This window comes from Amycolatopsis sp. NBC_00348 (assembly GCF_036114655.1).
Lineage (GTDB): Bacteria > Actinomycetota > Actinomycetes > Mycobacteriales > Pseudonocardiaceae > Amycolatopsis.
Genome location: NZ_CP107994.1, coordinates 10,526,364 through 10,715,389, shown reverse-complemented (window position 1 = coordinate 10,715,389; position 189,026 = coordinate 10,526,364). Strand labels below are relative to the sequence as shown.

Below are 189,026 nucleotides of genomic sequence, written 5' to 3'. Positions count from 1 at the left end.
CCCCGAAACGGCCTCGCACAGGGGGGTCCCCTTTTTGCACACCAGGCCGCTGACCTGCGGCGATCTACTCCCGCGGCCGCCCGTGGGCGAAGACGACCGTGACGGCGACGAGCGCGGCCGTGAGCACCGCGGTGACGTGGATCGGCACCGGCGTGAACGACGCCGCGACGACGAGCACCGCGGTCACCGGGAAGCCGACCGCGATCGGCCGGCACTCGTTGGCCGGGCCGATGTGCAGCAGCCAGACGCTCAGCAGGAATATCGCGACCGGCACCGTCGTCGCCATCGCCGCGGCGATCGGGCCGACGTCGTGCAGCGTGTGGGTGTCGTAGCCGACCGCCACCTCGAGCCCGGCCCCGACCGCCGCCGCGGACGCGAAGATCAGGTAGTGGCCGTAACCCCAGCTCATCGTCGTGAACAGGGTCGGCCGGCGAACCAGCCGCGCGTGCCCCGGCTGGTCGAAGTACAGCCACCACATGGCGAACACCAGCACCAGGCCGGCCGCGGCGAGCGAGATGAGCCCGCCGACGTGCTCCGCCTCGGCGGCCCCCTCCTTGATCGCGGTGGTCGCGCCGAGGATCACCTCGCCGAGCACGATCAGCGTGAACAGGCCGTACCGCTCGGCGATGTGGTGCGGGTGCCACGTCGTGCCGAACCGGCGCTCCGCCCACAGCGGGACGGCGAGCTCGAGCACGACGAGCACGAAGAAGGCGATGACGGCCGGCGTTCCCGACAGCCACAGCCGGGCGATCCACAGCACCTGGACGGCGGTGATCCCGACGGCGTAGCGCAGGGCGGCGGGCCGGCAGGGCGGGTCCGACCGCGCGGCGCGCAGCCACTGCGTCACCATCGACAGCCGCATCAGCACGTAGCCGGCGACCATCAGCCGGAAGTCGCCCTCGAAGGCGGTCTCCACCCCGGCCGCGACGGTCAGGCCGCCGGCGATCTGCACCAGCGTCGCCAGGCGGTACGGGACGTCGTCGGTGTCGAAGGCCGACGCGAACCAGCTGAAGTTCAGCCAGCCCCACCAGATCGCGAAGAAGACCAGGGCGAAGGAGAACACGCCGTGGCCGATGTGGCCCTCGGCGAAGGCGTGGTGCAACTGCGCGGCCGCCTGGCCGACGGCGACCACGAAACACAGGTCGAACAGCAGTTCCAGCGGCGTCGCGACGCGGTGGCGCTCACTTCGGTCGCGCGCCAGCATCGGCCGGTGCCACAGGCGGATCCGGCTTCCGGGCCGCGGCGGCTGCTCGGTCATGGACCCTCCCGGGCTCGTGCCTGTCGGATCCGGTCATCCCAACATGATCACGAGCAGCGGGAAAGCGCGACACGGGCGAAAAGGACGGGCGGGCCCGGTTCCCCCTCACCCGGGCCCGCCCGCCGCCGTCACGCGCGCTGCGGCCGGCCGATGGGCAGCCCTTCCGCGAGTGCCGGACGGTCCCCCGCGGACGCCGACACTCACTGGACGGAAGGTGACCGAGTGTGTCCACTCCCTCGAACTCCGGACGCTTCGGTCGCTCAGACCGGTCACCCCATCCCCGGGTGGCCGATCGATTGCCACTGTCGGTAGCCGAAGCCGCGCAGTGAAGGCTCCATAAGATCTACCCGGTCGCTCTGCGTAGCACCAGTGCCTTTCCGTGCTCGTCACTCGTTTGGAGCATCGCGAATCTGCGGAAAGTAGTGTCCTAGCCCCGGTGGACGTCCGCGGCGGACGTCTCGGCCCCGCCGGCCGCCCGATCGTCCCCGGAAAGCTGCGCACGGTGTCTCCGCGCCCGCAGTTCGGCCACGGCGAGGCCCAGCGCGCCGCACGTCAGGACGGCCGCGCAGCAGAGGGCGACGGTGAGCGCCACCTGATAGTCCCCCGCCGCGACGACGACCGCGCCGAAGACCGACGCCAGCACGGCCGTGCCGATCGCCGTGCCGATCCGCTGCCCGGTCTGCAGCGCGCCGCCGGCGACGCCGGCCAGCCGGACCGGGACGCACTCCAGCGTCAATGTCGTGTTCGGCGAGATCACCATGCCGCCGCCGACCCCGGCCAGCACCAGCGGCAACGCGAACGCCCAGCCCGCGGCGGCGGGCGGCACCAGTTGGGCCAGCAGCGCGACGATCAGCAGGCCGAGGGCGACCAGCGCCAGCCCGGTGACGGTGAGCCGGCGGCCGAAGCGCGGCACCAGCCGGCCGGCGACGGCCGCGGCCACCGCCGAGCCGAGCGCGAACGGCGTCACCGACAGCCCGGACTGCAGGGGTGTGTAGCCGAGGCCCTGCTGGAAGAACATCGCGAAGACCAGCCAGATCCCGGCGAACCCGCAGAAGTAGAGCGCGCCCACCGCGGCGCCGCTGGCGTACCCCGGGGTGCCGGTGAACAGCCGGGTGTCCAGCAGCGGCGACCGGCCGCGCCGGACCAGCGAGTGCTCCCAGCGCACGAAGCCGGCGCCGAAGACGAGCGCGATGACGAACATCCACCACAGCCGCGCCGGACCGCCGTCGTCGGACTCCACCACCGGGAGCAGGACGCCGAGGACCGCGACGGCGAGCAGCAGGATCCCGACGAAGTCGATCTCCGACCGCAGCTTGAGCCCGCTCTTCTCGCTGCGGGGCAGCAGCCGCAGGGCCAGGGCGAACGCGAGCACGCCGATCGGGACGTTGACGTAGAACACCCAGCGCCAGCCGTCCGGATCGCCGAAGACGGCGAGGATCACGCCGCCGAGGATCGGGCCGACCGCCGTCGAAATGCCGACGACCGCGCCGAACATGCCGAACGCGCGGCCGCGCTCGGGCCCGCGGAAGAGGTCCTGGATCAGGCCGGTGTTCTGCGGCGTGAGCATGCCCGCCGCCATGCCCTGGGCGAGCCGCGCGAGCACCAGCGTCGTCTCGTTCGGGGCCGCGCCGGCCAGCGCGCTGGTGGCGACGAACGCCGCGAGCGCGCCGAGGAACATCTTCCGGCGGCCGAACGCGTCGCCGAGGCGGCCGCCGGTGACCAGGACCAGGCCGAACGCCAGCGCGTACCCCGAGACGACCCAGCGGATCCCGCCGCTGCTCGCGCCCAGGTCGCGCTGGATCGACGGCAGCGCGACGTTGACGATGCTGACGTCGAGCAGGCCCATGAACCCGGCCGTCAGCGAGACGGCCAGCGCCTTCCAGCGCTTCGGGTCGGGTTCGTAGTCGTCCATCGAGGGGCTGACCTCACCGGTGCTCACGGGGCGGGGATACCCACTCAGCAAACACGAAGGGCCGGATCCGCGCGCGGTGTGCGCGGATCCGGCCCGTTCGAAGCCGTGCTCAGGTCGACGCGGTGATCCCGCGGATGCCCTTCAGCTCGCCGATCAGCATCGAACTGACCTTCACCGGGTAGTCGTGGAGCGCGAACACCGTCTGGTTCCGCCCGACCAGCTTGAGGTGGACCATCGTCTCGCCCTTGTGCGCGAGCAGCGTGGAGCGCAGCTCGCTCACCACCGACTGGTCGATCTTCTCCGCCGCGGCCAGCAGGACCAGCGGCGGCTCGTCGTCACCGTTGCCGGTGCCGACCTCGGACAGGTCCAGCGTCGCCAGGCCGCCGCCGAAGATCGACATCTTGTCTTCGCGCCAGTTGATCCGGCCCTTCACCAGCACCGCGTTGTCCTCGATCAGCTCGGAGGAGAACAAGGCGTACGACTTGGGGAAGAACAGCACCTCGAGCGAGGCGTCCATGTCCTCGACCGTGCAGATCGCCCAGGGCTCGCCCTTCTTGTTGACCCGCCGTTCGAGCGACGTGATCAACCCGGAGATGACGAGCTCGCCCTCCCGGGGCGGGTCGGCCAGGATTCCGGCGATCGGCTTCGGGGCGTGCTTGCGCAGGATCCGCTCGGCGCCGTCGAGCGGGTGGGCCGAGACGTACAGGCCGAGCATCTCGCGCTCGTAGGCGAGCAGCTGCTTGCGCGGGTACTCCTCGTCGCCGAACTTCAGGTGCGCGAGCGGCGACGAGGACGGCGCGGCCTCCTCGCCGTCTTCCCCGCCGAAGCCGAACAGGTCGAACTGGCCCATCGCCTCCTGGCGCTTGAGCGGGACGACGGCTTCGACCGCGTCTTCGTGGACCTGGATCATCGACAGCCGCGTGTGGCCGAGCGAATCGAACCCGCCCGCCTTGATCAGCGACTCGATGACCCGCTTGTTGCAGACCACGAGCTCGGACTTGTCGAGGAAGTCGGTGAAGGTGGAGTACTTCCCCTTCTCCGCGCGGGTCTTGATGATCGACTCGACGACGTTCGCGCCGACGTTGCGGACCGCGCCGAGGCCGAAGCGGATGTCCTCGCCGACGGCCGCGAACCGCAGGGCCGACTCGTTGACGTCCGGCGGCAGCACCTTGATGCCGAGGCGGCGGCACTCGGACAGGTAGACCGCCGACTTGTCCTTGTTGTCGCCGACCGACGTCAGCAGGGCGGCCATGTACTCGGCCCGGAAGTTCGCCTTGAGGTAGGCGGTCCAGTACGAGATCAGGCCGTACGCGGCCGCGTGGCTCTTGTTGAACGCGTAGCCGGCGAACGGGAGGATCGTGTCCCAGAGCGCCTTGACGGCCTCGGCGGAGAACCCGCCGTCGAGCAGCGGGCTGGCCTTCATGCCGGCCTCGAAGCCGTCGTACTCGAGGTCGAGGACTTCCTTCTTCTTCTTGCCCATCGCGCGGCGGAGCACGTCCGCGCGCCCCATCGTGTACCCGGCCACCTTCTGGCCGATGTGCATGATCTGCTCTTGGTACACGATCAGGCCGTAGGTGTCGGCCAGGATCTCCCGCAGCGGCTCGTCGAGCTCCGGGTGGATCGGCTTGACCTTCTGCCGGTTGTTCTTGCGGTCGGCGTAGTCGTTGTGCGCGTTCATGCCCATCGGGCCGGGGCGGTAGAGCGCGCCGACCGCGACGATGTCGTCGAACACCGTGGGCTCCATGCGGCGCAGCAGGTCGCGCATGGGCCCGCCGTCCAGCTGGAACACGCCGAGCGTGTCGCCGCGGGCGAGCAGCTTGTAGGTTTCCTTGTCCTCGACGCCCAGGGTGTCGAGGTCGATGTCGATCCCGCGGTTGGTCTTGATGTTGTCGATCGCGTCACCGATGACCGTCAGGTTCCGCAGGCCCAGGAAGTCCATCTTCAGCAGGCCGATGGCCTCGCACGACGGGTAGTCCCAGCCGGTGATGATCGAGCCGTCGTCACGCTGCCAGAGCGGGATCGCGTCGGTCAGCGGGTCGCACGACATGATGACCGCGCAGGCGTGCACGCCCGCGTTGCGGATCAGGCCTTCGAGACCGCGGGCGGTGTCGAAGATCGTCTTGCACTCTTCGTCCGTCTCGACCAGGGCGCGGACCTCGGCGGCCTCGCCGAAGCGCTCGTGCTTGTTGTCGACGATGCCCGAGAGCGGGATGTCCTTCGCCATGATCGGCGGCGGCAGCGCCTTGGAGATCTTGTCCGCGATCGCGTAACCGGGCTGGCCGAAGTGGACCCGCGCCGAGTCCTTGATCGCCGCCTTGGTCTTAATGGTGCCGAAGGTGATGACCTGGGCGACCTTGTCGACGCCGTACTTGTCGGTCGCGTACCGGATCATCTCGCCGCGCCGGCGGTCGTCGAAGTCGATGTCGATGTCGGGCATCGAGACGCGCTCGGGGTTCAGGAACCGCTCGAACAGCAGCTTCTGCGGGATCGGGTCCAGGTTGGTGATACCGAGCACGTACGCGACCAGCGAACCGGCGGCCGAACCACGGCCGGGGCCGACGCGGATGCCGACGCGGCGGGCGTAGCTGATGAGGTCGGCGACGATCAGGAAGTAGGCCGGGAAGCCCTTCCCGATGATGACGTCGAGCTCCTTCTCGATCCGCTCGTCGTAACCCTCGGGCGGACCGGCCGGGAACCGCCAGGCCAGGCCCTTCGCGACCTCTTCGCGCAGCCAGCCGCCCTGGTCGTAGCCCTCGGGCACCTCGAAGAACGGCAGCCGGTCCTTGTGCGAGTAGACGTCTTCGTAGGACTCGACGCGCTCGGCGATCAGCAGCGTGTTGTCCGACGCGCCGGGGACTTCCTTGTCCCAGTACTCGCGCATCTCGGCGGCGGCCTTGAGGTAGTAGCCGTCACCGTCGAACTTGAACCGGGTCGGGTCGTTGAGGGTCTTGCCGGCCTGGACGCACAGCAGCGCCGAGTGCGTGTCGGCCTGGTCCTTGGTGACGTAGTGCGAGTCGTTCGTCGCGATCGGCTTGAGGTCGAGCAGCCGGCCGACCTCGAGCAGGCCCTCGCGGACCGACCGCTCGATCGGCAGGCCGTGGTCCATCAGCTCGAGGAAGAAGTTGCCGGCGCCGAAGATGTCCTTGTAGTCGGACGCGGCCTGGATCGCCGCTTCCTTCTGGCCCAGCCGCAGCCGGGTCTGCACCTCGCCCGACGGGCAGCCGGTGGTCGCGATGATCCCCGAGTGGTTCTCCGAGATCAGCTCGCGGTCCATCCGGGGCTTGCGGTAGTAGCCCTGCATGCTGGCCAGCGAGGACAGCTTGAACAGGTTCCGCAGGCCGGTGGCGTTCTGCGCGAGCATCGTCATGTGGGTGTACGCGCCGGCGCCCGAGACGTCGCCGCCCTCGCCCAGCTCGTCGGACCCGCGCTGGTTCTGCTGCCCCCAGAAGACCGGCTTCTTGTGGAAGCGGCTCTCCGGCGCGACGTAGGCCTCGATGCCGATGATCGGCTTGATGCCGTGCTTCTTGGACTGTTGGTAGAACTCGTCGCCGCCGTACATGTTGCCGTGGTCGGTCATGCCGACCGCCGGCATGCCGAGGCGCGCCGCCTCCGCGAAGAGGGGAGCGATCTTCGCCGCACCGTCGAGCATCGAGTACTCGGTGTGGACGTGCAGGTGGACGAAGGAATCGTTCGACACCAGCGAAAACCTCCCCTAGGTGAATGGGACCGGCGCGCCCGGATCCCTCACCCTAACCCGTGGCACCGACAGTCCTCGCACGCGCTCTTCGCGCTCGATTCTGCTCCTCGCCGGAACGGTTCCGGCGGTGCGACGCGCCACCGCTTCGAGCGGTGATGATCACTGCGCCGGACCGTGATCGGGTGGTCGCCGGGCGGGGTCAGCCGGCGGGGGTGACGAGGCTCCGCGTGGCCTTCGGCGTCACGGCCGGGGCGGCCACGTTCGGGTGAAATGCCGGGAGCGCGGCCTGCGGCGGGGCGTCCGCGGACGCCGTGCCCCACGTCGGGTTCGGCGTCGTGGACAGGTCGTAGGTGATCGTGCCGCCGTTCGCGACGAACGACTCCGAAACCCACGGCTTGGCCGACGGCGAGCCGTTCACGCGCACGCCCTGGACGTAGTAGGTGTCCGCCGAGGCGCGCGGGGCCTCCACCGTGATCGTCGCGCCGTTGCCGCGGTGGACGACCGCGCGCGGGAACAACGGCGACGCGAGCACGAGGTCGGCGCGGCTCGGGACCTGCGGGAACATGCCGAGCGTGGCGAAGACGTACCACGCGGACATGGTGCCGAGGTCGTCGTTGCCCGGCAGGCCGCCGGTGCCCGGGCCGTAGACCGTGTTCACGATCTGGCGGACCGTCTGCTGCGTCTGCCACGGCCGGCCGAGGTAGTCGTAGAGCCAGGGCGCGTTGATGTCCGGCTCGTTGCCCGGGTTGTAGTGGACGTCGTCGACGCCCGACAGCGCCCAGTTGCCCGCCGCGTCGTGGAAGAAGCCGTCGAGGCGCTTCACCGTCGCGGGCGCGCCACCCAGGCCGCCGACCATGCCGGCGACGTCGTGCGAAGCCATCCACGTGTACTGCGCGCTGCTGCCCTCGACGAAGCCCGTGTCCGTCGACGGCTGGAACGGCGTCACCCACGAGCCGTCGGCCTTGCGCGCCTGGACGTACGGGCCGTCGGCGCTCGCCCGCGGGTTGACCAGGTTGCGCCAGTAGCCGGAGCGCGCGAGGAATGTAGAAGGGTCACTGCCGATGCGGGACGCCCAGTCCGACAGCGCGAAGTCGGCGACGGAGTCTTCGAGCGTCTCGGCGGCCGAGCCCCAGCAGTGGCAGGCGTCGTCCGGCGCGTAGTGCAGCTTCAGGTAGTCGGCCAGGCCCGGCCGCTGGCCGACGCACTGGATCGGGCAGCCGGCGTCGCGGGTGTCGTTCGCGGTCGGCACGGTGGCTGCGCGGGTCAGCGAGCCGAAGGCGCCCTGGACGTCGAAGCCGCGGGCGCCGAAGGCGTACATCCCGGCCAGCGCGGGCGCCGACGGGTCACCGGACATCACGTGCGTACCGCCGTTGTCGTGCAGCCAGCGGTCCCACTCACCGCCGTTCTGCCCGGCGAAGTTGTAGAGCGACTGCGCGTAGTCACCCGCCCGGGCCGGGTCGAGGAACGCCAGCAGCTGGACCTGCCCGCGGTAGACGTCCCAGCCGGAGAACGTGCCGTACTGCGCGTGCTGGCCCTTCGCGAGCCGGTGGACCTTCCGGTCGCTGCCGAGGTACTCGCCGGTGACGTCGCTGGCCAGGCTCGGCTGCTGCAGCGCGTGGTACAGCGCGGTGTAGAACGTCGTGAGCTGTGCGTGCGTGCCGCCGCCGAGCTCGATCTTCGTCAGCTGGTCCTGCCAGGCCTTCCGGGCCGACGCGCGGACGCCGTCGAACGTCCGGCCGGCGGGGATCTCGGCGTCGGCGTTGCGCTGGGCGTTGGCGGCGCTGACGTAGGAGATGCCGATCCGCGCGGTGACCGGCCCCTTGCTCGCGTCGAAGCCGACGTAGCCGCCCGAGCCCTTGCCGACGCGTGCGGCGTCCGTGAAGCCCTCGCCGCCGGTCGCGCTGCTCGTGCCCGGCCGCAGGGTGCCGTCGACCCAGGTGCCCTGGCCGGTGATCGGCTGGTCGAAGGTGACGCTGAAGTGCAGCGTGTAGTAGGAGCGCTGGTTCTCCTCGCCGCCGGTGGTGCGGCCGCAGAAGCCGCCCGAGTCGACCGAGCCGGTCACCCGCCGGTGCGCCGCGTCGATGCTGATCGAGGCGTTCGAGCTGCCCGGCAGCGAGTTCGACGTCCGGAAGAGCAGGTTCGCGGGCTTGTCCGCGGGGAAGGTGAACCGGCCGAGCCCGGCCCGGTCGGTGGTGGTGAGGTCCACGCCGACGCCGTTGGCCAGGCCGACGCCGTAGTGGCCCGGCTCGGCGGTCTCGTCGGCGTGCGAGAAGTCGCTGGCGAAAACCTGGTCGGCGCGGTCGGCCGACGGCGACGACAGGACGGCGCCGGGGAACGGCATGATCGGCACGTCGCCGGACGCGCCCGGCGTACAGCCGGTGCCGTTGAGGTGGGTGAGGCTGAAGCCACGCACCCGCGTGACGTCGTACTGGTAACCGCCGGCGGCGCCGGTCCCGTTCTGCAGGCCCTTCGTCGTGGTCGGGCTCCAGGCGATCATCCCGAACGGCGTCGTCGCGCCCGGGTAGGTGTTGCCCGCGTTGGTGCTGCCGATCAGCGGGTCGACGTAGGACGCCGGGTCGGCGACCAGCTCGACACCGGCCGCGGCGGGCGTCGCGAACGGCGTCGCCGCGAGGGCCACCGCTCCGAGCAGGGTCAGGATCTTCCGCGCGGCCATGGCCCGCCCTTCGCCGGTGACGTGCGACAACGTTGTCAGACTGACGCTGCGCAACGCTACGGTCACCCGTTTGCACCCGTCAACGACCCGGTGAACTTCTGTCCGGTTGTCAGGGTGGCCGGTGAAGTGAGCCACAAGCGCGTGGTCCCGCGTTGACACCGCCGCGGCCGGGACCGAGCATCCGATCCATGAACCTGTCCGACAGCCGGACAGCCGGTCCCCGGCGGGTGAGCGCCATGGAGGCCGTGCTGGCCCACCTGCGCCGCCAGATCGAACGCGGCGAGTACGCCGTCGGCGACAAGCTGCCGTCCGAGGCCGCGCTGGGCAAGGAGTTCGAGGTCAGCCGCTCGGTGGTCCGGGAGGCGCTGCGCGGGCTGCAGGCGCTCGGGCTCACCGAGTCGAAGTCCGGCAAGGGCACCTTCGTCACCGCGACCGGGCCCGCCGAGCACCCGGTGTTCGGGCCGTACTCGGCCCGCGACCTGATCGAGGTGCGCCGGCACGTCGAGATCCCGGTCGCCGGGTACGCGGCGCTGCGGCGTTCCGCCGACGACCTCGACCTGCTCGGCCACCTCGTCGAGCGGATGGACGCCGAGACCGACAACACCGCGTGGGTCGCGCTGGATTCGCTCTTCCACATCACCATCGCCCAGGCGTCGGGCAACCCCGTGTTCGGGAAGGTGATCGAGGAGATCCGGGACGCGCTGGCCCGCCAGTCCGCCTTCCTCAACCAGCTCGGCGACCGCCGGCACCGCTCGAACGTCGAGCACCGGGCGATCGTCACGGCGATCGCCGACGGCTCGGAAACCGCCGCGGTCGAGGCCATGACGGCCCACCTGCGGCACGTCGAAGCCACCTTGACCAGCATCGTGAACGGGGACGAGTAGCACCTTGACCGAACAGACTCTCACCCCGGAGACCACCGCCGACGCGGGCGACGCCGGTTACCGCAAGGCCCTGAAACCGCGGCACGTCACCATGATCGCGATCGGCGGGGCCATCGGCACCGGCCTGTTCCTCGGCGCGGGCGGGCGGCTCGCCCAGGCCGGACCGGCGCTGGCGATCGTCTACGCCGTCTGCGGGCTCTTCGCGTTCTTCGTCGTCCGCGCGCTCGGCGAGCTCATCCTGTACCGGCCTTCGAGCGGCGCGTTCGTCTCCTACGCGCGGGAGTTCATGGGCGAGAAGGGCGCGTACGTCGCCGGCTGGATGCACTTCCTGAACTGGTCGACCACCGGCATCGCCGACATCACGGCCATCGCGCTCTACGCGCACTTCTGGTCGTTCTTCACGCCGATCCCGCAGTGGGTGCTCGCGCTGATCGCGCTCGCCGTCGTGCTGACGCTGAACCTGGTCTCGGTGAAGCTGTTCGGCGAGATGGAGTTCTGGTTCGCCATCGTCAAGGTCGCCGCACTGGTGCTGTTCATGGTGATCGGGATCGTGCTGCTGGCGACGCGGACGCCGATCGACGGCGTCGCGGGCGGGCCGCGGCTGATCACCGGGCACGGCGGGATCTTCCCGGCCGGGCTGCTGCCGATGGTCATGATCGTGCAGGGCGTGGTGTTCGCCTACGCGTCCATCGAGCTGGTCGGCGTCGCCGCGGGCGAGACCGAGCACCCGGAGAAGATCATGCCGAAGGCGATCAACTCCATCATGTGGCGCATCGCCGTGTTCTACGTCGGCTCGGTCGTGCTGCTGGCGATGCTGCTGCCGTGGAGCTCCTACACGAAGGAGCAGAGCCCGTTCGTCACCGTGCTGTCGCACCTGGGTGTGCCGGCCGCGGACAGCGTGATGAACCTCGTCGTGCTCACCGCGGCACTGTCCAGTCTGAACTCGGGGCTGTACTCGACCGGCCGGATCCTGCGGTCGATGGCCGCGGCCGGGTCCGCGCCGAAGTTCACCGGCGTGCTGAACCGCAACCAGGTGCCCTACGGCGGGATCCTGCTGACGGCGTCGGTCTGCGTGCTCGGTGTCGGGCTGAACTACCTGGTGCCGAAGGAGGCCTTCGACATCGTGCTGAACTTCGCCGCGATCGGCATCCTCGCGACCTGGGCCATCATCGTGCTCTGCCACCTCCTGTTCGTCCGCAAGACCGAGCGGGACGGCCTGGAGCGGCCGTCGTTCCGGCTGCCGTTCTCGCCCTACACCGAGATCGTGACGCTGGTGTTCCTCGCCGCCGTCGTGGTGCTGATGGGCTTCGACGAGACCGGCCGGATCACGCTCATGGCGCTGCCGGTGATCGCTCTCGCGCTGGTCGCCGGCTGGTTCGCCGTGCGGAAGCGGATCGACATGAAGGCGTTCGACAAGGCGGGCCTGTGAACCACGAACTCCTGGTCGAGCTGGTGCGCGACGGCATGGTCGAGGGCGGGCACCACGGCTCGGTGATCGTGCTCGCCCCGGACGGCACCACCCTGTTCGACGCCGGCGCGCCGGACGCCCCGATGTACCCGCGGTCGACCGCGAAACCGGTGCAGGCCACGGCGATGGCGCGGCTCGGGCTGCGCCTGCCGCCCGCCGGGTTCGCCATCGCGGCGGCCAGCCACTCCGGCGAGCGGATGCACCTCGACGCCGCGGCCGCGGTGCTCGGTGGGCGCTCCCCCGGCGAGCTGGGCAACCCGGCTGACTTCCCGTACGACCCGGTCGAACGCGACGCCTGGGTCGCGGCCGGGCGGGCCCCGAGCAAGCTCGCGCACAACTGCTCCGGCAAGCACGCGGCGATGCTCGCGACCTGCGAGCTCACCGGCTGGGCGGCCGACGGTTACCTCGACCCGGCCCACCCGCTGCAGCGCGCGATCGCCGCCACCTTCGAGGACCTGACCGGCCGCGCGATCGACCGGGTCGCGGTCGACGGCTGCGGCGCGCCGCTGTTCGCGACCACGCTGCGCGGGCTCGCCACGGCCCTCTCGAAGATCGCCACGGCCGCGCCGGGAACGCCGGAGCACCTGGTCGCCGACGGGATCCGCCGGCACCCCGAACTGGTCGGCGGCAGCCGCCGCGACGTCACCGCCGTGCTGCGCGCGGTGCCCGGGCTCATCGCGAAGGACGGCTTCGAAGCCGTCCAGGTCGCGGCCCTGCCCGACGGCACGGCGATCGCGATCAAGATCGCCGACGGCGGCGACCGGGCCCGGCGGCCCGTGCTGGCCGCGGCGCTGGCCCTGTGCGGTGTGCGCGTGCCGCCCGGGCCGGAAAACCTGCGCGTCACCGGAAAACTGGCCGAAGCACTCGCCGTGGGAAGTCCCTGAGCCACGTCGCTCCGGTTGCCAGGCGCGCGACCTCGGGTACCGTCGGATCCGGAAGGTGTTACTCCGCTTCGGAAGGCGTGTGCCCGTGCTGGACCGACTTGTCGACAGAGCTCTCGGACTCCCCCGCGCCGAAGGACCGAAACCGGTCATCACGCGCGACCTGCCGGTGCCGATGCCCGACGGCGTCACGCTGCTCGCGGACCGGTACGCCCCGGCGGGTGACACGCCCGCGCCGGTGGTGCTGATCCGCACGCCGTACGGGCGCGCCGGCCTCCTGTCGAAGCTGTTCGGGAACACGTTCTCGCGGCACGGGCTGCAGACGGTCATCCAGAGCACCCGCGGCTCGTTCGGCTCCGGCGGCGAGTTCCGGCCGTTCCACCTCGAGCGGGAGGACGGCGTCGCCACCGCCGAATGGCTGCGCGCGCAGCCGTGGTGCGACGGCAACCTCGCGATGGCGGGCGCCAGCTACCTCGGGCACACGCAGTGGGCGCTCGGGCCCTACCTCGACCCGCCACTGGCCGCCATGTGCCTCGGCATCACGGCGTCGGAGTTCGTCTCGACGTTCTACCCGGGCGGCGTGCTCGCGGCGGACAACATGGTGTCGTGGTCGGCGATGATCGGCCGTCAGGAAGAGCGCTTCGGCGCGTTCCCGAACCCGCTGCAGGCGCGCAAGACGCGCCGCGCGATGGCGCACCTGCCGCTCAGCGGCGCCGACGTCGCCGCGATCGGCAAGCCGGTGCGGTTCCTGCAGGACATCACCGAGCACTTCGTGCCGGACGACACCTACTGGGCCATGTCCGACCACAGCGCCGACGTCGAGAAGCTCGACGTCCCGGTGTCGATGGTCACCGGCTGGTACGACCTGTTCATCCGCGGGCAGCTGCAGGACTTCCGGCGGCTCGCCGAGGCCGGCAAGGCGCCGCGGATCACGATCGGCCCGTGGTCCCACGGCGAGCCCGCGAGCATGCGTCCGATGATCCAGGACCAGCTCGGGTTCCTGCGCGCCCACCTGCTGGGCGACCGCACGTTCCTGCAGCGCGCGCCGGTCCGGATCTTCCTGCAGGGCGCGGACACCTGGCTGGACTTCGAGGCGTGGCCGCCGCCGTCGACCGCGACGGCGTCACACCTGCGCCCGATCGGCGGCCTCGGCGAGGTGGGCGGCGGCGAAGCGCGGCCGACGACGTTCACCTACGACCCGGCGGACCCGACCCCGGCGGTCGGCGGGCCACTGCTGACCGGCGTGACGAAGCAGCGTGACAACCAGGAGGTCGAGGCCCGGCCGGACGTGCTGGTCTTCACCGGCGAGCCGCTGGCGTCGGACCTGGACGTCATCGGCGAGGTGGCCGCGACCGTGCACGTGCGCACCGAGCTCGGGCACGCCGACGTCTACGTCCGGCTCTGCGACGTCGACGCGGGCGGCGTCTCCCGCAACGTCACCGACGGGATCCTCCGGCTGCGCCCGGGCTTCCCGGAGGCGGACGCGGACGGCGTGGTGACGGCGGAGGTCACGCTCGACCCGACGGCCTACCGCTTCCGCCGCGGCCACCGCCTGCGCGTCCAGGTGGCGGGCGGCGCGTTCCCGCGGTTCGCCCGCAACCACGGCACGGACGAACCGGTCACCGCGGCGGTGGACGGCAAGCCGAACCGCTTCGAGATCTTCCACGACGCGGCCCGGCCGTCCCGGATCACGCTGCCGATCTTCACTCCCTAAAAGACGTACGGGACCACGCGGTGGTGCGTGGTCACCCGGCCGTCGTCGTGCAATGCGTGCAACAGCAGCGACGGCGGCCGGTCGTACTCGAGCGGGCCGCCCTCGTCCCAGCCGCGGTCGCCGCCCGGCTCGACCGGTAGCAGCGAGCCCGAGACGACGCCGGGGGCGATCCGCAGCGGCACGCCGGCGAACGTCGTCGACGCGCCGGTGTGGACGTGGCCGGCCAGCAGCGCCGCCACGCGCGGGTGGCGGGCCAGTACCGCCGCCAGCCGCTCCTCCCCCGTCTGGCGGATGCCGTCCACCAGCGGGAGGCCGACCTCGACCGGCGGGTGGTGGAAGGCGACGAACGCCGGGCCGTCGCCGCCGGACAGCACGCCGTCGAGCCAGGCGAGGGTCTCGTCGGCGAGGTAACCCGCGCCGCGGCCGGGGATCGTCGAGTCGCACATGGCGAACAGCACGCCGTCGACCTCCCGCGCGAGATCGATCGGACCGTCGGACGGCGGCTGATCGAGCAACCCGGTCCGGAAAGCCGCGCGGACGTCGTGGTTGCCGGGACACACCAGCACCGGCGCCGGGTGCTTCAGCAGCGCAGCCGCGCGTGCGTACTCCGCGGCCGCGCCGTGGTCGGCGATGTCGCCGGTGACGACGACGGCGCCGACCGCCAGCCCGTCCAGGTACGCCATCACGGCGGCGACGCGTTCCTCCGCGCGCGGCCCGTCGTCGAGGTGCAGGTCGCTCAGGTGCGCGATGATCATCTTTGGTCCTTCCCCAGGTAGGCCAAGGCTTTCACCCAGTTGCGGACGAGCACCGCGGACGCCGTCGGCAGGTCGCCGTCCCGCAGTGCCGCGGCGATCCGGCGGTGCTCGCCGATGCTCTCCCCGGCGCGGGCGGCCCCGCCGAAGTAGCACGATTCGTACCGCTTGAGCAGGGGCTTGGTCTGCTCGATCAACCGCAGCAGGTGCGGGTTCGGGCAGCGGGACAGCAGCAGCGCGTGCCACTGTTCGTCCACTTCGGACAGATCATCGCCGCGCTCCAGCGCCGCGGCCATCCCGTCGGCGACGACGTCGAGCGCGTCGGGCAGCCCGGCGAGCTCCAGTGGCGACGTCCAGCGCAGGGCGAGGGCCTCCAGTTCGGCGACCAGCGGGTAGAGCCGGCGGGCCTCGTCCGGGTCGAACGGAGGCACGAGGAAGCCGCGCCCCGGCTCGGAAACGAGCAGGCCGCGGCCGGCGAGCCCGATCAGCGCCTCCCGCAGCGGCGTCCGGCTGACGCCCAGCTCGCGGGCCAGGTGCACCTCGTTGACGCGGGCGCCGGCGGCGAGCCGCCCGTCGAGCACGCGGGTGGTGATCTCCTCGATGAGATCGCTGCGCAAAGGGGTGCGGGCCATCCGGGCAGTATTGCATGCAATCGGGTCGTACTGTATTCAGTTGGCATGACCTTTGACGGCTTCGATGTCGACCGCGCCCGCCGTGAGACCCCCGGCTGCGCGGAAGTGGTCCACTTCAACAACGCCGGATCCGCCCTGCCCCCGGCCGTCGTGACGGACACGGTGGTCGACTACCTGCGCCACGAAGCGCTGATGGGCGGGTACGAAGCGGCCGCCGAAGCCAAGGACCGGCTGGCGGCGGTGTACACGTCGGCGGCGAGGCTGGTCGGCGGCGAACCCGACGACATCGCCATCACCGACAACGCGACGCGGTCCTGGCAGGCCGTCTTCTACGCGCTGCCGTTCGCCGCGGGCGACCGGATCCTCACCTCCACCGCCGAGTACGCCAGCAACGCGATCGCGTACCTGCAGATCGCCCGGCGCACCGGCGCGGTCGTCGAGGTGGTCGGCGACGACGAGTCCGGCCAGCTCGACGTCGAGGACCTGAAGCGCCGGATCGACGGCAGCGTCAAGCTGATCGCCGTCAGCCACGTGCCCACCCAGGGCGGGCTGGTCAACCCGGCCGAGGAGATCGGCGAGGTCGCCGAAGCCGCCGGGATCCCGTTCCTGCTCGACGCGTGCCAGTCCGTGGGCCAGCTCGACCTCGACGTCTCGCGCCTGAAGTGCGACGCGTTGTCGGTGACCGGCCGCAAGTACCTGCGCGGGCCGCGTGGCACCGGTTTCCTGTACGTCCACCCGCGGCTGCGGGAGCGGCTGGAGCCGGCGATGCTCGACCTGCACTCGGCGGTCTGGACGGCGCCCACGGAGTACGTCGTCGACCCGACCGCCAAGCGCTTCGAGGTGTGGGAACGCGACTTCGCCGCGGTCTTCGGCCTCGGCGCGGCGATCGACTACGCGCTCGAGTGGGGCCTGCCGGCCATCGAAGCCCGCGTCGCGGCCCTGGCCGGGACGCTGCGCGGCCGGCTGGCCGACGTCGGCGCCCAAGTGCGCGACGTAGGCGTGAAGAAGTGCGGGATCGTCACCTTCAGCGTCGAGGGCACGCCCGCCGCGGACATCAAGGCACGGCTGGCGGAGGCGGGGATCAACACGTCGGTGTCGTCGCGCACGTCGGCGCAGTTCGACTTCACCGCGCGCGAGCTGCCGGACCTCGTCCGGGCGTCGGTGCACTACTACAACACCGAGGACGAGATCGAGCTGCTCGTGAAGGCGGTCGAGAAGCTCTAGAAGGCGTCGACGCCGGTCAGTTCGGCCGACACCGTCCACAGTCGCTCGGCGAGCGCCGGGTCGATCGCGTAGTCACGCACGCCGACGCGGGTGCCGTCGGCCGGGGTGGGCTCGGCGACGTCGCAGTCTTCGAGGTAGACCCCGCCGAGGCCGTCGAGCTGCGGGGACGTCGCCGCCCAGACCTGGGTGGCGGCGCCCTGCTCGGGCGTCTTGGCCCCGGCTCCGGTGACCTGCCCGGTCTCGTCGACCATGCCCGCGTCGACCAGCTCCTGACGGCTCAGGTGGCGCACCAGGTCGGTCAGGATCCGGCCCGGGTGCAGGGCGAACGCGCGGACGCCGTGGCCCTGCGCGAGCTTGTCGAGCTGGACCGCGAACAGGACGTTCGCCGTCTTCGCCTGGCCGTAGGCGAGCCACTTGTCGTAACCCTGCTCGAAGTTCAGGTCGTCGAAGCGGACCGGGCCGAAGTGGTGGCCGCGCGAGGACACCGAGACGACGCGCGCGCCTGGGTTGAACGCGGGCCAGAGCCGGTTCACCAGGGCGAAGTGGCCGAGGTGGTTGGTCGCGAACTGCGCCTCCCAGCCCGGGCCGACGCGCGTCTCCGGCGCCGCCATGATCCCGGCGCTGCCGATGAAGACGTCGATGCCGCGCCCGGACGCGACGAACCGCTCGGCGAACGCGCGGACGCTGTCGAGGTCACCGAGGTCCAGCTCGTCGATCTCGACGTTCTTCAAGCCCCGCACCGCTTCCTCCGCCGTCGCGCGGCGGCGGGCCGGGACGACGACGTGCGCGCCCGCCCGCGTCAGCGCGCGCGTCGTCTCGAGGCCGATGCCGGAGTAGCCACCGGTGACGATCGCGAGCTTGCCGGTCAGGTCGATGCCGGCCAGGACGTCGGCCGCCGTGCTGGTGGCGTCGAAGCCCGAGCCGATCTTGTGCTGTGCAGTGGTCATACCCCGACGTTAAGAGCTGGAGTGCACTCCAGCGCAAGTCAGCCCTTGAGCAGCTGCCGCGCGATCACGAGCTTCTGGATCTCGCTGGTGCCCTCGTAGATCCGGAACAGGCGCGCGTCGCGGTAGATCCGCTCGACCGTGACGCCCCGGACGTACCCCGTCCCGCCGTGCACCTGCACCGCGCGGTCGGCGACCCGGCCGAGCATCTCGGTGCAGAACAGCTTCGCCGACGACGGCCCGAGCTTGCGGTCCTCGCCCGAGTCGTACCGCGCGGCGGCTTCGTGCACCATCGCGCGGCCGGCCGCCAGCTCGGCGTGCGACTCCGCCAGCAGCGCCTGCACCAGCTGGAACTCCCCGATCGGGTGACCGCCTTGGCGAGCCGTGCGCGCGTACTCGACGGCTTCGGCCAGCGCGCGTTCCGCCATCCCGACGCACAGCGCCGCGATGTGCAGCCGGCCGCGGGCGAGCGAGGCCATCGCGATGCCGAAGCCCTTGCCCGCTTCGCCGACCAGCGCGTCCGCCGACACCTCGACGTCGTCGAAGACGACCTCCGACGTCCACGCGCCGGCCTGGCCCATCTTGGCGTCGTGCGGGCCGACGGTGACGCCGGGCGCGCCCGCGGGCACCAGCAGCGCCGAGATGCCGCGGCTGCCCGCGCTGTCCGGTTCGGTGCGCGCGAACACGACGAAGACCTCGGCGAGCGGCGCGTTGGTGATGAACCGCTTGGTGCCCGAGAGCCGGTAGCGGTCGCCGTCGCGGACCGCGCGGCTGGTGAGCCCGCTGGGGTCGGAGCCGGCTTCGGCCTCGGTGAGCGCGAACGACGCGATCGCCTGGCCGGCGGCGAGCCGGGGCAGCCAGCGGGTGCGCTGATCCGGCGTCCCGTAGTGCACGATCGCCTGGCCCGCAATGCCGTTGTTGGTGCCGAACAGGGACCGGAACGCGGGCGTCGTCCAGCCGAGCTCGATGGCCAGCCGGACGTCCTCGGCCATACCCAGCCCGAGGCCGCCGTACTCCTCGGGCAGCGCCCAGCCGAACAAGCCCAGTTCGGCCGCTTTCTCCCGGATCTCGGCGGGGATTTCGTCGGTTTCGTCGATTTCCACCTCGCGCGGGACGACCTCCTTGCGCACGAACTCCCGCACCGCGCCGAGCACCTGCCCGAAAACGTCCACGTCCATGCGTCGCACCGTACCCGGTAGCGTGCGGTGCGTGAGCACCTTCTACGACGTCGCCGCACAGCACCCGGACCGGCTCGCGGTGCTCGCCCCGGACGGGCGGTCCGCGACCTTCGGCGAGCTGGCCGCGCGGGCGAACCGGCTGACGCACGCCCTGCACCGGCTCGGCCTCGGCGCGGGCGACGGCGTCGTCGCGATCGTCCACAACGGACTCCCGTACTTCGAGCTGCTGTTCGCCACGCTGCAGGCGGGGATGTACTTCACGCCGGTCAACTACCGCTCCTCCGCCGAGGAAATCGCCTACGTGGTGGGCAACAGCGGCGCACGCGTCGTCGTCGCGGACGCGGACATCGCGCGCGACTGCCCGCCTTTGGCTGCGGTGGAACACTTTTCGGTCGGTGCGGCGGACGGCTGGGCGGACTACGCGTCCTGGGGCGAGGACGAGCCGTCGACCGCGCCGGAACCGCGGACGGCCGGGCAGACGATGCTCTACACGTCGGGCACCACGGGCCGGCCGAAGGGCGTCCGCCGCGCGCTCAGCGGGAAACCGCCGTCCCTGCACGAAATCCACCGCGACCTGCTCGCGATGATGGACGTCCACGAGGGCCCGGGTGTGCACTTGGTCGCCTGTCCGCTCTACCACGCCGCGCCCGGTTCGTTCAGCGTCAACGCGATGCACCTCGGGCATTCCGCCGTGCTGATGGACAAGTTCGACGCCGAGGAGACGCTGCGGCTGATCGAGCGCCACCGGGTGACGAGCACCCACCTCGTGCCGACCATGTTCCACCGGCTGCTGCGGCTGCCCGAAGACGTCCGCGCGCGGTACGACCTGGCGAGCCTGGTGAGCGTGATCCACGGTGCGGCGCCGTGCCCGCCCGAGGTCAAGGAGCGGATGATCGCGTGGCTCGGCCCGGTCGTCCACGAGTACTACGGCGCGTCGGAGGGCCTGATCTGCGGCGTCACGGCGGCGGAGTGGCTGGCGGCGCCGGGCACGGTCGGCCGGCCGCTGACCGGCGTGCGGCTGAAGATCGTCGACGACGACGGCGCCGAGGTGCCGGCCGGCGAGCCCGGCACGATCTACTTCAGCTCGGCGCACACCGCGCTCGACTACCTCGGCGACCCGGCGAAGACGGCGGCCGCCCGATCGGGCGAATTCCTGACGGTGGGCGACTTCGGCCACCGCGACACCGAAGGCCGCGTGTTCCTGCTCGACCGCCGCACCGACCTGATCCTGTCGGGCGGGGTCAACATCTACCCGGCCGAGATCGAGGCGCGGCTGCTCTCGCACCCGGACGTCGCCGACGCGGCGGTGATCGGCGAGCCGGACGACGAGTGGGGCCAGCGGGTGATCGCCGTCGTCCAGCCGATCCCCGGCGTGCCGGGTGACGACGCCCTGGCCGCGCGGCTGGCCGAGCACTGCCGCGCCGCCCTGGCCGGGTTCAAGACCCCCAAACGGTTCGACTTCACCGAGCAGCTGCCGCGCACGGAGTCGGGCAAGATGCTGCGGCGCACCCTCCGGAAGGACTGACCGCCCGATGCGCAAGCCGATCGCCGTCACCACCGCCGCACTCGCGGCCTTGCTGATGCTGCCCGCCACCGCGTCCGCGACGCCCGGCAGCGGGGTCACCGGCACGATCCTCTCGCAGAAGACGATCGGCCACACCGACTACACGCTGCGGGAGATCACCATCCAGCCCGGCGGCTACACCGGCTGGCACTTCCACGACGGCACGCTCTACGCGTACGTGAAGGCGGGAACGCTGACGCACAACCTGGCCGACTGCTCCCTCGACGGCCGCTACCGCACCGGTCAGGCGTTCACCGAGCGGCCCGACCAGGTGCACATCGGCCGCAACCTCGGGACGACGCCGATGGTCCTCGAAGTCCTGTACGTGCTCCCGGCGGGCAGCCCGCTCTCGGAGGACGCGCCGAACCCGGGCTGCGGCTTCTAGCTCGTGAACCAGCCCGCCGCGTCGAGGCGGTAGGCCGCCGGGCCGACGACGGCGCGCAGGTCGGTCTCCAGCGCCGCCATCCGCTCGGTGCCCACCGTGCGCGCCCAGTCGGCGCGCAGCTCGTCGAAGATCTCCGCCGACTTCGTGAGGGCGTCGACGCCGTGGTCGGTGAGCCGCACAATCTTGCGGCGCGCGTCGGCCGGGTCGTCGGCGCGCTCGGCGTACCCCAGCGCCTCGAGCCGCTCGACGGTCTTGCCCGCCGCTTGCTTGGAGACGCCGAGGCGCCGGCCGATCTCGGACGCCGTCGCGCCCTGGACGCCGATGGCCTGCATCGCGAAGCCGTACGACGGCCGGACGCCCGCGTGCCCGCGGCGCGCGAGCTCGGCGTGCAGGCGGTCGATGAGCGTGCGGAAGCCGCCGAAGAGCAGGAACGGCAGCTCGTAGCCGGGTACGTCGGTCATAGCCCCTTGCCAAGTTCGACAACCAGGTTTACGGTTTCGACAACCACGTTGTCGATCCTACGTCTGGAGACGTCTTGTTCCCCGATCACACCCCGGAGTCTGCTCCCCCGGCCGCCCGCCCCGCGATGGCGGCCACGGCGAAGAAGTTCGGCGGCCACGTCCCGGCCGCCGTCGCCCGCCTGGCGACGTCACCCGAGCTGCTGAACGGCTTCCTCAAGCTGAACGCGATCTTCGAGTCCACCACCCTGCCGGCGCTGGACCGCGAGGTCCTGATCATGACGGTCGCCGCCCGCAACGGCTGCCACCTCTGCGTCGCGATGCACACGGCGTCCCTGCACGGCCTCGCCGCCGCACCGGAACTGGTCACGGCGCTGCGGGCGGAGTCGGCGTTGCCCTCGCCGCGCCTGGAGGCGTTGCGCGGGTTCGTGCACGCGGTCATGGACACGACGGGCGAGGTCCCACCCGAGGCACTGGACGCGTTCACCGGCGCGGGTTACACGCCGCGGAACGCGCTGGAAGTGGTGCTGGGCATCGGAACCTACACCCTGTCGACGTTCGCGAACCGCCTGACGGGAGCACCGCTGGACGACGTCTTCGCCGCCCACGCCTGGCACGCTACCGCGGCCTGACGGTCGTGCCGTTCGCGTCGCCTTCGACGAGGTCCCGGTAGGCCTCGGCGACGACGGCCACCGGCGTCCCGCGGTGGCCGTCTTCGCCCATGGCTTCCAGGGTTTCGCTGATCCAGCCCGGACTGACGGCGTTGACGCGCAGCCCGCGCGTCAGCTCGGCGGCCGCGGAGCGGACGAAGCCCTCGAGCCCGGCGTTGACGAGCGCGCCGAGGCCACTGCCGGGGATCGACTCGGTGAACGTTCCGCCGGTGAGGGTGATCGAGCCGCCGTCCGGCAGCCGCCCGGCGGCGAGCCGCACGAGCGCGACCTGGCCGAGCAGCTTGCCGCGCAGGTCGTCGAGCACCTGGCCGTTGGTCAGGTCGCCGAGCGGCCGCAGCGGGACGTTGGCAGCACAGCACACCACGGCGTCGGGCCCGGTCTCGAACAGCGCGTCGAGAGAGGAGGGGTCGGTCAGGTCGGCGCGAACCGGCGACGTCCGTGAGACGGGCACGATCTCGTGGCGCGGCCCGAGAGCGGCGACGACGGCCCGGCCGACGAGCCCGGTAGCACCCAGCACGACGATCTTCACCCCGTCGACGTTAGCGGGCCCGGCAACCGGATTCCCGGCTCAGAAGGGCCGCCTGGTGCCTTGGGAAGGCGTCGAAAACCACCTGGGTCATGACTTGCGGGTCCAGGTCGGTGCTCATGATCGGTCGTCGAAGCACCCGGCCAGGCGGCATCCGCGACTCCGTCACCGGCGACCAGTCCCATCCCCTTCGGTTTGTGACCCAGCTCTCACCGAGTCGTGTCCGGTCCCCCGTCGCGGCTTCGACCCCTTGGTGTTCACACCACCGAGAAGGAGTCGAAATGGACAAGCCGGCCGGCCGGCGCGAGTGGCTGGGGTTGCTCGTGCTCGTGCTTCCCACCCTGCTCGTCGCGATGGACATGACCTCACTGTTCCTCGCCCTGCCGAAACTGAGCGCCGACCTGGGCGCGAGCGGTACCGAGCAGCTCTGGATCACCGACAGCTACGGCTTCCTCGTCGCCGGGTTCGTGATCACCATGGGCACCCTCGGCGACCGGATCGGCCGGCGGCGGCTGCTGCTCGTCGGCGGGGCGGCTTTCGCGGCCGTCTCCGTCGTCGCCGCGTTCGCCACCACTCCCGGGCTGCTCATCGCCGCCCGCGGGGCGCTGGGGATCGCCGGGGCGACGCTCATGCCCTCGACGCTCGCCCTGATCACGAACATGTTCCGCGACGAGCGGCAGCGCGGGCAGGCCATCTCGATCTGGGCCACCTGCCAGTTCGCCGGCGGCTCGCTCGGCCCGGTCCTCGCCGGGTTCCTGCTCCAGCACTTCGCGTGGGGCTCGATCTTCCTGATCGCCGTGCCCGCCATGGCCGTGCTGCTGATCGCCGGGCCGATCCTGCTGCCCGAGTTCCGCACGCCCGCGCCGGGACGGCTCGACTTCGGCGGCGTCGCGCTCTCGCTCGCCGCGGTCCTGCTGGTCGTGTTCGGCCTCAAGCAGCTGACCACCGGCGCCGGCCTGCTCGTGCCGCTGGGCGCGATCGTCGCCGGGACCGTGCTGGGTGCCGTGTTCGTCCGCCGCCAGCTGAGGCGCCCGGTGCCGCTGCTGGACCTGCGGCTGTTCCGGAACCGGCCGTTCACCGCCGTGCTGGTCGCGCTGGTGTTCGCGGGCGTCGCGATGGCGGGCGTCGGCCTGCTGGTCACCCAGTACCTGCAGGGTGTGCTCGGCTACTCGCCGCTCGCGTCGGCCCTGCTGTTCGCGCCGATGGGCATCGGTGTCGCGGCGGGCACGACGGTGGCGCCCGCGCTGGCCCGGCGGCTGGCCCCGGTGACGGCGATCGCCGGCGGCCTGGTGGTCTCGGCCGCCGGCGGCCTGATGCTGGCCTGCACCGACGGGCTCCCGCTGGTCGTCGCGGGGATCGCGGTGCTGACGCTGGGCACCGGCCCGCTCTTCGCGCTGGGCATCGGCCTGGTCGTCGGCTCGGTGCCGCCGGAGCGCGCCGGGTCGGCCGCGTCGATGGCCGACACCGGCAACTACCTGGGCGGCTCGCTGGGGCTGGCCTTCATCGGCCTGGTCGCCACGGCGGTCTACCACCACACGTTCCCGGCCGGCACCACCCTCGCCGCCGACGTCGCCCGCGCGGACGTCGCGAACCAGGCGAAGACGGCGTTCACGACCGGCCTGAACGTCACGGGCGTGATCGCGGCGGTGCTCTTCGCGGGTCTGGCCCTGCTGGTGACGCGGATGCGGGCCTCAGCCGAGCGCGCCGAGGAACTGCAGGACGCCCAGCAGGCCCGCTAGGGCGCCGAAGAACTGGTAGATCCCGAAGCTGCCGCCCACCCGGCGGACGGACGCCTCGGCGCGCGGGTCGAGCAGCACGGCGACGGTCTTCCCGACCCGCGGCGACACGAAGGTGTACCGCCCGGCCCACGCCGAGCGCGTCCGTCCGTAGACGGTGTACCGGATCTTGGGCTCGCTCGGCGCGCGGTTCAGCCACCGCCGCTCGTCGACGACGTCACCTTCGATCTCGCGGGCTCGCCGTCCGAAGCGCAGGCGGCCCGCCGCGATCCCCGCGGACAACGCCCCGAACAGGGTGAACACCCAGGCCACGAGCAGGTAGGACGCGGTGACGTCGCCGGCCAGGCCCAGCTGCCCGGCGGCCAGGCCGAACGCCACCAGCAGCACCCCGCGCACGACGAACGCGGCGGGCAGCGCGGTCCGGGGCGTGGGCAGCAACCGCACCCGGCCGCTTCCGGCCGGTCCGCACCGCACGACGTCGTCCACCAGCACGGGCACGGTGGTGCGCAGCAGTTCGCGTTCCCCACCGCTCAGCTCGTCGACGACGGTGCCGGCCACGAGGGAAACCCGCAGGACCGACGGCAGCGGACGCACCGCCGTCACGCGGTACCGGCGCAGCCCACGCGCGAACCACCACCGGAACGACGACCAGGCCACGCCCGCGATCGCCTCGATCGAGCCGGCCACCAGGAAGACCTGCACCGCCGCACCGTGCACGCGTTCAGCCAGGTCCCTTCGAGGATTCAGGTGGGCGCAGCAGGGTTCGAACCTGCGACCGCTCGGGTGTAAATCATGTGGTTCTTGCGCCTGACCTGCGGATTGAGTGTTCATCAGAGTCTAACCGCGCCACGTCCGACCAGGTCAGTTCAGGGTCGTTCACAGACATTGATGTCGCCAACTGATGTCACCGAGGACGCATCCTGAGCTGGCTGACCAGCACTTCACCCGCCCATCCACTAAGCATCGAGCCGTCGAGCAGCGATCGCGGCCAGGCAGTCGGGGCAAAGAATGCCGCCGAGGCCAGCCGGTGCGTCGCCGCACTTCGCGCAGGTTGGTGTGGCGGAGGTCTGGTCGGTCATGCCTCGATCACACCATCCCGTCGATCGGCGTGCTCAAGGACCTCGCGTAGGTCGGCCTGCTCGACATGTCGTCGGCGCCCACAGTCTCGGGAGTTGTCGGCCCACAGCACTGACAGTCCCCGCGAGATGACTCCTCAACCCGCCTGGTTGCGCAGGATTCTCTTGGCCGCTCGAACGTAGAGCTGCACTACAGCGACCGCCGACGCAGGTAGCGCAGCTCTCAAACCGTCAAAGCTAACACTCACGCGGCCTGAGATGCGGAGGAACGAACCCGTTCTCACGGTCGATACAGTCCGCCGCAGGTGGTGGCCATTGAGTCACACCGATAGCCGTGTTCATGCCTCCGCCGGGAACAACGCCATTCAGAGTGGCGCCGGTGAGATCGGCACCTTCCAAGTCGACGGCCGAAAGATCCGCAACCGTAAGATCTGCGCCACTCAAGTCGTCTCCCCGCAGGCTAAAAGCACCCGCAAATTTCACGCCAACCATCTTCGCGTGCGTGAACTTCAGCTGAGTAAATTTTGACCACGGCGCCTTGGCGTAAGCAAGATTAGCCTCAGAGAAGTCCGTACGCTCGACCGACGACGTACTCAGATAAACGTCCTCCAAGTCGGCACCGCGAAAGCTTGAGTCTCGTATTGATGCGGCGCGCATGTCGGAATTCGAAAAGTTCGCATTGTTATAATTCGCTCCCTTAATTCGAATTCCCTGAAGACAGGAGCGCTGCAAGTCCAAGGATTCCACATCCTGTCGCACGTCGCGCCGCCCAAGGACAGTTATCACGGCTTGAATATCGGTCGCCAGAGCCTTCCGCTCTTCTCCCGTGCCCATTCTTGGCGGGCACGAACTCGCCGGGGCATGTTCCCTCACGAACGCCGAGAGGACTTCCATTACAGTTGCATAGTTATCTGTTGAATCACGTGCAATTACTTCGAGGGCATATATTCCACCAAGTCTTACGTCTAGCTTTTCCGAACCAATTTGCTCGACCGACTTACTGAAACGATCCGCAAGTTGCCCTTCCTGTGTCACCTGCAAGGATCGCAAGGTAACCACGACGGCAAAAATTGCCGCGAAGGCCGTCACCACCGACGTGACTGCCGACCAACCCTTCCATTCGAAGACAAGGTGCCAGCGCCCCTTACGTGCACCAGGAATGACTTCCGCAGGGACGCCGTTTTCTTCGACGGAGTCGTGCTCCATTTTGAACATTGCCCCCTTGTGGGTACCTTGCGAAGAGTCTCCCGCATTGGGTCGGCGTCAGTGATCCGACCGTTACAACATGGCACTCCGCTTGCGCCAGAGTCTTGCACGTTCAGCACGGACGGTAGGCCGTGATCCGGTGGCCTTCGCCAAGCTGCTGCGTGAGGGTCAGGTGCCCGATCTGCGGTCCGGGTGAGGCGTTCGGTGTGTCGTCGGTAAGCCTGGAGAAGTCGAGGTGACAGGCGTCGACCAGGAGCGTCCCGCCGGGCCCGGGCTGGCTGGCCTGGCCGGGGAGCCACAAGTTGTTGACGTAGTCCGCCGGGTCGGTGACCTGGCCGGCCAAGGCCCGGATCGCGGCCTGGCAGTCCGGGACGTGGTGAGCGTCAGCGAGCTGGCGCTGCGCCTCCGGCGTGAACATCCAGCACACGTTAGTGACCGCATAGGGCCGGTCCGGCCACGCGATGCGCTCAACCAGGAAGGCCACCATGCTGGCCGGCGTGCGAGGCAGGATCCGCGCCACCGCCTCCTCATGCCCCTGATCCAGCACGCGCTGCGCGTCCTCGGCCTGCTGCGCGGCGTCCACGACGAGCCCAATGACGCTGGCGACCAGCAACGCCCCGCCGGCGGCGAGCGCGCTGATCGTCTCGCGACGCCGCACCCGGAACCGCAGCCGCACCGCGGCGACCACGCCCGCGCCGGTCACCGCCAGGCCCACCAGCAGCGCCCACCACCACGGGTCGACGTAGGCCAGCAGCCACACGTCGGTCACCAGCAGCGCCACCGTGGCCGTAGACGCCACGCCAAGACGCTGCCGGACCCCGAGCAGCGCCAGCACCGCCAGCGCCACGACAGCGCCCGTCCACGGCCACATCTGCCACCCGGACAGCCACCACGCCACCAGCGCGAGCACAGCCGCACCGACCAGCGCGGGCACCCGCACCGCCCGCTCGATCGCGGCCCGGCGCTCTGCTCGGGCCGTCTGCCGTGCCGCCGTTCGCTGGCCGGAGGCGGCCAACCTGTCGAAGATCGTTCCTCCACCCATCAGCCCAGAGTGCCGCGTGAACAGCAGTTATGCCACTACGCTCGAACACGTGAGCGATATTCCAGGGTCATTGAGGGGGGCCGCGAACATCCCCGAGCAGGAGGATCTGCCGGTCCGTTCAGCTCGCCGTCATGCTCGGTGCCTCAACGGCCACGACCTCGAACAGGCCGGAGTGAACGGTGGCTACCACCATGACCTGCGCACCTCGACCTGGACGTGCAACCTCTGCCGGGAGCTGCACCTACCCCGTGCGCGATGGCTGGTGATCGAGCACGGGCAGCCCACGCCGGCCGAGCACGCTGCCGAGCGGGCCCGTGTCTGGCCGGTCCTGCTGGTGGCTCGCCGGCCGGAGGCTCGCGCCGGGATCGGGCGACTGGAGCTCCGGGTCCGAGATGCCGCGATCGCCGACGTCGACCTGCAGCTGTGCGGTGTCGACCACCGCGGCGTTGTCCGTCGGATACGAGTGGACGTCGCGTACCTCCGGCGCGGGTTCGGCACGGTGATGCTGGACGCCGCCATGGCACGCGGCCCCGGCTATCACTGGTCCACGGTCGAGCTCGATCCCAGCCCGCAGGCGCGAGCGTTCTGGGCCACCCAGGCCCCCATCGAGCAGTTGCACCTCGGAGAACCGCACTACTGCAGCCACATGCGCGAAGCCAACGGCGACTGGTTTTAGGGCCGTTACGGCCGACTAGTGTTGCAACCGACCCTGAACACCAAGGAGGGCGACGAGTGAGTCAAGCGAAGAGTTTGACGGAGGAGTCAGCACCCGAGGTCGCCATTGTGGCCTGCCAGAAGGTTGGCATAGATAGTACGAATGCCAACCTGATCAGGCTTGGATCCAATGCCGTATTTCGACTTGACGGCCGCATCATATTGCGGATTTCGCGCGAGCAGAGCGGATTTGGCGACGCCAATCGCCAGGTCGGAGTTGCGCGATGGTTGGCCGACGTCGACTACCCGGCCAATCGCGCTCTTGACGTTTCTCAGCCTGTTGATGCATCGGGGTATCCCGCAACCTTCTGGGAGTCCGTCTCAGAAGAGGAGCAGTATGCGAGCATTGGACAAGTGGCTGAACTGATTCGCTCTCTTCACGACTTGCCAACGCCCGAGGGTCTATCGCTTCCGACAAAGGATCCCTTCGGGGAACTGGAGTCCCACATGGGCGCACTGGAAAACCTTGAATTCCACGATGCCAATTTCCTGCGAAATCGCATTGACGAACTAAAAGACACCTATGCAGACTTAGAATTTGAATTACCAGCAGGCGTGATTCACGGCGACGCTAACGTGGGTAACGTGATTCTGGCACGCGATGGCAGCCCATGCCTGATCGACCTGGACAGCTTTGGGATAGGTCACCGAGAGTGGGACCTGGTGCAAACAGCCCTGTTCTACGAGCGCTTCGGCTGGCACACGACCGAGGAATATAGGACATTTGTCGACATCTACGGCTTTGACATCATGAAATGGCAAGGTTACGAGACGTTAGCCAGCTATCGAGAGATTTCGATGACTCTATGGCTTGCTGCGAAAGAATCAACGAAGGCTGCCACTGAAGTAGAAAAGCGGGTTGAGGCGATCAGGACAGGCGGAGATCGGCGTAATTGGGCACCATTTTAGCGTCCTGAGATGTCCAGAGCTTTGCCGTTGACACGCGCTCGACAAAATCTCTGGATTCGACACTTTTGCCAACCTTGGTGAGGCGCGTACGGAACTCCTCGACGTACGCGCCACATCGAGCAGATTTCAGGCTCTCTCCGATGTTAATGGCCCTGAGTGCAACGTCGCACGCTTGGGCGACGTCGCCGCCGTCGAGATGAGAATCGGCTAGAACCATCGTTGCGAAGAAGTCGCTTCGGACGTAACCACTAGACGTCGGACCAAGGGACTGCGAGGCGTAGGCGACGCCGTCGTTCGCGCGACCGAGGTCGCGGTTGCAATGGCCGAGTTCTGCGGCCAGCTCCGCCTCATTGAAGTACGAAAACCAATCTGCGGGATCATTGTCAGGATCGCGACGCTCGAATTCGCGCACCGCGGCTGCCATCGCCCTGTCGCACCCGGCGACGTCTCCCATTCGCGAAAGGGCGCGAGCTTCCATTGCGGCAAAATGAGCAGTGGCACTGGGCGAGCCCGCGAGAGTTGTGCCCATCTGCGCAGATCTGGCCAGGTTGGCGGCTTCTTTATATCGCCCCAAAAAAGTTGCCTGATGACTCATGGCATCCAAAATGCTGGCACCAAGAAGTCGATCGCCGGCGCTCTCCGAGATTCGCAAAGACTGAATGAAGTAGCGCTGAGCCAAGCCGTGCAATCCGGCGTCGTACGACATCCACGCACCTAACAAAGTGGCCTGCGTTGCCGCCTTGAATAACTCTCGCTTGGTCTGCTCATTCGTCGTGCCGCCCGCGAGAACGCCGACGAGGTCTGTGCGCAGAAACTCGATCAGGGCTCGCCGTGCATGACCACCGCCGTGCTCGCCGTCGAGCGCGTCGAACATGGCGGTCGTTCGGCGGATTCCTCGAATGTCAGCCTCGCCAACCTTCCGCTTGCCTGTGTCACTCAGCACGTCGTCGCGTGTCGTCACCAGCCATGAGAGGGCGGCTTCGTTCCAGGCGGCCGAGTTGGCCGGCGCGTCAATGACAGCCGCCATACTGTCTACGTCTGCCTGCCACAGGTGCGCGACTGCTTTGACGCTATCCGCCAAGGTATCGGGGTAGTCCAGACCAAGGTCGGCTTGCACCTTCTGCGCCTTGCCGAAACCGACTTCGCCTACCCCGACCTGTCGACCAAGTCGCTGCGAGAGCGCGGAGACTATGGCGTCTCTCGTTTTGGCGTCGCGCGGAACCATCCCGTCAAGCCAGCGCCGCACGTATGTGTGCGTGAACGTCCTCCCAGCCTGCTGCCCGACGGCGCGTGCGAACACCTTGAGGCCAACTGAGCCGTCGTCACGCAGGTAGCCGGCCTGGAGCAGCAGCCTCCGCAGCTGATCGTTACTCACTGCCCCACCTCCCCCGGTTCGACTGTGCCCCAGTGTACGAGTGTGCCCCCTAGTGTGCCCTGTTCGTGCAGCTCAGCGGCCTGTTTCATGAAGTCAACAACATCAACGGCCGACACAGGCCCAGAACGCAGGAGGATCAAGTGGCTAAGAACATGCTCCCGAACATGAAGGCTGGCGGCGGCCTCCTGAAGAAGATCGTCGGTGCAGTGATCGCGCTGGCCATCCTCGCTCTGGTGATCAACCATCCGCACGATGCGGCGGGGATAGTCAACTCCGCCACGGATCAGAGCGGCGGCGTGATTGACAGCGTCGTCGAGTTCTTCCGAGACCTCGGCCACGGCTAAGCCTGGCCGGCCTGCAACTGGTCAACGGACTGCCGCAGGGAAGCAACTTCCGCCTGCAGGCCTCGAACCTGTTCCGACAGCTGCTCCAAGCTCAAGGGCTCACGACCGGGCGTTGCGGCAACAACGCGACCGACTCCGGCGCGGGCGACAATCCAGCCTTCTTCCTGCAGATACCCAAGGGCCCGCTGAGCCGTGGCAACAGCGACGTCGAATCGTGAGGCGACCTCACGCTGATTCGGCAGTTGACTACCTGGGCTCAGCTGCCCGGACTTGATGTCCTCGCGAATCTGCGCAGCGATCCGCTCGAATGCAGCTTGACCTGCACGTTCTGGCTGACTCTCCATCCCGCAACCCTACCGAACTGAACCTCTCCGAACTAGTTCACCTGATTGGCCGATTCCATCACTGAACTAGTCCGAACTAGTCTGGACTCGTTCGCAACGAAAGGATCAACCCGATGAGCAACGCACGACCGAACACCACCCGCCGCCAGCTCGAAGGCGCCGCAGACGACCTGGAATTCGACGCGCTGGCGATCGACCTGGTCGAGCTGGACGAGACCGAAGCCCTGGGGGTCGAGGACGAGCTGGCCGGGGTCGCGGACCTGCTGGCCGAGCTGGACGTCCCGGCGCACGAGCTGCCGGAGTTCGTCTACGACACCTACGAGCAGGCCGAGTTCGCCCCCGCCGCGCTGGCGCCGGTCATCGAGCTTCGCGGCCCGGCCGCCGACGTCGCGACGCTGGGGGAGGTGGCCTGAGATGACGAACTCGACCGTTCGGGGGCTCGCGCTGTTCGCGGCGCTGCAGGCCACCTTCGCCGACATTCACCCGGTGTGTGACCAGTGGCTGCAGTCCAACGAGGACGCGGCCGGTAAGGGCAAGCCGGGCCGGGAAGGCGCAAAGCACTGCGCCCGCCACGTGGCCAGCTACACCGCCGGTCAGGTCGCCGCCGCCACCGCCGTGACGCGAGTGCTGGGGTTCCGGACGCCGCTGCGGGCGGTGCTGGCGGGCGCGGCGATCAACGCGGTGACGCACTACGTCATCGACCGCCGCGAGCCGCTCAAGGCCATGGCCCGACTGGCCGGGAAACAGGGCTACATCGAGCACGCGACGGTGCAGCGCCGCGACGGCGTCATCGACGTCGCCGGGCCGGGGACCGCGCTGACCGAGCTGGACCAGGCCGCGCACCGCGCCATCGGCGTGGCCGCGTCGCTGGTCACCACCTGGATCGCCCTGCGCTGCGGGAGGACGTCATGACCGACCGCCTGTTCGTCCCGGCCCCGCTGTCCGGGCTGCTGGCCACGATGCCGCCCGCGACCGCGACCCCGTGGGACCGGTGGGAGTGGCTGGACCAGACCCACTGCAGCCTGAAACAGCTGTTCAACGGCCCGCACGGGCTGCAGGCGATGCGGATGGACCGGGCCATCCTGGCCGCCCGCAACGCCACCCACGACGAGATCGAAAACAGCACCACCACCTCGGCCGCCTGACCCGGCCCGCGCGAATTCCGCGCCACTTCTTCGCAATTCCCGCATTCGCACCAGGGGACCGCCATGCCCGGTCCCGCCTCGGCCTGCACGAAAGGACCGATCATGACCCGCACCCCGAACGCCGCGATCGCCGACCGGTTCCGCACCCTGGCGGACACCCTGACCCGCAACGCCACCCTGCTCTCCACCGCCGGGCTGCCGGAGACCGTGGTGGCCACCCGCGCCACCGTCTACCGCGACGTCGCGGCCCAGCTGCAGCTGCTGGCGCAGGCCGAGCTGGACCAGGCCGCAGGCAACCCGCTGGTCGTGGCGCTGCCGGAGCGGGAAGCCGCGGTGGCGGTGGCACGCCGGTTCGAGCAGCTGGCCGGCCTGCTCGCCGCCAACGCCCGCACCCTCACCACCCGCACCACGGACGCCGTGATGCGGGCCCGCGCCGGGATCTACCGCGACGTCGCGTCCCAGGTCCGGCTGCTGGCCGCCGCTCAGGTCGAGCTGGCCACGGTGCGGGTGCCGGCGCCGACCCGGGCGCCGCTGTCCAACGTGGCGCCGCTGAGCCCGATCGTGGCCCGCGCCGCGGTCCGGGCACCCCGGGTGCGGGCGGTGTTCCTGGAGGCCTTGGTGGCCGCGATCGCCAAGCGCCGCCATCAGGGCTGGTCGGTGGCGCGGCTGACGCTGTGGCTGCGCACCACGCTGCGGGACCCGCAGACCGACGCCGCCCACCCGTGCGCGGACCGCTCGTTCGTCGCCTACGTCACCGCCCTGGTGACCGGTCCGCAGCCGGTCACTCTCGCCGCCTGACCCCACCCCGGTCCGCAACCCCCTATCTGCCAGCACTTCCCTTCGTCGAGAAAGGACCCGTCATGGCTCAGAACGACTCCGGCGCCTGGCACCGCGAGCTGCAGCGCCAGCAGGAAGCCATCGAGAAGGCGCGCCGCGAGGCCAACCAGCCCAACCGGTGACCGCACCCCCGTCTGCCCACCTCGACTGTCCGGAAAGGACGACACGTCATGTCGCTGATCGGCTCACTCGCCGCGAAGATCGCCGCCCGCTTCGATGACCGGGCCCCGGTGTTCTACGCCGCGGACATGGTCACCTTCGCCCTGCGCGGCGGGGTGTGGCACGTGCTGGTGATCCAGCGCGGCGGGAACCCGCACAAGGGCAAACTCGCCCTCCCCGGCGGGCACGTCGACCCCGGCGAGACCGCGCGGGAGGCGGCGGTGCGGGAGCTGGCCGAGGAAACCGGCGTCACCGTGCCCGCCGGTACCGCGGTGCACCAGGTCGGGGTGTTCGACGCTCCCGGCCGCGCCGCCCGGGGCCGGTACGTGACGGTCGCCTACGCGGCCCTCCTGCCGGACGAGGCACCGACCCCGGTCGCCGCCGACGACGCGGCGGCGGCGGACTGGATGCCACTGCGGGTCGCGGTGCGCGTGGCCCGCGCGGGCGGGTTCGCGTTCGACCACGACCGCATCCTCTCCGCCGCGATCGTCCTGTTCGACCTGCGCCGCACCCTCGGAACCGAGCTGGGCTTGTGGGAGGAGTCGTGACACAGATCCGGTTTCCGTTCTCTGTGTGGCTTTACGGCCGGGCGACGCTCGAAGGCTGCTGGGAGTACCGCACCGCCGACCCGTGGGCGGTCACCCTGCACCTGGACGGGCAGCGGTGGATCTTCGCCCGCGATCTGCTCCGTGTCGGGCTGACCGAACCCGCCGGGGACGGTGACGTGCAGGTCATGCCCGACACCGGCGGCAGCGCGGGCCTGCTGAACGTGCTGCTGAGTTCGCCGTCGGGCGCGGTTCGACTGCCGGTGGCCCGCGACACCGTGGCCTCGCTGCTGGAGGCCTCCTACGCCCTGATCCCGGACGGCCGGGAGGCCGAGGGCATCGACTGGGACCACGAGTGGACCCGTCTGGCCGACGACGACGCGACCGGCGCCGCCGCCTGAAACCCGCCCCCTGTAAGGGAAGTGCTTGCCGATGTCCCTCACGACCACGACCGCGACCACGAGCCCGGCCACCGTCGCCGTCACGGATGACGAGCCCTACGACTGGACGTCCTTCAACGCCACGCTGTCGGTGACCACGACAACGGTCCGGATGGCCAACCAGATCGCCAGCGGCGCCTACCACCAGGCCGGGCAGAGCACCCGGCGGCTGGTGCGGCTGCTGCCCGAGGCGCAGTGCCCCGATGATCGGATGCGGCTGCTGTATGTGCTGGCGGCCGAGGAAAACCACCTCGCGGCGCTGTTCCCCGCGGTGCACCCGACCCAGCCGCAGCGCTGGCAGGACGGGGTGTCCGCGCACCAGCTGGCCGGCGAGGTCGCCGGGATGATCGCCACCGCCGAAGAGGCCATCGCCTCCCGCCAGCCCTACCGGCCGGGCGGGTTCGAGCTGGAAACCGGCTACGTCGCCGACCTGATGAACCACTACCCGCACTACCCGGCCCCGGCCGAGCGCGCCGCCGTGGTCGACGCGCTGGGCCGGCACCTGGCCGCGCACGGCTACCCGGCCCGCGCGGTCGAGCTGGCCGACGACATCGCGGCCGGGCTGCGCGTCGCCGCGGTGTTCGGTAACCGCGCTCCCGCCTTCCCGGCCCCGTGAGCCCGGTGGAGTCCTTGCCCCGGACGGATCTGCGGCAGGACTTCGCCGGACAGCGCGAGGTGAGCATGGCCAGGGCCGCCACGAGCGGCCGCAGGCACTTCACCCTCACGGCCGGGACGATCGATGCCGACGCCGTCGAGTTCTTCGGCAACGGGTTCTGCTGGTTCCTGGCCGGGGCCGTGCATTCGATGACCGGCTGGGATCTCGTCGACATCAGGCGCCGCAGTCCCGGTGACGGCGCCTTCGTGCCCTGCCACGTCGCCGTCATGACGCCGGCGGGCAAGATCCTCGACATCTTCGGCCACCGCAGCGTCGAGCAGGTGCGCGGGCTGTATCTGGCCCGCGACGACGTCGCCGACATCCGGATGCGCACCGTACGCGGCTCGGACTTCGCCGCCGACATCCTGCAGGCCGGCGAGGACACCCGCGGCGATACCCGTTGGTGGGAAAAGGAATTCGACAACCACGCCCGCCAGTCGGTGCTGCTGCACTTCGCCCGGCTGATCCTCGCCCGCAGCGGCTACCGCGACCGCATCCGCCCTGAAGCTCAACCGCCGCAACCCGCACCGTCCACGCCGACCACAGGAGGAACACCCATGGCAACCAACGCCGAGCTCGCCGGTCAGCTCGAAGAGATGAGCCACGGCGAGCACATCCAGGGCGCCGCCAGCGGCCTGACTCACGCGGACACCGAGCTGGGCTTGCTCGCGCAGCAGGCGGCGACGGCGCTTTCCGAAGGTGAGTCCGCGCAGGCCGTCGGGGGCGCGATCCAGAACGCCCGCAGCGGCATCGCCGACCTGACCAGGTTGCTCGTGACCGTGCAAAAAGCCCTTGAGGACGCCGCCGCCAAGATGCGGCAGGTCTAGCGAGCCGACGGCCACGCCGCCCGCCAATCCACCCGCCGTCACACGCCACTGTCGGGAAAGGACACCCGCGCGATGAGCCACGACCGCCGCTACCCGATTCCTGCCCCTGCCGAGGACGCCCGGTTCACCTTCGGTCTGGTCCTCGACCTCGCCGACGTCCTGCACCGCCACGGCTACCCGAAGATCACGTCGGGGGACGACTTCGTGGAGCTGCAGCAAGCCGTGTGGCGGTTTCTCTACACCACCGACACCGCCACGGCCGTCCCGGAGACGGCCGCCGACCGGCCGGGCGTCGACCCGGCCAGTGAGGAGTGCTGAGCATGACCGACGACAACCGGACCCCGGCCGAGACCATGGACGACTGGGCCGACCGCGCCGCCGAGATGGCCACGGAATTCCCGCACGCGGCCGGCCACTACCGCACCGTCAGCCGCTACTGGCGCGAGGGCGCCGCGCAGGCCCGCGAGGTGCAGCCGTGACACCCACATCGGACAACCCGAACCCGATCCCGGACACCGCGGCGGAAACGGTGCTGCTGCTGCGCCGCCTGGTCGAGCGCAACGGCACCTGGGCGCTGTGCAAGGTCTTCGCCGCCCTCGCGTTGTGGCTCGGGTTGCACCTGACCCGAGCTGCGCTGGTGCTGGTGGTGCGGATCCTGACCTGGGCCATGGCCCGCGCCGACCGCTACGCCACCACCGCGGTGCTGACCCCGCCGACGGGGCGGGTGAACCACTACTTCGACGCCCACAACGCCCACGACTACGACGCGCACCACTTCGAACCCACCACCAGCCCGATGGCCGGCCACGGCCCGCCGGGACCCCGCACGCACTGGGAGCACGCACATGCCTGACATCAACCACCCCGCCGCCCGCGTCGCCATCCGCCACGCCCGCAACGAGCATCTGCGCAGCGCGCTGTCCGACGTGATCGCCGGACTCGTCTGGATCGGCCTGCTGCTGCTGGCCAACCGGATCGGGTTCGGGACCTGGACCCCGCAGTGGTGGCTGGCCGCGCTGGCCGGCGTGCTGCTGCCCTCGGTCGGTGCGGGCGCGCTCGACCTGATGGCGATCACCACGGGCCGGACGACGTTCACCGTCGAGCTGCCTGACGGCTCGATCACCGAGACCAGGGAGGTGCCGCGGGGATGAGCCGAGACGAACGCTGCCGGACCCGTCAGGAAACGGCCGTGGCGTGGGCGGGAAGCCACGCGGTCGAGCTGGCCGGGGTCGGCGTGCCGCTGGTCGCCGGGGCGGTGTGGTGGCCGTGGTTCGACCTGATCTCCGGCCTGGCGGCTGCGCTGTGGGCGGCCAACGAAATCCGGCTGCACCGCACCACCCGCACCGCCCGGCAGGCCGTGGTGACCACGCCGCCGCCCGCGCGCCAGCTGAGCACCGCCACCGCCCCCGAGACGGGCGTGCCGCAGGACACCAACCGGAAGGAGGCCAAGGCATGAGCACCACCACCAGCGACCACGACGACGACGGCGGGGAGTTCTCCCGCGGGCTGGCCGCCCTGGAACACCACCTCGCCACCACCGCCCCGACCCCGGCCCACGTGCCGGCGGGGGAGAACGACGAACTCGAGGACGGCCCGGAGCCGGACGAGGGGGAGGGCATGACCCGACGGGTGCGGCGCCGGGTGGCCGAGCACGCCGAGGCGCACCGCCTGATGGTCTTGGAGACCGACACCGCGCCGTTCGAGGTCACCACCGACAAGGTCCGCTCGCGACGCAAGGCGGTCGAGCAGGCCGCCGCGCTGTGGCGCCTCGACCGCGACCCGCGGGTGCTGGCCTACCGCGACGCCCGGGTGCGGCGGCTGGTGCTGGGGGTGGCGCTGGTGTCGTTGACGCTGGCGCTGGGCTGGTCGACGGCCGGGGTGCAGGCGTTCGCGGCCGAGGGCGCCCCGGCGGGCAGCCCGCGGTGGTGGTTCGCGTGGCTGGCCGAGCCGTTCTGCTCGCTGGCGCTGCTGATGGTGGTGGCCGGCCGGGCGTATCTGACCACCCGCGGCCAGCCGCTGCACGACAAGGCGGTCGACCGCACGGAGTGGGTGTTCCTCGGCCTGACGCTGGGGATGAACGCCTGGCCGCACCTGCCCGGCGTCGCTGCCGACTTCACGGTGTCGAGCCTGGTGCTGCACCTGCTCGGCCCGGTCGTCGCCGTCGCGGTCGTGCGGTGCCTGCCGCGGCTGCTGTCCGCGTTCGCCGGGCTCGCCCTGCCCGGCGCCACTGCGGCGGCGGCCCCGGCCGCGGCGAGGGGGGAGGACCGGGCCGGGGCCGCCGGCCGGGATCGTAGCCAGCCCGCGGTGGCGTCCGCATCGCCTGAACCGGTCACCGCCACGACCACCTCGGCCGTGGCCGACGTGGCATCGGCGAGCACCACCGCGACGGCCGCGGGTACCCGGCCGGCCCCGGCCCGCCGGACGCCTCCGGTCCGCCGGTCGGCGCGCACGACGATCCCGGAGCCCAAGCGACGCAGCGCCGAGCAGCTGCGCGAGGAGTTCACTGCGGCGGTCCAGAACCGGCCCGCCGGGTTCGACCCGACCAATGCCGAGTCCATCCGCCGCACCCTCAAGTGCGGCAAGGGCCCGGCCACGAAGTTGCGCGACCAGTACATCGGCGACCGCCAGAGCGGCGGGCGCGACTAGACCCACCCGCATCCCGGGCAGGGTCGGACCCACCTTGCCCCGGAGACCCGGGTATGTCGGTGGGTTCGGTCCTGCCCGCGTGCTGCGCCAGTCCACGCACGAAAGGGCATCACCACGATGAACCCCACCGACCACGACGACCACACGACCACCGCCCCCGGCACCCGCCCCGAGTCCAGCGAGTCCGCCCGTGTCGAGTCCGCCGGGTCGGCGGGGGAACTGGCCACCGTCCACCCGCTGCGTTCCCGCCCCGACCAGCACCAGTCCACCGGACCGGACGCGGTCGAGTCCGGCCCCCACGTCGTCGAAGGCGTGATCGTCTCCGACGAGGAATGGCGCCTCTACACCGACCAGAAAGCGCAGCGGGACTGGCGCCTGGCCGAGTACCGCAAACAGATGATGTGGGTCGGCACGACCGCGAAAACCGCGGTCACCCACGACCGGACCGTGTCCACCCTCAAGTTCGTCGGCCGCAACGTGCTGGTCTACCCGACGCTCGGGGCCGCGGCGGCGTGCAAGCGGTGGCGCGACACGCACGGGTCCAGCCGCTACGAGCGGATGATGCGCGCGGCGGAGATCGCCGGGGACCACGAGAAGCTGGCCGAGTGGGAGGCCCGCGACGTGGCCGAGAAGCAACGTCGCCACGACCGGTCGATGGACTGGATCCGCTCCCCGTGGCAGCTGGCCAAGGCCGTCGCCCTGACCACCGTGTCGGTGGCGGTGCTGCTGCTGGTCCTGGGGATGATCCTGTGGATCGGGGGCAAGGGCGGGGTGCTGGACCCGCTGATCGGGGTGATCGACGCGATCGCGTTCTGCGTGTGGTTCCTGGTCACCTACGGCGTGTTCCTCGCCGTCGCCGGGACCGCGGGCGTGCTGACCTGGCTGTGGAACCTCGGCCGGACCTCGCAGGCGGTCCCGCAGCTGTTCCGCCCGGCCTCGGCGCGGCTGGTCGACGACGTCATCATCACCCCGTCGATTGTCGTCACCGCCTTGCGTGACCTGCGGATTTCCGAGCTGCGCCGCAAGATCGAGCTGATGGAGGACGGCGGCGCCGCGATGCTCGGTCCGATCCGGCTGGCCGGCTGCGGGGTGGAGTTCGACGTCCATCTCCCGTCCGGTGTGGACACCGAGGAGGTCAAGCGCAAGCGCCGGAAGCTGGCGGAGAACATGGGCCGCCACGAGCACGAGGTGTTCCTGTCCACCCCGCCGTCCCCGCGCACGATCCGGGTCTGGGCCGCGGACTCCGGTGAGCTGGACAAGCCGATCGGGCCGTCGCCGCTGGTCACGGACCCGACCACCGCCGCCGACCTCTACAACGGCCGGGCCCCGTGGGGCGTAGACCTGCGCGGGGACGCGGTGCTGATGTTCCTGCTGCAGTGCCACCTGCTGATGACCGGCCTGTCCAAGCAGGGCAAGACGGCGTCGCTGCGCGCTTTGGCGTTGTGGCTGGTCCTGGACCCGTCAGTGCAGCTGCACATCGCCGACCTCAAGGGCATCGGCGACTGGCGAATGTTCAAGCCGGTCGCCGAAACCCTGATCGAAGGCCCCACCGATTCCCACTGCATTCGGGCCACTGAGCTGCTGGAATGGGGTGTCGAGGAGATGGAGAAGCGGCTGCTGGCCTTCGACGGCGACAAGTACCGCAACGGCGTCCCCCGCGAGCTGGCCAAGCGCGGCGGCCCGTTCGAACCGATCGTGATCCTGGTCGACGAGGCGCAGAACGCTTTCATGAACCCGGCCAAGGACGACACGAAGAAGCCCTACGGCGGGCAGACCAACGAGTCCCGGTACTTCATGGCCGCCCGCAAGATCCAGAATCAGGGCCGGGCGGTGAATGTGGTGCTGTGGCAGGGAACCCAGGACCCGACCGACCAGAACCTGCCGAAGCTGGTCCGCGAAGGCGCCCACATCCGGGCCGCACTGGCGCTGGGTACCGAGTCGCAGTCGCGGATGGCGGTCGGGGACAAGGCGGTCGACGGGGGCGCGGCGCCGCACGAACTGCGCTCTGGCCTGGACAAAGGCACGTTGGTGGTGTCCGGGGAAGGGGTTCCGCTCCCGGCCGGCCAGTCGTCGATGACCGTGCGCACGCACTTCATCGACGGTGACGACGCCGCCAAGGTGATTGAACGCGCCGTCGCCATCCGCGGCGGCGCAACGGCCGGAAAACCGCAGGTCGAAGCCGCTCCTGAGGTTCGGGATGTGCTCGACGACGTGGCCGAGGTTCTGGCCGGCCGCGACCTCAAGGCCACCGATGTCGCGGCTTTGCTGCGCAAGCTCGCTCCGGGCTACACGGCCTACGCCGACCTGACCGGCAAGGCCGTGAAGGAACTGCTGGAAAACGAGGGCTGCCCGGTCCGCCGCAAGGACGGGATCGTCACTGTCAGTGCTCGATACGTGGCCGACGCCGTCGCCGACCGCGGCACCACCGAGGGCGCGTAACCCACACCCGCCTTCAGGCGAAAAACAGCCGTTTTCGCGGCTGCCGCAAGCCGACGCACTTCGCGCACTTCATGCCCTTCACGCGTTGAATTCGCAGGTCAAGCCCAGGGCGTCGGGCAAGTGCGCCGGGAAGTGCATATGCACTTCCCGGCGACCGACACCCTCGGCCGCGCACTTGCCACGCCCTTGGCTTCGCGCTGCTCGCCGCACAGCAGATATGTCACACACGGTTACAACCCTGGAGGTTGTCATGGGTTTGTTCAGCTCGCCCGACACCCGCGAGCGCCGCGCCGAACGCGAGCGGCGGGAGACCGAGGCGATGCGCGCGGTGGCCGCGCACGAGGTCGGTCACGCGATCGGCTGCGCCGCCGCCGGGATCACCGTGCAACAGGTGCGCCTGACCCGCACTGGCGGACAGGTCGTGCACGCCGAGATCGACACCACCGACCGGTCCGCCGTCGATGGCGCTCTGGTGATGACGCTGGCCGGGTGGGCGGCCGGAGCCGAGTGGGCCCACCGCCACCACGGCATGTCTCGCTCCGCAGCGCAGTCCTGGGCCCGCAACGGTGCGCGCGCGGACTGGGCCGAGTTCCGCCGGATGCGCCGCCACGGCTCGCGCAGCGGCGGCTGGTACGAGCGCGAAGCGCAGAAGCTGGTGCGGGCCAACTGGTCGCGCATCGAGCGCTACGTCGGCCACCTGCTGCGCACCGGCACCTTGCCGGGCAGCCACTTCAACTAGCCCCGCCCGCCGGCCGACGCCCGGCGAGGACCCAGCAACTGCAGTACCCGAAACGGCCGCCGGACCGGTGGCCGGCGCTTGTCATGCCCTGCCGGTCCGGCGACGCCCACTACCCCGACCGACCACAAAGGAGCTTCGCCATGTTCCTGTCTCCGCCCGACCTCTCGACCACCGACCTGTACGCGTGCCTGCGGGTGCACAGCCCGGCAGTGCTGACCGCGCTGGACGGCGCGATCCTCGCGGTCGGCATCACCCGCCCGGCCGCCGCGCTCGACATGATCCGCGACGCCGCCCCCGGCGGGCTGGTCCCGACCCGGCACGACGCGCGCACGTTCCGGCTGCGCTGGTTCGCCTACACCCACCCTGCAGCCCCCGGCCACTCGGTGACCCGCCCGGCCGGGCCGACCGAGGACGGCGCGTTCCCGGTCGTCATCTGGCGAGCCGAGGACCAGGCGCTCGCCCGGACCATCACCGGCACCCGCGCCACGGTGCCCGCGATGGCGGTGGCGGCATGACCTCCAACGACTCCGGCGCCTGGCACGACGAACTGCAGCGCCAGCAGGAAGAAGCCCAGCGCAGGCAGCGCGAAGCCGCGCAGAAAGCTGGAACCAAGTGATGATCAACCGCGCGGTCGCCGCGCTCGTCCTCACCGCCGCCGTCGCCGCGACCCCGGCCGGATGCCACGGCGCGACTGTCGGCGGCGGGACCACGGTCGCCGCCGTCGGCGACCATCCGGCGACGCGGGCCGACGTCGGCGTGGCGCGCCGCGACCTGGCCGCGCTGCGGGTGGCGGCCGAGGACACCGGCAACCACTACCGCCGCGCCGACTGGCCGCACTGGGACCAGGTCGGCGGTGGCTGCGACGCCCGGGAGAACGCGCTGCGCACCCAAGGCGCAGGCGTCACCACCGGCGCGGGCTGCCGGATCACGGGCGGCACGTGGGTGTCCCCGTACGACGGGGTCACGGTCACGACGCCGGGCGTGCTGGACATCGACCACGCGGTGCCGCTGGCCGAGGCCGCGCGGTCCGGCACCCGCGGCTGGTCCCGGGCGCAGCGGGAGCGCTACGCCAACGACCCGGCCGTGCTGGTCGCGGTCACCGCGACGTCCAACCGCAGCAAGGGCGACCAGGACCCCGCCCGCTGGCTGCCCGCCCTCGACCACTGCGGATACGTCGCCCGCTGGGTCACGGTGAAACACCGCTACGGCATGACGCTCGACCGGGCCGAACGCGCCGCCATCACGTCCGTGCTCAACCGCTGCTGACCACCCCGATTCTGTCCTGAAAGGGCGGCCCGATGAATCCCCGCATGTACACCGAAGTCGCGTCCGCGCCCGGTCTGTGGTTCGCCGCGCTGCAGCCGCCGCACGGCACGACGCACGACTCCGTGGCGGACGCACTCACCAACGCCGCCACGGCGCAAGTCCCGGTGTCGGCGCTGGTCGACGACGACCGCGAGGGCGTCAACGAGGTGATCCTCACCCGGGACCCGAGCATCACCCACGGCACCCCGGCCACCGCCGACTGCGCCGACGCCGCCCGCGCCCTGGCCGACGCGCACGGCTGGGAATACCGCATGGGCTTCGGCACCGCCGCCGGCGCAGCCGTCGGAGTCGACGGCACCGCGGCCGGGGTGATCGTGCTGATGGGGTTGCGGGAGCGCTACTTCCGCGGCGCCACCTCCTACAGCGTCCTGGACGTGCACGACGGGCTCGCCCACCACGGCGTCACCGAGTACCAGCTGCGTTCCGGCTGGCTGTTCTCCGCCCGCCACCTCGGCCACGGCGTCCGCACCCACGACGAACCCGCCACCCTGCTCAGCGTCGCGGCGGCCGACCTCGACGCGGTGGCGGACGTCGCGTTCTCGTTCGGGCAGATGCGGCTGATCGTGGCCGACCTGGCCCACGACCGCACCTATGTGCTGCGCCAGCCCATCGAGCACACCGCCCACCTCTCCTAACCCCGCATCCAGGCGGTGACCGGCGATGGCGGAGAAGTACCGCGCGGCCGAGATCACCGCGTGGCTGACCGAGCACGACAACACCGACGCCACCACAGCCCGCCGCGCCGGGCGCGCGGTCGCCGGGGCGTGGAACCGCCAGGAGTTCTACGCCTCGGCCACCTATCCCGCGCTTGTGGCGCTGCTGCGCGCGGGGGGTCAACCGCCGTCGGATGTGGACCGGCTGGCCGGGCGGCTGGCGCGGGCGTTCGGGGCGCACCTGCACGACGTCGCGGCCTGGGATCCCCGGCCCGACTGGCGAAAGGAGATCGGCGCATGACGAGTGAGGCGCAACGCGCCCGATTGGAGGCGGTGGCCCTGGAGATGGCTGGCAGAGGGTGGGCGGTGTTCCCGATCATGCCCGGCCGCAAGTGGCCGCCCGCCTGGCACACCAAGGACAACTGCGCCGGCCGGGGCCCGTGCGCCGCGGGGCACGTCACGCCGGAGTCGCTGGCCACCACCGACCCGGAGGTGATCGCCCGGGTGTGGTCGCGCGCGCCGTACAACGTCGCGGTGTTCCCCGGTAAGTCCGGGCTGCACGTCGTCGACTGCGACGTCCGCAAGCCCGACGAACCCGCCGGTCCCGACGGCTGGGCCGAGCTGCAGGAGCTGGCTGCCCGCCGGGGCGGCCCGCTGCCCGACACCTGGACCACGACGACTCCGAGCACCGGCCGGCAACTGTGGTTCCAGACGCCGCCGGGGTGCCGGCTGGCGTCCACGGTCAAGCACATCGCGGGTCACGTCGACACCCGCGGCTGGGGCGGCTACGCCCTCGCGCCGGGGTCGGTGCGCGCCGACGGCGCGTACGAGCTGTTCGACGACACCGACCCGACGCAGCTGGCGGCGTGGTTGGTCCAGGCCAACGTCGAACGTGCGCCCACGGCCGTGTCAGGGCGACGTGAGAAGGCCGTAGCCGCCCCGGACGCCTACATCTCAGCGGCGGTGCGCGGCGAGGTCGACCGCGTCGTGTCGGCGCGATCAGGGACCCGCAACCGGGTTCTCTCGACCGCCGCCTACGCGCTGGGCCAGCTGGTCGGCGCCGGGCTGCTGGACGAGACCTACGCCCGCACCGAACTGCGGGCCGCGGTCGCCACCTGGAACACCCCCGACTCGTGGGTCAAGGACGACGGGGTGATCGACACCGCGATGCGAGCAGGTGCGGACAACCCGCGCCGCGCCAAGCCGCGATCCGGCACCCGCCGGGCCGCCTGACCGCAGGAAGGAATCGAGTGCCATGACCGCCACCCTCGACCGCCACCACGACGCACACCCCAACCCCGACCCGATGCCGGACGCCGCGACCGCGCTGACCGCCGGGTCGCTCGCGTTCTCCGACGGCTCCGTGCCGATGACCGGCGAAGCCACCATCGTGCCCGGGCTGGCCCTGACCCCTGCCGTGTCGGGCAGGCCGCTGCGCTACACCGGCCGGTGGACGCTGACCCACACCGGTTCGGGGCTGTCGCTGACCGTTCCGGCGTCGCTGCCCTACACCCGCGAGGCCGCGGTGTGGCTGCGCGGCGCGGCCGTCGACTGGACCCGCCCCTACGAGCAGATCCGCGCCGACGACACGACCCGCCGCGTGGGATACCAGCTGCGGATCGCGATGGAGCACGCGCAGCTCGACCGCCGCCCGCTGGTGTTCGCCCGGACGTCGTGGGTGCAGGTTCCGCCGCGGTGGCGGGTGTGGGTCACCGGGAACCCGACCGAGGCGTCGTACGAGGCGTGGCAGTCGGTGGAGGCGGTGGCCGGGATGGTCTGCACCTGGCCCGACCCGCCGTACGACTGGATGAACCCCGACGCGGTGATCCGCCGGGACCAGACCTCGCCGGGCTGGGCACTGCAGTGCGCCGCGCACGGCTGCACCGACGGGCACGCCTGGTACGCCGACACCGTCGGCGAGCACGACGGGACCGCCGTCGACACCCGCACCGAGCTGAGCAAGGTCGCGGCCGAAGACGGCTGGCTCGCCCACGACCGCCACCACTGGACCTGTCCCGGCTGCACCCGCGACCACCACTGACCACAAAGGACACCGAGGAGGAGAGCCGATGGCCGCCATCGTGCACCGCTGTGCCTGCGGGCACCTGGACAGCTTCCACACCGACTTCCCCACCAAGGACGACACCCGGCCCTGTATCGCGGCCGGCTGTGCCTGCGCCGACGTCGACCCCGGCGCTCCCGAGGTCATCCCGACCTGGCGGGCGGCCAGCCCGACCGCGCTGGCGACGCTCGACCCGGTCCTGATCGAGCCCGGCACCCTCGACGGCCCCGGGATCGGCCGGCTGTGCGACTGCGAGGACTGCTGGTCGCTCTACAACACCGCCACCGCCGCCGGACAGGCCGCCTGACGTCACCGACCACAGAGGACACGAGAAAGGGCCGGGCACCACGCGTGCCCGGCCCTTCTCGTGCCCGCCTCCCGAAAGCGAGTCAATGCCATGACTACCACCGAGCCGATCGTCTCGCCGCACACCGCCGCCGTGCTGGCCAGGGTCGCCGCCGAACGCGCCCGCCAGGACGCGCTGTGGGGCGAGCAGAACCACCCCGACGGCACCGGCCCCGACGTCGAGCTGACCGGGCTGCTGCGCCGCGCCGTCACCGCCGCCCACACCGCGCGGTTCACCACCGAGATGGCCCGCGCCGAAGGGCGCCTCACCTGGCTGCACATCCTGCGCGAAGAGGTCTACGAAGCCTTCGCCGAACACGACGACGCCAGGCTGGCCGACGAGCTGGTCCAGGTCGCCGCCACCGCGGTGTGCTGGGCCGAGGCGATCGAACGCCGCACCGGCCGGGGCGTGGCCGCGTGAGGCGCGCTCGAGTGCCGGTGCTGCGGGTGATGGTCGGCGGGCCCGGCTGTGGGAAGTCCACCTACTGCGACCGCCAGCTGGCGTACGGCGGGTTCGGGGTGCGGCTGTCGCTCGACCGGGCCCGCGCCGTCCTCGGCCGCCACGAGCACGACCCGGCCGCCACACCGGCCGCGGTCCGGGCCGTGCACGCCATCGCGGACGCGCTGCTGGCCGCCGGACACGACGTCACGATCGACGCCACCGCCACCACCGCGCGGGAACGCGGCACCTGGCTCGACCTCGCCGGCCACCACCGCGTCGCGGCCGACGCGGTGATCGTGCGCGCACCGCTCGACGTCGCCCTGGCCCGCAACGCCGGCCGATCCCGGCCGGTGCCCGCACCGGTCGTGCGGGAGTACTGGCACCGCGTCGATGCACTCACCCCGGCCGTCCTGCGGGCCGAAGGGTTCCGCGCCGTCACCGAGGTCGACACCACATCCACGCTCACCTGGGAGATCTGCTGATGTACACCGTCACCGACTTGTTCTGCGGCGCCGGCGGATCCGGTCTCGGAGCCACCGCCGTGCCCGGCGTCGAGCTGGTCATGGCCGCCAACCACAGCCCGCGCGCCATCGAAACCCACCAGCTCAACTTCCCCGGCTGCGACCACGACTGCGCCGACATCTCCCAGGTCGAACCCCGCCGCTACCGCCGCACCGACATCCTCTGGGCCTCCCCGGAGTGCACCAACCACTCCATCGCCAAAGGCCGCGCCCGGACCAAGAACGACCACCAAGGCGTCCTGTTCGGCGACGACCAGGTGCCCGACCACGTCGCGGAACGCTCCCGGGCGACGATGTGGGACGTGCCGCGCTTCGCCGAAGCCCACCGGCACGAGATCGTGATCGTCGAGAACGTGGTCGACGCGGCGAAGTGGCCGCCGTTCACCGCGTGGCTGGCGTCGATGGACGCGTTCGGCTACGACCACCGGATCGTCTCGCTCAACTCCATGCACGCCCCGGCGATCGCCGCCCCGCGCGCACCGCAGTCCCGCGACCGGATGTACGTGGTGTTCTGGCGCAAGGGCAACATCGCGCCCGACCTCGACATCCGCCCGGCCGCGTGGTGCCCGGAGTGCGAGGTCGAGGTGGCCGCGGTGCAGTGGTGGAAGCCCGGCCGCACCGTGGGCCGCTACCGCCAGCAGTACCTCTACCGCTGCCCGAACAGCCGGTGCCGCAACACGATCGTCGAGCCCTACGCGCTGCCCGCGGCGTCGGTGATCGACTGGTCGCACCTCGGCCAGCGCATCGGCGACCGCGACAAGCCACTGTCGGAGAAGACTATCGAGCGCATCCGGGCCGGGCTGGAGCGCTACGCGCGGCCGATGACGTTCGAGGCCACCGGCAACACCTTCGTCCGCCCGGGCTCCGGCTACGCGAGGGCCTGGCCGGCCGACTGGCCGACAGCGACCCTGACGACTTCGCACACCCGGGCGCTGCTGGTGCCCAGCGGTGGAACCCGCAACGAGGACGCCCGCCCGGTCGCCGACCCGTTCCGGACCCGCACCACCAGTGAGTGGGAAGGGCTGCTGGTCCCGCTGGAGGGCCGCGACGGCAAGCACGCCTCGAGTACCGGTGACCCGATGCGGACGCAGACCGCGCGGCACGAGACGGCGCTGGTGGTTCCGTACTACGGCACGGGGGTGGCGCGGCCGGCGGCCTCGCCGATGCCGACAAGGACCACGGTGGACACCGCTGGGCTGGCGTTCATCGCCGAACTGCGCGGCGGGGGCTCCGACGCCCGTGACGTGGCCGAGCCGCTGGCGACGGTGTGCGCGTCGGGCAACCACCACATGCTCGTGCGGCACAACACCGCCCGCGGCAACCCCGGGCAGATGTGCACCCCCGTCACCGAACCCGCCCGGACGCTGACCACGGCCGGGCACCAGTCGCTCGTGGGCTGGCCGGACGCCGCTCCGGCGGTGGAGGACTGCACGTTCCGGATGCTGTCGGTGCCGGAGGTGCAGGGAGCGATGGGGTTCACGCCCAACTACGTCATCACCGGTAGTAAGCGCGAGCAGGTTCGCCAGCTCGGCAACGGCGTCACCCCGCCCGCGGCTGAATGGCTCGTGGGTGCGGCGATTGCCTCGCTGGAGCGAACTCGCCGACGTCGCGCCGCGGCATAACTCGCCATAGCCGCCGCATGAGAGGTGTCCCGTCAAACCTACGTCGGGTCATCGGTCGTGGGCAATTTCCTGGGCCGCAACGAAGCATGCTCGATGATCCTGCAAAGACGATCGACTACATCGAGGTACGAATAAGCTCTATTTGTGTCGGCAATATTGCGTGCACGGCCGTGCGCCAGGGCATTTCGTAATGCTGCAAGTTCGTCAACCGATTTAGCCTCCGCTGACGTGAATACTCCCTCATGTCTGGCTATACTTAACAGTTCACTCATGGGAGGGGTAGTGCGCTTGCCAACGTACTCGGGCAGAATGGCCCATAGTTTGTCACGAAGCTGCGCCTCCAGTAAAGCAAAACTTTCAAGTATTGCCGAAGTGGGCGATATTGCCGCTACCTCGCGAAGGTACCCACGTTCCATTAGGTTCGGCAGAAACCATTGCCTGTAGGGATCATCTGGTCGCACGGTCTCGCGTCTGGATGACTCGCTCTCCGGCAGAGGTTCACGCTCTGACGAGGACTCAGGCGGAGCCTCAGGCTCATGCAAGGTCTCAGGCTCAGGTGAAAAGTCAAGTCCGGGAACGGGTACGGGCTCGGGAACTGGCAAGGGATCGACTCGCCCGTCTAGTCCGAATTTTTCGCGGATAAGATCCCAGATACTTCGCCTCCGAGGCTTGTCGGCAGGCAATCCTACATTGACCTTGGCTTCGTTCAGCGTGCGGTCGAAGTACTCCAGTTCGAGGCCGCTGGGACCGGCTTTGAAAACCTTCAGCGGGCCCGAAGTTAACATGTTGATGAGTCCGCGCCGCAGGAACAAGACGACCAGGATCACGCATAGGGGCCAGGCTAACGAACTAACGACCGAACTAGCGAATTCCAGCCAGTTCACAGGTTGGCCCCCTCAGCGTAGACCGAAATCAAACGTCGGTGATTAAACCATGTGCTCGACAACCGCCGCCATCCGCATGACTGAGGAGGTGTCGATAGCGCACTGATAACGGCCGCAAGAGGGCCGCCTCGCACTACCCGCACGACGAAGGGGAACGCCATGGCCAGCACACCCGCACAAGCCCGGTCCCTGTGGCCGCTGGGCAACACGGGCCGACCGCGGCTGCGCATCGGTGAAGACCCGGACGCTATCCGGATCCTGACCGGCGCGCTGGACGACCGGATCATCCCGAACACCTACGTGTCCGAGGGCGCCCCGGTGGTGGTGGAGGAAATCTCCGGCGCCACCGAGGACACCGAGGCCGGGGATGCCGACGTGGCGTTGCCCATCACCGCCTCGGTCCTCAAACCGCCGCTGATGGCGTCGCTGCTGGCCGAGCACGCCGAAGTGCTCGACGTCCGCCGCGACGGGAAGGAGGTGGAGACCACCCCGAACGCGACCGTGCTCAACGCGGTGCTGTCGCGGCGGTCGTGGCCGAAGCTGCCAGTGCTGCACCGGATCATCTCCACCCCGGTGCTGCGCCGCGACGGCACGCTGCTGCAGAACCCCGGCTACGACACGGCGACCGGGTTCTACCTGGCCGGCAACCAGCACCTCGGCCGCGTCCCGGAGCAGCCCACCGCAGCCGAGGTCGCGCAGGCGCGGGAGTTCCTGCTAGAGCGGTTCCTGGCCGACTTCCCGTGGCGCAGCGCCGCGGACCGCGCCAACTACCTCGCGCTGCTCGTCACGCCGCTGATTCGGCCGTACACGCGGGCGTTGTCGCCGTTCGGGATGATCGAGGCGTCGATGCCCGGGTCGGGTAAGACGATCCTGGCCGGCTGCGTCGGGCTGCTGGTCGGGCAGCGCGTGCTGACCTGGACTGATTCGGAGGACGAGCTGCGCAAGGCCATCACCACGGTGCTGGCCGACAGCGTCGGGGTGATCGTGTTCGACAACCTGGCCGAGGGCGCCATGGTCAACAGTGCGGTGCTGGCGCGGCTGGTGACCGAACGGAACTGGTCGGATCGCCGGCTGGGCACCAACGCCGCGGCGAACTTCATCAACGACCGCTTGTGGCTGGCCACCGGCAACAACCTGCGCACCGGTGGCGACATGGCGTCCCGGTCGGTGTGGGTGCGGCTCGACCCGAACTGCCCCCGCCCCGAGGCCCGCACGGGGTTCACCATCCCGAACCTGGACTCCTGGATCCTCGACCCGGTCAACCGCGCCACCGTGCTGCGCCACGTCCTGATCATGATTCTGGACTGGACGAACAACGGCGCACCGACGGCTGACTCGGTGCCGCAGATGCGGCAGTTCACGCCGTGGGCGCGGCACCTCGGGGGCTTCCTGGAGCACCACCAGGTCGGCGGGTTCCTCGGCAACGCCGATGCGGTGCGGGAGCTGGACGAGGAGGACGGCGAGTGGCGCGCGTTCCTGATGGCCTGGGACGACGTGCACGGCGACGTCCGGGTGACCTCGCAGCAGCTGCGCCAGTCCGGCGAGCCGACCGCGGGGACCGACCCGTGGGCCGGGACGTTCCCGACCGACCGGGCCGGGAAGCCGCTCACGGTGAAGTCGCTCGGGTGGCGGCTGCGGGGGCAGATCGACCGGTGGCACGGCGACGTCGTGTTACGCAGCGCGACCGACAAGCACCTGAACAGCAAGCTGTGGTGGGTGGAGCGGCAGACGTCGTAGGAGATCAGGCGGAGAAAAAACCCGCAAAACCCGCAAAACCCGCACGGTCAAGTTTGTAGGGCTGTGACCAGGTAAAAGAGGCTGGCAGAGTTAGCGGGTTTCTCGGGCCAGGGCCGATCGGGAAACCCGCAAAACCCGCAAACCCGCGGGTTTCTCGGGGGCTGCCGGAGAAACCCGCGCCAAAACCCGCAAGCAAAATCGCAGGTCAGGGGTCCTTTTGCGGGTTTGCGGGTTTTGCGGGTTTCTTCCGGCACCTACCACCCCACGCCGCGAACCCCCCACCCTTCGCAGCTCTCTCTTCTGCCAGCTCTTGGGGCTCTACCCGACACCGAACGTAATCGAATCCACAACCGTCTGGCCGGGCAACCGCCCGGTCACCTTGTCATGCCCACCTGAGACGAAGGGCCTACCGCCATGAGCACTGAGACCGCGTCCACCGAGCACGAGCCCCTGCTGGTACGAGTCGAAGAAGCCGCCCGGCTGCTCTGCATCGGGCGAACACGCGTCTACGACCTGATCAACTCCGGCGAGCTGAAGTCCGTGAAGATCTTCGGCGCACGGCGAGTCCCGCGCACCTCGATCGACAGTTACGTCACCGCCCTGATGCAGGAATCGGAGGCTGCTTGATGCCGCGCCGCGCAGCGAACGGCCTCGGAACCGTCGTTAAGCGGGCAGACGGCCGCTACCAGGCCGCTGTCTACGTCCTGACGACGACCGGCGACCGCAAACGCCGGTTCGTCTATGGGAAGACCTGGGACGAGGTCAACGACAAGCGGGTCGAGATGCTCGACAACAACCGCAAGGGCGTCCCGTCGATCTCCTCGAACATGAAGCTCGGGGACTACCTCGACTACTGGCTGGAAGAGATCATCAAGGTCGACCGCGGGCCGTCGACCTACTCCGGGTACGAGATCGTCGTCCGCCGCTACATCAAGAAGCACCTGGGCACGAAGCGGCTCAATGCGTTGACCCCGGCCCATGTTCGGGGGCTCGTGGCGAAGCTGCGGAAGGAGCAGACCGTCCTCGGCAAGCCGCTCTCGGACCGGTACGTCCAAAACGTGTTCGAGACCCTGCGCAGCGCGCTGAGCAACGCCGTGCGCGAGGAACTGATCGGCCGCAACGTCGCCCGCCTGGTCGAGACGCCCTCGCGCGGCGAGTTCGAGGTGGAGCCGCTGTCAGAGGCGCAGGCGAAGGCGTTCGTGAAGACGGCGTCGGCGCACTGGCTCTACGCGCTGTGGCTGATCCTGATCACGACCGGCCTGCGCAAGGGCGAGGTACTTGGCCTGGCCTGGTCCGACATCGACATGGAGACCGGCGCGTTCCGTGTCCGGCGGACCGTGCAACGTGTGCGCGGCCGGCTGGAGTTCGGGAAGACGAAGACGAAGAAGTCCACCCGTTCGCTCTACCTCGGCCGGGTGTGTATCGCCGCCCTGGTCCGGCACCGGGAGGAGTCAGCCAAGCGGCTCAGCTCCACGCTGAACCTCGCGCCGGGTCAGCCGGACGACCTGATCTTCGTGACGAGTTCGGGGCGTGTGGTCGAGCCGAGGAACGTCAACACGATGCTCCGCCGGCTGTTGCGTCGCGCCGGGCTCGACCCGACGCGGGTACATGACCTGCGTCACACGGCGGCCACGCTGCTGCTGATGGACGGCGCCACGATCCGGGAGGTGATGGAGCAGCTGGGGCACGCCTCGATCGCGACCACGGCCAACATCTACGGGCATGTCCTGGACGAGGCCAAGCAGCGGATGGCCACCCGGATGGACCGGCTGGCGGACGACAACTGATGTCAATCGGTGATGTCAGCGGGGCCCCTAGTGATCTTGGGGGCCCCGTTTCCGCTGGTGGGCGCAGCAGGGTTCGAACCTGCGACCGCTCGGGTGTAAACCGAGTGCTCTTCCGCTGAGCTATGCGCCCGGACGGCGGCGGCCCACCCCGCAAGGGGGACCGCCGCCGTGGAGCCTCACGCCAGTTCGGCGACGGCCTTCTTCCAGCCCTGCTGGTCGCGTGCCTCGCCCGGGGCGTTCACCTCGGCGAAGCGGACCACGCCCTCCTTGTCGACCAGGAAGGTGCCGCGGACCGCGAGACCCGCCTGCTCGTTGAAGACGCCGTACGCGCGCGCCACGTCACCGTGCGGCCAGAAGTCGGACAGCAGCGGGAACTGGTAGCCCTCCTTCTCGGCCCACGCCTTGAGCGAGAACGGCGTGTCGACCGAGACGCCCAGTACCTGGACGCCCTTGTTGTCGTAGTCGGCGAACTCGTCGCGGAGCTGGCAGAGCTCGCCCGTGCAGATGCCGCTGAACGCGAACGGGTAGAAGACCACCAGCACCGGCTTGTCGCCCCGGAAGGACGACAGCTGCACCGGCTGCTTGTTGTAGTCGTTCAGTGTGAAGTCAGGGGCCTCAGAACCGACCTCGACGGTCATACCGCGTTTCCTCTCCCGTACGGACACGTGCCTGCGACGACAACCCTATCGTGTCAGCCGGGCGGGGCCGGTTCAGCGCTGTTTCGACTTCGACTTCGGGGACACCAGCCTCGTGCCGATCCAGTTCGCGCCGACACTGATGTTGGCGGTCTGGGCCAGCCCGACGACGGGCACCGCTTCCGCGATCTCACTCGGCTCGACGTGCCCGGGCTGTCCCGTCTTCGGGGTCAGCACCCAGATCACGCCGGTCTCTTCCAGGGGGCCCCTGGCGTCGATGAGCGCGTCGCCGAGGTCGCCGTCGTCCTGGCGCCACCACAGCAGCACCACGTCGATGACCTCGTCGGCTTCCTCGTCGAGGATGTCCCCGCCGATCTGCTCCTCGATCGCCGCGCGGACGTCGTCGTCGACGTCCTCGTCCCAGCCGATCTCCTGGACCACCATCTCGGGCTTGATGCCGAGCCTCTCGGCGACGCCGGTCTGATCAGCGTCTCCCGCGGCGACCACTGCTTTCACTCCTCCAACTACGACGGAGCGTGGCGCTCGAGCACCCTCGTGGAGGGTACGGCTGCGCCACACTCGGCTACCCGGTTGCCGATAGCGAACACTGGTGTGGCTCTGCGCGCAACCGTCCACACCGGATCCGTGACAACTCGTGTCGCAGGATACGGGCCGCGGGGCCCCCGCCGCGACGGCGTATCGGGTACCTCGGGGACCGGTCTGCCACCCCGCCGGAGCCCGTCCCCTAGGGTGATGAGGAAGAAAACGCGCGCGCGGATACACCGCGCGCGGGGAGCGACTCGATCGGGTCGGCTGATGTTACCGCCTAGTAGCAGTGCGGAAGCCGGGAGGGAAGACGACGATGGAGAGTCGTACACCCCCGAGTACGAGCACCACCGGCTACAACTTTTCGCAAGGAGACCCCTTGGCCCCGCAGAACGACGGCGCCTCCGGCAAGGAGACCCCGGCACGCGTACGCGTAATCCGTGACGGATTGGCTGCGCACCTGCCCGACATCGACCCGGAGGAGACCGCCGAGTGGCTGGACTCCTTCGACGAGGCGCTGGCCAGGGGAGGCCAGCAGCGGGCCCGGTACCTGATGCTGCGCATCCTGGAGCGCGCTCGTGAACGCAACGTCGGTGTGCCCGCGCTGACCTCGACGGACTACGTCAACACCATCCCCACCGAGAACGAACCGTGGTTCCCCGGTGACGAGGAGATCGAGCGCCGCTACCGGGCCTACATCCGGTGGAACGCCGCGATCATGGTGCACCGGGCGCAGCGCCCCGGCGTCGGCGTCGGCGGCCACATCTCGACCTACGCCTCGTCCGCCGCGCTCTACGAAGTCGGGTTCAACCACTTCTTCCGCGGCAAGGACCACTCCGGCGGCGGCGACCAGATCTACATCCAGGGGCACGCCTCCCCCGGCATCTACGCCCGCGCGTTCCTCGAGGGCCGGCTGTCCGAGCAGCAGCTCGACGGCTTCCGCCAGGAGTACTCGCACGCCGGTGAGGGCGGCGGCCTGCCGTCGTACCCGCACCCGCGGCTGATGCCGGAGTTCTGGGAGAACCCCACGGTGTCGATGGGCCTCGGCCCGATGAACGCCATCTACCAGGCGCGGTTCAACCGCTACCTGCGCGATCGCGGCATCAAGGACACCAACGACCAGCACGTCTGGGCGTTCCTCGGCGACGGCGAGATGGACGAGGCGGAGTCGCGCGGCCTGATCCACATCGCGGCCGGCGAAGGCCTCGACAACCTGACCTTCGTGATCAACTGCAACCTGCAGCGGCTCGACGGCCCGGTGCGCGGCAACGGCAAGATCATCCAGGAGCTGGAGTCGTACTTCCGCGGCGCCGGCTGGAACGTCATCAAGGTCATCTGGGGCCGCGAGTGGGACTCGCTGCTGCACGCCGACCGCGACGGCGCACTGGTCAACCTGATGAACGTCACGCCGGACGGCGACTACCAGACGTACAAGGCCAACGACGGCGCCTTCGTCCGGGAGCACTTCTTCGGCCGCGACCCGCGGACGAAGGACCTGGTCAAGGACCTCTCCGACGCCGACATCTGGAACCTCAAGCGCGGCGGCCACGACTACCGCAAGGTGTACGCGGCCTACAAGTCGGCGCTGGAGCACCACGGCCAGCCGACGGTGATCCTGGCCCACACCATCAAGGGCTACGGCCTGGGCCCGGCGTTCGAGGGTCGCAACGCCACGCACCAGATGAAGAAGCTCACCCTCGACGACCTCAAGCTGTTCCGCGACTCGCAGCGGATCCCGATCAGCGACGAGGAGCTCGAGCGCGACCCGAAGCTGCCGCCGTACTACCACCCGGGCAAGGACTCGGCGGAGATCGAGTACCTGATCGGCCGCCGCAAGGCGCTCGGCGGCTTCCTGCCGGAACGCCGCCCGAAGTCGGCGAAGGCGCTCGTGCTGCCCGGCGACAAGGTCTACGAAGGCGTCCGGAAGGGCTCGGGCAAGCAGGAGGTCGCCACGACGATGGCGTTCGTCCGGCTGGTCCGCGAGCTGGCGAAGGACTCCGAGATCGGCAAGCGCGTCGTCCCGATCATCCCGGACGAGGCCCGCACGTTCGGCCTCGACTCGATGTTCCCGACGGCCAAGATCTACAACCCGCACGGCCAGACGTACACGTCGGTCGACGCGAGCCTGATGCTGGCCTACAAGGAGTCCGAGAAGGGCCAGCTGCTGCACGAGGGCATCAACGAGGCGGGCTCGACCGCGTCGTTCACCGCCGTCGGCACGTCGTACGCGACGCACGGCGAGCCGATGATCCCGATCTACATCTTCTACTCGATGTTCGGGTTCCAGCGGACCGGTGACGGCCTCTACGCCGCCGCCGACCAGATGGCCCGCGGGTTCGTCATCGGCGCCACCGCCGGGCGCACCACGCTGACCGGTGAGGGCCTGCAGCACGCCGACGGGCACTCGCTGCTGCTCGCGTCGACCAACCCGGCGGCCGTGGCGTACGACCCGTCGTGGTCGTTCGAGATCGCGCACATCGTGAAGGACGGCCTCCGCCGGATGTACGGCGAGACCGGCCCGGACGGCAACGGCGAGAACGTCTTCTACTACATGACGATCTACAACGAGCCGTACCAGCAGCCCGCCGAGCCGGAGAATCTCGACGTCAACGGCCTGCTGAAGGGCCTGTACAAGTACGCGGACGCCCCCGAGGGCGACGGTCCCGAGGTGCAGATCCTGGTCTCGGGCGTCACGATGCCGGACGCGCTGAAGGCGCAGAAGCTCCTCGCCGAGGAGTGGGGCGTGCGGGCGGCCGTGTGGTCGGCGACATCGTGGACCGAGCTGCGGCGCGAGGCCGTCGAGATCGACCACGACAACCTGCTCTACCCGGGCAGCGAGCCGCGCGTGCCGTACGTGACCGAGGCGCTTTCGGGCACGAACGGACCGGTCGTGGCGGTGTCGGACTGGATGCGCTCGGTGCCGGACTTGATCCGCCCGTACGTGCCGACCGACATGCTGACGCTCGGCACCGACGGGTTCGGGTTCTCCGACACCCGGCCCGCGGCGCGGCGGAAGTTCCTGGTCGACGCCGAGTCGATCACGGTCGGCGCGCTGTCGATCCTGGCCAAGCGCGGCGAGGTCGACCAGGCGAAGGTCCTCGAAGCGGCCACGAAGTACCGGCTCGACGACGTCGCGGCCGCCGGGCCGCAGACGTCGGATTCCGGCAGCGCGTGACCTGGTGCTAGAAAGGGACCCGGCAGACATCCGATGTCTGCCGGGTCCCGTTCGCCGTGCAGGCTGTTGAGGGAGTTGATGAAGGTGACGAAGCGCCGACTGCCGAAGCCGGACGAGCTGAAGCAGCTCCTGCGGCCCAAGCCGATCGTGCTGAACCCGACCGACCGGCGGCTCGGCAACGCGCACACCATCGCCGACCTGCGCACGGCCGCGCGCAAGCGGACCCCGCGGGCGGCCTTCGACTACACCGACGGCGCGGCCGAGCTCGAAGACAGCCTGCTGCGCGCCCGCCAGGCCTACCGGCGGGTCGAGTTCCACCCGAACGTCCTGCGCGGGGTGTCCGATGTGGACACCACGCGGGAGATCCTCGGCAAGACCTCAGCCTTGCCCTTCGCCTTCGCCCCCACCGGTTTCACCCGGATGATGCAGCACGAGGGCGAGAGCGCGGTGGCCCGCGTCGCCGAGCGCAACGGCATCCCGATGGGGCTCTCGACCATGGCGACGACGTCGATCGAGGACCTCGCCGCCGCCGCGCCCGGGGCCCGCAAGTGGTTCCAGCTCTACGTCTGGCGCGACCACGGCGCCGGCGAAGATCTGATGAATCGCGCGTGGGAACACGGCTTCGACACGCTCATGCTGACCGTCGACACCCCGGTCGGCGGCGCCCGGCTGCGTGACGTCCGCAACGGCCTGACCATCCCGCCGGCGCTCACGCTCAAGACGTTCCTCGACGGCGCGACGCACCCGGCGTGGTGGTTCAACCTGCTCACCACCGAGCCGCTGAACTTCGCCTCGCTCAGCCACTTCGACGGCACCGTCGCCGAGCTGCTGAACAAGCTGTTCGACCCGACGCTGAACTACGACGACCTCGACTGGGTGCGCCGCACCTGGCCCGGGAAGCTCGTGGTCAAGGGCGTGCAGAACGTCGACGACGCGCGTGACGTCGTCAAGCACGGCGCCGACGCGGTGCTGATCTCGAACCACGGCGGCCGCCAGCTGGACCGCGCGCCGACGCCCCTGGAGCTGCTCCCGGCGGTGCTCGACGAGATCCAGGGCGGCGCCGAGGTCTGGATCGACACCGGCATCCTGTCCGGCGGCGACATCGTCGCGGCCATCGCCCGCGGCGCCGACGCCGTCCTGGTCGGCCGCGCGTTCCTCTACGGCCTGATGGCCGGCGGCGAGCGCGGCGTCCAGCGCTGCGTGGACATCCTCCGCACGGAGATGGTCCGCACGATGCAGCTGCTGGGCGTCCGCACCCTCGCCGACCTCAAGCCGTCACACGCGACACTGCGCTGAGTCCGGTCAGACCTGCGCCTGGCCGCCGTCGACGAAGAACTCGACGCCGTTGACGAAGCTGGCGTCGGGTGAGGCCAGGAACAGTGCCGCGCCGGCGATCTCCGAGGGGGCGCCGACGCGGCCGAGCGGCACGGCGGCCGCCATCCCGTCCAGCAGCTCCTGCTCCGCGCCGGGGTCGGCCAGGCCCAGCAGGCCCGGCGTGTGCGTCGGTCCCGGGCTCAGCACGTTCACCCGGACGCTCTTGCCGGCCAGGTCGAGGGCCCAGGTGCGGGCGAAGTTGCGGACGGCGGCCTTCGTCGCGGCGTAGATGCTCATGCCCGGCGCCACGCGCGTGGACGTCGTCGAGCCGGTGAGGATGATCGACGCGTTGTCGTTGAGCAGCGGCAGGGCCTTCTGCACGGTGAAGACGACACCCTTGACGTTCGTGGCGAACGTGGCGTCGAGCTGCTCCTCGGTGATCTCGCCGAGCAGCTGGCTCACGCCGCCGCCGGAGTTGGCGACGACGACGTCCAAGCCCTTCCCGCGCTCTTCGACGGCCCGGTAGAGCGCGTCGAGGTCGGCGGGCTTCGAGGAGTCGGCGCGGATCGCCTGCACGCTGCCACCGATCTCGGCGACGGCGTCGTCGAGGACTTCCTTGCGCCGCCCGGTGATGAACACGTGCGCGCCTTCGGCCGCGAACCGCTTCGCGATGGCGAGCCCGATGCCGGTCCCGGCGCCGGTCACGACGGCCGTCTTGTCCTTCAGTGTGCTGGTCACGATGCTCCCCTGGTCGAATTCTTGACTGTCTCGTCCAGAACCTACGCCGTTATGGACGAGACAGTCAAGAATGGGTACGCTTGAGCCATGGCACGACCCCGGAGCTTCGACCAGGACGCGGTGCTGCGCGCCGCCAGGGACCAGTTCTGGGCGACCGGTTACGCGGGCACGAAGATCGACGACATCGCCGCCGCGACCGGCCTCGGCAAGGGCAGCCTCTACGGCGCCTTCGGCGACAAGCACGCGTTGTTCCTGCGCGTCTTCGACGACTACTGCACCGAGTCCGCCGAGGCGACGCGCCGCGCGCTCGAAGGTCCCGACAGCGGCGCCCACCAGCGGATCCGCGACTACGTCGTCGGGATCGCCGAGTCCACGGCGGCGGACCGGGACCGGCGCGGCTGCATGCTCGCGAAGGGCACCGCGGAGTGCGCGGAGCACGACGAAGCCGTCGCGGCCCGCGCCCAGCGCGTCTTCCGCGAGCTGCGGGAGCAGCTGACGGCGGCCGTCGCGGCGGCTCAGCGCGCGGGCGACATCGCCGGCGACCAGGACCCGGCCCACCTCGCGAGCCTGCTGCTGGCCGTCACCCGCGGCATCGAAGCCCTCGGCAAGGGCGGCTCGAGCCCCGCCGAGCTCCGCGCGATCGCGGACACGGCCCTCGCCGTCCTCCCCCAGCCGTAACCCGCGTGACCAGAACGCCAACTCGCGTGATTGGCACGCCAACTCGCGTGATTGGGAGGTCGACACGACTCCCGGAGCCCGCCTGCGCCGTGTCGACTTCCCAATCACGCGTGTCGACCCTCCAGACACGCGTGTCGACCCTTGGATCACGTGAGGCTCTGACTCGTTGGGCCGTGTGGCGTCAAGTTCTTGACGTAACGCCCGGTTTGTGAGGAGGATCACGGACACTCCGCCGAAAGGCCGTTTTCGCATCGTGGAAAACGGAGGTCGCCCGTGTTCGTGCAGGCCCTGTTCATACAAGACGTGACTCCCCTCGGCTCGCTGGGCCTGTCCGCGCTCGTCGCCGTGCTGCCCCTGGCCACCGTGCTCGTCCTCCTCGGCGTCGTCCGGATGAAGGCGCACCACGCCGCCCTGATCGGGCTGCTCGTCGCACTCGTCGTCGGGATCGCCGCGTTCGGGATGCCGATCGTCCAGGCCGTCTCCGGCGCGCTGTCCGGCGCCGCGTTCGGGCTGTGGCCGATCATGTGGATCGTCGTCAACGCGCTGTGGATCTACCGGCTCACCGTGCGGACCGGGCACTTCGACGTGCTGCGCCGCTCGTTCGGCCGGATCTCCGACGACCCGCGCATCCAGGCCCTGATCATCGCGTTCTGCTTCGGCGCCCTGATGGAGGCCCTCGCCGGCTTCGGCGCGCCCGTCGCGATCAGCGCCGTGATGCTGGTGGCCGTCGGCTTCCACCCGGTGAAGGCCGCCGTCGTCGCGCTGGTCGCGAACACCGCGCCAGTGGCGTTCGGCGCCATGGGCACGCCGGTCGTCACGCTCGCCCAGGTCACCGGGCTGCCGCTGGAGCAGGTGTCCTCGATCGTCGGGCGCCAGACGCCGTTGCTCGCCCTGGTCGTGCCGCTGCTGCTGGTGATCATCGTCGACGGCAAGCGCGGCCTGCGCGACACGTGGCTGCCCGCGCTGGTCTGCGGTGTCGCGTTCGGGCTCGTCCAGTTCCTCGCGTCCAACTTCGTCTCGCCGCAGCTGGCCGACATCGGCGCCGCGCTCGCCGGCGCGGCCGCGCTGGTCGCGCTGCCCCAGACCCGCCGTCCGGTGCCCGAAGCCGTCCGCGTCGGGATGGGCGGGACGACGACCACCGAAGCGCCGCCGGAGGATTCACGCGGCGACGTCGTGAAGGCGTACCTGCCGTACGGGCTGATCATCGTGATCTTCTCGCTCGGCCAGCTGCCGCCGATCAAGGCGCTGCTGGACAAGGCGACCTGGAAGTTCCACTGGTTCGGGCTGAACGTCGCCGCGCCGAACGGGAAACCGGTGTCCGGCAACACGTTCTCGCTGCCGTTCCTCAACACCGGCGGCACGCTCGTGCTGATCGCCGGGATCGTCACGGCGGCGGTGCTGGCCGTGTCCGCGAGCGGCGCGCTGAGCGAATGGCTGGCCACGGTGAAGGAACTGCGCTTCGCGATCCTCACCGTCACCGGCGTGCTCGCGCTGGCCTACGTGATGAACCTGTCCGGTCAGACCAGCACGATCGGCACGTTCATCGCGGCCGCCGGCGCCGCGCTCGCGTTCCTGTCCCCGGTGCTCGGCTGGTTCGGCGTCGCCGTCTCGGGGTCCGACACGTCGGCGAACGCGCTGTTCGGCGCGCTGCAGGTGACGGCGGCCCACCAGACCGGCCTGCCCGCGGACCTGCTCGCCGCGGCCAACAGCTCCGGCGGCGTGCTCGGCAAGATGGTCTCGCCGCAGAACCTCACCATCGCCTGCGTCGCGGCGAACCTGCCCGGCGAAGAGGGCAAGCTCCTGCGGAAGGTCCTGCCGTGGAGCCTCGGGCTGCTGCTGGTGATGTGCCTGATCGTGCTCGGGCAGAGCACGCCGGTGCTCAGCTGGATGCTGCCATGACCCCGTGGTCGCGGGCCGCGACGCGCTGCTTGGCCGAGCGGTTCCAGGTCCACCAGCCGTGTACGACCAGCCCGGCGAACACGATGTAGATCGCGGCCGAGAAGTAGAGCCCGGACGAGATCTGCAGCGGCACGCCGATCGCGTCGACGACCAGCCAGACCAGCCAGAACTCGACCAGCCCCGCGCCCTGCGCGCCGAAGGCGACGAGGGTGCCGACGAAGATCGCGGCGTCCGGCCACGGCGCCCACGACGCGTGCAGCGCGTCGAGGATCAGGGCCATCACGGTGGTGCCGGCGACGAACGTGCCGAGCATGACCAGCCGTTCGGTGAGCCGGCCTTGGCGCACGACAACGCCGAACACCGGGTCCTTGCGGCGCGTCCAGGCCCACCAGCCGTAGACGGAGATGGCGAGGATGGCGACCTGCCGGGCGGCGAGCCCGCCGAGGTGCGCGGAGGCGTAGACGGCGAACAGCAGCACCGTGGCGCCGACCTGCACCGGCCACGTCCACAAGGTGCGACGTTGCGCGAGGAACACCACGGCCAGCGCGAACACCTGCCCGGCGAACTCGGCGATGGAGATCCACTGTCCGAGCACCCGGAAGCCGTGTTCCAGCAGGTAGTTCACGTGACGCCCCTTTCGTCCTACCGGTCACCAACATGCTCCGGGAGGGGCGCATTCCCTAGGGACTGTGAGGCGCGGAACATCCCACGTCGTGGACGTCGCCGACGCGGACGGTGCCACCGCGGACGACGCGCGCGTGCACCCCGAGCGTCAGGTCGTTGGTGTCGGCGATCGTCTTCAGCAGACCGGGCGCGGCCGCGAGGCCGTCCCACGGCAGGCCGACCATCACGCAGCGCACGGCCCGGCGCAGGATCTCCAGCTCGACCCCGCCGATCCGGACCCGCTCCCCCAGCCAGGCCTCCTCGGCCGGCTCCGGCGCCGGACCGGTGTCGAGCAGCAGGTTCGGCCGCAGCCGCCGCGCGTCGACCTCGACGCCGGGAGCGCGCTCGGCCAGCCAGGCCAGCGACGACGTCGTCACCAGGTGGACGGCGGCCTCGTCGTGGTGCGGGATGTCGGCTTCCCGGACCAGCCGGACGCCCGGGCGGCCCAGCGCGGAGGCGATCGCCCCGTGGGCGGCGTCGCCGCGGACCGTGCGCCCGTCCGGGAGCGTCACCACCGGCACGTCACCGTCGTACCGCGCGGCGAACTCGTGCAGGCCCGCCATCCGGCGAAAGCGGCGGGTGTTCTTGCCGCTGCCGAACTTCCCGTCCGGATCGCGGACCGCGTACAGCCGGTCGCCGTCGAGACCGCGCTCGCCGAACTCGCCCTCGGCCAGCCGTTCCCCACGCATCGACTTCACCGGATAGCGCCACAGCGCCGTCACGACCCCCATGCCCACCAGCGTAACGAAACGGGCCCGGCAGCTTCCTCGTCTGCCGGGCCCGTCTCGTCACTCAGCTGCTCAGATCTGCGGACGCGGGGTCCCGACCGGCGGGGTCGGGGTGTTGTCGGCGCCGGCCATCGCGTGGGGGGCCTCGCTGCGGCCCATCTCGCCCGTGCGCTGCTGCGGCGTCTCCGCCAGCTGCTGCTGCATGTTCGCCATCCAGCCGCGCCAGCGGTCCTGCGCCGGCTTGATCAGACCGCCGCCGAAGCCGACGACGATGACGCCGCCGATGGTGGCCAGCACGGCGATCAGCACCGGGCCGGTGATCGCGGTCGCGATGTTGACCTGGCCGAGCGCGGCGATGATGCCGAACGCCATGATCAGCCAGTAGGCACCGGTGGCCAGGTACCGGCCGGCCGGGCGGCCCGACATCGCCGACGTCACGACGTCACGCACGACCTTCGCGATGGCCGCGGCGACCACGATCAGCACCAGCGCGACCACGATCCGCGGCAGGAACGCGATGATGTCGTTGAGCAGCTGACTGACCGGGTTGGTCGGCCCGAACACGCCGAACGCGAGCTGCAGCGCGATCAGCAGGATGAAGTAGTAGACCAGTTTCACGAGGATCCCGGCCGCGTCGATCTTCTGCTGGCCGATGCTGGCGGAAAGGCCGGTCTTCTCGATCAGCTTGCCGAACCCGACCTTTCCGAGAACGAGGCTCAGGCCCTTGGAGACGGCCTTCGCGATCAGCCAGCCGATCAGCAGGATGATCAGGAAACCGACGAGTTTCGGGACGAACGTGGCCACGAGGTTCCACGCTTGTCCCAGTCCGTCCTTGAGTTGCTGGCCCATGCCGACTCCCTCTTGATGTTTCGCACCGAATCGCGCCGCGATTCGGGTGGTGCCGCTGTTGTGCACCGGATCGTCGATCAGGTACCCGGCGGCGGCAACTCGTGCGCCCCACGATCGAGTGAGACGACTGGCGCGCAAAGATCGTTGGCAGCCATACTGGTTCTACCGGTGGGGACCGGGGAGACGAGGCCGTCCGGCGCAGCGTAAACCGCAAGCGCCGGGCGGCCTCGAGCATTTGGGGGAATCCCGGTGTCACGGGCCGAGAACAAACCGGCCCCCGGACGCCGAAGCGGTCCGAGGGCCGGATGAACAACCGGGAAACGTCAGGCGGCGCGCAGCGCGTCCCGCAGTTTCACCTTCGCGCCGCTGCGCATGACGGCGTTGCGGTAGATCCGCGCGGCGAGCCAGATCAGCACCGGGATCATCAGCACCACCAGCCCCACCGACAACACGGCTTCCCACACCGGCACCCCGCCCATCGCCAGCCGCATCGGCATCAGCGTCGGCGCGAACACCGGGATCACGGAAAGCACTTCGGCGAACGTGTTGCCCGGATCCGACGGCAGCACGGAAATCCCCACCACGTACCCGGCGATCACGAACATCAGCGCCGGCATCACCGCGCCGCCGACGTCCTCCTGCCGGGACACCAGCGCACCCAGCGCGGCGAACACGATCGAGTACATGAAGAACCCGAGCAGGTACCAGACGATCAGCCAGACGACCGTGCCGACGGCCGCCGAAACGGACACCGTGAGCACGCCCGTGGCCAAGCCGGCGATCACCCCGCCGGCCCCGATGACAACCATCTGGATCAGCCCGACCACCCCGATGCCGAGCACCTTCCCGGCCATCAGCTGCCACGGCTTGATCGTCGAGAGCAGCAGCTCGACGACCCGGGACGTCTTCTCCTCGACGACGCCCTGGGCGACGCTCTGGCCGTTGATCATCAGCGAGAGGTAGATCAGGATGCCGGCGACGATGCCGAGCACCAGCTGCTGGCCGTTGTAGTCGTACGGCTCCTCCAGCGGCGGGTCCTCGACGAACTTCGCGGCCGAGACGGTGGCCTCGAACTGGGCCGGGTTGCCGCCGAGCGTGGTGATCTGCTGGTCGAGCGCGACCTGGCGGGACAGCAGCTGCAGCACGTTCGCGAGCTTGCCGTCGAGGTCCTTCTTCACCTGGACGTGCACGCTCTTGCCGTCGCCGGTGAGCAGCGCGTCGATCGAGCCGTCGGCCAGCTTCGCGCGCCCGGCGGCCTCGTCGGCGACCTGGGTGACGTCGATGCTCTGGTCGACGGCCTTGCCGGTCGCCTGCAGCGGCGCGCTGAACCCGGCGGTGGCCGGGGTGTAGCCGATCGTCGCGTCGGCGCCCCCGCCGCCCGAGATCAGCTTGATCACGACGATGCCGACGACGATCAGCAGCAGCATGACGACGGTGGTGACGCGGTAGGCCTTGGAGCGGACGCGGGTGCCGATCTCACGCGAGGCGACCAGCCCGACGGCGCCCGCCGCGCTCATCCGGACGTCCGGAACCGGGGTACTCATGCGGGGACCTCCTCGGTCGTCACGACGGAACGGAACAGGTCGGCCAGCGTCGGCTGCTCGCGGGCGAACTCGCGCACCGGCCCGGTGGCCAGCGCGGCCTGGAGCACGGCCTGGTCGTCGGCGCCGTCGGCCAGCTCCAGCTCGGTCGCGGTGCCCTTCCGGCCGAGCACCTTGACGCCGGCGAGGCCGTCGGCCCAGTCGTCACCGGCTCCGGGCACGTCGACGCGCAGCCGCACCGCACCGCCGGCGCGCAGCTCTTCGACCGTGCCGACCTCCACCATCTGTCCACTCCGGACGATGCCGACGCGGTCGCAGAGCCGCTCCACCAGGTCGAGCTGGTGGCTGGAGAACACGACCGGCACGCCGTCGTCGGCCTTCTCCTTGAGCACCTGGCTCATCACGTCGACCGCGACCGGGTCGAGGCCGGAGAACGGCTCGTCGAGCACCAGGATCCGCGGCTCGTGCACCAGCGCGGCGGCCAGCTGCACGCGCTGCTGGTTGCCGAGGCTGAGCTTCTGCACCTCGTCGTCGCGGCGCGCGGCCACGCCCAGCCGTTCCGTCCACTTCTCCGCCGACGTCTTGGCGTCGGACGCGGACATCCCGTGCAGCCGGGCCAGGTACGTGAGCTGCTCCCCCACCTTCATCTTCGGGTACAGCCCGCGTTCCTCGGGCATGTAACCGATGTGGCGGCGCGTTTCGTGCGTCACGGGCTCGCCCGCGTAGCGCACTTCGCCGGCGTCGGCGGAAAGGACGCCCAGCGCGATGCGCATGGTCGTCGTCTTCCCGGCGCCGTTGCTGCCGACGAAGCCGAACAACTCGCCCGGCCGGACGTCGAACGTCATTTCGCGCAAAGCGACCACGTCGCCGTAGCGTTTGGAGATCGCGTCGATCTCTAGACCGGTCATCCCGGTGCCCCCATTTCCTCCGCTTGGCTGCGATCGTAGGCAGCCGGTACACGCGCCGCATAGCGACCCGCGTTGCCATCGCGGGCTACGAAAGTTGCGGGCCACGTAGGATCGCGTCGAAATGGCCGAACCCACCACACGGCGTGTGCCGAAGCACCACGGACTGTCCGCGAAGACGCTCCGGCGGCTGGAGCACGCGTCCGGCAGCCTGGCGAGCGCCAGCATCGCAGTCATGGAACAGCGGCTGCCGTGGTTCGCCCGGCTGCCCGCCGACCAGCGCGCGAGCGTCCTGCTGATCACCCAGGCCGGCGCGGCGGGATTCGTCGGCTGGCTGCGGGACTCCAAAGAGGCCTTGAAGCTCACGACCGAGGCGTTCCGCGACGCGCCGGCCGAGCTGTCGCGGTGGGTCAGCCTGCGCCAGGCCGTCGGCATGGTCCGGCTCGCCATCGAGGTTTTCGAGGAGCAGCTGCCGGACTTCGCGGCGAACGAGGCCGAGCGGGCCGCGCTGATCGAGGGAATCCTGCGCTACGGCCGGGAAATCGCCTTCGCCGCGGCCAACTCCTACGCCGCCGCGGCCGAGGCGCGTGGCGCGTGGGACGCCCGGCTGGAGGCCCTGGTCGTCGACGGCATCGTCCGCGGCGACGCCGAAGAGTCCGTTCTCTCGCGCGCGACGGCGCTGGGCTGGGACCCGACCGCCGCGGCGACGGTCCTGGTGGGCAACCCGCCGTCGGAGGACCCGCCGACGGTCGTGTTCGAGGTCCGCAGCCGCGCCGCCCGCGTCGGCCGGCCGGTGCTGCTGTCCGTGCAGGGCTCGCGACTGGTGGTCGTCGTCGGCGGCGCGACCGAAGGCGGGGTGAAGGAACGCGAGATCCTCGGCCGGATGTCGGTGGCCTTCGCCGACGGCCCGGTGGTGGCCGGCCCGACGGTCCCGACGCTCGCGGAGGCGCACCACAGCGCGACGGAGGCGTTGTCCGGCCTGCGGGCGGTGGTCGGCTGGCCGGGCGCGCCCCGCCCGGTGCGCTCGGCGGACCTCCTGCCGGAACGCGCGCTCTCGGGCGACGCCGAAGCCGAACGGCTGCTGGTCGACACCATCGCCCGCCCGCTGGAGGAGGCCGGCCCGACGCTGCAACGCACGGTGGAGGCCTACCTCGAGAGCGGCGGCGTGCTGGAGACGTGCGCGAAGACGCTGTTCGTCCACCCGAACACCGTCCGCTACCGCCTGCGCAAGGCGGCGGACCTGACGGGCTGCCAGCCGACCGACCCCCGGGACGCGCTGGTGCTGCGGATCGCGCTGGCGGTGGGCCGGCTGGCCCGCGCCCGCGGCCTCTGGTGACCGGCTCCCCACGCCGTCCGCGACCCTCTCACGAGAGCCCCGTCACGTGATGGACTTAACAGCGAAAGGTGATTGAACCCGACAAGGCTTCCGGGTTACGCGCGAGGTGGTGCGGCGCGTCTTTGGAGGTTTCCGACAAAGACGCCGGGCAGACACTGTGAGCGTCGGCATCCCGCGAAAGTGCCCGCTCCGTGTTGTCTTAGAGGGTGACGTCAGCAGTGCTCGCTCCCGGCCAGGGATCCCAGGCCCCCGGTATGTTCACGCCCTGGCTCGACCTCGACGGCGCGCGCGAGCGCGTCGCCCAGTGGTCCGAGCGCGCGGGGCTCGATCTGCTGCGCCTCGGCACGGAAGCCGGCGCCGAGGAGATCCAGGACACCGCGATCGCGCAGCCGCTGATCGTCGCGCTGTCGCTGCTCACCTTCGAACACCTCCAGGCCACCGCGCCGGTCCCCGCTGACGCGCCGGTCGCCGGGCACTCCGTGGGTGAGCTGGCCGCCGCCGCGATCGCCGGGGTGCTGAAGCCCGAAGAGGCCGTCGCGCTCGCCGCCGTCCGCGGGGCCGAGATGGCGAAGGCGTGCGCGATCGAACCGACGTCGATGGCCGCGGTGATGCTCGGGGACCCCGAGCAGGTCGTCGCGTGGCTGGGCGAGCGGGGCCTGACCGCGGCGAACCGCAACGGAGCGGGGCAGATCGTCGCCTCCGGCGCGGCCGACGCGATCGCGAAGATCGTCGCCGAGCCCCTCGAAGGCACGAAGATCCGCGCCCTCAAGGTCGCCGGCGCGTTCCACACGCGCTACATGGCGGCCGCCGAAGAGGCGCTGCGTGCCCACGCCGCCGAGCTGACGCCGGCCGATCCGACCCGCCCGCTACTGTCCAACGCGGACGGCGCCGTCGTCACCAGCGGGGCCGAGTACCTGGAGCGGCTCGTCGCGCAGGTCACCCGGTCGGTGCGGTGGGACCTGACGATGGACGGCCTGGTCTCGCTCGGCGTCACCCGCACCGTCGAACTCGCGCCCGCGGGCACGCTGACCGGCCTGGTCAAGCGGCAGCTCAAGGGCGTCGTCACCACTACCACCGCGCTGAAGACGCCGGCCGAACTGGCGGCGCTGCGCCAGGAGGACGCCTCGTGACCGACCGACCGGCCCTGAGCCTCAACCCGGGCTCCCGCGGCAGCCGCGTGCTGGGCGTCGGCAGCTACCAGCCCGAGCGGATCGTCAGCAACGACGACCTCTCGAAGACCATGGACACCAACGACGAGTGGATCCAGACGCGCGTCGGCATCATCGAGCGCCGCTTCGCCGAGAAGGACGAGCTGCTCACCGACATGGCCGTCGCCGCCGGCACCGCCGCGCTGGCCGACGCCGGGGTCGACCCGTCCGAAGTGGACACGGTGATCCTGCCGAACTGCACCATGCCGACGCAGATCCCGAACGCGGCCGCGCAGGTCGCCGCCCGGATCGGCATCCCGAGCCCCGGCGCGTTCGACCTCAACGCCGCGTGCGCCGGGTTCTGCTACGGCCTGGGCGTCGCGTCGGACCTGGTCCGCGCGGGCTCCGCCAAGAAGGTCCTCGTGATCGGCGCCGAGAAGCTCACCGACTCGGTGAATCCGACCGACCGCGCCAACGCGATCATCTTCGCCGACGGCGCGGGCGCCGCGGTCGTCGGCGCGTCCGACGAGCCGCTGATCGGCCCGGTCTCCTGGGGCAGCGCCGGCGACCTCGTCGACCTGATCGGGATGACCGAGGACAAGTTCATCTACCAGGAGGGCCAGTCGGTCTTCCGGTGGGCGACCACCCAGATCGCGCCGATCGCGCTGCGCGCGCTCGAGGTCGCCGGGCTGAAGGCGTCCGATGTGGACGTGCTGATCCCGCACCAGGCCAACCTGCGCATCGTCGAGGCGATCGCGAAGAAGCTGCGGGCCAACGGCGCCCGTGACGACATGGTCGTCGCCGACGACATCAGGTACTCCGGCAACACCTCGTCGGCGTCCATCCCCCTCGCGCTGGACCACATGCGCAAGGCCGGGACGGCGAAGTCCGGCGACGTGGTGCTGGCCGTCGGGTTCGGCGCGGGCTTGTCCTACGCCGGGCAGGCGTTCATCTGCCCCTGACCGTTACGCTCCCGGCGGGCACTCGCCCGCCGGACAAGAACCCCAAGTAAGACCGAGAAGGGAACTACCCCATGGCTGACAACGCTGAGATCCTCGCCGGCCTCGCCGAGATCGTCGAAGAGGTGGCCGGTGTGGCTCAGGACGACGTCACCGCCGAGAAGTCGTTCGTGGACGACCTGGACATCGACTCGCTGTCGATGGTCGAGATCGCCGTGCAGGCCGAGGACAAGTTCGGCGTCAAGATCCCGGACGACGAGCTCGCCAACCTGAAGACCGTGGGCGACGCCGTCAACTACGTGTCGGCCAACTCGAAGTAAGTCCTCTTCCCTCCTTGAGGAGACACCCATGAGCAACATCGACGTCGTGATCACCGGTCTCGGCGCCACCACACCGCTCGGCGGGGACGTGACGTCCACCTGGGACGGTCTGCTGGCCGGGCGGAGCGGGGTCCGGACGATCGAAGCCGACTGGGTCGAGGAGCTGCAGCTGCCGGTCAAGATCGGCGGCATGCTGGCCGTCGATCCCTCGGAAGTCCTGCCGCGGGTCCAGGCCCGCCGGATGGACCGCTGCGAGCAGGTCGCGATGATCGCCGCCCGTCAGGCGTGGGCCGACGCCGGCTTCACCGAACCGACGGACGAGCACACCGACGTCGACCCCGACCGCCTCGGCGTGTCGATCGGTACCGGCGTCGGCGGCCCGGTCACCCTGCTCACCCAGAACGATCTGTTGCACCAGCAGGGTCTCCGCAAGGTGTCGCCGCTGACCGTGCCGATGCTGATGCCGAACGGCCCGGCCGCGCACGTCGGCATCGACCTGAAGGCACGGGCCGGGGTGCACTCCCCGGCCTCGGCCTGTGCCTCCGGCGCCGAGGGCATCGCGAGCGGGGTCGAGATGATCCGCTCCGGGCGTGCCGACGTCGTGGTCGCCGGGGGTGCCGAAGCGTGCATCCACCCGATCACGCTCGCCGGGTTCGCCCAGGCCCGCACGGTGTCCACGCGCAACGACGACCCGGGGGCCGCGTCGCGGCCGTTCGACGCGAACCGGGACGGCTTCGTCCTCGGCGAGGGCTCGGGCGTGGTCATCCTGGAGCGCGCGGACCTGGCGAAGGCCCGCGGGGCGCGCGTCTACGCGACGATCGCCGGGCACGGCATCACCTCGGACGCCTACCACATCACGGGCAACCACCCCGAGGGCATCGGCCAGATCGCCGCGATGCGCGCGGCGATGAAGATGGCCGGCGTCAGCCCGGCGGAGGTCGGGCACGTGAACGCGCACGCGACGTCCACTGTGGTCGGTGACATCGGCGAGGCGGCGGCGATCCGCAAGGCGGTCGGCGACCACGCGATCGTCACGGCACCGAAGGGTTCGATGGGTCACCTGGTCGGCGGGGCCGGCGCGGTCGAGGGGATCATCACGATCCTCTCGCTGTACCACGGCATCGTGCCGGCCACGATGAACTTGACCGACCTGGACCCGCGGGTGCAGCTGGACGTCGTGTCGGGCGAGCCGCGCAAGGTCGAGCTGACCGCGGCGATCAGCAACTCGTTCGGGTTCGGCGGGCACAACACCGCTCTGCTGTTCACCCCGGCGGCCTGAGCACGCTGACAAAACGAGAAGGGGCCCGGCTTCGGCCGGGCCCCTTCTCGTTTCAGCACTTCTGGTGTTCGGGGGGCGGGCCGTTGTCGACGGCGGCGATCTTCAGCGCGGACTTCTCGATGACCATCGGCAGCACGAGCCGCCACTGGATGCACGGCTCCGGGAACCAGGCCGGGGCGTCTTCGACCGCCTGCCGGCTCCGGAAGCCGACCAGGACCCGCAGCGACGTGCCGGAGCCGCGCTCGATCCGGTAGACGACGGCGTCGCTGTCCTTTGTGGTCTTGATGCCGTCCTTCCACGTGCCGAGCGGCTGCTGCGCCACCCGCTCCGTGGTAACCACGGTCATCCACCTCGAGTACTGCTGGGTGTTGATGGCCGAGAAGTACGTCTCCAGCACCTTGCGCACCTCGTCGGCCCGCGGGTGCGACTGCGCGTCCGGCGTCATCCCGACGATGTCGGCACCGGTCGGCTGGCTGCCGGTCGCCGACTGGGGCACCGTCACCGGCGCCGAGGTGTCGCCGGCGGGCTGGTCGGGACGGCGGTAGAGCTCGCGCGCGAGCAGGCCGCCGCCCACGGTCACGGACAGCACCACGACCACGACGGGCACCAGCCAGCGCTGGCGGGGGCTGGAGGCGGGGGTCGTCACGCGGAAGAGCGTACCGGCCCCGCCACCGGTCCCGTGCTGCCGGAGTCCGGTGTCAGCCGACCTGGTGCAGCCAGGTCACCGGAGCACCGTCACCGGCGTGACGGTACGGCTCGAGCGCTTCGTCCCAGCTCGCGGCCAGGAGTTCGTCGAGCTTGTGCGCCAGCGACTCGCCGCCGCGGGTCATGCTCACGAGTGCGCGCAGCTGGTCCTCGCCCACCACGATGTCGCCGTTGGCGCTGGTCCGTCCGTGCCACAGGCCGAGCCCGGGCGCGAAGCAGAACCGTTCGCCGTCGACGCCCGCGCTGGGCTCTTCGGTGACTTCGAACCGAATCATCGGCCACGCCTTGAGGGCCGCCGCCAATCTGGCGCCGGTGCCCGCGGGCGCGCGCCAGCCGCATTCGGCGCGAAGCTGACCCGGACTGGCCGGCTGCGCCGTCCACTTCAGGTCGACTCGGGCGTTGAGGGTGCCCGAAATAGCCCACTCGACGTGCGGACACACCGCAGACGGCGACGAGTGGACGTACACCACACCTCGGGTGCTGCCACGGGTGCTCACTGCTACCTCCGCTTGCTCGACGAGGGACGTCTTCCCCTACGCCCTGAAATCGAGCTGCGTGGCCTCAGTGCGGCTCCCGAATACCGCCTCCGATGCGTTGTAGCACATTCTGCACCCCAACCGTGCTGTTTGGCCACATGAACACCACAAGTCACCCGCAGCACCACTTTCGGTGGGACGCGGCCGCGTCGTCCCCGTGTCGCGCCTCGGATACGACCGGGCGCGCTAGCGTGATGCTCCGGAACGACGAGCAGGGGAGATTTCGGTGCGACTGGTGCGCCTCGAGCGGCAGCAGTCCCGGGTGGCGGACGACATCCGGGCGGCACTGGCGTCCCTGGGCCGCGGCAGCACCGTCGTCGGCGGGATCGCGCTGATCGGCGTCGGGACGGTGACGGATCGCCCGGTCGAGGCGGTGGTTCTGCTGCCCCACGGCGTGATCATCGTCATCGGCGTCGACCTGCCGGACCCGGCGCTGCGGCTGGAAGCCCCGCTGGGCGCGGAATGGAAGGCCGACGGCTGGCCCCTGGTGGCCGACGACGACGCGATCAACCCGGCCACGGAGGCCCTGGACCTGTCCCAGGTGTGCGAAAGCCGCATCGCGGAACTGGTCCCCGGCACGGCACCGGTGGGCACGATCGTGGCGGTCGGCCCGTACGTCGAGACGGTCGACCAGCCCGCGAGCGACCTCGCGGGCCCGGTACGGGTCCTGCACCCCACCCCGACGACGATGCTGGCAGCGGCGGTCTCCCTGGCGACGGCCCACCGCCCCCGTTCGGTCGACCAGGTACGAGCGCTGATCCGCGGCCTGGCCCCCGACGCACCCGACTTCTCGGACGAAATCCTGCTGGGTGAGGGATTCAGCCGGTTCAGTGACGACACGCCGCCGGAGTCCCTTTGGGACACTGCGCCGCGGTCGCCCGGAACCCTGACCACCGCCCGCCCGCCAGCGGGCTGGCGAACCGAGACCCCGGTAACGCCGACTGCAAGTGGCCGAACGCAACTGGCCGACCCACCGGCAGCGGTCGTCGAAGCCGATCACGTCCTGGATCACGCGAGTTCCGGCGTGGATCACGCAAGTTCCGCCCCTGATCACGCAAGTTCCGGTCTTGAGGCCACGGTTGTCCCGCCGGATACCACGGTTGCCGAGCCGGAGCCCGAGAGTTCCGGACCAGACCTCGCGGATGTCGAGCCGGAGCAAGCGAGTGCCGGACCAGACCTCGCAGTTACCGAGCCGGAGCCCGCGAGTTCCGCCCTGGATCACGCGAGTGTCGAGTCGGAGCCTGCGAGTTCCGCCCCGGATCACGCGAGTGTCGAGCCTGATCACGCGAGTTCCGCCCTGGGTCACGCGCCGAGCCCGGGTCTCGCGGCCGAGACCGACACGGCCGCCGACCTCGCCGCAGGCGAAGGCCTTGGCGCGCTTGGCATCCCAAAGCCCGCCGAGCCCAGCATGCCCGCGGATTCCGCCCCGGTGAAGGCTTCCGCGACGGCTTCGGAATCGGCGATCCTTCCCGGCACCACGGAATCCGCGGCCGAGACCGACACTTCGGCTAGTTCTCCCCCGGCACGGACCCTTGCCGGGGCCCAGAACAAAGCGGCGGCGACCAGCACAGCCACTGATCCCGCTCCGACGCAGGTCTCCGCGATGGTTTCGGACACCGACGCCGAGCCCGGCACCCCCGCCTCGGCGCAGGCTCCCGCCGCGGCTCAATACACCGTCGCGGCTGTCGGCGCCACAAAATCTGCCGCCGAGCCCGGCGCCGCCAACGGTTCCGCCTTGGCGCAGTCCTCTGCCGCCTCTCAAAGCACGACCGTGGCCCCTGGCGCTGCGCAGGCCGCCGGAGCGAGCACCGTCCCGGCTGCCGCTCAAAAGGTGGCCGCGACTTTTGCCGACGCCACGGACTCCACGGTTTCCATTCCGGTGCCCACCGCGGCGACGAATTCGAACGCCGCAACCCGCACCGGCCCCACGAAATCCGCCGAACCCGAGACCTCTTCGGATTTTGCGGACTTCGAACGCACCGAGAGCCTCGCCAAACCTCCCACGGCTCTGCCCGTCTTCCTCGGGGCCGACCAGATCCCGCCCTACCGTCCGGCGGCGGACACCGAGCGGACCGAATCCCTCGACTCGCCCAGCACCAGCACCGAAACCCTCTCGCGCCCGACGGCTGCCCCGCCGGAGTCCTACCCGCACTCCCGGCCGAGCCCCGCGCCGCGGCAGAAATCCGCAGCGCCCACCTCGCGGACCGTCCGGTGGCTGCCGTTGGGGGCGATCGGGTTGCTGGTCGTGCTGGTCGTCGCCGCGGTGGTCGTCGCCACTCGCGGGGACGACACCGCCGCCGCGCCCGTCACCTCGCCGCCCGCTCCCGCCAGCCGGCCGGTCTCGCAGCAGCCGGCCAGTGTCGCTCCCGCGCAAAGCCTGCAGTTCTCGCTGCGCGCCGCCGACGGGGACCAGCGGTGCGCGTCGCACGCCTTCGGGGACGCGCAGGCCAGCCTGCAGCAGACCAGTTGCTCGGGCGTGCGGCGGGCGAGCTACGCCACGACCGTCGACGGGCGGGCCGGCGCGGTGACCGTCGGCATCGTCGCGTTCCCCGATGCCGCGCAGGCGGCCGCCTTCAAGGCCGTCGCCGACACTCCGGGCGGTGGCGGGATCCTCGACCTCGCCGCCGAGACCGGCAAGTGGGGCACGCCGGCGCCGCGGTTCGAGAACGCCGCCTACACCAGCCGGCTCGAAGGCACGTCCGTCCGGGTGGTGCAGGCGGTGTGGGTGCCGGGACCGTCCACTGCGGACGATCCCGGCCTGGTCCGGGCGGCCAAGGCCGCGCTGGACCTGCCCGCGCGGTAGCTCAGAGCCCGTAGGCCTCCAGCAGCCGCAGCCACACCTCGCTGATCGTCGGGAACGCCGGCACCGCGTGCCACAGCCGGTCCAGCGGCACCTCGCCGACGATCGCGATCGTCGCCGAGTGCAGCAGCTCCGAGACGTCCTGGCCGACGAACGTCACCCCGAGCAGCACGTTCCGCTCGGTGTCGACGACGATCCGGGCCTTGCCCTGGTACCCGTCGGCGTGCAGCGACGAGCCCGCCACCGCGATGTCGATGTCGACAACGCGGTCGTTCGAGCCCTCACGGGCGTCCGACAGGCCGACGGAGGCGACCTCCGGGTCGGTGAACACCACCTGCGGCACGGCGTGGTGGTCGGCGGTCGCGGTGAACGGGCTCCACGGCGAGGTGTCGACCTTCTCGCCCTTCGCCAGCGCCGCCACGGTGTCGCCCGCCGCGCGGGCGCCGTACTTGCCCTGGTGGGTCAGCGGGGCGCGGCCGGTGACGTCGCCGGCGGCGAACAGCCAGTCACCGTCCACTGCGGACGCCTTGCCGGTGTCGTCGACGGTGAGCGGGCCACCGGCCTCGACGCCGAAGCTCTCCAGGCCGAGCCCGGCCGTGCCGGGACGCCGTCCGGTCGCCACCAGGAACTCGTCGACGACGAGCACCTCGCCGTCCTTCAGCGTCAGCTCGGTGCCGCTCTCGCCCGCGGCGACGCGCTCGACACCCGACATCGTGTGGACGAACACGCCTGCCTCCCGCAGGCCCGCCAGCACGAGGTCGCCGACGAACTCCGCGTTGCGCGGCAGCGGGCGCTCGCCGGTGATCACCAGGTGCACCTCCGCGCCGAGCGTCGCCCAGGCCTGCGCCATCTCGACGCCGACCACGCCGCCCCCGAGGACGCCGAGCCGGGCCGGCACGGCCGAGGCCGACGTCGCCTCGCGCGAACCCCACGGCCGGATCGTGTCGATCCCCGGGATCTTCGGGGTGTTCGGGACGCTGCCGGTGCACACGATCACCGCGTGCCGCGCGGTCAGGACGCGGTCGCCGTCCACGGTGACCTCGCGCTCACCGGTGAGGACGCCGTGCCCGCGGACCGGCTCGATGCCCGCGCCGCGGGCCCACTCGACCTGGCCCGCGTCGTCGCCCTTGCCGGTGAACCAGTCCCGGCGGGCGAACACCTGCGCCGGGTCGACCGCGTCGCCGACGGGCACCCCCGGGATCCGTTTGGCCGCGGCGAGGAGATTTCCCGGCCGCAGCAAGGCCTTGCTCGGGATGCAGGCCCAGTAGGAGCACTCGCCCCCGAAGCGTTCGTGCTCGACGAGCGCGACCTTCAGGCCCCCGCGAGCCGCTCGCTCGGCGGCCACTTCGCCCACCGGGCCCGCGCCGATCACCACTACGTCAAAAGTCTGTCCGGACATGGCATCAGCGCACACCACCACGCGGGATCACGCAAGCCAACGGCTATCCTCGTCAGGAAGCCGCAAGCTGTCGGCGGCCCCGGAGTGTCGCCGAGTCCCGGGTGCCGCGCATCACACGTTCGAGTAACGGGAGGTTTGTCGTGGCCAGGAACACGGCTGTGCGGGTGCTGGATGACCTGACCGGCGAGGCCGCTGGGGAGACCGTCGGGTTCGCGCTGGACGGCATCGACTACGACATCGACCTCTCCTTCGCCAACGCCGAGGCACTGCGCGTGCTCTTGCAGCGCTACGCCGACGCCGGCCGCCGCAGTGGTGGCCGCAAGCGCCGGCCGCGGCTCGTGCCGGGCGCGAAGAAGCCGCGCGCCAAGGCCGTCCCGAAGACCGCGAAGCCGGTCGCCGGACGTCGCACCGCCGTCGTCACGAAGGCCGCTCCGGCGCGCGCCACCAAGGCGACGCCGAAGGCCGCCGCGGCCAAAGCCGCCCCGGTGAAGGCGGCCACCCGCGCGAAGACCACGGCCGCCGAGCCCGCGAAGACCACTCGCGCCCGGAAGACGGCGGAGCCGAAGAAGACGACCCGCGCGTCCGCCCGCAAGGTGCCGACCGTGACGTTCTCGGCGGCCGAGAAGTAAGTCCACAGTAGACGGAAGGTCCGTGAAGGCCTCCTTACCGGCTCTTATGGCCGGGAAGGAGGCCTTCACGGCTTTCAGGCCGCGCGCTGGGCGCCGTCCGCGTGCCAGGACGGGTAGCGGTAGCGGGTGTGCAGCAGCGCCCGCTGCCGGGTCAGCTCGGCCGCGGACGGCGGGCGCGGCACGAACGTCCCGAGCAGCTGCGACGCCGCCGCGCGCACCGCGGCTTCGACCGCCGGGAAGCCGGGCCGGAGGCCGTGCTCGGCCAGCGACGCGACCGGGCTGCGGTGGGAGTCGAGCGGACGCGGGTCCGGCGGCGCGCTCGTCAGGTACCGGCCGACGAGGGCGGCGGACGTCTCGACCAGCAACGTCGAGTGGGCCAGGAGCCCGCCCTTGGTGCGGAACACGGCGAAGCCGCACAGCTTCGCGTCCTCGACGAACAGGCCGCGGTCGCCGATCCGCGGCACCAGCCCGAGCTGGTCGACGGCGGCGCTCATCACCTGACCGAGCGCTTCGAGGGGCCGCTCGGGTGGACCGGGCAGTGACATTCGGGGCTCCGCCCCGGCCGGGGGCTCCGCCACCCGGACCCCCGAAAACGGCAGCACCAGCGTGACGTTGAGGTTGCCCGGGTCGTGGAACACGGTGCCGCCGCCGCTCGCGCGCCGCAGCACGGGCACGCCGTCACGCTCGCACGCCTCGACGTGCACCTCACGCGCGATCCGCTGGCCGCGCCCGACCACGACGCACACCGGGTTGCGCCAGAGCCACACGACCGGTGACTCCGGCGCGACCCGGAGGAGTGCTTCGTCGAACGCGAGGTTCTCGGCCGGGTCGGTGAACGCCGCACGCACATCCGACCCGCTCGTCATAACGCCTTGAGTTCCTCCACGATCTCGCCCACCGACGTCTTGGCGTCGCCGAAGAGCATGCTGGTCTTCGGATCGTAGAACAGGTCGTTGTCGATCCCGGCGAAGCCCGAGCTCATGCCGCGTTTCAACACGATCACGGACCGGCTCTCGTTGACCTTGAGGATCGGCATCCCGTAGATCGGCGACGTCGGGTCGGTCTGCGCGGCCGGGTTGGTGACGTCGTTCGCGCCGATCACCAGCGCGACGTCGGTCTGGGCGAACTCGGAGTTGATCTCGTCCATCTCCTTGAGCTGCTCGTACGGCACGTCGGCCTCGGCGAGCAGCACGTTCATGTGCCCGGGCATCCGGCCGGCGACCGGGTGGATCGCGTACTCGACCGTGATGCCCTTCTTCTCCAGCAGCTTCGCCATCTCCCGGACGGTGTGCTGCGCCTGCGCCACGGCCATGCCGTAGCCCGGCACCACGACGACCTTGCTCGCGTACGCCATCTGGATCGCCGTGTCGGCCGCACTCGTCGAGCGCACCGGGCGCTCTTCCTTCGCGCCACCGCCGGACGCCACTGCCGGGCCGCCGCCGAAGCCGCCCGCGATGATCGCCGGGATGGACCGGTTCATCGCCTTGGCCATCAGGTTGGTCAGGATCGAGCCGGACGCGCCGACGATCATCCCGGCGACGATCAGCGCGGTGTTGTCCAGCGCCAGACCCATCGCCGCGGCCGACAGCCCGGTGAACGCGTTGAGCAGCGAGATCACGACCGGCATGTCCGCGCCGCCGATCGGCAGCACCACGGTGAGGCCGAGGATGCCCGCCGCGACGAGCAACCCGACGATCAGCAGCCAGGAGTCGCCACCGGCGACGATGACCACCGCGCAGCCCAGCGCGACCAGCAGGAGCAGCGCGTTGATCGGCTGCTGCAGCTTGCCCATGCTGATCGGGCGGCCGCTGATCAGCTCCTGCAGCTTGCCGAACGCGATGTTCGAGCCCCAGAAGGAGATCGACCCGATGATCGCGGCGAACAGCGACGCGATCGCGATGTACCTGGGTTCGTGCGCGTAACCGTCGGTGGAGTTGAACTCGACCCACGCGATGAGCGCGACCGCGCCGCCGCCGACGCCGTTGAACAACGCCACCATCTGCGGCATCGCGGTCATCTTGACCTTGCGCGCGGACGGCACGCCGACCAGCGCGCCGATCGCGACGCCGAGCACGATCAGCAGCCAGTTGCCCATGCCCGGGGTGAGCAGGGTGGCGAGCACCGCGACGCCCATGCCGACCGCGGCGATCCAGTTGCCGCGGACCGCGGTGCGCGGGCCGGTGAGGCCCATCAGGCCGTAGATGAAGAGCGCGAACGCGACGATGTAGAGGATCGCGACGAAGTCGGTCACTTCTCGTCCTCCTCGTCGGCGGGTGCGGGCTTCTTGGCCTTGAACATCGAGAGCATCCGGTCGGTGACCAGGAAGCCGCCGACGACGTTGATCGTGCCGAAGGCGATCGCGATCACCAGCAGGATCTTGTTGAACACGCCGTCGACGCCGAGGCCGAGCACGACCAGTCCGCCCAGCAGCACGATCCCGTGGATCGCGTTGGTGCCGGACATCAGCGGCGTGTGCAGGGTGTTGGGCACCTTCGAGATGACGGCGAAGCCGACGAACCCGGCGAGCACGAGCACCGCCAGGTTCTGCACGAGTGGGCTCACGCGACGCTCCCTTCGCGCCCGGCCACGCAGGCACCGGCGACGATCTCGTCCTCGAAGTCCAGCTTCAGCTCGCCTTCCTTCGTCACGAGCAGTTCCAGCAGCTCGGTGACGTTGCGGGCGTAGAGCTCACTGGCGTGCGAAGGCATCTCGGCGGGCAGGTTCAGCGGGGACGAGATGGTGACGTCGTGCTCCACGACGTCCTCCCCCGGCTTGGTCAGCTCGCAGTTGCCACCGCTTTCACCGGCCAGGTCGATGACGACCGAACCGGCCGGCATGCCCTTGACGGCGTCCGCGGTGACCAGGGTGGGCGCCTTGCGCCCGGGCACCAGCGCCGTGGTGATCACGACGTCGAACCGGGTGATCGCCTCGGTGAGCCGGCGTTGCTGCTCCTCACGCTCCTCCGCCGTCAGCTCGCGGGCGTAGCCGCCTTCGCCGACCGCTTCGATGCCGAGGTCGAGGAACTGCGCGCCGAGCGACTTGACCTGCTCGCCGACCTCGGGCCGGACGTCGTAACCGGTGGTCTGCGCGCCGAGCCGCTTCGCCGTGGCCAGTGCCTGCAGCCCGGCGACGCCGGCGCCGAGCACCAGCACCTTCGCCGGGGGCACGGTGCCGGCCGCGGTGGTGAGCATCGGGAAGAACCGCGGGAGTTTCCGGGCCGCGAGCAGCACCGCGCGGTAGCCGCCGATACTGGCCTGGGACGACAGCGCGTCCATCGCCTGGGCGCGGGAGATCCGCGGGACCGCCTCCATCGCGAACGCGCGGAGACCGGCCTCCTCGAGTTTCGCGAGCCCTTCCGGGTTGCCGCGCGGGTCGAGGAAGCCGATGAGCACGGTGCCCCGGCCCAGCTTCGCGACCTCCCCCGGCGCGGGTGGGTTCACCTTGACGACGACGGGTGCGCTCCAGGCGTCGCCGAGTTCGGCGCCGGCCTGGATGAACGCGTCGTCGCTGAGGTACGCCCCGGCCCCGGCACCCGGCTCGACGAGGACGCGCAGCCCGCGTTGCGCGAGCCTCCCGACGAGTTTCGGCACCATGGCCACCCGGCGCTCCCCGGGGCGTGACTCGGTGACCACACCCACGGTGAGCTGCTGATGCTGTTCGCTGTCCGCCACACGACCTCCTCATCGGCGAGGAACGATCCGTGGGTTGTACCACGCCGGACCGACAGTCCCCACTGACCTGAGTCGGAAGTCTCGCAGTTGTCCGGTAATCCGGGCGTTGTGCGGAAAATGTTCAGCGAGTCTTCCAGTGTGGAACGCCCAGCAAGATCAAACGCAGCCGTTTTTCCGCCATTCCGGTGATTTTCGGATCTTCACCGGGCCGTGCTTCCAGCAGTTCGACAATCGTCGCCAGCATCACGGAAACGATCAAGTCGGCCAGCATGTGCAGGTCGTCGGTCGTCCAGGACCGCAGCGTCGCGAACCGGGCGAGGTCGATCGCGAGGTCGCCGGAGAACATCCGCAGCTCGACGCCGATGGCCCGGGCGAGCGGGCCGCCGCCGTACCGCTCGCGCGTCAGGAACCGGAAATGGTCCTCGTGCGCGCGCACGAATTGGTGCAGCGTGGCCACCGAGGCGCTGATCATCCCGTGGTAGGTGTCCGGGTCGGTGCGCGCGGACCGGATCATGCCGCGCAGCGTGCGCGTCGCCTCTTCGACGAGCGCGACGCCGAGTTCCTCCATCGACGCGAAGTGGCGGTAGAACGCCGTCGGCACCAGGCCCGCGCCTTTCGCGACCTCGCGCAGCGAAAGGCTGGCGAACGGGCGGTCGGCGAGCAGTTCGAGGGCCGCGTCCAGCAACGCCTGGCGCGTGCGCTGCTTGCGCTCCTGACGACTCACCGGCTCTTCGGACACAGGGTCCAGCGTACGGATGTCCACCGCGTTGCTCACGTCACATCCTCCGCCTCTCGCGTTGACAGGTCGTCCACTCATGCCGTGCACTGTTGAGTGTACAGTCGTTCACTGTAATCGAGGAGGTCCGATGACGGCGCTCTTGCCCAAGCGGGTCCGCCGGCTCGCCTCGCTCGCCGAGGCGCTGCTCACGCCCCACGGAATGGACCGGTATCTCGAGCTCGTCGACCCGATGCTGGTCCGCCGCGAGGTCCGCGGGCTGGTCACGGCCGTGCGGAAGCAGACACCCGACAGCGTCACCCTCACCGTGCAGCCGAGCCGCGCGTGGCCCGGCTTCACCGCCGGCCAGTACGTCCGCCTGCAGGTGGCGATCGACGGCGTCCGCCGGACGCGCTGCTATTCGCCCTGCGGGTCGCAGTACACCGGCGAACTCGAGTTCACGGTCAAGGAGCAGGGCCTGGTCTCCGGGCACCTGAACCGCGAGATCGGCGTCGGGTCCGTGGTCGGACTGTCCACACCGGACGGGACGTTCACCCTGCCCGCCACCCGGCCGGAGCGGGTGCTGCTGATCGGCGGCGGCAGCGGGATCACCCCGGTGCTCGCCATGGCGCGCACCCTCGTCGACGAGGGCCACCCCGGCGAGATCGTGTTCCTGCTCTACTCGAACGGCCCGTCCGACGTGCTCTACCGCACGGAGCTGGCCGAGCTCGCCGCCCGGCACCCCGGGCTGCGGGTCGTGCACGCCTACACCCACGCGAAGACCGGCGGCGACCTGCGCGGGTTCTTCTCGCCGGCGCACCTCGAGGCGGCCGCGCCGTGGTACCGCGACGCGGAAACGTTCGTCTGCGGCCCGAAGCCGCTCATGGACGCCGTCCGCGAGCAGCTCGGTGAACGCGTGCACACCGAAGAGTTCACGCCGCCCGCGTTGACGTTCGACACGGGGAACGCCGAGGGCCAGGTGCGCTTCAAGCGCAGCGGCCGCGAGTGCGCGAACTCCGGGAAGCCGTTGCTGGAGCAGGCCGAGGAAGCCGGGCTCTCGCCGGAGCACGGCTGCCGGATGGGCATCTGCTTCTCCTGCACCCAGCTCAAGACCGCCGGCCGCGTCCGCAACGCCAAGACGGGCGAGGTTTCCGGCGAAGAAGACGAAGAGATCCAGCTCTGCATCTCCGTCCCCGTCGGGGACGTCGAGATCGACGCTTAAGGAGTACCGCCATGACCGGTCTGCAGGACCGACTCACCCCGGCCCAGGTCGAGGAGTTCGGCCGTGAGCTCGACGCGCTGCGCCAGCGGGTCGTCGAGGACCTCGGCCAGGAGGACGTCGACTACATCCACAACGTCATCAAGACCCAGCGCGGCCTCGAGGTCGCCGGCCGGGCGCTGCTGTTCGCCGGGTTCTTCCCGCCCGCGTGGCTCGCCGGTGTCGGCGCGCTGTCGCTGGCGAAGGTCCTCGACAACATGGAGATCGGCCACAACGTCATGCACGGCCAGTACGACTGGACGCGCGACCCGGCGCTGAGCTCGCAGCGCTTCGAGTGGGACAACGTGGCGCCCGCCGAGAACTGGCGGCACTCGCACAACTACATCCACCACACGTACACGAACATCCTCGACAAGGACCGCGACATCGGTTACGGCGTCCTGCGGATGGATCCCGCCCAGAAGTGGCACCCGTACTACCTGGGCAACCCGGTGTACGCGGTGGCGCTGGCGGTGTTCTTCCAGTGGGGCGTGATGCTGCACGACCTGGAGTTCGACCGGATCGTCAAGGGCGAGCGCACGTGGTCGGACACCACCGGGGTCGTCCGGAAGATGGTCAAGAAGGCGTCCCGGCAGGTCGGCAAGGACTACGTGCTGTTCCCGCTGCTGACCGGCCCGCTCGCGCCGCTGACCTTCGCCGGCAACGCGACCGCGAACCTGGTCCGCAACCTCTGGTCGTTCTCGATCATCTTCTGCGGGCACTTCCCCGCCGACGTCGAGAGCTTCACCGAGGAGGAGACCGAGAACGAGTCGCGCGGCCAGTGGTACCTGCGCCAGATCCTCGGCTCGGCCAACATCACCGGCGGCCCGCTGTTCCACATCATGAGCGGGAACCTGTCGCACCAGATCGAGCACCACCTGTTCCCGGACATCCCGGCCCGCCGGTACCCGGAGATCGCCGGCGAGGTGCGCGCGCTCTGCGAGAAGTACGGCCTGCCGTACCACACGGGCCCGCTGCACAAGCAGCTCTGGTCGGTGGCGAAGAAGCTCACGAAGCTCGCGTTGCCGTGGAACGGCGCCCCGCGCGCACGCGCTACGGTAGAGCGCGACCAGGAACTCCGCGCGGCATAGAAGGACGATGCTCATGGTCGGGCAGTTCGAGAGCGGCAAGGACACGGTCCAGGTGATCACCGAGTCGGCCGCGACCCACATCGGCAACATCGCGACCATCATCACCGGCGCGGTGCGCGACATCGCCCGCGAAACCGGTGACTGGCTCACCGACGTCATCGAGATGCGCGAAGCGGCGCAGAAGGCACGCGAAGACCGCGAAGAGCCGGAACTCGACGTCTGAGAGTTTCCGCGAAAGCCGCTTTGAGGGCTGCAGGGTCCTCGAAGCGGCTTTCGCGCGCTTTCCGGCAACCGGAACCGTCGGTGCCGCCAGGTAGCGTGGAATTCGGGGGCGCCCCCGCCGGGCATGGGGGAAATCCGGATGGGCAGCGCGGTGCGGACCGGTGAGACTGGAGCCGTGACCAGCCTTGATCTGCCTCGTCCCCACCTGCTGCGGCGGGTGTTCGGGCCGCTGGCCGCGCGGGACTTCTGGGCCGAGTACGCGTGGCTGTGGCTCTCCGGTCCGCTGACGCTGTTCTCCCTGGTCAGCGTGCTCGTCGTGCTCGTGCTCGGCCTGTGGCTGACGCCCGTGCTCATCGGGTTCCTCGTGCTCGCCGGCGCCCTGCTCTACGCCCGCGGCCTCGGCGCCGCCCACCGCGGGCTGGCGCGGGTGCTGCTCGGTGTGAGCGTGCCCGCCCCGCGCCGTCCCGAGCTGAAACCCGGCCTGTGGAGCTGGGTGAAGGCGCGCGTCGGCGACCCGGCGGGCTGGCGGACGGCCGGTTACCTGCTGCTGCGGCTCCCGCTGAGCTTCGCCGGGCTGCTCACGGTGTTCTCCGCGACGCTCTTCGGCCTGACCGCGACCAGCTACGCCTTCCTCTGGTTCCCGCTCGGCGAGCGGGACCTGCCGGCCTTCGGCATCCGCGCCGAGGGCTGGGCCGGCGCGCTCGCCTGGTCGGCGTCCGGGCTCTTGGTGCTGGTGGCACTGCCGTGGGTGGTGCACGCCTTCGTCGCGCTCGACCGGCTGCTCGTGGTCGGGCTGCTCGGTGAGCGCGTGCTGTCCGAACGCGTCCGCGACCTGGAGGCGAGCCGGGCGACGGCGGTCGAGGACTCGGCGTTGCGGCTGCGGCGGATCGAGCGCGACCTGCACGACGGCGCCCAGGCCCAGCTGGTGGCGCTGGCGATGAAACTGGGGCTGGCCAAGGACGAACTGAAGGCCGACGACCTCGACGTCGCCCAGGTCCGGCAGCTGGTCACCGCGGCGCACGCCAACGCGAAGCAGGCCCTCACCGAGCTGCGGGACCTCGCCCGCGGCATCCACCCGGCCGCTTTGGACGCGGGCCTCGACGTGGCGCTGGCGACGCTGGTCGCGACGTCCGGGATGGACGCGCGGGTCACCGTCACGCTGCCCCGGCGGCCACCGCCGTCGCTGGAGACGATCGTCTACTTCAGCGCCGCCGAGCTGCTGACGAACGCGGCGAAGCACGGCGGCGCGACGCTGGTCGAGATCCGCGAGGACCGGGACGTGCTGTGGCTGCTCGTCCGCGACGCCGGCGCGGGCGGGGCTCGGATCGTGCCCGGCGGCGGCCTGGCCGGGGTCGCCGAGCGGCTGCGGACGGTCGACGGCGAGCTGGCCGTGACCAGCCCGCCGGGCGGTCCGACCGAAGTGACCGCGCGGGTCCCGCTGCCCCGCTAGGGTCGGCGGCATGCGGATCGTCATCGCGGAGGACTCCACCATCCTGCGCCAGGGCCTCGTGGAGCTGCTGACCTTCCGCGGCCACGAGGTCGTCGCCGCGGTCAAGGACGCCGAGACCCTGCGCGCGGCGGTGACCGAGCACGCGCCCGATGTGTCCATAGTGGACATCCGGATGCCGCCGTCGCACACCGACGAGGGCCTGCGGGCGGCGATCGCGTTGCGCGGCGAGCTGCCCGGCTGCGCGATCCTGCTGTTCTCCCAGTACGTCGAGACGAAGTACGCGTCGCAGCTGCTGGCCGACCGCGCGGGCGGCGTCGGCTACCTGCTGAAGGACCGCGTCGCCGAGGTGTCGGACTTCCTGGACGCGCTGCGCCGGGTCGCGGACGGCGAAACGGTCCTCGACCCCGAAGTCGTCCGCCAGCTGTTCGCGGCAACGCGCCAGACGGACGCGCTGAGCGGGCTCACCCCGCGCGAACGCGAGGTGCTGGGCCTGATGGCGGAAGGCCGGTCGAACTCCGCGATCGCGGCGGAGCTGTTCCTCTCGGCCGGTTCGGTGGAGAAGTACGTGACGTCGATCTTCGGCAAGCTGGGGCTGTCACCGTCCGAAGGGGACAATCGCCGGGTGCTGGCCGTGTTGCGCTACTTGGACTCCTGAGCGAGCATCCCGTCGACGAACGCGCGTAGACCGCGCGCGAAGGTGTCGCGTTCGGCCAGCTCCGGCCAGCGCTCCCCGATCGCCGAGAGGCTGGGGAACCGGGTCGCGTCCAGCTTCTCGAAGACCGTGTCGCGGTAGCGCGGCCGGCCTGCTGCCGCGCGGCGCGCGGCTCGCACGCGGACCAGGATCTCCCCCGCCGTGTAGTACCAGATGTTCCGGTACAGCTCCACGGCCTCCTCCGGGGTCCGGCCGCAGCCGATCGCCCCGCCGACGATGGCGTCGACCATCCACAGGGCCGACTCGCCGAGCAGGTCGTCGGCCGTCAGGACCTCCACCGCCTCCGGCCAGGCGGCCAGCGCGGTGTGCATCACGGTCGCCGCGACGACGATCCGCTCGCGCGGGTCCGCCGGCATCTCGGGTCGCTTCAGCCGGGAGGCGTAGTAGTCGAGCAGCTGGATCAGCAGGTCGTCCTTGTCGCGGACGTGGTGGTAGAGCGTCGTCGTGCCGACGCCCAGCTCGGTGGCCAGCCGCCGGACCGTCAGCTTGTGCCAGCCCTCGCCGTCGAGGATCACCCGCGCCGCTTCGAGGATCTGCGAGCGCGAAGTCGTCGGCGGGCGGCCGATGGGTCGTGGCATGCCGTCCATCATGCCGGTCGACACCCGTCCGGCGCGCGTGCTACTTTCGGAACATGTTCGAAAACTACGACCTGTTCAAGACCATGATCCACCTACGACCCGGCGGCGTCGTCGAGGCGTCCGGCCCGGGCGACCGCCGCGAAGCACTGGCGGGTGACGCTGCGAGCCTGTGGAGCCTCGGCGCGTTCCACGCCGAGAGCGACACCGCCGTCCACGCCGACTACTGGGAGCGGCACCCGAACGGGCACGAGGTGCTCTTCGTCTTCGCCGGCGCGCTACGCGTCTACCTGAGAGACGAGGGGCCCGAGCCCGTGACCACGCTGAGGGCCGGGCAGTCGTTCATCGTCCCGCCCGGCCGGTGGCACCGGCTGGCCGTCGAAGAGCCCGCCGACCTGCTGTCCATCACGCCGCGGTCGGGCACCGAGCACGAACGGGCCGCGGCGTGAGCGCGAACCGGCGAGGCATCCTGGTGGTGTGCCTGGCCGTGTTCGGGCTGATGGCGGGGCAGCAGATGCTGAACCCGATCCTGCCGCCACTGGCCCGCGAGTTCGGGTTCAGCGAGCTGGCGCTGGGCGCCGTGTGGGCCGTCGGCGGGGCGGGCGTCGTGCTGGCGAGCCCGTTCTGGGGGCGCCGCGGCGCGTCGTGGGGCCACCGGCCGGTGCTGCTGATCTCCCTGGCCGGCGCGATGATCGCGCTCCTGGCGTTCGCGCTCGTCGCCCGGCTCGGGCTCGGCGGCACCCTGGCGGTGCCGGTGCTGTTCACGCTGGTGCTGCTCACCCGCGGGGTCGTGTTCGGCCTCGCGTGGGCCGCGACACCGGTGACAGCGCAGTCGTACATCGCCGACCTGACGCCGGGGCCCGCCGAGCGGGTGCGGGGGATGTCGATGTTCGGTGCCGCGCAAGGGCTCGCGCTCGCGGTCGGGCCGGCGCTCGGCGGCGTGCTGAGCCTCGCCGGGCTGACCGTGCCGATCTACGTCGCGCCGGTCATCCTGGCCGTGATCGCCGTGCTGGTCGCGATCGGCCTGCCGAAGCCGCCGGCGCGGGAAGTGCGGGCTCCCCAGGTGAAGGTCAGCCCGGCCGACCGGCGGATGTGGCCGTTCCTGCTCATCGGGTTCGGCCTGTACCTCGCGCTCGCGATCGTGCTCATGACCGTCGGCTTCCTGGTGCAGGACCGGCTGGGCCTGGCCGCGCAGGACACGAGCCGGGTGACCAGCCTGGTCATGCTGGCCGGCGCCGGGCTGATCATCCTCGTCCAGGTGCTGGCCGTGCCGCGGCTGAAGTGGACACCGGTGCGGCTCATCCGGGTGGGCGCGGTCGTCATGACCGGCGGGATGCTGCTGGTGACCGTCGCTTCCGGCGGGCTCCTGCTCGGCGCGGGCGTCGCCGTGCTCGGCGCGGGGATGGGGTTCGCCACCCCGGGGTTCATGTCCGCGCCGACGCTGCTCGCGACGCGCGAGGAGCAGGGCGCCGTCGCCGGGCTGGTCGGGTCCGCCAGCGCGCTGGCGTTCATGGGCGGGCCGTTGCTGGGCACCGGGCTGTACGAGATCTCGCCGACGGTCCCGTACGCCGCCGGCGCGGTGCTGCTGGCGGGGCTGGCCGTCTTCGCCTTCACCCGCCTCGGCACCTTGACCCGGCAACCCGCGGAACTGGTGGCCGCTCCTTAGGCTGGAGTCCATGTACTCCACCGAGATCGAGGTCCGCACCGGCGCCGAGGCCGTCGTCCACGACCTCACGCACGAGGCCGAGTCGTTCCTGCGCGACGCGGACGCGCACGACGGGCTGCTGCACGTCTGGGTCCCGCACGCCACCGCGGGCCTGGCGATCCTCGAGACAGGCGCGGGCAGCGACGAAGACCTGCTGACCGCGCTCGACGGGATCCTCCCCCGTGACGGCCGCTGGCGGCACCGGCACGGGAGCCCGGGTCACGGCCGTGACCACGTGCTTCCCGCTCTGGTGCCGCCCTACGCGACGGTCCCGGTGCTCGGCGGCGTGCTCGCGCTGGGCACCTGGCAGTCGATCTGCCTAGTGGACACCAACCTCGACAACCCGGTCCGCCGCGTGCGGTTCAGCTTCCTCGCGGGCTGACCGGCCGGGCCAGAGCGCGACCGCGAGCCCGGTGGCCAGCAGGGCGCCGAGCACCCAGACGCCGGTGGTGACGTCAGGCGCGTCCGGTACGCCCTGCAGCAGGCTGCGCAGGCCTTCGGCCGAGAAGCGGAACGGCGTCCACGACCAGAGCAGCGTGCGGTAGGCCGGGTTCAGCAGCTCCGGCACCTGCCCGGCGACCGCGGGCGCGACCAGGTAGAGCGGACCGAGCACGGCCATCGCGCGCAGGCCGAGCAGGCGCAGCAGGCCGGCTTGCACGGCCGCGAACGCCGTCGCGGCCAGGAACACGAAGCCGAGGACGCCGGCGGTCAGCGGCAGCGCGGCGTCCCACAGCGCGAAGAACCCGGCCACCACGGCCGTGATCAGCACGCCGGCCCCGGTGATCTGCAGCAGGCGGGCGCCCGCGCCGAGAGTGCGTCCGGTGCGCTTCGCCAGCTGCGTCACCGCGAGCCCGGCGACGAGCGCGCCGATCCAGGCGAGGGCGCTCGCGGCCAGCGGCGCGGTCCGCCCGGCGAGGCTCACCGGGTGCAGCACCTCCTGCTTCGGCGCTCCGGCCAGCGCGCTCGCGGCGCCGGTCAGCGCCTGCTGCGCGACCTGCGTGCCCGCCGGGTTGACCGCGCCCGAGGTGACGACCGTCGCGGACGGTCCCGGCCCGAGTTCGAGCACGCCGTAGACCTGCTTGTCCTCCAACAGCTTCCGCGCGTCGGCCGGGGTCGCGACGGTCCACTCGAGCTGGCCGCCGCCGTGCGCGGCGATGCGTTGCGCGACCTCCGGCGGGGCGGCGACCGCGACCGGGACGCCGTCCGGCGCGACGGTGGCCTGCGCACCGAAGGTGAGGAACCCGAGCACCACCGCCACCAGCGCGCCGGCCACGGCGGCGACCAGGGCGAGGGCCCCGGCGGGGCGCCGGACAGGACCGGTCATGACAACCTCCACTTATTCTTCATGCGTTGAATTAATCTCACGGTAAGAGCCGTCGCCGAAGAAGTCAACACGTGTTGAATAGTGACGCCGGTAACCTCGGACCCGTGACGAAGACGCGGCTGGTGCTCTGGGACATCGACCACACGCTGGTGGACTACACCGGCCTCGGCGCCGCTTGGTACACCGCGGCCCTGGCCGCGACGACCGGCGCCGAGCTGAAGACCTACCCCGACTTCGGGGGCCGCACCGAGCGGGCGATCAGCAGCGACCTGCTCACCGCGCACGGTATCGAGCCGACCGAGGAGCTGCTCCAAGCGCTCTGGAAGGCGCTGATCGCGGAGTCCGAGCGCGCCGTCGTCCACCTGCCCACCAGCGGCCGGGCCCTGCCGGGCGCCGCGGCGGCGCTGACCGCGTTCGCCGGGCACGACGAAGTCGTCCAGTCCCTGGTCACCGGCAACCTGCCGGAGATCTCGCGGCACAAGCTCGCCGCGTTCGGCCTGGACGAGCACCTCGACCTGGAGATCGGCGGTTACGGCACGCTCTCGGCGCACCGCCCGGACCTGGTCCCGCACGCCGTCGCGCAGGCGGTGGCCAAGCACGGGACGCCGTTCGCCGCCGACGCCGTGGTCGTCATCGGCGATACCCCGAGCGACGTCGAAGCCGCGCTGGCCCATGGCGCGATCGCCGTCGCCGTCGCGACCGGGCAGTACCCCGCGGACGCGCTGCGGGCGGCCGGCGCGCACACCGTGCTGCCGGATCTGGCCGACATCGACGCCGTGCGGAGTGCCGTCCTCGGCTGACGACCCCGAAGGTCATCGTCCTCGGGACCGGGATGACCCTCACTCCGGAGGAGGACTCCCCTAAGGGAAATCTCGCTCTGGCGTCGGATGTCGGGAGCGGCCGCGCTCGCCAGACTTCTGAGCATGACTGAAACAGCGTCGGTGGGCCTGCCCGCCGGAGGGGGACGCATCCGCGGCACGGTCGCGGTACTGAGGCGACGACTGCCGTTCACCAGCAGCGTCGTCCTCGCCATGCTCGTGCTGGCCGTCGCGACCGGGGCGCTCTGGAGCGCCGCCGAAGACCGCGCGGCCTACCCGTTCGTCGCCTACGGGCTGCCGTCGCTGGAGGTGGGCCGCTGGTGGACGATGCTCACCGGGCCCTTCTTCGCCGTCATCCCCTGGTACTACCTCCCGATGGTCGGCAGCTTCGCGCTCTTCGCGGGCTTCGCCGAGTGGCAGCTGGGGACGCGGCGCGCGATGGCCGTGACGATCGGCGGCCAGTTCGTCTCGGTGCTCGTCGCCACCCAGTTCCTCGCGCTGAGCCGCAACTCCGGCTGGCTGTGGGCCGAGCGGATGGCGGGCAGTCTCGACGTCGGGTTCTCCGGCGGCGCGCTCGCCGCCGTCGCGGTCGCCAGCGCGACGCTGCGGCCCCCGTGGCGCCTGCGGCTGCGGGCCGGGCTCTGCGTGTACGCCGGCGTCGCGATCATCTACGTCGGCACGCTCGCCGACCTCGTCCACTTCTTCGCGCTGGCGCTGGCCATCCCGCTCGGGAAGCGGCTCGTCGGCCCGCGCGGCACGACCGACACCGCGGGGCCGAACGTGCGGGAGTGGCGGCTGCTGACCGTCGCCGGCCTGCTGCTGCTCACCGTCGCCGAAGTCGTGATGTTCCTGGTGCCCGGCGACGGCCCCTTCGGTTCCGCGGAAGGCGTTTCGCTGACGGCGCCGGAGCTGGCGATCCTCGTCCTGCTGGTGGTGCCGATGCTCAACGGCCTGCGCAAGGGCGGCCGGGTCGCGTGGCGCTGGGCCGTCGCGCTCTCGGTGTTCGTGACGCTGCAAGGGCTCGCGACCGCCACCCTGATCGGCCTGGCCGACGTCTTCGGCGGCGACTACGACACCGCCGGGCTGCCGCTGTTCTTCGTGGACAATCTCTTGTGGACGGTCGAGCTGATCGTCCTGATCGCCGGACGTCACGCTTTCCGCGTGCCTTCGCGACGCAGGCTGCGGCGCCACGCCCAGGGCCCGGGGGTCGCGCTGGCCCGCACGCTGCTCGGGCGGCACGGTGGCAGCACGCTGTCGTGGATGACGACGTGGCCGCGCAACACGTACTTCGTCCGTGAGGACGGCCGCTCCTACCTCGCCTACCGCAAGCACGCCGGCGTCGCCGTCGCGCTCGGCGACCCGATCGCGCCGGACGGCACCGCGGCCGCGACGGTCACCGAGTTCGCCGCCATGTGCGAGAACTCCGGCCTGGTGCCGTGCGTGTTCTCGGCGACCGAGGCCACCGTCGCGGCGACGGGCGAGCTGGGCTGGCAGCACGTCCAGGTGGCCGAGGACAACGTGCTCGACCTCGACGGCCTCGAGTTCCGCGGCAAGGCGTGGCAGGACGTCCGGTCCGCGCTGAACAAGGCGGCCAAGCAGCACATCGACTTCCGGCTGGTCCGCTTGGCCGACCAGCCGGAACCCATCCTCGCCCAGGTCCGGGCGTTGTCGGAGGAGTGGATGTCGGACAAGGCCATGCCGGAGATGGGTTTCACCCTCGGCGGCCTCGACGAGGCGATGGACCCGGCGACCCGCGTCGGCCTCGCGGTGGACGCCGAGGGCGTCGTCCACGGCGTGACGTCCTGGCTCCCGGTCTACACGGGTGCGGGCAAGGTCGGCGGCTGGACGCTGGACGTCATGCGCCGCAGCGCCCACGGCTTCCGGCCGGTGATGGAGTTCCTCATCGCGTCGGCCTGCGTGGCCTTCCGCTCCGAAGGTGCCCGGTTCGTCTCGCTGTCGGGTGCTCCGCTGGCCCGCAGCGCCGACGGGGCGCCCACGCGCACGATCGACCGGACGCTGGAGTCGCTGGGCCGCGTGATGGAGCCGTACTACGGGTTCCGTTCGCTGCACGCGTTCAAGGCGAAGTTCCAGCCGCGGCACGTCCCGCTGTACCTGGCGTTCCGCGACGAAGCCGACCTGCCGCGCATCGGCCTGGCGCTGAGCCGCGCGTACCTGCCGGACGTCCGGCTGCGCGAACTGGCGAAGCTGGTCAGTAGCTCTCGGGGACGCTGATCCGTTGCGGGAAAAGGATTTTCCGCCGGCTGACGACGTTCTGGTCCTTCTCGATCAGGGCGCCGTCGGTCAGCCGGAGCCAGTGCCCGTTGTGCGAGTCGCTGAACGCGACCATCACCCCGGGCGTCAGTTCCGTGCCGAGCCGCGCTTCGGGGACCGCCATGCGCCACTTCCCCGGTGGCAGCACGGCGTAGAGGTATTCGTCGTCTTCGATCTCCGGCCCGCGGTGCAGGGTGGAGCCGGTCATCGGCAGGCTCTGCACGAGGTCGAACGACACGACGACGTGGTTGATCGCCTCGGCATTGGCGTTGGCCACGACCATGCAGGTCCGGTGCTCGACCCGTTCGATCCACGCGGTGACCTTCGCGGCCTGTTCCTGCCGCTCGCGCGCGTCCCGCTGCCGCCGGTCCTTCCGGGCCACCCGCCCGTCCCGGATGGCGATCCACAGCGCGACGGCCACGGCCGCGACGGTGCCGACGGCCCCCGCCCACTGCCCGGCCGCACCCCACCACTCAGGGCTGCGGCTGCGCGTCGTCCAGCCCCAGGCCTTGGCCAGCAGCGGTCCGAAGAGGAGCAGGAACCCGGCGACGCCCAGGACGCCGAACGCACCCGCGCGAAGCCGTGCGAGCCGCTTGTCCATGGGCCCAGCCTGCCGGACCCCGACGTTCAGCGGTAGGTGGTCGGCGGCGGCGTCATCGTGCCGCGGTCCGCCGCCGGGACGAACCGATAGCTCTGGAGGATCCGCACCAGGTCTTCGCGGATCGTGGGCCCGGACCGGTCGGCGTCCGCGTACGCCACCACGACACCCGACGTCACGGCGTCGGCGCCGGTGAAGGCCATGGCCGCGACCACCGCGTGCTTCGCCGCGCATTCCCCGGTGTCCGACGGGATCACGTCGGCGACGACGATCCGGGCCGGCGCCTTGGTGCCGTCGGCCTTCGTGACCTGGGCGTCCGTGCCCGCGTCCGGCATCACCGTGGCCAGCGGCCCGTTGTCCGGGCTGTACGCGCTCACGCCGAGGTCGGTGACGGCCTTGCGCGCCGCGGCGCCGGGGTCGCCCAGGGGTTCGGTCTTGACGCCCGCGCCGCCGAGGTCGTTCTTCTGGCAGAAGTTCCGGCCCAGGAACGCGCTCGTGACGAGCGTGATGCCCGGGGCCGCGCCGGTCTTCTCCCAGCCGTGCACCGTGGTGGGCGCGGGTTCCCAGTTCGGCGGCACGTCGTAGGCGTACGAGCCGTCCTTGCCCGCGACGGACAGCCAGCCGCTCACCGCGGCGGGCACGGTCACCCGCGGCGACGGCGTCACGACCAGTGGCGGCAGCGGTGCCGGCGTCGACGACGGCCGGTGCGGCTTGCCGACGCCGAAAGCGTTCAGCACCCCGGCGATCAGCGCGATCAGGACCAGCCCGACCCACGGCGCCCGCGACGAGCGTCGCCACTTCGGCGGCTTCGCGGCGGGACGGATCCGCTTCGGCTCAGCACGAGGCGGCTCGATATGCGGAGTCTCGACGTGCGGCGCCTCGGCCGGCGGAGTCCCGAAGCCGCCGGATGGGAAGCGCGGCGCGTCCGCGGGCTCGTAACCACCGAACCCGCGGAGCGCCGCGTTGTCCTCGTACCCCGGCGTTGTCTCGTCCCGCCGCCGGAACAGGCCCATTACGACCGGACGAGCTTGACCAGGTGCTCGACGACGGCGTCGACCGCGATCTCTTCGCGCTCGCCGGTGCGCCGGTCCTTGACCTCGACGACGCCGTTGGCCAGGCCGCGCCCGACCACCAGGATGGTCGGCACGCCGACCAGCTCGGCGTCGGCGAACTTGACGCCCGGGGTCGCCTTGCGGTCGTCGAGGATGATCTCGAGACCGGCCGTGTCGAGCTCGGCGGCGAGCTTCTCGGCGCCGGCGCGCACCGCGTCGTCCTTGCCCGCGATGACGATGTGCACGTCGAACGGCGACACCTCGCGCGGCCAGATCAGGCCGAGCTCGTCGTGGTTCTGCTCGGCGAGCACGCCGACCAGCCGTGAGACGCCCACGCCGTAGGAGCCCATCGTGATGCGGATCGGCTTGGAGTCGGGGCCGAGCGCGTCCAGCTCGAAGGCGTCGGCGTACTTGCGGCCGAGCTGGAAGATGTGCCCGATCTCGATGCCACGCGCGGCGACCAGGGTGCCGTGGCCGTCCGGCGACGCGTCGCCCTCGCGGACCTCGGCGGCCTCGACGGTGCCGTCCGGGGTGAAGTCACGGCCGGCGAGCAGGTCGATGACGTGGTGGTCGGCCTTGTCGGCCCCGGTGACCCAGGCGGTGCCAGGCGCAATCCGCGGGTCGGCGAGGTAGCGCACGCCGTTGTCCTGCAGCGCCTTCGGGCCGATGTACCCCTTGATCAGGAACGGGTTCGCCTTGAAGTCGGCCTCTTCGAGCAGCTCGACCTCGGCGGGCTCGAGCGACGCTTCGAGGCGCTTCATGTCCACTTCGCGGTCACCGGGGAGCGCGACGCAGACCAGCTCCCACTCCTTCGCACCCGGCTGACGCGCCTTGAGCATGACGTTCTTCAGCGTGTCGGCGGCGGTGAACTCGCGGCCGAGCCCGGCCGCGTTGAGGAAGTTCACCAGCGACTCGATGGTCGGCGTGCCCGGCGTGTGGTGCTCCTGCGCCTCGGGCCGGCCTTCGGTCGGCTGCGCGGCCGGCGCGGGCGTCACGACGGCTTCGACGTTCGCCGCGTAGCCCGACTCGGTGCTGCGGACGTAGGTGTCCTCACCGGTCTCGGCGACCGCGAGGAACTCCTCCGACGCCGAGCCGCCCATCGCCCCCGACGTCGCCTTGACCACGACGTACTCGAGGCCGAGGCGGTCGAACAGCTTGGTGTAGGCGGCGCGGTGCGCCTGGTAGGAGCGCTCGAGGCCCTCGTCGTCGAGGTCGAAGGAGTACGAGTCCTTCATGACGAACTCGCGGCCGCGCAGGATCCCGGCGCGGGGGCGCGCTTCGTCGCGGTACTTCGTCTGGATCTGGTAGAGCGTGACGGGGTAGTCGCGGTACGAGCTGAACTCGCCCTTGACCGTCAGGGTGAAGAGCTCTTCGTGGGTCGGGCCGAGCAGGTAGTCGGCACCCTTGCGGTCCTTCAGGCGGAAGAGGCTGTCGCCGTACTCGGTCCAGCGGCCGGTCGCCTCGTAGGGCTCCTTCGGCAGCAGCGCGGGGAACTGGATCTCCTGCGCGCCGATGGCGTTCATCTCGTCGCGCACGACGGCCTCGACACGGCGCAGCACGCGCAGGCCCAGGGGCAGCCACGAGTACCCGCCCGGGGCGACCCGGCGGACGTAGCCGGCGCGTACCAGGAGCCGGTGGCTCGGTACCTCGGCGTCCGCCGGATCCTCGCGCAACGTGCGAAGGAACAACGACGAAGTCCTGGTGATCACTGCGGGGCTCCCTGCGCCAAGCGGGTGTGAAAGTCCCGCTCAGGGTAGTCACTCCCCCTGCCGTGACTCCAACGGGTTAGCCGAGCGCCCGTTTTTGTCGGTGGTGATCGCTAGCGTTCCGGTCATGAAACTTCGCATGGCCATGATCACGATCGACTGCGCGGATCCGCGCGGGCTCGCGGAGTTCTGGACGGCGGCGCTCGGCACGACCGTCGCCCAGGACTTCGAGGGCGAGTTCCTGTTCCTCGCCCCACCGGAGGGCGGGCTGTCGCTGGGGCTCCAGCGGGTGCCCGAACCACGCGTCGGCAAGAACAGGGTCCACATCGATCTCGGTGCCGAAGACCGGGAACAGGAGGTGAAACGGCTGGTGGCGCTCGGCGCGACCGAGCAGGCGCAGCACGAGGTACCGGGCTTCGCGTGGACGGTGCTCTCGGATCCCGAGGGCAACGAGTTCTGCGTGTCCGGTTCGCACGACGGGTAGTTCCCGGCTGCCGGTCCACCCCGCGTCGCCGCGGCGGCGCGGGTAGAACTGGCGGCATGAGCGCTCGCGTACTGCTGCCGTGGACCGACATCGAAGTGCCGGAGGGGATCGAGGCCGCGTATTACGACGGCCTTGGCGCGCCTCCGCCGGCCCTCGACGGTGTCGAGTTCTACGTGCTGCCGTACGACCGCGGACCGGAGCCACCCCGCCTGATCAAGGACCTGCCCTCGTTGCGCGTGGTGCAGGCCCTGTCGGCCGGGGTGGAGGCCCTGGTCCCGCTGCTGCCCGCCGGCGTTCGCCTGGCCAACGGACGCGGCCTGCACGACCTGAGCGTCGCCGAGCACACACTGGCGCTGATCCACGCGAGCCAGCGGGACCTGCCCCGCTGGTTCGCCCAGCAGGAGCGCCGGGAGTGGGTTCGCGAGCACACGCGGTCGCTCGCGGACAGCCGGGTGCTCCTGGTCGGCTACGGCTCGATCGGGCAGGCGATCGAGCGCCAGCTGCTGGCGGCCGAAGCGCTGGTGACCAGGGTGGCGAGCCGCGCGCGTCCGGACGCGGCCGTGCACGGCGTCGCCGAGCTGCCCTCGTTGCTGCCCGAGGCCGACATCGTGGTGCTCGTGCTGCCCGACACCCCGGCGACGCGTGGCCTGCTCGGAGCCCCCGAGCTGGCCGCGCTCCCCGGCGGCGCCCTGGTGGTCAACGTCGGCCGAGGCACGGCGATCGACACGGAAGCCCTGCTGGCGCAGACGCGAGCCGGGCGGCTCCGTGCCGCCCTCGACGTCGTGGACCCGGAGCCGCTGCCGGCCGACCATCCACTGTGGACGGTTCCGGGCGTCGTCCTGACGCCGCACATCGCGGGTGGCTCGGCGTCGTTCTACCCGCGCGCCAAGAAGCTGGCCGCGGACCAGCTGCGGCGGTACGCGCGGGGCGAGGAGCTGCTCAACCTCGTGCCACCGGCTTGACGTACACGTGCCATTCGTCTTCGACGCGGAACCCGCACCGCTCGTAGACGCCGAGCGCCCGGTGCGCGTTGTCGACGTCGACGTTCAGCGCCGACCGCTCGAACCCGGCCGCCTTCGCCGCCAGGACGGTGTGGCCGAGCAGCCCGGAGGCGACCCCGCGGCCGCGTAGCGCGTCCCGGGTGCCCACCCAGGTCGCGTAGTGCTCGCGGGTGCCGGTCGCTTCGGCTTCGGACGCGTAGAAGTGGCTGAGCACGAAGGCCAGGACCTTCTCGCCGTCGAGGACCAGGAACGACAGGTCGGGCCGGAAGTCCTTGGAGCCGGTGACGAGGTGGCGCCAGGCGCCGGGCTCGTAGGCGGTGCTGCCCCAGTGGTCGCCGAAAGTGTCGTTGCGGGCGTCGAGCGTCGCGAGGTCGTACCCGAAGTCGAACGGCACGGGCTCGACGCCGTCCGGCAGCGGCGGCTGCGGTGGCAGGTCGGCGAGGCTGACGCGCATGTCCACCATCGTCCGCTGGTGCTCGTAACCGGCCGCGGCGAGCACCCCGGCGATCCAGCGCTCGTTCTGGTGGCTGCCGTGGTGCAGTTCGAGCGGCGCGCCCGGGAAGGCGCGCTCGTGGACCTCGCGACTCGTCCGGGTGAACCACTCGGCCAGGTGCGCGCCGACGGCGTCGTCGCGGTGGTCCGGGTGCACGACCGACTGGAGCCGGATCATGTGCACCGGGTTCGCGGCGTCCCGGCGGCGGACGAGGCCGTAACCGACGAGCCGATCGCCCACCCAGGCGCCGGTGCTGGCCGTGGCCAGGTCGATGTTGGGGCCTTCGAGCTCCTCGCGGAGGTCTTCGGTGCTGAAGTGCTCACCCGTGCGGTCGACCTCCTCGGCGGCGGCGTAGAGCCCGGCGAGGGCCGCGTCGTCGTCGAGCGTGAGGGGACGCCAGGTCAGGTCCATGCGCCGAGGCTAGGCCGGGCGGCACCGGCCACGCATCCCGATTTACGCTCAGTGCGTGCTGGTGCTCCTCCCCCCTTCCGAGACCAAGGCCGACGGCGGCCGCGGCGCCCCGCTGGACCACGCCGCCCTGTCGTTCCCCGAGCTGAACCCGACGCGCGCGAAGCTCGCCGACGCGCTCGTCGAGCTGGCGGGCGACGTCCCGGCCAGCATCGCGGCCCTGGGCATCACCGAGCGCCAGGCCGGCGAGGTCATCCGCAACGCGCAGCTGTGGACGTCCCCGACGATGCCGGCCCTGCGCCGCTACACCGGCGTCCTCTACGACGCGCTCGACGTCAAGAGCTTCACGAGGGCCGGGCTGGCGAAGGCCCACCGCCGGCTGGCGGTGACGTCCTCGCTGTTCGGCGTGGTCTCGGCGACCGACCCGATCCCGGCGTACCGCCTCTCGGGCGGCAACTCCCTGCCCGCGCTCGGCACCATCCGCGCCATGTGGAAGCCGGTGCTCGAGCCGGTGCTGCAGAACATCGACGACCTGGTGGTCGACCTCCGCTCGGGCACGTACTCGGCGTTCGCCAACCTCCGCCCGGACGCCGTGACGGTCCGAGTGGTCACCGAGAAGGCCAACGGCGAGCGCGGAACGGTCAGCCACTTCAACAAGGCGTACAAGGGCCGCCTGGCCCACGTGCTGGCGGTCACCCGCGCCGAACCGTCCACTGTGGACCAGCTGGCCAAGGTGATCCGCAAGGCGGGCCTGGTGGTGGAACGCACCGGCGACCACGCACTGGACCTGATCACCGAAGGCTGACACTCCCCGCCGACACCGGGCCACGCCACAGCGCCGATCGCGGCACAGCACGGTCGTCTCTGCCGCGACGCCCGCTGACTCGATCCGGACCTGCCCGCAACCCGGCGCCGCCGACCCGACCCGCACCAGAACCGGCCGCGACTCGACGCGGCCGTCCCGACCCGCACCAGAACCTGCGACTCGGCGCGGCCGATCGCGAGCCGGAACGGATCCGTCGAAAGCCGCCCGGTCGGGCACCGCCAGCCCGCGGTTGAAGCGTTCAGGACCGCAAGTCCGCAGGCTGAACCAGCCCGCAAGAGAAAGCAGTCCGCAGTCGGACGCGGTCCAGGGCTAGAAGCGGTCCAAGGCAAACGGGCTCAGGTCGAAGCCTGGATCCTCGCCCAGCGCCACCGCCGCCACCAGCTTTCCGGCGTACGGGGCGTTCGTCAGGCCGCCTGCGCCGAAGCCCGTCGCGATCGTCAGGCCCGGGCGGATGCTGCCCAGCACCGGGAGGCCGTCCGGGGTGCCCGGGCGGAAGCCCACTCGGGTCTCGGCGAGCGTGGCTTCTGCCAGGCCGGGTGCGATCGTCAGGGCGTTGTCCAGCACCTCACGCTGGCCGGCGGCGGTCACCCGGTAGTCGAAGCCGGACTCCGTCTCGCGTGTCGCGCCCGCGACCACCCGGCCGCCGCCGAAGGCCAGCAGGTAGTGGCTGGTGCGTGGCAGGACCACCGGCCACGCCGACGTGTCGGTACCGGGCAGGTCGAAGTGGCTGATCTGGCCGCGGTGGGGCGTCACCGGCACGTCGACGCCCAGTGGCGCCAGCAGCTCGCGGCTCCACGCGCCGGCCGCCACCACGACGCTGTCCGCTTCGAGCGGGCCCGCCTCACCCGCCACTGTGCCGTCGGCGCGGAAGGCGACCTCACCCTCGACGAACTTCGCGCCCTTCCGCTCGGCGGCGGCCAGCAGGGCCCGGCGCAGCTGGTGCCCGTCGACGCGGCCGGCGCCGGACAGGTGCACCGCGCTCAGCCCGGGCGCCAGCGCCGGGAACAGCTCCCGGGCCTGGGCCGGGTCGAGCGAGCGGACCTCGCCGATCTCCGGCGCGTCCGCCGCCCGCGCGGCCAGCCGCTCCCGCGCCTCGGCGAGCTCGGACTCCTCGGCCGAGACGATCATCCCGCCGACGACCTCGAACGACGACTCCTCGCCCAGCTCGGCCAGTTCCGCCGTGAACTCGCGGTAGTACCGGCCCGCGGCTGCCGCGAGCGGGTACACCGCGTCCTCCCAGCGTGACGTCCAGGGACTGACGATCCCGGCGCCGGCCTCGGTGGCAGTGCCGGGCCGGGCCGCGTCCGCCACGATCACTTCCGCACCCCGGCCCGCCAGGTGGTAGGCCGTGGCGGCACCGCCGATTCCGCTTCCGATCACGAGCACTCGCATGCTCCCCACCCTGCCCGACCGTGCCGCGCCGGGGCGACCCGGATTCCCCCGCGCGGGCACCCGGACCGCCGTATGCTGCGCGCCATGCCGAGCCGTGCCGAGCGGTATGTCGCCCATCTCGACACCCTGACCGGGAGCACCGACCCCCGGCTGCAGCCGATCCCGTCCACCCACGCCGGGCTCGACGACGTCATCTCGCTCGTCTACGCCGGCGAACCCGAGCCGCGCTACCTGACTGGCGCGACCTACGGCCTCTCCCTCGCCGACCACGCGGAGTGGCACGGGGTGAAGCCGGAGCTGTGGATCAGCGTCCGCTCCGACGACCCGGTCTGGGCCCTGGCCATCGGGTACCTGGCCGAACACCTGCGCGGCACCTGCCCGTTCGTCTACGGCGACACCATCGACTTCGGCGAGCCGATCGCGCCGGAGTCCGACATGACCGCGTTCGCCGTCTCGGCGCCCGCCGGCCTCGACGCGGACCAGTACACCCTGCTCGACTGCGGTGGCGCGCCCATCAGCATCGCCGGTTGCTTCCCGGTGCACGACATCGAGCGGGAGTACATCCGCGAGCACGGCATCGACGCGTTCTGGCAGCTGGACTGGGACCTCTACGACGTCCGCCGCCCGCCGGTGGTCTAGCGCGAACCGACCGCCGGTGCGGATCGTGGGTCAGGAACCCTTTCCCAGCACGGCCATTGCCGCGTTGTGGCCGGGGATGCCGCTGACACCACCTCCTCGCACCGCTCCCGCGCCGCACAAGAGCACGCGCTCGTGCGGCGTCTCGACGCCCCAGCGGCCGGCCTGCGCCGGGTCCGCCGCGAACGGCCACGCCAGGTCCCGGTGGAAGATGTGCCCGGCCGGCAGCCCGAGCTCGGCCTCCAGGTCCAGCGGCGTTTTCGCCTCCACGCACGGTTTCCCGTCCGGCCCGGTCAGCAGGCAGTCCTCGATCGGCTCGGCGAGCACGCTGTTCAGCGAAGCCAGCGTCGCGCGCAGCGCCTCTTCGCGCGCTTCGTCGTTGCGTCCCTCGAACAGCCGCGCGGGCATGTGCAGCCCGAACAACGTCAACGTCTGGGCGCCGGCGGCCCGCTCGGCCGGACCCAGGATCGACGGGTCGGTCAGCGAGTGGCAGTAGATCTCGCACGGCGGCAGCGTGGGGATCTTCCCCGCCGCCGCCTCGCGGTACGCCGTCTCCAGCTGGGTGAAGGTCTCGTTGACGTGGAACGTGCCGCCGAACGCCTCGGCCGGGTCGACGCCCGGGTCCCGCAGCTTCGGCAGCCGGGACAGCACCATGTTCACCTTCAGCTGCGCACCCTCCGGCCGGTCGGTGCTCTCTTCCCCCAGCAACCGCGCCAGGGTGGGCGGCGCGACGTTCGCCAGGACGTGCCCACCGCGCACGACGTGCTCGGTGTCGGCGTGCCGGTAGCGCACCTCGCCGCCGGGGTCGATCGCCAGCACCTCAGCACCGGTGACGAGCTTCGCGCCCGCCGCGGAAGCCACCGCGGCCAGCGAGCCGGTGACCGCGCCCATGCCGCCGACCGGCACGTCCCAGTCGCCCGTCCCGTTGCCGATCACGTGGTAGAGCAGGCAGCGGTTCTGCCGGAGGTCCTCGGCATCGGCGGCCGCGAACGTGCCGATCAGCGCGTCGGTCAGCACCACGCCGCGCACCGTGTCGTCACCGAACCACGAGGTGAGCGCCTCGCCGATCGGCCGCTCGAACAGCATCGACCACGCTTCGGCGTCATCGACCCGGGCCCGGAAGTCCACTTCGGACAGAAGTGGCTCGGTCAGCGTGCCGAAGGTGCGTTCGGCAACTTGCCCGGTCAGCTCGTAGAACCGGCGCCACGCCGCGTAGTCCGCGGTGGAGCCGGTGAGCGCCCGGAACGACTCGGCGGTCCGGCCTTCGTCGCCCGTGTCGACAAGGAGACCCGAATCGCCGGAGGGCGTGTACGACGACATCCGGCGCCGCCGCAGCGCGACGTCCAGACCGAGGTCCGCGATGATCTTCCTGGGCAGCAGGCTGACCAGGTACGAGTAGCGCGACAACCGGACGTCGACGCCGTCGAACGCGCGGAACGACACAGCGGCGCCACCGGTCTCGCCGCGCCGCTCCAGCACGAGGACCGACCGGCCGGCCCGCGCCAGGTAGGCCGCCGCGACCAGCCCGTTGTGCCCGCCACCGACGACCACGACGTCGTACGCATCCATCCCGCTCCTCCTCGTTCGGCCTGCCTGATCATCGTGACCACCGCGACGGCCGGAATTCAAGGAAAGGGCACGAACGGACCGTTCGCGCAATTCGGTTGCGCGGCGCCGGGGCGGCCGGGCAAGCTGGGAGACGTCCGGCAGGGAGCCGGGGTGTGAGCGAGCGGGGAGGTGCCTGTGGTGATGACTGTGCGGGCCCGTCTGCGCCCAAGCCCACCCGCCCCCCGAGGCTGATCACGCGCCCGGTGGGGCATCCCTGAACCAGGAGAACCCACCAGTGCGCCTGCACGACTTCGAAGATCACGACCGATTCGACGAACGACCTCCGCGCCGCCGCGAGCGGTTCGGCGGCGACGACCACCACCGCACCCCGCTCCTCTCGCGGTTCGCCGACGAAGGCGACCGACCGCCCTCGCGGCTCGACGAGGAGCCCGACTGGCAGTCCTCGGACCGCTACACGCGGTTCGACGACGAAGACGGCCCGCAGCGCTCGCTTCGCGGCGAGCACTTCGGCGACGACGAAGACGAGCAACGATCGTCTCGCCGCCACGGACGGGTCAGCGACGAGGACGACCCACAGCCCTCGGACGGCTACACGCCGTTCGAGGACGAAGACGACCTACAGCCCTCGCGCCGCCGTGGGCAGCTCAGCGACGAGGACGACCCACAACCCTCGCGCCGCCGAGCGCGGGTCGGGGACGAAACGGACCAGCGGGTCTCCCGGCGTGCTCGGTTCGACGACGAACCCGAACCCACCCGGCGCGGGCGGCTGACCGAAGGCGAACGTGTCCGGCTCGCGAAACTGCGGGACGACGCCTACACCGAAAACCAGCTGCCCGACGGCGCCGATCGCTGGTCGACCTGGGACGACGCCGAGCACGGCCCGCTGCCCCGGCCGGACTGGGTCGTCACCGAGCTCGCCGCGGTCGACACCGACCTCGGCGTCCTCAAGACCGGTAAGGAGGCCGATGTCCACCTGCTGCGGCGCGGGCTGCCCGGCACTCCCGGCGGGCTGCTCGCCGCGAAGCGGTACCGCAGTGACGAGCACAAGCTGTTCCACCGTGACGCGGGCTACCTCGAAGGGCGGCGGATGCGCCGCTCCCGCGAGACCCGGGCCATGGCCCAGCGCACCGCGTTCGGCCGCAACCTGATCGCCGAACAGTGGGCCGTCGCGGAGTTCGCCGCGCTGGGTCGCTTGTGGACGATCGGGGCGCCGGTGCCGTATCCCGTCCAGCGCAACGGCACCGAACTGCTGCTCGAGTTCCTGGGCGAGGACGACGGGACCGCGGCTCCCCGGCTGGCCCAGGTCCGGCCGGAGCCCGACGATCTGAAGGACCTGTGGTTCCAGGCCACCGCGGCACTGGAGCTGCTCGCGTCCGAGGGGCTCGCACACGGTGACCTCTCGGCGTACAACCTGCTCGTGCACCAGGGGCGGCTGGTGGTGATCGACCTGCCCCAGGTCGTCGACGTCGTCGCCAACCCGGGCGGGGTCGACTTCCTGGCGCGTGACGTGCGCAACCTGGCCGGCTGGTTCCACTCACGGGGCCTCGGCGAGCACGTCACCAGGCCCGATGAGCTGCTGGCGGAACTCGTGTCCGACGCCGGGATCGGGTGATCGCGGGGCGGCGTCGCAGATGTGGTGTGGAACACGTCTGCGACGCCGCCCACAACAGGTGACCTCAACGAGTAGTCCCGACCCCACCTCGGGTACAGTAAGCACAGACCGCAACCGGCGGCGTGGATGAGTTGGTGTCCGTCGCCTCCAGAGCCACCGAATGGCTCGCGGTGATCCGTAATCCCAAAGCGGCTCGCAGTGTCGTAAAGCGACAAGACACAGTGCGCCGGGGTCCGTCCCTGTGAACGCCCACCGCACACCATCTTGCCCTGCCTGCGCGCGGGGAGCCCGGGCCTCCTTGTGACGAACCATGTCCGAGAGGCATTTGTGACAGTCACGTTCAACTCTGGTACCACCTCGACGTCCGCGCACGCGGACCGTCCCGACCGCCGGCCGCGTCAGCGCCCCGCCGGTGGGGACACGCTGCGTGATGACGCAGTCGAGACCGTGGAGACCAGGACTTTCGCCGAGCTGGGCCTGCCGGAGCCGCTGCTCCGCGCGCTGGCCGAGGCCGGCATCAACAGCCCGTTCCCGATCCAGTCCGCGACCATCCCGGACGCCCTGGCCGGCCGCGACGTGCTGGGCCGCGCCCAGACCGGTTCCGGCAAGACCCTCGCCTTCGGCCTGGCCATGCTGGCCCGGCTCGCCGACGGCAAGGCCCGCCCGAAGCGCCCCCGCGCGCTGATCCTGGTGCCGACCCGCGAGCTGGCCATGCAGGTGGCCGACTCGCTGACCCCGCTGGCCAAGTCCCTCGGCCTGTGGTGCCGCACCGCCGTCGGCGGCATGGCCTTCGCCCGCCAGGCCGACGCGCTCGCCCGTGGCGTCGACCTGCTGATCGCCACCCCGGGGCGGCTGTCGGACCACGTCCGGCAGGGCACCGCGCACCTGGGCGACTGCAACTTCATCGCCCTCGACGAAGCCGACCAGATGGCCGACATGGGCTTCATGCCGCAGGTCCGCGAGATCATGGACCTCACCCCGCCGGGCGGGCAGCGGCTGCTGTTCTCGGCGACGCTCGACGGTGACGTCAACCGCCTCGTGCGGCAGTACCTGAGCGACCCGGTCACGCACTCGGTCGCGCCGTCGACCGCGAGCGTCACCACCATGGACCACCACGTGCTGCAGGTCTCGCACCAGGACAAGCAGGACGTCATCACCCACATCGGTGCCCGTGAGGGCCGCACGATCATGTTCGTGCGCACCAAGCACCACGTGGACCGCCTCGCCGAGCGCCTGCGTGAGCAGGGTGTCAACGCGGCGGCGCTGCACGGTGGCAAGACCCAGGGTCAGCGCAACCGGGTGCTCGCGGACTTCAAGGAAGGCCACACCCCGGTGCTGGTCGCCACGGACGTCGCCGCGCGCGGCATCCACGTCGACGACATCTCGCTGGTGCTGCACGTCGACCCGGCGGCCGACCACAAGGACTACCTCCACCGCGCGGGCCGCACGGCGCGCGCCGGGGCGTCCGGGGTCGTCGTCACGGTGGTCACCAACGACCAGCGCCGCATGGTCAAGCGGATGACCGACCGGGCCGGCGTCCGCGCCGAGTCCACGATGGTCCGTCCGGGTGACGACGCGCTGACCCGCATCACCGGTGCCCGCGAGCCCAGCGGCGAGCCGGTCATCGAGCGTCGGCGTGAGAGCCCGCGTCGCGGTGGCGGCGGCGGTGGCTTCCGCGGCGACCGCGGCAGCTTCGGCGGTTCGAGCCGTGGCGGTTACCGCGGCGGCAGTGGCGGCGGCAGCAGCAGCAGCCACGCCGGCAGCGGTGGCGGCTACGCCGGAGACCGTGACCGCGGTGGCGACCGTGGCGGCTACAACCAGGGCTCGCACGAAGGCCGTTCCGGCGGCTTCAGCGGCCGCGGCCGTCAGCCGCGTTCGGGCGGCGGTGGCGGCTACGGCCGGCCGAGCCGTGGCCCGCGTCGCGGCTACGACAGCTGATTTCTCCCGGAAGCCCCGGGCCGGCACTCGCCGGTCCGGGGCTTCCGGCGTTTCCAGGCCCGCTTCACGGCCGCGCGAGGCCCGGGTGGGAGACTGCGGGATGTGACTACGCCGCCGACACTTCCGCCCGACCAGGTTTTCGACTGGCTCGACGTCGAGGCGGAAAAGCGTGCGGGCGCGGGTCTGGTGCGGCAGTTGCGGCCACGCCCCGCCAAGACCGACGAGCTGGATCTCGCCGGCAACGACTACCTCGGGCTGGCCCACGACAAGCGTGTCGCCGGGGCCGCCGCGGCCGCCGCGCTGCGGTGGGGCGCGGGCTCGACCGGCTCACGGCTGGTGACCGGCTCGACCGAGCTGCACACCGAGCTGGAGATGGAGCTCGCCCGGTTCTGCGGCGTGCAGGCCGCGCTCGTGTTCTCGTCGGGCTTCACGGCCAACCTCGGCGCGGTGACGGCGTTGTCCGGCAGCGAAGCCGCGATCGTCACCGACAAGTACATCCACGCGTCGCTCATCGAAGGCTGCCGGCTGTCGCGGGCGGACATCGCCGCCGTCGCGCACGCGTCGCCGTCCGCGATCAAGAACGCGCTGGCGACCCGGCGCAAGCCGCGGGCGCTGGTGGTGACCGACTCGGTGTTCTCGGTGGACGGCGACCTCGCCCCGCTCGACGAGCTGGCCGGGATCTGCCGCGAACACAGCGCCGGCCTGCTGGTCGACGACGCGCACGGCTTCGGCGTCCTGGGTGAAGGCGGGCGCGGCGCGGTCCATGCCGCCGGGCTCGCGGGCGCCCCCGACGTCGTCACGACGTTGACGCTCTCGAAGGCCCTCGGCGCGCAAGGCGGGGCCGTGCTCGGGCCGCGTCGCGTGATCAAGCACCTCATCGACACCGCGCGCAGTTTCATCTTCGACACCGCGCTCGCGCCGGCCAGCGCCGCCGCCGCGCTCGCCGCGTTGCACGCGCTGAAGGAAGAGCCGGGGCTGGCGGAGAAGGTCCAGGAGAACGCCGGGAACCTCGCGATGCAGCTGAAGGCGGCAGGGCTGAAGGCGAGCGTGCCGGACGCCGCCGTGATCTCGGTGCAGGCGCCGTCCGCGGAGACGGCCGTCGCGTGGGCCGCGGCGTGCGCCGAGCAGGGCATCCGCGTCGGGTGCTTCCGGCCGCCGTCGGTACCGGACGGCATCTCACGGCTGCGGCTGACGGTGCGCGCCGACCTCACGGAGTCCGATGTGGACCGTGCCGTGAAGGTGATCACGGCGACCGCGCCGCGCGGTGCGACCGACTGAGCCGTACCGCAGCGGTCGGTTCGCGTACCCGGACGGTCGGCTCGCGTACCTGGAGGGTCGGTTCGCGTGCTCCAGCGGGCATCACGCGTGATTGGAGAGGCATCACGCGTGATTGAAGGGTCGACTCGCGTGATTGCGAAGACGACACTCGCGTGATTCGGGACGGGACTCGCGTGATTGGGGGCGGGACTCGCCGTTAGGCGGGGCGGCGCATGCGGATGTGGGGGATTCCGTCGTCGTCCGTGTACTCGGGGCCTTCTGCGGCGAAGCCGTAGCGCGCGTAGAAACCCTGGACGTACGTCTGGGCGTCCAGGACGTACTCCGCGGGGATCGTCAGCGCCGCGTCCATCAGGCTGGCTGCCAGGCCCTGACCTCGGGACTGGGCCGCTGTGACCACCCGGCCGATGCGGCGGATGCCGCCTGGGTCCAGCAGGACTCGCAGGTAGGACGCAACCCCGTTGTCGTCCGAGAACCAGAGGTGGCGGGTGTCCGGCAGCAGGTCGCGGCCGTCCAGTTCCGGGTACGCGGCCTTCTGCTCCACCACGAAGACGTCCACCCGCAGGCGCAGGATGTCGTGCAGCTGGGCAGCGGTCAGCTCCGGGCCGGTCGCGTCGTGCAGGGTCGGCATACCCCTGCTTACCACGCTCAGCCGAGCAGGCGCGGGTTGGCCTGTTGCTGGATGTCGTTGACGTACGCCGAAACCCGCGTGTAGACGCCCGGCTTGCCGGCCTTGCCGCAACCGTCGCCGAAGGACACCAGGCCGATCAGGGTGTCGCCGACGACCAGCGGGCCGCCGGAGTCGCCCTGGCACGCGTCGACGCCGCCGTCGGCGTAACCCGCGCACACCATGGTCTTCGGGTCGTAGACGTCGTAGTCGGAGTTGCAGTCCTTGTCGCCGATCACCGGGACCTGGGCGCTGCGCAGGTAATCGGACCGGTCGCCGCCGTCGGCGACGCGGCCCCAGCCGAGCACCGTCGCCTGCGTGCCTTCGCGGTAGGACGCCGAATCGCCGCTGTCGGGCAGCTTCGCGGGCCGGTAGCCGAGCTGGCCGCGCACGGTCAGCACCGCGACGTCGTTGCCCGCCGTCGGGTCGCTGTACCCCTTGCTGATCCAGATCTTCGACACGCTCAGCACCTGGCCGTCACCGGTGCGCTTGTCCTCGCGCCCGGCCACCACGCGGACGTCCTGCTTCGCCACGGCTTTCGCGCAGTGCGCCGCCGTCGCGACCGCCGTGGAGCTGACGATCACCGCGCCGCAGTACTGGTTCCCGCCCGGGTCGGCGAGGTACACCGCGTACGGGTGGTCGTCGAGCGAAGCCTTGTTGCCGCCGACGATCCGGGGCTGGTCGGCGGACGCCGGGTCCGCCGAAGCCGTGTTCACCACGACCGGGACGGCGACCGCCGCGACCGCGAGGAGCGCGCCGCTCACGAGCAGCAGGGATCGGCGGGACTTCACGGACATGGGTCGTTCCCCTCTTCGAACACCAGGCAAAGGCACTGCGCACGGCACTCACGCGACTCCACAGCGTGAACAGGTGGCCCTGAATACCCTAATCGGAGTGAGCCCGAAGCGGTGTCACTGAAACGGGTGGACTCCGCGCTCACCGACCGTTTATGTCAAGCTTGCGGAATGCGACGGACAGCGACGGCGGCGCTCGGGACGGTCATGGCCGTCACGCTGGCCGCCTGCACGTCGGAGGTCCCCTCGGCGCCCCAGCCGGTCGCCGCGACGCCGGTCACGACGACCGTGTCCAAACCCCCCTCCCCGGTGAAACCGGCGCCGCCGAAGACGTCGAGCGCGCCCGTTGTCACCTGGCAGGTGGGTGCCCACCCGCTCCCCCTGCGTTCCGACGGCTTCGGCGAGATCGAACCGACGCCACCCGAACTGGTGAATCGGGCACTTCCGACAAAAGACGTTCTTCCCCCGCCGGCCGGGAACGCCTACGCCTCGACGATCAGCGTCGTGCCCGCCGCCGTCCTCGCACGCAGCACCTGGCAGGCCGCCTGCCCGGTCAAGGCCACCGACCTGCGCTACCTCACGATGGCGTTCTGGGGGTTCGACGGCCGCGCGCACACCGGCGAGATGCTGGTGAACGCGTCCGGCGCCGCCGGGATCACGAAGGCCTTCGGGAAGCTCTTCGCCGCGCACTTCCCCCTCGAGGAAATGCGCGTGACCAGCCCGGCCGAGCTGACCCTGGCGCCCACCGGCGACGGCAACTCGACCAGCGCGTTCGTCTGCCGCCCGGCGCGCGGCCAGACGACCTGGTCAGCGCACGCCTATGGGCTGGCGGTGGACGTCAACCCGTTCTGCAACCCCTACACCCAGGGCGATCTGGTGCTGCCCGAGCTGGCTTCGGCATACGTCGACCGCTCGCGGAAACGCCCCGGCATGGTCCTGGCCGGCGACGCCACGGTCCGCGCATTCGCGGCGATCGGCTGGAGCTGGGGCGGGGCGTGGACCAGCCCGAAGGACCGGATGCACTTCACGGCCAATGGGCACTGAGTACGTAATACGACGTTAAGCACACGCGGGAACACCTGCTCCACGCGGCAGGTTGGCTAGGGTGAACCGACCGGAACGAGCCCGCGGAGGATGAAGTGCCCCACTACGACCTGGTGATCGTCGGGACGGGATCGGGGAACTCGATCCTCGGCCCCGGTTTCGCCGGCAAGAAGACGGCCATCGTGGAGAAGGGCACCTTCGGCGGGACCTGCCTGAACGTCGGCTGCATCCCGACGAAGATGTTCGTCTACGCCGCCGACGTCGCCTACACGCCCGCCGAGAGCGCGAAGTACGGCGTCGACGAAGAGCTCAAGGGCGTGCGTTGGCGCGACATCCGCGACCGCGTCTTCGGCCGCATCGACCCGATCGCCGCCGGCGGCGCGGAGTACCGCCGCAGCCACGAGGACAACAAGAACGTCGACGTCTACGAGGGCACCGGGCGCTTCACCGGGACCAAGGAACTGCGCGTCACGTTCCCCGACGGGCGTCCGGACGAGGTGCTGACCGCCGACCGGTTCGTGCTCGCGGCGGGTGGCCGTCCGGTGATCCCGGACATCCCCGGCATCGAGGACACCGGCTACTACACCTCCGACACGGTGATGCGGCTCGACGAGCTGCCCGAGCGCATCGTCATCCTCGGCGGCGGGTACATCGCGGCCGAGTTCGCGCACGTCTTCGCGTCGTTCGGCGTGCGGGTCACGCTGGTCAACCGGTCCGCGCGGCTGCTGCGCTCGGAGGACGAGGACGTCAGCGCCCGCTTCACCGAGCTGGCGTCGGAACGCTTCGACGTCCGACTGGAGCGCAAGACCGTGCGGGCGCGCAAGACGGCCGACGGCGTCGCGCTGGACCTCGAAGGGCCGCAGGGCGCCGAGACCGTCGAGGCCGACCTGCTGCTCGTCGCGACCGGCCGCAAGCCGAACTCCGACCTGCTCGACGTCGCCGCCACCGGCGTGACCACAGTGGACAGTGGGCACGTCGTGGTCGACGACTACCAGGAGACCGCCGTCGAGGGCATCTACGCGCTCGGCGACCTCTCCTCGCCGCACGAGCTGAAGCACGTCGCGAACCACGAAGCCCGGGTGGTGCAGCACAACCTGCTGCACCCGGACGAGCGGATCGAGGCCGACCACCGGTTCGTGCCGCACGCCGTGTTCACCCACCCGCAGATCGCGTCGGTCGGGCTCACCGAGCAGAAGGCGCGCGAGCAGGGTGTGTCCTACGTGGTCTCGAAGCAGGACTACGCCGGGATCGCCTACGGCTGGGCGATGGAGGACACCACCGGCTTCGCGAAGCTGCTCGCCGACCCCGCCACCGGGCAGCTGCTCGGCGCGCACATCATCGGGCCGCAGGCGTCGAGCGTCATCCAGCCGCTGATCCAGGCCATGAGCTTCGGCCTGGACGCGCACGCGATGGCGCGTGGGCAGTACTGGATCCACCCGGCCATGCCGGAGCTGATCGAGAACGCCCTGCTCAACCTGCCCCTGGACTGAGTCACCACGGGCCGGGCGGGGTGACCGCCCGGCCCGCGGGAGCCCCTAGAGCGTGATCGACCAGGTGTCGAGGGTCCCGGTGTCGCCGGGGCCGTAGTCGGTCACGCGCAGCTGCCACTTGCCGGCCGCCGGGGACGACGCCGTCGCCGGGACGGTGAACGTCCGGGCGCCGCTCCACGGCGTGCAGGTGCTGCCGCCGCTGTACTTGAGCGCGTACGCCTTGCCCTTCGGGTCCAGCAGCGTGATGCCGAGGTCTTCGGCGCACGTGTGGCGGATGGTCAGCGAGACGCCGATCGAGGCGGCCGCGCTGCCGGTCAGCGTCGAGCTGATCGGGCTGAGCACCTGCTGGTAGTCACGGATCGCGTAGTCGGTGTCGTTGGTCAGCGTGCGGGAGCCGCCGCCACCCGCTTGGGTCCGCGCGCTGACGGCCGCGCTGGCCGCGGACGCGTTCCCGGCGGCGTCCTTCGCCTTGACCGTGAAGGAGTACGCCGTGTCCGGGTTGAGCCCGGAGACCGTGGCGCTGGTCCCCGCGACGCTCGTGGCGAGCGTGGAGCCGTTGTAGACGTCGTAGCCGGTGACGCCGGTGTTGTCCGTCGACGCGTCCCAGGCGAGCGAGACGCTGCTTGACGTCGTGCCGGTGGACCGCGGGTTGCCCGGCGCGCTCGGCGCCGTCGTGTCGCCGGTGCCGCCGCTGGTGACCAGCGAGAGCTGCCACTTGTTCAGCGCCTCGATCACCGGCTGGAACAGCGACATGTCGCCGTCACTCGGGTTCTGGACGCACTGCGACGGGCCGCCGTCGTGCAGGCCGGTGGCCTTGCTGCCGAGCAGCCAGCCGCCGCCGGAGTCGCCGCCGAGCGAACACGCCGTCGTCCAGGTCAGGTCGCCGATGATGAGGCCGTTGCCGTAGTCGGCGGACTTGTGCGTGTACTTCACTTCGCCGCACTGCCAGTGCGAAGTGTTGCCGGAGTGGCAGACGCTGTCGCCGACCATGGCCTCGGCCGCGCCGGAGAGCGTGACCGCCGGCTGGCCCCAGGTGTTGACCGACGCCGAGAGGTTCCAGCCCGCCTCCGTCACCGCGACGAGGCCCATGTCGCCTTCCTGGCCGTTGACGCTGTGCGTGCCGCCGACGTTCGACGTACCGACCTTGTTCTGCTGGCCCGAAGCGCCGTAGGCGGCCTGGTTGCTGTCGTTCGTGCAGTGCCCGGCGGTCAGGAAGTGCTTGGCACCACTGGAATCCGTGACGGGGAAGCCGACCGAGCAGTTCGATTCGCTGCCCGGCCACCACGGGTTGCCGGTCTGGATCGTGCCCGACTGCTGCTTCGGCGACGTCGTCGTCTCGGTGATCCGGACGCCGATTTCCCTGACGCCGGAAAGGAAACTCTCCGTCGCGGCCGTCTTCTTCCTGCGGTCGACGGAGACGCCGACCTCGTTGTTCCGGACGTCGACACCCCAGCCGTAGACGCCGGGCACGCCCTTGCCGACCAGCGCGCGGACGGCCGCGTCGGTGCGGTCCAGCTCGGCCTGGCTGCGGGCCACGACCTGCGCCGCGGCCCCGGTGGCGCGGACCTGGTCCGCGGCGGCCGGCGTCGTGACGGCGACGGTCAGCTTCCCGGCGGCCGCGTCGAACCACTCCCCCGCCGACTGCTGCCGGACGGCGGCCGGCAGCGCCGCGGCCAGGCGGTGGGCGTCGTCCTGGGCGGCGAGGCGGGTCCGGGCCTGGTCCGCGGACAGGCCGAACGCGGCCGCGACGCCGTCGACCTCGGCCTGCGGATGGGCCGGCGGTGCCGGTGGCGCGGCTTGAGCGGGCTGGAAGCCCAGTCCCAATGCGGCGAGCGCGGCGACACCCGCGACGGAAACCAGTCTGCGCATGAGGTTCTCCTCGGATCGGGATTCGGTTCGCCGACGGTAGATCCCGGAGAACACCGAATTGAAGATCCGCAGGGCCTTAACAGTTAACTGGCGTCCCATTCCCAATCGAAACCGTAACGGCCGGGGCCGAAGTTCAGCGCGACCCCGTGCACCGCACCGGATTCCGGGACGACGTCGGTGTATTCGGCCGGCTGGCCGTCGTGTTCCACGATCCGCCGGCACACCGCGGGTACCGCCGCCGGGTCGAAGCGGATTTCGAGCACGTATTCGCGGACCGGCAGCCGGAACTTGCGTTCGTAGTTCGTCGCCAGTGGATGCGGCGCGCGATTCACGAGCGTGTGCTCGGTGATCACCGTTTCGCCGCGGACGAGCGGCCGGCCGAAGAGCAGTTCGACGACGAGCAGGCCGTCCTCCGGCTTGTGCACGCTGCGCCCGGCCTGGCAGCCGCGCAGGGAACGCACCTCCGGCAGCGGCCGGTCGTGCTCGTCGAGGTGCAGGATGACCACCCAGCGGTCCGGGCCGTCCGCCTCGGCGCGCAGCACCTGCCGCGAATGGAACTCCAGCTCCTCGCGATCCGGGCCGACCGTCACGACGTCGTGCTGGCTGATCCGGGTCAGCCGCTCGTCCCAGCGGGTGTCCACATCGGACACCGCGGCGTCGATGCGCCCGCCGTCCGGCCAGAACCGGCCCATCTCGGCGGCTGTGGACCGGCGTGACCGCGGCGAGCCGAGCAGCGCGACGAGCGACCCCGGCGGCACGTCGAGGACGACTTCGAGCTGCCGCACCCCGCGCACCGAGTCCCGCCGCTGCGGGCGGCTGCGGCCGGACTGCCAGTAGCTCAACGTCGCCGTCGTGACCGAGACGCCGCGGGCGTGCAGGTGTTCGCGCAGGCGGTCGAGACTCAGGCCGCGGGCGCGGATCGCCGCGCGCAGGGCCGCGTCGAACGGGCCGGTGCGCAGCAACGTCCCGAGGGCCGGCGACGGAACCGCCATCGAACGATCTTAAGCCGCCGAACGGCCGAGAACGGTATTAACTGTTAAGAATCAGACGAACCGGTGGCGTCCCGCGAGAGCGCCGAAGCCCATCTGCACCACGAGCAGGCCCAGCAGCATCGCCAGCGGCGCGGTCCAGCCGCCCGCGAGGTCGTGCAGCAAGCCGAAGAGGAACGGGCCGAGCGCGGCGAACAGGTAGCCGAAGCCCTGGGCCATCCCGGACAGCCGGGCGGTGTCGCCGCCGGTCTTCGCACGCAGCGCGATCACCGTCAGGGCCAGTGAGAAGACGCTCATCCCGAGGCCGATCAGCACGCTCCACAGCAGCGGCGACCACGCCGGGGCGAGCATCAGCCCGGCCGTCCCGGCCAGGCCGAACACACCGAACGTCACGATCCACCCGCCCTGGCCGCGCTGCCGGGCCGCCATCGGCGCCACGACCAGGCTGATCGGCACGGCGATCAGCGAAACCAGGCCGAACAACAGGCCCGCGTGGTCGCGCGAGACACCGGCGTCCATCAGCACCTGCGGGAACCAGCCCATCGCCGCGTAGGCGTAGAAGGCTTGGAGGCCGAAGAAGGCTGTGACGATCCAGGCCAGCCGGTTGCGCAGCAGCGAGCGGCCGCCCTCGGCGGCGTCGGCGTGACGCGGTGCCCGGCCGGTGCCGCGGGCTGCGAGAATCCACGCGGCGAGCGCGACGACGGCCACCACCGCCCAGCTGCCCAGCGCCGGGCGCCAGCCGCCGAAGGCGTCGCCCAGCTGCGGGGTCACGGCCGACCCGAGCGCGCCGCCGCCCTGCAGAGCGGCGGTGTAGACGCCGGTCATCAGGCCGATCCGAGCCGGGAAGGAGCCCTTGATGACGACCGGGATGAGCACGTTGATCAGGGCGATCCCGGCGGTCGCGACGAGCGTCCCGCCGAGCACGACGTACGGGCCGTCGAGCACGCGCAGCACGAGCCCGGCGGCGATCGCGGTCAGCGCGACCGCGATGGCGGCGCCGATCCCGGCGCGACGGGCCAGCAGCGGCGCGGCGAGCCCGGCGCCGGCGAAGCAGAGGGTCGGCAACGTCGTCAGCACACCCGCCCAGAGCACGGACGCGCCCAGGCCGGCGCGCATTTCGGCGAGCATCGGGCCGACTCCGGTGATGGCCGGACGCAGGTTGAGCGCCGTGAGCACCACGGCGACCGCGAGCAGCGCGCCGCCGGCGACCACGCCGGGCGTGCGCGTCTCGATCGCGCCGTCCAGCTCGGGTTCGAGTGCTGATTCACGGGATTCGACGGGCATACGAGCTACTATCGCATACGTAGGATGATTGGATGAAGGGATAATTCCTGTGCCTCTGGCCACCACCCGGCGGACAGGCTTGGTCGACCAGGTCATCGAGCAGCTGCGGACCGCCGTCACGCAGGGCGAATGGCCGATCGGCGAGCGCATCCCCACCGAGGTCGAGCTGGGCGACCAGCTCGGCGTCGGCCGCAACACCATCCGCGAGGCCGTGCGCGCCCTCGCGCACACCGGCATCTTCGAGGTCCGCCAGGGCGACGGCACCTACGTGCGCGCGACCAGCGAGGTCTCCGGCGCGATCCGCCGGCTCTGCGGCGACGAGCTGCGCGAGGTGCTGCAGGTCCGGCGCACGCTCGAGGTCGAAGGCGCCCGGCTCGCCGCAGCCGAGCGGACCGACGAAGACGTCGCGGAGCTGCGCGCGCTGCTGGCCCGCCGCGAGGTCGAGCTGAACGAAGGTCGCTGGCCGGACTTCGTGCGCACCGACGCCGAATTCCACTGCACCGTCGTCCGCAGCGGCCACAACCGGCTGCTCACCGAGCTGTACCGCGGGCTGACCGAGGTCATCACGGCGAGCGTCGCGGCGACGTCCACCATCACGCCGGGCGCCGGACACATGCCTGAGATCGGCCACGAAGGCCTCGCGGACGCCATCGCCGAGCGCGACGCGGACCGTGCTGCCGCCGAAGCCTGCGGCTTCCTGGACGAGCTACTGGAGCGCATCGAACCGGCCTGAGCTGGGCTTTTGCTCATTTGGCACCACTTCTGACCCCTAAGGGTGCCAATTCAGGGTTGTCGTGGTGCCACGATGGCGCCATAGTTGTGCCATGGACCTGACGCCCTTCGTAGACGAACTCCGGCGGGAGCTCGCGGTCGCCGCCGAGTCGGCGGGCGAGGAAGCCGTCGCCCTCGCCGAGCGGCTCACCGCGCCGCTCGAGTCGGCGATCCGGCTGACCCTGCTCGACGCCCTGTCGGCCGCGGCCGACGAGATCACCCGCGACCTCGCGCCCGGCTCGGTCGAAGTCCGCCTTCGCCGCCGGGACGCCGAATTCGCCGTCTCGCTGCCCACCGCACCCGAGCCGGCGCCCCAGCAGACCCCGCCGCCGCCGTCCGAGCCGGACGACGGCACCGTCTCCCGGATCAACCTGCGCCTGCCCGAGCAGCTCAAGCAGCGCGTCGAGGAGGCGGCGAACCGGGACCGGCTCTCCACCAACGCCTGGCTGGTCCGGGCCGCGAACGCCGCACTCGGTTCCGGGAGCGCCCAGCCCCGGCAGCGGTCGGTCTACGGCGACAAGTACACCGGCTGGGTTCAGTAACCCTTCTTCTTCCTTCACGGCTCCGACCTGCGGAGACGCCACCCGAACCGCCCAGGAGGGCACAGCCATGCCTGTTTTCGCCACCCCCGAACCGATCACCGCCACGATCGACGTCAGCGTCGCCGACGTCCGGATCGTCGCCGGCGAGCGCACCGAGACCACCGTCGAGGTCGAGCCGGCCGACCCGTCCGACAACGACGACATCAAGGCCGCCGGCCGCACCCGCGTCGAGTTCACCGACGGCGTGCTGCTGGTCAAGGGCCCGAAGTACACCACCAAGCTGTTCGGCAAGGGCGGCGCGCTGCACGTCACGGTCGAGCTGCCGGCCGGCTCCCGGGTCCGGGCGGTCTCCGCCATGGGCGATTACCACGTGTCCGGCCGCGTCGGCGACAGCCGCGTCAAAACGTCCGTGGGCAACATCCACGTCGACGAGGCCTCACGGATCGAGGCGAACACGGCGACCGGCGACATCTTCGTCGGCCGCGCCACCGGGCACGCCGAGCTCGGCACCGGCACCGGCGAGCTGCGGATCCGCGAGATCGACGGCACCGCCGAGCTGAAGAACTCCAACGGCGAGACCCGCGTCGGCGAGGTCACCGGCGACCTGCGGGTCTCCACGGCCAACGGCGACATCCTCGTCGACCTCGCCCACGCCGGGGTGCACGCGAAGACGGCCGCCGGCGACGTCCGGATCGGCGAGGTCATCCGCGACGCCGTCGTGCTCGACACCGCGGTCGGCGAGATCGAGGTCGGCATCCGCGAGGGCAGCGCCGCGTGGCTCGAGCTCAGCTCCCTGACCGGGGCCGTGCGCAACTCGCTCGCCGCGTCCGACGGGCCCAGCGGGACCGCCGAGACGGTCCAGATCAAGGCCCGCAGCTACACCGGCGACATCGTCATCCGGCGCGCCTGAACTTTTGTTGACACAGAAGGGGAATCCGATGCCAGACGCCATCGTGGCCGAAGGACTCGTCAAGAAGTACGGCGGTGTGACCGCGCTCGACGGCATGTCGCTGCGGGTGCCGGAAGGCACCGTGCTCGGGGTGCTGGGGCCGAACGGCGCCGGGAAGACCACCACCGTCCAGATCCTCACGACGCTGCAGAAGCCGGACGCCGGCCACGCGACCGTCGCCGGGTTCGACGTCGTGCGGGACGCGCACGCGCTGCGGTCGCACATCGGCGCGTCCGGGCAGTACGCCGCCGTCGACCTGGAGCTGACCGGGGCCGAGAACCTCGAGATGGTCGGGCGGCTCTACCACCTCGGCACCAAGCGCGCGAAGGCCCGCGGCCGGGAGCTGCTGGCCCGGTTCGACCTCGAAGCCGCCGCCGACCGCCCGGTGAAGGGCTACTCGGGTGGCATGCGGCGCCGGCTCGACCTGGCCGGCGCGCTGGTGGCCAACCCGCCGGTGCTGTTCCTCGACGAGCCCACGACCGGGCTCGACCCGCGGGCCCGCACGGACCTGTGGGACGTCATCACCGAGCTGGTCTCGGGCGGCACGACGCTGCTGCTCACCACGCAGTACCTCGAGGAGGCCGACCGGCTCGCCGACAGCATCGCCGTCGTCGACCACGGCCGCGTGATCGCCCGCGGCACCTCCGACGAGCTCAAGGACCTCGTCGGTGGCGAGCGGATCGAGCTGACCGTCGGCACCCACGACGACGTCGCCCGCGCGCGGGCGACGCTGGCCGGGCTGGGCGGCGGCGAGCCGCAAGCCGACGGGTTCCGGCTCACCGTGCCCGTGACCCACGGCGCGAAAGCGCTTACCGAAGCGCTGGCCCTGCTCTCCGCCGACGGCGTCGACGTCCGCGACGTCGGCCTCCGGCGTCCCACCCTCGACGACGTTTTCCTGTCCCTCACCGGTCATGACGTGACCGAACCCGCCGAACCCGTGAAGGAGGCCGTGTGATGAACGCGGTGCAACTGGCCGTGACCGACGGCGTCACCGTCGCCAAGCGGAACTCGATCAAGATCGTCCGGTCGCTGGACCTGCTCGGGTCCATCGTGTTCCTGCCGGTGATGTTCGTGCTGCTCTTCGGCTACGTGTTCGGCAGCGTGATCGACATCCCCGGCCTGTCCTACCGCGAGTTCATGCTGCCGGGGATCTTCACGCTCGCGGTGGCCATGGGCAGCATCGTCACCGGCTACGGCCTGACCGACGACCTGCAGAAGGGCATCATCGACCGGTTCCGCTCGCTGCCGATGTCCCCCGCCGCGGTGCTGATCGGGCGGACCACCGCCGACCTGATCCTCAACGTGACGAGCCTGCTCATCATGGGTCTGGTCGGGCTGCTGGTCGGCTGGCGCATCCACACCGGCGTCTTCGAGGCGCTGGGCGGCGTGCTCCTGCTGCTCGCCTTCGCCTACGCGCTGTCGTGGGTGATGGGGACGATCGGGCTGGCCGTGCGCAAACCCGAGGTGTTCAACAACGTCTCGAGCATCGCGATCTTCCCGCTGACGTTCCTGGCCAACACGTTCGTCGACAGCGGCCGGCTGCCCACCCCGCTGCGGGTGATCGCCGACTGGAACCCGATCTCGGCGATCACGCAGGCGTCGCGGGACCTGTTCGGCAACACGAGCCCGGCCCTGCCCCCGCACGACGTCTGGCCGATGCAGCACGCGGTGCTGGCGTCGGTGCTGTGGATCGTGGTGCTGCTGGCGGTCTTCGTGCCGCTTTCGGTGCGCTGCTACCAGAAGGCGACGAGCCACTGAGCGGTTGGCTCGTGAGTGTTTAGGGCGGTTCTAACCGCCCTAAACACTCACGAGGGCTACGGCAGGGTCAGGATCTCGGCGCCGTCGGCCGTCACCACGAGGGTGTGCTCGAACTGGGCCGTCCACTTCCGGTCCTTCGTGGTGACGGTCCAGTCGTCGGCCCAGATGTCGTAGTCGATGGTGCCGAGGGTGATCATCGGCTCGATCGTGAAGGTCATGCCCTCCTCGATCACCGTCTCCACCGTGGGCTCCTCGTAGTGCAGCACGGTCGGCGCGGTGTGGAACGACGGGCCGACGCCGTGGCCGGTGAAGTCGCGGACCACGCCGTAGCCGAAGCGCTTGGCGTAGGCCTCGATGACGCGGCCGATCACGTTGAGCCTGCGGCCCGGGCGGACGGCCTTGATCGAGCGCAGCGTCGCCTCGCGGGTGCGCTCCACCAGCAGGCGGACCTCCTCGGAGACGTCACCCGCCAGGAACGTCGCGTTCGTGTCGCCGTGCACGCCGCCGATGAACGCGGTGACGTCGATGTTGCAGATGTCGCCGTCCTCGAGCACCGTCGAGTCCGGGATGCCGTGGCAGATGACCTCGTTGAGCGAGGTGCAGCACGACTTCGGGAAGCCGCGGTAGCCCAGCGTCGAGGGGTAGGCGTGGTGGTCGAGCAGGTACTCGTGGACCACCTTGTCGATGTCGTCGGTGGTCGCGCCCGGCTTGACGGCCTTGCCGCCCTCCTCCAGCGCCTGCGCCGCGATCCGGCTCGCGATCCGCATCGCCTCGATCACCTCGGGCGTGCGCACGCCGTTGCCGGTGTCCCGCTTCGGTGCCGGCTTGTCCACATATTCGGGACGGGCGATGGAAGCGGGGACGTCACGGCGCGGCGTCTGGACGCCGGGAACCAGGGGGGCACGAACGGACATGCCTCCACCTTACGACGGCCGCGTCAGCCGATCGCCGCCAGGAACCGGTGTGCCGCCTGAACCGCCGGTTTGGAGGACCCCGCCTCGGTCAGCAGCACCGCGAACGCCAGGTCGCCGCGGTAGCCGACGAACCAGCCGTGGGAGCGGGAGCCGTCGCCGTACTGGGCGGTGCCGGTCTTGCCCGCGACGTCGGGGATGTCCCGCAGGCCGGTCGCCGTCCCCGACGTGACGACCTCGCGCATCATCCCGCGCAGCGCGTCGAGGACGTCGTCCGACGGTGCGTCACCGACGTTCTGGGTGGTCGCCGGGCGCCCCTTCACCAGCGACGGCGTCGGCACCTTCCCAGCCTGCACGGTCGCCGCGACCAGGGCCATGCCGAACGGGCTGGTCACCACCGTCCCCTGGCCGAAACCGTTCTCCGCGCGCTGGACGGCGGAGTCGGTGGCCGGGACCGCGCCGGTGACCGTGGTCAGGCCCGGGACGACGAAGTCGGCGCCGATGCCGAACGACTTGGCCGTGTCGGTCAGCGCCGACCCCGGGAGCCCGGCCGCGAGCCGGGCGAAGGTGGTGTTGCAGGACTTCGCGAACGCCGTCTTCAACGAGACCCGGCCCAGGTCGAAGCGGCCTTCGTTCGGCACGACGCGGTTCTCGATCGTCGTGGTGCCGGGGCAGTCGACCGGACTGCCGGCCTCGACGTCGCCGTCCGCCAGCGCGGCCGCGGCGGTGATGATCTTGAACGTCGAGCCCGGCGGGTAACGCCCGGACAGCGCCAGCGAGCCTTCGGCGTCGGCCGCCTCGTTCTGCGCCACGGCCAGGATGTCCCCGCTCGATGGCTGGATCGCCACCAGCGCCGCCGGGTACTCGGCCGGTACGAGGGCCTTTTCGGCGGCGTCCTGGATCCGCGCGCTGAGCGTGCTGGTGATCGCGGGCCCGGGTTTCGGCGGCTCGGCCCGCAGCTCGGACACCTCGCCGCCGGTGACGTCCTGGGTGACGATCCGCCAGCCCGCCGCCCCGGCCAGGTCCTGCTCGACCAGCGCGCGGATGGCCGGCAGCACCTGCGTCCCGGATCCGCGCGTCACCGGCAGCAGCCGTTCCTGGCTGGCGAAGCGGACGCCGGGCAGGTCGTAGATCACCGGCTTGACGCGCTGGTAGTCGCCGGCGCGCAGGGTGATCACCGGGAACGTGGCGCCGGGCTTGGTCTTGCCCATCCCGTCGAGCAGCGAGCGACCGGTCACCGACGGCTCGTACCGGTGCAGCGCGGCGGCGAGCGACTTGGCCACCGCGCCCGCGTCGCCGGTCTTCGCCGGGTCGACGACCACGCCGATCACGGTCTGCGGGCGCATCAGCGGCACGCCGTCGCGGTCGAGCACCGGCGCCGTCTCCGGCAGCTGCGGCAGCACGCCGAGGGTCTGGCCGACCGCGAGCTGCGGGTGCACGACCGTCGGCTGCCAGTGCACCTGCCAGCCGTTCTCGGCCGCGCGCAGCTGGGCGTCGGCGCGGTAGGTCCAGGTGCGGCCGTGCGGGAGGTGCCAGGTGAGCTGGTAGCCGGCCGTGACGGTGTCGCCGTCCGCCGGCTCCTTCACCTCTTCGTCCTCGACGTCCAGGGACTCCGGGGCGAGGGCCCCGCGGACCTGCGTCAGCACGGTCTTCGCCGCGTCCGACGAGTCGGTGCCCGCCGCCGCGGCGGCGATGTCCCCGGAAGCGACGGCGTCGAGGAACGCGGAGAGGGCGTCCTCGGGGCCGTCGCCCGAACAGCCGGCCGCGGTCGAGGCGGCGAGCAGCAGCACCGCGAGCACGGCACCGCTTCGACGTGCACTCATGGCCGGATGATGCCCTGGTCAGGGCGGTGCGGCGGGGCTGAAACGCCGCCACGGAAGAGTGCTAGAACAGCACCGTCGCGTACTGGCCGACCTGCTGGAAGCCGACCTTGCGGTAGGCCGCGAGGGCGGGTTTGTTGTAGCCGTTGACGTAGAGGCTCGCGGTGCGGCCGAGACCGCGGACGAGCCGGTTCACCACGGCGGCCGTGCCCGCGGTGCCCAGGCCGTCACCCCGGCGTTCCGGGTGCACCCAGACGCCCTGGATCTGGCCGACGGACGCCGACATCGCGCCGATCTCGGCCTTGAACACGACCTCGCCGTGCTCGAACCGGGCGAACGCGCGCCCGGCGCCGATCAGCTCGGTGACGCGGGCGCGGTAGCTGGCGCCGCCGTCGCCGCTGCGCGGGTCGACGCCGACCTCTTCGATGAACATCGCGACGGCCGCGGGCAGGTAACGCTCGATCTCGTCCGGGCGGACCGCGCGGACCCCCGGGTCGGCTTTGATGAGCGGCAGTGTGTCGAGCGCCATCAGCGGCTGGTCGTCACGGACTTCGCGGGCCGGGCCCCACTCGTCGGCCAGCTCGTCCCACAGGCCGAGGACCTGCTCGGCCGGGCCGACCAGCGACGAGCAGGTGCGCTGCCGGCGCAGCGCGCGGTCGGCGAAGGAGCGCAACGCGGGCGCGTTGCCGCGCAGGGGGATCAGGTTGGGACCGGAGAAGCACAGCCCTTGGAGCCGCCCGGCGCGCACCGGGCGGTTGTCGGCGGCCCAGAGCTCACCACCGAGCCGCCAGGGATCGAGGCCCGCGGCCTCCACCCTGGCACTGACCATGCAGCTGCCCACCGGGTCGGCGGCGAGCGCCCCACGGACCGCCGGATAGTCCCGATCATCGAGCAGCCGTGCACCTGCAAGCCGCAACACGGACTCCAGGGTGCCAGATGAACAGCCGAAACGGAACGCGAGCCTCTCGACACGCTCAGATGAACAGCCGGTGTCCGGCGAACCGGGCAGAATCGAAGACATGCAGCGCTACGCGTACAAGGTCGTCGAGGTCCGCGAGAAGCTCCTGGGCGGCAAGATGTCCGGGGACAAGCTCGAGAAGCTGCTCAACGACCACGCCGGCGACGGCTGGCAGCTCAAGGCCATCACGTCGGCCGAGGTCAAGGGCCGCGTCGGCCCGGGCGGGGTCGAAGGCCTGCTGGTCACCTTCGAACGCCCGGTCCAGTAGGGCAGCGGGGGTGCGGGCGCGGCCAAGGCGGCCGCGCCTGATCGCCCCGCCGCAGATCCGAGCCCAGTAGGCCGGGTTGGATTGGCCGCCGCGGGGGCGGCCAAAGCAGCCGTGCCCGATCGCCGCGCCGCAGATCCGGGCCCAGTAGGCCGGGTTCAACCGACCACCACGGGCGCGGCCAAAGCAGCCGCGCCTGATCGCCCCGTCGCAGATCGGGCCCGGTAGGCCGGGTTCAATCGGCCGCCGTGGGCTCGGCCGCGGTCGGCCAGGCCGCCATGAGCGCGGCCAGGGGATTCAGCCGGCCGTCGCGAGCGCGGCCGGGTTCAGCCGGCCGTCACGAATGCGGCCGGGTTCAGCCGACCGCCGCAGGCGCACGGGTGGATTGCCGGCGCCGACACTCGGCGGCGAGGGTGGCGAGCCACCCGGGGCAGGCCGTCGCTTCCGGCAGCGGCCACTTTTGCCGGTGCGAGCCGAGGACCCGACCCGGCCATGGCCTGCCACGAGCGCGGACCGGCCGAAGCGAGGCGCCTGGGTCGGCCATCCGCCGTCGACCCGGGCGGTCGCGCCGCCACCGGGTCGGTCACGGCGCGCCCGATCCCCCCGCCGCCGGGTCGGTCAGGGGGCGCCGCGGTAGGTGCCGAATGTCCAGGCGTTGCCCTCCGGGTCGCGCAGGCTGAACGTGTGCGAGCCGTAGTCCGTGTCCGTCAGCTCGGCGGTGATCTCGGCGCCGGCGGCCTTCGCCTTCGTGTGGATGTCGTCCACGTGGTCCGACACGACGTAGACCGCGCCGGTGCCGGGCTTCATGGCGTCGTGGACGCCGTCGGGTGGCCGGACGCTGCCCAGCATCACGGCGCCGCCCTCGGGCCAGCGCAGCTCGGCGTGGGCGACGAGGTCGCCGTCGGGTACCACCAGCGTCTCGGTGAAGCCCAGGACGTCGACGAGGAAACGGACCGCGGCCGGGGCGTCGTCGTAACGCAGGGCCGGCCAGACGTTCGGTGCGGGAGTCATGCCGAGGAGTCTTGCCCGGCGGCGACCTCCCCGTCTTGGAGGAACGGGAGCTCCTCGGCGATCCACGTGCCCGGGGTGCACCCGGCCAGCGCCCGCCACTCGTTGCTCAGGTGCGCCTGGTCGTAGAAGCCGCATTCGACGGCGAGCGCGGCCAGGTCGGAGTGGCCGCCACGCAGCAGCCGCCCGGCCCGTTCGAAGCGCAGCACGCGCGCCGCCTGCTTCGGCGCCAGACCCAGCTCCGCCCGGAAACGCTCGCCCAGGTGCCGCCGGCTCCAGCCGACCTCGCCGGCGAGATCCGCGACGCGCACCCGGCCGTCGGCGCCGCGCATCCGGCGCCACGCCTCCCCCAGCTCGGGCGGCGGCCGGCGCGGGTCCACCGCCCGCGTGGCCAGGACGTCGTCGAGCAGGGCGAACCGCTCAGGCCACGTCGGCCGCGCCCGCAGCCGCTCCGGGAGGTCGCCGAGGCCGAACTCGGCCAGGTCCACGACGGCACCGCTCAGCTCCGCCGCCGTCACGCCGAGCAGGGTGCGCACGCCCAGCGGGTCGAGCTCGAGCTGGAGGCCCTCCTGCGTGCGGTCCTGCTCGATCAGCACCGCGCTCGTGTGCAGCCCGCCGACCAGGGCCTGCAGCCGGTGCCCGGCCATCCGGACGGGCGCGGCCAGGCTGATGACGAGCGTCACGTACCGGGACGGCAGGCCGCGGTGCACGGCCAGCGTCACGTCGTCCTGCGCGTACCCGATGTAGCGCGTGACCAGGGGCCGCACCACCGGGTGCGGCTTGCCGACGGCCCAGCCCACGCTCACGAATGCCAGCGTAAACGTCACCACCGACAGTTCCGGTTTCTGCTAACACGGAGGTGCGTCCCCCACCGCGGAAGGAACCACCGATGACGATCCAAGAGCAGGCGCAACAGCTGGAACTGCTCGCCGACCAGGTGCCCACCGGCATCGCGCTCGCGACGAAGAGCGACCTCGAAGACCTGCAGGCCCAGGTCATGGGCCTGCTCGGGGAGACGTCGACCGCGACCGCGATCCAGGGCTCCATCCAGCTCGCGTCCCAGCAGATCGACGAGGTCGCGGCGGCGCTGGAGAACGTCCGCCTGCAGATCCGCGACGCCGCCCAGCACCACCTGCAGGGGTGAGAGCCCTCAGCCGGCGGTGACGACCGGGGCACCCTCGCCGAGGCCCTCGCCCGCCTCTTCGGCGATGCGCATGGCCTCCTCGATCAGCGTCTCGACGATCGCGTGCTCCGGCACGGTCTTGATGACCTCGCCCTTCACGAAGATCTGGCCCTTGCCGTTGCCCGACGCGACACCGAGGTCGGCCTCGCGGGCCTCCCCCGGGCCGTTGACGACGCAGCCCATGACGGCCACGCGCAGCGGGATCTCCATGCCCTCGAGCCCGGCCGTGACCTGCTCGGCGAGCGTGTAGACGTCGACCTGCGCGCGCCCGCACGACGGGCACGACACGATCTCCAGCTTGCGCTGCTTGAGATTCAGCGACTGCAGGATCTGGATGCCGACCTTGACCTCTTCGACCGGCGGCGCGGACAGCGAGACGCGGATCGTGTCGCCGATCCCCTGCCGCAGCAGCGCGCCGAACGCGACGGCCGACTTGATGGTGCCCTGGAACGCCGGGCCGGCCTCGGTGACGCCGAGGTGCAGCGGGTAGTCGCACTGCTCGGCCAGCAGCTCGTAGGCGCGGACCATGACGACCGGGTCGTTGTGCTTGACCGAGATCTTGATGTCGTGGAAGTCGTGCTCGGCGAACAGCGACGCCTCCCACAGCGCCGACTCGGCCAGCGCTTCCGGCGTCGCCTTGCCGTACTTGTCCATGATCCGCTTGTCGAGCGAGCCGGCGTTGACGCCGATCCGGATCGGCGTGCCGTGGTCCTTCGCGGCCTGCGCGATCTCCTTGACCTGGTCGTCGAACTTCCGGATGTTGCCCGGGTTCACGCGCACCGCGGCGCAGCCGGCCTCGATCGCGGCGAAGACGTACTTCGGCTGGAAGTGGATGTCGGCGATGACGGGGATCTGCGACTTGCGCGCGATCGCGGGCAGTGCCTCGGCGTCGTCGGCCGACGGGCAGGCGACGCGGACGATGTCGCAGCCCGCGGCGGTCAGCTCGGCGATCTGCTGCAGGGTCGCGTTGACGTCGGAGGTGAGTGTCGTCGTCATCGACTGGACGGAGATCGGGAAGTCGCTCCCCACACCGACCGAGCCCACCTGGAGCTGGCGGGTCTTGCGGCGCTCGGAGAGGACGGGCGGGGGCAGGGCGGGCATACCGAGTGCGACGGTCACGGTCTTCAGCGTACCTACCCCGAGTGGGCCACCCGCACCATGTCAACCGTCACGGTGAGCAGCATTACGGCGTGTGTGCCACGCCACGGAGGGGCCGCGACCCCTCCGTGGCGTGGCGTTACTGCAAGCGAATCGGATTGACGATGTCGGCCGTCACCGTGAGTAGCGTCACCGCGCCGCCGATGAGGACCAGGACCATCGTGAGCCCGGACAGCTTCGTGTAGTCCACCGGACCGCCCGCGGCCTTGCCCCGCAGGCCGCGGATCCAGTCGCGAATCCGCTCGTACCAGACCACCGCGATGTGCCCGCCGTCCAGCGGGAGCAGCGGCAGCAGGTTGAACACGCCGATGAAGAAGTTGAGGCTGGCCAGCAGGAAGAAGAACAGCACCCAGATGCCCTGCTCGACGGCCTCGCCGCCGATCCGGCTCGCGCCGACGACGCTGACCGGGGTGTTCGGGTCGCGTTCGCCGCCGAAGATCGCGGAGACGACGGCGGGGATGCGCTCGGGGAACTGGACGAGCCGCTGCGCCGTCTCGGCGAACATCGTGCCGGTGAAGCCGAACGTGGCGCCCACCGCGGCGACCGGGCCGTACTGCGTGGTGATCGCGGGCGTCACCGGCGACGCGCCGATCATGCCGACCTCGCGGACGCCCGCGCTGCTCCACCGCTGCACCTTCGGCACGTCGACCACGAGCGCCAGGTTCTGCCCGTTGCGGACGACGTCGAACTCGGTCGGGCCGCTGGTGGCCTGCACGGCCGCGAGCATCTCCGTCCAGCTCGCGACCGGCTTGCCGCCGACCGAGAGGATCTTGTCGCCGGCCAGCAGCCCGGCCGCCTGCGCCGGGCGCAGCGCACCCGGCGGGCAGGTGGTGTCCTTGGCCTGCTCTTCGGTCGTCGCCGACCGCGCGCAGGACGTCGAGGCCAGCACCGGCGACGGGTCGGCGGCGGTCAGGTTCGGCAACCCCATCGTGACGGCCATCAGGTAGAGCACCACGAAGCCGAGGATGAAGTGCGTGATCGACCCGGCGCACATCACGACGGTGCGCTTCCAGGTCTTGAACCGCCACATCGCGCGCGGCGCCTCGTCCGGCGTGACCTCGTCGAGCGCCGTCATGCCCGCGATGTCGCAGAACCCGCCGAGCGGGATCCACTTCAGGCCGTATTCGGTCTCCCCGCGGCGCCAGGAGAACACCGTGGGCCCGAAGCCCACGAAGTACCGGCGGACCTTCATGCCGAAGGCCTTCGCGGTGACCATGTGACCGGCTTCGTGCAGTGCGACGGAGATGCAGATCCCCAGCGCGAAGAGCACCACACCGATGATGTAGGCGAGCACCCGCTACTTCCCCTCGATGATCGAACCGGCCCGGGCGCGAGCCCAGCGCTCGGCCGCGAGAACGTCCTCGACGTCGCGAGGTTCGCGACGCCATTCGTCGGCGGCTCCCACCACCTCGGAAACAGTGTCCACTATCGACGTGAAGCGGGTGTTCTGCGCCAGGAAGGCGGCGACGAGCTCCTCGTTCGCGGCGTTGTAGACGGCGGGCAGGCAGCCGCCGACGGTGCCGCAGTGGCGGGCCAGCTCGACGGCCGGGAAGGCCTCGTCGTCCAGCGGCTCGAACGTCCAGGTCGCGGCCGTGTCCCAGGCGCACGCGGCGGCGGCGTCGGGCACCCGGTCGGGCCAGTGCAGCGCGAGCGCGATCGGCAGCCGCATGTCGGGCGGGCTGGCCTGGGCGATCGTCGAGCCGTCGGTGAAGGTCACCATCGAGTGCACGATCGACTGCGGGTGCACGGTGACGTCGATCTTCTCCGGCGGGACGTCGAACAGCAGCGCGGCTTCGATCAGTTCGAGGCCCTTGTTGACCAGGGTGGCCGAGTTGATGGTGATCAGCGGGCCCATCGACCAGGTCGGGTGGGCCATCGCCTGCTCGACGGTGACGTCGGCGAGATCGGCCCGCTTGCGGCCGCGGAACGGCCCCCCGGACGCGGTGAGCACGAGCCGCGCGACCTCGTTCTTGTGCCCCGCGCGCAGCGCCTGCGCGATGGCGGAGTGCTCGGAGTCGACCGGCACGAGCTGCCCGGGCTTGGCCGCCGCGAGCACGAGCGGCCCGCCGGCGATGAGCGACTCCTTGTTGGCCAGCGCGAGGGTGGCGCCGGTGGCGAGCGCTTTGAGGGTCGGTTCGAGGCCGCGGGAGCCGGGGAGCGCGTTGAGAACGGTGTCGACCTTCACGGCGTTGATCAGCTCGGTGACCGCGTCGGAACCGGCGAAGAGCCGCGGGAGCTTGAAGTCGCCCCGGGAGTAGCCGCGCTTCTGCGCTTCGGCGTACAGCGCGAGCTGCAGGTCTTCGGCGGCCGTGGCCCTGGTCACGGCGACGGCCTCGACGCCGTGCGCGAGCGCCTGCGCGGCGAGAGCGGCGGGATCAGCGCCGCCCGCGGCGATCCCGGCCACCCGGAACAGGTGCGGGTTGCGCGCCGCGACGTCGAGGGCCTGCACACCGATGGACCCGGTCGAGCCGAGCACGAGGACGCTTCGCGAGGTAGTCATCGCGGGCCATTGTCGCGCGGGGCGTGTCCGCGGCGCACGCGGAGGTTCCCTGGCCGTGCGGACCGTCCCGGCGGGTCGCGCGGCCCGCGTGCGCGGAGGCCCCTCGCCGCCTGAGCCGCGGCCTCCGCGCGCCCGGACGTCCGCCGCGATCGCCTCGCGATCGGGAGACGCAAGCCACGCGGGGCGTGTCCGCGGCGCACGCGGAGGTGTGGGATCATCGCGGGGTACGTGGTTCATGGGTCTTGAGGGAGTTCATCGTGGCAGGCAAGGCGGTCGAGAAGCGGCCCGAGGTCGACCCCCGCGACGAGCCGTCCGCGGCCTGGGGCTGGCACGGCTCCTTCCCGAAGGGCACCCGGATCGCCGGCTGGGTCAGCGCGGTCATCCTGCTCGTGATGATCAAGGGCAACCACGAGAACAACACCGAGAACGTCTGGCTGGTCGGCCTGGCGGCGTTCCTCGTCCTGCTGCTGGTCCTCGACATCCGCAAGCGCCGCACGGCCTGGCGCAAGTAGTTGGTGACCCGCTAACCTCCCGGCCCATGAAGCTGCGCTGGGGTTTGGCTCTCGTCGGTGTCCTGGGTGCCCTGCTGGTGGCGCCGGCCGTCCCGGCTTCGGCGTCTTCGATCGTGGTCCCGTGCCAGTTCACGCCGACGCCCGCGAACCCGGCGGCCCGTCCGGTGATCCGGCCGCTGCCGTTCGCGCTGACGCGCGGAACGGTCGACGTCACGTTCCGCTTCAACTACGGCCCGGTGACGGTGCGCTTGGACCGCGCAGGTGCGGCCCCGTGCGCGGTCCACAACATGGCATCCCTGGTCTTGCAGCGTTTCTACGACCACTCCCAGTGCTGGCGCCTGTCGAACTCGGCCCGGCTGGGCGTCCTGCAGTGCGGCGACATCTACGAAGTCGAAAAGGGCGGCCCGGGGTACAAGTTCCCGGACGAGGTGTCGGGCGCGGAGACGTACCCGCGCGGGACGATCGCCATGGGGAACCAGGGACCCGGGACGAACGGGTCGGAGTTCTTCATCGTGCATTCGTTCGCGAACATCCCGGCGAATTATTCGGTACTGGGTCACGTGGTGAGCGGAATGTCGGCGATCGACCACATGGTGGCGGACGGCATCATCCCGACGGATCCGAACGGGCCGCTGGACGGCGCACCGGCGAAACCGGTGAAGATCCAGCGGGCTTCGCTGGGCCGGTAGGTCAGAAGCCTTTCTCTCGCAGCCGCTCGGCGATCGGCTTCTGCCCCGGCGGCCGGAACCAGAACTTGCCGGTCTTTTCGTCGAAGCTGCTGAGGTAACCGGTCACCACGTCACCGACCGCGTAGTGGTCGTCGTCGTCGATGTAGAGCGCGTCGATGAACCCCACGTGGGAAAGACCGAGATCGAGCCACACACCCCAGTAGAAGACGCGGATGACCCGGCCTTCGACCAGGGTGCCCAGCAGGCGAAGCTCATCGTCCTTCATGCTAAACCGCCTCCATCGGTTGTTGGCTGTCCGGATCACCACGGGCGAGGTGCGAAGCCGTAAGGCCGCCGTTCCTTGCCCGGCTTGAGTCCGAAGGCATACTTCTGCTCTGGCACCGGCCGTGACGTGTCGATGACGTGGATCTGCTCTTCGTGCTCCTCCAGAGCGACCGGCACGTCCACCGCTCGCCCACCACACAGCAAGTTCTCCAAGCCCGCGTCACCGATCCCGAACGTCGCCAGCCACGCCTCCACCAGGAACAGCTCGCCGATCTCGGAGATGCCCAGGCAGAACCGGCCCTTCTCCAGCTCGCCGACCGGGAACAGGGAGATCCCCAGTTCCGCACCCCAGTCGACGAACCGGTCTTCTTCACCGTCGAGGTGCCAGGGATTCAGTTCGAACTCCGGGAGGAGGAACTCCAAGCCGCCGAACTCGCCGAGGAACTTCTCGGCCGCGGCATGCATGCGGACCTCACCACTGGCTTCCAGCCGCTGCCGCCAGTTCCCGACGTCGACCTTCCGGCCCGGGAACCACCCCGCGGCGCGCAGTTCGGCTTCCGCCCGCCCGGAAAACCGGGCCGGCGCGTCCGGACGCAGCTGCCGGACGATCTCCGCCGGCCCCACGGTTCCCGCACGGAGGGCACAACGCAGGAGGTTGTCCGGGTCGTCGAGGTGGTCCCCCCGCACGACGACACCACCGTGGACGAGTGCCGCCGACGCCGCGACGATGATCGCCAGCAGTTCGCCGACGTGGTCCTCGAGATGCCCCGGGGACGCGACCACCGTCCAGCGCCCGGGCTCCGCCCGTTCCCGCACGGCCACTCGCGCGAACGCCGCGCTCCCCCAAGCCAGACTCCAGCCCGCCGTCGTCTCGACCGGCTCGAGCACGTCGCTGTCACCCAGCAGAGTCCGGACGATCAGAGAGGCGGTCCGGGCGATTGCCGGGACGTCCGGCGCGGCGTCACACCGGGCTTCGTATTCGCTGGACAAGGGTGGTTCGGCTCCAGATTTCATCGCAAAAGAGGTCACGAGCGGGCAAGACCGAAGACAGCCAGTGTGCCCTCGATACGTCCACTGCCCAAAACGTCACCCTGACGAGTGAATGCCAGCTTCGTCCGATTACATTGTGCGAGTTCAGTGGGCTGCACTGCGTGGGGGGATCACGTGATGATGACGCACGACGAGTACCTGGCCACCCGGAGATTCGGCGCCCTCGACGGCGTGCGCGCCATCGCCGCCGTGCTCGTGGTCGTCTTCCACTACGGCGGACCCGGGTGGGTGCGGGCCAACGGCTGGATCGGGGTGCACCTGTTCTTCGTGATCTCCGGCTTCCTGATCACCACCCTGGCACTGCGCGAAGAGGACCGCGCCGGCCGGGTGTCGCTGGCGGAGTTCTACATCCGCCGCGCGTTCCGCATCCTCCCTGTCTACTACGTCGTCATCGGCGTGGTCGTCGTCTTCGCCTACTTCCGCGGCCTGGGCCTGCGGCACAGCGGCATCGTGGCGGCGCTGCCGTGGAACGTCGCGTTCGTCGGCGAGTACCACCAGATGACCTTGTTCGGGCAGGCCTGGACGCTCGGTGTGGAGCAGAAGTTCTACCTGGTGTGGCCGCTGCTCGCCTTCGGCGTCGCCGCGCTCGGCTTCGCAAAGCGCCTGAGCCTCTCGCTGGGCCTCGTGGCGGTCATGCTCGCGCTGATCCCCTTCATGCCCTACGCGGGCGCGTACTCGCCGATCCTCATCGGCTGCACGCTGGCGATCGTCCTGCACCACCGCAAGGGCTTCGCCGCCCTGCGGTTCTTCACCCACCCGGTCGTCGGGCTCGTGGTCGCCGCCGCGCTGATCGCGGTCCAGACCATGTTCGGCGAGATCACCGCACTGCTGCACGACGACGGCGGGTCGATCACCGGCACGTGCTACGTCCTGCTCGCCGCGCTGCTCGTGCCGTCGCTGGTCGCCGGGGGCCCGCTGGCCTGGGTGCTGTCGCTCGCGCCCCTGCGGTTCATCGGCGAGCGTTCCTACTCGCTGTACCTCATTCAGGGCGTCGTCGCCGTGGCGCTCGCGGGCGCGATCCCCCAGTTCGCGCCGCACCGGACACTCACCGCGGTCGCCGTGACGATCGTCGGGCTGCTGGCCGCCGACCTGCTCTACCGCTGGGTGGAGGTCCCGATGATCGACGTCGGGCGCCGGATCATCACCCGCCGCCGGGCGAAGAAGGCCGAAGCCGCTCCGACGGCCGAGGTTGCGGAGCCCGCCATGGCCGTGGCCTGAGTCGGCAGAATCGTTCCGGATCCGCGGCGTTCTCCTCGGTCGACGCCCGCGGCAACGAAGACGCCGGGCGAGCCAGGACCGGCGACCTCAACGACAGAAGCCGGGTACCGCAGGTGCGGTACCCGGCTTCCGAAACCACCGTCAGCGCTCGACGGCCGGTGCCACCAGTTCGCTCGGGCCGGTGCCCGACTCTCCGGCCACCGCGGCCAGTTCCTCGCCCACCGACTGGCTCTTCGGCTTCTTCGTGTCCTTCGTCAGCAACGACGCCACCGCGCCGATCAGGCAGACCACGATGGCGAAACCGAACGCCACCGCCAAGCCCGACTGGAACGGGCCCGAGATCAGGTTGGGGAAGAAGCTGCGGCCCGTGAGGAACTGGGCCTGGTCCGGCGGCAAGGACGACAGCTGGCCGCCCAGGAGCTGCTGGATCGGGTTGTAGCCCAGGAATGCCGCGAACAGCACCGCCACCGCCGGGAGGTGTGCCACCTGGGTGGCCGCCGCCTCGGGGACGCCGTGGGCGATCAGGCCGTCGTGCATCGTCGACGGGAGGCTGCTCGACAGGCCCGAGATGATCAGGCTGAAGAAGAAGCCGATCGACAGGACCATCGCCGCGTTCTGGAACGTCGTCATCATCCCGGCGCCCGAACCGCGGGAGTCGGCCGGGAGGCTGTTCATCACCTCGGCGCGGTTGGGCGAGGAGAACATGCCCATGCCGATGCCGTTGATCAGCAGGATCGCGGCGAACGCCCAGTAGTCGAAGTTCACCGGCAGGATGATCAGCAGCAGGAACGTCAGCGCCGTGATCGCCAGGCCGGTGGAGGCCAGCATGCGGCTGCCGATCCGGTCGGCGAGGATGCCCGACGTCGGCGCGGCCAGCAGGAACCCGACCGTCATCGGCAGCATGTAGATGCCCGCCCACAACGGCGTCTGCTCGAACGTGTAGCCGTGCTGCGGGAGCCAGATGCCCTGCAGCCAGATGATCAGGATGAACTGGAGCCCACCGCGGCCGAGCGATGCCGTCAGGTTCGCGATGTTGCCCCAGGTGAACGACCGGATCTTGAACAGCGAGAGCCGGAACAGCGGGTTGTCGACCTTGGTCTCGATGACCACGAAGCCGATCAGCACCGCGACGCCGCCGATCAGGCACGAGAGCACCATCGGGCTGCCCCAGCCGGTCGCGGAGGTGCCGTAGGGCTGGATGCCGTAGGTGATGCCGACCAGCACCGAGATCAGGCCGACGGCGAAGGTGATGTTGCCCCACCAGTCCATCCGCGCGTGCTTGCGGACGCCGGTGTCGTGCAGCTTGAGGTACGCCCAGATCGTGCCGATCACGCCGAAGGGCACCGACACCAGGAAGATCAGGTTCCAGTCGATCGGGGCGAGCACGCCGCCGACGACCAGGCCGAGGAACGAGCCCGCGATCGCCGCGACGCCGTTCATGCCGAGCGCGAGGCCGCGCTGGTTGGCCGGGAAGGCGTCGGTGAGGATCGCCGAGGAGTTCGCCATCAGGAAGGCGCCGCCGACGCCCTGCACGATCCGCCAGCCGATCAGCCACAGCGCGGCCGCGTCACCGTCGAACCAGGTGATGGCCAGCATGACGGAAGAAACGGTGAAGACGGCGAAGCCCAGGTTGTACATCCGGGCGCGGCCGTACATGTCGCCGAGCCGCCCGAAGCTCACCACCAGCACGGCGGTGACCACGAGGAAGCCCATGATCATCCACAGCAGGTAGCTGGTGTTGGCGGGTTCCAGGGGGTTGATCCCGATGCCCTTGAAGATGTCGGGCAGCGCGATGAGCACGATCGACGAGTTGATCGTGGCGATCAGCATGCCCAGCGTCGTGTTGGACAGCGCGATCCACTTGTACCGAGGCCCCAGTTCCTCGATCGAATACGTCCGGCTTTTCGCCACTGTGTGCAAACCTTCCACTCGCAAGTCCCTTAGCTAGGCTAAGCAACTTGCTTGCGTATGGCAACCATCACGGGGGATCGCCTGCGAGAGCATGATCACATCGTCATGAATATCCTTTGTGGACTCTTTAAGGTGGCGCCGCGAAGTGACGTCGCCGTAACCCCGCGCTAACGGAGGAGCCGCCCCAGCACGCCCACGCCGTCGGCGATCTCCCCCGCCGTCCGGGCCGCGTAGCCCATGACCAGGCCCGGCCGCCCCGGCCGCTGCCGGTGCCACGACAACGGCTGGACCTTCACCCCCTCCGCCAGCGCGGCCGCCGCCAGCGCGACGTCGTCGAAGCCCGGCTCGAACGTGATCGTGAGGTGCAGGCCCGCCGCCGCGCCGTGCACCCGCGCGGCCGGGAGCGACGCCGTCACCGCGCGGATCATCGCGTCGCGGCGACGGCGGTGGCGGGCCCGCACCGAGCGCAGCTGACGCTCCAGCTCGCCGGTCTCCATCAGCCGGGCCAGCACCAGCTGGGCCAGCACCGCGTTGCCCAGGTCGGCGAACCGCTTGGCCGCGACGAGGTCCTCGCGCAACGCCGGCGGCGGGAGCAGCCAGCCGACGCGCAGGGCCGGGGCCAGCAGCTTCGAGACGCTGCCCGTGTAGCAGACCTCCGGCAGCATCGACCGGACCGCGGGCACCGGCGCGCGGTCGTAGCGGTGCTCGGCGTCGTAGTCGTCCTCGACGACCAGGCCGCCTTCGCCCGCCCAGCGCATCAGCTCGCGACGGCGCTCGCCGCCCAGGACCACGCCCGTCGGGAACTGGTGGGCCGGCGTCAGCAGCACCGCCCGCGCGCCGCTCGCCCGCAGCTCGTCGACGCGCAGGCCGTCGTCGTCGACCGTGATCGGCGGGGTCGCCAGGCCGTTGTGGTGCAGGTGCTGCCGCGCGCCGAGCGAGCCGGGGTCCTCGACGGCGATCTCGTCGACGCCCCGCTGCCGCAGCACCTCGCCGAGCAGCGTCAGGCCCTGCGCCACCCCCGACACCACGATGATTTCGCCCGGGTCCGCGCGGATCCCGCGGCTGCGCGCCAGCCAGCGCGACACCGCCAGCCGCATCGCCGGCGCCCCGCGCGGGTCGCCGTAGCCGAAGTGGGCCGGCTCCAGCTCGTCCAGCACCGCGCGCTCCGCCCGCAGCCACGCCGCGCGCGGGAACGCCGTCAGGTCCGGCACGCCCGGCGTGAGGTCGATCCGGGCCGGGGTCGCGCGGACCTCGTCGAAGACGTCGGCGCCCGGCAGCGCCGTGATGACCTTCGCGGGCACCGGCCGCCGCACCGGCGCGGGCGCGAGCACCGGCGCCGCCACCACGACCGTGCCCGCCCGGCCGCGGCCGGCCGCGTGGCCGTCGTCGATGAGCCGCTGGTAGGCCTCGGTGACCACGCCCCGCGACACGCGCAGCTCGGCCGCCAGCACCCGGGACGCGGGGAGGCGGCCGCCGACCGGGAGCCGGCCGTCGGCGACCGCGGCCCGCAGCTGCCCGGCGAGCCAGTCCGCAAGGCCGCCCGGCGGCGCGGCCCGGACGTCGAGCTGCAGGAAGTCGGAGCCGGCGGTTATGGTCCCTTCCGCCGGGTCTGGTTTGGCCCTGTCCATCGGGCCATTGTCGCAGCACGCTGGGTTCATGGACACCAGTTACGTGCACGGATACGCCGAACCCGAGGCCCGCCGCCTCGGCGACCAGGCCGACACCCTGGCCGAGCTGCTGCACGCCGGGACGGCCTACCCCGCGGGCAGCCGCGTCCTGGAGGTCGGCTGCGGCGTCGGCGCCCAGACCGGCCACCTCGTCGCCCGCAGCCCGGGCGCGCACCTGACCGCGATCGACGTCTCGGCGGCGTCCCTGACGCAAGCGAAAGCGAAGGTCGGCGCCGACGTCGACTGGCGGCAGGCCGACCTGTTCGACGTCGACGAAACCTTCGACCACATCTTCGTCTGCTTCGTGCTCGAACACCTTCCCGAACCCGGGAAAGCGTTGGCGCACCTGAAAACCCTGCTCCGCCCGGGCGGCACCATCACGGTGATCGAAGGCGACCACGGCTCGGCGTTCTTCCACCCGCGCAGTGAGCACGCCCAAGCCGCCATCGACTGCCTCATCCGGCTGCAGGCCGACGCCGGCGGTGACGCGCTCCTCGGCCGCCGCCTCTACCCGCTGCTCGCCGGCGCCGGGTTCGACGACGTCGCCGTCGAACCCCGGACCGTCTACGTCGACGCGTCCCGGCCCGGCCTGGTCGCCGGGTTCACCCGGGACACGTTCATCGCGATGGTCGAAGGCGTCGAGGAGGACGCCATCGCGCGGGGGCTCACTACGGCATCCGAGTGGAACCGCGGCGTAGCCGATCTTTACCGCACCACAAGGGAATACGGGACGTTCCATTACGCGTTCTACAAGGCAACAGCACATCGAACTCCGGGAGGAGCGTCATGATCATCGCCGTTCTCGTCGCCGCCGGACTCCTCGTCTGGGCACTGGATCACGCTTACCGCCGCCGTCCGTACCCGCGGAACCGGCTGGCCGGCAGCATGGACGTCTACGACCGCGACGCCCAGCGTCTCGAAGGCGACCTGGTCGCCGAAGAGCGGCACTACTCCGCGACGCGGGCCAGCCGCTCCCGGACCAGGATCGCGCCGGGAACCCGTTCCGCGGCGTAACAATCCGCGGCGCGGGCCCAGTGTTCGCGCGCGGCGTCCGGATCACTCAGTCCACAGTGGACGTCGCCGAGCCCGCGGTGGGCCCGGCCCTGCTCCGGCAGGCAGCCCGTTTCCTTCGCCGCCGCAAGGGCTTCGCGGTGGTACGTCAGCGCCTGGTCGTCGCGGCCACGCGCGCTGGCGACGAAGCCGAGACTGTTCAGCACGCGGGACTGCACGCCGAGATCCCCGCATTCACGAGCGATGCCCAGTGCCTCTTCGAGGTGCTGGGCCGCTTCGTCGTGCCGGTCTTGCCCGAGCCGGACGTCGCCCAGGTGCTTGAGCGCGACACTGCGGTTGGTGGGACTGCCGGTCTCCTGCGCGAGTTCCAGCGCCCGCTCCAGGTACGCCTCGGCCTCGGCGTACCGGCCGCGCGCGTGCTCGATGTCGCCCAGGATGCCCAGCGCGTACCCTTCGCTGACGCGCACGCCCATCGCGCGGAAGTGCTCCAGCCCCGCCGAAATCGAGGCGACGGCCTCGTCGTAACGCCCCAGCGCCGACAGCGCGTCGCCGATGTTCACCAGCGCGTAGCCCTCGCTCGTGCGGTCGGCGATCTCCCGCGCGAGGTCCAGGGCTTCACCCAGGTAGCCGATCGCTTCGCCGTAGCGGCCGATGCCGCGGCACGTGCAGCCGAGCACCACCAGGACCAGGCCTTCGCTCGTCTGATCGCCGGATTTTCGCGCCAGGGCCAGGGCTTCCGTCGAGTAGCCGATGCCCTCGGCGAACCGGCCCAGCGCGCGGCAGGCCAGGCCGAGGGTGTTGAGCACGTGGATCTCCGTCACCCGGTTGCCGGACTCGCGGACGATGACGAGCGCTTCTTCCAGGTACCGCACGGCTTCCCGAGACCGGCCGACGCGCCAGTGGCCCAGCGCGATGAGCGTCAGCGGGTCCGCTTCGGCGGCCCGGTCGCCGGAGTCCTGGGCCAGCACGGACGCGTGCGTGTGCAGCACCAGCGATTCCTCGTGGTACCCGCCGACGTCGAGGTAGTGCCACAGGATCCCGGACAGCAGCCGCAGGTGCTCCGGGCGGCCGTGCCGGGTCGCGTGCGCCGCGACGGCCAGCAGGTTGCGGCGCTCGGCCTCCAGCCACGCCGGCGCGTCGAGCACCTTGACGTCCGGGTCCGGCACCTGCGGGCGCAGGTGGCGTTCCAGCGGCAGGACGACGTCCATGGCCTGCGCGGCCGACCGGACGTAGAAGTCGAACAGCCGCTCCTCGGCGTCGTGGCTCTCGCCCGGCTCCTCCGCCGCCAGCTCGGCGGCGTAGACGCGCAGCAGGTCGTGCAGCTGGACGCGGTCGTGGCCGGTCTCCTGCGCGAGGTGGGCCCGCACGAGCGAGCCGGTCAGCCGCTCGGCCTCCGGCAGCGGGAGCCGCGCGAGCGCGGCGATCGCGGCGGGCGTCAGGTCGCGGCCCGGGTGCAGGCCGCAGAGCCGGAACACGCGCGCGGCGTCGGCCGCCAGGTGCCGGTAGGACCACGAGAACACCGCGCGGACGGCCGTCAGCGGGTCACCGCCGCCGTCGAGCAGGTCCAGGCGCCGCCGTTCGTCGGCCAGCTCGGCTTCCAGCGCCGCCAGCCGCTCCCCCGGTCGGCTCAGCGCCAGCTCCGCGACCAGCCGCAACGCCAGCGGCAGCCGGGCCGAGTAGCCGATCAGCGCCGAGGTGGCCGCCTGTTCGTCGTCGACGCGCCGGCCGACGAGGGTCCGCAGCAGGTCCCGGGCCTCGGTGTCGGTCAGCAGGTCGACGAGGACGCGGCGGGCGCCGTCGCGGGCGACCAGCCCGGGCAGCGCGTCCCGGCTGGTCACGAGGACCAGGCAGGACGGCGAGCCGGGCAGCAGCGGGCGGACTTGGCCGACCGAGCCGGCGTTGTCCAGCAGCAGCACCATCCGCCGGCCGTCGAGCACCGTGCGGAACTTGGCGGCCCGTTCGTCGGGCTCGGCGGGGATGTCCGCGCCGTCGACGCCGAGCGCGCGCAGGAAGCCGGACAGCGCGTCGCCCGGCTCGACGGGCCGGACCGTGCCGTACCCCCGCAGGTCGACGTACAGCTGGCCGTCGGGGAACTCCGCCCGCGCCCGCTGCGCCCAGCGCACGGCCAGCGCCGTCTTGCCGACGCCCGCCGTCCCGGACAGCACGGCGATGCGCGCGCCGGTGTCGGCCTCGCCGCGGCGCAGGAGCGCGTCCAGCTCGCCGAGCTGGGCCGTGCGCCCGCGGAACCCGTGGACGTCGGCGGGCAGCTGCGCGGGCACCGAGGCCGGCTGCTCGGGGGCGCCGAAGTCCTGCCGCAGCACCTGGCGCTGCGCCTCGCGCAGCTCCGGGCCGGGTTCGATGCCCAGCTCGTCGGCGAGGCGCCGCCGGACCTCGTCGAAGACGCCCAGCGCGGCGGCCTGCCGCCCGGACGCGGCGAGCGCCAGCATCAGCCGGGCGTGCGCCGACTCGTTCAGCGGCTCCTCCGCGGTCAGCGCCCGCAGCTGCACGGCCGCGTCCTCCGGGTGGGCCGCCGCGGCTCCGGCGTAGGCCAGCACGGCCTGCGCCCGCCGCATCGCGAGCGCCAGCCGGACCGGGTGCTGGCGGAGCCGTTCGACGTCGGCGAGCGCCGGGCCGCGCCACAGCGCCAGCGCGTCGCGGTAGGCCTCTTCGGCCGCCTCGGGCTCCCGTTCGGCCCGCTCCACCAGCGCGTCGAAGCGCAGGAGGTCGAGCTCGTCCGCGCCGACGGACAGCCGGTAGCCGCCCTTGTCGGTGGTGATCAGACCGGCCGGGCGCAGCGCCCGCCGCAGCCGCGCGACGTAGGTGTGGACCAGCTCCAGGCATGACGGCGGCGGCTCGTCCCAGATGACGTCGACGAGGTCCTCGCGCCGCACGGTCCGGTTCGGCTGCAGGGCCAGCAGCGCGAGCAACAGGCGCTGCTTCTCCGCGCCGATCTCGACGGGACGGTCACCGAAGCGGACGGCCAGCGGCCCGAGCACGTCGATCCGCACCGGCTCCGGCGGCGCCTCGGCCAGCGCTTCCCGCAGCCGCCGCTCGGTCTCCGGCCGGGGCCGCCGGACCCTGCCGCGCTCGGCGTTGCGGATCGCGCGCAGGCTCAGCCCGGCGCGTCCGGCGAGCTCCGCCTGGGTCAGCCCGGCGCGCACCCGCTCGTCGCGCAGCCATCCGGCGAACGGCAGGCCATCGTCCACAAGCGTCCTTCCCCGCGTGCCCCTCGCGCCGAACGTACCCCTCCAGCATCGCCAACGTGCCGGTTGCGCTGTACCACCGAACGGCGAAGATCCCTGTTTCCGCAGGTGACAGGGGGTGACCGCGCATCCGGGTCGAGTACAGCCGTTCGTCCACCGAGCCTTTCTAGGCTGTGCGGGTCCGGTGGTGGCGAGGGGTTCGCGGTTCAGCCGTCGCGTGGGGTACGACGGCTGCACCCGGGCCTCAGACGCCGAGGCGCTCCAGCAGGGCGCGCACCGCGCCCGGGTCCTCGACGTGGGCGTTGTGCCCCAGGCCGGCGAGCGTGACCGCGTCCGGGTCCAGCGCGCACAGCTGCTCCGGACGGCTCATCGGGTCGTGCTCGCCCGCCGCCAGCACGACCGGGCACCGCGCCGCGGCGAGCAGGGCAGTCATGTCCGGAGCGCCCACGCCGAACGCGGCCGGGTCCATCGCGAGACGCCAACCTCCCTCCGTCTCGCGGAGCCCGGCCGGGTCGGCGGGCGCGATCCCGAGCAGCCCGGAGACCTTCAGGTACGCCTGGTCGGCGTCGGCCTGGGTCTCGAACACCCGCGGCGGCCGCACGGCGAACGACGCCGCCCGCCCCAGGTCGTCCTGGCTCCACTCGACCTTCACGCCCAGCGCCAGCACCCCGGTGACCTCGACGTCGTACTTGCCGGAGGCGAGCTCGAGCGCGAGCACCCCGCCGAGCGAGTGCCCGGCGACGACCAGCGGATTCTTGTCGGGCAACGCCCGCGCGACGGCGGCCGTGAGCGTCTCGAAGCTGTAGTGCGGCAGGGGCGCCGAGAGGCCGTGGCCGGGCAGGTCGGGCACCAGCACGCGCCGCGGGACCGCTTCGGTCAGGTGGGCCCACACGGCGCCGGTCGCGCCGAGCCCGTGCAGGAAGAGGATGGCCGGTTCGCCCTCGCCGCCGGTGCGCATGTTCAGCGTGTCCATCGCAGCAGCCTCCCCTACGTCGTGGCGCCGGGCTAGGGTCGGGCGCGTGGGGATCACCGATCCGGACGGCTACGTGCGGGGCGTCCCGTACGACGAGCTGGCGCGGCTGCGGCGCGAGACGCCGGTGGTGCGCGTCGACGACTTCTGGGCCGTGCTGGGCCACGCCGACGTCCGCACGGTGCTGCGCGACCCGGCGCTGTTCTCCTCGCAGCTCGGCGGGACGCAGATCCGGGACCCGGCGACCGAGGCCGACCTCGCGTACGTGCGCCGGATGATGCTCAACATGGATCCGCCCGAGCACGGCCGGCTGCGCGGGCTGCTGACCAGGGCGTTCACCCCGCGCGCGATCGCCAAGCTGACCGAGCAGATCGAGACGTCGGCGCGCGAGCTCGTCGCCGACGTCGCCGATCAGGGCGAGTGCGACTTCGCGAAGGTCGCGGCGGACCTGCCGCTGCGCACGCTGGCCGCGGTGTTCGGCGTGCCGGAGCGCGACCGGCGGCTGATGTACGACTGGAGCAACCGCGTGATCGGCTACCAGGACGCCGAGTACGCGGTCAGCGCGACGGTCGACCCGGCGGAGGTGACCGATCTGGCGCGGGCCGCGCTGGCCGTCCGGCCGGCACCGGGCCCGGACGGCGTGATGCCGGACCCGCGCACGCGCGCCGGGATGCCGGACCTCTACGCGTACGCGAACGCCCTCGGCGAGTACAAGCGCGAGCACCCGGGCGACGACGTCATGAGCACCCTGATGCGGCACGTCGGCGACGACGGCGGCCGCGTCTCGCTGGCCGAGTTCGAGAACCTGTTCTGGCTGTTTTCCGTGGCGGGCAACGAAACCCTGCGCAACGGCCTGCCGGGCGGGATGTCCGCGCTGCTGTCGCACCCGGTGCAGTACCGGCGGCTGCTGGCCGACCGGTCGCTGCTGCCGTCCGCGGTGGAGGAGATGCTGCGGTGGTGGACGCCGGTGATGAACTTCAGGCGCACGGCCACTTCCGACGTCCGTCTGTCCGGTGTGGACATCCGGGCCGGGGACAAGGTCGTGGTGTGGTTCTCCTCGGCCAACCGTGATCCTTCGGTGTTCGACGATCCGGACGCGTTCGACATCGCGCGGACGCCCAACGACCACCTGACCTTCGGCCACGGCCCGCACTTCTGCCTCGGAGCGCAGCTGGCCCGGGTGCAGCTGCGGGCGATGTTCACGGCGGTCCTGGATCTGCTGGGCGAAGTCTCCTTGGCCGGCGAGCCGGTGCGGCTGCGCTCCAACTTCCAGAACGGGCTGAAGTCACTGCCGATCGCCTGGACGCGCTGATGGAACTGCGCGAGATGCGGGCGTTCGTCGCCGTCGCCGAGGCGGGCACGCTGTCGAAGGCGGCACGCGAGCTGCACGTCAGCCAGCCCGCGCTGTCCCAGACGATCACCGCGCTCGAGCGGCGGCTCGGGGTGCAGCTGCTGGTGCGGGCCAGCACCGGCGTGCGGGCCACCGAAGCCGGGACGACGTTGCTGACCGAGGCCCGCGCGGTGCTGGCGCGGCACGACCAGGCCCTGGCCGCGCTCGCCCGCCACACCACGGCCGGCGGCGGCGTGCTGCGGGTGGGCGTCCCGCTGGAGCTGCCGTCGGAGCTACTGCCGACGGCGCTCGCGGCGTTGGCGGACGCCTGCCCGGACACGCGGGTGCGGGCCCGGCACCTGTCGACCGCGGCGCAGGTGGCCGCGCTGCGGGCGGGCGAGCTGGACGTCGGGCTGGTGCGCGAGCGCCCGCCCGGCCCGGACCTCGACGCGGTGCCGGTCGTCTCGGAGAACCTGGGCGTGCTGCTGGCCGCGGACCTGGCGGAGAAGCTGGGTGAGCCGGTCCGGCTGGAGGCACTGGCCGGGCTGGACTGGTTCGGCTTCGCGCGGTCGGGCAGCCCGGCGTGGTTCGACGAGCTGACCGCGATCCTGCGCAGCCACGGCCTCGACCTCGGGCCGGACGTCCCGGCGGAGCGGACCCTGATCGTCGAGCTGAAGCTGCCGGCGGTCGCGGCCGGCGGCGCGTTCGCGCTGGCGCCGCCGGAGTGGCCGTACCCGCTGCCGGAGACGGTGACGTGGGTGCCGCTGGCTGGGCACCCGATCGTCCGGCGCACCTGGGCGGTCTGGCCCGCCGCGTCGCACCGGCGCGACCTCGGGAAGTTCGTGGCGGCCCTGGAAGACGCCGGGCATCGAACCGGCCGATAGTCGCCATAAGCAGTGCCGAACGCCGATCCGGAAGGCCGCGCGGCCGCTCCCGCTTGAACCCGGGGAATCACCCGAACGAGAGCAGGAGACGAGACCATGACTGCACAACTGTCCGGCACCACGGCGCTGGTGACCGGCGGAACCAGCGGGATCGGCCGGGCGACGGCGGTCGCGCTGGCCGGGCTCGGCGCCCACGTCGTGCTGTCGGGCCGGGACGCCACGCGCGGTGCCGAGGTCGTCGAGCGCATCCGCGCGGCGGGCGGCAAGGCCGACTTCGTCGCGGCCGATCTGACGGACGCCGCGGCGGCGCGGGCCTTGGCGGCGCGGGCGCGGGAGGTGGGCGGGCAGGTGGACGTGCTGGTGAACAACGCCGGGGTCTTTCCCTTCGGCCCCACCGGATCCGCGACGGAGGAGGAGTTCGACGGCGTCTTCGCGACCAACGTGAAGGCGGCGTTCTTCCTGGTGGCCGAGCTGGCCCCGGAGATGGCCGAGCGCGGGCACGGCTCGATCGTCAACGTGTCCACGATGGTCGCGAAGATCGGCCTGGCGGGCATGGCGCTCTACGGCGCGTCGAAGGCTTCGCTGGAGCTGCTGACGAAGGCGTGGGCGGCGGAGTTCGGCCCGTCCGGGGTCCGCGTGAACGCGGTCAGCCCCGGCCCGACCCGCACCGAGGGCACGGCCGCGATGGGCGACGCCCTGGACCAGCTGGCCTCGGCGGCGCCGGCGGGCCGGGCGGCGTCCCCGGAGGAGATCGCGTCGGCGATCGCCTTCCTGGCGGCGGAGGGCTCGAGCTTCGTCCACGGCGCGGTGCTCCCGGTGGACGGCGGCCGGGTGGCGGTGTGAGCCCGGCGGGACGGCGTCACCGCAGGAAGGTGACGCCGTCCCGCGGTCGCTCGTCCACCGACAGCGCGAAGACGTCCGGCCGCGCGTAGTGGCCCGAGACGTCGAGGCTGTGGCGGGCCGTCACGACGTCCTCGAGGTCGATCTCCGCCGTGATCAAGCCTTCTCCGGTCCTCAGTGGACCGGCCAGGACGTCGCCCGTCGGGCCGACGATCACACTGCCGCCGCGGAACGGGTCGTCGCCCGAATCCTCGTACAGGCACGCCGAAATCACGAAACAGCGGCCCTCGTCGGCGATGTGGCGCATCGAGGCCTGCCAGACGTCGCGGTCGTCGGCCGTCGGGGCGCACCACAGCTCGACGCCCTTCGCGTACATCGCCGCGCGCAGCAGCGGCATGTGGTTCTCCCAGCAGATCGCCGCGCCCGCGAGACCCGCCGCCGTCGGGATCGCCGGCAGGGTCGAGCCGTCGCCACGGCCCCAGACCAGGCGTTCGCGCGCGGTCGGGACCAGCTTGCGGTGCTTGCCCACCAGCCCGAGCGACGGGTCGAGGAACACGACCGTGCTGTACAGCGTCGAGCCGTCCCGCTCGATCACGCCGACGACCAGGCTCGCGCCGGTCCGCGCCGACAGTCCCGCCAGCGCCCTGGTCTCCGGCCCGGGCACGGTCACCGACGCGCGGAAGTAGTCCGCGAACGGCTCCCCGCGCGGGTAGCCGCCGAGGACGGCCTCCGGCAGCACCACCAGCGCCGCGCCCGACGCGCGGATCTCGTCCTCCCGGCCCAGCAGCCCCTTGAGGCCCACGGCCCCGGTCTGGAGCGCGGCGACGACCGACGTCGTCACCCGCGGACCCGCTCGCGCTTGGGCGGCCACGGCACCACCGCGGACGTGCGGCGCTGGTAGTCCGCGTACTCCGGGTAGCGCCCCAGCGTGATGCTCTCGGTGAACTTCGTCGACCCCACGAACAGCAGCGTCAGCAGGATCGCGCCCAGCACCGTCCACGTGAGACCCGCCGCGACCACGCCGAACGCCGCGATCACCCACCACTGGGCCTGCTCGAAGAAGAAGTTCGGGTGCCGCGAGTAGCGGAACAGGCCGTCCTGGCGGAAGCGCGTCGACGCCCGGCCCGCGTGCTTCTCGCGGTGGAACGTCCACTGCTGCTGGTCGGCGACCGTCTCCCCGACCAGGAACGCCGCGAAGATCACCGCGACGACGACGTCCCACACGCCGAACGCGCCCTGGTGGTCCAGCGCCGTCATCGCGGGCAGCGTGATCAGCAGCAGGATCGCGTTCTGGTAGAGCGAGATGAAGAAGAAGTTGAACACCTGGAACTGCCAGGGCGCGAGCTTCTCGCGCAGCACCGCCCACCGGTAGTCCTCACCGCCGCGGGCGTAACCACCCTTCCGGGCGAAGTTGAACGTCAGCCGGACGCCCCACGCCAGGACCAGCGCGAACATCACGTCCAGGCGGGCGTCGGCGAACCCGGCGGCGCCGGCGAAGATCCCCAGGTAGGCCACCGGCACGATCGACCAGATCCGGTCGACCCAGGAGTACTCCCTGGTCAGCACCGACAGCAGCCACGTGCCGAGCGTCACTCCGGCGAAGACGTACAGGCAGACCCGCAGCGCGTCCATGTCCTCACCATAAGACCTAGGATCGATCACATGAACCTGCCGCTGCGGGACCGGAAGATCGACATCTTCTTCGCGGTGCTGTTCTCGGCCTTCACGATCACCTCGCTGATCAGTGATCTGCTGCCGACCGTGGGCGTCGACTTCTCACAGCCGTCGGACAACTTCTTCGTCAACTCGAACTGGTGGTACGCCCACGACGCGGACCCGCTGTTCATGCACCCGCCGGACTGGATGCGGATCGTCACCGGGCTCTCGGCGTTCGTCTACATGCCGTTCTACATCGTGCTCGTGTTCGCGCTGCTCAGCGGCAAGAACTGGATCCAGCTGCCCGCGGTGGTCTACGCGACGATGATCGTCACCCTCACCGGGGTCGTCGTGTTCGGCGTCGAGTTCTTCGGCGACCCGGCCACACGCACCGGCAACCCGGTGAAGTTCCTCGCGTTCAACCTGCCCTACGTCCTGGTGCCGCTCCTGCTGCTGATCCGGATGCGCGCGCCGAAGCCGTTCACCCGCCGCTTCTGACGCTTCAGACGCTTCTGACCGGAGGCACCGTGCCGTACTCGTTCCTCAGCCACCTCGAATGCTCCCGGACCGGCGAGCGCCTCGACGCCGACGCCGTCCAGGGCGTGTCCCCGGCCGGCGCGCCGCTGCTCGCGCGCTACGACCTCGACGGCGTCCGCGAAGCCGTGACGCCGAAGGAGATCTCCGGGCGCGAGCCGACGCTGTGGCGCTACCACGAGGTGCTGCCGGTGCGCTCGGCCGAGCACGTCGTGAGCCTCGGTGAGGGCATAACGCCGCTGCTGCGCCTGCCGCGTTACGGCCGCGAGCTGGGCCTGTCCCGGCTGTGGATGAAGGACGAAGGCCTGGTGCCGACCGGCTCGTTCAAGGCGCGGGGCGCCGCGGTCGGCGTCTCACGGGCGGCCGAGCTGGGCGTGCGCGGGATCGCCATGCCGACGAACGGCAACGCGGGCGCGGCGTGGGCGCTGTACGCGGCCCGCGCCGGGCTGACGAGCTTGATCGCGATGCCGGACGACGCGCCGTCGATCACCATGCGCGAGTGCGTCGCGGCCGGCGCCGAGCTGTACCGGGTGGACGGTCTCATCGGCGACGCGGGGAAGCTCGTCGCCGCGGCGGTCCAGCGGCGTCCGGGCGTGCAGGAGGTCTCGACGCTGAAGGAGCCGTACCGCATCGAGGGCAAGAAGACGATGGGCTACGAGATCGCCGAGCAGTTCGGCTGGCGGCTGCCCGACGTGATCCTGTACCCGACCGGCGGCGGCGTCGGGATCATCGGGATCTACAAGGCGCTGCTGGAAATGCGGGAAATGGGCTGGGTCACCGGCCCGCTGCCGCGCCTCGTCGCGGTGCAGGCCACCGGGTGCGCCCCGATCGTCGAAGCGTTCTCGCGCGGTGACCGGGAGAGTGTGCCGTTCCCGGACGCGCGGACCGTCGCGTTCGGCATCACCGTACCCAAGGCCCTCGGTGACTTCCTCGTGCTCGACGCCGTCTACGCGACCGGCGGCACCGCGGTGGCCGTCACCGACGAGGAACTGCTTGCGGCGCAACGGGAACTCTCCGAGCGCGAAGGCGCCTTCGTCTGCCCTGAAGGCGGAGCGTGCTTCGCCGCGTTGCGGCACCTTCGCGAGTCCGGCTGGCTCGAAGGCGACGAAGACGTCGTCGTGCTCAACACCGGCGCCGGGATCAAGTACCCGGAGACGGTGCCGCTCGACGTGCCGCTGCTGGCGAAGACCGACTCGATCCCTTAAAGGACCGACTGCACCGCTTCGGGGGTGCGGGCGACGACGGTCGTGCCGTCGTCCGCGGTGATGATCGGACGCTGGATCAGCTTCGGGTGCGCGGCCAGGGCGTCGATCCAGCGCGTGCGGTCGGCCGGGGTGCGCCCCCACGTCTTGAGGCCGAGTTCCTTCGCGACCGGCTCGGTGGTGCGCGTGATGTCCCACGGCTCCAGGCCGAGCCGCTTCAGGACGGCCTTCAGCTCCTTCGCGGTCGGCGGGTCGTCGAGGTAGCGGCGCACGGTGTACTCCGCGCCGGCTTCGTCGAGCATCGACACCGCTGACCGGCACTTCGCGCACGCCGGGTTGACCCAGATCTCCACCGACGCAGCCTACCGCGATGGTTTTGGAGCACGCGTTCTGTTACGGTCGCGGTATGCCCCGCCCCCGCGTCCACGACCTCGACGCGCTGCTCGACGTCGCCGAACGGCTCGTCGCTTCGTCGGGATACCAGAACGTGACGGTGCGCGGCCTGGCCGCGGCCGCGGGCGTGCCGAACGGGACGATCTACCACGCGTTCGGCTCGCTCAGCGCGTTGCTGGCCCGGGTCTGGCTGCGCGCCGCGACCGCGTTCCTCGACCTCCAGACCGCGCGCGTGGACCAGGCTTCCTCTCCGGTGGACGCGGTCGTCGCGGCGGCCGACACGCCCGCGGTGTTCGTTTCCGTGCGGCCCGACGGGGCCCGGATGCTGCTGCGGGTCAAGGCGGACCGGCTGTTCGGGCCCGAGCTGCCGGACGAGCTGGCGGACGCCCTGCACGCGCTGGACAAGCGGCTGATCGCGCTGCTGGTCCGGCTCGCGCGGCTGGTGTGGGACCGCGGTGACGGCCTGGCCGTCGAGGTGATCACCACCTGCGTCGTCGACCTGCCGACCGCGTTCTTCCGCCGTGACATCACCGATCCCCTGGTGCGGGAGCGGCTCGCCGCCGCCGTGCGGGCCGTGCTGACCGTACCCCCTCGAGAAAAGGCTCAACCGTGACCGATCCCGTTTCCGTGCTGGACCTCGGCAGCGACGAAAACCGCTTCTCACCGGACTGGCTGCAGCGCGTCCATTCCTTTGTGGACGGTGTCGAGGGTCCTCTGGTGACCACCGGCAGCGGCAAGTTCTACTCGAACGGCCTCGACCTCGACTGGCTGATGGCGAACGGCGACCAGGCCGCGAAGTACGTCGCCGAGGTGCAGGAGCTGCTCGCCCGGATCCTGACGCTGCCGGTGCCGACGGTCGCCGCGGTCAACGGCCACGCGTTCGGCGCCGGCGCGATGTTCGCCATGGCGCACGACTTCCGCGTGATGCGCGCCGACCGGGGCTACTTCTGCTTCCCGGAGGCCGACATCAACATCCCGTTCACCCCGGGGATGGCGGCGCTGATCCAGGGCAAGCTGACCCCGGCCGCGGCAATCGCGTCGATGACCACCGGCCGCCGGTTCGGCGGCCCGGACGCGCTTGCTGTGGGCTTGGTGGACGAAACCGCACCGGAGGCCGACTTGGTGACGGTGGCTTCTTCGCGCGTCGCTGCCTTGGCGGGCAAGGACCGCGGCACGCTGGGCGCGATCAAGGCGACGATGTTCGCCCCGGCCGCCACGGCGCTGCGCACCCCGGCTTAGGGCGCCGCCCCCCGGTATCCAGCTTACCGGGGGCCACCGACAGTTCGGCCGGCCTGAAAGCCGTGAAGGCCTCCTTCCCGACTCTTATGGCCGGTAAGGGGGCCTTCACGGCTTTGCGACTTCGGCGAGGCGGCGGCGCAGGTGGGCGCGCGTCCCGGCCGTCGTCGCCCTGCGCGCCCCGGCTGATGTCCTGAAGGGCACCCTCAGGGACTTAAGAGCCCTGAGGGTGCCCTTCACGGCTTGGCGACCCCGGCGAGGCGGCGGCGCAGGTGGGCGCGTTCCGGTTCCGTGCCCGCCAGGGCGAGCGCGTCGCGGTAGGCCGACGCCGCCTCCGGCAGGCGGCCCAGGCGGCTGAGCAGCTCGGCCCGCGCCGCCGGGAACGGGGCGTAGGACTGCAGGCGGGGTTCCCCGGCGAGGGCGTCGAGGAGGGCCAGGCCCGCGGCCGGGCCGTCGCGCATCGCCACCGCCACCGCGCGGTTCAGCTCGACCACCGGGGACGGCGCCAGCCCGCGCAGGACGTCGTAGAGCGCGACGATCTGCGGCCAGTCCGTGCCCGCCACGTCCGGTGCCTCGTCGTGCAGGGCCGCGATCGCCGCCTGGACGCCGTAGAGCCCGGGCGGGCCGCCGGTCAACGCCACCTCCACCAGCGAGGTGCCTTCCGAGATCAGCGCGTGGTCCCAGCGGCCGCGGTCCTGGTCGTCGAGCAGGACGACGTCGCCGTCGCCGCCGGTCCGGGCGTCGCGTCGTGCGTGGACCAGCAGCATCAGCGCGAGCAGGCCCGCGACCTCGCGCTCCGCCGGCAGCAGCCGGCGCAGGATCCGGCCCAGCCGGATCGCCTCCTCGGCCAGGTCGAGCCGCTGCAGGTCCGGGCCCGAGCTGGCCGCGTACCCCTCGGTGAAGATCGAGTAGACGACCTGGAGCACACCCGGCAGCCGGCCGGGCAGCTCGGCGGCGTCCGGCACCCGGAACGGGATCCGGGCCGTGCGGATCTTGTTCTTGGCCCGCACGATCCGCTTGCCCATCGTCGCGCCGGGCACCAGGAACGCGCGCGCCACCTCCGGCGTCGTCAGCCCGGCGAGGCAGCGCAGCGTCAGCGCCGTGCGGTCCTCCGCCGGCAACGCCGGGTGGGCGCAGGTGAAGAACAGCTGGAGCCGCTCGTCCGGCAGCTCGCCGTCGGACGACGGGGCGGGCGCGGCGCGGTCGGCCTCGACCTGCAGCACCGCGAGCCGGGCCGCGTAGGCCTGGTCGCGGCGCAGCCGGTCGACGGCCTTGCGCCGCGCCGTCGTCATCAGCCACGCGCCCGGCTTCGGCGGCACGCCGTCGACGGGCCAGCGCACCAGCGCCGCCTCGATCGCCTCCGACGTCACCTCCTCGGCCAGGTCGAGGTCGCCGAACCGGCGGACGAGCGCGGCCAGCAGCAGCCCGCGCTCCTCCCGGAACACCGCCTCGACCGACGTCTCCACCTGCTCCGGCACTTCAGTCCCCGTAGGACGCGAGCGGCCGGACGACGATCGACCCGCCGTCGCGAGCGCCGGGGCAGCGCGCCGCCCACTCGAGCGCGACGTCGAAGTCCGGCACGTCGACGACGAAGTAGCCACCGAGGACCTCGCGGGACTCGGCGAACGGCCCGTCGGTGACGATCCGCTCGCCGTGGTCGTCGACGCAGACCGCGGCGGCGGTGGTGAAGTCGGCGAGCGAGTTCCCGTGGACGTGGACACCGGCGTCCTTCATGGACTTGTCGAACAGCATCCAGTCCTCGGGTGTGCTGCAGCCGGTGGGCGCGCCGTCCGCGTCGAGCGAGGCGTTGATCAGCATCAGGTACTTCATGGTGTTCCTCCGTCGTGTCGTGGCCCGGTTGCCGTACGCCACCACTACGAACGGCCCGCGGCGCCTTGGACACCCTCGCCGGAGATTCTGCCTCTCGTGCTCAAAATCCGCCGCGGTGCTCCTTCAGCCGCTTGATCCGGTCGATGTGGGCCGGGTGCCCGGCCAGCAGCCGGGCCCACAGCCGCCGCTCGTCGCCGCGGTGCAGGACGATCCACTCCTTGAGCAGCCCGATCAGCTCCGGGCCGTAGCCCAGCCGCGCCGCCACCCGGTCGGCCCGGTACTCGCCGAGCCGTTTCGACCAGGCGAGCACCGGGCCGAGCAGCGGCGCCAGCAGCAGCCACGGGTCGAGGAACGCGAGCGCGGTGAGGATCCCCAGGCTCAGCAGCACGGTGACGAGCACGGCGACCGCCCGCCCGAAGGCCGCGAACGCGCGCCCGACGTACGGCACGACCAGGGCGAGCAGCCGGACCAGCCGGGTCAGGATCCGGGCCGGGAGCTCCAGCCACCAGATCAGCAGCGAGATCCGCGTGTGCCCGGCGAGGTGGTGGCCGAGTTCGTGCGCGAGGATCGCTTCGAGGCCGGCCGGGGGCAGGTCGAGGGCGGTCCGCGTCACCGCGACGGTCCGGCCGCCGGCGGCGAAGGCGTTCAGTTCGCGGGAGCGTTCGACCCACAGCCGGTACCGGCCGCCGTCGACGCCCGCGGCCGCGCAGACCGCCTGCCAGCAGGGCGTCAGCCGGGCCAGCTCACGGGCGGTGGGCGAGCGCATCCCGAACATCAGCGGCAGCAGGAAGTGCTCGAACGCGGGCACGAACGTGATCCCGCCGGCGACCACCCACCCGGCGGGCACGACCCAGAAGTACGCGGGCCAGACGAGCTTGCCGAGCAGGACCAGCACGAGCCCGCTGCTGGCGACGACGGGCACGGAAAGCACAACACTCACGACGGCGGACAGGTCCGGCCGTGTCCTGGGTCGCGCACCTTCGCCCACGTCCGCTCCCCCGTCCCGGCTGACCGCGCACCCACCTTGGCGTGCCGCCGGGCGAAGCACAACGGCCGTCCGGCGGCGGGTGGAGCGGGCCCGCCGCCGGGCACAGGCGTCAGCCGGGGATCTCGTCGAACTCGACGACCTGGCGCACCTCGACCTCGATCTCGGCTTCGAACAGCTCGGCGTACGACTTCGCGAACTCGACGGCGTCCGCCCGGTCCTCGGCGTTGATCAGCGCGAACCCGCCGATGACCTCCTTGGCCTCGGCGAACGGGCCGTCGGTGACGCGGACCGCGGCGCCGCGCGGCTTGCGGACGAGCGCGCCCGTGTCCGACCGGTGGACGCCCTCCGCCGTGATCAGGCGGCCGTTCCCCGCCGACTCCTGGATGAACGCGCCCATCTTCTCCATGAACTCCGGGCTGGGGTTCCACGCCTCGGGGGCGCTCTCGTCGAGACGGTGCATCATGAGGAAACGCATGGCTGACTCCCTGGTTCTCTCGGCCGGGGTCCGGTTCTCTCGGACGCGATGACCGGCCTTCACCCCCGCGTCGATCGGGCGCTCGCGGCGTTCGACATTTCCCCGGGAAGATCTTCCGCAGACTACCGTGTGACCTGCGTCACTCCGGCTGGTACGCGCTTCACGGCCGTGCTGACCAGGGCCAACACGACGAGACCGGCCCCGAGCCCGGCCTCCACCCAGCCCACGCCGGGCACCGCGCCGGCGATCGCGACGCCCAGCGTGGTGCCGGTCTGCCGCCCGGTCGAGGCCAGGCCGGCCGCCACCCCGGCCATCGAGCCCGGCATCCCGGCCATCGCCGTGGTCGTGATCGGCGGGTTGACCGTGCCGAGGAATATGCCGAAGAGCAGCGAGACCGCGAGCACGGCGACCAGCGGCGTGGCCGGCCCGAGCCAGGCCGACGCGACGCCGCCCAGCGTGAGCGCGCTCCCGGCCACGACCAGCGGCAGCCGCGGCCCGCGCGTGCCGACCAGCCGGCCGGTGACCGGCGACAGCACCAGGACCAGCGCCCCGACCGGGAGCAGGCACAACCCGGCGTCGAGAGCCGACAGCCCGCGGACGTCCTGCAGGTACTGCGTCGTCACGAACAGGAACGCACCGAAGCCGCACAGCGCGAAGACCGCCATCACGATCGCCGCGCTGAACGGGACGCTGCGGAACAGCCGCAGTTCGAGCAGCGGATCCGCACGTCGCGGCTCGTAGACGACGATCCCCGCGACGCCGAGCGCGGCCACGGCCAGCAGGCCGAGGACCACCGGCGACGACCAGCCGAGCCCCCGGGACCCGATGATCGCGGCGACGACGCTGCCGAGCACGAGCACCACCAGGACCTGCCCGACCGGGTCGAACCGGCGGGCACGAGCGGCGCGGGACTCGGGCACGAACCGCGCGGTGGCCACGATCGCGGCGGCGACGATCGGGACGTTGACCCAGAAGACCGCGCGCCAGCCGAAGCCGTCGACGAGGAGGCCGCCGAGGATCGGCCCGAGCACCAGTGCCAGGCCGGACATGGCGCCGAAGACGCCGATGGCGCGGGCCCGGTCGGCCGGGACGGGGTAGGCGGTGGCGACGATGGCCATCGCGACCGGGTTGAGCATCGTGCCGCCGGCGGCCTGCAACGCGCGTGCCGCGATCAGCCACCCGATGCCCGGCGCGAGCCCGCACAGCAGCGACCCGGCGCCGAAGACGGCGAGCCCGGTCAGGAAGACCCGCTTGCGGCCGACGCGGTCGGCGGTGGACCCGGCGAGCACGAGGAACCCGGCCAGCACGAGCGTGTAGGCGTCGATCGTCCACTGCTGCCCGGCCAGAGAGGCGTGCAGATCGCGGCGGATCGACGGGAGGGCGACGTTGACGACGGAGATGTCCATCACCACGACGACGATGCTGACGCAGCAGATCGCCAGCACGAGTCCCCGGTTGACTGTCGGAGCGTTCATGGGTTCCGACGCTAGGATTTAGAGCGTGCTCGAAGTCAAATCACCGCCCATCCCGGCGGCGGGGCTGACGATCGCCGACGCCGCCCGCCGCACCGGGGTCAGCGCGCACACGCTGCGCTACTACGAACGCGCCGGCCTCGTGGTCACCCGCGTCGACCGCACCGCCGGCGGCCGGCGCCGCTACCGGAAGCTGGACCTGGACTGGATCACGGTCTGCACCCGCCTGCGCGCCACCGGCATGCCCATCAAGACGATCCGCGAGTACGCCGAACTGGTGGCCGCCGGGCGCGGCAACGAGCAGGACCGGCTGGCGCTGATGGAAGCCCACCGCGCCGAGGTGCTGGCGAAGCTGGCCGAGCTGCAGGAGAACCTGCAGCTGATCGACCACAAGATCGACGTCTACCGGGGCCGCTTGGAAGCCGGGGACGCGGACCGGCTGTGGGCGCCTAGGGGGTGAGCGTCCGGTCCACCAGCTCGAGCCCGAGGTCCGGCGTCACGCCGTCCGGGTTCGTCAGGCGCAGGTCGCGGTACCAGGACTCCGGCGCCTCCGGGTGCGGGCCGACCACGCCGACGCGGCCTTTTCCGTACGGTGCAACCAAAGCGGCGATCTTGTCGTTCGTGTACCGCGCGAGCACGGTCGCCTGCGCACCGGACCGCAGGACGAAGTCCGGGCCGTCCTGGAAGTACATCCGACGGCGCTTTCCCTGCCAGTCCACCGGGATCACCGTGTCCCGGGTCGAGCGCACCTCGGCCCCCGACGTGCCGATGTACTGCTCGGTGTCGCCGGGCAGCAGGGTGAACCCCGGCGTCGCGCCCGCCAGGTAACCGCCCAGGCAGAACCCGAGGTAGCGCCCGCCGCCGCGGACGTAGCCGGTGATCACGTCGGCGTAGCGGCGCATCGCGCGCCAGCCGTCGTCGAGGGAACCACCGCCCGGCTGGGCGTACACCGCCGCCGTCGCGAGCGCCGCGGCCGTCAGCGGGGTCTTCTCGTCCGGTCCGCAGAACTCGACGCGCAGGCGCGTGCGCAGCAGGTCCGCGACGGCGTCCGAGCAGGCGCCGGTCGACGCCTTCCCGCGGTCGACCAGCGCCAGCGGCCGGGTGTCCGGCGCGGGCGCGCCGCACGCCGCGAGCAGCCCGGCCGCCACGGCGCCCGTCAGGACCAGCCGGCGGGAGACCGTCACGTCGCGACCCGCAGCCGGGGCGCGGCCGCCACCCGCCGTTTCGCGCGTGTGGCCAGCGCCGTGACCAAGGCTTCCAGCGGGCCCTTCCCGGCCGTCGCCCGCCAGGCCAGGCCCACCACGAGGACGCCGGCGACCTGCAGCGCGTAGCCGACGCCGGAGGTGTAGACGTCGTAGTCGGAGTTCAGGAACATGATGTGCGCCGTGTAGAAGGTGAGCGTCATGCTCCCGGCCGCGGCCAGCGGTGCGAAGACGACCTTCGCCACCCGCAGGCGGCCGAGCAGGAGCAGCAGCCCGAGCAGGCCCATCGCCGCGCCCGTGGTGCCGATCAGGTCGGGTGCGGTGCCGGTGTGCGGCCCGTCGACCGCGAGCCACCAGGCGGTCGACGTCGGCGTGGTGCCGTCGCCGCCCAGGTTGAGCAGTTCGGTGGTCTCCGGCGCGGTCAGGACGCTGCCCGGCTGCGCGGCCCAGATCGCCGCCAACCCACCGAAGCGGTTCAGCAGCACCCACGACACCGCGGCGGCGCCGACGGCCATCGTGACCCCGGTGACCAGCAGCGTGACCGCTACTTTGACGCGGCTGAGCGTCAGCCGGCCGATCACGATCCCCGCGCACAGGTAGGCCGTCCACGAAAGCGCCGGGTACTCCCCCGTCAGCGACAGCTCGGTCAGCAGCCGCACGGGATGCTCTGCCGCGTAAGCGAAACCGTTGTTCAGCAGGGTCGGCTCGGCCAGGTGCGGCTGCAGCAGGTGGGTCAGCGGCGGGACGCCGGCCACCACCGCCACGCCCACCCCGGCGACCGCCCAGCTCGGCAGGAGCACCAGCAGGATCGCGAGCAGGAACAGGATCGCGTAGTACGGCAGGATGACGACGGCGAGCTCGGCGTCGGTGTACCCGAGCGCGAGGCCGATCGCGCCGATCGCCAGCCCGCGCACGGCCAGCATCGCCGCGGTGGGCCCGAAATCCGCCCGCGACACCCGGCGGCGGCCGGTCATGAACGCGATCCCGAGCCCGGCCAGCACGGCGAACGTCGCCGCCGCGCGGCCGCCGAAGATGGCGAACGCCGCCGACGGGTGGCCGGGCGAGCTCTCCTCGACCAGCGAGTGCACGGCCATCATGCCGAGCAGCGCGATCCCGCGGGTGGCGTCGACCGCCGTCAACCGGACTTTGGGCGCCGGGGCGGTCATCGGGCCATCACCGAGTCCACGAGGTCGAGCCCGAGGTCGTGGCCGTACCGCAGCAGCGGCGGCCGGAGACCGCCGTCGGCGTACCAGTCCCGGGTGGCCTCCGGGTGCGGTCCGACGACGCCGACCCGCCCGGCGCCGAACGGCGCGACGAGCGCGGCGACCGTGCCGTTCGGGTAGGTGGCCAGCACGTCGGCGGCGTCCGGCTTCTCCAGCACGAACACCGGGCCGTCCTGGAAGTAGAGCTTCCGCATGCGGCCACGCCAGCGGACCTTGACGACGGCGTCCTCGTCGTGGTCGACGGTCGCGTCCTCGGTGTCGATGTAGCGGTCGGTGTCGCCGGGCAGCAGGCCGAACCCCGGCGTCGCGCCGGCGAGGTAGCCGCCCAGGCAGAACCCGAGGTACCGCCCGCCGCCCTCGACGAACGCGCGGACGTCGTCGCGGTGGCGGCGCAGTTTCCGGTACGCGCTCCCGAGGGTGCCGCCGCCGGGCTGGGCGTACAGCGCGGCCCCGGCCAGGGCCGCTTCGCCGAGCTTGAACTTCTCGTCGGGACCGGTGAACCGGACGTCGAAGCCGTGCTTGCTCGACTTCAGCAGGTCGGCGACGGCTTCCGGGCAGCCCGGCAGGGACGCGGGACCGCGGTAGACGAGGGCGAGCGGCCTCACGCCGTCCGCTCCGGGTTGTCGAGCGTCAACGCGGTGCACCGCACGCCGCCCCCGCCCTTGCGCAGCTGCGTCGTCTCGAGTTCGACGACGGTCAGCCCGCGCTCGCGCAGGGTCGCGGCCAGCTCCGGGACGCCACTGGTCATCGTGACGGTGGTGCCGTCGCTGACGAGGTTCAGCGCGAACCGCTCGGCCTCGGCTTCGGTGACCTCGATGAGCGTGCCGCCCAGCTCCCGCAGCCGGGCCTGGCTCGGCTCGTCGAGCGCGGCCGGGCAGTACGCGAGCACGTCCGGCGTGACGACGGCGACCGCGAGGTCCAGGTCGTACCAGCGCGGCCCGGTCGTGCGCAGCGGCACGATGTCGTAGCCGAGCGCGTCGGCGACGACGTCGTGCGCGCGGCGGTCGGTGCGCTGCCCGTAGCCGGCCAGCAGCAGGTCGCCGTACGCCAGCGCGTCACCCTGCCCGCTGAACGCGTACGGGCTCTCGACGACCTCGAAACCCTTGGCGCGGAACCACTCCCGGTGGTACGGCGTCTCGTCGCGACGCTCCGGCGGCAGGTTCGCCAGCACCGCGAGGCCGCCGCGCACGACGGCGGCGTTGGCCGTGTAGACCATGTCCGGGCACTCCGGCGCCGGGTCGAGGAACTCGACCTTGCGTCCGGCGGCCAGGTGCGCGGCCACGAGCGCGTCGTGCTCGGCGACGGCGGCCGCGACGTCCGGCTGGACCGCCGTGTCCATGTACGGGTTGATCTCGTAGTCGACGCGGAAGTGGTGGGCGCCCGACATCAGCAGTGCGGAGTTCACGCCGGAAGTCCTTTCAGCGTAAGGAGTTGCGCGGGAATGCCGCGCCAGGAGGTGCGCGAGCCGAGGTGCTCGCCCTTCATCAGCAGCGACAGCGACCCGAGGGAGACGCCGTCGCCGACGACCGCGTCGTAGAGCACGATCGCGCGGGTGCCCACGGTCGCGCCGTCGCCGACGGTCACGACGGACATCTTCATCACCCGGTCCTCGAACAGGTGAGTCTGCAACGAAACCTCGGTGCCGATCGTGGCGTCGTCGCCGACGCGGACCAGGTCGAACTCGGTCAGGTAGGTCGTGCCGAGCCACGTCCGCCGCCCGATCCGGGCGCCGAACCAGCGCAGCAGCGGCGGCAGCATCGGCGTCCCGACCAGCATGCCGAGCCCGGCCGGGACGGCGGCCGACTCGTACAGGCCGGTGACGAACTCGCTGCGCCGCACGAACGGGCTCCACAGCGGCTCGACGCGTGCGGTGTACTCGCCGATGACGTTGCGTTTGGTCGCCGCGCAGAACCCGATCACGCCGAGCCCCGACGCCATCGCGACCAGCGGCGACACCAGGGCCGGCACCGGCAGGTCCCGGCCGAACGCGAGCCCCGACAGCGTCAGCAGGAACAGGTAGAAGCTCAAGGCGAGCAGCGACGCGGGCAGCGTCGCGCGCGCGAACTCGATGGCGAGCCGCTGCCGGACCACGCGACGCGGCGGGCGGAACGTCTGCTCCTCCGGGAAGTCGCCGCTGTCCTGCCGCCGCGGCAGGTGCATCGCGGGCGAGCCGAGCCACGACGAGTCGCCCGGCACGTGCTGCCCCGGGGGCACCGTGCCGACGCCGACCAGGGAGCCGTCGCCCAGCTCCGTCCCGGCCGGGACGACCGACGCGTTGCCGACGAACGCGCGCCGGCCGACGTCGGTGGTGAGGAACGCGACGCGGCCGCGGGCGAAGGTCGCCGCGCCGACGGTCGCCATGTCCGCGACGAAGCTTTCGCTGCCCAGGGTGAGCAGGTCCGGGTCGAGGTGCCCGGCGGTCGACACCTCGGCGCCGCGGCCGACCCGCGCGCCCAGCAGCCGCAGCCACGGAACGGTGTAGAGCGTGGCGTACAGCGAGTTCGTGAAGGTCAGGCTGAACTCGAGGAGCTTGTCCGCGACCCACTTGCGCACGCCGAGCCCGGACCGGACCGGGTGGACCCCGACCGGCGTCGACGGCAGCACGAGCCGGCGTCCGACGGCGACGACCACGCAGACCGTCAGCACGAAGACCGGGCCGGCCAGCAACGTGGCCACCACGCCGGCGAGCACGCCCCAGCCGAGCAGCGCCCACCACACCAGCGCCACGCTCGGCAGGATCAGGCAGATCGCGCCGACCTCGAGCGCGCCGAGCCCCAGCAGCGTCAGCAGGATCTGGTGGACGCGCCAGCCGCGCGCCACCGGCGTCTCGCCCAGCATGTCCTCGACGGCGGGGGAAAGCGCGTCGACGCGCTCCGGCGGCGAACCCGACCAGCGCTGGCCGTCGGGCACGGACTCGCCGCGCCCGAGCATCGACTGCTCGGCCAGCGCGGCGTCCGCCCCGACCGAGGAACCGGGCTCCAGCACGGCGTTCGCCCCGACGAACGCGCGGGCGCCGACGGTGATCTCGCCGACGGTGACCCAGCCGTCCTCGACCCGCCACGGCCGCAGCACGGCGCCGTAGCCGATCGCCGCGTCGTCGCCGATGTGCACGAGAGAAGGCAGCGAGACCGAGCTGGTGGCGATCACCGCGCGCTTGCCGACGCGCGCGCCGAGCAGCCGCAGGTACAGCGGCATCAGCCCGGACCCGCTCACCACCGGCAGCGGGCCGACGCTCAGCAGCAGGTCGAGCGTCCACAGCCGCAGGTACGTCGGGCCCCACAGCCGGTAGCGGCCGGGCCGGATGCCCGCGGCCAGCGGCCGGACCACCAGCAGCGGCACCAGCCAGCGGACGCCGAGGTAGCTGACCAGGATCGCGACCAGCAGCTGGGCGAGGACCGGGACCGAGACGTCACCGTTGTTCCAGGTGTAGACGTAGGCGACCGGCAGCGTGATCACCAGCAGCAGCAGGTAGATCACCGCGGTCTGCGCCGCACCGGCGGCCGCGATCCGGCGCGCACCGTGGCGCAGCGGCTCGTACCGCGGCTCGCCGGCCGGCGCCGCCGCGGGTTTTCCGATGTGCGCGGCCAGATCCCGGACCCGCGGGTGGGCGTACAGGTCACGGACGGCGATGCCGGCGCCCGCGTCGTGCTCGCGCAGCCGGGACACGACCGTCGCGGCGAGCAGCGAGTGGCCGCCCAGGTCGGTGAAGAAGTCCGCGGTGACCGAAAGGTCCTCCGGCGCCATCGCGAACGCTTCGGCCCACACCCGCGCGAGCAGCTCCTCAGCGTCGCCCTCCGGCGCGACGACCGGGCCGTCCGTCGTCCGCTTCCGGCCCTCGGGCACGGGCAGCTCACGGCGGTCGACCTTGCCGCTCGGCATCATCGGCAGCTGCGGCAGCGTGACGAAGAAGCCCGGCACCATGTAGGCGGGTACATGGTCGCGCAGGGTTTCCCGCAGGCGCCGGAACAACTCGGTCTCGTCTCCGGACGAAGCTTCGGCCGAAGTGGACACGACGTAGCCGACCAGCTCGGGCGCGCCGGGCGTCACCTCGACCATCGCCGCGGCGGCCGCGGACACGTGCGCGTCGGCCAGCAGCACACTCTCGATCTCGCCGAGGTCGACGCGGTGGCCGCGGATCTTGACCTCGGCGTCGGCGCGGCCCAGGTACTCGATTTCCCCGTTGTCCCAGCGCTTTCCGAGGTCGCCGGTGCGGTAGACGCGCTCGCCGTCGTGCTGGAAGAACTTGTCCGCGGTCAGCTCCGGGCGCCCGACGTACCCCTTCGCGACGCCGGGGCCGCCGATGCAGATCTCGCCGACCTCGCCGTCCGGGACCGGGCGGCGGTCGTCGTCGAGCAGGACCACGGTGTAGGTCGGCACGGGCACGCCGATGGTGACCGGCCGGCCCGGGAGCAGTTCGCACCAGGTGGCGGTGACGGTGGCTTCGGTGGGGCCGTAGGTGTTGAGGATGCGACGCCCGGGTCTCGCCCAGCGGTCGACCAGCTGCCGCGGGCAGGCTTCCCCGCCGACGAGCAGGTTGCGCAGCAACGTCAGCTCGTGCGGGATGGTCGCCAGCAGCGTCGGCACGCAGTAGAGGACGGTGATCCGCCGCTCGGTGAGAAACTCGGCCAGCTCGGCGCCGAGCCGCCGGGAGTCCTCGGGCCCGGCCACGAGCGTCGCCCCGACCGCCCAGGTCGGCCAGATCTCCTCGATCGAGAAGTCGAAGGAGATCGTCATGCCCTGGTAGACGCGGTCGTCCGGGCGCACGTCGTAGAGCTCCGGCACGACGTCGAGGAAGTTGCGGATGCTGCGCTGCGCGACCTCGACGCCCTTCGGCCGGCCGCTGGAGCCGGAGGTGTAGATGATGTAGGCGCTCGGGTCCGGGTCGAGCAGGTCGTCTTCACGCAGGTCCGGCCGGTCGTCGCGGCCGCCGGCCGGCACGTCGGCGAGGTCGAGCACCGGGCAGGCGGCGTCCCCGGTGCGCCCGGCGAGCGTGGCCGTCGTCAGGAGCAGGTCGGCCCGGGAGTCCTCGGTGATGTAGGCGATCCGGTCCGCGGGCGAGGCCGGGTCGATCGGCACGAAGACCCCGCCGGCCTTGCCGATGCCGAGCAGGCAGACGTAGGTGTGCGCGCTGCGTTCGACGAGGATCGCGACCCGGGACCCGCGCCGGACGCCGGACGCACGCAGGTGGTGCGCGAGCCGGTTGGCCCGCCGGTCCAATTCCGCGTAACTCAGCGACTCGCCGCCGGCTTCGACGGCGATCGCGTCCGGAACGACGTCGGCGGTCCGTTCGAAAACGTGGTGCATCCGCCGGATCGGTTTCCGCACCCGCGTGGGCGTCTTGGTCCCGACCGCGAAATCGGACGTGAAGTCCGTGAACACCACCGAAGATCCTCCAAGTCCTGGTCTCACCCGAAAGGTGCCGACCACCTGCGACATTGGCGACAGACTGCGACATACGGCGCAGCTCGTTCACCCATTGGCATGGCGCCTATGTTTCACGGAGATCAACGGAGTTGGCAACTCACCAACAGTGACATATCCCACAGCGCTTCGACCAATCCGCGGCGAAGGGTGTTCATTTCGGCCGGAGTGCGCTATTCGTCCTCGCGGAATTCGCCGCCGCCCACCGGCTGTTCGCCCGCCATTCACCTGACGCCTCCCGCTAGCGAAATGGCCGGGGACGTCCCGAAAACCCTTTTCACCCGCGCGGGGGAATAGCCGAAGATGGGCCCATGGACGTGTCGACGATCATCCGGAAGACGCTGCGTGTGCCGCGGAGCGCCGCACCCGCCGGGGACGGTGCCGTCGTGGCCCGGCAGATGGACGCCGTCCTGGCCACCGCCGGGTACAAGGCCACGCGCGAGCTCCTGGAGCACGTCGCCGGCCTGGAGCCGGGTGCGGCGACGGACCTGGCCGTCGACGTCGTCGGCGCCGCCCGCGCGCTGGTCGGCGACCACGTGCGGCACAACGCGTACTTCATCGACTTCCCGCGCGGTGTGCCGGACACCGTCGAGTTCTGGGTGAGCTGCCTGCGCTCGGCCTTCGTCCCGGACAAGAGGCGCAAGGCCACCGACAAGGAGCTGCTCGCGCTCCTCGGCGACGGCCTGGTCGGGCTGCTCGACCTGCCGCGGTACGGCCGCTACCAGCACACCTACGCCGAACTGCTGGCCGCCCACGACGAGCTGATCGCGTCCGTCAAGGACCGCGTCACCCTCCTGCGGCTCGGCGGCAGCCTCGAAGACGAGACCCACGCGCTGTACCGGACGCTCGCCGAGTCGGCCACGCCGCTGGGCGAGGCGGACCTGGGGCTGCTCGCCGAACTGGCCGACGGCTGCGCCGACGTCGAGCTCACGGCCGTGCCGGTGCGGGAGAACCGCGCCGTGCTCAACGCCGCCCGGCTGACCGCGGGCCGGCCGCTGGTCGCCGTCGATACCGTGCTCGACGTGCTGCGCACGGCTTGCCAGGCCAGCGGTGGCGACGTCACCCTGGCCGAACCGACGCGGTTCCGCAGCTTCTCCCGCCGCGAACGTCGTGTCCTGCTCGCCGCGCTGGACCACGTCGTCGCCGGCAACGAGGGCAAGCTCGGTGACGTCAACCGCTTCTCGCGCCGGTTCAAGCGCCTCGGCGAGTACCTGCACCCGCACGAGTACCCGCGGTTCCCGAACGCCCGTGACGTGTTCGCAGTCGCCCGCGGCGAGAAGACGGCGCAGTCGACGGCGGGCCGCGCGGAGGCGGCCTTCGCGGCCGACGACGTCGCCGGAGCGGCGGCGATCCTCACGGCCGCGCCGGGCATGCTGCTGCGGTCACTGGATCGGTTGCTGCGCAACGCTTCCGAGGCCGAGCAGGACGACGTCCTCGACGCGGCGGCGAAGGTCCTCGGCTCGGTGTCCGGGCGCGTGCTGTGCTCGGTGCGCGAGCACCTCGGCAACCGCGCCGAGCCGGACGCGGCCCGGGTGTTCACCACCCGCGGCCGCCGCGCGTGGGTCACCGAGGACACGCGGCCGCCGCTGCCCGGCGACGTCGTCACCCGCGCCTGCGCGCTGATCGACGCCGAGCTGACCAGCAGGCTCCCCCGCTACGAGCACCTGGTCGTCGACCCGGCCGTGCTGGACGTCGCGCTGCCGCTGTCGGGAAAGGCGAGCGAGGACGGGTTCGCCGTGCTGCCGCGCGGGTCCCGCAGTCACGTCGACGGGGAGGTGCTGCGGTTCTTCACGCACTGGCGCCAGACCAGCCGCAGCACGGACTTCGACCTGTCCGCGCTGCTGCTGGACGCCGACTTCCACTACGCCGGGCACGTTTCGTGGACGAACCTCCGCGACGGCGGCGCGGTGTACTCGGGCGACGTGACCGACGCGCGGGACGGGGCGAGCGAGTTCATCGACATCCCGCGGGACTCGGTCTCCGCCGCGTACGTCGTGCCGCAGGTCAACATCTACTCCGGCGAAGGCTTCGACGAAGTCGCGGAGTCGATGTTCGGTTGGATGACGCGCGATCGGGAGCAGGCCGGGGCCCCGTTCGAGGCCCGCACCGTGCGGACCCGCTCGGACATGCGGGGCGGCGGCCGCGTCGCGCTCCCGATCGTCTTCGCCCGCTGCCACGACGGATCGTGGACCGCGACGTGGCTGCACCTGTACCTGACCGGCTCGCCGAACTTCAACCGCGTCGAGGCCAACCGGGCCGGCACCGCCGGGCTGGTGCGCGGCATGCTGCGGCGCCGGTACCTGACGGTCGCGCACCTGGTCGGCCTGATGCGCGCGGCGGGCACGAAGGTCACCGAGTGGGAGCCCGGCGTCGAACTCGACGGCCCGGTCACGTTCCTCGGCGTGCACCAGCCCGACGGCCTGCCGGACGCGGCCGAGGTGATCACCCTCGACCGGCTAAACCGGTTGGTCCCGAACTGAGCTGACCGCTAGCCTGGTCGTGCGAGGCCATGAGAGGACTTCCTTCTACTCCTTGTAATGGTTCTTAGTCCCCTCCCTCTCCTCGTAAAGGCAGTTCGATGGCCGAGATCCGTTCCACGACCGACGAGGATCTCGACGTCTTCCTCGAGACGCTCCACGCCGCGTTCGCGCGTTTCCGCGAGACCCCGGCCGAAGGCACCGGGTTCTGGTGGTCGGCGCTCGAAATGGACCGCGGCCTGCTCGCCGTCACGGCGGACGGGCGGCCGGTCGGCACCGCCGCCGCGCACTCCTTCGAACTCACGCTGCCCGGCGGCACCCTCATCCCGGTCGCGGGCGTGACCGCCGTCGGCGTCGTCCCCACGCACCGGCGTCAAGGCGTGCTCACCGCGATGATGCGGCACCAGCTCGCCGAGGTGCTGGCCCGCGGGGAGTTCCTGTCGGTGCTGCTGTCGTCCGAAGCCGTGATCTACCGCCGGTTCGGCTACGGCCCGGCGACCTACACGGGCCGGCTGACGGTGCCGCGCCACCGGGCCACCTTCGCCGTCCCCCGGGCGGGCGAACCAGCCGCGACGGGCTCGATCGAGCTGCGGCAGCGCGCCGAATGCGGCGATCTCCTGGAGGAGATCTACGACCGCTACCGCCGCACGCAGCCGGGCGCGCTGTCCCGGCCGCACCACTGGTGGACGTCCGGCGCGGGCCAGCCCCCGGTTTCCCTGGCACAGCGCCACATCGCCGTCCACCGCGACGCGGACGGCGTCCCGGACGGGTACGCCGCCTACTCCCTCAGCGAACCCACGACGTTGACGGCGGACGAGATCATCACGTCCGACGACGCAGTGTTCACAACCCTGGCCCGGTTCCTGCTCAGCCACGACCTGGTCACCAAGGTGGTGCTGAAGCAGGTCCCGCCAGGACACCCGCTGCGCTGGCAGCTGACGGACTTCCGCGCCGCCGAGGCAAGCGACGAGGGCGACTGGCTCTGGGTGCGGCTACTGGACATCCCGCGCGCGCTGACCGCCCGAGGCTGGTTCACGGACGGCGAGCTGGTCCTCGACGTCACCGACCCGTTCCGCACCGAGCAGGGCCGCTACCTGCTGAGCGTCAGGGACGGAAAGGCAACGTGCGTCCGGACGGACCGGGAGCCGGACCTGTCCCTGGACGTGAGCGACCTGGGCTCGATCTACCTGGGCGGCACGGCCCCGAGCACACTGGTACGAGCCGGCCACATCCGAGCACACAACCCAGCCGCGGTCGCCGCCGCCGACAACCTCTTCCGCGGTGAGCGCGACCCGCACTGCCTGCAGTGGTTCTGACCGTCCACTCCGGACAATTGCGGCGTCACAACCGGGCCCCGGCACGAAACGCGCGCACTTCGTCCATGGTGGTCCGCCACTCCGAAAGCCCTATCGAGTAGCTGGGCCAGCAAACCGGAAGCTGACTGCTTCCGGTTTCGTCACCGACGACACCAGGCACGTTCAACGCGCCCAGCCGTCTCGACGAGTGAGCTGAAGTCCATCGGGAACGTCTCGGCGAAGTCGCCCACCACGATGCGGCCGATGCCTTCCCGGCCATCGGACAGAATGCTCAGCATCCCAGCCGCGCCGGGATCAGCGTGCGGGCAGCCAGGGCGCCAGCAACGCCTCGAGGTCCGCGTCCGACAGGGCGCGCGGGCCGCCGTGGAACTCGTGCCAGCGCGAGGCGTCCCGTGCCGCGTGGAACTCGACCTCGAACGCGCGCATCAGCACGTACATGAAGCTCATCGAACTGAACTGCTCGCCCAGCAGGGTCCGGGCCGTGCGGGCGACCTCGGTCGCGCTGCGACCGGTGACGTCGGTGAGCATGAGCTCCTCGGCGGCCGGGTCGAACAGGCTCGGGGCAGACATCACAACAAACTCTCCATCACAGAAACAGAACCGGAACTCAGCCTTCGGCCGCGAGCTGCCCGCAAGCAGCCGCGATCTCCTGGCCGCGCGTGTCACGCACCGTGCAGGCTACGCCGCCGGCATTCACCAGCCGCACGAACTCCCGCTCCACCGGCTTCGGCGACGCGTCCCACTTCGAACCCGGCGTCGGGTTCAGCGGAATCACGTTCACGTGCACGAGCTGACCCAGGTGCTTGCGCAGCCGCTTGGCCAGCAGCTCCGCCCGCCACGGCTGGTCGTTGATGTCCCGGATCAACGCGTACTCGATCGACACCCGCCGACCCGACGTGTCCGCGTAGTACCGAGCCGCGGTGAGAACCTCGTCCACCGACCACCGCTCGTTCACCGGCACCAGCGTGTCCCGCAACTCGTCGTCCGGAGTGTGCAGCGAAACGGCCAGCCGCACCTGCATCTTCTCGTCCGCCAGCTTGCGGATCGCCGGCGCCAGACCCACCGTCGACACCGTCACCGACCGCTGACCGATCCCCAAACCACCCGGCGCGGGGTCCGTGATCCGCCGGACCGCGGCCACCACTCGCTTGTAGTTGGCGAGGGGCTCGCCCATCCCCATGAAGACGATGTTCGACAGCCGCCCGGGGCCGCCCGGCATCTTCCCGTCGCGCATGACCGCCGCCGCCGAGCGGACCTGGTCCACGATCTCCGCCGTCGACAGATTGCGGTCGAGGCCGCCCTGGCCGGTCGCGCAGAAGGGGCACGCCATGCCGCAGCCGGCCTGGCTCGAGATGCACAGCGTCGCGCGGTCCGGGTAGCGCATCAGGACGCTCTCCAGCAACGTGCCGTCGTGCGCACGCCAGAGCGTCTTGCGGGTCGCGCCGTCGTCGGCCGACAGCGCGCGGACCTCCGTCAGCAGCGTCGGCATCAGCTCCTCGACCAAACGAGAGCGCGACGCCGCCGGGATGTCCGTCATCTCCGCCGGGTCGACCGTCAGGCGCGAGAAGTAGTGGTTCGACAGCTGCTTCGCGCGGAACGGCTTCTCCCCCAGCTCGGCCACCGCGGCGGCGCGGTCGGCCACCGAGAGGTCGGCGAGGTGGCGCGGCGGCAGGCCACGCTTGGGGGCGTCGAAGACGAGCGGAAGGGCAGTCATAACTCCTCCAGTGTCCCACGCGGCATCCAGCACCACCCAAGCCACCCGGACGGCTGTTCCCCAGGTCACGGCGGAGCGGAAACCGGCTGCGGTGACCGGCGGGTTCTGCCAGGCTCACCGGGTGAAGATCCTGTTCGCGACCGCCCCCGGCTACGGGCTGACGCTGCCGCTCATCCCCCTGGTCTGGGCCGCGCGGGCCGCCGGGCACGAGGTCCTGCTCGCGACGTCCGCCGAGATGGTCGACGCCGGCGCGCGGGCCGGGCTGCCCGCCTTCGACGTCTTCCCGCAGCGCGACGTCTGGGACGACCTGATGGGCACGGTCGCGGGAAAGCCCGAGGACGAATTCCCCGAGGAGTACCGGCTGGCGAGGCGCGCGGGCAACCCCTTCGGGTTGTTCACCGTGACCATGACCGAAGGCACGATCGAGGCCGGCCGGCTGTTCGGCGCCGACCTCGTCGTCCACACCTCCGACCACGCCGCCGGGATGCTCGCGGCCGCGGCCCTCGGCGTGCCCGCGCTCGAGGTCGGCAACCGGATCTCGTGGTCGGTGCGCGACGCGGACTGGCGGGCGGAGCACCACGTCTTCGGCGAGGACGAAGTCAGCGACCTGATGCGGGCCAAGCTCGGGATCGGCGACGCGAAACCGGCCGTGCTCGCCAGGGTCGACCCGCGCGCGCCCAGCATGGGCGGGCTGGCCGCCGGCGCCGAGCACCCCGACGAGCGCGACGGCGTCCCGTGGTGGGCGATGCGGTTCGTGCCCTTCAACGGTGGCGCCGTCGTCCCGGACTGGGCGTTGCGCCGCCCGGACCGCCCGCGGATCGCCGTCACGCTCGGCACGGTGGTGCCGGTGATGTCCGGGGTCAGCAGCCTGGCCGTCGTCCTGGAGGGGCTCGGCACCTTGGACGTCGAGGTCGTGCTGGCCGCCGGGACCGCGGACCTGACGGAGCTGGGCGAGCTGCCGCCGAACGTCCGCTCGGTCGGCTACCTCGCGCTGTCGGCGTTCCTGCCGTCCTGCTCGGCGATCGTGCACCACGGCGGGTCGGGCACCACGGCCGCGCCGTTGTCCTACGGCGTCCCGCAGCTCGTGCTGCCGTCCTTCGCGGACAACCCGCTCTCGGCGCAGCGCGTCGCCGACCGCGGCGTCGGCCTCAGCCACGACCCGGCCACCGTGGACGCCGCCACCGTGCGGGCGCTGGTCGAGCGGTTGCTCACCGAAGACGGGTTCCGGACGGCGGCCCGGGAGGTCGCCGCGGAGATGGCGACGCAGCCCAGCCCCGCCGACGTCCTCGCCCGGGCGGTCGCCGCACTGGGCTGACCCGGGTGGGTGAACACACCTGAACGCACCGCCCTAATCTGACCGGGATTCACAGCGAACCGGACGGGCCGTTCGTGAGTCCAAGGGCGGACGAAAGAGGTGAGCCCGTGCGGAGCCGTTCCTTCCGGCGCAGCGTCCTGGCCGTTTCGGTGGTGCTGAGCGCCGCCGCCTGCACGACGTCGACGGACGGCCGGCCCCAGCCGGTGCCGACCGTGACCGCGGCCCCCACAGGTGACCGGATCGACGTCGGGACCATGCACGTCACGCTGCCGGCGGGCGCGAAGTACACCGCGCACAGCCAGGACGGCCTGCTCGACGGCTGCATCACCGAAGGCACCGTCGTCTGCGAAGCGCGGCTCTTGGACCTGCGCGAAGCCACGTCGGACCCCAACGCGCCCATCAACCTGCCGAGCGCGAAGCGGCCCTTCGGCTGGTACACCGGCACGGACGTGCCGACGTGCATCACCGCCGCGTCGCCGCCCGGGGAGGCCGCGACGGCCACCGGCAGCACGCTCGTCGAGTCCGGGTTCAAGCCGGTCGGGACCAAGAACGCCGAGTACGGCCGCTGGCAGGTCAGCTGCGAGGACGCCACGCAGAACAACGAGGTCCGCATGTGGTGGCTGCCGACGAGCAAGATCCTCGTCGTCGAGTACGGCGCCTTCGCCGGCTGGGACGCCAAGATGGACACCCTGCTGACGGGCGCCACTTTCTCTTAGCCCACGACGTCCAGCGCCGCGCGGATGATCGCGTCGGTGTCGATGCCGTGGTAGCGGTAGACCTCCTCCAGCGACCCGGACTGGCCGAAGCCGGTGACGCCCAGCGTCGCCGCCGGCACGCGGTTGATCCCGGCGAGGAACGCCAGCGTGTGCGGGTGCCCGTCGAGGACCGTGACCAGCGGGCACGCCCGGGACGCCGGGAAGACCTGGTCGAGGATCCAGCTCTCGCCGCTCCCCTGCCCGGCCCGCGCGCGCGTCGCCTCGAACAGCAGGCCCGGGCTGGTCACGCAGACGACGTCCGCCTCGACGCCGACCTGCGCCAGCCGCTCGGCCGCCGCCAGGGTGTCCGGCACCAGTGCGCCCATCGCCGCGAGCGTGACCACCGGCGATTCGGCACGGCGCAGCAGGTACGCGCCCGCCACGACCTGGCGGCGACGGCGTTCGCGCGCGGCCGGGTCGGCCGGGACGCCGGCCAGGGTCTGGTCGACCGGCCGGGTCGAGAGCCGGAAGTAGGACGACGTGCCGCCCGGCTTGCCCAGCCGGCCCAGCGCGGCCAGCAGCGTCCACTCGGTGTCGATCGCGAACGCCGGCTCGTAGCTGACGCAGCCGGGCTGCTCGATGCCGATCGACGGCGTGGTGATCGACTGGTGCGCGCCGCCTTCGGGGGCGAGCGTGACGCCGGACGGCGTGCCGATCAGGATCGACTGGCCGCCCGCGTAGATGCCGAACGACCACGGCTCCAGCGCGCGTTCGACGAACGGGTCGTACATCACGCCGATCGGCAGCAGCGGCTCGCCCCAACGGCTCCAGGTGGCACCCAGCTCGCCGAGCAGACCGACCAGGTTCGTCTCGGCGATGCCCAGCTCGACGTGCTGGCCGGTGGGCTTCTCGCGCCAGTGCATGATCGTCTCGGGGTCGTCGTCGAACCAGTCGCGGCGCTCGATCGCCGACCAGACGCCGACCTTGTTGACCCAGCCGCCGAGGTTGGTCGTCGAGCTGACGTCCGGGCTGACCGTCACCACGCGCTTCGCCGCTTCGGGCGCTTCGCGCGTCAGGTCGAGCAGGACGCGGCCCAGCGCCGCCTGCGTCGTCGCGGTCCCGGACGGCGTGCGCCCGATGTCGACCGGCAGGTCCACCGACGGCACGGCGGGGACGTCCGGACGACGAAGGCACGAAGCGACGTCGGCGCACAACGCGGCTTCGGACGTCCCGTCCGCGAAGCCCTGCCACGGCGTCGAAAGATCCGTGCCCAGCGAAGCGGCGAGCTCTTCCATCTGCCCGACGGTCAGCAGCGACGAGTGGTTCTGCGGGTGCCCCTGCGTCGGCAGGCCGCGGCCCTTGACGGTGTAGGCGAAGATCACCGTCGGCCGGCTGTCCGAAATGGACGCGAAGACCTCGTCGAGCGAGCCGAGGTCGTGCCCGCCCAGGTTGCGGATCGCGGCCAGCAGCGTCTCGTCGTCGAGCGAGGCCACCAGCGCGGCCAGCGCGTCGTTGCCCGCGGGCAGCCGGTCGCGCAGCTGGGCGGCGTCGCAACGCAGCAGCCGCTGGTACTCCGGGTTCGGCATCGCGTCGATCCGCGCGCGCAGATCGGCACCGCCGGGCCGGGTGAACAGCTCTTCCAGCAGCCGGCCGTACTTGAGCGTCAGGACCTGCCAGCCGGCCGCGTCGAACATGCCCTGCAGCCGCCCGGCCGCGATGTTCGGCACCACGCGGTCGAGGGACTGGCGGTTGAGGTCGACGATCCAGACGATCTCGCCCAGCTCGGCCACCGCCGGGTCGAGGATCGCCTCCCAGATCGCACCCTCGTCCAGCTCGGCGTCGCCGACCAGCGAGTACTGCCGGCCGGTGCCCGCGTCACGCCCGCGCGTCGTCAGGTAGCGGCGGGCCAGCGCGCCCCAGATCGGCGCGGTGGCGCCGATGCCGACCGAGCCGGTCGAGTAGTCCACCGGGTCGGGGTCCTTGGCGCGGCTCGGGTAGCTCTGCAGCCCGCCGAACTCGCGCAACGTCGGCAGCCAGGCCTCGTCCAGCTCGCCGAGCAGGTAGTTGATCGCGTGGAGCACGGGTGACGCGTGCGGCTTCACCGAGACGCGGTCCTCGGGACGCAGGTGCCGGAACCACAGCGACGTCATGATCGAGACCAGCGACGCGCAGGACGCCTGGTGCCCGCCGACCTTCAGCCCGGACGGGTTGGGCCGCACCCGGTTGGCCTGGTGCACGATCGCGGTGGCGAGCCACAGCACCCGCCGTTCGATCGCGGCGAGCTCGTCCGAGCCGGTCGCCGGAGCGGTCGGGGAGGTCTGGGTCATCGTCGACACCTTTCGTGCAGGAAGCGTCACCAGGACAGCACTGGTGGACGCATCGCACAACCGATGCCGCGCGAGCTGCGCAGAATGCACTCCGCCGAGGGGGACTCACGCCTCCGGCTGGGCAGAATGCACGCGCTCCAGCAGCGGCTTCAGCCGGTACGGGACGAGCTCCCGCATGACGAGCGAGATGTTCGTCCGCTCGACACCCGGCGAGGCCAGGATGTGCCCGGCGATGCGGTAGAGGTCGTCCGCGTCGACGGCGACGACCTGCACCATCAGGTCGCTCGCCCCGGTCAGCCCGCAGACCTCGGTCACCTCGGGGATGCCGGAGAGGGCGTCGGCGATCTCCGCGAGGCGCCGCTGGTCGACCTGCGCGTTGACGAACGCGCGCAGCGGGTAGCCCAGCCGCGCCGGGTCGATGCGGCGCTCGAACGACTCGAGTACACCGCGCTGCTCCAGCCGGGCGAGCCGGGCCTGCACGGTGTTGCGGGACAGGCCGAGGCGCTCGGCCAGCGCGACCGCCGTCGAGCGCGGGTCCGCGCCCAGGGCCAGCAGGAGCCGCGCGTCGATGTCGTCGATGGTGTCGGGCACGCCGCCGATCTTCGCAGGCCGTCGTGAGCGGTGTCACGACGAGGCGGTTGCCATCCGACTGTTTCCGATATATCGTGAACGTGTCGCAACAGTTCGAGAAAGGAACACGACATGCGTAGGCAACGACACCCCTTCACCCAGGAACACCCCTTCGCCCGTGAACGCGGGCGCACTCCCTTCGGCGGTCTTGGTGGCTTCGGCGACTTCCCCCCGGGCTTCGGTCCCGGTGGCGGACGCGGCCGGGGTCACGGTCCGGGCCGGCGAGGCCACGGCGGCCGTCGCAGCCGGCGCGGTGACGTCCGCGCCGCGATCCTGGCGCTGCTCGCCGAGCAGCCCCGGCACGGCTACGAGATCATCCGCGAAATCGGCGAACGCTCCGGCGGCTTCTGGCGGCCGAGCCCCGGCTCGGTCTACCCGACGCTGCAGCTGCTGGCCGACGAAGGCCTGGTCGTCAGCAAGGACGAGCACGGCAAGAAGCTGTTCGAGCTGACCGACGACGGCCGGACCGCCGCGGAGCAGCAGGACAGCACCCCGCCGTGGGAGCAGATCGCGCAGGACGTCGACCCGTCCGAGATCGGGCTGGCCAAGGCGGGCAAGAACCTGGCCGCCGCCGTCGTGCAGATCATGCGCGCGGGTTCCGAGAGCCAGCAGGCCCGCGCGGCCGAGGTGCTCAACGACGCCCGGCGCTCGCTCTACGGCATCCTCGGCGAGGACGAGGACGAATCCTCGGCTCCGTCCGAAGAGACCGCGGAGTGACCAGGCAGGACGAGGCCGGTGGGCTTGACCCGCGTGTGAACGCGGTAGCCCACCGGCAGCGTCAGGTCGGTCTCGCGATTCCCGTTACGCTGCAAGGACTTCGTGATCGCCTGTTCGGCGATCGGTTTGCTGAACTCGATCTTCAGCACGGCTTCGAGGTCCGCGGCGGTCGCGAAACGCCACTCGGTGGCGACCCGGCGGCACGCGAACCCGGCGCGGGCGAAGAACCGTTCGACCGCGACCGGGTCGTAACGCGGTAGGTCGGCACGCATCCAGCCGCCGTAGGGCTCGCTGGTCGCGTCGAGGTCGACGATCAGCAGCACCCCACCCGGCCGCAGCACCCGCTCGGCCTCCGCCAGCCCGGGCTCGCACCCGGGCCCGAAGAAGTACGCGGTGCGCGCGTGCACGACGTCGACGCTCGCGCTGCGGACCGGCAGCCGCTGGGCCCGGCCCAGCCGGACATCCACGTTCGCCATCTCCCGCACGCGCCCCAGCGCGTCCCGCACCAGCGGCTCGTGCGGCTCGATCCCCAGCACCGACCGCGCGTCGCGCGCGAACCGCGGCAGGTGATAGCCGTCACCGCAGCCGACGTCCAGCACGTCCCGGCCGGCCCAGTCGTACTCCTCCCGCAGCACGCGCCAGATCTCGCCGCCGCTGTCCTGCGCCCGGTTCTCCAGCTCGTAATCGGCCTGGTAGTACCAGATGTTCGGACTCGGCACGACCTCCGCGCGCCGGGACGACCACCGCACCGCTGCTCCTTCCGGGGCCCGCTCCGCCGACAGTGATTCTTCCGGCGCGGATTCTTGCCGGAAACCTTACGGATCACGCTTAGAATTCGGTGGTCTCGGGAGGAGCACTCATGACGATCGGCCCGCCCAGTACCCCGTCCCCGGTTCCGGCCGGAATTCCGTGCTGGATCGAGCTCGCCTGCCGGGAGCAGGCCGTCGTGGAGAGATTCTACGGCGACCTCTTCGGCTGGATGTACGCCACTCAACGCGATCCCGCGACGTCCGACGGACGTTATGCGATCGCGACGCTGAACGAGCTCCCGGTCGGCGGGCTCTACCGCGCCGCCCAGGGCGCGCCACTGGGCTGGATGCCGCACATCTCCGTGCCGCACACGGCGAGTGCGGCCGAATGGGTGGAGCACCTCGGCGGGCGGCTGACGCTCGGCCCGATGCCGATCCCGCAGCGGGGAACGATCCTGCACGCCTACGACGCGTGCGGCGCGCCGGTGGTGTTCTGGGAGGTCCCGCCGGACTGGGAGTTCGTCACCGGGATCCCCAACACCTTCAGCGGCGCCGACCTCAACACCCACGACGGCGTCGCGGCGGATCACTTCTACACCAAGCTGTTCAACTACTCGAGCCACCAGATCGGCGACGGCGAATCGCTCGACTACGCCGAATGGCTCATCGAGCATCAGCCGGTGCTGTACCGCTACGTGATGGGCTCGGAGTACAGCCTCGACACCCCGCCGCACTGGCTCGTGTACTTCGACATCGACCCGGCGCGCGGCGTGGACGCCGTCGCGGGCGAGTCGCTCATGCACGGCGGCACCGTCGTGATCCAGCCGTACGACACCCCGTTCGGCCGGATGGCGATCCTCGCCGACCCGGAGGGCGCGGTGTTCGCCGTGATCGACCACTCGCGCATCGCCGAAGGCTGGGGCCGCGCCGAGGTCGACGACCCCTACGACGACTGACGCCCGAGCAGCGCCAGCACCACCACCAGCGCGTAGCCGCCCGCCACCAGCCACATCCCGGTGGCGGGCAGCAACGCACCGACGAGCGCGACCCCGATCGCGCCGCCGGTCTGACGGGACGCATTGAGCACCCCGGCGGCCAGCCCGGCCTTGTCCGGCAAGGAGTTCATCGCCAGCGACGTCATCGCGGGCATCGCCAGCGAGCAGCAGCCGAAGACCACCGAGACCAGCACGAACGCCACGAGCGACCGGTCCGCGGGCAGCAGCGCGAAGCCGACCGAACCGGCGAACCCGGCCACCGCGCCCGCGATCATCGGGACGCGCGCGCCGAAGCGTCCGGTGAGGCGGCCGCTGAAGAACGCGTTGAGCCCCACCGCCATCGTCAGCGGCACCAGTGCGAGACCGGCGGCGAGCGCACCCAGTGACCAGGCCCGTTGCAGGTACAGCGCGAGCGAGAACAGGGTGCCGTAGAGGCAGAAGTTGAACAGGCCGCCGATGCCGGTCGCCACCGCGAAGTTCCGGATCCGCAGAACGCCCAGCGGCAGCACGGGATCCGGCACCCGCCGTTCGACGGTCACGAACACCACACCGGCCACCACTCCCCCGGCCAGCAACGTGAGCGTCAGCGGGGCGAGCCAACCGGCGTGGCCCGACTCGATGAACCCTGCGACGAGGCAGGCGAGCGAGGCTGTGCCGGTCAGCTGCCCGGCCAGGTCCAGGCGCGTCGACGCGTGCCGCGGCGGTTCGGTGACCGCGCGGCGCGTGAGGACGATCGCGACGATCCCGACCGGCACGTTCACCGCGAACACCAGCCGCCAGTCGGCCAGGCCCACGGCCAGCCCGCCGAGCACCGGGCCGGCGGCGAGGCCGGCCCCGCTCATCCCGCCCCACACACCGAGCGCGCGGGCTCGCTCCCGCGGGTCCGGGAACTGGTGCACGATCAGCGCCAGCGACGACGGCAGCAACGCGGCGGCGCCCGCGCCCTGCACCGCCCGCGCGGCGATGAGCCAGGCGGCCGAGCCCGCGAGCGCGCAGGCGATGCTCGCGAGCACGAAGACCGCGACGCCGACCTCGAAGACGCGGCGCGAACCCCACCGGTCGCCGGCGGCGCCCCAGGTGAGCAGGAACGCGGCGAGCGTCACGGTGTAGGCGTCGACCACCCACTGCAGCGCGGCGGTCGACGGCTCGCCGAAGTCGGCGCCGATCGCCGGGAGTGCGAGGTTCACGATGGTCGCGTCGAGAGTGATCATCAGGAAGCCCAGGCAGACGGCGGTGAGCGCGAGCTTGGCCGGGGCGCGGGTTTCGGCGGGCATGCCCCGAGTCAAACCCCTGGACGCTTCGGTGGTCCACGAACCATCGCCTACGTCTGGTAGGCGGAACCTCCCACCGCAGGTCTACCGTGCCGTCATGGAACTACGGCAGCTCCGGTACTTCCTGGCGGTCGCGGAGGAACTGCACTTCGGACGGGCGGCCGAGCGGCTGCACATCGCGAGCCCGTCGCTGTCACAGCAGATCAAGAAGCTCGAACGGGACCTGGGCGCGGCGCTGTTCGTCCGCGACCGGCGGCACGTCGAGCTGACCCGGGCCGGGGCCGCGCTGGTCGGCGACGCGCGGCAGATCCTGGAGCTGGCCGACGCGGCCGCGCGCCGGGTCCGCGGCACCGCGCGGACGAAGCTGCGCCTCGGGCACGTGAGCTGGCTGCCGGCCGAGCTGACGCGGCTGCTCGGCGACGTCGTCCGGCTCGACGAGTGGGTGCTGCCGTCGCACACCCAGGTCGTCCGGGTCGCCGAAGGCACCCTGGATCTCGCGCTGGCCTGGGTCGACACCGGGCGGCTGTCTTCCCTCGGCCTCGTGGCGCACCTGGTGCGGATCGAGACGCTGCCCGCGATCGTGCCCGGTGATCAGCCTGCGGCCCGGTTGGCCACGGTGCCCGCGCCGTCGGTGTCGGTGCTGGTCGACTCGGACCAGTCGTCGTGGCCGGCGTGGAACGAGTTCGCGCTGGACTACGCGGCGGCGAGCGGCGCCCGGGTCGTCCACATCGACGACGGCGGCGTCACCGGGCAGGCGTTCTTCGACCACGTGACGCGGCTGCGGGTACCGGTGCTGCAGTCACCGAAGCGGCACACGGCGCCGTTCCCGCCGAGCCTGGTGCGGCGCCCGATCGGCGCCCCGGGCCCGGGCTGGACGTGGTCCCTGGTGCACCGGCGCGACGACGACCGGCCGGAAGTCGCGCAGGTCGTCGAGCGGGTACTGGGCCTGCGGGCGACGATGCGCTGGGACGAGCCGGGCGCCTGGTTACCGGCGACCGACCCGCACCGCGCGTCAGCCCAGCGGCACGAACGCCGAGAGCAGCAGCCAGGACACCACGGCTGAGGGCAGCAGCGAGTCGAGGCGGTCCATGATCCCGCCGTGCCCGGGCAGCAGCGTGCCCATGTCCTTGACGCCCAGGTCGCGCTTGATCAGCGACTCGACGAGGTCGCCGAGGGTAGCGGTGAGCACGATCGCGACGCCGAAGATCACGCCCTGCCAGACGTGGCCGTCGAGCAGCAGGCTGAGCGTCAGCGCTCCGGCCACGACGCCACCGACCACCGACCCCGCGAAGCCTTCCCAGGTCTTCTTCGGGCTGATGCTGGGCGCCATCGGGTGCTTCCCGCCGAGGACGCCGGCGATGTACCCACCGGTGTCCGAGGCGACAACGCCGATCAGGAAGGTGAGAACGCGCCCGACGCCGTCCGAAGGCGGCACGAGCATCGCCGCGAACGCGCCGAACAGCGGCAGGTAGGCCGCGGCGAACGCCGACGCGCTGATGTCGCGCAGGTAGCCCTTCGCGCCGCCGGGCAGCCGCCAGAGCAGGCAGGCGAGCACGGTGAGGACGAACGCCGTCAGCGCGCCTTCCCGGCCGAACGGCCAGGCCAGCCAGATCATCGCCTGCCCGCCGACCAGCACCGGGATAACGGCGATCCGGGTGTCGGCCACGCGGCGCAACACGCCGGCGAACTCGAAGGTGCCGACCGCGATGGCGACCGCGATGATCCCGATGAAGATGAAGCGCACGGTGAGCAGGGAAACGATGATCGCGGCCCCGAGCAGCAACCCGACCCCAATGGCCGCGGGCAGGTTACGCCCGGCCTTGGAGCCCTTCTTGGCTTCAGGCTTGGCTTCGGACGCCACCGCCCCCTCAGCCGACGCCGTCGCCTCGGCCGCCTGAGCCGACGCGGCGGTCTCGGCCACCCCAGCCTCGGCAGCGCCGCTCGGCTGCGCCGAAGCCGGCGCAGCAGCACCGTTCGTCCGGGCGGAACCCCGGGAGGTAGCAGCGGCCGGTCGCGCCGATTCCGACCCGGCCTCAGTCGGTTCAGCCGATTCCGACGAAGCAGCCTCGGGCGGCTGAGCCGATCCCGACGAAGTGACCTCAGTCGGCTGAGCCGATTCCGGCACAGCAGCACCGTTCGGCCGGGCCGATCCCGGCGAAGTGGCCTCGGTCGGGACAGCAGCCCCGGTCGGCTGAGCAACACCGTTCGGCTGGGCCGATGCCGGCGTGGCCGCGTCGGCCGGCCGGGCCGATGCCGGCTCGCCGGATGTGGCCGGTTCCGGTGTCCCGGGACCGGCCGCCGGTTCTTCGCCGGTGGCGTCCACCCGGTCTTCGCGTTCCTCGCTCACCTGTGCCATCAGACCTCGAGCAGCTCGGCTTCCTTGTGCTTGACCAGCTCGTCGACCTTGTGCGAGTACGTGTCGGTGAGGTTCTGCAGTTCCTTCTCCGCGCGCACGACCTCGTCTTCGCCCGCTTCGCCGTCCTTGCCGATGCGGTCGAGCTCTTCCTTGGCCTTGCGGCGGATGCTGCGGATGGTCACCCGCGCGTCCTCGCCCTTGCCCTTGGCGACCTTCACCATCTCCTTGCGCCGCTCCTCGGTGAGCTGCGGGATGACGATGCGGATGACCTGGCCGTCGTTGCTCGGGTTGACCCCGAGGTCGGACTCGCGGATGGCCTTCTCGATGGCGTTGAGCTGGGTCTGGTCGTAGGGCTTGATCAGCGCCATCCGGGCTTCCGGCACGTTCACGCTGGCCAGCTGGTTCAGCGGGGTCGGCGCACCGTAGTACTCGACCACGATGCGCGAGAACATCGACGAGGTGGCCCGGCCGGTGCGCACCGACGTCAGGTCGTCCTTCGCGACGGACACCGCTTTTTCCATCTTCTCCTCGGCATCGAGGAGGGTCTCGTCGATCACGGCTACTCCCGTTGTTGTGATGGTGTGGCGCCTGGCTGATCCCAGCAGGTCTAGGCAGGTACCCCGTCGGCGGGGGTACAGACCAGGGTCCCGATTCTTTCACCACTCACCGCGCGGGCGATGTTCCCCTCGGTGAGCAGGTTGAACACGATGATCGGCATGTTGTTGTCCATGCAGAGGCTGAACGCCGTCGCGTCGGCGACCTTGAGGTCCCGCTCCAGCACCTCGCGGTGGGTGATCTCGCGGAACATCTCGGCGGTCGGGTCGCTCTTCGGGTCCGCGGTGTAGACGCCGTCGACGGCCTTCGCCATCAGCACGGCCTCGCAGCCCAGCTCGAGCGCCCGCTGCGCGGCCGCGGTGTCCGTGGAGAAGTACGGCATGCCGACCCCGGCGCCGAAGATCACGACGCGGCCCTTCTCCAGGTGCCGCTCGGCGCGGCGCGGGATGTACGGCTCGGCGACCTGACCCATCGTGATCGCGGTCTGCACCCGGGTGGGCAGGCCCTCCTTCTCCAGGAAGTCCTGCAGCGCCAGGCAGTTCATCACGGTGCCCAGCATCGCCATGTAGTCGGCGCGGTCGCGGTCCATGCCACGCTGCGACAGCTCGGCGCCGCGGAAGTAGTTGCCACCGCCGATCACGACGGCGACCTGGACGCCGGTGCGGGCGACGTCGGCGATCTGCTGCGCGACCGAGTGGACGACATCCGGATCGACGCCGATCGAACCACCGCCGAACATCTCGCCGCCCAGCTTCAGCAGCACCCGGCGGTAGCCACCTTCGACCCGGTCACCCATCTATGTCGCCTCCTAGGCGCTTCGACCCTCGAAAAATCTTCTTCTGGACCCGGCAGTGCCCCGTCCCCGATGGACGGAGACGGGGCACTGGGGGTGAAACCTACGCCCGGACCTGGCCTCAGGCCTGGCCGACCTCGAAACGGGCGAACTTCGTGATCGTCACGCCCGCCGCGTCGAGCAGGGCCTTGACGGTCTTCTTGTTGTCCTTGACCGACGGCTGCTCGAGCAGCACGTTGTCCTTGTAGTACGCGTTGACCTTGCCTTCGACGATCTTCGTCATCGCCTGCTCCGGCTTGCCCTCTTCACGGGCGGTCTTCTCCGCGATGGAGCGCTCGTTCTCGACGATCTCGGCGGGCACCTCGTCGCGGGTCAGGTACTTCGCGCGCAGCGCGGCGACCTGCATGGCGGCGGCGCGGGCGGCCTCGGTGTCGTCACCGGTGAACTCGACGAGCACGCCGACGGCCGGCGGCAGGTCCGAGCCGCGGCGGTGCAGGTAGCTCGTGGTCTGGCCCTCGAAGGACACGACGCGGCGCAGCTCGAGCTTCTCGCCGATGCGGGCGGACAGCTCCTGCACGACCTCGTTGACCGTCTTGCCGTCCAGCTCGGCGCCCTTGAGGGCGTCCACGTCGCTGGTCTTGACGGTCTTCGCGACCTCGACGATCTTCGCGGCGAGCGCCTGGAACTCGGCGTTCTTCGCGACGAAGTCGGTCTCGGAGTCGAGCTCGATCAGGACGCCGCCGGCGCCGGCGACGAGGCCTTCGGCGGTGGCGCGCTCGGCGCGCTTGCCGACGTCCTTGGCGCCCTTGATGCGGAGGAACTCGACGGCCTTGTCGAAGTCGCCGTCGTTCTCCTCCATCGCCTTCTTGCAGTCCATGAAGCCGGCGCCGGTCATCTCGCGCAGGCGCTTCACGTCAGCGGCGGTGTAGTTCGCCATTCTGCTAAATCCGTCCTTTTCAGGTACGTGAAATCCTTGGGGGGAGCGACATCCGTGCGGCCGGGCCGGGATCCGGCCCGGCCGCACGGACAGCGGTGGATCAGGAGGAGGCGGTCGCCTGCTCGGCCTCGGCGGGGGCCTCGGCCGGCGTCTCGACCGGAGCGTCGACGGCCGCGGCCGCCTCGGTCGCGTCGGCGGCGGCGGTCTCGGAGCCGGCGAGCAGCTCCTTCTCCCACTCGGCCAGCGGCTCGTCGGTGGCGACACCCGGCTCCGGCTTGGAGTCGGCCGAAGCACCGTTGCGGCTGGAGCGCTGCATGAGACCGGCGGCAGCGGCCTCGGCGACGACCTTGGTCAGCAGCGCGGCCGACCGGATGGCGTCGTCGTTGCCCGGGATCGGGTAGTCGACCTCGTCCGGGTCGCAGTTGGTGTCCAGGATCGCGACGACCGGGATGTTCAGCTTGCGAGCCTCGCCGACGGCGATGTGCTCCTTCTTGGTGTCGACGATCCACACGATGCTCGGCACCTTGGCCATGTCGCGGATACCGCCGAGGGTCTTCTCGAGCTTGTCCTTCTCGCGGGTCAGCGTCAGGATCTCGCGCTTGGTGAGACCCTCGAAGCCGCCGGTCTGCTCCCGCGACTCGAGCTCCTTCAGGCGGAGAAGACGCTTGTGCACGGTCTGGAAGTTGGTCAGCATGCCGCCGAGCCAGCGCTGGTTCACGTAGGGCATGCCCACGCGCGAGGCTTCGGCCGCGATGGCTTCCTGAGCCTGCTTCTTCGTGCCGACGAACATGATCGTGCCGCCGTGCGCGACGGTTTCCTTGATGAACTCGTACGCACGGTCGATGTAGGTCAGCGTCTGCTGCAGGTCGATGATGTAGATGCCGTTGCGCTCGGTGAAGATGTAGCGCTTCATCTTCGGGTTCCACCGACGGGTCTGGTGCCCGAAGTGGACGCCGCTGTCGAGCAGCTGCTTCATGGTGACGACGGCCATTGCCGGAATCGACCTCTTCTGTGTCGTGCGCGCCGGAGCCCTTGAGGACCCTGCCGCGCTACTCGGTTTTGTCGCTCGCGGCCGGGAGGCCGCTCGCCCTGGTGCCCGTGCCGGTGTCCGGACCCTGAGGCGAAGGACCACAGGGACCGCCGAACACCGTGCGACTCGCCCCGGCCGGTGATCCACTGGCGGGGGAACGCGCACGTGCACGCGAAGTCAGTCCGCTCACACGGACCGCGGAAAAGATTCTACCCCCTGCCACCAGCCCCTCCCCCACCGGCGGCCACCGCCGGGCCGGGTTGTCCACAACGGGGTGAGTTGTCCACAGATCCGGGCATCGGACCCCAAGAGGTTCGAAGGTGCCGCAGGCTGGACGGGTGGAGTCGATCAAGGGGTTCAGAGGTGGGGTACCGGGTCGTGGCGCGGGGCTGATTGCCCTGGTCACGACGGTTTTTGCCGGGGTTGTGACGCTGGCGGCCGGGGTCTTCGGCCCGGCTCTCGCCGGGCCGGCGGCGACCAGGCCACCTTCGGCAGACGCCGCGGCGCCTGCAGGGACGAGCAGCTCGGGCATCGCAGATGCTGCTGCGCTCGCAGCGGGGCCCAGCCTCCGCCCTGTAGACGCTGCGGCGCTCGCAGCGGCGACCCGCCTTCAGCTCGCGGACACCGCAGCACTCGCAGGCGCGACCAGACCCGGCTTCGCGGACGCCACGGAGATTGCGGGGGCGACCAGCTCTGCCTTCTCGGGCGCCGCATCCACCGTGCCCTGGGCAACCGGCCCATCTGTCGCGGACGCCATAGCGCTCGCCGCGGGCGTAGCCGGGCCGCGCCACGCAAGCACGCCGGCCACCATCCCGAGGCCGGTCGATCCGGCCTCGGCCGGACTATGGGGCACCGAGCAGGGAGCACCCGCGCTGGGCACCGCCGGATCGGCCGGACTGGCACGTGCTGCGCCGGTCCTCGCGGATCGGGATGGCATCTGGGCGTGGACCCCGGACGCAGCGTCGTCCGGGGCTGCCGTGTTCGAGTCACCCGACCCGGTTGTCCCGTCGCCGTCTGGAGACGGGTGGGTTCTTCCCGCGGCGGCTGATCCGTGGGCTGTGCCTCAGCCGCGGCTTTCCTGGCCTCTCTCACCCGATCCGGTGGTTGCCAAGTACTTCGATGCGCCGGAAACGCCCTACGGGCCCGGGCACCGCGGGGTCGACCTGGCCGCCGTGCCCGGGCAGGACGTTCTGGCGGCTGATGCGGGTGTCGTCGTGTTCGCCGGGCTTGTGGCCGGGCGGCCGGTGATCTCCGTGGACCACGACGGTGGGCTGCGCACCACCTATGAGCCCGTCGCGCCGAAGGTGGCCGCCGGTGAGCAGGTGTTTCGCGGTCAGGTGCTCGGCACCGTCCTCGCCGGGCATCCCGGCTGCGCGGTCGCCGCGTGTCTGCACTGGGGTGTGCGGCGGGGTGAGGAGTACGTCGATCCGCTGTCCCTGACCGGTGAGGTGGGCGCGTACCGGCTCAAGCCGTGGGGCGGTGAACCGTGATCAGCTGCCGGTCTGCTCGACCAGCTTGGCGCGCAGCCGCATGACGGCGCGGGTGTGCAGCTGGCTGACCCGCGACTCGGTGACGCCGAGGACCTTCCCGATCTCGGCGAGGGTCAGGCTCTCGAAGTAATAGAGGCTGACCACGATCTTGTCGCGCTCGGACAGCTGTCCGATCGCCTGCGCGAGCTGGCGGCGGTTGTCCTGGTCGACCAGGACCGCGACCGGGTCGACCGCGTCGTCGTCGGGAATTGTGTCGACCAGGGATCCGCTGTCCTTGCCCGCGGCCACCAGGTCCTCCAGCGCGACGACGCTGGTGAGCTGCAGCTGGCCGTAGAAGTCGCGCAGGTCGTCGAGGCCGATGCCGAGCTCGACGGCCAGCTCCGCGTCGGTCGGGGTGCGGTGCAGGCGGGCGCCCAGGCGCTCCATCGCGCGCTCGGCTTCCTTCGCCTTGCTGCGGACCGCGCGCGGGACCCAGTCCTGCGAGCGGAGGTCGTCGAGGATCGCGCCGCGGATGCGCTGCATCGCGTACGTCTCGAAGCGCAGGCCGCGTTCGGGGTCGAACTTCTCGATCGCGTCGACGAGCCCGAAGATGCCGGACTGCACGAGGTCGCCGACGTCGACGTGGGTGGGCAAACCGGTGCCGACCCGGCCGGCGACGTACTTGACCAGCGGGGCGTAGTGCAGCACGAGCCGATCGCGCGACGCCTGGTCCGGGCTGTCGGCGAACTGCTGCCACAGCGCCGCGATACCGGCGTCGACGTCGTAGGCGGCCCGAGATTCCGCGGGCACGGCGGCGGCACCGCGAGTGTTCACTCCGGTGGCGTCGGTGACGTGCGGTCCTGCGGTCATTGCACCGTCGTTCTCGGCATGCGGCTCAGTGTCGTCTCCGTGCTCGTGCGGATGCGCGTGCGCCGCCAGGCCCGCTGGTGACGACCCCGGCGAGGCTCCCCGGGGCACTTCACGCCCTGGGATGCGCTCGGTCATGGATCGCTTTCAACCGGTCGACGGTCACATGAGTGTAGAGCTGCGTCGTGGCAAGCGTAGCGTGACCAAGCAGTTCCTGAACGCTCCTGAGATCGGCGCCCCCTTCCAGCAGATGCGTCGCCGCCGAATGGCGCAGGCCGTGCGGGCCCATGTCCTGTGCTCCGGGCACCGCTGTGACGGCGTCGTGGACCACGCGGCGCACCGCCCGCGGGTCGAGGCGTTTCCCCCGGACACCGAGGAAGAGCGCGGGCTCGACGCTCCCACCGGCGCTTTCGCCGACGATCTTCGGGCGGCCCTCCTCGATCCAGTCGCCCAGCGCCCCGGCCGCGGGGACGCCGAACGGGACCACCCGCTCCTTGCTCCCCTTGCCGAGCACCGTCACGACACGCCGGGAGAAGTCCGCGCCGCCGAGGTCCAAGCCGCACAACTCGGACACCCGGATGCCCGTGGCGTAGAGCAGCTCGACGATCGCGCGATCACGCAGGGCGATCGGATCACGTTCCGCCGCGCCGGCCGCCGAGGCCCGCATGACCTCCCCCGCCTGAGCGGCCCGCAGCACCCCCGGCAGGGTGCGGTGCGCCCGCGGGGCGGCCAGCCGGCCCCCGGGGTCGGTGGCGAGGACCTCGGTGCGGTGCGCCCAGGCGGTGAACGTCCGGGCCGAGGCCGCCCGCCGGGCGAGCGTCGTGCGGCTGGCCCCGCCGGTCTGCTGCGCCGCGAGCCACGCCCGCAGCCGGGCGAGGTCCACGTCCGCGAGCCCGCCCCCAGCCTCGGCGACGAAGCCCAGGAGCGACACCGCGTCACCGACGTACGCGCGGACGGTGTGCGCGGAAAGGCCCCGTTCGAGCCCGAGGTGCCGCTCGTAACCGGTGATCACGGCCCGGACCGGCTCGGGCAGGGTGTCCCGGAGCCCGCGCAGGTCCGGCCGGCGGGATCGAGGTGGCGGCGGCATGGATGTCACGCTGCGCGAACATCCGCCGCCGGTCAAGGATCGCCACGCGGGCCCACCGGTCCGGCCGAACATATTCGACGATTTCGCCGGGAATCCGTGGTGTTCACGCGCTTTCCTTCCGCCGTCGCCAGCCCGCCTCGCCGCGGACGGCGAATCCGTCGATCTCCAGCTCCGGCAGCAGGGCCCGCACGGTCCGCAGCGGAACGCCGGACTCGGCCGCGATCTCGGCGTCGGACCGGTCCGCGCGCACGGCCAGCGCCTCGTACGCCCGCAGCGCGTCGGGGCCCAGCCGGTCGGTGCGCCGTTTCGGCCGGGCCGCGGTGCCGGCTTCCACGACGCCGAAGAGCCCCACGGTCTCGAGGACCTCGTCGACCGTCGAGACCAGCGTGGCCCGGGCGTCCCGGATCAGCTCGTGGCAGCCGACCGACATGGCCGACGTGATCGGCCCGGGCACGGCCATCACCACCTTGCCCAGCGCGCCGGCGGTGCTCGCGGTGTTGCGCGCGCCGCTGCGCCGCCCGGCCTCGACCACCAGGGTGCCCTCGGTGAGGGCGGCGATGAGCCGGTTGCGGACCAGGAACCGGTGCCGCGCCGGCGGGGTGCCGGGCGGGTACTCGCTGACCACCGCGCCACCGCTGCCGGCGATGCGGGTGAGCAGCGCGACGTGCCCCGCGGGATAGCCCGCGTCGATGGCGCACCCCAGCACCGCGACGGTGACCCCGGCCGCGGCGAGCGCGGCGTGGTGGGCTTTGCCGTCGATGCCGTAGGCCGCCCCGGAAAAGACCGGCACGCCTCGGGTGGCGAGCCCGTGGGCAATATCGGTGGCGTGCTGGTTGCCGTAGTCGGTCGAGGCCCGGGCGCCGACCACCGCCACGGCGCGATCGGCCGCGGTGCCGAGCGGGATGTCGCCGGCGACCCAGAGCGCCAGTGGCGGCACGGCTTCCGTGACCCCGCGCTGGGCGGCGAGGTCGAGGGAGAGGAGTGGCCAGGCCGGCCATTCGTCGTCCTCGGGCACGACCAGCCGGGCCCCGACAGCCGCGGCCCGTTCGAAGTCCTGGCCGACGAGGTTGTACGCCCGCCGGGCTTCGGTCGCCTTCAGCACGTCGGGCGGGCAGTCGCCACGCCACACGCGAGCGGCGGCCTCCACGGGCCCGTGCCGGGCCACGAAGGCGACGAGTGCGGGGGCCGGTGGCTCGGCGACCCGCAGCAGGTAGGCGCGGGCCCGGTGCAGTTCGTCGGCGCGCTCTTCGACGGTGGGTGCGGAGCCGGCCGGTTCGGAGCCGGGCTCGGACTCACCGGGCAGGCATCCGGCGGGCGGACATTCGGGAGTGCTCATGCCGCGACCCGCTCTCGGAAGGCCAGCGCCGAGCCGACCTGTTCGGGACCGGGGCGGGGTTCGGCGTCCAGGTCGGCCAGAGTCCAGGCGATGCGGAGGCAGCGGTCTGCTCCCCGGCCGCTCAGGATTCCCCGGTCCATGGCCCGGTCCAGGAGGACCGTCGACGACGGCGGGAGGGCGAACTCGCGCCGCAGGGCCGGGCCGGGGACCTCCGAGTTCGCGCGCCAGCCGTGGTCCTGCCAGCGGTGGGCCGCGCGGGCGCGCGCTTCCAGCACCCGGGCGCGGA

Annotated in this window: 187 protein-coding genes and 1 tRNA gene (1 of these 188 only partly in view); 99 read left to right on the top strand and 89 right to left on the bottom strand. The window is 71.4% G+C overall.

Going from position 1 to position 189,026, the window contains the following annotated elements; genetic code table 11:
* Positions 1–64: 64 nt before the first annotated feature.
* The 4 genes from OHS58_RS48650 to OHS58_RS48635 form a co-directional block, all read right to left on the bottom strand.
* A complete protein-coding gene (locus tag OHS58_RS48650; RefSeq protein WP_328646744.1) occupies positions 65–1,258 on the bottom strand; it encodes a low temperature requirement protein A in 1,194 nt (397 codons plus the stop codon).
* Positions 1,259–1,685: 427 nt separating this feature from the next.
* Positions 1,686–3,170: an MFS transporter gene (locus tag OHS58_RS48645; protein ID WP_326951822.1), complete on the bottom strand. Its 1,485-nt coding sequence runs from the start codon at positions 3,168–3,170 to the stop codon at positions 1,686–1,688.
* Between the two features lie 109 nt (positions 3,171–3,279).
* Positions 3,280–6,867 (bottom strand): DNA polymerase III subunit alpha, encoded by a 3,588-nt coding sequence (gene dnaE / locus OHS58_RS48640; protein WP_328646743.1) that lies wholly within the window; start codon positions 6,865–6,867, stop codon positions 3,280–3,282.
* 199 nt (positions 6,868–7,066) lie between these two features.
* Positions 7,067–9,607 (bottom strand): GH92 family glycosyl hydrolase, encoded by a 2,541-nt coding sequence (locus tag OHS58_RS48635; protein ID WP_328646742.1) that lies wholly within the window; start codon positions 9,605–9,607, stop codon positions 7,067–7,069.
* Positions 9,608–9,777: 170 nt separating this feature from the next.
* Here OHS58_RS48635 and OHS58_RS48630 point away from each other — a divergent pair, with 170 nt between their 5' ends.
* The 4 genes from OHS58_RS48630 to OHS58_RS48615 all read left to right on the top strand — a co-directional run bounded on the left by OHS58_RS48630 (position 9,778) and on the right by OHS58_RS48615 (position 14,488).
* Entirely contained in the window at positions 9,778–10,425 is a 648-nt protein-coding gene (locus tag OHS58_RS48630) for a FadR/GntR family transcriptional regulator (RefSeq protein WP_328649985.1), read from the top strand.
* Between the two features lie 4 nt (positions 10,426–10,429).
* Positions 10,430–11,854 carry an amino acid permease gene (locus OHS58_RS48625; RefSeq protein ID WP_328646741.1) on the top strand — a complete coding sequence of 475 codons (1,425 nt, stop codon included), beginning with the start codon at positions 10,430–10,432 and terminating at the stop codon, positions 11,852–11,854.
* Positions 11,851–12,777: an asparaginase gene (locus tag OHS58_RS48620; protein WP_328646740.1), complete on the top strand. Its 927-nt coding sequence runs from the start codon at positions 11,851–11,853 to the stop codon at positions 12,775–12,777. Before OHS58_RS48625 ends, OHS58_RS48620 begins: the two co-directional genes overlap by 4 nt.
* An 85-nt stretch (positions 12,778–12,862) precedes the next feature.
* Positions 12,863–14,488: a CocE/NonD family hydrolase gene (locus OHS58_RS48615; protein ID WP_328646739.1), complete on the top strand. Its 1,626-nt coding sequence runs from the start codon at positions 12,863–12,865 to the stop codon at positions 14,486–14,488.
* Here OHS58_RS48615 and OHS58_RS48610 read toward each other — a convergent pair.
* Together OHS58_RS48610 and OHS58_RS48605 are read right to left on the bottom strand one after the other, a co-directional pair.
* A complete protein-coding gene (locus OHS58_RS48610; RefSeq protein WP_328646738.1) occupies positions 14,485–15,243 on the bottom strand; it encodes a metallophosphoesterase in 759 nt (252 codons plus the stop codon). The genes OHS58_RS48615 and OHS58_RS48610 overlap by 4 nt on opposite strands.
* Entirely contained in the window at positions 15,240–15,872 is a 633-nt protein-coding gene (locus tag OHS58_RS48605; protein ID WP_328646737.1) for a GntR family transcriptional regulator, read from the bottom strand. The genes OHS58_RS48610 and OHS58_RS48605 overlap by 4 nt, the downstream gene beginning before the upstream one ends.
* Positions 15,873–15,917: 45 nt before the next feature.
* Here OHS58_RS48605 and OHS58_RS48600 point away from each other — a divergent pair, with 45 nt between their 5' ends.
* Positions 15,918–17,096, top strand: coding sequence for an aminotransferase class V-fold PLP-dependent enzyme (locus OHS58_RS48600; RefSeq protein WP_328646736.1), 1,179 nt, complete (start codon positions 15,918–15,920; stop codon positions 17,094–17,096).
* On the opposite strand, the gene OHS58_RS48595 is transcribed toward OHS58_RS48600, so the two are convergent.
* A complete protein-coding gene (locus OHS58_RS48595) occupies positions 17,093–18,043 on the bottom strand; it encodes an SDR family NAD(P)-dependent oxidoreductase (RefSeq protein WP_328646735.1) in 951 nt (316 codons plus the stop codon). The two genes, OHS58_RS48600 and OHS58_RS48595, sit on opposite strands and share 4 nt — an antisense overlap.
* A 38-nt stretch (positions 18,044–18,081) precedes the next feature.
* Complete coding sequence (locus OHS58_RS48590) at positions 18,082–19,218, bottom strand: acyl-CoA dehydrogenase family protein (protein ID WP_328646734.1); 1,137 nt, start codon at positions 19,216–19,218, stop codon at positions 18,082–18,084.
* A 31-nt stretch (positions 19,219–19,249) separates the two neighbouring features.
* Here OHS58_RS48590 and OHS58_RS48585 point away from each other — a divergent pair, with 31 nt between their 5' ends.
* Entirely contained in the window at positions 19,250–20,743 is a 1,494-nt protein-coding gene (locus OHS58_RS48585) for an AMP-binding protein (RefSeq protein WP_328646733.1), read from the top strand.
* Between the two features lie 7 nt (positions 20,744–20,750).
* A complete protein-coding gene (locus OHS58_RS48580; RefSeq protein ID WP_326955116.1) occupies positions 20,751–21,167 on the top strand; it encodes a cupin domain-containing protein in 417 nt (138 codons plus the stop codon).
* Here the strand turns inward: OHS58_RS48580 and OHS58_RS48575 are convergent.
* The gene (locus OHS58_RS48575) at positions 21,164–21,628 is read right to left on the bottom strand and encodes a MarR family winged helix-turn-helix transcriptional regulator (protein ID WP_328646732.1); all 465 of its coding nucleotides are present in this window, start codon (positions 21,626–21,628) and stop codon (positions 21,164–21,166) included. The genes OHS58_RS48580 and OHS58_RS48575 overlap by 4 nt on opposite strands.
* A 125-nt stretch (positions 21,629–21,753) precedes the next feature.
* On the opposite strand from OHS58_RS48575, the gene OHS58_RS48570 reads away from it, so the two are divergent.
* Positions 21,754–22,257, top strand: coding sequence for a carboxymuconolactone decarboxylase family protein (locus OHS58_RS48570; RefSeq protein ID WP_328649984.1), 504 nt, complete (start codon positions 21,754–21,756; stop codon positions 22,255–22,257).
* Here the strand turns inward: OHS58_RS48570 and OHS58_RS48565 are convergent.
* On the bottom strand, positions 22,244–22,825 hold the full coding sequence (locus tag OHS58_RS48565; protein ID WP_328646731.1) for a short chain dehydrogenase: 582 nt from the start codon (positions 22,823–22,825) through the stop codon (positions 22,244–22,246). The two genes, OHS58_RS48570 and OHS58_RS48565, sit on opposite strands and share 14 nt — an antisense overlap.
* Positions 22,826–23,103: 278 nt before the next feature.
* Here OHS58_RS48565 and OHS58_RS48560 point away from each other — a divergent pair, with 278 nt between their 5' ends.
* Positions 23,104–24,561: an MFS transporter gene (locus OHS58_RS48560; protein ID WP_328646730.1), complete on the top strand. Its 1,458-nt coding sequence runs from the start codon at positions 23,104–23,106 to the stop codon at positions 24,559–24,561.
* Here the strand turns inward: OHS58_RS48560 and OHS58_RS48555 are convergent.
* From OHS58_RS48555 to OHS58_RS48540, 4 genes are all read right to left on the bottom strand, one after another.
* Positions 24,514–25,260, bottom strand: coding sequence for a hypothetical protein (locus OHS58_RS48555; protein ID WP_328646729.1), 747 nt, complete (start codon positions 25,258–25,260; stop codon positions 24,514–24,516). The two genes, OHS58_RS48560 and OHS58_RS48555, sit on opposite strands and share 48 nt — an antisense overlap.
* Before the next feature lie 254 nt (positions 25,261–25,514).
* The gene (locus OHS58_RS48550; protein ID WP_328614546.1) at positions 25,515–25,637 is read right to left on the bottom strand and encodes a hypothetical protein; all 123 of its coding nucleotides are present in this window, start codon (positions 25,635–25,637) and stop codon (positions 25,515–25,517) included.
* A 234-nt stretch (positions 25,638–25,871) separates the two neighbouring features.
* Positions 25,872–26,849 (bottom strand): pentapeptide repeat-containing protein, encoded by a 978-nt coding sequence (locus OHS58_RS48545; protein ID WP_328614545.1) that lies wholly within the window; start codon positions 26,847–26,849, stop codon positions 25,872–25,874.
* A gap of 103 nt (positions 26,850–26,952) precedes the next feature.
* A complete protein-coding gene (locus OHS58_RS48540) occupies positions 26,953–27,882 on the bottom strand; it encodes a hypothetical protein (RefSeq protein WP_328614544.1) in 930 nt (309 codons plus the stop codon).
* Between the two features lie 49 nt (positions 27,883–27,931).
* Here OHS58_RS48540 and OHS58_RS48535 point away from each other — a divergent pair, with 49 nt between their 5' ends.
* Together OHS58_RS48535 and OHS58_RS48530 are read left to right on the top strand one after the other, a co-directional pair.
* Positions 27,932–28,558, top strand: coding sequence for an N-acetyltransferase (locus OHS58_RS48535; protein ID WP_328646728.1), 627 nt, complete (start codon positions 27,932–27,934; stop codon positions 28,556–28,558).
* Positions 28,559–28,614: 56 nt separating this feature from the next.
* Positions 28,615–29,505, top strand: a complete 891-nt coding sequence (locus OHS58_RS48530; RefSeq protein ID WP_328614542.1) for an aminoglycoside phosphotransferase family protein — start codon at positions 28,615–28,617, stop codon at positions 29,503–29,505.
* On the opposite strand, the gene OHS58_RS48525 is transcribed toward OHS58_RS48530, so the two are convergent.
* Positions 29,465–30,880: an XRE family transcriptional regulator gene (locus tag OHS58_RS48525; protein ID WP_328614541.1), complete on the bottom strand. Its 1,416-nt coding sequence runs from the start codon at positions 30,878–30,880 to the stop codon at positions 29,465–29,467. The two genes, OHS58_RS48530 and OHS58_RS48525, sit on opposite strands and share 41 nt — an antisense overlap.
* 65 nt (positions 30,881–30,945) lie before the next feature.
* On the opposite strand from OHS58_RS48525, the gene OHS58_RS48520 reads away from it, so the two are divergent.
* Positions 30,946–31,224: a hypothetical protein gene (locus OHS58_RS48520; protein ID WP_328614540.1), complete on the top strand. Its 279-nt coding sequence runs from the start codon at positions 30,946–30,948 to the stop codon at positions 31,222–31,224.
* Here the strand turns inward: OHS58_RS48520 and OHS58_RS48515 are convergent.
* Positions 31,221–31,568, bottom strand: coding sequence for a GntR family transcriptional regulator (locus tag OHS58_RS48515; RefSeq protein ID WP_328614539.1), 348 nt, complete (start codon positions 31,566–31,568; stop codon positions 31,221–31,223). The two genes, OHS58_RS48520 and OHS58_RS48515, sit on opposite strands and share 4 nt — an antisense overlap.
* 113 nt (positions 31,569–31,681) lie before the next feature.
* Between OHS58_RS48515 and OHS58_RS48510 the strand changes: the two genes are divergently transcribed.
* The 26 genes from OHS58_RS48510 to OHS58_RS48385 all read left to right on the top strand — a co-directional run bounded on the left by OHS58_RS48510 (position 31,682) and on the right by OHS58_RS48385 (position 48,971).
* Positions 31,682–31,981 carry a hypothetical protein gene (locus OHS58_RS48510; RefSeq protein ID WP_328614538.1) on the top strand — a complete coding sequence of 100 codons (300 nt, stop codon included), beginning with the start codon at positions 31,682–31,684 and terminating at the stop codon, positions 31,979–31,981.
* Between the two features lies 1 nt (position 31,982).
* A complete protein-coding gene (locus OHS58_RS48505) occupies positions 31,983–32,480 on the top strand; it encodes a hypothetical protein (RefSeq protein WP_328614537.1) in 498 nt (165 codons plus the stop codon).
* A complete protein-coding gene (locus tag OHS58_RS48500) occupies positions 32,477–32,713 on the top strand; it encodes a hypothetical protein (protein ID WP_328614536.1) in 237 nt (78 codons plus the stop codon). The genes OHS58_RS48505 and OHS58_RS48500 overlap by 4 nt, the downstream gene beginning before the upstream one ends.
* A 102-nt stretch (positions 32,714–32,815) precedes the next feature.
* On the top strand, positions 32,816–33,511 hold the full coding sequence (locus tag OHS58_RS48495) for a hypothetical protein (protein ID WP_328614535.1): 696 nt from the start codon (positions 32,816–32,818) through the stop codon (positions 33,509–33,511).
* A gap of 209 nt (positions 33,512–33,720) precedes the next feature.
* Positions 33,721–34,257 (top strand): NUDIX hydrolase, encoded by a 537-nt coding sequence (locus OHS58_RS48490; protein WP_328614534.1) that lies wholly within the window; start codon positions 33,721–33,723, stop codon positions 34,255–34,257.
* The gene (locus OHS58_RS48485) at positions 34,254–34,655 is read left to right on the top strand and encodes an SsgA family sporulation/cell division regulator (RefSeq protein ID WP_328614533.1); all 402 of its coding nucleotides are present in this window, start codon (positions 34,254–34,256) and stop codon (positions 34,653–34,655) included. The genes OHS58_RS48490 and OHS58_RS48485 overlap by 4 nt, the downstream gene beginning before the upstream one ends.
* Positions 34,656–34,686: 31 nt before the next feature.
* Positions 34,687–35,310: a hypothetical protein gene (locus tag OHS58_RS48480; protein ID WP_328614532.1), complete on the top strand. Its 624-nt coding sequence runs from the start codon at positions 34,687–34,689 to the stop codon at positions 35,308–35,310.
* Between the two features lie 65 nt (positions 35,311–35,375).
* Complete coding sequence (locus OHS58_RS48475; protein WP_328646727.1) at positions 35,376–36,176, top strand: hypothetical protein; 801 nt, start codon at positions 35,376–35,378, stop codon at positions 36,174–36,176.
* A 72-nt stretch (positions 36,177–36,248) separates the two neighbouring features.
* A complete protein-coding gene (locus OHS58_RS48470; protein WP_328614530.1) occupies positions 36,249–36,494 on the top strand; it encodes a hypothetical protein in 246 nt (81 codons plus the stop codon).
* Between the two features lie 2 nt (positions 36,495–36,496).
* Positions 36,497–36,655: a hypothetical protein gene (locus tag OHS58_RS48465; protein ID WP_328614529.1), complete on the top strand. Its 159-nt coding sequence runs from the start codon at positions 36,497–36,499 to the stop codon at positions 36,653–36,655.
* Positions 36,652–37,029: a hypothetical protein gene (locus OHS58_RS48460; protein WP_328614528.1), complete on the top strand. Its 378-nt coding sequence runs from the start codon at positions 36,652–36,654 to the stop codon at positions 37,027–37,029. The genes OHS58_RS48465 and OHS58_RS48460 overlap by 4 nt, the downstream gene beginning before the upstream one ends.
* Positions 37,022–37,327 carry a hypothetical protein gene (locus OHS58_RS48455; RefSeq protein ID WP_328614527.1) on the top strand — a complete coding sequence of 102 codons (306 nt, stop codon included), beginning with the start codon at positions 37,022–37,024 and terminating at the stop codon, positions 37,325–37,327. Before OHS58_RS48460 ends, OHS58_RS48455 begins: the two co-directional genes overlap by 8 nt.
* Positions 37,324–37,632, top strand: coding sequence for a conjugal transfer protein TraH (locus OHS58_RS48450; protein ID WP_328614526.1), 309 nt, complete (start codon positions 37,324–37,326; stop codon positions 37,630–37,632). The genes OHS58_RS48455 and OHS58_RS48450 overlap by 4 nt, the downstream gene beginning before the upstream one ends.
* Positions 37,629–38,822 (top strand): conjugal transfer protein TraI, encoded by a 1,194-nt coding sequence (locus tag OHS58_RS48445; RefSeq protein WP_328614525.1) that lies wholly within the window; start codon positions 37,629–37,631, stop codon positions 38,820–38,822. Before OHS58_RS48450 ends, OHS58_RS48445 begins: the two co-directional genes overlap by 4 nt.
* A gap of 117 nt (positions 38,823–38,939) precedes the next feature.
* Positions 38,940–41,261 carry an FtsK/SpoIIIE domain-containing protein gene (locus tag OHS58_RS48440; RefSeq protein ID WP_328614524.1) on the top strand — a complete coding sequence of 774 codons (2,322 nt, stop codon included), beginning with the start codon at positions 38,940–38,942 and terminating at the stop codon, positions 41,259–41,261.
* Positions 41,262–41,511: 250 nt separating this feature from the next.
* Complete coding sequence (locus OHS58_RS48435; RefSeq protein WP_328614523.1) at positions 41,512–42,000, top strand: hypothetical protein; 489 nt, start codon at positions 41,512–41,514, stop codon at positions 41,998–42,000.
* Positions 42,001–42,140: 140 nt separating this feature from the next.
* Positions 42,141–42,515, top strand: a complete 375-nt coding sequence (locus tag OHS58_RS48430) for a hypothetical protein (protein ID WP_328614522.1) — start codon at positions 42,141–42,143, stop codon at positions 42,513–42,515.
* A 100-nt stretch (positions 42,516–42,615) separates the two neighbouring features.
* Positions 42,616–43,266 carry an HNH endonuclease family protein gene (locus tag OHS58_RS48425; protein WP_328614521.1) on the top strand — a complete coding sequence of 217 codons (651 nt, stop codon included), beginning with the start codon at positions 42,616–42,618 and terminating at the stop codon, positions 43,264–43,266.
* A 44-nt stretch (positions 43,267–43,310) separates the two neighbouring features.
* A complete protein-coding gene (locus OHS58_RS48420) occupies positions 43,311–43,961 on the top strand; it encodes a hypothetical protein (RefSeq protein WP_328646726.1) in 651 nt (216 codons plus the stop codon).
* Between the two features lie 25 nt (positions 43,962–43,986).
* A complete protein-coding gene (locus tag OHS58_RS48415; RefSeq protein WP_328614519.1) occupies positions 43,987–44,280 on the top strand; it encodes a hypothetical protein in 294 nt (97 codons plus the stop codon).
* A gap of 44 nt (positions 44,281–44,324) precedes the next feature.
* Positions 44,325–45,212 (top strand): bifunctional DNA primase/polymerase, encoded by an 888-nt coding sequence (locus OHS58_RS48410; RefSeq protein WP_328646725.1) that lies wholly within the window; start codon positions 44,325–44,327, stop codon positions 45,210–45,212.
* Positions 45,213–45,234: 22 nt separating this feature from the next.
* The gene (locus tag OHS58_RS48405; RefSeq protein ID WP_328646724.1) at positions 45,235–46,020 is read left to right on the top strand and encodes a hypothetical protein; all 786 of its coding nucleotides are present in this window, start codon (positions 45,235–45,237) and stop codon (positions 46,018–46,020) included.
* 28 nt (positions 46,021–46,048) lie between these two features.
* Positions 46,049–46,348: a hypothetical protein gene (locus tag OHS58_RS48400; RefSeq protein WP_328614516.1), complete on the top strand. Its 300-nt coding sequence runs from the start codon at positions 46,049–46,051 to the stop codon at positions 46,346–46,348.
* A 90-nt stretch (positions 46,349–46,438) separates the two neighbouring features.
* Complete coding sequence (locus OHS58_RS48395; RefSeq protein WP_328614515.1) at positions 46,439–46,807, top strand: hypothetical protein; 369 nt, start codon at positions 46,439–46,441, stop codon at positions 46,805–46,807.
* Entirely contained in the window at positions 46,804–47,310 is a 507-nt protein-coding gene (locus OHS58_RS48390; RefSeq protein WP_328614514.1) for an ATP-binding protein, read from the top strand. Before OHS58_RS48395 ends, OHS58_RS48390 begins: the two co-directional genes overlap by 4 nt.
* On the top strand, positions 47,310–48,971 hold the full coding sequence (locus OHS58_RS48385; RefSeq protein ID WP_328646723.1) for a DNA cytosine methyltransferase: 1,662 nt from the start codon (positions 47,310–47,312) through the stop codon (positions 48,969–48,971). Before OHS58_RS48390 ends, OHS58_RS48385 begins: the two co-directional genes overlap by 1 nt.
* A gap of 38 nt (positions 48,972–49,009) precedes the next feature.
* Here the strand turns inward: OHS58_RS48385 and OHS58_RS48380 are convergent, their stop codons facing one another.
* Positions 49,010–49,798, bottom strand: a complete 789-nt coding sequence (locus OHS58_RS48380; protein WP_328646722.1) for a hypothetical protein — start codon at positions 49,796–49,798, stop codon at positions 49,010–49,012.
* 216 nt (positions 49,799–50,014) lie between these two features.
* On the opposite strand from OHS58_RS48380, the gene OHS58_RS48375 reads away from it, so the two are divergent.
* From OHS58_RS48375 to OHS58_RS48365, 3 genes are all read left to right on the top strand, one after another.
* Positions 50,015–51,592, top strand: coding sequence for a hypothetical protein (locus OHS58_RS48375; RefSeq protein WP_328646721.1), 1,578 nt, complete (start codon positions 50,015–50,017; stop codon positions 51,590–51,592).
* A 414-nt stretch (positions 51,593–52,006) separates the two neighbouring features.
* A complete protein-coding gene (locus OHS58_RS48370; protein ID WP_328646720.1) occupies positions 52,007–52,219 on the top strand; it encodes a helix-turn-helix domain-containing protein in 213 nt (70 codons plus the stop codon).
* The gene (locus tag OHS58_RS48365; RefSeq protein WP_328646719.1) at positions 52,219–53,379 is read left to right on the top strand and encodes a tyrosine-type recombinase/integrase; all 1,161 of its coding nucleotides are present in this window, start codon (positions 52,219–52,221) and stop codon (positions 53,377–53,379) included. Before OHS58_RS48370 ends, OHS58_RS48365 begins: the two co-directional genes overlap by 1 nt.
* A 55-nt stretch (positions 53,380–53,434) precedes the next feature.
* On the opposite strand, the gene OHS58_RS48360 is transcribed toward OHS58_RS48365, so the two are convergent.
* The 3 genes from OHS58_RS48360 to OHS58_RS48350 form a co-directional block, all read right to left on the bottom strand.
* A tRNA-Val gene (locus OHS58_RS48360) sits at positions 53,435–53,509 on the bottom strand.
* Positions 53,510–53,555: 46 nt separating this feature from the next.
* Positions 53,556–54,017: a peroxiredoxin gene (locus OHS58_RS48355; RefSeq protein WP_247062586.1), complete on the bottom strand. Its 462-nt coding sequence runs from the start codon at positions 54,015–54,017 to the stop codon at positions 53,556–53,558.
* Between the two features lie 72 nt (positions 54,018–54,089).
* On the bottom strand, positions 54,090–54,521 hold the full coding sequence (locus tag OHS58_RS48350; protein ID WP_247062584.1) for a DUF3052 domain-containing protein: 432 nt from the start codon (positions 54,519–54,521) through the stop codon (positions 54,090–54,092).
* 418 nt (positions 54,522–54,939) lie between these two features.
* Here OHS58_RS48350 and aceE point away from each other — a divergent pair, with 418 nt between their 5' ends.
* Both aceE and OHS58_RS48340 read left to right on the top strand, forming a co-directional pair.
* Positions 54,940–57,735 carry a pyruvate dehydrogenase (acetyl-transferring), homodimeric type gene (aceE, locus tag OHS58_RS48345; protein ID WP_326955145.1) on the top strand — a complete coding sequence of 932 codons (2,796 nt, stop codon included), beginning with the start codon at positions 54,940–54,942 and terminating at the stop codon, positions 57,733–57,735.
* 84 nt (positions 57,736–57,819) lie between these two features.
* A complete protein-coding gene (locus OHS58_RS48340) occupies positions 57,820–59,031 on the top strand; it encodes an alpha-hydroxy acid oxidase (RefSeq protein ID WP_247062580.1) in 1,212 nt (403 codons plus the stop codon).
* A gap of 6 nt (positions 59,032–59,037) precedes the next feature.
* On the opposite strand, the gene OHS58_RS48335 is transcribed toward OHS58_RS48340, so the two are convergent.
* Positions 59,038–59,787 (bottom strand): SDR family NAD(P)-dependent oxidoreductase, encoded by a 750-nt coding sequence (locus tag OHS58_RS48335; protein WP_328646718.1) that lies wholly within the window; start codon positions 59,785–59,787, stop codon positions 59,038–59,040.
* Between the two features lie 87 nt (positions 59,788–59,874).
* Between OHS58_RS48335 and OHS58_RS48330 the strand changes: the two genes are divergently transcribed.
* Both OHS58_RS48330 and OHS58_RS48325 read left to right on the top strand, forming a co-directional pair.
* Entirely contained in the window at positions 59,875–60,465 is a 591-nt protein-coding gene (locus tag OHS58_RS48330) for a TetR/AcrR family transcriptional regulator (protein ID WP_328646717.1), read from the top strand.
* Positions 60,466–60,753: 288 nt separating this feature from the next.
* Complete coding sequence (locus tag OHS58_RS48325; RefSeq protein WP_328649983.1) at positions 60,754–62,364, top strand: L-lactate permease; 1,611 nt, start codon at positions 60,754–60,756, stop codon at positions 62,362–62,364.
* Here OHS58_RS48325 and OHS58_RS48320 read toward each other — a convergent pair.
* The 5 genes from OHS58_RS48320 to OHS58_RS48300 form a co-directional block, all read right to left on the bottom strand.
* Positions 62,345–62,989 carry a nicotinamide mononucleotide transporter family protein gene (locus OHS58_RS48320; protein WP_328646716.1) on the bottom strand — a complete coding sequence of 215 codons (645 nt, stop codon included), beginning with the start codon at positions 62,987–62,989 and terminating at the stop codon, positions 62,345–62,347. The two genes, OHS58_RS48325 and OHS58_RS48320, sit on opposite strands and share 20 nt — an antisense overlap.
* Before the next feature lie 55 nt (positions 62,990–63,044).
* Positions 63,045–63,758: an MOSC domain-containing protein gene (locus tag OHS58_RS48315; protein ID WP_328646715.1), complete on the bottom strand. Its 714-nt coding sequence runs from the start codon at positions 63,756–63,758 to the stop codon at positions 63,045–63,047.
* Positions 63,759–63,827: 69 nt separating this feature from the next.
* Positions 63,828–64,604, bottom strand: coding sequence for a mechanosensitive ion channel family protein (locus tag OHS58_RS48310; protein ID WP_328646714.1), 777 nt, complete (start codon positions 64,602–64,604; stop codon positions 63,828–63,830).
* A gap of 323 nt (positions 64,605–64,927) precedes the next feature.
* Positions 64,928–66,148: an ABC transporter permease gene (locus tag OHS58_RS48305; protein ID WP_247062572.1), complete on the bottom strand. Its 1,221-nt coding sequence runs from the start codon at positions 66,146–66,148 to the stop codon at positions 64,928–64,930.
* Positions 66,145–67,053 carry an ABC transporter ATP-binding protein gene (locus OHS58_RS48300; protein WP_328646713.1) on the bottom strand — a complete coding sequence of 303 codons (909 nt, stop codon included), beginning with the start codon at positions 67,051–67,053 and terminating at the stop codon, positions 66,145–66,147. Before OHS58_RS48300 ends, OHS58_RS48305 begins: the two co-directional genes overlap by 4 nt.
* A gap of 121 nt (positions 67,054–67,174) precedes the next feature.
* On the opposite strand from OHS58_RS48300, the gene OHS58_RS48295 reads away from it, so the two are divergent.
* From OHS58_RS48295 to OHS58_RS48275, 5 genes are all read left to right on the top strand, one after another.
* Complete coding sequence (locus tag OHS58_RS48295; protein ID WP_328646712.1) at positions 67,175–68,386, top strand: PucR family transcriptional regulator; 1,212 nt, start codon at positions 67,175–67,177, stop codon at positions 68,384–68,386.
* 206 nt (positions 68,387–68,592) lie between these two features.
* Positions 68,593–69,516 (top strand): ACP S-malonyltransferase, encoded by a 924-nt coding sequence (locus OHS58_RS48290; protein WP_328646711.1) that lies wholly within the window; start codon positions 68,593–68,595, stop codon positions 69,514–69,516.
* Positions 69,513–70,496: a beta-ketoacyl-ACP synthase III gene (locus tag OHS58_RS48285; RefSeq protein ID WP_326947268.1), complete on the top strand. Its 984-nt coding sequence runs from the start codon at positions 69,513–69,515 to the stop codon at positions 70,494–70,496. The genes OHS58_RS48290 and OHS58_RS48285 overlap by 4 nt, the downstream gene beginning before the upstream one ends.
* A gap of 71 nt (positions 70,497–70,567) precedes the next feature.
* Positions 70,568–70,813 (top strand): acyl carrier protein, encoded by a 246-nt coding sequence (locus OHS58_RS48280; RefSeq protein WP_004559006.1) that lies wholly within the window; start codon positions 70,568–70,570, stop codon positions 70,811–70,813.
* Positions 70,814–70,841: 28 nt separating this feature from the next.
* Positions 70,842–72,092 carry a beta-ketoacyl-[acyl-carrier-protein] synthase family protein gene (locus OHS58_RS48275; RefSeq protein ID WP_326947267.1) on the top strand — a complete coding sequence of 417 codons (1,251 nt, stop codon included), beginning with the start codon at positions 70,842–70,844 and terminating at the stop codon, positions 72,090–72,092.
* Positions 72,093–72,144: 52 nt separating this feature from the next.
* Here the strand turns inward: OHS58_RS48275 and OHS58_RS48270 are convergent, their stop codons facing one another.
* Positions 72,145–72,738, bottom strand: coding sequence for a hypothetical protein (locus tag OHS58_RS48270; protein WP_247062567.1), 594 nt, complete (start codon positions 72,736–72,738; stop codon positions 72,145–72,147).
* A 52-nt stretch (positions 72,739–72,790) separates the two neighbouring features.
* A complete protein-coding gene (locus OHS58_RS48265; RefSeq protein WP_247062565.1) occupies positions 72,791–73,294 on the bottom strand; it encodes a DUF3145 domain-containing protein in 504 nt (167 codons plus the stop codon).
* A 265-nt stretch (positions 73,295–73,559) separates the two neighbouring features.
* Between OHS58_RS48265 and OHS58_RS48260 the strand changes: the two genes are divergently transcribed.
* Complete coding sequence (locus OHS58_RS48260; protein ID WP_328646710.1) at positions 73,560–76,136, top strand: hypothetical protein; 2,577 nt, start codon at positions 73,560–73,562, stop codon at positions 76,134–76,136.
* 1 nt (position 76,137) lies between these two features.
* Here OHS58_RS48260 and OHS58_RS48255 read toward each other — a convergent pair whose 3' ends face one another.
* On the bottom strand, positions 76,138–77,532 hold the full coding sequence (locus OHS58_RS48255) for a dihydrolipoyl dehydrogenase family protein (protein WP_328646709.1): 1,395 nt from the start codon (positions 77,530–77,532) through the stop codon (positions 76,138–76,140).
* Positions 77,533–77,633: 101 nt separating this feature from the next.
* Between OHS58_RS48255 and OHS58_RS48250 the strand changes: the two genes are divergently transcribed.
* Positions 77,634–78,161, top strand: coding sequence for an Lsr2 dimerization domain-containing protein (locus OHS58_RS48250; protein WP_328646708.1), 528 nt, complete (start codon positions 77,634–77,636; stop codon positions 78,159–78,161).
* Positions 78,162–78,235: 74 nt separating this feature from the next.
* Here OHS58_RS48250 and OHS58_RS48245 read toward each other — a convergent pair whose 3' ends face one another.
* From OHS58_RS48245 to OHS58_RS48225, 5 genes are all read right to left on the bottom strand, one after another.
* Entirely contained in the window at positions 78,236–79,027 is a 792-nt protein-coding gene (locus tag OHS58_RS48245) for a lipoate--protein ligase family protein (protein ID WP_326955158.1), read from the bottom strand.
* Positions 79,024–80,412 (bottom strand): NAD(P)(+) transhydrogenase (Re/Si-specific) subunit beta, encoded by a 1,389-nt coding sequence (locus tag OHS58_RS48240; protein ID WP_328646707.1) that lies wholly within the window; start codon positions 80,410–80,412, stop codon positions 79,024–79,026. The genes OHS58_RS48245 and OHS58_RS48240 overlap by 4 nt, the downstream gene beginning before the upstream one ends.
* The gene (locus tag OHS58_RS48235; protein ID WP_247062553.1) at positions 80,409–80,723 is read right to left on the bottom strand and encodes an NAD(P) transhydrogenase subunit alpha; all 315 of its coding nucleotides are present in this window, start codon (positions 80,721–80,723) and stop codon (positions 80,409–80,411) included. Before OHS58_RS48235 ends, OHS58_RS48240 begins: the two co-directional genes overlap by 4 nt.
* A complete protein-coding gene (locus OHS58_RS48230; protein ID WP_326947261.1) occupies positions 80,720–81,832 on the bottom strand; it encodes a Re/Si-specific NAD(P)(+) transhydrogenase subunit alpha in 1,113 nt (370 codons plus the stop codon). The genes OHS58_RS48235 and OHS58_RS48230 overlap by 4 nt, the downstream gene beginning before the upstream one ends.
* Before the next feature lie 121 nt (positions 81,833–81,953).
* Positions 81,954–82,607 carry a TetR family transcriptional regulator gene (locus tag OHS58_RS48225; protein ID WP_247064072.1) on the bottom strand — a complete coding sequence of 218 codons (654 nt, stop codon included), beginning with the start codon at positions 82,605–82,607 and terminating at the stop codon, positions 81,954–81,956.
* Positions 82,608–82,698: 91 nt separating this feature from the next.
* Between OHS58_RS48225 and OHS58_RS48220 the strand changes: the two genes are divergently transcribed.
* From OHS58_RS48220 to OHS58_RS48200, 5 genes are all read left to right on the top strand, one after another.
* Positions 82,699–83,769, top strand: a complete 1,071-nt coding sequence (locus tag OHS58_RS48220; RefSeq protein ID WP_326947259.1) for a ferredoxin reductase — start codon at positions 82,699–82,701, stop codon at positions 83,767–83,769.
* Positions 83,770–83,780: 11 nt separating this feature from the next.
* Positions 83,781–84,896: a fatty acid desaturase family protein gene (locus OHS58_RS48215; RefSeq protein ID WP_326947258.1), complete on the top strand. Its 1,116-nt coding sequence runs from the start codon at positions 83,781–83,783 to the stop codon at positions 84,894–84,896.
* Positions 84,897–84,909: 13 nt separating this feature from the next.
* Positions 84,910–85,119, top strand: a complete 210-nt coding sequence (locus OHS58_RS48210) for a hypothetical protein (protein ID WP_247062530.1) — start codon at positions 84,910–84,912, stop codon at positions 85,117–85,119.
* Positions 85,120–85,257: 138 nt separating this feature from the next.
* Positions 85,258–86,568 (top strand): sensor histidine kinase, encoded by a 1,311-nt coding sequence (locus OHS58_RS48205; RefSeq protein ID WP_328646706.1) that lies wholly within the window; start codon positions 85,258–85,260, stop codon positions 86,566–86,568.
* 10 nt (positions 86,569–86,578) lie between these two features.
* Positions 86,579–87,223: a response regulator transcription factor gene (locus tag OHS58_RS48200; RefSeq protein ID WP_326947256.1), complete on the top strand. Its 645-nt coding sequence runs from the start codon at positions 86,579–86,581 to the stop codon at positions 87,221–87,223.
* Here OHS58_RS48200 and OHS58_RS48195 read toward each other — a convergent pair.
* Entirely contained in the window at positions 87,208–87,858 is a 651-nt protein-coding gene (locus tag OHS58_RS48195; RefSeq protein ID WP_247062524.1) for a TetR/AcrR family transcriptional regulator, read from the bottom strand. The genes OHS58_RS48200 and OHS58_RS48195 overlap by 16 nt on opposite strands.
* 53 nt (positions 87,859–87,911) lie before the next feature.
* Between OHS58_RS48195 and OHS58_RS48190 the strand changes: the two genes are divergently transcribed.
* Genes OHS58_RS48190 through OHS58_RS48180 form a run of 3 tightly spaced genes read left to right on the top strand, consistent with a single transcriptional unit; the run spans position 87,912 to position 89,942 of the window.
* Positions 87,912–88,304, top strand: a complete 393-nt coding sequence (locus tag OHS58_RS48190) for a cupin domain-containing protein (protein WP_328646705.1) — start codon at positions 87,912–87,914, stop codon at positions 88,302–88,304.
* Positions 88,301–89,521, top strand: coding sequence for an MFS transporter (locus tag OHS58_RS48185; RefSeq protein ID WP_328646704.1), 1,221 nt, complete (start codon positions 88,301–88,303; stop codon positions 89,519–89,521). The genes OHS58_RS48190 and OHS58_RS48185 overlap by 4 nt, the downstream gene beginning before the upstream one ends.
* A 10-nt stretch (positions 89,522–89,531) precedes the next feature.
* Entirely contained in the window at positions 89,532–89,942 is a 411-nt protein-coding gene (locus tag OHS58_RS48180; RefSeq protein ID WP_326947253.1) for a secondary thiamine-phosphate synthase enzyme YjbQ, read from the top strand.
* Here the strand turns inward: OHS58_RS48180 and OHS58_RS48175 are convergent.
* Complete coding sequence (locus OHS58_RS48175; protein ID WP_328646703.1) at positions 89,880–90,884, bottom strand: ABC transporter permease; 1,005 nt, start codon at positions 90,882–90,884, stop codon at positions 89,880–89,882. The two genes, OHS58_RS48180 and OHS58_RS48175, sit on opposite strands and share 63 nt — an antisense overlap.
* A gap of 104 nt (positions 90,885–90,988) precedes the next feature.
* Here OHS58_RS48175 and OHS58_RS48170 point away from each other — a divergent pair, with 104 nt between their 5' ends.
* A complete protein-coding gene (locus OHS58_RS48170; protein WP_328646702.1) occupies positions 90,989–91,684 on the top strand; it encodes an HAD family hydrolase in 696 nt (231 codons plus the stop codon).
* Positions 91,685–91,807: 123 nt separating this feature from the next.
* Positions 91,808–93,934 carry a bifunctional lysylphosphatidylglycerol flippase/synthetase MprF gene (locus OHS58_RS48165; RefSeq protein ID WP_326955167.1) on the top strand — a complete coding sequence of 709 codons (2,127 nt, stop codon included), beginning with the start codon at positions 91,808–91,810 and terminating at the stop codon, positions 93,932–93,934.
* Here the strand turns inward: OHS58_RS48165 and OHS58_RS48160 are convergent.
* The 3 genes from OHS58_RS48160 to OHS58_RS48150 are packed head-to-tail and all read right to left on the bottom strand — an operon-like array spanning position 93,912 to position 97,332.
* Positions 93,912–94,574 (bottom strand): hypothetical protein, encoded by a 663-nt coding sequence (locus OHS58_RS48160; RefSeq protein ID WP_328646701.1) that lies wholly within the window; start codon positions 94,572–94,574, stop codon positions 93,912–93,914. The genes OHS58_RS48165 and OHS58_RS48160 overlap by 23 nt on opposite strands.
* A 26-nt stretch (positions 94,575–94,600) precedes the next feature.
* A complete protein-coding gene (locus tag OHS58_RS48155; RefSeq protein ID WP_328646700.1) occupies positions 94,601–95,584 on the bottom strand; it encodes a hypothetical protein in 984 nt (327 codons plus the stop codon).
* Entirely contained in the window at positions 95,584–97,332 is a 1,749-nt protein-coding gene (locus OHS58_RS48150; protein WP_328646699.1) for a proline--tRNA ligase, read from the bottom strand. The genes OHS58_RS48155 and OHS58_RS48150 overlap by 1 nt, the downstream gene beginning before the upstream one ends.
* A 124-nt stretch (positions 97,333–97,456) precedes the next feature.
* On the opposite strand from OHS58_RS48150, the gene OHS58_RS48145 reads away from it, so the two are divergent.
* On the top strand, positions 97,457–97,813 hold the full coding sequence (locus OHS58_RS48145) for a VOC family protein (protein WP_326955170.1): 357 nt from the start codon (positions 97,457–97,459) through the stop codon (positions 97,811–97,813).
* 56 nt (positions 97,814–97,869) lie between these two features.
* Positions 97,870–98,775 (top strand): 2-hydroxyacid dehydrogenase, encoded by a 906-nt coding sequence (locus OHS58_RS48140; RefSeq protein ID WP_328646698.1) that lies wholly within the window; start codon positions 97,870–97,872, stop codon positions 98,773–98,775.
* Here the strand turns inward: OHS58_RS48140 and OHS58_RS48135 are convergent.
* Positions 98,753–99,718 (bottom strand): GNAT family N-acetyltransferase, encoded by a 966-nt coding sequence (locus tag OHS58_RS48135; RefSeq protein WP_328646697.1) that lies wholly within the window; start codon positions 99,716–99,718, stop codon positions 98,753–98,755. The two genes, OHS58_RS48140 and OHS58_RS48135, sit on opposite strands and share 23 nt — an antisense overlap.
* 55 nt (positions 99,719–99,773) lie before the next feature.
* Here OHS58_RS48135 and yaaA point away from each other — a divergent pair, with 55 nt between their 5' ends.
* Positions 99,774–100,520 carry a peroxide stress protein YaaA gene (yaaA, locus tag OHS58_RS48130; protein WP_328646696.1) on the top strand — a complete coding sequence of 249 codons (747 nt, stop codon included), beginning with the start codon at positions 99,774–99,776 and terminating at the stop codon, positions 100,518–100,520.
* A gap of 330 nt (positions 100,521–100,850) precedes the next feature.
* Here yaaA and OHS58_RS48125 read toward each other — a convergent pair whose 3' ends face one another.
* Positions 100,851–101,933 carry an NAD(P)/FAD-dependent oxidoreductase gene (locus OHS58_RS48125; protein ID WP_328646695.1) on the bottom strand — a complete coding sequence of 361 codons (1,083 nt, stop codon included), beginning with the start codon at positions 101,931–101,933 and terminating at the stop codon, positions 100,851–100,853.
* 84 nt (positions 101,934–102,017) lie between these two features.
* Between OHS58_RS48125 and OHS58_RS48120 the strand changes: the two genes are divergently transcribed.
* On the top strand, positions 102,018–102,572 hold the full coding sequence (locus OHS58_RS48120; RefSeq protein ID WP_326955174.1) for a suppressor of fused domain protein: 555 nt from the start codon (positions 102,018–102,020) through the stop codon (positions 102,570–102,572).
* Positions 102,573–102,602: 30 nt separating this feature from the next.
* On the opposite strand, the gene OHS58_RS48115 is transcribed toward OHS58_RS48120, so the two are convergent.
* Positions 102,603–104,138 carry a phytoene desaturase family protein gene (locus tag OHS58_RS48115; RefSeq protein ID WP_328646694.1) on the bottom strand — a complete coding sequence of 512 codons (1,536 nt, stop codon included), beginning with the start codon at positions 104,136–104,138 and terminating at the stop codon, positions 102,603–102,605.
* Positions 104,139–104,904: 766 nt separating this feature from the next.
* Here OHS58_RS48115 and OHS58_RS48110 point away from each other — a divergent pair.
* From OHS58_RS48110 to OHS58_RS48100, 3 genes are all read left to right on the top strand, one after another.
* Positions 104,905–105,750, top strand: a complete 846-nt coding sequence (locus OHS58_RS48110) for a serine protein kinase RIO (RefSeq protein ID WP_328649982.1) — start codon at positions 104,905–104,907, stop codon at positions 105,748–105,750.
* A 327-nt stretch (positions 105,751–106,077) separates the two neighbouring features.
* Positions 106,078–107,688: a DEAD/DEAH box helicase gene (locus tag OHS58_RS48105; RefSeq protein ID WP_328646693.1), complete on the top strand. Its 1,611-nt coding sequence runs from the start codon at positions 106,078–106,080 to the stop codon at positions 107,686–107,688.
* A gap of 102 nt (positions 107,689–107,790) precedes the next feature.
* A complete protein-coding gene (locus OHS58_RS48100; protein WP_326947239.1) occupies positions 107,791–108,966 on the top strand; it encodes an 8-amino-7-oxononanoate synthase in 1,176 nt (391 codons plus the stop codon).
* A gap of 196 nt (positions 108,967–109,162) precedes the next feature.
* Here the strand turns inward: OHS58_RS48100 and OHS58_RS48095 are convergent, their stop codons facing one another.
* Together OHS58_RS48095 and OHS58_RS48090 are read right to left on the bottom strand one after the other, a co-directional pair.
* Positions 109,163–109,594: a GNAT family N-acetyltransferase gene (locus OHS58_RS48095; protein WP_328646692.1), complete on the bottom strand. Its 432-nt coding sequence runs from the start codon at positions 109,592–109,594 to the stop codon at positions 109,163–109,165.
* Positions 109,595–109,611: 17 nt separating this feature from the next.
* The gene (locus OHS58_RS48090; RefSeq protein ID WP_328646691.1) at positions 109,612–110,427 is read right to left on the bottom strand and encodes a S1 family peptidase; all 816 of its coding nucleotides are present in this window, start codon (positions 110,425–110,427) and stop codon (positions 109,612–109,614) included.
* A 168-nt stretch (positions 110,428–110,595) separates the two neighbouring features.
* Between OHS58_RS48090 and OHS58_RS48085 the strand changes: the two genes are divergently transcribed.
* Complete coding sequence (locus tag OHS58_RS48085; RefSeq protein ID WP_328646690.1) at positions 110,596–111,468, top strand: M15 family metallopeptidase; 873 nt, start codon at positions 110,596–110,598, stop codon at positions 111,466–111,468.
* Positions 111,469–111,563: 95 nt separating this feature from the next.
* The gene (locus OHS58_RS48080) at positions 111,564–112,958 is read left to right on the top strand and encodes a mycothione reductase (protein WP_328646689.1); all 1,395 of its coding nucleotides are present in this window, start codon (positions 111,564–111,566) and stop codon (positions 112,956–112,958) included.
* A gap of 45 nt (positions 112,959–113,003) precedes the next feature.
* Here OHS58_RS48080 and OHS58_RS48075 read toward each other — a convergent pair whose 3' ends face one another.
* From OHS58_RS48075 to OHS58_RS48065, 3 genes are all read right to left on the bottom strand, one after another.
* Positions 113,004–114,827: a proprotein convertase P-domain-containing protein gene (locus OHS58_RS48075; RefSeq protein WP_328646688.1), complete on the bottom strand. Its 1,824-nt coding sequence runs from the start codon at positions 114,825–114,827 to the stop codon at positions 113,004–113,006.
* 83 nt (positions 114,828–114,910) lie between these two features.
* The gene (locus tag OHS58_RS48070) at positions 114,911–115,819 is read right to left on the bottom strand and encodes an XRE family transcriptional regulator (protein ID WP_328646687.1); all 909 of its coding nucleotides are present in this window, start codon (positions 115,817–115,819) and stop codon (positions 114,911–114,913) included.
* A 51-nt stretch (positions 115,820–115,870) separates the two neighbouring features.
* Entirely contained in the window at positions 115,871–117,100 is a 1,230-nt protein-coding gene (locus tag OHS58_RS48065) for a CynX/NimT family MFS transporter (protein WP_328646686.1), read from the bottom strand.
* Between the two features lie 49 nt (positions 117,101–117,149).
* Between OHS58_RS48065 and OHS58_RS48060 the strand changes: the two genes are divergently transcribed.
* The 5 genes from OHS58_RS48060 to OHS58_RS48040 all read left to right on the top strand — a co-directional run bounded on the left by OHS58_RS48060 (position 117,150) and on the right by OHS58_RS48040 (position 121,120).
* Positions 117,150–117,833: a FadR/GntR family transcriptional regulator gene (locus OHS58_RS48060; protein ID WP_328646685.1), complete on the top strand. Its 684-nt coding sequence runs from the start codon at positions 117,150–117,152 to the stop codon at positions 117,831–117,833.
* A gap of 91 nt (positions 117,834–117,924) precedes the next feature.
* On the top strand, positions 117,925–118,413 hold the full coding sequence (locus OHS58_RS48055; protein WP_326947230.1) for a hypothetical protein: 489 nt from the start codon (positions 117,925–117,927) through the stop codon (positions 118,411–118,413).
* A 67-nt stretch (positions 118,414–118,480) separates the two neighbouring features.
* Positions 118,481–119,323 carry a DUF4097 family beta strand repeat-containing protein gene (locus OHS58_RS48050; RefSeq protein WP_247062484.1) on the top strand — a complete coding sequence of 281 codons (843 nt, stop codon included), beginning with the start codon at positions 118,481–118,483 and terminating at the stop codon, positions 119,321–119,323.
* Between the two features lie 28 nt (positions 119,324–119,351).
* On the top strand, positions 119,352–120,317 hold the full coding sequence (locus OHS58_RS48045) for an ATP-binding cassette domain-containing protein (protein ID WP_328646684.1): 966 nt from the start codon (positions 119,352–119,354) through the stop codon (positions 120,315–120,317).
* Positions 120,317–121,120, top strand: coding sequence for an ABC transporter permease (locus OHS58_RS48040; RefSeq protein ID WP_247062480.1), 804 nt, complete (start codon positions 120,317–120,319; stop codon positions 121,118–121,120). The genes OHS58_RS48045 and OHS58_RS48040 overlap by 1 nt, the downstream gene beginning before the upstream one ends.
* Positions 121,121–121,176: 56 nt before the next feature.
* On the opposite strand, the gene map is transcribed toward OHS58_RS48040, so the two are convergent.
* The 3 genes from map to OHS58_RS48025 form a co-directional block, all read right to left on the bottom strand.
* The gene (gene map, locus OHS58_RS48035; protein ID WP_247062477.1) at positions 121,177–122,034 is read right to left on the bottom strand and encodes a type I methionyl aminopeptidase; all 858 of its coding nucleotides are present in this window, start codon (positions 122,032–122,034) and stop codon (positions 121,177–121,179) included.
* 23 nt (positions 122,035–122,057) lie between these two features.
* The gene (locus OHS58_RS48030; RefSeq protein ID WP_328646683.1) at positions 122,058–123,854 is read right to left on the bottom strand and encodes a penicillin-binding transpeptidase domain-containing protein; all 1,797 of its coding nucleotides are present in this window, start codon (positions 123,852–123,854) and stop codon (positions 122,058–122,060) included.
* Between the two features lie 61 nt (positions 123,855–123,915).
* On the bottom strand, positions 123,916–124,770 hold the full coding sequence (locus OHS58_RS48025) for a GNAT family N-acetyltransferase (RefSeq protein WP_247062473.1): 855 nt from the start codon (positions 124,768–124,770) through the stop codon (positions 123,916–123,918).
* A gap of 100 nt (positions 124,771–124,870) precedes the next feature.
* Here OHS58_RS48025 and OHS58_RS48020 point away from each other — a divergent pair, with 100 nt between their 5' ends.
* Positions 124,871–125,077: a DUF4177 domain-containing protein gene (locus tag OHS58_RS48020; protein WP_247062471.1), complete on the top strand. Its 207-nt coding sequence runs from the start codon at positions 124,871–124,873 to the stop codon at positions 125,075–125,077.
* A gap of 615 nt (positions 125,078–125,692) precedes the next feature.
* Here OHS58_RS48020 and OHS58_RS48015 read toward each other — a convergent pair.
* On the bottom strand, positions 125,693–126,085 hold the full coding sequence (locus OHS58_RS48015; protein WP_326955188.1) for a VOC family protein: 393 nt from the start codon (positions 126,083–126,085) through the stop codon (positions 125,693–125,695).
* Positions 126,082–126,888 (bottom strand): helix-turn-helix domain-containing protein, encoded by an 807-nt coding sequence (locus tag OHS58_RS48010; RefSeq protein ID WP_328646682.1) that lies wholly within the window; start codon positions 126,886–126,888, stop codon positions 126,082–126,084. Before OHS58_RS48010 ends, OHS58_RS48015 begins: the two co-directional genes overlap by 4 nt.
* A gap of 83 nt (positions 126,889–126,971) precedes the next feature.
* Between OHS58_RS48010 and OHS58_RS48005 the strand changes: the two genes are divergently transcribed.
* Complete coding sequence (locus OHS58_RS48005; RefSeq protein ID WP_247062465.1) at positions 126,972–127,226, top strand: hypothetical protein; 255 nt, start codon at positions 126,972–126,974, stop codon at positions 127,224–127,226.
* 6 nt (positions 127,227–127,232) lie between these two features.
* On the opposite strand, the gene ispG is transcribed toward OHS58_RS48005, so the two are convergent.
* From ispG to dxr, 3 genes are all read right to left on the bottom strand, one after another.
* Complete coding sequence (ispG, locus tag OHS58_RS48000) at positions 127,233–128,384, bottom strand: flavodoxin-dependent (E)-4-hydroxy-3-methylbut-2-enyl-diphosphate synthase (protein WP_247062463.1); 1,152 nt, start codon at positions 128,382–128,384, stop codon at positions 127,233–127,235.
* A gap of 118 nt (positions 128,385–128,502) precedes the next feature.
* Positions 128,503–129,717 (bottom strand): M50 family metallopeptidase, encoded by a 1,215-nt coding sequence (locus tag OHS58_RS47995; RefSeq protein ID WP_247062460.1) that lies wholly within the window; start codon positions 129,715–129,717, stop codon positions 128,503–128,505.
* Positions 129,718–129,720: 3 nt separating this feature from the next.
* Positions 129,721–130,923, bottom strand: a complete 1,203-nt coding sequence (gene dxr, locus OHS58_RS47990) for a 1-deoxy-D-xylulose-5-phosphate reductoisomerase (RefSeq protein WP_328646681.1) — start codon at positions 130,921–130,923, stop codon at positions 129,721–129,723.
* A 257-nt stretch (positions 130,924–131,180) separates the two neighbouring features.
* On the opposite strand from dxr, the gene OHS58_RS47985 reads away from it, so the two are divergent.
* Positions 131,181–131,435, top strand: a complete 255-nt coding sequence (locus OHS58_RS47985; protein ID WP_247062457.1) for a DUF2631 domain-containing protein — start codon at positions 131,181–131,183, stop codon at positions 131,433–131,435.
* Positions 131,436–131,461: 26 nt separating this feature from the next.
* Positions 131,462–132,124 (top strand): peptidylprolyl isomerase, encoded by a 663-nt coding sequence (locus OHS58_RS47980; protein ID WP_328646680.1) that lies wholly within the window; start codon positions 131,462–131,464, stop codon positions 132,122–132,124.
* A gap of 1 nt (position 132,125) precedes the next feature.
* Here OHS58_RS47980 and OHS58_RS47975 read toward each other — a convergent pair whose 3' ends face one another.
* A complete protein-coding gene (locus OHS58_RS47975; RefSeq protein WP_328646679.1) occupies positions 132,126–132,389 on the bottom strand; it encodes a hypothetical protein in 264 nt (87 codons plus the stop codon).
* A 35-nt stretch (positions 132,390–132,424) separates the two neighbouring features.
* On the bottom strand, positions 132,425–133,378 hold the full coding sequence (locus OHS58_RS47970) for an SUKH-3 domain-containing protein (protein WP_328646678.1): 954 nt from the start codon (positions 133,376–133,378) through the stop codon (positions 132,425–132,427).
* 177 nt (positions 133,379–133,555) lie between these two features.
* Here OHS58_RS47970 and OHS58_RS47965 point away from each other — a divergent pair, with 177 nt between their 5' ends.
* A complete protein-coding gene (locus tag OHS58_RS47965) occupies positions 133,556–134,656 on the top strand; it encodes an acyltransferase family protein (RefSeq protein WP_328646677.1) in 1,101 nt (366 codons plus the stop codon).
* Between the two features lie 141 nt (positions 134,657–134,797).
* Here the strand turns inward: OHS58_RS47965 and OHS58_RS47960 are convergent, their stop codons facing one another.
* Both OHS58_RS47960 and pdxR read right to left on the bottom strand, forming a co-directional pair.
* Positions 134,798–136,567 (bottom strand): MFS transporter, encoded by a 1,770-nt coding sequence (locus OHS58_RS47960; protein ID WP_328646676.1) that lies wholly within the window; start codon positions 136,565–136,567, stop codon positions 134,798–134,800.
* Positions 136,568–136,734: 167 nt separating this feature from the next.
* Complete coding sequence (gene pdxR, locus OHS58_RS47955; RefSeq protein ID WP_326955195.1) at positions 136,735–138,195, bottom strand: MocR-like pyridoxine biosynthesis transcription factor PdxR; 1,461 nt, start codon at positions 138,193–138,195, stop codon at positions 136,735–136,737.
* A 28-nt stretch (positions 138,196–138,223) separates the two neighbouring features.
* On the opposite strand from pdxR, the gene OHS58_RS47950 reads away from it, so the two are divergent.
* Both OHS58_RS47950 and OHS58_RS47945 read left to right on the top strand, forming a co-directional pair.
* Complete coding sequence (locus OHS58_RS47950; protein ID WP_328646675.1) at positions 138,224–139,024, top strand: methyltransferase; 801 nt, start codon at positions 138,224–138,226, stop codon at positions 139,022–139,024.
* Complete coding sequence (locus OHS58_RS47945; RefSeq protein WP_247062442.1) at positions 139,021–139,248, top strand: hypothetical protein; 228 nt, start codon at positions 139,021–139,023, stop codon at positions 139,246–139,248. Before OHS58_RS47950 ends, OHS58_RS47945 begins: the two co-directional genes overlap by 4 nt.
* On the opposite strand, the gene OHS58_RS47940 is transcribed toward OHS58_RS47945, so the two are convergent.
* Both OHS58_RS47940 and OHS58_RS47935 read right to left on the bottom strand, forming a co-directional pair.
* Positions 139,182–142,451: a tetratricopeptide repeat protein gene (locus OHS58_RS47940; protein ID WP_328646674.1), complete on the bottom strand. Its 3,270-nt coding sequence runs from the start codon at positions 142,449–142,451 to the stop codon at positions 139,182–139,184. The two genes, OHS58_RS47945 and OHS58_RS47940, sit on opposite strands and share 67 nt — an antisense overlap.
* A 241-nt stretch (positions 142,452–142,692) precedes the next feature.
* On the bottom strand, positions 142,693–143,421 hold the full coding sequence (locus OHS58_RS47935; RefSeq protein ID WP_328646673.1) for an alpha/beta fold hydrolase: 729 nt from the start codon (positions 143,419–143,421) through the stop codon (positions 142,693–142,695).
* A 46-nt stretch (positions 143,422–143,467) separates the two neighbouring features.
* Between OHS58_RS47935 and OHS58_RS47930 the strand changes: the two genes are divergently transcribed.
* The 3 genes from OHS58_RS47930 to OHS58_RS47920 all read left to right on the top strand — a co-directional run bounded on the left by OHS58_RS47930 (position 143,468) and on the right by OHS58_RS47920 (position 146,475).
* Entirely contained in the window at positions 143,468–144,730 is a 1,263-nt protein-coding gene (locus OHS58_RS47930) for a cytochrome P450 (RefSeq protein WP_328646672.1), read from the top strand.
* Entirely contained in the window at positions 144,730–145,632 is a 903-nt protein-coding gene (locus OHS58_RS47925) for a LysR family transcriptional regulator (protein ID WP_326947212.1), read from the top strand. Before OHS58_RS47930 ends, OHS58_RS47925 begins: the two co-directional genes overlap by 1 nt.
* A 96-nt stretch (positions 145,633–145,728) precedes the next feature.
* A complete protein-coding gene (locus OHS58_RS47920; RefSeq protein WP_442875507.1) occupies positions 145,729–146,475 on the top strand; it encodes an SDR family NAD(P)-dependent oxidoreductase in 747 nt (248 codons plus the stop codon).
* 16 nt (positions 146,476–146,491) lie between these two features.
* Here the strand turns inward: OHS58_RS47920 and OHS58_RS47915 are convergent, their stop codons facing one another.
* Complete coding sequence (locus tag OHS58_RS47915; RefSeq protein WP_328646671.1) at positions 146,492–147,313, bottom strand: carbon-nitrogen hydrolase family protein; 822 nt, start codon at positions 147,311–147,313, stop codon at positions 146,492–146,494.
* Positions 147,310–148,104: a DUF1295 domain-containing protein gene (locus OHS58_RS47910; protein WP_328646670.1), complete on the bottom strand. Its 795-nt coding sequence runs from the start codon at positions 148,102–148,104 to the stop codon at positions 147,310–147,312. Before OHS58_RS47910 ends, OHS58_RS47915 begins: the two co-directional genes overlap by 4 nt.
* A 30-nt stretch (positions 148,105–148,134) precedes the next feature.
* Between OHS58_RS47910 and OHS58_RS47905 the strand changes: the two genes are divergently transcribed.
* A complete protein-coding gene (locus tag OHS58_RS47905; protein WP_328646669.1) occupies positions 148,135–148,626 on the top strand; it encodes an EXPERA domain-containing protein in 492 nt (163 codons plus the stop codon).
* 29 nt (positions 148,627–148,655) lie between these two features.
* Positions 148,656–149,867, top strand: coding sequence for a threonine synthase (locus tag OHS58_RS47900; RefSeq protein ID WP_328646668.1), 1,212 nt, complete (start codon positions 148,656–148,658; stop codon positions 149,865–149,867).
* Here the strand turns inward: OHS58_RS47900 and OHS58_RS47895 are convergent.
* Positions 149,864–150,217, bottom strand: a complete 354-nt coding sequence (locus OHS58_RS47895; protein WP_247062431.1) for an arsenate reductase family protein — start codon at positions 150,215–150,217, stop codon at positions 149,864–149,866. The two genes, OHS58_RS47900 and OHS58_RS47895, sit on opposite strands and share 4 nt — an antisense overlap.
* Before the next feature lie 53 nt (positions 150,218–150,270).
* On the opposite strand from OHS58_RS47895, the gene OHS58_RS47890 reads away from it, so the two are divergent.
* Entirely contained in the window at positions 150,271–150,870 is a 600-nt protein-coding gene (locus OHS58_RS47890) for a TetR/AcrR family transcriptional regulator (protein WP_328646667.1), read from the top strand.
* Positions 150,867–151,496 (top strand): enoyl-CoA hydratase/isomerase family protein, encoded by a 630-nt coding sequence (locus tag OHS58_RS47885; RefSeq protein ID WP_326955205.1) that lies wholly within the window; start codon positions 150,867–150,869, stop codon positions 151,494–151,496. Before OHS58_RS47890 ends, OHS58_RS47885 begins: the two co-directional genes overlap by 4 nt.
* A gap of 233 nt (positions 151,497–151,729) precedes the next feature.
* On the opposite strand, the gene OHS58_RS47880 is transcribed toward OHS58_RS47885, so the two are convergent.
* The 5 genes from OHS58_RS47880 to OHS58_RS47860 all read right to left on the bottom strand — a co-directional run bounded on the left by OHS58_RS47880 (position 151,730) and on the right by OHS58_RS47860 (position 156,261).
* Positions 151,730–152,971: an RNA polymerase sigma factor gene (locus tag OHS58_RS47880; RefSeq protein ID WP_328646666.1), complete on the bottom strand. Its 1,242-nt coding sequence runs from the start codon at positions 152,969–152,971 to the stop codon at positions 151,730–151,732.
* A 1-nt stretch (position 152,972) separates the two neighbouring features.
* On the bottom strand, positions 152,973–153,323 hold the full coding sequence (locus OHS58_RS47875; protein ID WP_328646665.1) for a YciI family protein: 351 nt from the start codon (positions 153,321–153,323) through the stop codon (positions 152,973–152,975).
* A gap of 100 nt (positions 153,324–153,423) precedes the next feature.
* Positions 153,424–154,245: a M48 family metalloprotease gene (locus tag OHS58_RS47870; RefSeq protein ID WP_328646664.1), complete on the bottom strand. Its 822-nt coding sequence runs from the start codon at positions 154,243–154,245 to the stop codon at positions 153,424–153,426.
* Between the two features lie 175 nt (positions 154,246–154,420).
* Positions 154,421–154,786, bottom strand: a complete 366-nt coding sequence (locus OHS58_RS47865; RefSeq protein ID WP_328646663.1) for a YciI family protein — start codon at positions 154,784–154,786, stop codon at positions 154,421–154,423.
* A gap of 122 nt (positions 154,787–154,908) precedes the next feature.
* Positions 154,909–156,261: an MFS transporter gene (locus tag OHS58_RS47860; protein ID WP_328646662.1), complete on the bottom strand. Its 1,353-nt coding sequence runs from the start codon at positions 156,259–156,261 to the stop codon at positions 154,909–154,911.
* A gap of 25 nt (positions 156,262–156,286) precedes the next feature.
* On the opposite strand from OHS58_RS47860, the gene OHS58_RS47855 reads away from it, so the two are divergent.
* Positions 156,287–156,718 carry a MerR family transcriptional regulator gene (locus OHS58_RS47855; protein WP_326947198.1) on the top strand — a complete coding sequence of 144 codons (432 nt, stop codon included), beginning with the start codon at positions 156,287–156,289 and terminating at the stop codon, positions 156,716–156,718.
* Here OHS58_RS47855 and OHS58_RS47850 read toward each other — a convergent pair.
* From OHS58_RS47850 to OHS58_RS47830, 5 genes are read right to left on the bottom strand one after another with little or no spacing between them, the layout of a single operon-like run.
* Positions 156,708–157,442, bottom strand: coding sequence for a BPL-N domain-containing protein (locus OHS58_RS47850; RefSeq protein ID WP_328646661.1), 735 nt, complete (start codon positions 157,440–157,442; stop codon positions 156,708–156,710). The two genes, OHS58_RS47855 and OHS58_RS47850, sit on opposite strands and share 11 nt — an antisense overlap.
* On the bottom strand, positions 157,439–158,626 hold the full coding sequence (locus tag OHS58_RS47845) for a heparan-alpha-glucosaminide N-acetyltransferase domain-containing protein (RefSeq protein ID WP_328646660.1): 1,188 nt from the start codon (positions 158,624–158,626) through the stop codon (positions 157,439–157,441). The genes OHS58_RS47850 and OHS58_RS47845 overlap by 4 nt, the downstream gene beginning before the upstream one ends.
* Entirely contained in the window at positions 158,623–159,288 is a 666-nt protein-coding gene (locus OHS58_RS47840) for a BPL-N domain-containing protein (protein ID WP_328646659.1), read from the bottom strand. The genes OHS58_RS47845 and OHS58_RS47840 overlap by 4 nt, the downstream gene beginning before the upstream one ends.
* A complete protein-coding gene (locus OHS58_RS47835; RefSeq protein WP_328646658.1) occupies positions 159,285–160,088 on the bottom strand; it encodes a dimethylarginine dimethylaminohydrolase family protein in 804 nt (267 codons plus the stop codon). The genes OHS58_RS47840 and OHS58_RS47835 overlap by 4 nt, the downstream gene beginning before the upstream one ends.
* Complete coding sequence (locus OHS58_RS47830) at positions 160,085–164,065, bottom strand: Pls/PosA family non-ribosomal peptide synthetase (RefSeq protein ID WP_328646657.1); 3,981 nt, start codon at positions 164,063–164,065, stop codon at positions 160,085–160,087. The genes OHS58_RS47835 and OHS58_RS47830 overlap by 4 nt, the downstream gene beginning before the upstream one ends.
* Before the next feature lie 350 nt (positions 164,066–164,415).
* Here OHS58_RS47830 and OHS58_RS47825 point away from each other — a divergent pair, with 350 nt between their 5' ends.
* Together OHS58_RS47825 and OHS58_RS47820 are read left to right on the top strand one after the other, a co-directional pair.
* A complete protein-coding gene (locus OHS58_RS47825) occupies positions 164,416–166,584 on the top strand; it encodes a hypothetical protein (protein WP_328646656.1) in 2,169 nt (722 codons plus the stop codon).
* Between the two features lie 98 nt (positions 166,585–166,682).
* Positions 166,683–167,897: a GNAT family N-acetyltransferase gene (locus OHS58_RS47820; protein ID WP_328646655.1), complete on the top strand. Its 1,215-nt coding sequence runs from the start codon at positions 166,683–166,685 to the stop codon at positions 167,895–167,897.
* A 294-nt stretch (positions 167,898–168,191) separates the two neighbouring features.
* On the opposite strand, the gene OHS58_RS47815 is transcribed toward OHS58_RS47820, so the two are convergent.
* Positions 168,192–168,467, bottom strand: a complete 276-nt coding sequence (locus OHS58_RS47815; RefSeq protein WP_247062405.1) for a hypothetical protein — start codon at positions 168,465–168,467, stop codon at positions 168,192–168,194.
* A gap of 37 nt (positions 168,468–168,504) precedes the next feature.
* Positions 168,505–169,611 (bottom strand): 23S rRNA (adenine(2503)-C(2))-methyltransferase RlmN, encoded by a 1,107-nt coding sequence (gene rlmN, locus OHS58_RS47810; RefSeq protein ID WP_247062403.1) that lies wholly within the window; start codon positions 169,609–169,611, stop codon positions 168,505–168,507.
* Between the two features lie 121 nt (positions 169,612–169,732).
* Here rlmN and OHS58_RS47805 point away from each other — a divergent pair, with 121 nt between their 5' ends.
* Positions 169,733–170,926 (top strand): glycosyltransferase, encoded by a 1,194-nt coding sequence (locus tag OHS58_RS47805; RefSeq protein WP_328646654.1) that lies wholly within the window; start codon positions 169,733–169,735, stop codon positions 170,924–170,926.
* 107 nt (positions 170,927–171,033) lie between these two features.
* Positions 171,034–171,642 carry a hypothetical protein gene (locus tag OHS58_RS47800; protein ID WP_326947188.1) on the top strand — a complete coding sequence of 203 codons (609 nt, stop codon included), beginning with the start codon at positions 171,034–171,036 and terminating at the stop codon, positions 171,640–171,642.
* Here the strand turns inward: OHS58_RS47800 and OHS58_RS47795 are convergent.
* Complete coding sequence (locus OHS58_RS47795) at positions 171,639–173,948, bottom strand: transketolase-like TK C-terminal-containing protein (RefSeq protein WP_328646653.1); 2,310 nt, start codon at positions 173,946–173,948, stop codon at positions 171,639–171,641. The genes OHS58_RS47800 and OHS58_RS47795 overlap by 4 nt on opposite strands.
* Positions 173,949–174,053: 105 nt before the next feature.
* Entirely contained in the window at positions 174,054–174,539 is a 486-nt protein-coding gene (locus OHS58_RS47790; protein WP_326947186.1) for an Lrp/AsnC family transcriptional regulator, read from the bottom strand.
* A gap of 111 nt (positions 174,540–174,650) precedes the next feature.
* Here OHS58_RS47790 and OHS58_RS47785 point away from each other — a divergent pair, with 111 nt between their 5' ends.
* Entirely contained in the window at positions 174,651–175,295 is a 645-nt protein-coding gene (locus OHS58_RS47785) for a PadR family transcriptional regulator (protein WP_326947185.1), read from the top strand.
* Here the strand turns inward: OHS58_RS47785 and OHS58_RS47780 are convergent.
* Positions 175,232–176,044 carry a class I SAM-dependent methyltransferase gene (locus tag OHS58_RS47780; RefSeq protein ID WP_328646652.1) on the bottom strand — a complete coding sequence of 271 codons (813 nt, stop codon included), beginning with the start codon at positions 176,042–176,044 and terminating at the stop codon, positions 175,232–175,234. The two genes, OHS58_RS47785 and OHS58_RS47780, sit on opposite strands and share 64 nt — an antisense overlap.
* 110 nt (positions 176,045–176,154) lie before the next feature.
* Between OHS58_RS47780 and OHS58_RS47775 the strand changes: the two genes are divergently transcribed.
* A complete protein-coding gene (locus OHS58_RS47775) occupies positions 176,155–177,000 on the top strand; it encodes a VOC family protein (protein WP_326947183.1) in 846 nt (281 codons plus the stop codon).
* Here OHS58_RS47775 and OHS58_RS47770 read toward each other — a convergent pair.
* Positions 176,988–178,313, bottom strand: coding sequence for an MFS transporter (locus OHS58_RS47770; RefSeq protein WP_328646651.1), 1,326 nt, complete (start codon positions 178,311–178,313; stop codon positions 176,988–176,990). The genes OHS58_RS47775 and OHS58_RS47770 overlap by 13 nt on opposite strands.
* 94 nt (positions 178,314–178,407) lie before the next feature.
* On the opposite strand from OHS58_RS47770, the gene OHS58_RS47765 reads away from it, so the two are divergent.
* On the top strand, positions 178,408–179,373 hold the full coding sequence (locus OHS58_RS47765; RefSeq protein ID WP_328646650.1) for a LysR family transcriptional regulator: 966 nt from the start codon (positions 178,408–178,410) through the stop codon (positions 179,371–179,373).
* Here the strand turns inward: OHS58_RS47765 and OHS58_RS47760 are convergent.
* The 5 genes from OHS58_RS47760 to rpsB all read right to left on the bottom strand — a co-directional run bounded on the left by OHS58_RS47760 (position 179,323) and on the right by rpsB (position 183,942).
* Positions 179,323–180,171, bottom strand: a complete 849-nt coding sequence (locus OHS58_RS47760; protein ID WP_328649980.1) for a phosphatidate cytidylyltransferase — start codon at positions 180,169–180,171, stop codon at positions 179,323–179,325. The genes OHS58_RS47765 and OHS58_RS47760 overlap by 51 nt on opposite strands.
* A gap of 494 nt (positions 180,172–180,665) precedes the next feature.
* Complete coding sequence (gene frr / locus OHS58_RS47755) at positions 180,666–181,223, bottom strand: ribosome recycling factor (RefSeq protein WP_247062391.1); 558 nt, start codon at positions 181,221–181,223, stop codon at positions 180,666–180,668.
* A 50-nt stretch (positions 181,224–181,273) separates the two neighbouring features.
* Complete coding sequence (pyrH, locus tag OHS58_RS47750) at positions 181,274–182,017, bottom strand: UMP kinase (protein ID WP_247062389.1); 744 nt, start codon at positions 182,015–182,017, stop codon at positions 181,274–181,276.
* 118 nt (positions 182,018–182,135) lie between these two features.
* On the bottom strand, positions 182,136–182,951 hold the full coding sequence (gene tsf, locus OHS58_RS47745) for a translation elongation factor Ts (RefSeq protein ID WP_326947180.1): 816 nt from the start codon (positions 182,949–182,951) through the stop codon (positions 182,136–182,138).
* Positions 182,952–183,051: 100 nt separating this feature from the next.
* Positions 183,052–183,942: a 30S ribosomal protein S2 gene (rpsB, locus tag OHS58_RS47740; protein ID WP_326947179.1), complete on the bottom strand. Its 891-nt coding sequence runs from the start codon at positions 183,940–183,942 to the stop codon at positions 183,052–183,054.
* Between the two features lie 1,016 nt (positions 183,943–184,958).
* Here rpsB and OHS58_RS47735 point away from each other — a divergent pair.
* The gene (locus tag OHS58_RS47735; RefSeq protein WP_328649979.1) at positions 184,959–185,471 is read left to right on the top strand and encodes a M23 family metallopeptidase; all 513 of its coding nucleotides are present in this window, start codon (positions 184,959–184,961) and stop codon (positions 185,469–185,471) included.
* Here the strand turns inward: OHS58_RS47735 and OHS58_RS47730 are convergent, their stop codons facing one another.
* The 4 genes from OHS58_RS47730 to OHS58_RS47715 form a co-directional block, all read right to left on the bottom strand.
* On the bottom strand, positions 185,472–186,320 hold the full coding sequence (locus OHS58_RS47730; RefSeq protein ID WP_247062382.1) for a FliA/WhiG family RNA polymerase sigma factor: 849 nt from the start codon (positions 186,318–186,320) through the stop codon (positions 185,472–185,474). It abuts the gene before it with no gap.
* 109 nt (positions 186,321–186,429) lie between these two features.
* Positions 186,430–187,404: a tyrosine recombinase XerC gene (locus tag OHS58_RS47725; protein WP_326947177.1), complete on the bottom strand. Its 975-nt coding sequence runs from the start codon at positions 187,402–187,404 to the stop codon at positions 186,430–186,432.
* 103 nt (positions 187,405–187,507) lie between these two features.
* Positions 187,508–188,740 (bottom strand): DNA-processing protein DprA, encoded by a 1,233-nt coding sequence (gene dprA / locus OHS58_RS47720; RefSeq protein ID WP_328646649.1) that lies wholly within the window; start codon positions 188,738–188,740, stop codon positions 187,508–187,510.
* Positions 188,737–189,026, bottom strand: partial view of a YifB family Mg chelatase-like AAA ATPase gene (locus OHS58_RS47715; protein WP_328646648.1) — the 3' portion only. 1,222 nt of this gene lie beyond the right edge of the window; the window shows 290 of its 1,512 coding nt (coding positions 1,223–1,512); the start codon falls outside the window, past its right edge; its stop codon occupies positions 188,737–188,739. The genes dprA and OHS58_RS47715 overlap by 4 nt, the downstream gene beginning before the upstream one ends.

Bases quoted from the DNA above. Each gene is read 5' to 3' on its own strand.
- OHS58_RS48650 (WP_328646744.1), bottom strand. From the start codon at position 1,258: ATGACCGAGCAGCCGCCGCGGCCCGGAAGCCGGATCCGCCTGTGGCAC.
- OHS58_RS48645 (WP_326951822.1), bottom strand. From the start codon at position 3,170: ATGGACGACTACGAACCCGACCCGAAGCGCTGGAAGGCGCTGGCCGTC.
- OHS58_RS48630 (WP_328649985.1), top strand. From the start codon at position 9,778: ATGGAGGCCGTGCTGGCCCACCTGCGCCGCCAGATCGAACGCGGCGAG.
- OHS58_RS48610 (WP_328646738.1), bottom strand. From the start codon at position 15,243: ATGATCATCGCGCACCTGAGCGACCTGCACCTCGACGACGGGCCGCGC.
- OHS58_RS48605 (WP_328646737.1), bottom strand. From the start codon at position 15,872: ATGGCCCGCACCCCTTTGCGCAGCGATCTCATCGAGGAGATCACCACC.
- OHS58_RS48600 (WP_328646736.1), top strand. From the start codon at position 15,918: ATGACCTTTGACGGCTTCGATGTCGACCGCGCCCGCCGTGAGACCCCC.
- OHS58_RS48595 (WP_328646735.1), bottom strand. From the start codon at position 18,043: ATGACCACTGCACAGCACAAGATCGGCTCGGGCTTCGACGCCACCAGC.
- OHS58_RS48590 (WP_328646734.1), bottom strand. From the start codon at position 19,218: ATGGACGTGGACGTTTTCGGGCAGGTGCTCGGCGCGGTGCGGGAGTTC.
- OHS58_RS48580 (WP_326955116.1), top strand. From the start codon at position 20,751: ATGCGCAAGCCGATCGCCGTCACCACCGCCGCACTCGCGGCCTTGCTG.
- OHS58_RS48575 (WP_328646732.1), bottom strand. From the start codon at position 21,628: ATGACCGACGTACCCGGCTACGAGCTGCCGTTCCTGCTCTTCGGCGGC.
- OHS58_RS48570 (WP_328649984.1), top strand. From the start codon at position 21,754: ATGGCGGCCACGGCGAAGAAGTTCGGCGGCCACGTCCCGGCCGCCGTC.
- OHS58_RS48560 (WP_328646730.1), top strand. From the start codon at position 23,104: ATGGACAAGCCGGCCGGCCGGCGCGAGTGGCTGGGGTTGCTCGTGCTC.
- OHS58_RS48550 (WP_328614546.1), bottom strand. From the start codon at position 25,637: ATGACCGACCAGACCTCCGCCACACCAACCTGCGCGAAGTGCGGCGAC.
- OHS58_RS48545 (WP_328614545.1), bottom strand. From the start codon at position 26,849: ATGTTCAAAATGGAGCACGACTCCGTCGAAGAAAACGGCGTCCCTGCG.
- OHS58_RS48540 (WP_328614544.1), bottom strand. From the start codon at position 27,882: ATGGGTGGAGGAACGATCTTCGACAGGTTGGCCGCCTCCGGCCAGCGA.
- OHS58_RS48515 (WP_328614539.1), bottom strand. From the start codon at position 31,568: ATGGAGAGTCAGCCAGAACGTGCAGGTCAAGCTGCATTCGAGCGGATC.
- OHS58_RS48510 (WP_328614538.1), top strand. From the start codon at position 31,682: ATGAGCAACGCACGACCGAACACCACCCGCCGCCAGCTCGAAGGCGCC.
- OHS58_RS48505 (WP_328614537.1), top strand. From the start codon at position 31,983: ATGACGAACTCGACCGTTCGGGGGCTCGCGCTGTTCGCGGCGCTGCAG.
- OHS58_RS48500 (WP_328614536.1), top strand. From the start codon at position 32,477: ATGACCGACCGCCTGTTCGTCCCGGCCCCGCTGTCCGGGCTGCTGGCC.
- OHS58_RS48495 (WP_328614535.1), top strand. From the start codon at position 32,816: ATGACCCGCACCCCGAACGCCGCGATCGCCGACCGGTTCCGCACCCTG.
- OHS58_RS48490 (WP_328614534.1), top strand. From the start codon at position 33,721: ATGTCGCTGATCGGCTCACTCGCCGCGAAGATCGCCGCCCGCTTCGAT.
- OHS58_RS48480 (WP_328614532.1), top strand. From the start codon at position 34,687: ATGTCCCTCACGACCACGACCGCGACCACGAGCCCGGCCACCGTCGCC.
- OHS58_RS48475 (WP_328646727.1), top strand. From the start codon at position 35,376: ATGGCCAGGGCCGCCACGAGCGGCCGCAGGCACTTCACCCTCACGGCC.
- OHS58_RS48470 (WP_328614530.1), top strand. From the start codon at position 36,249: ATGAGCCACGACCGCCGCTACCCGATTCCTGCCCCTGCCGAGGACGCC.
- OHS58_RS48465 (WP_328614529.1), top strand. From the start codon at position 36,497: ATGACCGACGACAACCGGACCCCGGCCGAGACCATGGACGACTGGGCC.
- OHS58_RS48455 (WP_328614527.1), top strand. From the start codon at position 37,022: ATGCCTGACATCAACCACCCCGCCGCCCGCGTCGCCATCCGCCACGCC.
- OHS58_RS48450 (WP_328614526.1), top strand. From the start codon at position 37,324: ATGAGCCGAGACGAACGCTGCCGGACCCGTCAGGAAACGGCCGTGGCG.
- OHS58_RS48445 (WP_328614525.1), top strand. From the start codon at position 37,629: ATGAGCACCACCACCAGCGACCACGACGACGACGGCGGGGAGTTCTCC.
- OHS58_RS48440 (WP_328614524.1), top strand. From the start codon at position 38,940: ATGAACCCCACCGACCACGACGACCACACGACCACCGCCCCCGGCACC.
- OHS58_RS48435 (WP_328614523.1), top strand. From the start codon at position 41,512: ATGGGTTTGTTCAGCTCGCCCGACACCCGCGAGCGCCGCGCCGAACGC.
- OHS58_RS48430 (WP_328614522.1), top strand. From the start codon at position 42,141: ATGTTCCTGTCTCCGCCCGACCTCTCGACCACCGACCTGTACGCGTGC.
- OHS58_RS48425 (WP_328614521.1), top strand. From the start codon at position 42,616: ATGATCAACCGCGCGGTCGCCGCGCTCGTCCTCACCGCCGCCGTCGCC.
- OHS58_RS48420 (WP_328646726.1), top strand. From the start codon at position 43,311: ATGTACACCGAAGTCGCGTCCGCGCCCGGTCTGTGGTTCGCCGCGCTG.
- OHS58_RS48415 (WP_328614519.1), top strand. From the start codon at position 43,987: ATGGCGGAGAAGTACCGCGCGGCCGAGATCACCGCGTGGCTGACCGAG.
- OHS58_RS48410 (WP_328646725.1), top strand. From the start codon at position 44,325: ATGGCTGGCAGAGGGTGGGCGGTGTTCCCGATCATGCCCGGCCGCAAG.
- OHS58_RS48405 (WP_328646724.1), top strand. From the start codon at position 45,235: ATGACCGCCACCCTCGACCGCCACCACGACGCACACCCCAACCCCGAC.
- OHS58_RS48400 (WP_328614516.1), top strand. From the start codon at position 46,049: ATGGCCGCCATCGTGCACCGCTGTGCCTGCGGGCACCTGGACAGCTTC.
- OHS58_RS48395 (WP_328614515.1), top strand. From the start codon at position 46,439: ATGACTACCACCGAGCCGATCGTCTCGCCGCACACCGCCGCCGTGCTG.
- OHS58_RS48385 (WP_328646723.1), top strand. From the start codon at position 47,310: ATGTACACCGTCACCGACTTGTTCTGCGGCGCCGGCGGATCCGGTCTC.
- OHS58_RS48375 (WP_328646721.1), top strand. From the start codon at position 50,015: ATGGCCAGCACACCCGCACAAGCCCGGTCCCTGTGGCCGCTGGGCAAC.
- OHS58_RS48370 (WP_328646720.1), top strand. From the start codon at position 52,007: ATGAGCACTGAGACCGCGTCCACCGAGCACGAGCCCCTGCTGGTACGA.
- OHS58_RS48365 (WP_328646719.1), top strand. From the start codon at position 52,219: ATGCCGCGCCGCGCAGCGAACGGCCTCGGAACCGTCGTTAAGCGGGCA.
- OHS58_RS48355 (WP_247062586.1), bottom strand. From the start codon at position 54,017: ATGACCGTCGAGGTCGGTTCTGAGGCCCCTGACTTCACACTGAACGAC.
- OHS58_RS48330 (WP_328646717.1), top strand. From the start codon at position 59,875: ATGGCACGACCCCGGAGCTTCGACCAGGACGCGGTGCTGCGCGCCGCC.
- OHS58_RS48315 (WP_328646715.1), bottom strand. From the start codon at position 63,758: ATGGGGGTCGTGACGGCGCTGTGGCGCTATCCGGTGAAGTCGATGCGT.
- OHS58_RS48310 (WP_328646714.1), bottom strand. From the start codon at position 64,604: ATGGGCCAGCAACTCAAGGACGGACTGGGACAAGCGTGGAACCTCGTG.
- OHS58_RS48305 (WP_247062572.1), bottom strand. From the start codon at position 66,148: ATGAGTACCCCGGTTCCGGACGTCCGGATGAGCGCGGCGGGCGCCGTC.
- OHS58_RS48300 (WP_328646713.1), bottom strand. From the start codon at position 67,053: ATGACCGGTCTAGAGATCGACGCGATCTCCAAACGCTACGGCGACGTG.
- OHS58_RS48295 (WP_328646712.1), top strand. From the start codon at position 67,175: ATGGCCGAACCCACCACACGGCGTGTGCCGAAGCACCACGGACTGTCC.
- OHS58_RS48280 (WP_004559006.1), top strand. From the start codon at position 70,568: ATGGCTGACAACGCTGAGATCCTCGCCGGCCTCGCCGAGATCGTCGAA.
- OHS58_RS48275 (WP_326947267.1), top strand. From the start codon at position 70,842: ATGAGCAACATCGACGTCGTGATCACCGGTCTCGGCGCCACCACACCG.
- OHS58_RS48255 (WP_328646709.1), bottom strand. From the start codon at position 77,532: ATGTCCGGACAGACTTTTGACGTAGTGGTGATCGGCGCGGGCCCGGTG.
- OHS58_RS48245 (WP_326955158.1), bottom strand. From the start codon at position 79,027: ATGACGAGCGGGTCGGATGTGCGTGCGGCGTTCACCGACCCGGCCGAG.
- OHS58_RS48220 (WP_326947259.1), top strand. From the start codon at position 82,699: ATGACGGCGCTCTTGCCCAAGCGGGTCCGCCGGCTCGCCTCGCTCGCC.
- OHS58_RS48215 (WP_326947258.1), top strand. From the start codon at position 83,781: ATGACCGGTCTGCAGGACCGACTCACCCCGGCCCAGGTCGAGGAGTTC.
- OHS58_RS48210 (WP_247062530.1), top strand. From the start codon at position 84,910: ATGGTCGGGCAGTTCGAGAGCGGCAAGGACACGGTCCAGGTGATCACC.
- OHS58_RS48205 (WP_328646706.1), top strand. From the start codon at position 85,258: ATGGGCAGCGCGGTGCGGACCGGTGAGACTGGAGCCGTGACCAGCCTT.
- OHS58_RS48200 (WP_326947256.1), top strand. From the start codon at position 86,579: ATGCGGATCGTCATCGCGGAGGACTCCACCATCCTGCGCCAGGGCCTC.
- OHS58_RS48195 (WP_247062524.1), bottom strand. From the start codon at position 87,858: ATGCCACGACCCATCGGCCGCCCGCCGACGACTTCGCGCTCGCAGATC.
- OHS58_RS48190 (WP_328646705.1), top strand. From the start codon at position 87,912: ATGTTCGAAAACTACGACCTGTTCAAGACCATGATCCACCTACGACCC.
- OHS58_RS48180 (WP_326947253.1), top strand. From the start codon at position 89,532: ATGTACTCCACCGAGATCGAGGTCCGCACCGGCGCCGAGGCCGTCGTC.
- OHS58_RS48175 (WP_328646703.1), bottom strand. From the start codon at position 90,884: ATGACCGGTCCTGTCCGGCGCCCCGCCGGGGCCCTCGCCCTGGTCGCC.
- OHS58_RS48165 (WP_326955167.1), top strand. From the start codon at position 91,808: ATGACTGAAACAGCGTCGGTGGGCCTGCCCGCCGGAGGGGGACGCATC.
- OHS58_RS48160 (WP_328646701.1), bottom strand. From the start codon at position 94,574: ATGGACAAGCGGCTCGCACGGCTTCGCGCGGGTGCGTTCGGCGTCCTG.
- OHS58_RS48155 (WP_328646700.1), bottom strand. From the start codon at position 95,584: ATGGGCCTGTTCCGGCGGCGGGACGAGACAACGCCGGGGTACGAGGAC.
- OHS58_RS48145 (WP_326955170.1), top strand. From the start codon at position 97,457: ATGAAACTTCGCATGGCCATGATCACGATCGACTGCGCGGATCCGCGC.
- OHS58_RS48140 (WP_328646698.1), top strand. From the start codon at position 97,870: ATGAGCGCTCGCGTACTGCTGCCGTGGACCGACATCGAAGTGCCGGAG.
- OHS58_RS48135 (WP_328646697.1), bottom strand. From the start codon at position 99,718: ATGGACCTGACCTGGCGTCCCCTCACGCTCGACGACGACGCGGCCCTC.
- OHS58_RS48125 (WP_328646695.1), bottom strand. From the start codon at position 101,933: ATGCGAGTGCTCGTGATCGGAAGCGGAATCGGCGGTGCCGCCACGGCC.
- OHS58_RS48120 (WP_326955174.1), top strand. From the start codon at position 102,018: ATGCCGAGCCGTGCCGAGCGGTATGTCGCCCATCTCGACACCCTGACC.
- OHS58_RS48115 (WP_328646694.1), bottom strand. From the start codon at position 104,138: ATGGATGCGTACGACGTCGTGGTCGTCGGTGGCGGGCACAACGGGCTG.
- OHS58_RS48095 (WP_328646692.1), bottom strand. From the start codon at position 109,594: ATGCCGACCCTGCACGACGCGACCGGCCCGGAGCTGACCGCTGCCCAG.
- OHS58_RS48090 (WP_328646691.1), bottom strand. From the start codon at position 110,427: ATGTCCGTGAAGTCCCGCCGATCCCTGCTGCTCGTGAGCGGCGCGCTC.
- OHS58_RS48085 (WP_328646690.1), top strand. From the start codon at position 110,596: ATGCGACGGACAGCGACGGCGGCGCTCGGGACGGTCATGGCCGTCACG.
- OHS58_RS48075 (WP_328646688.1), bottom strand. From the start codon at position 114,827: ATGCGCAGACTGGTTTCCGTCGCGGGTGTCGCCGCGCTCGCCGCATTG.
- OHS58_RS48070 (WP_328646687.1), bottom strand. From the start codon at position 115,819: ATGGCGGTTCCGTCGCCGGCCCTCGGGACGTTGCTGCGCACCGGCCCG.
- OHS58_RS48065 (WP_328646686.1), bottom strand. From the start codon at position 117,100: ATGCCCGTCGAATCCCGTGAATCAGCACTCGAACCCGAGCTGGACGGC.
- OHS58_RS48055 (WP_326947230.1), top strand. From the start codon at position 117,925: ATGGACCTGACGCCCTTCGTAGACGAACTCCGGCGGGAGCTCGCGGTC.
- OHS58_RS48050 (WP_247062484.1), top strand. From the start codon at position 118,481: ATGCCTGTTTTCGCCACCCCCGAACCGATCACCGCCACGATCGACGTC.
- OHS58_RS48045 (WP_328646684.1), top strand. From the start codon at position 119,352: ATGCCAGACGCCATCGTGGCCGAAGGACTCGTCAAGAAGTACGGCGGT.
- OHS58_RS48040 (WP_247062480.1), top strand. From the start codon at position 120,317: ATGAACGCGGTGCAACTGGCCGTGACCGACGGCGTCACCGTCGCCAAG.
- map (WP_247062477.1), bottom strand. From the start codon at position 122,034: ATGTCCGTTCGTGCCCCCCTGGTTCCCGGCGTCCAGACGCCGCGCCGT.
- OHS58_RS48030 (WP_328646683.1), bottom strand. From the start codon at position 123,854: ATGAGTGCACGTCGAAGCGGTGCCGTGCTCGCGGTGCTGCTGCTCGCC.
- OHS58_RS48020 (WP_247062471.1), top strand. From the start codon at position 124,871: ATGCAGCGCTACGCGTACAAGGTCGTCGAGGTCCGCGAGAAGCTCCTG.
- OHS58_RS48015 (WP_326955188.1), bottom strand. From the start codon at position 126,085: ATGACTCCCGCACCGAACGTCTGGCCGGCCCTGCGTTACGACGACGCC.
- OHS58_RS48005 (WP_247062465.1), top strand. From the start codon at position 126,972: ATGACGATCCAAGAGCAGGCGCAACAGCTGGAACTGCTCGCCGACCAG.
- dxr (WP_328646681.1), bottom strand. From the start codon at position 130,923: ATGACTACCTCGCGAAGCGTCCTCGTGCTCGGCTCGACCGGGTCCATC.
- OHS58_RS47980 (WP_328646680.1), top strand. From the start codon at position 131,462: ATGAAGCTGCGCTGGGGTTTGGCTCTCGTCGGTGTCCTGGGTGCCCTG.
- OHS58_RS47975 (WP_328646679.1), bottom strand. From the start codon at position 132,389: ATGAAGGACGATGAGCTTCGCCTGCTGGGCACCCTGGTCGAAGGCCGG.
- OHS58_RS47965 (WP_328646677.1), top strand. From the start codon at position 133,556: ATGATGACGCACGACGAGTACCTGGCCACCCGGAGATTCGGCGCCCTC.
- pdxR (WP_326955195.1), bottom strand. From the start codon at position 138,195: ATGGACAGGGCCAAACCAGACCCGGCGGAAGGGACCATAACCGCCGGC.
- OHS58_RS47950 (WP_328646675.1), top strand. From the start codon at position 138,224: ATGGACACCAGTTACGTGCACGGATACGCCGAACCCGAGGCCCGCCGC.
- OHS58_RS47945 (WP_247062442.1), top strand. From the start codon at position 139,021: ATGATCATCGCCGTTCTCGTCGCCGCCGGACTCCTCGTCTGGGCACTG.
- OHS58_RS47935 (WP_328646673.1), bottom strand. From the start codon at position 143,421: ATGGACACGCTGAACATGCGCACCGGCGGCGAGGGCGAACCGGCCATC.
- OHS58_RS47925 (WP_326947212.1), top strand. From the start codon at position 144,730: ATGGAACTGCGCGAGATGCGGGCGTTCGTCGCCGTCGCCGAGGCGGGC.
- OHS58_RS47920 (WP_442875507.1), top strand. From the start codon at position 145,729: ATGACTGCACAACTGTCCGGCACCACGGCGCTGGTGACCGGCGGAACC.
- OHS58_RS47910 (WP_328646670.1), bottom strand. From the start codon at position 148,104: ATGGACGCGCTGCGGGTCTGCCTGTACGTCTTCGCCGGAGTGACGCTC.
- OHS58_RS47905 (WP_328646669.1), top strand. From the start codon at position 148,135: ATGAACCTGCCGCTGCGGGACCGGAAGATCGACATCTTCTTCGCGGTG.
- OHS58_RS47890 (WP_328646667.1), top strand. From the start codon at position 150,271: ATGCCCCGCCCCCGCGTCCACGACCTCGACGCGCTGCTCGACGTCGCC.
- OHS58_RS47875 (WP_328646665.1), bottom strand. From the start codon at position 153,323: ATGAAGTACCTGATGCTGATCAACGCCTCGCTCGACGCGGACGGCGCG.
- OHS58_RS47865 (WP_328646663.1), bottom strand. From the start codon at position 154,786: ATGCGTTTCCTCATGATGCACCGTCTCGACGAGAGCGCCCCCGAGGCG.
- OHS58_RS47860 (WP_328646662.1), bottom strand. From the start codon at position 156,261: ATGAACGCTCCGACAGTCAACCGGGGACTCGTGCTGGCGATCTGCTGC.
- OHS58_RS47845 (WP_328646660.1), bottom strand. From the start codon at position 158,626: ATGACCGCCCCGGCGCCCAAAGTCCGGTTGACGGCGGTCGACGCCACC.
- OHS58_RS47825 (WP_328646656.1), top strand. From the start codon at position 164,416: ATGGACGTGTCGACGATCATCCGGAAGACGCTGCGTGTGCCGCGGAGC.
- OHS58_RS47820 (WP_328646655.1), top strand. From the start codon at position 166,683: ATGGCCGAGATCCGTTCCACGACCGACGAGGATCTCGACGTCTTCCTC.
- OHS58_RS47815 (WP_247062405.1), bottom strand. From the start codon at position 168,467: ATGTCTGCCCCGAGCCTGTTCGACCCGGCCGCCGAGGAGCTCATGCTC.
- rlmN (WP_247062403.1), bottom strand. From the start codon at position 169,611: ATGACTGCCCTTCCGCTCGTCTTCGACGCCCCCAAGCGTGGCCTGCCG.
- OHS58_RS47795 (WP_328646653.1), bottom strand. From the start codon at position 173,948: ATGACCCAGACCTCCCCGACCGCTCCGGCGACCGGCTCGGACGAGCTC.
- OHS58_RS47785 (WP_326947185.1), top strand. From the start codon at position 174,651: ATGCGTAGGCAACGACACCCCTTCACCCAGGAACACCCCTTCGCCCGT.
- OHS58_RS47775 (WP_326947183.1), top strand. From the start codon at position 176,155: ATGACGATCGGCCCGCCCAGTACCCCGTCCCCGGTTCCGGCCGGAATT.
- OHS58_RS47770 (WP_328646651.1), bottom strand. From the start codon at position 178,313: ATGCCCGCCGAAACCCGCGCCCCGGCCAAGCTCGCGCTCACCGCCGTC.
- OHS58_RS47765 (WP_328646650.1), top strand. From the start codon at position 178,408: ATGGAACTACGGCAGCTCCGGTACTTCCTGGCGGTCGCGGAGGAACTG.
- pyrH (WP_247062389.1), bottom strand. From the start codon at position 182,017: ATGGGTGACCGGGTCGAAGGTGGCTACCGCCGGGTGCTGCTGAAGCTG.
- tsf (WP_326947180.1), bottom strand. From the start codon at position 182,951: ATGGCGAACTACACCGCCGCTGACGTGAAGCGCCTGCGCGAGATGACC.
- rpsB (WP_326947179.1), bottom strand. From the start codon at position 183,942: ATGGCCGTCGTCACCATGAAGCAGCTGCTCGACAGCGGCGTCCACTTC.
- OHS58_RS47730 (WP_247062382.1), bottom strand. From the start codon at position 186,320: ATGACCGCAGGACCGCACGTCACCGACGCCACCGGAGTGAACACTCGC.
- OHS58_RS47725 (WP_326947177.1), bottom strand. From the start codon at position 187,404: ATGCCGCCGCCACCTCGATCCCGCCGGCCGGACCTGCGCGGGCTCCGG.
- dprA (WP_328646649.1), bottom strand. From the start codon at position 188,740: ATGAGCACTCCCGAATGTCCGCCCGCCGGATGCCTGCCCGGTGAGTCC.